Genomic DNA, 230,686 nt, shown 5'->3' with positions numbered 1-230,686 from the left:
CAGCAGGCGCGCCCGCTCCTGCGCCTCTTCCCGGGTCAGATTCGTGCCAGGCACCTGGGCTACTCCTTACCCCTACGATTGACCGCAATCCTCGCACGCCGTCCCCCGCGCGAAGCGGCCTGTGGATGACGGCGGCACCCCCGCCCGTACGGCCCGTGCCGGCCTGTGGAAAACCCGGTCGGACGGAGGCCCGCCCCGGACTCAGGACCGCGTTTCCGCCGCCACCAGCTCCGCGATCTGCACCGCGTTCAGCGCCGCGCCCTTGCGCAGGTTGTCGCCGGAGAGGAAGAGCGCCAGCCCGTTCTCCGCGGTCTCGTCCCGGCGGATGCGCCCCACGTACGACACGTCCCGCCCGGCCGCGCCCAGCGGCGTCGGCACGTCCGCGAGCGCGACGCCCTCCGCGCCGGCCAGCAGCTCGGCGGCCCGCGCGGGGCTCAGCGGCTCCGCGAAGCGGGCGTTGACCTGGAGCGAGTGCCCGGTGAAGACGGGGACGCGGACGCAGGTGCCGGAGACCTTCAGCTCCGGGATCTCCAGGATCCTGCGCGACTCGTGCCGCAGCTTCTGCTCCTCGTCCGTCTCGTCGAGCCCGTCGTCGACGAGGGCGCCGGCCATCGGCAGCACGTTGTACGCGATCGGGGCCACGTACTTCGCCGGCTCGGGGAACGCGACCGCCGCGCCGTCGCGCGTCAGCTTCGGCGCGTCCTCGCCGGCGGCGCGGACCTGCTCGTACAGCTCGTCCACGCCGGCCAGGCCGGAGCCGGAGACCGCCTGGTAGGTGGCGACGACCATGGAGACCAGGCCCGCCTCGCGGTGCAGCGGCTTGAGCACCGGCATCGCGGCCATCGTGGTGCAGTTCGGGTTGGCGATGATGCCCTTGGGGCGGTCGGCCACCGCGTGCGGGTTGACCTCGGAGACCACCAGGGGCACCGCGGGGTCGCGGCGCCACGCGGAGGAGTTGTCGATCACGACGGGGCCCTGCGCGGCGACCTTCTCGGCGATGGCCTTGGAGGTGGCGCCGCCGGCGGAGAACAGCACGATGTCGAGCCCGGAGTAGTCGGCGGTGCCGGCGTCCTCCACCGTGACCGTACCGCCCGGAGCCGCCCGCCACGGCAGCGTGCGCCCCGCGGACCGGGCCGACGCGAACAGGCGAAGCTGGTCCACCGGGAAGGCCCGCTCGGCGAGGATGTCGCGCATCACTCCGCCGACCTGGCCGGTGGCTCCGACGATTCCGATCTTCATGGCTCTCCGTTCACGGGTGCGGGTCCGCCCACCATGATGCCGGGCGCCGGGCGGCTGGCTCCAGTCGTTTCCCCTGCCCAGCCGCCCGCCGCAGGCGCGCTCGCGGGTACGAACTGAGACACACGCCACAGGGGCGGGACACCGGCAGGCCCGGCGTCCCGCCCCCGCGGGTGGTTGTTCCGAGCGTACGCGCGGCGCACACGGCGCCCACGGCGTACGCCGGGCGTGCTACGGCACCACCGTCCCGATCCGCACGCTGCCCGCGCCCGCCACCGTGCCGCGGGCGTTCTGCAACTGCACCTCGCCGAAGAACTCGCGCCCCTCGGGCCCGGGCGCCGCGACCGTGACCTCGGCACCGACCTCGGCGCTCGCGCCGCTGTCCAGCTCCACCGGCTCGTCGGCGACGCTCACCTCGCCCAGCGCCGGGGAGAAGTACACGTCGCGGTAGTCGTACTCCGTCGTGCCCGCCGGCACGTCGTAGGCGTAGACCTCCACCGTGTACGTCCCGGGCTCCGGGTCGGTGAGGGTGACGCCCTCCTCCGAGTCGGCGTCCGCCGACTGCGCGACCGGCTCGCCGTCGCGGTAGACGGTCAGGTCCAGGTCCGCGTTGGCGTCCGAGGTGGCGCCGATCACCGCGTCGAACCGGGTGACGCCCTCGCCGACCTCGATCGTCGTGGTGTTCGTGGCACCGTTCGCGATCTCCGGCCGGGTCGAGAGACCGGAGCCGAGCGGCCCGCCGGCGAGCTTGCCGGCCACCGGGGCGAACCCGTTGGTCACCGTCCACTCCACCGGGCTGGGGGTGCCGACCTTCGCCTCGTCGATCGTCTGCACCTCGGGGTCGAAGGCCGCGCCGAGCACGGCCGCCTCGACCGTGAAGGGGTTGTCCAGCTCCGGCGAGGTGCGCCGCGACTCGACCTCGATCTCCCACACGCCCGGCATCGGGTTGTCGTAGGAGCGCAGGTCGGGGCGGCAGGTGTTGGCCGGGTTGGCGTAGTTGTTGTAGCAGAACGGCGTCGACGTCTCGTCGGCCGGAATGCCCCAGGGGTCGATCGCGATCCAGCGGGTCTGGCTCTTGCCCTTGAGCCCGCTCATCGCCACCTCCAGGGTCTTCGCGCCCTCGGGGACCTTCACGAAGTACGAGCGGGTGGAGTTGCGCTGCACCTCGTTCGACACCTGGTGCCCGTACGCCGGCGCCGCCAGCTCCTGCGAGGTGACCACGGTGGTCAGCACCCGGTGGTCGATGCCCTCGGTGCGCTTGCCGTCGACCAGCAGGGCGGCGCTGTGCAGCCCCGCCGAGCGCGGCTTGGCCTGCACCTTGACGGTCACGGGCTGGCCGCGGCGCAGCGTGACGTCGTCGTCGCCGAGCAGCTTGAACGTGCCGTCGTTGCCCTGCCACTCCAGCTCGTGCGGCGTGCCGCCGGCCGGGCCCGTGGTGCGGGTGAGGGTGATCTCGTACGTCTCGGACTCGCCGCGCGCCGGGCCGCTCTCGCGGTCGTAGACGCCGGTGCCCACGCCGGGGGTGGTCAGGAAGCCGGCGAGCACGGTGTCGACGGGCGCCTCGACCTTGTACTCGTACGCCGTGGCGCCGTCCTCCAGGGAGTCCCAGGCGTCGACGATGTCGACCCGGCCGGCGCCCTCGGCGTACGTCTGCACGCCGGGGATGTGGTCGGCGGTGGAGGTCAGCGCGGTGCGCAGGGCGTTCGGCGTGACGTCGATGCCCTCCCGCCCGGCGGCCGACAGCAGCAGCGCCGCGGCGCCGGCGGCCTGCGGCGAGGACATCGAGGTGCCCTGCAGCATGCCGTAGCCGGGCGGCAGTTGGTACCCGGCCTCGGCGACGGGCGAGCCGGGCTGCCAGGTCGGGATGGTGTTGACCGACCCGCCGGGGGCGGTGATCGTCGGGGTGGCGCCGCCGTCCTCGCGCGGGCCGCGGGAGGAGAACGGCATCATCGCGTACTTCGTCTCGACCTGGCTGCCGTAGTTGGCGGCCCAGGTCTCGCGGGACACGGCCGCGCCGACGCTGATGACCTTGTCGGCCAGGCCCGGGTCGCCGATGGTGTTGGCGCCGGGGCCGTCGTTGCCCGCGGAGATGACGAGCTGCACGCCGTAGGTGTCGATGAGCCGGTTGTAGAGCGCGGCGCGGGCGTTGCTGCCGTCGTTGAGCGGCGGCAGGCCGCCGATCGACATGTTGACGACGTCGACGCCGCGGTTGGCGACCAGGTCGATCATGCCCTCGGTGAGCGCGACCGCGGTGCAGCCGCCGCTCCAGGTGCAGGCCCGGGAGGAGACGATCTTGGCGCCGGGCGCGGCGCCGTTCATCTTGCCGCCGAAGAGGCCGTTGGCCGCGGTGATACCGGCGACGTGGGTGCCGTGCGCGCCCTCGACGACGCCGATGTTGACGAAGTCTTCCTTCTTGCCGATCCAGTCCCCGCCGTACGGGTCCATCGGCACGTCCTTGCGGATCTCCACGACGAAGGGGATCGCCTCGGCGATCGCCGTGCTCGGGTCGTCGGCGCCGAAGTAGCGGAACTCGTGGTCCTCGCCGTACGGGGCCATCGGCTTGTCGTTCGTGAAGTCGCCGTCGTCGCCGAGGTCGACGCGCACGGTCCCGGCCGCCGCGTCGTACAGCAGCGCCCAGGAGTCGGTGGTGTCGCCGTCGCGGTTCAGGTCGCCCTGCATCTCGCCGCCGAGCGTGGCGTTCTCGCTGAAGAGGCTGACGGAGTAGTCGCCGCGCGGGGCGGTGTACTCGCGGTCGTTGAAGGTGAAGGCGGGGCCCGAGACGTCGTTGACCATCGGGCGCCAGGTGCGGTCGCCGTCGACGATCGGGTCGGTGGCCGTCACCCAGTCGGTGATCTTGCGCTCGCCGGTGGTGGTCTTGCGCAGCGCGGGGTGGGCGAGGTCGACGCCGGAGTCGAGGATGCCGATGGTGACGCCGCGGCCGTCGGCCTTCGGGTGCTTCTCGACGAAGTCGACGGCGCCGGTCTCGTGGGCCGGCTGGTACGGGTTCTTGGCCGGGGTCGAGCGGTCGGGGGCCGGGTAGGCGCCCTGTGCGCCGCTGCCCGTGCCGCCCTTGTCGCCCTTGGCCCGGTCGGCGACCGGCCGCGGGTCGGGCAGCTCGATCTCCTCGTTCAGATCGATGCCCTGGACCGCGGAGAGCTTCGCGGCCCCGGCGATGGCGGCGTCGGCGCGGCCGGTGGGCACGGTGGCGCGGACGTAGCCGAGTTTGTCGTGCGTACGGCCGACGGAGGCGCCGCGTACGGCGCGGAAGGTGTCGGCGACCTCGGCGGCCTGCCCGGGCTCGACGGCGACCAGCAGCGTGACGTTCTTGTCGCCCCCCGCCTTCGCCTCGGCGAGCAGTTCGGCGTCCTTCGCGCCGAGTTTGTCCGCCGCGGCCTTGGGCCGGTCGGGCTCCGGTGCGCCCTCCGCGGCCTGCGTGGCCGCCGAGCCGGTCGCGGTGAGCGCGGCGGCCAGCCCGGCCGCGAGGGCTATGCGGGCGGCGGCGCGCGGCCGTCCGCCCCCCGGTATGCGTCCGGGCGTGCGTCTGGGAGAGATCGTCATCTCTTGTTCAACCCCCACCTGTGTGGAAACCGGCATCCGGTGCCGACTGTCCGCATATCTATCAGCAAGGAACGCGTGCGCGGGGGGAGTTGAGAGTGGCGGATTGCGGCGTTGGCGCATAGCCGCCAGGAGGGCGCGCGCGGCGCTTTCCCGCCGCGATGAACCCACGGTGACCGTGGCCACTCGAACGGGCGAGGATCGCGTGTCCATTGCGCGGTGTTTTCAGCCGGTGAAGGTATTTGTGGGCTTCCCGGCCGCCGTCGTTCCGGTTGCGTTAAGTAGCAGGTCACCCGGCGTGCCAAGGCTCCGAGTGTACGGGTGACCCACCCGCGCCGAAGCCTCCCGCTCATCCCCCAGGAGCGCTGATGCACCGCGAAAGCACGTCCACCAGGCCCCCGGGCCCCCACCGGCGCGCCGTCCTCCTGGGCGCCGCCGGGGCCGCGGGTGCGGCCGCCGGGCTCGGGCTGGCCCTCGGCCCCGGCCAGCCGCAGGCGACCGCCCGGTCCGCAGGACCGCCGGCGCTGGCCTCGCGGGGCGGCGCCCAGGCGCTGGCGCCCGGCGGGGCGCCCGCCCCGTCGTCTGCGGGCACCACGATCCGTACGACGGCGGCGGCCGTCGGGTCCGGCGGCTACCGGCAGCTCACGGAGGGGGCGGGCTGGCCCCGGGCCGTACGCGCCGAACTCGGCGCCGCGGGCCCGCGGCGCGAGGACAAGCGGACCGCGCTCGCCGCCTTCGTCCAGCTCACCGACCTGCACATCGTGGACGTGCAGACGCCGCTGCGCTCGGAGTACTTCCGCGAGCGCGAGGGCGACGGCTGGCGCCCGCAGGAGGCGCTGAGCGTGCCGGGCGCGATCGCGCTCATCGAGCGCGTCAACTCGCTGACCGCCGGGCCCGCCACCGGACTCGCGCTCGGCTGCGCGGTCACCACCGGCGACAACACGGACAACAACAACGGCCTGGAGCTGGAGTGGTTCCTGACCGCGATGAGCGGCGGCCGGATCGTGCCCAACAGCGGTGACCCCAGGTCGTACGAGGGCGTCCAGAACAGCGGCGTCGACCGCTACTGGCACCCGGAGAGCCGGCTGCGCGACACCGACAAGGCGCTGGGCTTCCCGCGCGTCGACGGCTTCCTCGACGCGGCGATCCGGGAGGTCGCAAGCCCCGGGCTGCACCTGCCGTGGTACTCCACCGTCGGCAACCACGACCTGCTGCCCGGCGGCTGCTACGCGGCCCGCCAGCCGTACTTCGCCGAGTACGCGGCCGGCGACCGGAAGCTGATGACGCTGCCGGAGTCGGTCGCCGGGCCGCTCTTCGACGCCCTGCGCGCGGGCACCGACCCGCGGGGCGAGGCGTTCGCCGAGATGCTGCGCACGCAGCGGCACCTGATGCGCACGGTCACGGCGGACGAGCGGCGGGTGCCGTTCACGTCGCAGGAGTACGTGGCCGCGCACCTCCAGGAGCGCTTCACCGGGGCGGGGCCAGTGGGCCACGGCTACTCGGAGGCCCACCGCGCCTCCGGCGAGCTGTACTACGACTTCGCCCTCGGCGAGGCGGGACCGGGCGTCGTCGGCATCAGCCTGGACACCACCGACCAGGGCGGCGACTACCGCGGCTCGCTGGGCACGGCGCAGTTGCGCTGGCTGGAGCAGAAGCTGGCGGAGCACGCGAATGCGTACGTCGTCGTCTTCAGCCACCACACCAGCAAGTCGATGAACAACACGACGCCCGACCCCTTCCGGCCGGACGACAAGCGGCACACGGGGGCGGAGCTGCTGGAGCTGCTGCTGGCCCACCGCAACGTGGTCGCGTGGGTGAACGGGCACAGCCACCGCAACGAGATCACCCCGCACGGCGACGCCAGGGGCGGGCTGTGGGAGATCACCACCGCCTCGCACGTGGACTTCCCGCAACTGGCCCGGGTGGTGGAGCTGGCGGACAACGGCGACGGGACGCTGTCGCTCTTCACGACGCTGATCGAGTCGGCGGCCCCGTACCGCGCGGACGGCGGCGAACTCGGCCAGGCGGGCCTGGCGTCCCTCTACCGCGAGCTGGCCCTGAACGCCCCCCACTCCCCGCGCCGCCGCGCCCTGTCGGGCCTGGAGACGGACCGCAACACCGAACTGCTGCGGACCCGTTGACTTCGGCCGTCCACCCGGCGGGGGCCGGAGCCAGGCAGAAGGACCCCCTGGCCCAGCCCCCTCGCGGCTCCGCGCCCCCGCCCCGGCCCGTTGTCAGCTCGGGAACATCGCCGTGGCGTTGACCCAGGTGCCGGTGACCGCGCCCGCGTGGTCGGAGGCGAGGAAGGCGGCCAGGTCGGCGATCTCCTTCAGGCGGGGGGAGGCCGGGAGCATGCGGAGGCTGTCGAGGGTGTCGAGGACGCCACCGAGGGCTTCCGGGGTGGCCATCGCCGGGTTGACCGCGCCGAGCTTCTGCGGGGTGAGGGTCTCCGGGACGCCGGCCGCCCACACGCCCGCGGCGCGGACGCCGCTGGGGCCCAGTTCCTGGGCGAGGGAGCGGATGAGGGTGTCGATCGCCGCGTCCGCGGGGCAGGTGCCGCCCATCAGCGGACTGGTGTGGGACGAGCCGCTGTTGAGCGCCAGGATGACGCCGGAACCCTGCGCCGCCATCCGCTTGCCCGCGGCGCGGGCGGTGACGAAGTTGGTCGTGAGGCCGCGGGTCACGCAGGAGACGTAGTCCGGGACGGACAGGTCGACCAGCGGGGTGCCCTGGACGTCGTTGCGGGTGATCAGGTTGATGCTCACGTCGATGGAGCCCGCCTCCTCCGCCACCCGGGCCGCGTGCTCCTCCACCGCCTGCTCGTCGAGCGCGTCCACGGCGGCCGCGTGGGCGGTGCCGCCGGACTCGTTGATGTCCCTCGCCACCAGTTCGACGTTCGCGGCGTTCCGGCCGGTGAGGTGGACGCGGGCGCCCTCGCGGGCGAAGGTGCGGGCGACCGCGGCGCCGATCGCGCCGCCGGCGCCGTAGACGATGGCGTTCCTGTCCTGCAGCAGCATGGTCTCTCCTGGCTGTCGTCATCGGGGTGATGCCGGCCATTGAGACGCACGCGGGCCGCGGCAGTCATCGCTCCCCGCCCGGCGTCCTCGGCGCGGCCCCCGGTCTTCGCCCGAATGCCCCCGCCGGGCAGGACTCCCGGCGCCATCGGGGTGAGGGGTGTGTGTGGCGAGGCGAGCCGCTTCCGGATCCGGGTCCACGATGCCAGGGCACACGTGCCCGAACCCTGACGGCAGCACGCACGCGCGCCCCCTCCCCCGCAAGCATGCGAGCACCTCGCCCTGGGCACCGGCCGTCACCCCGACCCCCACAGGAAGGAACGCTCGCCATGCATGCCCGAGCGACCGCCGCCACCGCTCCACCCCCGCCGAAGAGACCGATGCGCCTGCCGCGCCTGGCGAGGGCGGGGCTCGGGCTGCTGGGCGGGCTCGCCCTGCTGTCGGGGCTGCCCGGCGCCCCGGCGGCCGCCGCGCCCGCCGCGGCGGCCCAGCCGCCGCCCTCGATCTACGTGGAAGAGGACTTCAAGGGCGCCACCGCCCCGGAGTTCACCGGCTACGGCTCCGCCTGCCTGACGGGTGCGCCCGCCGACGACAGCGGCCCGACGACCGGCGTCCACCCCCTCGGCGGCTGCCCGACGCCGTCCGCGGCCGGCGGCCCCGTACCGCCGCCGGGTGCGGACGGGCGCGGCTACCTCCAGCTCACCGACGCCAAGACGGACCAGAGCGGCGCGGCCCTCTACAACCAGGCCATCCCCGCCGAGGACGGGCTGGTGGTCAGTTTCGAGCAGTGGCAGTACGGCCCGACCGCCGAGTTCCAGGGGCAGATCCGGCCCGCGGACGGCATCTCCTTCTTCCTCGTCGACGGCGCCGCGGACCTGGACGCGCCGGGCGCCTTCGGCGGCAGCCTGGGCTACGCGCAGAAGAACGACCCCGCGGAGGCCGTCGTCCCCGGGGTCGACCAGGGGTACGTGGGCGTCGGGCTCGACGTGCTCGGCAACTTCTTCAACGACGGCGAGGGCCGTGGCAGCGGCTGCCCGGCGGACCAGCGCTCCCCGGCCGGCACCGCGTTCCCCACGATCTCCAGCACGGGCCCCAACATGGTCACGGTGCGCGGGCCTGGCGACGGCCTGCTGGGCTACTGCTTCCTGGACGCCACGTACACCGGTGAGCACTCGGACGCCACCGGGTGGGAGTCGAGCCTGCCGGGCCGGCTCGAAGGGCCGACCACCGGGGTCTCCAGCGACCCGGTGCAGGCGGAGGCCGACCTGGAGCCGTCGAAGCGGACGGTGACGGTGGAGATCACCCCGGCGCCGGACCCGGTGCTGACGGTCTGGATCGACTTCCAGGACGGCCAGGGCCCGCAGCAGGTCCTCAGCCGGCCGGCGCCCACGCCGGTGCCGAGCACGTACAAGTTCGGCTTCGCCGGCTCCACCGGCGTCTGGTCCAACGTGCACCTGATCCGCAACGTCGTCATCGGCAGGCCGGCGCCGGCGCTGAGCCTGGTCAAGTCCGTGCCGGACGACCTGCCGCTCCCGCTGGAGGCGGGCGACGAGGTTCCGTACACCTACACCGTCACCAACACGGGCAACACCGAACTGGACGACGTCACCGTCACCGACGACCGGCTGGGCCCCATCGAGTGCCCACGGACATCGCTGTCCCCCGGACAGAGCGTCGAGTGCACGGGGACGGGCACGGTCACGGAGGCAGACGCGGAACGGGGCGAGCTGACCAACACCGCCACGGCCACGGCGACCCACGACGGCCAGGAGGTCGGTCCGGAGGAAGACAGCCTCACGCTGCCGGTGGTGAGGCCGCGTCCGTCGCTCACCCTCATCAAGTCCGTCCCGGCGGACCTGCCGCTCCCGCTGGAGGTGGGCGACGAGGTTCCGTACACCTTCACCGTCACCAACACGGGCAACACCGTGCTGGAGGACGTCACCGTCACCGACAGCCGGCTGGGCCCCGTCGAGTGCCCGCAGACCACGCTGGCACCCGGCGAGAGCGTCAGATGCACCGGCACCGGTACGGTCACGGAGGCGGACGCCGCGCGCGGTGAGGTGCCCAACACCGCCACCGCCACGGCCATGTTCGACGGGCAGGAAATCGGCCCCGAGGAGGACAGCCTCACGCTGCCCGTACGCAAGACGGTGCCCGGGCCCGCCTTCACCCTCATCAAGTCGGTGCCGGACGACCTGAACCTCCCGCTGGAGGAGGGGGACACGGTCGAGTACACCTACACCGTCACCAACACGGGCAACACGGTGCTGGAGGACGTGACCGTCACCGACAGCCGGCTGGGCCCCGTCGAGTGCCCGCAGACCACGCTGGCACCCGGCGAGAGCGTCCGGTGCACGGGGACCGGCACGGTCACCGCGGAGGATGCCGCACGCGGTGAGCTGCCCAACACCGCCACCGCAACCGCCGTGTTCGACGGCCAGGAGGTCGGCCCGGAGGAGGACAGCCTCACGCTGCCGGTGCGCGTGCCCGAGCCGGGGGCGCGCGGGAGCATCACCGTGAACAAGGTGGACGCCCACAACGGCAAGCCGCTGGCCCACGCGGTCTTCGAGCTGTGGCGCGAGACCAACGGCGTGCCGGGGCTGCAGACCCGCGGCGGCAACCCCGACACCCGGGAGGGCAGCGGCTGCGCCACCGACAGGGCGGGCGTCTGCACCTTCGGCGAGCTGGAGAGCGGCACCTACTACCTGCTGGAGACCGAGGTCCCCGACGGCTTCCGGCTGCCGCGGCCCCCGGTCACCGGTCCCCTCACGATCGAGGGCGACGAGCACCTGACCGAGCGGATCGGCAACCCGCGCGGCGAGCCCTGCAAGGGCAAGGGCTGCAAGAAGTAGAACCGTAGCCGCCGGCGCGTACGTGCGCGGGCGTCCCGGCTCTTTGCCGGGGCGCCCGCGCACTGCCGTACGGCGGGAAGACGCCGCTGCTCAGAGCGTCATCGGCAGCCCGAACGCCGGCAGCAGATGCGGCTCGAACGTGGTGATCTCGGCGATCCGCCCGCCTGCCACCCGCAGCACCTCCAGCGTCTGCGCCCGGTACACCGTCGTGCCCGGCCGGCGCACGTAACCGGCGACCGCCGGGCGGCCGTTGGCGCGGGTCGGCACGTGCCGCCAGTCGCCGAAGAAGCCGGGCAGGGCGGGGTCGAGTGACTGGGAGACGAAGTCCACGATCGTCTGCCGCCCGACGAACCAGAACGGGTTCGGCGGCATGGTCAGCGTCGCGTCCGCCGTCAGCAGCGCCGTCATCGCCGCCATGTCGAGCCGCTCGGCCGCCTCCCGGTACCGGTCGACGGCCGCCAGTTCCTCGGGCGTCGGCGGCGTGCGGGGCGCCCACTCCGCGCGCTCGCCGGCGGGCAGGTGTGCGCGCAGCGCCGGCCGGGCGCGTTGCAGGGCGCTGTTGACGGCGGCGGTGCTCAGGTCCAGCAGCCGGGCCGTCTCCGCGGCGGGCAGGCCGACGACGTCGCGGAGCACGAGCGCCGCCCGCTGGCGGGGCGGCAGGTGCTGGAGCGCGGCGAGGAAGACCAGGTCGACGGTCTCGCGGGCGACGGCCTGGGCCTCCGGGCCGGCGTCGGCCGCGGGCACGTCGGCCAGCAGGTCGTCGGGGTAGGGCTGGAGCCAGGTGATACGGGCGGGCGGCTCGGCGTCGCCGTGGGCCATGCCGGGCAGCCGCTCGTAGCGGGCGGGGGTGCGGGAGTGGCGGCGGAGGTGGTCGAGGCAGGTGTTGGTGGCGATGCGGTAGAGCCAGGCGCGGACGGCGGCGCGGCCCTCGTAGGTCTCGCGGCCGCGCCACGCCTTGAGGAACGTCTCCTGTACGAGGTCCTCCGACTCGTCGTACGAGCCGGTCATCCGGTAGCAGTGGACCTGCAGTTCGCGGCGGTACGCCTCCATCAGGGCGGCGAAGTCCGCGTCGTCGGGGGCGGCGGCGTCCGGCTCCTGATGCGTCACGGGCCGCGGCGTGACGTTTTCTGGCGCCTCCTCCGGCGTGACGTTCCCGGGCGTGACGTTCCCGGGCGTAACGCCTTCCGGCGTGCCGTTTTCCGGCGTGCCGTCCTCCGGGGCCCCCGCCGCGTCCCTCGCCGTACGCGCGATGCGCCGCAGCCGCCCCACCGACGACGACAGCTCCGTCACGTCCGCGTAGAACGCCTCCGGCGGCCTCGGCTTGAGGCGTCCGGCGCGCTCGGCGACGTCGGATATCAGCTCCCGCACGGACCCGGCCGCCCCGGGGGCGAGGCGCTCGCGGTAGGCGCGCTGGCGGCAGGCGGCGGAGCAGTAGACGGAGGTACGGCCCCGGCGGCCGGCACGCGCGGGCACGGGGCCGGCGCAGGCCGGGCACGTGGCGGCCGGTGCGGACACGGTTCCTCCCCTGGTCTGCGTCACGCGGTCGGTGCGTGACGCAATTCTGCCAGCGCCCGCCGACACCGGACCTGACGTCGGATTCCCGCCAGCGTTCACGCCCCGCGGCCCGCAGCCTGGACGGCATGACGACGACATGAAAGCCCCCCGCCGCCTACCGCGCCGCCCCCATCCCCCCGGCCGTCCTCGCGCGCCTCCGCGAAGCCGACGACGCCGGGCATCCCGCCCGGGCGGTGACCGACGGTGAAGGCGGCGCGCCGCTGCGTTGCTGTCTGCGGCGGAGCCGGGCCGGGGAGCGGATCGCGCTCGTGTCGTACGCGCCGCTGCGGCGGTGGGCCGCCGCGGCCGGGGCGGGGGCGCTGGCGGCGGCGTTCGCGGCGACGTTCGCGGCGCCCGAGGTCGCGTTCGTGCACGTGCGGGCGGTGGAGTACGGGTGCTTCCTGTACGAGGTACGGCGCCCCTGAGCCGTCCGCGAGCGAGCGGCGCGCCGCGGGGCTAGCGTGAGAAGTGCACAAATCCGCGCAATACCCCCCAGCCTCAGAGGAGGCGACAGATCATGACCGTACGACCCGAAGGCGCACCCACCTGGGCGGACGCGACCTTCCCCGACCTCGAGGCCGCGAAGAGCTTCTACGCCGACGTCTTCGGCTGGACCTTCGAGGACGGGGGCGAGACCTCCGGGCACTACACCCAGGCGATGGCGGAGAGCGGCGTCGCCGCCGGTCTCGCGCCGCCCATGCCGGGAGCGGAGGAGGCCCCTGCGGGCTGGACGCTCTACTTCGCCACGCCCGACGCCGATGCCACCGCCACGCACGTCGGCGAGCACGGCGGGCGGGTCCTCATGGGCCCGATGGAGGTCGGCCCGTACGGCACGATGGCCATCGCCGAGGACCCGGACGGCATCCGGTTCGGGCTGTGGGAACCCGGCAGCCACGAGGGCTTCGCCGCGATCGGCAAGCCCGGCACCTTCTGCTGGGCCGAGGTCGACACCCGCAACCCCGAGCACGCCGACTCCTTCTTCCCCGAGGTCTTCGGCTACCGGGTGCGCAAGATGCAGGACGACACCATGGACTACGCCGTGTGGAGCGTCGGCGACGGCGACCCGCTCATCGGCCGGGCGCAGATGAGCGGCAACGTCTTCCCCGAGGGGACGCCCCCGCACGTGGGCGTCTGCTTCGCGGTGGACGACTGCGACCGTGCCGTGGAGACCACGCGGCGGCGCGGCGGCAGCGTGACCTTCGGGCCGCAGGACTCACCGTTCGGGCGGATGGCGACGCTTGAGGACCCGCAGGGTGCGTCGTTCACCGTGATCGACGTCAACCGCACGGTCGGTGACATGCCGGACTTCGCCTGAGGCGGGCGGCAGCGGCCGGGGCCGGGGCCGGGCGCCGAGGCGCCGGGCCCCGGCCCACCGGGTGTCGTGAGCGCGATGAACGCGCCAAAGCGCCCGCCCCGCGGTACGGAGCAGGCGCCTGCGCGCGGCGGGGTGACCCGCCCGCGTCAGCTCTTCTTCTTCTCCGCCGCGACCACCAGTCCGGCGATCACCGCGAAGGCGACCAGCGGGGTGAGCACGAAGAGACCCAGGGTCTCCGCAACGCTCAGCCCGGGGCCCGGGTCGTCGCCGTCGTCGCGGTTCAGCGCGGAGGCGGCGGGGGACGACATCAGCATGATCAGCGCCGTCCCGGCGGCGAGTGCACCGGCGCGCAGGGTCTTCTTCCTGTCCACGCTCAAACCGTAGCGAACACCGCCGCCGCCCGCGCGCCCGGGGTCGCCTAACGCGCTATGTGCCCCCCGCCGTGCTCAGATGCGCCGTCACCGGCAGCAGCCGCGGCTTGCCCCGCGTCTCCTCCACCCGTACCCGCAGCTCGTCCGCCGTCACCGGCGCGGCCAGCGGCAGGATGCGGTACGCGCCGATCGTCGTGCCGGCCGCGATCCGGCGCCACTGGCCCGTCGCCGGGTCGCGCGCCTCGACCGCGAAGCGCTCGACGCGCTGGCCGTGCCGGATGTCCTCCGCGAGCCGCACCCGGTCGAAGGTCTGCGGCCCCCGCCGGTCCAGCACGTTCTCGCCGTACACCGCGCGCACCCGGTCGCCGAAGGCGCGCAGTTCGCGTGCGTCCTCGGGGGCGATCCGGCCGTCGCGCGCGGGCGGCACGTTGAGCAGCAGCGGGGCGTTGCGGCCGACGCTCTGCTCGTACAGCGCGAACAGCTCGTCCGCGCTCTTCGGCCGCTCGCCGGGGTGGTGGAACCAGCCGGGGCGGTTGGAGACGTCGGCCTCCGCCGGATACCACTGCAGGTACCGTACGCCGTCCGCCAGCAGCCGGGCGCGCGAGCCGATGTCGGCATCCGTGGAGTCGTTGGGCAGCGCGCCGTGCGTGGACCGGGGGTCGACGGTGTGCGGGGTGACGCTCCACTCGGTCTCGCGGGCGGCGCCGCGCTCGTTGCCGACCCAGCGGATGCCCTGCGGGCCCTGGAAGACGACGGTGTCCGGGGAGAGCGCGTGGATCAGCTCGTACCACTGCCGGAAGTCGTACTCCTGCGTGATGCCCGCGTTCCGCCACGGGTTGGCGCCGTCGAGCCACAGCTCGTCGATGGGGCCGTACTCGGTGAACAGCTCGTAGACCTGGTTCAGGTAGTACGCGTCGTAGTCGTTCGCGCGCACCGTGAACGTGGGCAGCCGGCCGGCCGCCACGTCGTCGGCGCGGTCGTCGCCCTCGGCGAGGGTGGGGATGGTGTGCGTGCGCACGGGGCTGCCGTTGCCGTAGCGGCCGTGGCCCGAGGGCGGGCCGCCGTCCGCGAGGGCGGTGCGCTCGACGCTCGTCAGCGGCTCGCCCGCCTCCTGCTTCTCGCGCAGGTCCGCGAGCCAGCCGGCGTGCCAGGCGTGCGGCAGTTCCGCACCGTCGGACGGCGAGAGGTAGACGCCGACGTCGAGCCCGGCCCTGCGGGCTTCCTTGACGTACGTGCCCAGGAGGTCGCGGCTGTGCGGGCTGGCGGCCACGGAGTGGTCGGAGTAGCGGGTCGGGTAGAGGTTGAAGCCGTCGTGGTGCTTGGCGGTGAGCATGGCCATCTCGGCGCCCATCGCCTGGTACGTGCGCATCCACTGGGCGACGTCGACGCGCCCCGGGTCGAAGAGCGCCGGGTCCTCCGCGCCGGAGCCCCACTCGCGGTCGGTGAGGGTGTTCATGCCGAAGTGGGTGAAGGCCGTCACCTCGCGCCGCTGCCAGGCGAGCTGGCCGGAGGTGGGCACGATGTGGGCGGCCTTGGCGAGGATGCGCTCGGGGGTGTCGCACTCCTCGACGGTCATCCGGGAGGCGGGCTCGATCGGCCGGGTGCACCCGTCGGCGGCGGCCGCGGGTTCGCGGGCCGCCGGGAGCAGGGCGGTCGCCGTGAGGGCGACGGCCGCGGCTCCGGTGCCGACGGAACGGGCGGCTCTACGCACGGGGTGCCTCCTCGCTCGTACGACCGGACTCCGCACCCCCGGACCCGGCCCCGGACACCTCGCCGGATACGTCACCGCCGGGCTGCGCGCCCGCCCTTCCGCCGAGTTCGCGTACCACCTCCGCCAGCAGCCGGTGCGTCCGCGGCGCGTCGGCCAGCTCCTCGAAGAGCAGCGTGCGGCCGTCCGGATCGGCGACCGGCAGCCGCCAGCCGGGGTACTCCGGGCCCGCGCCCGGCACGTGCTGCGGGCGCCGGTCGCCGGCCGCGTCCGGCAGCCAGACGGCGACGAGCCGGGCGGGGGTGCGGGCGAGGAAGCGGTACAGGCCGGTGATGACGGACGCCTCGTCGGCCCGGCCACCGGGCAGCAGCCGCAGCCGGTCGAGCAGGTCGAGCCAGGTGCCGACCTCCACCGCGTCGGCGGCGCGGGCGGCGGGCAGCGGTCCTTCGACGAGGCCGAGTTCGTGGCGGAGCGCCAGGTACGCGCCGCTGAGCCGGGCGGCGGTGGGCGGCAGGCCGTGTCCGGTGACGGCGGCGAGCGCGTCGGCCCGCCAGCGCTCCGGCGGCCGCGGGCACGGTACGCCGCCGGGGGTCTCCGGCGCCGGTTCGCGCTGGTTCCACAGCGCCGACGTGCCGAGCACGCCGCGCGCCGCGAGCGTGTCCCGTACCGCGGGATCCGCCGGCACTTCCTGGTCGTCGCCGATCACCGGCGTCCCCGCCCGGTGCGCCTCCAGCGCCAGTACGCCGAGCATCGCCTCCGCGTCGTACGAGACGTACGTGCCCTCCGCCGGGGGCCGGCCCGCCGGCACCCACCACTGCCGGAACAGCCCGCTCACGTGCCCGACGCGCAGCGCCCCGGCCCGCCGCAGCGCGGCGCGCAGGACCGAGCGGTACGGGCCGTAGCCCGCCGCCGCCAGCCGGTCGGGCCGCCACACCGGCACGCCCCGGTCGGTGCCGCGGGCGTCGCCGTCGCGCGGCGCGGTGCCCGCGGTGCAGCCGGCGGCCAGGAGGGACTGCTCCGCCCAGGCGTCGGCGCCCGAGGGGTGCACGCCGGCCACCAGGTCGTGGATGACGCCGACGGCCATGCCCGCGTCCCGGGCGATCCGCTGGGCCCGCCAGAGCTGGTTGTCGGTGAGCCAGGCGAGCCGGCAGTGGAAGTCGATGCGGTCGAGCAGGTCGTGCCGGGCGCGGGTGGTGGCGGTGGAGCGCGGGTCGGCGAGGCCGCCGGGCCAGGAGCGCCAGTCGGGGCCGTGGATCTCGGCCAGGGCGCACCAGGCGGCGTAGTCGTCGAGGGGCTGGCCCTGTTCGGCGAGGAAGTGGTGGTACGCGACGCGGCGGCCGGGCGTCAGCTCGACGCGCAGCAGCAGCTCCAGCGCGGCGCGCTTGAGCCGCCACACCTCGTCGCGGTCGACGAGCCCGCCCTTGGCGCGCACCTGGTCGCGCAACGCGGCGGCGCGGCCGGCCAGTTCGGCGGCCTGGGCGCGGTCGGCGGGGGCGAGGTAGCGGTACTCGGGTATGTCCTCGATCCGCAGGTGCACGGGGTCGGCGAAGCGCCGGGAGGACGGCCGGTACGGGGACGGTTCCGCGGGCCGGCCCGCGGCGCCTGGGACCGCGGCGTGCAACGGGCCCAACTGCACGAAGTCCAGGCCGTGGGTACGCGCCGACCAGGCGGCCAGCTCCGCCAGGTCGCCGAGGTCGCCCATGCCCCAGGAGCGGGTCGACAGCAGCGCGGGCAGCGGGAGCGCGAGCCCGGCGCCGCGCCCGGCCGGCTGCGGCACGCGCGCAGGGGCGGCGATGACGGTGGCCTTGCCGGTGCGCCCGTCGGGAGCGGTGGCGGTGAGGGTGTGCACGCCGGGCGGGAGCGGGGCGCGCGGGTCGAGTTCCGCGCCGTCCTCACCGGCCAGGGCGGTCACCGTGCCGGGTGGCAGGGGCCCGGGGTCGAGGACGGTGCCCGCGCGCGGCACGAGGGTCGCGGGCAGGAGGCGGTCCCGTTCGGCCGCTTCGTACGCCGCGAGCGAGGCGGCGACGGCGGCGGGCCCGGCGGCGTCCACGCCGAGCGCGGCGAGGACGGCGACGAGGGTGTCGTCGGGGACCGGGACGGAGCGGCCTGGCGTGCGTTCGTACGAGACCGCGGCTCCGTGCAGCGCAGCTAACCGCGCCAGAGACATGCCACCCCCAGGTGGTATGCGACGTCATCGGCTCCGGCGTCACCCACATACCCCGTCGCGGGCCCCGGAGGGTCGCCGCCGGGGTGAGCCGGAAGGCTGATCGTACTGCGGCCGCCGCGCGCCGTCAGCAGGCCGTCACGTGAAGTGAACGGGCGGCAGCGGCTCGCTGATGAGGTTGTCGTCGGCGGCGAGCGGCGGCTCGCTGGTCAGTGGAGTGCCCGCGGCCAGCGGCGGCTCGCTGGTCAGCGGCAGCTCGGCGCAGGAGCAGGAGCCGGCCAGGCCGTAGTCGGGGTCGGCGCCCTCGACGGGTTTGAGGTGGTGGTCGTGGCTGACTTCGAACGGAGCGGGAGCGGTCACCGCGGGACCTCCTCGGTCGACGGCTGGTCACGTCCGCCGCTACCCGATCAAGGGCCCGGCAGTCGTGGCGACACGCGTTCGTGCCATACGTCACAGTACCCGGAACGGGCGAATTCACTGTAGAGGGCCCTGCGGAGCGCAAGAGATGGGGCACGTGCGCCCTCCCGGCCCGCTTTTTCCGCCGGGGCGGACGGGACGGAAGACGGCCGCGTACCGGGCCGCGCACCGGAGGAGCACCTCGCCGCGGCCGCACCGATTCCCGCGTACCAGCTCCCGCGCAGGCCGGGGGTGCCACGGCGGTACGGCGCGGGTACCCTGGCTCGCTCTCCCGGCGGATCGGGGCCGACCGGCGCGTTGACAGCGGCGGTATCGCGGTGGTGGGCTCTCGGCTGCGCCCCGCGCGGGCACGGGCGGCGCGGGGCCGGTGTACGGCACGCGTACGCGCATCCTTAACCGCCGTGAAACGCGGGGGCGATGAGCAGTCGACAGCGTCGGCGTACGGTCGGAAGACGGCCGGCAGCCGGGGTGCGGGACCGGGAACGGACGGAGGTCGGACGGAGTTGGGCGGAGCTGCCAGGCGGCGGGTGGCCACGGCGACGGCGTTGTCCGCCGCCGTGATCGGCGGGCTGCTCGGCGGCCGGGCGCCGGAGGCCGCTGCCCAGCCGCAGCAGCCGGACGCCGGCGGCACGGGGTCGGCCGAGACGCCGGCCGCCGAAGAGGCGCTGCGCGACACGGTGTGGCCGCGCCCGCAGCAGTTGCGCGCCCGCGCCGGCGAGGTGCACGCGGGCGGGCAGGCGGTGCTCGTCACCCCCGAGGGGGCCGACCCGCGGGCGCTCGCGGAGCTGCACGAGGTGCTGCGGGCGGTCGGCGTACGGGAGTTCACGCAGGTGCGCCCCGGCGCCGCGCTGCCCGCGACCGGGCTCGTGGTCTACGCCGACCAGACGCCGGCCGGCCCCGCGGGCGTCGCGGGCCCGCCGCCGCGCCGCTCCCCCGCCGACGCCGCGCTGCGCGCCCTGGGCGCGGGCGAGCAGGCCGACCTGCCGGCCGGCGGCTACCGGCTGGCCGCCGGGCAGTACGAGGGCCGCGACGTCGTCGCGCTGGCCGGGACCGACGCCGCGGGCCTCTTCCACGGCGTGCAGACGCTGCGCGAACTGTCCCGCGCGGCCCGTACGGAGAACACGCTGCCCGCCGTGTCCGTACGCGACTGGCCCGGCACCGCCGTGCGCGGCATCGCGGAGAACCACTACGGCCGCCCCTGGAGCCACGAACAGCGCCTGGCGCAGCTCGACTTCATGGGCCGCACGAAGCTCAACCGCTACCTCTACTCCCCCGGCGACGACCAGTACCGCCAGGCCGGCTGGCGCGAGGCGTACCCGGCCGACCAGCGCGCCCGGTTCCGCGAGCTGGCCGAGCGGGCCCGCGCCAACCACGTGACGCTCGCCTGGGCGGTGGCGCCGGGCCAGGACTTCTGCTTCTCCTCGGCCCGCGACCGCAAGGACCTGCTGGCCAAGGCGGACGCGATGTGGGCGCTGGGCGTACGGGCCTTCCAGCTCCAGTTCCAGGACGTCAGCTACAGCGAGTGGGCCTGCGGCGAGGACGCCGACGAGTACGGCTCGGGCCCGGAGGCCGCCGCCCGCGCGCAGGCCGAGACCGCCAACGCGCTGGCCGCACACCTGTCCCGGCGGCACCCGGACGCGGCGCCGCTGTCGCTGCTGCCGACCGAGTACTACCAGGACGGCACCACCGACTACCGCTCCGCGCTCGCCGGCGAGCTGGACGAGCGGGTCGAGGTCGCCTGGTCCGGCGTCGGCGCGGTGCCCAAGGAGATCAGCGGCGGCCAACTGCGTGACACGCAGGCCGCGTTCGGCGGCCACCCGCTGGTCACGCAGGACAACTACCCCGTCAACGACTACGCCCGCGACCGCATCTTCCTCGGCCCGTACGACGGCCGCGACCCGGCGGTCGCCGCCGGCTCCGCGGGCGTGCTGGCCGGCGCGATGGAGCAGCCCGCCGCCTCCCGGGTGCCGCTGTTCACGGTCGCCGACTACGCCTGGAACCCGCGCGCGTACGAGCCGGACGCCTCCTGGCGGGCCGCCGTGCGCGACCTCGCCGCGGACGCCCCGGAGCCGGAGAAGGCGGGCGCCGCGCTCGCCGCGCTGGCCGGGAACTCGGCGTCGTCGGAGCTGGGCGCCAGGGAGTCGGCGTATCTGCGGCCGCTGATCGCGGACTTCTGGCGCGCGCGGGAGAGCGCGGCCGGCGGCAGGCGGGACGCGGAGAAGGCGGCTGCGCGGCTGCGGGAGGCGTTCACCGTGATGCGCCGCGCGCCGGAGGAGCTGGCGCCGCTGGCGGACGGCACGTTCGGCGACGAGGTGCGGCCGTGGCTGACGCAGTTGGCGCGGTACGGCGCGGCCGGCGAGCGGGCGGTGGACATGGTCACCGCGCAGGCCGCGGGCCGCAACGAGGAGGCGTGGCAGGCGCGGCTGGAGCTGCAGCGCCTGGCCGGCGAGGCGGGCCTCCCCCACAGCGCGCTGGCGCGCACGTGGGAGGGACCTCCGAGCGGGGTGGTGGGCGCGGGGGTGCTCGACGCCTTCCTCGGCCGGGCGCTGACGGACTCCGACTCCTGGCTGGGCGCGGGCGGCGGCGCGCAGCGCTCCGCCGGCGCCGGGGCGTCCGTCTCGGGCGGCGCGGAGCCGCTGGAGGGCTCGTCGGTGGCGGCGGCGGCCGACGGAAAGCCGGCCACGGCGTACGAGGCCGCCCGGCCGCCGTCGCCCGGCACGCACGAGGCGCTGGTGGTGGAGTTCGACCGGCGGCCGCTGCGGGCGGTGACGGTGCTGACCCAGCCCGGCACGGGCACCCGCGCCGAGGTGCAGATCCGGGTACGCGACGGCGGCGGGACCGCCTGGCGCCCGGTCGGCGAACTCGACGGCGGCGGCTGGACGGAGCTGCCCGCCGAGCGCGCCGACGCCGACGCCGTACGGCTCGTGTGGGCCGCCGACACCACGGCGCCCGTGGTGTACGAGGTGGTGCCGTGGTCCGCCGCGGAGCCGGGCGCCCGGCTGTCGCTCTCCCGCGACCGGGCGGACGTGACGATCGGCGGCGATCCGGTGGTCGTGGACGCGGAGTTGTCCGCGCGGCGCCCCGGCGACGCGGGCGGCAAGGTGACGGCGAAGGCGCCGGAGGGGCTGAAGGCGGAGTCCCCCGGCGAGGTGCGGATAGCCCGCGGCACGACGGCCAGGGCCCCGATCGAGATCCGGGCGACGGAGGACGTGCGGCCGGGCACGTACGAGATCCCGGTGAAGCTGGAGGACGGCGGCGCCGCCCAGGTCCGTACCGTCACCGTGCACGCCTACCCCGCGGTGGGCGGCCCCGACCTGGCCCGCGACGGCCGCGCGTCGTCGTCGGCGGACGAGACGCCGGATTTCCCGGCGGCGGCGGTGGCGGACGGCGACCCGGAGACGCGCTGGTCCTCGCCGGTCGAGGACGGCGCCTGGGTGCAGGTGCGGCTCGCGAAGCCGGTGCGGGTCGGCGAGGTGGCGCTGAACTGGGAGAGCGCGTACGCGAAGCGCTACCGCGTGCAGGTCTCCGCCGACGGCCGCCGCTGGCGCACGGCGGCGGCGGTGAACGACGGCGAGGGCGGCCGCGAGTCGGTCCGGATGGACGAGCGCGAGGTGCGCTACGTCCGCGTCCAGGGCGTGGAGCGCGCGACGGAGTTCGGCTACTCGCTCTACGCCCTGGAGGTACGGGCCGTCCGCGACTGACCGCGTTCCGGGCCCGCCCGGCTCAGCCGTAGTGCTGCCGCGTACGGGACCTGGCCTCCTCCGGGGCTCCGGCGCGGTCCAGGCCCAGGAGGGCCGCGCCCAGCACCGGCGGGGCCGTGACCACCCGGGGGACCGCCTTCGGGGCGCGGGCCGTGAGGAGGGCGCGTACCCGGTCGTCCAACTGCGCGTGGCCCGCGGCCAGGACGCTGCCGCCGAGCACCACCGGCACCTCCTCGTCCAGCAGGCCGAGGCGCTCCAGCGCCACCGCCGCCAGCGCCACCACCTCGTCCGCCTGCCGGTCCACGATGGACCGCGCCACCGGGTCGCCCCCGGCCGCCACCGCGAAGAGCAGCGGGGCCAGCCGCTGGGTGCGGGCCACCGGGACCCGGCCGAGGTGGACGCCCTCGATCAGCTCGTACATCGTGCCGAGGCCGAAGTGCTCCGGCACCGCCGTCGCCAGGGCGGTCGGCTCGCCGCGGCCGTCCTCCGCCCGCGCCGCGTACCAGACCGCCTCCGCCGCGAGCCCCGCGCCGCCGCCCCAGTCGCCGGACAGCCTGCCGAGGGCGAGGAACCGGTGGGTGCGGCCGTCGGGCAGCAGCCCGGCGCAGTTGATGCCGGCGCCGCAGACGACGGCGACGCCGCGCGGCTGCGCGCCGGGCGGCAGGCCGGCGCGGAGCAGGGCGAACGTGTCGTTGTGGACGGCAACCGTACGGCCCCAGCCGCGGGCCTCCAGTTCCGCGCGGATGGCGCGTTCCTCCGCGGGCAGGTCGACGTTGGCCAGGCACGCGGACACATGCGCGGACACCTGTCCGGCGACGGCACCGCCGGAGCCGTCGCCCCCCGCCTGCCGTACCGCCCCGGCCACCGCCTCCGCCAGCACGTCGACCGCCGCCGCCACCCCGGTCACCGGCGGCCGGAAGCCGCCGCTGCGCCCCTGGCCCAGCACCGTGCCGTCCGCCGCGACCAGCGCCGCGTCCGTCTTGCTGTTCCCGGCGTCGATCGCCAGCACGGCGACCGGGCTCAGGCCCACGGCAGATGCTCCCGGTTGTGCGCGATCAGCGCGTCCGCCAGCTTCTCGGCGCGGTCGTACTGCCCGACCAGCGGGTGCGCGAGCAGCGCGCGGAAGACGCGCTCGCGCCCGCCCTCCAGCGCCGCGTCCAGCGCGAGGCGCTCGTACGCGGTGGTGTGCGCGACGAGGCCGGCGAACAGCGGGTCCAGCTCCGGGACCGGCAGCGGCCTGGCGCCCTCGGCGGTGACCTCGGCCTGGACCTCGACGACCGCGTCGTCGGGGAGGAACGGCAGCGTGCCGCGGTTGACGGTGTTGACGACCTGCACCGCGCCCGCCGCCCCGCCCAGCAGTGACGCGGCGAGCGCGACGGCGGCCTCGGAGTAGTACGCGCCGCCGCGCTTGGACAGCAGCTCCGGCTTGGTGTCGAGCGTCGGGTCGGCGTACATCCGCAGCAGCTCGGCCTCCATCCCGGCGACCTGCGCGCCCCGCGAGGGACCCTCGCGCTGTTCGCCCACGACCTGGTCGTGGGCGTAGTAGTAGCGCAGGTAGTACGAGGGCACGACGCCGAGCCGGGTCAGCAGCTCCGGCGGCAGCCGCAGCTCCCCGGCGATCCGGGCGCCGTGCTCGCCGATCAGCTTGGGCGTCACGTCGACGCCGCCGGGGCCGCCGAGGCGTACGCCCAGCTCCCAGGTGAGGTGGTTGAGGCCGACGTGCTCCAGGTGGACGTCCGCGGGCGGGGCGTCCAAGAGCCGCGCGAACGTCCGCTGGAGGTGGATGGCGACGTTGCACAGGCCCACCGCGCGGTGCCCGGCCTGCAGCAGCGCGCGGGTGACGATGCCGACGGGGTTGGTGAAGTCGATGATCCAGGCGTCGGGGGCGGCCTTCCGGACCCGTTCCGCGATGTCGAGCACCACGGGCACGGTGCGCAGCGCCTTGGCGAGACCGCCCGCGCCGGTCGTCTCCTGCCCGACGCAGCCGCAGTCCAGCGGCCACGTCTCGTCCTGCTGCCGCGCCGCCTGCCCGCCGACGCGCAGTTGGACGAGCACGGCGTCCGCGCCCTGGACGCCCTCTTCGAGGCGGGCGGTGGTGACGACCCGCCCGTCGTGGCCCTGCCGGGCGAACATCCGCCGCGCCAGGGCGCCGATCAGGTCCAGCCGCTCGGCGGCGGGGTCGATGAGGACCAGCTCGTCGACGGGCAGCGTCTCGCGCAGCCGCGCGAACCCGTCGACCAGCTCGGGCGTATAGGTCGAGCCGCCGCCTACCACTGCGAGTTTCAACCTTTGACTCCTGTCAGGGTGACGCCCTCGATGAAGGCTTTCTGGGCGAAGAAGAAGACCACGATCACCGGGGCCATGACCAGGACCGTGGCCGCCATGGTGAGGTTCCAGTCCGTCTGGTGGGCACCCTTGAACGACTCCAGCCCGTAGCTCAGCGTCCACCAGCCCGGGTTCTCCGAGGCGTAGATCTGCGGCCCGAAGTAGTCGTTCCAGCAGTAGAAGAAGTGGAACAGGGCGACGGCGGCGATGGCGGGCTTGGCCATGGGCACCACGATGCGCAGCAGGATGCGCAGTTCGCCGCAGCCGTCGATGCGCGCGGCCTCGGTGTACTCGCGCGGGATGGTCAGCAGGAACTGCCGCAGCAGGAAGACGCTGAAGGGGTTGGCGAAGGCGAAGGGGATGATCAGCGGCCACAGGGTGCCGGTCATGTCCATCTGCCGGGACCAGAACAGGTACATGGGGACGATGACGACCTGCGGCGGGAGCATCATCGCCGCGATGACCATCATCATCGCCAGGTTCCGGCCGCGGAAGCGGAACTTGGCCAGCGCGTACGCCACGGGGAGGCTGGAGCCGACCGCGAGCACGGTGCCCAGGCCCGCGTAGAGCAGCGTGTTGCGCCACCAGGTGAGGAAGCCCGGGGTCTCCCACACCGTGCCGAAGTTGCCCCATTCCCAGGTACGCGGCCACAGCGCCCGGGTCAGCGCCTGGTCGTCGCTCATCACGGCGGTGAGGAAGACGAAGACGAAGGGGAGCACGAAGAACAGCGACGCGGCGATCGCCAGGGCGTGCACCGCGACCCAGTTCAGCAGCTCCCTGCGGCGCGCCTGCGCGTTCGTCGCGGGACCACGCCGCGGGCGCCGGCCCGAGGCCGCGGGGCGCGCCGCCGCGGGCCGCTTCCGCTCGACCGGATGTACCGCGGCCATCAGTCGTCCTCCTTCAGGAAGCCGCTGCCGCGGCGCATGAGCACGTACGTGAAGGCCATCGCGAGGACGAAGAGCACGAGGGCGACGACGCACGCGGCGCCGGTGTCGAACCGCTGGAAGCCCAGGTGGTAGACGCTCTGCGGGACGGTGAGGGTGGACTTCTCCGGGTAGCCGGGCTCGAAGTGCTGTCCCGAGCCGCCGATGACGCCGCTGGCGACCTTCGCGGCCACGATGGGCTCGGTGTAGTACTGCATCGTGGCGATCACGCCGGTGACGACGGCGAAGAGCACGACGGGCCGGATGTTCGGCAGCGTGACGTACCGGAAGCGGGACCAGGCGCCGGCGCCGTCCAGCTCGGCGGCCTCGTACTGCTCCTTGGGCACGTCCAGCAGCGACGCCATGAAGATGACCATGAGGTCCCCGACGCACCACAGCGCGAGGATCGTCAGCGCCGGTTTGGACCACTGCGCGTCGTTGAACCAGCCGGGCTCGCCCAGGCCGAGCCGGCCGAGGATGGTGTTGACCGGTCCGGTGCCGGGGTTCATCAGGAAGACGAACGACATGGTGGCGGCGACCGGCGGCGCCAGATACGGCAGGTAGAACAGGGTGCGGAAGACGCCGGCGCCAGTCTTGATCTTGGTGATGAGCAGCCCGATGCCGAGCCCGAAGACCGTGCGCAGGGTGACCATCACGAGCACCAGCCACAGGGTGTTGGCCAGAGCGGGCCAGAAGAAGGGGTAGTCGAACAGGACGTAGCGCCAGTTCTTCAGCCCCACCCAGACGGGGTCGGTGAACCCGTCGTACTTCATGAAGGAGAAGTAGACGGTCGCGCCGAGGGGGTAGGCGAAGAAGACGCCGAAGCCGACGAGCCAGGGCGAGAGGAACCCGAGGGTGCGCAGCGCCGCGCGGCGGCGCCGCGCACCCAGGGTGCAGACGGCGGCGGACATCAGCCGGCCTGCGCGTTGTCCTTGTCGATCTGCTCGTCGGCCTGCTCCAGCAGGGACGTCAGATCGTCCTCCTCGCCGCTCTCGTACTTCAGCCCGTAGTCCTGGAGCGTGAGCAGGAAGGCGCCGCCGTTCTTCGAGGGCGGGGCGTGGCTGGACTCGGGGTGCTGGGCGATGTCGACGAACGTGCGGTAGACGGGGTCGTCGTTGAGCTTCGGGGACTTCAGCGCGGCCAGCGTGGAGGGCACGTTGTGGATGGCGTTGGCGAAGTCCACGACGGCGTCGGTGTCGGTGGTCAGGTACTTCACCAGCTCCCAGGCGGCGTTCTTCTTCTCGCTGGTGGTGGCGATGCCGGTGATGGTGCCGGAGAGGTAGCCCTTGCCGTACGAGTCCGCCTGGTCGTCGGGGACGGGGAAGGGGGCCGCGCCTATCCCGAAGCCGACGTCGGCGTCGGCGGCCATCTTGCCGCGCCACTCGCCGTCCATCTGCATGGCGACCTGGCCGGTGTGGAAGGGGTGCTTGGGGCCCCACTCGTCGCCGAAGGTGTTGCGGTACTTGCGCAGCTTCTCGAAGCCGCCGAGGGCGTCGACCATGCCCTTCTGCCACTCGAACAGCTCGGCCGTCCTCGGGTCGGCGGCGGCGCTGGAGTTGCCCTCGCCGTCGAAGTAGGTGAGGCCGAACTGCCCGCCGTAGTGCTCGACGGTGGTCTCGTAGCCCTGGTAGTTGGGCATGAAGCCGAGCTGCTCGTAGCCGTCGCCGTCGGGCTTGGTGAGCTTCTTGGCGACCTCCTCCAGCTCGGAGAGGGTCTTCGGCGGTGCGTCGATGCCGGCTTCGGCGAAGGCGTCCTTGTTGTAGTAGAGGCCGTAGGCGTCGCCGAGGAGGGGCAGCGCGCAGCGCTTGCCCTCGTACTGGGTGTACTCCAGCATCGGCGCCGGGAAGGTCTCCTCCGGGCTGATGCCGGACTCCTTGAGGAACGGGTCGAGGTCGGCGAGGACGTTGGAGGAGCAGAAGCGGCCGACGTTGTCGGTGGTGAACGAGGAGACGACGTCGGGGCCGTTGGAGCCGCCGGCGCGCAGGCCCTGGTTCAGCTTGTCGTCGTTGACGCCCTTCACGGACTTGACCGTGATGTTGGGGAACTTCTCCTCGAAGGCGTCGATGTTGGCCTCGATCGCCTCGACCTCGGACGGCGCGCTCCAGCCGTGCCAGAAGGTGAGCGTGACGTCGGCGTCGGGGTCGTCGTCCGCTCCGCCTGAGTCGTTGCTGCCGGTGCAGGCGGCGGCGAAGAGCGAGAGCGCGGCCGCGGCGGCGACCGCGGCGACGGCGCGGCCGCGTGGGCGGGTTGTGGGCATGGTCGTCGTACCTCCTGGCGGATGCAGGGGAAAAACGGGCGGGTGGGGCGGGTGCGAGCGAGCCGGGTGGGGGTGTGCCGGGTCGGGTGTGCCGGGTGCGGTGCGGAAACGGGCCGGGCGGGCCGGCGTCAGCGGGCGGTGGTGTCGAAGACCTCGTCGCGGGTGGTGGCGAGCGCGCTCTCCAGCGCGCCGGTGAGCACGGGGTGCCGCTCGACCGCGCCGGTCACCAGGCGCGGCCGGGGCACGGCCAGTTCGGCCAGCTCGGACTGGACGAGCGCGCGCAGCCGGTCGCCGCCGGCGGCCAGCACGGCGCCCGAGAGCACGATGAGCTGCGGGTCGAGGACGGCGACCACGGAGGCGAGGCCGACGGCCAGGCGCTGCGCGTAGCGGTCGAGCAGTTCCGCGTGGCCGGGTTCCCCGGGCTCGGCGGCGGCGCGGGCGACGAGTTCCGCCGCGACCTCGGCGTAGTGCCCGCGGCCGGGGGTGAGGCCGAGTTCGCGGGCGAGCGGGGCGAGCGCCTGGGCGCCGGCCAGTTCCTGGAAGCCGCCGCTGTTGGCGCGGGTGACCTGGCGGACGAGGGTCGCGCCGGGCACCGGCAGGAAGCCGACCTCGCCGGCGCCGCCGGTGCCGCCGCGGTGCAGCCGGCCGCCGATGACGACGGCGGCGCCGAGGCCCTCCTCGTTCCAGAGCAGGACGAAGTCGTCGTGGCCGCGGGCGGCGCCGCGGCGCTGCTCGGCGACGGCGGCGAGGTTCACGTCGTTGTCGTACGCGAGCGGCATGGGCAGGGCGGCGGCCAGCTCCTCCAGCAGCGTCGGGGAGTGCCAGCCGGGCAGGTGGGAGGCGTAGCGCAGGCGGCCGGTGCCGGGGTCGAAGGCGCCGGGGGTGCCGATGACGGCGCGGTGCAGTTCGGCGCGGGTGAGCCCGGCGTCCTTGGCGGCGCCGTCGACGGCGCGGACGACGCGGCGCACGGTCCCCTCCGCGGCGCCGCCGCCGGTGCGCTTGGCGGTGGCCAGTTCGTACGAGCCGACCGTGCGCCCGGTGACGTCGGCGACGGCCGCGCGGATCCGGGCGGCGGTGACGTCGAGCCCGACCACGTGGGCGACGGCGGGGTTGAGGGCGTAGAGCTGGGCGTTGGGTCCCGGGCTGCCCTCGCTGGTGCCGGTGGCGATGACCAGCCCGGCCGCCTCCAGCCGGGCCAGCAACTGCGAGGCGGTCGGCTTGGACAGGCCGGTGAGCTTGCCGAGCCGGGTGCGCGAGAGCGTGCCGTGCTCCAGCAGCAGCGCCAGCGCGGCGCGGTCGTTCATCGCCCGCAGCGTCCCCGGGCCACCGGCCATGGGCGTCACCTCTCCCCGGTCCGGACGGGTGCCGTACCGCTCGCCGCCCCGAATGGTTAGGAAACTTTCCTATCGGAGTGCGGCGAAAGTAATGCCGCGGACGAAGCGCGTCAAGAGTGCGGGCGAAACGCGCGCCGGGCCGCCCGCGGCGGCCCGGGACCGGGGCCGCTCGGGCTACTCCCCGCCGCCACCGCCGCCCGACGGCGCCTGCTGCGGCACCGCCACCCGCTCCGCCCGGGGCGGCACCATCGCGCCCGGCGGTACGTCCGACATGACGACCCCGGCGGCGAGCAGCGCCTCCCTGATCCGCCAGCGCAGCTCGCGCTCGACCCCGATGGACTTCCCCGGCATCGTCCTGACCTGCACCTGGATGATGGCCGTGCCCTGCGCGACGGCGGTCAGGCCGAGCACGTCGACCTCGCCCCACAACTGCTCGCTCCACGGCTCGGTGCGGCCGAACTCCCCGCCGGCGGCGGCGATCACGTCGCGCACCCGGTCCAGGTTCTCGTCCGCCGCCACCGGCACGTCGACGACGGCCGTGGCCCAGCCCTGGCTGAGGTTGCCGATCCGCTTGACCTCGCCGTTGCGCATGTACCAGATCGCCCCGTTGTCGCCGCGCAGCTTGGTCACGCGCAGCCCGACCTCGATCACCTCGCCGGTGACCTCGCCGACGTCGATGGTGTCCCCGACCCCGTACTGGTCCTCGATGAGCATGAAGACGCCGGAGAGGAAGTCCATCACCAGGTTGCGGGCGCCGAAGCCGAGCGCGACGCCCGCGACGCCGGCGCTGGCCAGCAGCGGCGCCAGATCGATCTTGAGGGCGGAGAGCACGGTCAGGGCGGCTGTGCCGAGGATCACAAAGGAAGCGCTGCTGCGCAGGATGGAACCGAGCGCCTCGGATCTCTGTCTGCGTCTCTCGTGGTTGACGAGGAGCCCGCCGAGGGCGGTGCCGTCCACGGCGTCGGCGGTGCGCGTCATCCGCGTTATCAGCTTGGTGATCATACGCTGGACCACGCGGCGCAGCACGTACGCGATCACGACGACGAGCAGGATCCGCAGGCCCAGGCCCAGCCAGGAGGCCCAGTTCTCCTGGATCCACCCGGCCGTCTCCTCCGCGCTCTTGCGCGAGTCCTCAAGCGGCGTCGGGGAGGGACTCTCGGCAGCCGGGCGAGCGGTGGCGAACACGGCGTGGAACCTTCCGTTCAGGGGTGGACCGCCCTCACCCTACCCGCCGCTCCGGCCTGCCTCTTTAGCGTCGCTTTACCACCGCGGGGCCGTCCGGCGGGTGACCGCGTGACCCCTCGGCGGCGCCCGTGTTGCGGTCCGGTTACCGCCCGGTGAGACCAGGCGTAGGGCGGGTCGGAAGGGGGGATCAACATCACGGGGGCGGCCGTGGAACCTTGCCGGGCGGTTGGCCCGTTTACCTGATCGTGGTGGCGCGGAGGCGGGAGTGCAGGACACACTGTTGACCAGATCGTCCCGGCGCGAGCCACGCGCCGCCGGCGTACAAGGAGGCACCGTGCCGCACGTCCTCGTCCTCAATGCTTCGTACGAGCCGCTCGGCGTCGTGCCACTGCGCCGCGCTCTCGTGCTGGTGCTGAACGGCAAGGCGGTCAGCCTGGAGGAATCCGGTGCCTTCCTGCACAGCGCCACGCGGGTGATAGCGGCGCCAAGCGTCGTGCGGCTGCAGAGGTTCGTACGGGTCCCCGTGAGGGGGCCCGTTCCGCTCACCAGGCGGGCGCTCTTCGCCCGCGACGGGGGGCGCTGCGCGTACTGCGGCGGGGTGGCCACCAGCGTCGACCACGTGATCCCGCGCAGCCGCGGCGGCCAGCACCGCTGGGACAACGTCGTGGCGGCCTGCCGCCGCTGCAACCATGTGAAGGCCGACCGGGCGATCCACGAGCTGGGCTGGCGGTTGCGCCACCAACCCGCGCCGCCGTCCGGACTGGCCTGGCGGATCATCGGGACAGGGCATAGGGATCCGCGCTGGCTGCCCTACCTGCAGCCATATGGCGCGGACGAGGCCCTGGCCCGGATCGACGGCATCTCTGCCTAGAACCGGGCCTTTGTTATGCCCGCGGCGACCCCCGCCGCGGCCCCGGCGCCCCGGTACTCCCCCGGGGCGCGGAAGCCGGTCGGAACAGGAACCGAACGGATGCGCTGCGCGTGAAGAAGGGCAGGATGGGACCGAGACGTCCACTGCGTGGCGCGCTACGGTACCGATCCGAACAAGATCCCGGGAATCGCGGTGTGACGGCCTGAACGGGCCGCCATACTTGCCGACGTGCCCGGGGTGGACTGGACCCGCCCACGCAACCGGGCGAACAGCCAGCGACCCAGGGGGAGGTCACGTGACGTACCCGCCGCCGGCCGGCAGCGCCGCGCCGCCGGAGCATCGGACCGCGCCTGCGTTTCCCGCGCAGGCCGGCCCTGACGGCCCACTCGTACCGCAGCAGGGCTCCCCCGCGGGCGGCTCCGCCGCGCCGCCGCCGCCCGCCGCGCCACCGGGGCGGCGCTCCGCGTTCGCCGAGGGCGTCGACCGGCTGCGCGCCGCCGCGACCACCGAGCCGGGCCGGCTGCGGATCATCGGGGCCGTACTGGCGGCGCTGGTCGTGCTGTTCGGGGCGCTCACCGCCTGGCAGGTGTCCGACCGTTCCGCGGCGGCCGACGACGTCATCAACCGCAGCCAGCCGCTGAGCGCCGACGCCGCCGACATCTACCGCTCGCTGGCCGGCGCCAACACCACGGCGGCCACCGGCTTCCTGGAGGGCGGGCAGGAGCCGGCCAAGGTGCGCGAGCGGTACGACGAGGACATCCAGCAGGCGTCGAAGCTGCTGGTGAAGGCGGCGGCCAACTCCCAGGGCGCCGCGGAGTCGCAGCAGCAGATCGAGAAGCTGAACCAGGCGCTGCCGGTCTACACCTCGCTGGTCGAGACCGCCCGCGCCAACAACCGCCAGGGCCTGCCGCTCGGCGGCGCGTACCTGCGCTACGCGGACGAGCAGATGCGCGAGACGCTGCTGCCCGCCGCCGAGCAGCTCTACCTGTCCGAGACCGGCCAGTTGGAGCAGGACTACTCCGACGCCGAGTCGTGGCCGTGGGCCGCGCTGGCCAGCGGGCTGCTCGCGCTCGGGGTCCTGTTCTGGGCGCAGCGCCGCCACTACCTCCGTACGAACCGGGTGTTCAACCACGGCCTGCTGGCGGCCTCCGCGGCCACCGTGATCGTGCTGCTCTGGCTGACCGTCGGGCACACCTTCGCCCGCTCAGGACTCGGCGACTCCGATCAGCACGGCGCCCAGTCGATGCACGCGCTCAACGAGGCGCGGATCAACACCCTGCGGGCCCGCGCCGACGAGAACCTGACGTACGTCAACCGCGGCTCCGTCACCACCGAGGACGGCCTCGACAAGTACGAGGACAGCTACCTCAAGGGGATGACCGAGCTGGCCGGCAAGAACCCCGAGGCCGAGGCGGCGCCGGAGGACAGCCTGCTCGGCCGCGCCCTGGCGCTGGCCGACGACGACCGGGGCCGCGAGCCCGTCGCCGAGGCCGTGGACAACGTACGCGAGTGGCGCGAGCTGCACGGCGAGGCGCAGAGCCAGAACGTCGCGGGCAAGTACGAGGACGCGAAGGACATGGTCATCGGCGGCGGCGGGGAGAAGTCGACCAGCGAGTTCTTCGACGCGGTCGACGACAGCCTCAGGGAGGCTCTCGACCACGAGCGCCAGGAGTTCAAGTCGGCGGCCGAGGACGGCCGCGGGGCGCTCTCCGGGCTGTGGATCGGGGCCGGGGTGCTCGCCGTGCTCGGCGCGGCCGGCGCGGTGTTCGGCATCGGCCGCAGGCTCTCGGAGTACCGATGACGGCGAAGGGGGAGGCAGCGATGCGGACGGCGAAGGCACCGAGGACGAGGCGGAACCTGCGCGGCTGGGGCGGCGTGGCCGGAACGGCGGCGGCCGTCGCGCTGACCGCCGCCCTGCTGCCCGGTCTCACGGGCGACGGCCGCCAGGACGGCGCGGCGGACGACCGCGCCGCCGGCGGCGCGGTCGCGGCGCAGCAGGCGAAGGCGGCGAAGTCGAGCCAGGAGGAGTGCGAGACGCCGGAGGCGAGCCTGCGGCCGTCCGCGACCGCGTCGGGCGACGGCGTCAAACGGATCCAGGATCGCAAGTATCTGATCGCCGGCATCGACCAGAACAGCTTCCAGTGGGGTTACCGCAACCCGCTCACCGGCGATCTCGAAGGCTTCGACATCGACCTGGCGCGGGCCATCGCCGGGGAGATCCTCGGCGACGAGAAGAAGATCGTCTTCCGCTCCATCCCGACCAGCCAGCGGGTCCCGGCGCTGCAGGCCAAGGACGTCGACATCGTGGTGCGCACGATGACCATCAACTGCGAGCGCATCCAGGACGTGTCCTTCTCCACCGAGTACTTCACCGGCGACCAGCAGGTGCTGGCGCCCGAGGACGCGGGCATCACCGGCTTCGACGAGAGCCTGGACGGCAAGCGCGTCTGCACCGCGGACGGCTCCACGGGCCAGGCCGCCCTGGAGGAGGACTCGCACGGCGCGGAGGTCATGCTGGTGCCCAACCAGCTCGACTGCCTGGTGCGGGTGCAGCTCGGCAAGGCCGACGCGGTCGTCACCGACAACGCGCTGGCGGCGGGCCAGGCCGCGCAGGACCCGTCGATGAAACTGTTCGGCACCCTGGACCAGCCCGAGCCCTACGGCGTGGCGATGAACGAGGACGACCACGATCTGGTGCGCCGGGTCAACAAGCTGCTCGACGACTACCGCAAGGACGGGCGCTGGCAGGACGCCTACGACGAGTGGCTGGCCGACGCCATGCCGGGGATCGAAGGACCGCCGGCCCCCAAGTACAAGGACTGAGCCGGCGCACGCCGGAGCAGGAACAGCAGGGCAACGGGCAGAGTACGGCAGCACGGAGGGAAACAGATGCCGCTCCCGCCACGGGGTTCGATGGACCGCGAGGAGGTCGATCGTGCGCTCGCGCGGCTGGGAGCCGAGCACGAGGCGATCGAGACCTCGCTGCTCGCGCTCCAGGACCACGCGGGACGCCGGCTGCTGGAGGGCGCCGAGCTGTCCGGTACGACCAAGGAGCGCTGGGCCGCCGCAGAGCAGGCGATCTCGCTGCTGTGGGCGCACTTCGACGCGTACACCGGCGCGCTGGGCTCGGCCCGGGAGATCCGGACCCGCCGCCGCTCGCCGGGTTCGACGGAGCTGGCCGAGCTGACGGCGCTGCTGCGGGACCACGGCGTCACCATCGCGCCGGGTGCCGCGGCCCTGCCGCGTACCCTCGCCGGCGGCTATCCGGCGTCGCTGACGGGGCCTGCCCGGCTGTCGGAGTCGCTGAAGCTGGACGAGCTGGTGGAGCGGATGAACCGCTGGTACGCGGAGGTGATCGACGTCGTCGCGGCGGCGGACTCCGTGTGGTCGGCGCTGCCCGCGCGCATCGACCTGCTCGCCGCCGAGCTGCAGCGCACCCGGTCGCTGGCCCACTCCGTCGGCGTACGTTCCGGGGAGCACCCGGCGGGCGACGACCTGGAGCGGATCACGGCGGAACTGGCGTCGCTGCGCGACGAGGTGGTGCGCGACCCGCTCGCGTTCTGGTCCCGGCCCGCGGGGCGCAGCCCTGGCGCGGCGCCCGGCGGCGGCACGCCGGACACCGCGCGCTACGACGCGGCGGCGCGCGGTCTGGAGGACGTGCGCCGGGAGATCGACGCCGTGCTGCACGTCCGGCAGGACGCGGAGGAGCGGCTGATCAGGGTGCGCGACGTGCTGTCGCGCGCGGACCGTACGCTGGGCGAGGCCCGGCGGGCGCGCGGCGAGGTGCTGGCGAAGATAGCGGCGTCCGAGGTGCCGGCCGTGAGCGGCCCGCCGACCGCGCTGAACGAGCAGTTGGCCAACGCGGTCGAGTTCCGCAGGCGCGCCCAGTGGCACCGGCTCTCGCCGCTGCTGGAGAGCCTGGAGCAGCGGGCCGAGGAGGAGTTGCTACGGGCGCGGGAGTCGCTGACGGCGGTGACCGCGCCGCTGGCCGTGCGCGCGGAGCTGCGCGGCCGGCTGGACGCGTACAAGGCGAAGGTGGCCCGGCACGGCTTCGCCGAGGACCGCATCCTGGTGGAGCGGTACGACGCGGCGCGCCGGCTGCTGTGGTCGGCGCCCTGCGACCTGATCGCGGCGGAGCAGGCGGTGCAGCGCTACCAGCGGGCCACGGCGGAGGTGCTCGCGGGCCCGGTGGACCGCCCCGGGGGCACGGCGTGAGGCTGGAAGGAACGGAGTTGGGGGAGTCATGAGCAACGCGCAGGCATGTCAGCGGCCGGGCTGCGGAGGCACGTACGAGGACGTCGGCGGCGGCGAGCTGTACTGCGACACCTGCGGGCTCGCCCCCGTCGTCTCGCCGGACGGCGTCGTCGGCTCGGCGCCCACCGGGGTGACGGGGCACCGCCGCGGCAGCCGGGGCAGCAGGGGCAGTTCGTCGTCGAGCAGTTCCAGCGCGTCGAGCCGGTCGAGCAGCACGTCGCGGAGCAGTTCGCGGGCGTCGCGCCGGTCGGTGTCCGGGCGGCTGTCGCGCGCGCTGACCGGGGCGTCGACGGGCCGTTCCGTCTCGGTGAAGAGCTCGCGTACGTCCGCGGTGGCCTCCCGCGGCAAGCTGGGCGCGGGCCTGGTGACGGTGCCGGAGGTGCCGCGGCCGGACCCGCGCACGGCGGTGCTGGCGAACCCCGAGGTGCCCGAGCGCAAGCGGTACTGCAGCCGCAGCGAGTGCGGGGCGCCGGTGGGCCGTTCGCGCGGCGGGCGGGCGGGGCGTACGGAGGGCTTCTGCACCAAGTGCGGGCAGCCGTACTCCTTCGTGCCCAAGCTCCAGGAGGGCGACATCGTCCACGGGCAGTACCAGGTCGCGGGCTGCCTCGCGCACGGCGGCCTGGGCTGGATCTACCTGGCGATCGACCGCGCGGTCGCCGACCGCTGGGTGGTCCTGAAGGGCCTGCTGAACACCGGTGACGAGGACGCCATCGCGGCGGCCGTCTCCGAGCGCCGGTTCCTCGCGGAGATCGAGCACGCGGGCATCGTGCGCATCTACAACTTCGTCGAGCACCTGGACCAGCGCACCGGCAGCCTCGACGGCTACATCGTCATGGAGTACGTCGGCGGCAAGTCGATGAAGGAGATCGCCAACGAGCGGCGCACGCCGGACGGCAAGCGCGACCCGCTGCCGGTCGAGGTGGCGTGCGCGTACGGCATCGAGGCGCTGGAGGCGCTCGGCCACCTGCACAGCCGCAACCTGCTCTACTGCGACTTCAAGGTCGACAACGCCATCCAGCAGGGCGACCAGCTCAAGCTGATCGACATGGGCGCGGTGCGCCGCATGGACGACGACGAGTCCGCGATCTTCGGCACGGTGGGCTACCAGGCGCCCGAGGTGGCCGACGTCGGCCCGTCCATCGCCTCCGACCTGTACACGGTGGCGCGCACGCTGGCCGTGCTGACCTTCGACTTCCAGGGCTACACCAACGTCTTCGTCGACACCCTGCCCGACCCCGACTCGATCGACGTCTTCAACCGGTACGAGTCCTTCTACCGCCTGCTGGTCCGCGCCACCGACCCCGACCCGGCCCGCAGGTTCGCCTCGGCCGCGGAGATGTCCGAGCAACTGACGGGCGTGCTGCGGGAGGTCGTGGCGCTGCAGACGGGCAAGCCGCAGCCGGCGCTGTCCACGCTCTTCGGTCCCGAGCTGCGCGTGGTGGACACCGAGCTGTTCCCGCCGGCGACCGGCGAGACCTCGCAGCTCGGCGCCCGGCCCGTCAACAAGCGCGAGCGCGCCGTGCGGGCCGCCGGCAACGGCGTCCCGGCGCTGCCGCCCGCGCAGGGCGTACCGCCGCAGTTGCCGGGCGGCGGGCAGGGGATGGGCACGCAGGTGGCGCTGCCCGCGCAGATCGCGGACACGCTGCCGCTGGACTCCCCCGCGGCGGCGCTGGCGCTGCCGGTGCCGCGGGTGAGCCCCAGCGACCCCAACGCGGGCTTCCTCGCGGGCCTGATGGCGTCCGCGCCTGCGGAGCTGACCGCCGCCCTGTCCAACGCGCCGACGGACTCCATCGAGCTGCAGTTGCGCCGGGTGCGCGCCCATCTGGAGCTGGGCGACCTGGCCGCGACCGGCTCCTCGCTGACCGAGCTGGGCGAGCAGCACCCCGACGACTGGCGGATCGTCTGGTACCGCGGCCTCCAGGCCCTGGCCACCCGCGACTTCGAGACCGCCGCGCTGTCCTTCGACGCGATCTACGACGCCTTCCCCGGCGAGCCCGCACCGAAGCTGGCGCTGGGCATCTGCGCCGAGGTGCTGGGCCAGTTGGACAACGCCACCGAGTACTACCGGCTGGTGTGGACGACCGACCCGGCCTACGTCAGCGCCGCGTTCGGGCTCGCCCGGGTGCGGCTCGCCGCCGCCGACAGGTCCGGTGCGGTACGGGCGCTGGAGTCCGTACCGGAGGCGTCGATCCACTACACCGCCGCGCGGGTCGCGGCGATCAGGGCCCGGCTGCGCCAGCGCGCCCCGCAGGAGCCGCTGCTGACCGATCTGCACGCGGCCGGTACGCAGGTGGAGCGGCTGCAGGACGTGGGCCTGGACGCGGGCCGCAGAGCCCGGCTCTCCACCGAGGTGCTGGGCAGTGCGCTGGACTGGGTGCTGACGGGCCGTACCGGGGCCGGCGCGGTCCCGGCCGCCCCCTCGGGTCCGCCGCAGCCGGCACTGCTGGGGTGCGCGCTGGACGAGGACGGACTGCGGTTCGGTCTGGAAAACTCCTTCCGCGTGCTGGCCCGTCTCGCACAGCACGGCCATGAGCGGATCGACATGGTCGAACGGGCCAACCGCTACCGGCCGAAGACCTGGGTATGAGAGGAAAGCCCATGGCGAACACACCTCCCGTATCCCAACTGAACTCGTGCCCCTCGTGCGAGGAGCCGCTGGAGGAGGGTGACCTGTTCTGCGGGGCGTGCGGCGCGGATCTCGCCGCGCCCGCCCCCGCGGCGGCCGCGCCGGCGGCCGCGGCACCCGCGGCGGGTCCCAACGGCGCCGCGCCCGCCGCGGCTCCCGCGGGCGCGCCGCCCGCCGGCCGGGTCGCCGCGCCGGACAGCCGTCCCTCGGAGGGGCAGCGCACCGGCAGTTACCGCATCGCGGGCCCCGGGGCCGCCCCGGAGGGCGGCGGGGAATCCGGCGAGTTCCTGCTGGACACGCCCGGGGGGGACCCGGAGCACCAGCGCATCGCCGAGCCGGTGGCGCCGCAGGGCGCCGACCCGCGCGCGGCGCTCGGCACCGCCGCCCCGGACGCCCCGGCCGCCGCCGGGGCACCGGCCGCAGGTCCGGTGCCGCCGGGGCGGCGCTGCATCGCGTGCCGTACGGGCGCGATCGACGTCGACGGCTACTGCGAGCGCTGCGGCCACGCGCAGCCGCGCGAGCGGGACCACATGGAGCACGAGGTGGAGGGCGTCGCCGCGGTCAGCGACCGGGGCCTGCGCCACCACCGCAACGAGGACTTCTTCGCCATCGCGGACACCGTCCTGCCCAACGGCGCGCCCGCCACGGTCGCCGTCGTCTGCGACGGCGTGTCCTCCGCCGGCCGCCCGGACGAGGCGTCCGCCGCCGCCAGCGTCGCCGCGGGGGCGTCGCTGCAGGCCACGCTGGGCCGCGGGCTGCACCCGCAGCAGGCGATGCACGAGGCGCTGCTGGCCGCCGCGGGCTCGGTCAACGAACTGGCCGCACAGCACTCGCCGCTGAGCCACCAGAACGCGCCGGCCTGCACGATCGTCAGCGCGGTGATCGCCGGCGGCATCCTGACCGTCGGCTGGGTCGGGGACTCGCGCGCGTACTGGGTGCCGGACGACCGCGCCGCGCCGTCGGCCCGGCTCACCGAGGACGACTCGTGGGCCGCGCAGATGGTCGCCGCCGGGCTGATGTCCGAGGCGGACGCGTACGCGGACGAGCGCGCGCACGCGATCACCGGCTGGCTGGGCGCGGACGCGCACGAACTCGACCCGCACACCGCCTCGTTCAAGCCGGACGGGCCGGGCGTGGTGATCGTGTGCACCGACGGGCTGTGGAACTACGCCGAGGCGGCGGCGGAACTGGCCGCCGCGGTGCCGCCGGACGCCGCGACCCGGCCGCTGCACGCGGCCCAGGTGCTCGTCGGCCACGCCCTGGACGGGGGCGGCCACGACAACGTAACAGTGGCGGTACTCCCGTTCCCCGGCCCGGCGGGCGGGGCAGGCCCTTCGTGATGGAGGGGGGACACGAGGGGGTTTGATCCGCCACGGGGGGCGGCGCGCGTAACGTAGGCAGCCTCTCTTGCCCGGTGAATTGTCTACATAGATCTAAATACCATCAGTGGGAGGGGACGAGATGGCCAACTTCTCGAAGTCGAACGCGCCGGAGTTCTCGGTCGAGGTCTACCAGAACGAATACCTGCCCGAGGGCGGCCGCGAGGTCAACGCGATCGTCACCGTCGCCTCGACGGGCGGCGGCACGACGGGCGGCATGCCGCTGCCCGCCGCCGACCCGGCGCGTATGCAGTTCGGTTCCGCGGGTCCCGACGCGGGCGTGGTGATCATGGTCGACTGCTCGGGTTCGATGGACTATCCCCCCACCAAGATGCGCAATGCCAGGGACGCCACCGCCGCCGCGATCGAGACGGTACGCGACGGCGTCGCCTTCGCCGTCGTCGCCGGCACCCACGTGGCCCGCGAGGTCTACCCCGGCGGCGGCCGGCTCGCGGTCGCCGACGCCGCGACCCGTACCGAGGCCAAGGAAGCGCTGCGCAAGCTGAGCGCCGGCGGCGGCACGGCGATCGGCACCTGGCTGCGGCTCGCCGACAAGCTGCTGGGCTCCTCCGAGGTGGCGATCCGGCACGGCATCCTGCTCACCGACGGCCGCAACGAGCACGAGTCGCCGGAGGACCTGCGCGCCGCGCTCGACGCCTGCGCCGGCCGGTTCACCTGCGACGCCCGTGGCGTCGGCACGGACTGGGAGGTCAAGGAGGTCACCGGCATCGCCTCCGCGCTGCTCGGCACCGCCGACATCGTCGCCGACCCGGCCGGCCTGGCCGCGGACTTCACGCAGATGATGGAGACCGCGATGGGCAAGGAGGTCGCGGACGTGGCGCTGCGGCTGTGGACGCCGCAGGGCTCGGTCATAAAGTTCGTCAAGCAGGTCGCCCCCACGGTCGAGGAGCTGACCGAGCGGCGTACGGAGGCCGGCCCGCGCGCCGGCGACTACCCCACGGGCTCGTGGGGCGACGAGTCCCGCGACTACCACGTCTGCGTCGAGGTGCCCCCCGCCTCCGTGGGCCAGGAGATGCTTGCCGCCCGCGTCTCGCTCATCCTGCCGCGCCCCGACGGCAGCGCGCAGACCCTCTCCCAGGGGCTGATCCGGGCGGTGTGGACGGACGACATGGCGGCCTCGACCCGTATCAACGCGCAGGTCGCGCACTACACGGGCCAGGCCGAACTCGCCCAGGTCATCCAGGCGGGACTGGAGGACCGCAAGGCCGGCGACATGGACGGCGCCACGGCCAAACTGGGGCGCGCGGTCCAGCTCGCGAGCGCCTCCGGCAACGCGGACACCGCAAAGCTACTGTCGAAGGTGGTGGACGTGGTCGACGCGGCGAGCGGTACTGTGCGTCTGAAGGCCAAGGTCGCGGAGGCCGACGAGATGACACTGGAGACACGGTCGACGAAGACCGTCCGCGTCAAGAAGTGACGAGAGTGAGACAGGGGGATCCACCGAGATGGCGACCTGCCCGAACGGTCACCCGTCAGGAGCCGAGGACTGGTGCGAGGTGTGCGGCATCCGCATGCCGGGCGCCGTCCCGCCACCGGCCGCCCAGGTCCCGCCGCCGGGCCCGGGGGCTACGGCTACCCCGGTCCCCCCGCCGGCGAGCCCACCCAGGCCGCGGAGCCCTGCCCGTCGTGCGGCACGCCCCGGGAGGGGCAGGCGCAGTTCTGCGAGGAGTGCCGGTACAACTTCGTCACCCAGAGCGCCCAGCCGTACGTGCCGCCGACGATGGCCCAGGGCTTCTCGCAGGGCTTCCACCCGCAGCACCCGCAGGGGCTGACGTACCAGCCCTCGGGCCCCTCGCAGGTCCACCGCGGGCCCGAGCCGCTGGGCCCGGACACCGGTGCGGCGCAGGCGCCACCGCCTCCGCCGCCACCGCCGCCGCCGGGCCCCGGGCTCGGCGTGCCGCCGCAGGCGCCGCCGCAGCAGGACCCGCGGATGGGCGGCGACTTCGTGATCACGCCGCCCAGTTCTGCGCAGCCGCCGCCGCAGCACGGACAGCACGGACAGCACGGACAGCACGGACAGCACGGGCAGCACGGGCAGCAGTTCCCCGGCCAGGGGCCGCCGCCGCAGCCTATGGGCGTCGGCTGGGTGGCGGTCGTCGCGCCGGACCGGGAGTACTTCGCGGCGATGATGTCGCGCAGCGGTCCCGAGGCACACGGGCTGAACCTGCCGGCGTACTCGCCCGAGCAGAAGGTGCCGCTGGTCGGGCCGCAGATCGCGATCGGCCGCAAACGGCAGTCGACGGGCGAGGTGCCCGACATCGACCTCGCCAGACCGCCCGAGGACCCGGGTGTCTCGCACAAGCACGCGATGCTCGTCGAGCAGCCGGAGGGCGGCTGGGCGGTGGTCGACCAGAACAGCACCAACGGCACGACCGTCAACGGCGCGGCCGACCCGATCCAGCCCTTCGTGCCGGTGCCGCTGAGAGAGGGCGACCGGGTGCACGTCGGCGCGTGGACGACGATCCGCATCGAGCGGGGCTAGCCGCCCGTTCATCCCGCAGGACCCCGAAGGCCCGGTGCCGAATCGTTCCGAGCCGGACGGCAGAGGCGATGTCGTACGGACCCCATCCCGTACGCCACCGCCGGACCCCGCACCACGGCAGGACCCGCGCACCACCGCACCGCCCCGTACCACGGCCGCCTCAACGGCGAGGCGCCCTCAGCGGCTGATCGGCCGGTCCCCGGCCGCGCCGTGCGGCACCAGATCGAGCTGTACCCGGTGCGTACCCACCCGGGTCGCGGATCCCCCGGCGCCCGCCTCCACCACGCCGAGCCGCAGCGAGAGCCGCCCCTCCCCCGTACGGTGCAGCTCCACCGCGAACTCCAGGCTCACCCGGTCCACCCGGAACCGCCAGTCGCTCCGCTCCCCTTCGCGCTCCGCCTTCGCCAACTCCCGCCGCACCTCGGCGATCGCGTCCGAGAGCCCCACCAACTCGTCGCCCTGCGCCTCGTGCGCCATCAGCGTGCCCCCTTCACCTCATGACTATCTGTCATTGAGCCGTGCCAGAGTGTAGAGGGGAGCCGCCGGGAGCGTTATCGTCAGCCGTCATGGGGGATCGGGCTGCCGCGGAGGGAAACGGCTGGCGGCTGCGGCTGCGCGCCGGCGGCAAGGTGCTGGGCGCGGGCATCCTCATCGCCCCCGACCGGGCCCTGACCTCGGCACACGCCCTCGACGGCACCGACGGCGAGCTGACCGTCGACTACGCCGACTACCGCGGCGCCGTCGCACCCAGCCGCGCCCGCCCGCTGCCCGGCTCCGTCAGACCCTGCGGCACGGAACCGGCCGACGGCGACGTCGCGCTGCTGTCCCTCGACCCGCCCCGCGCCGGGGCCCGCCCGGCGCCGCTGCGCCGCATCCCCCGCTACACCGGCGCGAAGGTGCTCATCGGCGGCTTCCCCGCCAGGGGCGACGAGGGGTTATGGGTACGGGCCCGGGTGGAGGGCCCGTACGGCGCCTGGTGGCAACTGACGCCGGAGAACCAGGTGATGGTCCTCGAAGCGGGCTTCAGCGGCGCGGGCGTCGCCAACGCCCAGTTGGACCAGGTCTCCCCCGAGCCGCCGCCCGAGGTCCTGGGCATGGTCGTCAGCCGGTTCTACGACGACGGGCAGGTGCCGCAGTTCGAGAAGCGGCACGGGCACATGATCCCGCTGGACCGGATCGCGGAGCTGCTGCCGGAGGTGGACCGGCTCATCGGCGGGCCCGCGCCGCGCGACGCCGCGCTCTCCGCCGTCGTACCGGCCCGCCCCGGCACCGGCGCGGACGCCGGGCTGGCCGCGCGGCTCGCCGGCTGGGCCGCGGGCGCCGGGCCGCCGGTGCTGCTCGCCACCGCACCCGAGGGCTCCGCCCGGGACCTCGCCTTCACCGCCGGCCTCGACCGGGTGGAGATCGCCCTGGACGCCGCGGGGAGCAGGGCGGACGACCTCGCGTACGCGCTGGGCGAGCGGCTGCGGCTGCCGGAGCCGTACGGCAGCGCGTTCACCGCCTGGCTGCGCGGCGGCGGCCCGCGGCCCGCCCTGCGCGACTCGGGCCGGCAGCTCGACCTGCCGGTCAGGGTCGCCGTGGCCGGGGCCGACACCGCGGCGGAGCCGATCGCGGCCCTCGGCGTGCTGACGCAGTTGGCGGCGCTGGGCGTCCGGCTGCTGGTGGTACTGCGCCGCCCCGGCACCGAGTTCCTGAAGGAGGCGGAGCGGCGGGTGGAGTGCCCGGCGCTGCGCGGGTACGCCCGCGGGCTGGTCCGCCGGGTGATCGCCCTGGAGCGAGGCCGTACCGGGCCGCGGATGGCCAACGCCCGCAACGCCGCGCTCACCGCGCACGACTGCGCCCGCGACCCGGTGGCGGTGCTCCGCGAGCTGGCCGACCGGCTGCGCGCGGACATCGCCCGTCTGGAGGGCCCCCGATGACCGACCCCGGCGTACGGACCGGCTGCCCCCACCGGCTGTTCTCCGGCGGCGGCTGCCCCGGCGAGCTGCTGCCCGCCGGTTACTGCACGAGCTGCGGCCGGCACCGCGACGCGCCGCGGCTGCCGGAGCCCGACGGCGGCCCGGCGCAGCCGCTGGTGCTGCCGGAGCTGCCCGCGGAGGACGCGTACGACTCGGTGATCCCGGAGAACGCGCCGCTGGCGTACGGCAAGCGCTGCGGCAACAAGGCGTGCGGCGCCCTGCTCGCGCCGCCGCTGGTGGAGCCGCCCGTACCCAACGAGGGCCACTGCCCGGCCTGCGGGCACCGCTACTCGTTCGTGCCGCGGCTGCGCGAGGGCGACATGCTCGGCCAGTACCGGGTGCTCGGCTGCCTGGCCCACGGCGGCCAGGGCTGGGTCCACCTCGCCGAGAACACCCGCCTCGAAGACACCCAGGTCGCGGTCAAGGAGCTGCTGAACCGGCACGACAAGCAGTTGGCCGAGCTGGCGGAGAGCGAGCGCCGCTACCTCATCGCGCTCGACCACCCGGACATCGTGCGGATCCTCGACTATCTGCGCGAGGAGCGCGGCGGCACCGAGCAGCCGATGAACTACATCGTCATGGAGTACGTCGGCAGCAACACCCTGGAGAAGATCGTCACGGAGGTGCGGCGCGGCCGGCGCGGGCTCGACATAGAGGAGGTCATCACCTACGGCTGCCGGATCCTCGACGCGCTCGACCACCTGCACCGGCGCAAGGACCCCATCGGGCCGCTGGCGTACTGCGACATGAAGCCGTCCAACGTCATCCACTACCGCGACGGGCTGAAGGTCATCGACCTCGGCGGCGTCCGCCGCATCAGCGAGGCCACCGCGCCCGTGCGCACCGCCGGCTACGCCGCGCCCGAGGTCGACCGCACCGGGCCGACCGTCGCGCACGACCTGCACACCATCGGCCGTACGCTCCAGGAGCTGGCCCGCTTCGCCGCCACCCGCGACATCCCCGGCACCGGCATCACGTCCTTCCGGTACGTCGTGCGGTGCGCCACCGCGCCCGAGCCGGGCGACCGGTTCGCCTCCGCCGCCGAGATGAGCGAGCAACTGCGCGGCGTGCTGCGGGAGATCCGGGCGCTGCGCACCAAGCCCGACCGGCCGGAGCCGTCCGCCCTGTTCGTGCCGACGCGGCGGCTGCTCGACGCCGGCCTCGGCCAACTGCCGCCGCTGCGCCGCTGGCTGGAGCGGCCGGCGCCCCGGCGCGGCCCCCGGCAGGTGTCCGAGCCGCTGGACACCCGGCCGCCCGCGGCGGGCGACGTGGCGGCGGCGCTGCCGGTGCCCAGGCCGCACGCGGAGGACGGCCAGCGCGGCCTGTTCGGGCTCTCGTCGACCCATCCGGGCAGGAAGCTGCACCAGCCCGCGGACGAGCCGTCCGCGGAGATCTGCTTCCACAACGTACGGATGCATCTGCAGGCCGTGCCTGCGCCCGCCCTCGCGGAGGCGGCGGGAGAGCTGACCGAGGCGCGCGAGATCCTGGCCGGCAGCCCGCACCGGACCTGGCAACTGGACTGGTACGAGGGGCTGCTCGACCTGGTACGGGCGCAGGCCGCCGCGGACGGCGGCGGGACCCGGGTCCTCCCTGAGGGTGAACAGGGCCCGGGCGACGCGGTGTCACCCGAAGTGGCGGCGCTGAACCGGGCGTACGGCCACTACGAGGCGGTCTACCGGCGGCTGCCCGGCGAGTACGCGCCGAAGCTGGCGCTCGGCTACTGCGCCGAGCGGCTGGCCGCCGCCGCGGCGGCCGACCCGGCCGGGACGGCCGGCGGGCGCACGCCGGAGGAGCTGCGCCGGATCGCCACCGACCACTACCGCACCGTCTGGTACCGCAACCGCATGCAGGGCAACGGGGCGTTCGGCCTGGCCCGGCTCGCGCTCGCCCGCGGCAGCCGGCAGGAGGCGGTCGACGTGCTGGACAACATGCCGATGGACTCCCCCGACCACGGCGCCGCATGGATCGCGACCCTGCGGGTCTCGGCCGCGCGGCTGGGTACCGGCGGCCCGGCGCTGCCGCCGCTCGCCGAGATCGGCAGGGCCCGCGCGCGGCTCGCCGACGCCGCCGACACCGGCAGCGCGGCGCCGCTCCATCTGGCGCAGGAGCACGGGCTGCTGCTGGAGGCGGAGTTCCTGGAGTGGGCACTCGACCTGGTCACGGGGCCGGACTCGGCGGGCGGCGGCGACGGCTTCCCGTACGGCCGCCTCTTCGGCGAGCCGTACCGCCCGCGCGCCGGCGAACGCCCCCTGCCCGGCGCGCTGCCGTCCCGCCCGGCCGCCGCCCGCGACACCCCCGAACGCACCATCCGGCTGCTGCTCGCCGCCTGTTACCGGAAGCTGTCCCGGCACTGCCGGGACGACGACCGCGCGAAGCTCATCGAGCTGCACAACGCGGTCCGCCCGCCCACCGTCGTCTGACCCGCCCCCTGGAGGCGCACCCCGATGGACACGCTGCGGTTCGGCGTCACGCTCGCGGACGCGGCGGAGGCGCAGCACCGGCTGCGCGCGGACGTGGCCGCGCACACCGTCGACAGCACCGTGGAGATCACCGCGGAGGCCGCGGGCGGGCCGGTCCCGGCGGCTGCGGACACCGGCGTCATCGTGGCCCTGGACTTCGCGCCGCAGCGGCTGGCGGAGACCCGCCGGGCGGTGGCCGCGGCGATCACGGCGCTGCCGGACGGCATGGCGTTCGCGGTGCTGCACGGGGGCGGCGCACCGCGGATCTGCTACCCGTACGACGCCAGCGAGGTCTGGGCGTACGCGGACGACATCAGCCGGAACACCGCGCGCTTCGAGGCGGAGCGGCTGCTGCCCGCGGGCGGCGGCACCGGCGGCTACGCGGCGTGGCTCGACGCCGCCCGCGCGCACGTCGCAAGGGAGCCGCGCCGGATCGCCCACCTGCTCGTGATCACCGACGGTCGCGGCCACGACGACGGCCGCCTCGACGCCGCGATCGACGCCTGCGCCGAGACGCTGACGTGCGACGTCATCGGTGTCGGCGGCGACTGGGAGCCGGCGCTGCCGGCCCGGATCGCGACCCGGCTGCACGGCCGGGCGGAACTGGCGGAGGGCGCCGGGCCGCTGGCCGCCCGGCTCGCGGACATCGCCGGCCGGCTGCGCTCGACGCGGGTGCCGGCGGTGCCGGTCGAGGTGCGGCTGCGTGCCGGCGTGACGCTGCGGTCCTTCCGCGAGGCGGCCCCCGTCAGCCGGGAGCTGCGGCCCGACCCGCACCCCGCGGGCGCGGACCCGTGGCGGCATGTCTTCAGCACGCGGCTGTGGGACGCGGGCACCCGCCGCTACATCCTGTCCGTCGAGGCCCGCCCGGACGGCGATCCCGCGGCCGGGCGGGAGGCCGACATGCTGGAGGCCGACCTGCTGCTGGCCCAGGTTGCGCTGGGCCCCGGGGTCGCGGCGCTGCCGGGGCGTACGGCGGCCGCGGTGCGGGTGCGCTGGTCGTACGACGCGGCTCCCGGCCGGGTGCGGGCCCGCGGCGCCAGCGCGACGTACCTGCTGCGCGACGATCTGGCCGAGGCGTTCAACGCGGGCTGCACCGCCATCTCCCGCGGCGACCTGCGCACGGCGGCCGAGATGCTGGGCGCGGCGGCGAAGCTCGCCTACGCCCTCAGGGACCGGGACTTCCTCGACCACGACCTGAACCGCGTCGCCGAGGTGCTGGACGCGGCCAACGGCGTCGTACGGGTACGGGCGGGCGCCGCGGTCGACCGGCCGGCGGTGCTGCGCAACCGGCTGTCGCGCGGCCAGGACCGCCCCCTGGACGTGGCCCCGCCCGCGCCCGCCGGCATCCCCTGCCCCGCACCCGGCTGCGGCCGGCTCGCCACTGCCGCGGCCGCCTTCTGCGTCGCCTGCGGCACCCGGCTGGCAGCCGCGGGGAGCCCGGGGTGAGGGCGCGGCTGCGGCGGCTGCTGCGCGCGCTGCTGCTGCCGGAGACCGTCAAGTTCCGGCTGCTGCGCCACCTGGCGGCGGTGCTGGTGCTGGGCGCGGTCGGCAGCACCGCGCTGCTCGTCTCGTACGGCACCGTGCACCGCGTGCCCGCGGAGCTGCAGGCCCGTTCGGTGCCGGCGGTGCAGGACGCGGTGGCGTTCCGCAAGGCGCTGGACGAGGCGGACAACCAGGTGCACCGCTCGTACGTGGACGGGCTCATGGACACCGTGGGTCCCGGCGAGCGCTACCAGCAGCAGAGCGGTGCCGCCGCCCAGGCGCTGTCGCGGCTGTCCGACCGGCAGATCGAGGGCGACGACGGCCGCCGGGTCGTCGAGGTGCTGAACGTCCTGCACAAGGCGTACCAGGACGCCGTCAACGAGGCCGCCTTCTACCGCGGCGCGGAGAGCCGGCTGATGCGCGAGCAGAAGCTGCGCGAGGCGGAAACGGTGCTGCGGCGCGAGCTCACGGGCATCCAGCCGCGGCTGGAGGAGCTCCAGCGCGCTCAGCTCGCGAGCATCGAGGACGAGACGGACGTGACCGCCGCCGAGAAGGCGGGCTGGATGGTCGCGGTGACGGCGCTGCTGCTGCTCGCGCTCGTGCTGCTGCTGGCCTGGCGGGTGCTCTGGCGGTGCTGCGGGCGGCTGTTCAGCGGCTGGCTGGCGGTGGCACTGGTGCTCGTCGGCCTCCTCGCCGCGCTGCCGCTCGCGGCGACGTACGACACCCAGGAGAAGCTGGACGCCGTCCACAGCGCGCTGGTGCGGGTCGAGCGCACCGACGCGCAGGACCGCATCGACGCCGAGGCCGCGACCGTGCGCGAGACCATCGCGTCCACCTCGGCGGCCACCCGCGCCCTGCCGTGGCTGGCCGCGGGCTGCGGGGTGGCGGTCGTCTGCGCCGCGGGCGGGCTGCTCTGGCGGCTGTACGACGACTACGGGAGGGACTAGCCGTGCTCCGGATGTCCCGGCTGCGCCGGGTCCTCGTGGCGGGGGTCGCGACGGCGGTGCTCGCGGGCTGCGTCGGCGGCCAGCCGCCGGTCGACGAAGCGGTGGACCGCCCGGTCACGGTGCTCGGGCCGTGGACGGGCACGCAGGAGGAGACGTTCGAGGACCTGCTGCGGAGCCAGGGCTTCGACTACGTCTACCAGGGCACCGCCGCGCAGCGCGAGGTGCTGCTCTCCCAGGCGCAGGCAGGGACCCCGCCGGACATCGTGATCATGCCGGGCCCGGGCGAGCTGGCGGAGTACGCGGCCGAGGGCAGGCTCGAACCGCTCGACGGGCGGGGGCTGTACGCGCGGGAGCAGTACCACGCCCCGTGGACCCCGCGGGCCACCGGGAAGTCCGGCGAGCGCGTGTACTGGGTGCCGGTGCGCGCGGCGCTGAAGAGCATCGTCTGGTACCGGGCGGCCAACGGCAGGCCGGAGACCGTCGGCGCCCGGGAGTGGTGCGTGGGCATGGGCGACGACGGCGCCGCCGGCTGGCCGGGCAGCGACTGGATCGAGGACCTGCTGCTCCAGACCGCCGGGCCGCGGACGTACGCCCGCTGGGCGCGGGGCGAGCTGGAGTGGACTGCGGAGCCCGTCGTACGGGCCTGGACGGCGTGGGGGACGCTGATGAAGTCGGACGGCACCGGGCCCGCGCGCTGGGCGCTGCTCAACGACTACCGGGGCGCCGACGAGGAGGACGGGCTGCTGTTCGGCGGGCGGGTGGAGACCGACGAGCGGTGCGTGGCCGAGCACCAGGGCTCGTTCGCCCGCGACCTGTACGGGGACGCCGCGGACCGGGCGGACTACCTGCCCTCGACGCCGTTCCTGCCGGGCACGACGGCGGCGCGCGGGCGAGAGGTGAGCGGGGACTTCGCGGCGCTCTTCGACGACCGGGCCAAGGCACTGGAGGTGTTCCGGTTCCTCGCCTCCCTGGAGGGGCAGCGGGCCTGGGCCGATTCCTCGGAGTCGCCGGTGTACAGCGCCAACTCCGAGCGCGGCACGCCGCGTTCCGCCGACGCGGTGACGCAGCGGATCGTCCGCGACCTGGGGGACACCGGCCTGCCGCGCTGCCTGGACGCCTCCGACGTGATGCCGCCGGCGGTGCGCGACGCGTTCTGGAACGCGGCGCTGCAGTACCTCGCCGCGGAGGGTCTCGACCCGCTGCCGTGGCTGCGGAACATCCAGAAGGTGCAGGAGTTCGAGGAGCGGCGGCCGTGGATGACGGGCATCTGCGGCTGACCCGCACCCCCCACGCGCGTACCACCCCCGAACTGCACGAACGGCACCCCCCACCCCTCCCGGAACGCCCGTTCCGCCGTTAGGGTCGGCCCATGACCGCCGCGATCTCCGTCACCGGCCTGCGCAAGCGCTACGGCGACGTGCGCGCCGTCGACGGAGTGAGCTTCGAGGTCCGCGAGGGCGAGTTCTTCGGGCTGCTGGGGCCGAACGGCGCCGGCAAGACCACCACCCTGGAGATGGTCGAGGGCCTGCGCCGCCCCGACGAGGGCCGGGCGGTGCTGCTCGGCGAGCCGTCCTGGCCGCGCAACCAGGCGCTGCTGCGGCGCATCGGCGTCCAGCTCCAGGCGTCCGCGTTCTTCGAGAAGCTCACCGCCCGCGAGCAGATACGCACCTTCGCCTCCCTCTACGGCATCCCCGACGAGCGGGCCGACGCGATGCTCGCCGAGGTCGGCCTCACCGAGAAGGCCGGCACCCGCGAGGACAAGCTCTCCGGCGGCCAGGCGCAGCGGCTGTCGATCGCCTGCGCGCTGGTGCACGACCCCGAGCTGGTCTTCCTCGACGAGCCGACCACGGGACTCGACCCGCAGGCCCGGCGCAACCTGTGGGACCTGCTGCGCGGCATCAACGCCGCGGGCCGCACCGTGGTGCTGACCACGCACTACATGGACGAGGCCGAGGTGCTCTGCGACCGCGTCGCGGTGATGGACGCGGGCCGCATCCTGCGCGTCGGGAAGCCCGCCGAGCTGGCCGCAGAGCTGGAAGTGGACTCGCTGGAGGACGTCTTCCTGCAGTTGACCGGGCGGGAGTACCGCGAGTGAAGCCGTTCGTCAGCCTGTCGAAGGCCATGGCCCTGGGGCTGCTGCGCGACCGGGCCTCCGTGTTCTTCATCCTGATCTTCCCGCTGATGTTCCTCGCCCTGTTCGGCGCGCTCTTCAAGGACGCGGGCGTCTCCCGCGCCACGATGGTGCAGGTCGGCGCCGTCGAGGTCTTCGACGAGATGCCGGCGAAGGCGCGGGCCGGCCTCGACGACGTACTGGAGATCGAGAAGTCCGGGGACCGGGCCGGGGCGCTGGCGAAGGTACGGGACGGGGACGCCGACGCCGCCGTGTGGGAGGAGCCCGGCGGCAGGGTGCAGATGCGGGTCTCGGCCGCCGACCCGGTGCAGGCGGGCAACGTCGGCGGGGTCCTCAGGTCGGTCGTGGACCAGGCGAGCATCGCGGCGACCGGGCAGCCGCCCGCGTACACGCTGACCGGCGGGCAGGTCGAGGACGAGTCGCTCCATGCCATCCAGTACTTCACCCCCGGGCTGCTGGGCTGGGCGGTGGCGATGGGCGGGGTGTTCAGCGCGGCGCTCGGGCTGGTCAACTGGCGCAAGAAGCGCATCCTGCGGCGGCTCTGGCTGGCGCCGGTGCGCGCGGGCCCGGTGATCTCCGCCCGCCTCGGCGTCAACATGCTGCTGGCGTTCGGCCAGACCGCCATCTTCCTGCTGGTGGCCACGGTGCCGTACTACGGGCTGAAGCTGACCGGCGACTGGTGGCTGGTGATCCCGCTGGTGGCCTGCGGGAGCGTGGCGTTCATGTCGATCGGCTTCGCGATCGGCGCGTGGGCGAAGACCGAGGACGCCGCCAACGGGCTGGCGCAGATCATCGTGCTGCCGATGGCCTTCCTGTCCGGTTCGTTCTTCCCACTCGACGAGGCGCCGCCGTGGGTGCGGACGATCTCCGAGGCGCTGCCGCTGAAGCACCTGGTGCAGGCCATGCAGGACGTGCTGACGCGCGGCGGGAGCTGGTCGGACGCGCTGCCGACGATGGGCGTGCTGCTGCTGACGGCGGCGGTGTTCACGGCGCTGGCGCACCGGTTCTTCCGCTGGGACGCGGCGTAGCGCCCGGGCGGGGTCCTACGACTTCCGTACTCGGCCGGGCGGGATGAGACGATGGATGCGATGACAGAGATTCCAGTGGGACCGCCGCCGCCCGGGACGTTCTACGAGCAGGTGGGCGGCGAAGAGACGTTCCGCCGCCTCGTGCACCGGTTCTACGAGGGCGTGGCGGAGGATCCGCTGCTGCGCCCGATGTACCCCGAGGAGGACCTCGGTCCGGCGGAGGAGCGGCTGACGCTGTTCCTCATCCAGTACTGGGGCGGCCCGCGCACGTACAGCGAGGCGCGCGGCCACCCGCGGCTGCGGATGCGGCACGCGCCGTTCGCCGTGGACCGCGCGGCGCACGACGCCTGGCTGCGCCACATGCGCACGGCGGTGGACGAGCTTGAGCTGCCCCCGGCGCAGGAGAAGCAGCTCTGGGACTACCTGGTGTACGCCGCGGCCTCGATGGTCAACACCCCCGGCTGACCGGCGGATTCCGCTCCGTACCCGCGGGTTACGGCCGGTCACGATCCGGTCAATTTCCCCCACCACTCGCTACCGCGTGCGAGCACGCTCTGACAGCATCCAGACAATTCGACGGTGGTGTCTGGGGGATGCGTGACGGGGTTCGTTCTGCTGCGGGCGCGCGCGCACCGGCTGCTCCTCGCCGCGGCCCTCCTCGCCGTCCTGCTCACCACCGCCGTGCTGGCGACGCTCGCCGCGTTCTCCGGCACCGTCGGCGACGCCGCGCTGCGCCGCACGCTGGCGGGTGACGCGGCGGCCGACGCGGCGCTGACCCTGGAAGTCCCGTATCTGACCGGCGCGGACCGGGCGGCGGCGGGCAAGGCGGTCGAGGACAACGCGCGCGCGGCCTTCGCGGGCCTGCCGGTACGGGTGCAGAGCCTGGACCGCTCCGGGCCCTACGAGCTGCCGCGCCGGCTCCAGCCGCCGGCGGCGCGGGCGGGGGAGGACCCGGATCTGACGCATCTGGGGGCGCTGGAGCGGTCGGAGGTCGCGCTGACGGCGGGCCGCTGGCCGGGGGCGGCGGCCAAGGCCCCGGACGCCGCGGGCACTTCTGCCGCGCGGGACAGCGGCACCGTGCAGGTCGCCGTGCCGCAGATCGCCGCCGACCGGCTGGGCCTCGCGCCCGGCGACACCCTCACCCTCGCCGGACGGAGCGACGACGACCCGCCGCTGCCCGTCGAGATCACCGGCGTCTACCGCCCCCGCGACCGTGAGGCCCCGTACTGGCTCGCCGACGAACTCCGCGGCAAGGGCGTCCAGCAGGGCGGCTACACCACCTACGGGCCCCTCCTCGCCGACCCCGGCTCCTTCGCCTCCGGCCGGGTGGCGCAGGCCGCCGGGGCGTGGGTGCTGCGCGGCGACTTCGGCGAGATGACCGCCGGCCGCGCGGACGCCCTGCGCGCGTCGGTGAAGAAAGCTTCCGGCGCGCTCGCGGACGAGCCGGTCTTCGACGGCCGCGCCGTGGCCACCACGCGGCTCCCGCAGCTCCTCGACGGCACCGAACGGGCCCTGCTCGTCAGCCGGTCGACGCTGCTGATCGTCGCCCTCCAGCTCGTGCTGCTCGCCGCGTACGCGCTGATGCTCGTCGCCCGGCTGCTGGGCGCGGAGCGCCGCGGCGAGACGGACCTGCTGCGTGCCCGCGGCGGCTCGCGGCAGCGCATCGGCGTGCTGACCGCCGCCGAGTCACTGCTCCTCGCGCTGCCCGCCGCGATCGCCGCGCCGCTGCTCGCCGGGCCGCTGATCCGGCTGCTGTCCGCGCGCGGCCCCCTGGAGCGGGCCGGGCTCACCCCGGACTCGGCGGCGGGCAGCGGCACCTGGCTGGTCGCCGCGGCCTGCGCGCTGGGCTGCGCGGCGGCGGTCGTCGCGCCGACGCTGCTGCGGGGCGGCGGCGCCGACGGCGTCCTGTCCGCGGGCCGTACGGTACGGGCCAAGCCGCTGCCCGCGCCGCTGCGGGCGGGCGCGGACGGGGCGCTGCTGGTGGTGGCGGGCGTGGCCTACTGGCAGTTGGACCGGCAGACCTCCGGCAGCGGCGCGCTGAGCGGCGACCGCCCCGGCACCCTGGGCATCGACCCGGTGCTGGTCGCCGCGCCCGCGCTGGCGCTGCTGGCCGGCACGGTGCTGACGCTGCGCCTCCTGCCGCCCGTCGCCCGCCTCGCGGAGCGTCGTGCGGCGGCGGGGCGGGGACTGCCCTCGGCGCTCGCGGGCTGGCAGTTGAGCCGCCGCCCGCTGCGCGGCGCGGGTCCCGTGCTGCTGCTGGTGCTGGCGGTGGCGATCGGCATGCTGGCGCTGGCCCAGGGCGCGTCCTGGGATCGCTCGCAGCGCGACCAGGCGGACTTCCACGCGGGCACCGACGTACGGGTCCTGACCAGCCGGCTCCCCGAGCTGGGGCAGGGCGGCATGATGGAGCGCGTCCCGGGCGTGACCGCCGCGGCGCCGGCGGCGCGGTGGGGCATGAGCCTGTCGGGCGGCGGCTCTGCGGAGGTGCTGGCCCTGGACACGGCCCAGGCGGCGAAGGGCCTGCGGCTGCGCCCGGACCTGGCGGACGGCGCGGAGGGCGCGAAGCTGCTGGGCGAACTGGCCCCGCCGGGGGCGGAGGACAAGCGCAACGCGGGCGCGCGTGCCGCGGACGCGGGGAACACGGCCACGGGGAACACGGCCACGGGGAACACCGGCGCCGCCGCGTATCCCGCGGGCGGCGCGGCTCGTCCGGCCGCGCGTGCGGAGCACGTCGCCGAGCGCACCAGCGACGACGGACTCCCGGGCGCCAACGCCGCGCCGGCCGCGAGAACCGCGGTCCCGACCGCCGGCACCCCGGCTCCGGGCACGCCTGCCGCAAGCACCGGCCGGGCCGGCGGGCTGGAGCTGCCCGGGCTGCCCGGGGAGGTGCGGCTGGTGGCGCGGCTCGACGCCGACGCGACCGCGCGCGGGCGGGCCGCGGTGACCGTGCTCGTCGAGGACCGGTACGGGGCCGCGTACGAACTGCCCGCCGGGGACCTCCCCGCCGACGGCCGTACGCACACCCTCACCGCCGACGTCGCCGCCGCCGCGGGCGCGCCGGACGGCCGCCCCGCCGGGCCGCTGCGGCTCACGGGGCTCCGGCTCGTACACCCGCAGCCGAGGGACGGCGGCCAGCGCCGGCTGGACGTCGCCCGCGTCGAGGTCACCAAGCCCATCGGCGACGAGGACGCAGCCGCCGATGCCCGGGAGGTGCCGCTGCCCGACGGGTTCAAGTGGCACGCCCGCGCGGTCTCCGAGCCCGAGGCGCTGCACGACGAGATCCCCGCAGCGGTCGCCGACCGGCCCCGTAGCACCGGCGACTCCGCGCTCTCCCTGAGCTACGACACCGGCGACCAGTACTACGACACCTGGGCCGGCCCGCCCCTGGTCACCCTCACCGTCACCGCCGCGCGCGGCCCCACCCCACCGCTCACCGCGCTGGCCACCGACAAGATGCTCAAGTCCACCGGCGCGAAGGTCGGCGACACGATCAGCGTCCCCGTCCCCGGCGGCAGCCTCTCCGCGAAGATCACCGGCTCGATGCAGGAGCTGCCGACCACGGGACCCGGCTCCCCCGCGGCCGCCGCGGAGCCCTCGCGCGCCCAGTTCGGCGGCGCCCTGCTGCTCGACCTGCCGACCGCCAACAGCGCACTGACCCAGCGCGGCCTGGCCACGCTGCTGCCCTCGGAGTGGTGGCTGACGACACAGCCGGGCGAGACGGACACCACCGTCGCCGCCCTGCGCGACCGCGCCGACACCGACCCGGGCAACGTCCTCGTACGCGACGAACTCGCCGACGAACTCGGCAGCGACCCGCTCGGCGCCGGACCGCAGGCCGCGCTCGCCGCCACCGCCGTCGCGGCGGCGGTGCTGGCGGCGCTCGGCTTCGCCGTCAGCGCGGCGGCGTCCGTACGCGAACGCACCCGCGAGTTCGCCGTGCTGCGCGCGCTCGGCGCCCCGCAGCGGCAGTTGGCGCGCACGTTCGCCGCCGAGCAGGGCGTGCTCATCGCGCTCGCGCTGGCCGCGGGGATGCTGCTCGGCTGGGCGCTGGCCCGCTCCGTCATCCCGCTCATCACCCTCACAGGACGGGCCGCGCAGCCCGTGCCGCCGGTGGTGGTGGAGCTGCCCGCGGGGTCCGTGGCGGGCCTGCTGGCGGCGGTCGCGGCGGTTCCCGTCCTCGTCACCGTGCTCGTCGCGCTGCGCCGCGGCGACCCGGCGACGGCACTGCGCCTGGGAGGCGAGTGACATGCCGCCCGCCCGCGCCGCTGTCCGGCCCGCCCCGTCGACACCGGGAGGCCGGTGACATGCCCGCACAGCACCCGTCGGAGGCACCCGAGTCCCCGGACGCCCCGGAGGCAGCGGACGCCCCCGCCGACCCGCCACGCCGCTCATCCGGCCCGCCCGGCGCCGCCCCCTGGGTGCGGACCCGGCTGCGGGCCGCGCCCGGCGGCGCGGTCGCGCTGGTGCTGCTCGTGCTCGTCACCGCGTTCCTCGCCGCCGCGTTCCCGCGCGGCGTCGACACGTACGAGGACCGCGAGGCCCGCCGGCTCATCGATGGCGCCACGGCCGCCGAGCGCAACGTGGCGGTGACCGCGCAGCCGGACCCCGAGGTGATGTTCGAGGACCAGGCGGAGTCGATGGGCGGGCGGGTCGTCGAGCGGTTCACGGAGACGGTGCTGGCGGAGTTCCGCGCCCCGCTGCGGGCGGAGCGGGGGCAGGTCTCGTACGGCGTACGGACCAAGCCCGTGCTCGTCACCGACGACGCGTGGCTGCCGAAGACCGACGGGCAGCGGCCCGAGGTGCAGCTCGACGCGCGCGCCGGGGTCGAGGAGCGCGCCCGGGTGGTCGGGGGACGGCTGCCGGAGGCGACGGCGTACGAGGCCGAAGGCGGCGGCGACGTCGCCTTCGAGGCCGCCGTCTCCGCCGCCACGGCCGGCAAGCTGAACCTGCGCGTCGGCTCCCGCGTCCACATCCCGCAGTCCGAGGGCACGGTCGTCGTCGAGGTCACCGGCATCCTGGAGCCGAAGGCGCCGGGCAGCGACTACTGGTCCGTCGACCCGCTCCTGCGCACCCCCGAGCTGCGCCAGAAGCCGGAGTCGCTCGACCCGCAGCGCTACTGGGCCGCCGCCTTCCTCCTCCACCCCGACAGCGGCCCCGCACTCTTCGCCGGCACGCAGTCGTTCGGCCCGTCCTTCGAGGACGCGGGCACCTCCGCGTACTGGAACGTGCCCGTGGCCGGCGGCGCGCTCCGCGGCCGGAACGTGGCCGCCGTGCTCGACGCCCTGACCACCCTCCAGGAGGGCCCCGGCTTCGAGCGGCTCGCCCAGCGGACCGGCGGCACGCTCGACATCTCCACCGGAGCGACCGGGCTGCTCGCCGGCTACACGGGGGTGCGCGAAGCCGTCACACCCGTCGTGGCCGTCGCCGCCTTCGGCGTCGGTGCCGTGGCGGCGGTGGTGCTGGGCATGAGCGGCGGCCTCGCCGCCTCCCGGCGCCGCGCCGAACTGGCGCTGCTCCGCTCCCGCGGCGGCTCGCTACGGGGCATCGCCACCCGCCTCCTCGCCGAGAACGCCGCCGCCGTGCTGCCCGCCGCCGCGGCCGGCTACGGCCTCGCCGTCGTGCTGCTGCCCGGCGCCCGGCACACGCCCGCGCTGCTCGCGGCGGGCGCGACGGCGGCGCTGGCGCTGTGCGCGCTGCCGCTGCTCGCGGTGGCCGCCGTCCGCCGGCCGCGGCCCCCGGTCCGTACCGACCTGGTCAGGGCGCGGCCCTCGCGGCAGCGGCTGGTGGCGGAGCTGACGGCGGTGGTGCTGGCGGTAGGCGCCATCGTGGTGCTGCGCCGCAGGGACGACGCGGACGGCGGCGCCGACGCGCTGGTCAGCGCGGCGCCGGTGCTCGTCGGGGTGGTCGCCGCGGCGGTGTTCGTACGCCTGTATCCGCTGCCGCTGCGGCTGGCGGCCCGGCCGGCGGCGTGGGCGCGCGGTGCGCTCGGCTTCCTGTCGCTGGCCCGCGCCGGGCGCGCCCCCGCGGCCTCGGCGCTGCCGCTGCTGGCGCTGCTCGTGGCGCTGACGACCGCCTCGTTCGGCGGCTCGGTGCTCGCGGGCGTCGCCGACGCGCGCGAGACGGCCTCGCTGCACAGCGTCGGCGGCGACGCCCGCCTCACCTCGGCCGCGCCGCTGCCGGACGGTCTCGCCGCGAAGGCGGAGGAGGTGGGCGGCGTACGGCACGCGGCCGCCGTCAGCACCGAGAGCGGACTCCAGGTCATCGGGCTGAGCGGCGACCTCACGCTGCTGACCGTCGACGCGACCGCGTACGCGCGCCTCAGCGCCGACCTGGGCCTCGGCCCCTTCGACGCCGGCCGGCTGCGGGACGGGAACGGCGGCAGGGCGCTGCCCGCGCTCGTCTCCCCCGGCGTCGCCGACCTGATCGGCGACGGCACGCTGGGGATGCAGTCGTCCCGGGGCCGGATCACGGCGGAGGTCGCCGCGGTACGGACCATGACGCCGGCGCTGACGGGCGGCCAGTTCGCCGTGGTGGACGCCGAGAGCGTGGCGCGGCAACTGCCCGGCACGGAGGCGGTCACCGAGGCCCGCCCCGACACGCTGCTGCTCTCCGCCGCCGGCGGCCTGGACGGCGCCGCGCTGCGCGAGCTGGCCCGCGACTCCGCGCCCGGCGCCACCCTGCTGCTGCGCGACGACGTGACGGACGACCTGGCCGCCTCGGAGCTCCAGCGCGGCGCGGAGCGGCTGTACGCCGCCGCCGCGGTCGCCGCCACCGGCTACGCCCTGCTCGCCGTCCTGCTGTCGCTGCTGCGGGCCGCCCCCGAGCGGGTCGCGCTGCTGGCGCGGCTGCGCACGATGGGCTTCAGCCGGCGGCACGGGCGGCGGCTGCTGGTGCTGGAGGCGCTGCCGCAGTTGGTGGCGGCCGGTCTGGTCGGGGCGCTGGCGGGGCTGGTCACCGTACGGCTGCTGGGACCGGGCATCGACCTGAGCGCGCTCGCGCTCGGCGAGGAGAGCCCCGACCTGCTCGGCCCCGGCGGCGCGGAGCTGCGGGCGGACCCGCTGGCGCTGGCGCTGCCGTCGGTGGCGGTACCGGCGCTGGCGCTGGCGGCGGTGCTGGTGCAGGCGTGGTGGGGCGGCAGACGGCGGGCCGTACAGGAACTGCGGGCCGGGGAGAGGGAGTGAGATGGCCCAGACGCGAGAGAGCACGGGCGGTATGACGAGCGGGACGACGCTGGAGGATCTGGAGCGGCGGGCGGCGGAGCAGCGCGCCAAACCGGCGTACGGGCACGACGCGCTGATCTCCTGCGACCAGCTCGTCCGCATCTTCCGCACCGACGGCGTGGAAGTGCAGGCGCTCCAGGGCCTCGACCTGCTGGTCGCCGAGGGCGAGTTGCTGGCCCTGGTCGGCGCCTCCGGCAGCGGCAAGTCGACCCTGCTCGGCATCCTCGCCGGCCTCGACGTGCCCACCGCGGGCACCGCCACCGTCGCGGGCTTCGACCTGCTGGCGATGGACGCGCGGGCGCGGCTGCGCTATCGCCGGGAGGTCGTCGGCTTCGTCTGGCAGCAGACCGCGCGCAACCTGCTGCCGTACCTGACCGCCGTGCAGAACGTCGTGCTGCCGATGCAGCTCAGCGAGGGCGGCGGCGGCCGCCACGCGCGCCGCCGCCGGGTGGCGTTCGCCGAGGACCTCCTGGGCCTCCTGGGTCTCGCCCACTGCCGCGACCGCCGCCCGCAGCAGATGTCCGGCGGCGAACAGCAGCGCGCGGCGATCGCGGTGGCGCTGGCCAACTCCCCGGCGGTGATCCTGGCGGACGAGCCGACGGGCGAGCTGGACTCGGCGACGGCGGAACAGATCTTCGCCGCCTTCCGCACGGCGAACGAGGAACTGGGCACGACGATCGTCATCGTCACCCACGACCAATCGGTGGCCACGCAGGTCCGCCGCACGGTCGCGATCCGCGACGGCCGGATGGCGTCGGAGGTCGTACGCCGCACAGAGGTCGACGCGAGCGGCGAGGAACGGGTGGTGGCCCGCGAATACGCCGCGGTGGACCGCACGGGCCGCCTCCAGCTCCCCCAGCAGTACACGGAGGCGCTGGACATCCGCGACCGGGTGGTGCTGGACCTGGAGGAGGACCACATCAGGGTGAGCCCGGACCGGGAGAACGGGGAGTAGCCGGCGGGCCCTCGGAGCGGTGGGAGCGGACCGGCGGGCGAGGACGCGGAAGGCACGCAGGCTTCGGCCTGAGCACGTAGGCGGGGAGCCGCGAGCGCCGGAAGCCGCGAGCGCCGGAAGCCGCGAGCGCCGGAAGCCGCGAGCGCCGGAAGCCGCGAGCGCCGGAAGCCGCGAGCGCCGGAAGCCGCGAGCGCCGGAAGCCGCGAGCGCCGGAAGCCGCGAGCGCCGGAAGCCGCGAGCGCCGGAAGCCGCGAGCGCCGGAAGCCGCGAGCGCCGGAAGCCGCGAGCGCCGGAAGCCGCGAGCGCCGCCTCGCCTGGCGCCTGCGGCGCCGGCGGGCGGCAACCGGTGGAAGCCGGGCCCTGCTGACCGGACACGCGGCGGCCGAAGGCTCGTCGCGTATCGACGCCGGCCCCGCCCTCCCGGCGTTTCCGCCCTGCGCACCGGCGCCCGGCCGCGCCCGCCGCAGGCGGTGGGCGGCTCAGAGCGGGGTGACGCCCAGGCGGCCCAGGCCGCCCGTGCGGCGGAGGGCCACCGAGCCGTACGGGGTGCGCAGGCGGAGCCAGTTGCCGGCGGCGAGCAGGGCCGGTTCTGCCGGGTCCGCGGGGTGCGGCAGGAGGCCGAACACACGGGCCGCGTGTGCGGCGCGCAGGGGCAGCGGGGTCTCGCCCAACGGGCGGCTCCAGATGTCGCCGCCTATGCGGTCCACCTCCGAGCGCGTCCGCTTCTCCTCGGGCAGCGCCTCCACCCGGGACTTGAACTCCGCGACCCCCGCCACCACCGCGACGCGCAACTCCTCCGGCCGCGGCAGCCCCGCCACCGGCTCCCAGCCACCCCGCGGCGGCAGCAGCCCGGCCCACCCGGGCCCGCTCACCGGCTGCGGCAGGTCCACGGCCGACTCCCGCCCCGAGGACGGGGATCCGGCACCAGGAGCCGCAGCCGCGGCCCCGGCCGCCCCGGCATCGCCCAGCCCGGCACCGACGGCCGCACCGCCATCCGTACCGGCAACCGCGCCTGCGTCAGCCCGGTCCGCGGCCTCCGCGGACCCCGTCCCTGCATTCGCCGCCTCGATCGCCTCCGCCAGCTCCCCCGCCGACACCGTCTCGTCCAGCTCCGCCGCCGTCATCAGCAGCGCCGTACGGACCACGATCACCTCCAGCGCCGGCGCGTGCCCGAAGACGGCCAGTGCCGCTCCCCCGGTCCCGCTCCCGGCGCCGGGGGCCACCCGCAGCCGTACCGCCGCGCCCCTGTCGTACCGCAACAGCCGCCCCAGGAACACCGCCAGGCTCTCCGCCTGCCGGCCCTCGGCGAACACCAGCCGCCGCGTCATGCCGCCGCTGCCTCCCCCGGCCTCCCGGGCTTCCCCGGGCTCCCCGGCTTTCCCGATCCCGCGGGCGGGGGCGGCCCCAGGTACTTCTCCAGGAACGCCCGCTCCCCCTCCGTGATCCGCCGCGGCCGGCCGGCCTCGAAGTCGAACGGGACGATCACCGTCGACGCCTGCGCGTACACCGCGCCGCCGTCCTCCGGGGCGTCCTTCACCTCGTACGCCAGCGTCGCCGCCGCCGCGCGGATCTCCGTCACCCACACCTCGATCGTCACCGGCTCGTACCGGTGCACGAGCTGGCGCCGGTAGTCGATCTCGTGCCGGGCCACGACCGACCCGCCCGCGAAGGACGTACCGCCCCCGCCGGCGCCCTCGCCGGGCGCCAGCCGGAACATGAAGTCGATCCTGGCCTCCTCCAGATAGCGGAGGAACTCCACGTTGTTGACGTGGCCGTACGCGTCCATGTCCGCCCACCGCAGCGGGCAGCGGTAGACGTGCCGGACCACGTCAGCCACGGGTGAGCTTCTTGTACGTGGCCCGGTGCGGGCGCGCCGCGTCCGGGCCGAGCCGCTCGATCTTGTTCTTCTCGTACGACTCGAAGTTGCCCTCGAACCAGAACCACTTGCTGTCGCCCTCGTACGCCAGGATGTGCGTCGCGATGCGGTCCAGGAACCAGCGGTCGTGGGTGATGACCACGGCGCAGCCCGGGAACTCCAGCAGCGCGTTCTCCAGCGAGGACAGGGTCTCGACGTCGAGGTCGTTGGTCGGCTCGTCGAGCAGCAGCAGGTTGCCGCCCTGCTTGAGGGTGAGCGCGAGGTTGAGCCGGTTGCGCTCGCCGCCGGAGAGGACGCCGGCCGGCTTCTGCTGGTCCGGGCCCTTGAAGCCGAAGGCGGACACGTACGCCCGCGAAGGCATCTCGACCTGGCCGACGTTGATGTAGTCGAGGCCGTCGGAGACGACCTCCCACAGCGTCTTCTTGGCGTCGATGTTGCCGCGGGACTGGTCGACGTAGCTGACGTTCACGGTGTCGCCGACGCGGATGCTGCCGGAGTCCGGCTTCTCCTGGCCGAGGATCATCTTGAACAGGGTCGTCTTGCCGGCGCCGTTGGGGCCGATGACGCCGACGATGCCGTTGCGCGGGAGCGTGAAGGACAGGTCCTCGATGAGCAGCTTGTCGCCGAAGCCCTTGCTGAGCTTCTCGACCTCGACCACGACGTTGCCCAGCCGCGGACCCGGCGGGATCTGGATCTCCTCGAAGTCGAGCTTGCGCATCTTCTCGGCCTCGGCGGCCATCTCCTCGTACCGGGCGAGGCGCGCCTTGGACTTCGCCTGCCGGCCCTTGGCGTTGGAGCGGACCCACTCCAGCTCTTCCTTCAGGCGCCGCTGCCGCTTGGCGTCCTTCTGGCCCTCGACCTTCAGGCGCGCGGCCTTGGTCTCCAGGTACGTGGAGTAGTTGCCCTCGTAGGGGTAGGCGCGGCCGCGGTCCAGCTCCAGGATCCAGCCGGCGACGTTGTCGAGGAAGTACCGGTCGTGGGTGATGGCGACGACGGTGCCCTCGTACTGCGCGAGGTGCTGCTCCAGCCAGGCCACGGACTCGGCGTCGAGGTGGTTGGTGGGCTCGTCGAGGAGGAGGAGGTCGGGGGCCTCCAGCAGCAGCTTGCAGAGCGCGACGCGGCGGCGCTCGCCGCCGGAGAGGTTGGTGACGGGCCAGTCGCCGGGCGGGCAGCCGAGGGCGTCCATGGCCTGTTCGAGCTGGGCGTCGAGGTCCCAGGCGTTCTCGTGGTCCAGCTCCTCCTGGAGCTTGCCCATCTCCTCCATCAGCTCGTCGGTGTACTCGGTCGCCATCTGCTCGGCGATCTCGTTGAACCGGTCGAGCTTGCCCTTGGTGTCGGCGACACCCTCCTGGACGTTTTCGAGGACGGTCTTCTCCTCGTTGAGCGGGGGCTCCTGGAGGAGGATGCCGACGCTGTAGCCGGGCGAGAGGAAGGCGTCACCGTTCGACGGCTGCTCCAGGCCCGCCATGATCTTGAGCACGGTGGACTTCCCGGCACCGTTGGGGCCCACGACACCGATCTTGGCGCCGGGCAGGAAGTTCAAGGTGACGTTGTCAAGGATGACCTTGTCGCCGTGCGCCTTGCGTGCCTTGCGCATGGTGTAGATGAACTCAGCCAAGAGAAACCGTCCGGCAGATGCGAGGTGGGCAGATGCACCCATCTTGCCGCACGGGCGCCCCCGCACGAAAACGCCCCCGGTCGCGCCCGTCGCCCGCGGCGGCCCGGGCGGGCACGGGGCACTGCCGGGGCCCCTCGGCGGGGCATGCACAGGGGCCGGATCCCGAGGGATCCGGCCCCTGTGCCGTGCATGGGCGTCAGCCGTCAGCCGGCGTCCGCCGGCCGGCACCGTTCGGCGCTGCTACGCGCTTCCCGGCGCCGGCCGGAGGGCCGTCGTCAGGCGGCGTCGGCGCCGCCGCTGCCGCGCCGGCGGAGCAGGAAGACGGTCGCACCGCCGACCACGACGAGGCCGATCGCCACGCCCGCGATCACCGGGGTGGCACTGCTGCCACCGGTGTTCGCCAGGTCGCCGCCCTCGTCGTCACCGGCGTCGTCGCCGCCGGCGGAGCCGCCCGCGGAGGCCGGGCTCGGCTCGCTGGGCGCCGGAGTGTCGTTGCCCGCGGTCTCGCAGTCGAGCACGCCGGTGAACTTCTCGCTGAAGCCGTCGTCACCGTTGATGGTGATCTCGTACGCCTGGTCCTCGGCGACCTCGACCAGCACGGTCTTGGACTCGCCCGGCGCCACGGTGTGGGACTCGCCCGCCAGCTCGAAGGAGAAGGGCTGGTCGCCCTTGTTCTCGGCGGTCACGTCCACGCCGCCCTTGGCGCAGTTCTTGTCGGCGGACAGGGCCGGGATCGGACCCTCGCTCGCCCAGTTCGCGGTGGCCTGGGCGGTGACGGTGGTGTCGCTGGAGCCGGCCAGGATCTGGGTCTGGCTCTTCGCGTGCTCACCGACGCCGGCGAAGGCACGGCCGACGGGCACCTGGGTGGTGGCCTGGGCGGTCAGCGTCGCCGACCCGTCCGGGGTACCGGCGGGCACGTCGAGGAAGACCTCGGCGCCGTCGGGGGCGCTGGTCAGCGCCTTGCCGTCGGCGTCGACGACCTTGACGCCCGCGGACTCGGCCTCGGGCGACAGGGAGAGGCCGGCCTCGGCGGCGTCGGTGTTCACCGTGACCGGGCCGAGCTTCTCACCGGACTTGCCGGAGACCGCGGTCGGGCCGAGGTTCAGCGAGGGCGCGGGCTCCTCGATGGCCTGGGCACCGGCCTCCAGGTAGTCGGCGAGCTTCTCCGCCTCGGGGTCCTTGGCCTCGACGTTCACCTTGTCGGAGAAGCGCCAGATGGCGATCTGGGTGCCGGCCGCGGCGGTGTTCTCCGTCAGCTCCCCCGCACCGGCCGCGTCCGCGAGCGCGGAGAGGTCGTCCACCTGCGGGTAGGAGTTCTGCAGAATCCAGTTGATCTTCCCCGCGTCGGGGTTGTTCTGCAGCGAGGAGGCGCTCCAGGGCACCTCCTGGTACTTGGCCTCCGGCTGGGTCGGGTTGCCGAAGTCGATGCAGTAGGTCTGGATGGTGCCGCCCTGGTCGACGGCCATCTCGAACAGACCGGCACCGATCTCGTGGTCACCGTCGACGATCGCGGTGTCCTTGATCGTGAGCCCGCCCAGGGTGGCGGTGGCGCCGTTGGCGGGCGGCGCGTCCTGCGCCACCGCGGGACCGGCGCCGGCTATCGCACCGGCGGTGGCCAGGCCCGCGGCCAGTACTGCCGCGGTGAGCCGAGCAGACCGCCGATGTGACGGCCTCCGAACAGAAGTCATGGTCGAAAATCCCCTCCGGGCGGGTTGGTCAAGGCTCGGAGTGCCCCCGCCGTAAGAACGTCTTCGCTCCGGGCTCGTCGAGCCGCTCGGAATCCTATGGACTCCCCTCGTCCCGCGAACCTCAAATGCCCCAAGGGAACAGGGTTTTAGAACGCAATCGTTACATGGGGCAACGACTATTTCGGGCAGACCCCTGCGGACCGGCAGAAGTTCTCGCGCCCTACTCGAACTGATCGTCTCGGAACCGTCACCGGCCGGCCCCCGGGGGGCCGGCCGACGACCACGCAACTCCGGTGCCGGGCCCAGGAGTTGGGCCTGAAGGCCGGGCCCGCGAACCGGGCTCCGCCCCCTGCGTCACGAACCGCCCTCTCCGGGCCCGGCTCAGGCCCTCCCGGGCTCGGTTCGCCCCCCGGCCCCGCCGCTGCGCATCAGCCCAAGTCCGGGGTCAGTACCGGCTGTCGGGGCTCCTGGGCTGCCGTGTCCGGCGTACCGGGCTCCAGTGCCGGGGTCAGGACGTCCCGTACCGCGACGTCCAGGTCCGTCCTCGCCGGGTCCGCGAAGGTCGGCCTGAGCCGTGAGACCCGGCGGAACGCCGCCGTGCCCCAGCCGAGGTCGTGGCCCACCGCCGTCGCGTCGATCGTCGGGTCCGTGCAGCGCACGCCCTCCTTCTCGTACTCCCTGACCCGCAATCTGCCCCGCACCAGCAGCGGTTCGCCGATCGCCACGGAAGCCGCGACATTGTCCGCCAACTGGCGCCACGCCCAGACCGTAAAGAAATTTGTATATGAATCGCTCCAGCTACCGCTCGCCTGGTCGAACCGCCGCACCGTCGCCGCCAGGCGGAAACGCACCGCCGGCACCCCCGACTGCGTCGTGCGGTAATCCGCGCTCGTGGCCGCATTCCCGACCACGGTCACCATCGTTTCGTTCATCTCCAACGCACCTCCCCGTCCGGGCACTTCACCTGCCCGCTGACCCACATGCTGCCCGCTCCGCCCCGGCCCCGCGACCCCTGTGGATAACTCCCGCCCAGGCCGCGTAGCAGCAGGTCAGGGCCGCGTACCGCCGCCCGACGCGACGGCGTACTGCTCCCGCACCTCGCGGTAGCGCAGCAGCTCCGCCGCCATCGGCTCCAGCACCCGTGCCCGCCCGCTCGCGGCCGCCGACTCGCGCAGCCGGCGCTCCGCCTCCTCGCCGTACCGCCGCGCCGCGCCGCGCGCCGCGAACCGGCAGGCCAGCGCCAGCCCGGGACCGGCCGCTGCGGTGACCGCCACGACCGCCAGCGGCAGCGGCCACGGCCCTCCGGCGACGCCGGACAGCGCCGCGACCAGCCACAGCACGGCCAGCGCCTGCGCGCCGAGCAGCCCGCGCTGCACCGCGCCCACCACCGACCACCACCGCGGCCGCGGCACGGCCCCAGTGCGGGGCACCTCACCCACGTCCGCTTCACCCGCGGCAGGACCGTCCGCGCCGGACGCATCGGGGCCCGGCGACTCCGCGCCCGCCCCCGGGTCCGGAGCCCGCCGCGTCAGCCCGTCCGCGAGCCCCTCCGCGCCGCGCACCCCCGCCTCGCGCACCGCCTTCGCCCAGGGCGCCGGCAGCCCGGCGCCCGCCTCGTCCGCCACGGTCCGTACGGCCTGCTCGACCACCGCCCGCGCGGGGACCAGCCCCTGCTGCCCGTCCCGGGGTTCCGGCATCAGCGCGCCGACGTCCGCCGGCTGCCCGTCCGGTCCGGGTCGGCTCTGCCGATCCCCCGCATCGCCCGAGCGCACCCGTCCCCTGGCCCCACCGCCCGGCGCCGTACCCGCCCGCCCGCGTCGCCACAGCTCCGGCAGCCGCGCCCCGCACGCCTGTTCCGCCTCGCGGAGCCAGAACTGCTCCGCCGCCTGCCCCGTCGCCGCCGCCCCGACCGCCTCCGCGAGCCGGTCCTCGAACTCCGCCCTGACCCGCTCGTCGAGACCGCCCCCGCCGCCGTCGCCGACGTACACCTCGCGCAGCCGCGCCGTCGCCTCGTCCACGTCCGCGGTCAGCCGGCGTTCCGCCGCCCGGCGCTCCGCGATGAACGACACCAGCTCCGCGCGCAGATCGCCCACGCCCTCGCCGGTGAGCGCGGACAGCGACAGCACGCACGCGCCGGGCTCGCCGTGCTCGCCGAGCGCGAGGCCGTCCTCGTCGAGGAGGCGGCGCAGGTCGTCCAGCACCTGCCCGACGGCGTTCGCGGGCAGCCGGTCGACCTGGTTGAGGACGACGAACATCACCTCGGCGTAGCCGGCCAGCGGTTGCAGGTAGCGCTCGTGCAGCGCCGCGTCCGCGTACTTCTCCGGGTCGACCACCCAGATCACCGCGTCCACCCGGCGCAGCACGTCTTCCACGCGGCGGCGGTGCTCGTCCACCGCCGAGTCGTGGTCGGGGAGGTCGACGAGGACGAGCCCGCGCAGCCCGAGGTCGTCGCGGAGCGGGCGGGCGGCGCGCGCCGGGAGCCCGAGGCGTTCGAGGAGCAGCGTCGGCGCGTGGTCGCCGGCGCCACGCCAGGCGCACGCGGCGGGCAGGGAGGTGGTGGGCCTGCGCACGCCGACTTCCGAGAGGGGGGCGCCGGCGAGCGCGTTGAAGAGGCTGGACTTGCCGCTGCCGGTGGCGCCCGCGATGGCGACGACGGCGTGGTCGAGGGAGAGCCGCTGCCGGTCGGCGGCCTCGTCGAGGACGCGCCCCGCCTCGGCGAGCGTGCGGCCTTCGAGTCGCGTGCGGGAGAGGCCGACGAGTTCGCGCAGCGCGTCGAGGCGCCCGCGCAGGGGGCCTTCGGCACGTGGTACGAATCCTCCGGTCAGCCCCGCGTCCGCCGCGTAGCCCGCGCGCGCCCCGCCGCGACTCCGGCCCGCAGCACGCGGCACGGCGCCGTCACCGTCGTACGCACCGCCGCGCCCCCGGCCGTCCACGGAGTCCCCGTCCTCCCGGCCCACCCCGAAGTCGTCGTCGCCCGGGCCCGTACCGGAGTCGGCACCGGCACCGGGACCCGGATCCGCACCGGCACCGGCACCAAGCCGCCCACCGCCCTCCGCACCGGCACCCGCACCGCCGCCGCCCTCCTCCGCCACCACCGCCGCCGCACCGCCCACCGGCTCCGGCACCCCCTCCGCCCCTCCGTCCAACCCGCCGTCCGCACCCATCACCGCGACACCGCCCTCTCGCCCACCGCCATCCGCCGGCCCCCCGTGCTCCGCACCGAACCCGGCACCGGAACCGCCCCCCGTATCCACGCCGGCCGCGGCCGGATCCCCGGACCCCGCACCCGCACCCTCTGCCTCAGCCACCCCGACAGCTCCACCAGATCCAGCAGCCCCCACCGCCCCGGCAACCCCAACCGCCCCATCCCCCGCGGCAGTCGCCACCGCCCCACCGCAGGAATCAGCCAGGTCCCCCGTCTCCCCCTCGCCCCCCGGCACGGGTGCCGCCACCGGCACCGGCACCGAGTCGCCCACCGCGCCGCCCTCAGCCCGTACCGCCTCCCGGCGCTCCCGCCGCACGCCCCACCGCGCCGCGCGCCGCGCGATCAACCCGTCGTCCCACATCCCCCCGGTCGCGGGCACCGCCCCCGCGCCGGCCTCACCCCGCACGTCGCCGGAACCCCGCACGCCCTCCGCGTCACCCCGCACGTCGCCCACCTCACCCGCATCCCCACCGGAGCCATCCTCCCCTGTGACCCCACACAACTCAGCCACCTCACCCGCCCCATTAACCCCACCGACCCCCGTCACCGGCTCCGTCACCTCCCCAATTGGAACCGGAACCTCCGCCGCCTCGCCGCGTACCGGCGTCTCGCCCGCGCCCATTTCGCCCACCTCGCCCGCCCTCTCGCGCACCTCGCCGGCCGCCTCACCCGGCACCCCGCGCACCTCGCCCGTCACCTCGTGCACCTCTCCCGTCACTTCTCCCGCTGCAGCACCGACATGGCCGCGATCAACTGCGCCTGCTGACCCGACTGCGCCTCCAGGGCGTCGATCGCCGCCAGCCGGCGGTCCCGCTCGCCGTCGAGCACCCGCTCGAAGTACGTGCCGAGCAGCCCTCCGCCCCGGCTCCGCAGCCGCAGCCCGTCCTTCGCGCCCAGCAGCGCCGCCAGTTCGTCCGCCGCCCCGTGCCCGTTCGCGCCGCCGAGCAGGGCCACCGCCAGCAGCGCCGCGACCTCCTCCGGGTCCGCGTCGCCGGGCCGCTCCGCCGCCCGCAGCGCCTCGTCGGCCAGTTCCTCCAGGCACCGCTGCCAGCGCCGTACGAGCACGCCCACCCGCTCCTGCGCCCCCGCGCCCGCCTCGCGGAACGGCACCGCCGCCGCGCCCGGCTCGCGGCGCAGCTCGGCGGTGAACCGTTCGTCTGCGGCGGCCACGGCGCAGTACAGGACGGCGGCGACGCTGCCGGTCAGAGCGTCGAGGAGGGCGCCGGAGGCGCCGGTGAGGGCGCGGTTGCGGTAGTGCGCGAGGGCGTCGCCGGCGAACGCGGCGCCGCCGACGAGGTCGGCGTGCGCCTGCTCCGCGGCCTCCTCGTACGACCGCTCCACGCGGTGCGCCATCCGCGACGACGCCGCGTGCTGCGCGGCGCACGCCCCGGCCAGCGACGTGACCCGCGAACGCAGCGACGCCAGCACGCCGTTCGCGGTCCGTACGGCCGCGTCCGCGCGGGCCGCGGGGTCCTGGGCGCGGTGGGCGAGCCAGTCGCGCAGCTCCCGTACCGCCGTGGCGGGCAGCAGTCCGCTGCCGCCACCCGCCGACTCGGGGAGTTCGGGGACGGTGAAGCGCGGCACGTCGCCGAGCCCGGCCTTGCGCAGCAGCGTCGCGTACTGCAGGGAGATCTCGCCGGCGACCTGGTGCGGCACCCGGTCGAGCACGGTGACCAGGCTGACGTCGTACTCCTTCGCCGTCCGCAGCAGGTGCCAGGGCACCGCGTCCGCGTACCGCGAGGCGGTCGTCACCAGCACCCACACGTCCGCGGCGCACACCAACTCGGCGGCCAGCTCACGCGCGTGCCCGGCGAGGGAGTCGATGTCGGGGGCGTCGAGGAGGGCGAGCCCGCTGGGGACGTTCTCGTCGACCTCGATCCGCAGCAGCGTCCCGTCGGGGCCGCCCCCGCCCTCGCCGAAGGTCGCCGCCCGGCGGACGAGACCACGCCGCGCCAGACCGTCCCGCGCCACACCGTCGCGCCCCGGGCCCTGCCGCGGGGGATACGGGTCACGCACGTCGTACGCGCCGGAGGCACCCCTGTTCGCCCCGTACGCCTCACGCGAAATCCCCCCGTACGCCGCACGGGAACCACCACCCCCGAACGACTGACGCGCCCCGCCGCCGCCCGCACCCCCGCTGTCCCCGTACGGCTCCTCGACCTCCTGAGCCTCGTATGCCCCGTACGACTCATAGGCTTCGACGCGCCCGTGCGCCGCGTCCTGCCGCGGCATCCACACCCGTGTCAGATGCGGCAGCACCCGCTGCCCGGCGAACCACGACTGGTCGTCGGGGTGGCAGACGAGGACGGGCATCCGCGTCGTGGGCCGCAACACGCCGGACTCGCTGACGCATCTGCCGACGAGCGAGTTGACGAGCGTCGACTTCCCCGCCCCCGTCGATCCGCCCACCACCGCGAGCAGCGGCGCGTCCGGCCGGTGCAGCCTGGGCACCAGGTAGTCGTCGAGCTGGGCCAGCAGTTCCGCTCTGCTCCGCCGCGCTCCGTCCGCCCCGGGAAGGGGGAGTGGAAAGCGCGCGGCGGCGACGCACTCGCGCAGCGTGGAGAGTGCGTTCAGCAGGTCAGGCCGTACGTCCGAGGTCGCCACATGCGAAGAATGCCCGCTTCCATCCGAATTTGAAAGCGTTTAGCCCCGCAGCGCGCCTTCTTCAACCCGGAAGCTTCCGCCACGCGGGCATAACGACTGCACAACACCACCGGCACCGCACCGAAAAAAGCGGTGCGCGAATCGCACTCGCCTGCGATTATCGGGACGCTTCACTGAACCTCCACAAGGTGGTGCCGGAGTGAAGCTACCGGGTGTGGCTCAACGGAGCCCTATCCTTACCTCTGGCAAGGTCACGGATCCGCCGAGCCCGGCCACCGTTCCACGCCACACCGGCCCCCGTAGCTCAGCGGATAGAGCAGGCGCCTTCTAAGCGCTTGGTCGCAGGTTCGAGTCCTGCCGGGGGCGCAGGGCTGCCCTCCTCCCCCAGGGAGGGCCCAACCTGCGGACCCCGCCGCCGGCCATCGCGCTCCCTGCGCCTCGCATCCCCCGTTTCGCCGCCCCCATGCCCGAAAATCCGGCCGACGCGCCGGCGGGCGGCATCCGGCCGGTTCCGCCCGCCGGCCCTCAGCACGGCAGGTGGAACGGGACCGTCGTGATGACGATCTTCGGCAGATGGCGCAGGCCCCGCCGCAGCCTGCCCGCCGTGCGGCTGTGCAGGATCTGGTGCCGCCGGTGCCGGGTGACGACCTCCGGCAGGATCACCGTCAGGGTCAGGTCCGGATTGAGCCGGTGGAGGGTTTCGATGTAGTGCACCAGGGGGGCGACGAGGGCGCGGTACGGCGACAGGACGGTCTGCAGCGGGAGGTGGTTGCCCCACAGGCTCCAGTACGCGCGGAAGCGCCGCTCCTCCTCCTCGGAGATGCTGATGTGGACCGCCAGCGTGGGCTGCCCGAGGGACGCGGCGTACGCCAGCGTGCGCATGCCGGCGAGGTCCAGGGTGGCGATGGGGACCACCGACAGGTGGTGGATCTCCTCGGGGATCTCCTCGGTCTCCCGGTCGGCCGGCAGCCCGTCCGCGGTGCGGGCGGCGGGGGCCAGCGGTCCGGTGGCGGTGCGGGCGGGGAGGTCGACGGCGTGCGGCTGCAGCCGCAGGGTCTCGCGCGCGGTGGTGTAGTGGCGCTTGATGCGGGTGGTCACCAGCAGGAAGAGGGCGATGGCGATGAGCGCGGCCCAGGCGCCCGCGGTGAACTTGCTGACGCCGGCCGTCAGGAGGACGAGCCCGGACAGCGCGGCGCCGGTGGCGTTGAAGACGAGGCTCTTGCGCCAGTGCGGGTCACGCCGCCGCCACCAGTGCACGACCATGCCGGACTGGGAGAGCGTGAAGGCGAGGAAGACGCCGACGGCGTAGAGCGGGATGAGGGCGTTGGTCTTGCCGCCGAAGGCGACGTACACCAGGGCCGCGGCCAGGGACAGCAGCACGATGCCGCCGCTGTACGCCAGCCGGTCCCCGAGCCGCAGGAACATCTTGGGTACGTACTCGTCCCGGGCCAGCAGCGACAGGACCCGGGGGAAGTCGTTGAAGGCGGTGTTGGCGGCCAGGAGCAGCACGGCGGCGGTGGCCGCCTGGACGTAGACGTAGAACCATCCGTTCCCGAAGAAGAGATGGGCGAGCTGGGAGAGCAATGTCTCCTTGGTGGTGGGCACCACCCCGGTGAGGTGGATCAGGGCCACGACGCCGACGAACATCGTGATCAGCAGGCCCAGCATCCCGGTCAGGGTGGCACGGGCGTTGCGCCACTCCACCGGCCGGAAGGCGGGAACGGCGTTGGAGATGGCCTCGATCCCGGTCATGGCGGTCGCCCCGGAGGAGAAGGCCCTGGCGATCAGCAGGACGCCGATGGTCTCGGTGACGGGCACGTGCGGCGCGGGCACCCGGTGGAAGCCGCCGCGCGCCGCGTCGAAGAGCCCGTACCCGATCAGGGCGAGCATGGCGATGATGAACGCGTAGGTGGGGGCGGCGAACAGGCTGCCGGCCTGCCGGATGCCCCGCAGGTTCCCGGCGAGGAGCACCGTGATCACCAGCACGCCCAGCGGCACCGTCAGCGGCCGCAGCCCCGGCAGCGCGGAGGTGACGGCGGCGATCCCGGACGCGATCGAGACCGCGACGGTGAGGATGTAGTCCGTCATCAGCCCGGCCGCGGCCACCAGCCCCGCGACGGACCCCAGGTTGTCGCCCGCGACGATGTACGAGCCGCCGCCGTGCGGATAGGCGCGGATCGTCTGGCGGTACGACACGCCCACCGCCAGCATCAGGAAGACGACCACCGCGGCGATGGGCAGCGAGTACGCGAGACCCGCCGCGCCCGCCAGCACCAGTACGGCGAGCATGGCCTCCGGCGCGTACGCCACCGACGACAGCACGTCCGCCGACAGCACCGGCAGCGCCACCAGCTTCCGCATCCGCTCCTTGACGAACGCCGAACTCGCCAGCGGCGCCCCGAGCAGCACCCGGCGTACGCGTGAGCCCGCCTCCGCCGGGCCGCCGCCCTCCGGCGCCCGGCCCTCCGCGGCCCGCCTCCGCAGCGGGGAGAGCGGCACCACCCGCCCGAACCACGCCGTGCTCGCCTCCGCCTTGGCCGGGAACGACCCGACGTCCGGCTCCACCGGCAGCGCCCGCCGCCACACCTCGGGGGCCGCCGACACCCGTCCCCAGGCCCTGCCCACCCGCCGCAGCGCCCGGACCTGCTCCTCGCTCAGGCTCGGCAGCACGGCGGCGGGCCCCGGAGGACCCGCCGTGCTGCCGTCCACGTGCCCCATGGTTCCCGTCACCCGGCAAGCGTGGGGCACCGATCCCGGGCGGCAGGTCAGCGACACCGCCCCTTCACCCGGCGTCCCCGGTGTCCGGAGCACAGGGCCGGGGTCGTGTCCGCGCCCGCGCGAGCTGGGTTGAATGTCTATTTTGTTCCCCATGGAGGGTTCCCTTGGGCTGGCGGAGGTCGTGGGCAGGCCGTTGTTCGGCCGGCACGGGGAGGTCGTCGGGCGGGTCTCGGACGTCATCGTGCGGCTGCGCGGACCGGAGTACCCGCTGGTGACGGGGGTGGTGGGGGAACTGGGCCAGCGCGAGGTGTTCGTGCCCGCCGACCAGGTGGAGCGGTGGGGCGCGGAGGGGGTGACCCTCACGAGCGGGCGGCTGGACGTGCGCGCGTTCGAGCGGCGCGGGGGCGAGGTGCTGCTCCGTACCGACGTGCTGGGGCACCGCCTGATCGACGTGCGGGAGGCCGAGTTCGTCCGGGTGTACGACGTGCTGCTGGAGCCGGTGGCCGCGGGCTGGGCGGTGACCAGGGTCGGCACCCGGCGGCGCCGGCCCCGCTGGCTGCGCCGCGGCGGCCGGACCGGTTCCGGCTGGCGGGACTGGAAGTCGTTCGAACCGCTGATCGGGCACGCCGCCACGGTGCCCGGCCGGCGGGTGCACGGCCGGCTGGGGCGGCTGAAGCCGGCCGTGCTGGCGGATCTGCTGGAGGAGGCGGACCGCGGCGAGTCGCGGGACCTCCTCCGGGCGGTCGGCGCGGACCCGGAGCTGGAAGCCGACGTGTTCGAGGAGCTGGAGCCGGACGTGCAGGCCCGGCTGCTGCTCAAGCGGTCGGACGCCGAGATCGCGGCGGTGCTGGAGCGGATGGCCGCGGACGACGCGGCCGACGCCGTGGGCGAGCTGCCGCAGGAGCGGCGGCAGCCCGTCCTGGACGCCCTGGGCGCCAAGCAGCGGCTGCGGGTGCTGACGCTGCTGGGGTTCCACCCGGCGAGCGCGGGCGGGCTGATGTCCCTGGACGTGCTGACGTTTCCCGGCTCGGGTACGGCCGAGGAGGCGTTCGCGGCGGTACGGGACGCCGGCGCGCTCCAGCCGGAGTCGCTGACGAGCGTCTTCGTGACGGCGGAGGACCACCGGCTGGCGGGGGTCGTACCGCTGGTGGAGCTCGTCCAGGCCGATCCCGCGCGGCGCCTGGGGGATCTGGCGGACGCGGATCCGGTACGGGTCGGTCCTGACGCCGACGTCGAGGACGTGGCCCTGCTGATGACGGACCACAACCTGCTGGTCGTCCCGGTCGTCGACGACGGGGACCGGATCCTGGGGCTGATCACCGTCGACGACGTGCTGGAGGTGATCGTGCCGCGGGACTGGCGGCAGCGGGCCGGGGCCACCCGCCCGCCGTACCGGCCGCCGGCCCCACCGCCCGGCTCCGCATGAGCGGCGACGCGCCGGGCGGGACGGGCAGCACGGGCGAAACGGACGAGACGGAGGAGATCCGCGGGGCGCTCGGCCGGGTGCGCGCCGAAGCCGGGGACGGCGGGGGCCGGGGGCTGCGCACCCGGGTGGTGACGATGCTGGCGATCACCGGCCCGGGGCTGATCGTCATGGTCGGGGACAACGACGCCGGCGGCGTGGCCACGTACGCGCAGGCGGGCCAGGACTTCGGCTACTCGCTGCTGTGGGTGCTGCTCCTGCTGATCCCGGTCCTCGTGGTGAACCAGGAGATGGTGGTCAGGCTCGGCGCGGTCACCGGGGTCGGCCACGCCCGGCTGATCATGGAGCGGTTCGGGCGCTTCTGGGGCTGGTTCAGCGTCGGCGACCTGTTCGTCCTCAACTTCCTCACCATCGTCACGGAGTTCATCGGCGTCTCCCTGGCCGCCACCCACCTCGGCGTCTCCCGGTACGTCGCCGTGCCGCTGGCGGCGCTGCTGCTGATCGCGGTCACCGCCGGCGGCGCGTTCCACCGCTGGGAGCGGTCGATGTTCGTCTTCATCGCGGTGAGCCTGCTCATCGTGCCGCTCACGCTGCTGAGCCAGCCGCACTGGGGCCGGGCCGCCCGCGACTTCGTCTCCCCCGGCATCCAGGGCGGCGTCTCCGGCGACGCCGTGCTCCTGGTCATCGCCATCGTCGGCACCACCGTCGCCCCCTGGCAACTCTTCTTCCAGCAGTCCAACGTCATCGACAAGCGCATCACCCCGCGCTTCATCGGCTACGAGCGCGCCGACACCGTCCTCGGCTCCCTCGTCGTGGTCGCGGGCGCGGCGGCGCTGATGATGGTCGCCGACTTCGCCGTCCGCGGCACCTCCGCCCAGGGCCACTTCACCGACGCGGCCGGCATCGCCGACGCCCTCGGTGCGCACCACACCGCCCTCGGCGTGATGTTCGCCGTCATCCTGCTGGACGCCAGCATCATCGGCGCCGCCGCGGTCACCCTCGCCACCAGCTACGCCTTCGGTGACGTCTTCCGCGTACGGCACTCGCTGCGCCGGGGCTTCCGCGAGGCGCGGCCGTTCTACCTCTCGTACGGCACGCTCGTGCTCGCCGCCGCGGGCATCGTGCTCCTCCCCGGCGCGCCCCTCGGCGTCATCACCGAGGCGGTCCAGGCCCTGGCCGGGCTGCTGCTGCCGTCGGCGACCGTCTTCCTGCTGCTGCTCTGCAACGACCCGGCGGTCCTCGGCCCGTGGGTCAACCGGCGGTGGCTGAACGCCGTCGCCGGCCTGATCGTCACCGTGCTCCTCCTGCTCTCCGGCACGCTGATGGTCTCGACGGTCCTCCCGCACGTCGACGCGGGCCGGCTCCTCCTGTGGCTCGGGGCGGCGTTCGCCGCGGCGCTGGTCTCCGTGGCCGCCGTCGCCTTCCGCCTCCGTACGCGCCGGCCGGGCCGGCCCGCGGCATCGGCCGCGGAGAAGGCGGCCTGGCGCATGCCGCCGCTGGCCCTCCTCGCGCCCGTACGGTGGTCGGCGGGGCGCAGGACCGCCATGGTCCTGCTGCGCTGCTACCTGCTGCTCGGCGCGCTGCTCCTGCTGGTCAAGGCCGTCCGCCTGGGCGGCGGATGACTCCCGGCGCCACGCCCGGCCGCCTCACCCCCGGCCCGCTCAGCGCTTGCGCTCCAGGGCGGTGGCGAGCCAGCACCCCCAGCCGATCGGTTCGAGCAGCCAGTAACTGAAGATCCGGTAGAGCAGGGTGGCCGCGAACGCCTGGCCGGGGTGGAGGCCGTAGACGACCAGCAGGCCCGTCAGGCTGGCCTCCGCGATGCCGAGGCCGCCGGGGGTGATGCGGGCGCTGACCGGGATCTGCACCAGCGCGAAGGCGAGCAGCAGACCGCTCCAGGGCACCGGGAGGCCCAGCGCCCACAGGCTGGCCAGCAGACAGGCCGCGTCGAGCAGCCAGTTGAGCAGGGCCAGCGCGGCCGGCGTCAGCCAGGGCCGCAGTCCGGGCCGGACCGTGCGGGCGTGCTCGACCAGTTCCCGCGTCGCCCGCCCGGCCGAGCCGAGGCTTTCGTGCCGGGCCGCGATCCGCTCCCAGCGGCGGCCGATCGCCTTCCGTACGGCCGGCGAGCGCAGCACGATCAGGCCGGCCACGGCCAGCAGCGCCAGGATGGCGAGGGTCCACAGCAGGGCCGTGCCGGGCCCCCGGGTCCCGGCCATGAGCACGCCCAGCACGATCACGACCACCAGGGCCAGCGCGGACAGCACTCCGGAGGCCGCCAGCACCCCGGCCGTCAGCGCCCGGTCGGCGCCCCGGCGCCGGAACTCGCGGTAGAGCCAGGCCGCGCCGAAGGCGGCACCGCCCGGCAGCGCACCGGCCATCGCGTTCGCCGCCAGCACCATCCGGCCCATTGCGGCCAGCGACACCCGCACCCCGCCGACCGCCAGCAGCCACTGCTGCAGCCCGGCCAGACACGCCAGGGACACCGCCTGGCACAGCAGCGCGACCAGCGCCTTGGCGGGGCTGACGTGGGTCAGCAGTTCGAGGGCGCGGCGCAGTTCGCCGCGCTGCGAGACCGCCAGCAGCAGCCCCACCGTGACCAGCCCGGCCGCCAGCACCCACCAGAGCCGCCCGATGCGCGTCCACCGGGTACGCGAGCCCGTACTGCCCGGGTTCACGACCGGCACACCGGGGCGGTGATCACGTAGCGCACACGGCCGACGCTACCGCGTGACGGCCGCGGGCCCGGGCCTGACGTGGCGGGGCGGCTCCACCGACCGGTGCGGGGAGGGTGCGGGCCGGCGCCCCGCCGGGGCGGCGATCCGCACGTCAGCGCCCTGCCGCTGGAGCCGGTCGCGGCCACCTCACAGGAACTTGTCATCGCTGTGAGGTCGGGCATTGTGGAATTCTCCCGCCCAAGGGTCCTGTACATCGCTTCCGAGGAGTAGGTGTCCATGTCCAACGGGCAGTTGAACGTCTGCGTCGTCGGCGCCGGGCCGCGCGGCCTGTCGGTCCTGGAGCGGATCTGCGCCAACGAGCGCAAGTCCCCGGCCCACGGGGAACTGCGCATCCACGTCGTCGACCCGCACCCGCCGGGGGCGGGCCGGGTGTGGCGCACGGACCAGCCGGATCTGCTGCTCATGAACACCGTCGCCTCCCAGGTCACCGTCTACACCGACGACAGCGTGGAGATGGAGGGGCCGATCGAGGCCGGGCCCAGCCTGTACGAGTGGGCGCGATCCGTCGTACGGGGCGACGCGGCGGGCCCCGGGCTGCCGGGCGGGGCGCTGGCCGAGGCCCGGCAGTTGGGCCCTGACGACTATCCGACGCGGGCGTTCTACGGGCACTACCTGGGCGACACCTTCCACCGGGTGGTGGCCGGTGCCCCGGAGCACGTCACCGTACAGGTCCACCGGTCCACGGCGGTCGCGCTGGACGAGGAGGAGGACGGGGCCGGCCAGTGCCTCGCCCTCGCGGACGGCACCCGGTTACGCCACCTCGACGCCGTCGTCCTCGCCCAGGGGCACCTGCCGGCGCGCGCCACCGAGCGCGAGAAGGAACTGGCGCGGGAGGCGGCCGCGTGCGGGCTCGTGCTCGTCACTCCCGTGAACCCCGCCGACGCCGACCTGTCCGGGATCCGGCCGGGGGAGAACGTGGTGCTGCGCGGGCTCGGGCTCAACTTCTTCGACCACCTCGCGCTGCTCACCACCGGCCGCGGCGGCCGGTTCGAGCGCAGCGGCGACCGGCTGGTGTACCGGCCGTCCGGCCGCGAGCCGCGGCTGTTCGCCGGCTCCCGGCGCGGCGTTCCGTACCACGCCCGCGGCCACAACGAGAAGGGCGCGCACGGCCGTTACGAGCCGCGGCTGCTCACCCCCGAGGTCATCGCCCGGCTGCGCGAGCGCGGCGCCGCGGGCCGGCGGGTGTACTTCGCCGTCGACCTGTGGCCGCTGATCGCCAAGGAGGTCGCGAGCGTCTACTACGGCGCCCTCCTCGCGGCCCGGGGCCGGGGTACGGAGCGGGAGGCGTTCGTCGCGCGGTACCTCGCCGCGCCGACCGCCGAGGTGGAGGCCGCGCTGCTCGACGAGCACCAGATACCCGCCGCGGACCGCTGGGACTGGGACCGTATCGACCGCCCGTACGCGACACGCGAGTTCGCCGGCCGGGACGAGTTCCGCGACTGGCTGCTCGGGCACCTCGCAGAGGACGTCCGCGAAGCCCGCGAGGGCAACGTCAGCGGGCCGCTCAAGGCGGCGCTCGACGTGCTGCGCGACCTGCGCAACGAGATCCGCCTCGTGGTCGACCACGGCGGCCTGGAGGGCATCTCGTACCGCGACGACCTGCAGAACTGGTACACGCCGCTGAACGCCTACCTGTCCATCGGCCCGCCCGCCTCCCGGATCGAGGAGACCATCGCCCTGGCCAACGCGGGCGTCCTGGAGTTCATGGGCCCGGAGCTGCGCGTACGCATCGACCGTACGAGCGGGGAACCGGCGTTCGTCGCCGAGTCGAGCCGGGTCAAGGGCCCGCCGGTGCGGGCCGCGGCGCTGATCGAGGCGCGGCTGCCCGAGCCCGACATCCGGCGCACCGCCGACCCGCTGCTCACCCATCTCCTCGACACCGGCCAGTGCCGCCCGTACCGCATCTCCAGCGACTCCGGCGCCGACGTGGTGACCGGCGGCCTGGCCGTCGGCGAGCGCCCGTACCGCCTGCTCGACGCCGCGGGACTGCTCCACCCCCGCCGCTTCGCCTACGGCGTACCGACCGAGGCCGTGCACTGGGTGACCGCCGCGGGTATACGCCCCGGGGTGAACTCCGTGACGCTCGGCGACTCCGACGCCATCGCCCGCGCCGTCCTCGCCCTCACCCCCGCGGACGGCCCGCGCCCGCACGCCACCGAGGAGCTTTCGTGACCACCGACCTCGACGCCGGCCTCCTGTCCCCCGTACGGGCCGGCACCCCCGTCGAAGCCGCCGTGTCGGACCGCGCGTGGCTGCAGGCGATGCTGGACGCCGAGGCGGCGCTGGCGCGGGCCCAGGCCCGTACGGGCACCATGCCCGCGACCGCCGCCGCCGCGATCACCGGCGCGGCCCGCGCCGAGCTGCTCGACCTGCGCGCGCTCGCCTGCGCCGCCCGCGAGACGGCCAACCCGGTGGTCGGGCTGGTCAAGGCGCTCAGCGGGGTGGTGGCCGAACACGACCCCGCGGCCGCCGAGTACGTGCACCGGGGCTCGACCAGCCAGGACGTCTTCGACACCGGCGCGATGCTGGTGTGCGACCGGGCGCTGCGCCTCGTCCACGCCGACCTGCTGCGCACCGCGGGCGCCCTGGCGGAGCTGGCGGCCGGGCACCGCGACACGCTGATGGCCGGGCGGACCCTGACGCTGCACGCGGTGCCGACGACGTTCGGGCTGAAGGCCGCAGGCTGGCGGGCGCTGGTGCTGGACGCGGCCGAGCGACTGGAGCGGGTGCTGGCCGGCGGGCTGCCCGTGTCGCTCGGCGGGGCGGCGGGCACGCTGGCCGGGTACCTGGAATACGCGGCCCTGGACGGCGCGGGCACGGAGGACTCCGGCGCATACGTCGAGCGGCTGACCGCGGCGTTCGCCGACGAGACCGGACTCGCGCCCGCCACCCTGCCCTGGCACGTGCTGCGCACCCCGATCGCCGACGTCGCGGCCGTCACCGCCCTCGTCGCCGGGGCGCTCGGCAAGATCGCCGTCGACGTGCAGTCCCTCGGCAGGACCGAGGTCGCCGAGGTGGCCGAGCCCGCGGTGGCGGGGCGCGGCGGCTCCTCCGCGATGCCGCACAAGCGGAACCCGGTCCTCGCCACCCTGATCCGCAGCGCCTCCCTCCAGGTCCCGGCGCTGGCCGCCGCGGTCACACAGTGCATGGTCACCGAGGACGAGCGCTCCGCCGGCGCGTGGCACGCCGAGTGGCACCTGCTGCGCGAGTGCCTGCGGCTGGCGGGCGGCGCGGCGCACACCGCGGTCGAGCTGGCGGAGGGGCTTCAGGTCAGGCCCGAGCGCATGCGCGCCAACATGCGGCTGACGGAGAACCTCGTCACCTCCGAGCGCCTCGCGGCGGTACTCGCGCCACTGCTCGGCAAGGCGCGCGCGAAGCAGTTGCTCACCGACGCGGCGGCGGAATCGGAGCGTACGGGCGCGGGCCTGCCGGGGATCCTCGCGGCCGTGCCCGCGATCGCCGAACACTTCGACGAACCGGCGCTGGCGGCGCTCCTCGACCCCGCGTCGTACACCGGCGCGGCCGGCGCGCTCGTGGACCGGGCGCTCGCCGACAAGTAACTCCCCTTTGCGGCACGGGACTTACTCCTGCGTACGCATGCGCATGCAGGTGCGTCCCGGGCCGCGGGCACCGCCATCACCGGTTCGTGCGCGGCGAGTTCGACACCCCGCGTCATCGGCACTCCCGCGCCCCTTACCCCCTGCGGGCGACAACACTCCAGTCGGGGGCGGTTCGTGACGATACGAAGAGGGTGACCGTCATGGATGAATGCCTCCAATTCGTCTGTCCGCCGTGGTGCAACATGGCCGACTCACCGGAAGACCATTTCGGGGCTCTCGGTGACGACCTGACCCGGGTACTGCACCTGGGCTGGAATGCCGGGGCGATGTTCCAGGGGCGGGCCGACCCGCGCCAGACAGTGGGGTTCGATGTGGATCTGTGCGCGTACTCGTTGACCGACGGCAGCCCCGGGCGGCCGTTCCTGCGGGTGTCGGACGAGACCGGCAGCGCCAACAACTTCGAGGTGCACGACGTGGCGGCCGCCGCGTTCATGCTCCAGCAGATGGCCGGTGCGGTGCGGAACCTGGCCGGCTTCCTGGAGATGCTCAGCGCGCGCCAGGAGGCCGAGGAGGCGCAGTGGCAGGCCGTCCGGCTGGACGGCGAGGTGCGCCAGGCCGAGCAGCAGCGGGCCAGGGCCGAGGCCGGGCTGCGCCAGGCCCAGGAGTACATCGCCGTGCTGGAGCGGGAGATGGAGGCGGCGAGCGCGGCGCGGGACGCGGCGCACTGGCAGGTGGAGAAGGCCCGCGAGCGGGTGGCGGACGCCGAGCGCACCGCGCGGGAGAGCCGCCGGGTCGCGGAGGCCGCCGCGGCCCGCTCGGCCCGGCTGGAGGGCGCGCGCTAGCGGCGCGCGCCGGCCGGGCGGGGTCAGGCGCGGGGCGGCTGGCTGAAGCGGAGCAGGTTGCCCGCCGGGTCGCGGAACGCGCAGTCCCGTACCCCGAAGGGCTGGTCGACCGGCTCCTGCAGCACCTCCGCGCCGGAGGCGGCGATGCGCGCGAACGTCGCGTCGACGTCGTCGGTGGTGAAGATGACGCCGTACAGCAGGCCCTTCGCCAGCAGCCGCGCCATGGCGTCCCGGTCCGCGGGCGTGGCCTGCGGGTCGGCCGCCGGCGGTTCGAGGACGATGTTCACGCCGGGCTGCTCGGGCGACCCCACGGTCACCCAGCGGGTGCCCTCGAACTCGACGTCGTTGCGGACCTCCAGACCGAGGACGTCGCGGTAGAAGGCCAGGGCTTTGTCGTGGTCGTCGACGGCGATGAAGCACTGCGAGAGCACGATTCCCATGCGGCTCACGCTACCGGAGGAGGCGGCGCCCCCCGCTTCCGCACCGGCCGCGTGTGGATCTTGGCGAGGCAGGCGGGGACGGCGGCGCCGTCGTCGTGGGTACGGGCCCGGTAGGCGCTCGGGCTCTCGCCGACCAGCTCGGTGAAGCGCGAGCTGAACGACCCCAGCGAGGAACAGCCGACCGCGAAGCACACCTCGGTCACCGACAGGTCGCCGCGCCGCAGCAGCGCCTTGGCGCGCTCGATCCGGCGCGTCATCAGATAGCTGTACGGCGTCTCCCCGTACGCGGCGCGGAAGCTGCGGGAGAAGTGGCCGGGCGACATGAGCGCGACCCGCGCCAGCTCCGCCACGTCCAGCGGGCGCGCGTAGTCGCGGTCCATCGCGTCCCGGGCCCGGCGCAGCCGGACGAGGTCGTCCAGCCTCACTCCCCCACCTCCCTCCGCATCTCCGGCCTGCGGCCTGCGGCTTCGCGTATCCGTCCCCGCCGCCGCGCTACGCCCCGACGTACTCCGCGAGGTGCTCCCCGGTGAGCGTCGACCGGTCGGCGACCAGGTCGGCCGGCGTGCCCTCGAAGACGACCCGGCCGCCGTCGTGGCCGGCGCCGGGGCCGAGGTCGACGATCCAGTCGGCGTGCGCCATGACGGCCTGGTGGTGCTCGATGACGATGACCGACTTGCCGCCGTCGACCAGCCGGTCGAGCAGCCCGAGCAACTGCTCCACGTCCGCCAGGTGCAGTCCTGTCGTCGGCTCGTCCAGGACGTAGATCCCGCCCTTGTCGCCCATGTGCGTGGCCAGCTTGAGCCGCTGCCGCTCGCCGCCGGACAGGGTGGTCAGCGGCTGGCCGATGCTGACGTAGCCGAGGCCGACGTCGGTCAGCCGCCGGAGTATCCGGTGCGCCGCGGGCGTACGGGCCTCGCCCCCGGCGAAGAACTCCTCGGCCTCCGCGACGGGCATGGCCAGCACCTCGCTGATGTCGCGCCCGCCGAAGCGGTAGTCGAGGACGGACGCCTGGAACCTCTTGCCGTCGCACTCCTCGCAGGTGGTGGAGACGCCGGCCATGATGCCGAGGTCGGTGTAGATCACGCCGGCGCCCTTGCAGGCGGGGCAGGCGCCCGCGGAGTTGGCGCTGAAGAGCGCCGGCTTCACGCCGTTGGCGGTCGCGAACGCCTTGCGGATGGGGTCGAGCAGCCCGGTGTACGTCGCCGGGTTGCTGCGCCGGGAGCCGCGGATGGCGCCCTGGTCGACGGAGACCACGCCCGCGCCGGCGGGGAGCGAGGAGTGCACCAGCGAGCTCTTGCCGGAGCCGGCGACGCCGGTGACCACGCACAGGACGCCGAGCGGGATGTCGACGTCGGCGTTCTGGAGGTTGTGCGCGCTCGCACCGCGGATCTCCAGCGCGCCGGTGGCCTTGCGCACGGTGTCCTTGAGCCCGGCGCGGTCGTCCAGGTGGCGGCCCGTGACCGTGCCGGCCGCGCGCAGCCCGTCGACCGTGCCCTCGAAGCAGACCGTGCCGCCGGCGGTGCCGGCGCCGGGGCCGAGGTCCACGACGTGGTCGGCGATCGAGATAACCTCCGACTTGTGCTCGACGACCATCACCGTGTTGCCCTTGTCGCGCAGCCGCAGCAGCAGGTCGTTCATCCGCCGGATGTCGTGCGGGTGCAGCCCCGTGGTGGGCTCGTCGAAGACGTAGGTGGTGTCGGTGAGCGAGGAGCCGAGGTGGCGGATCATCTTGGTGCGCTGCGCCTCGCCGCCGGACAGGGTGCCCGAGGGGCGGTCGAGCGAGAGATAGCCGAGGCCGATCTCCACGAACGAGTCGAGGGCCTCCCGCAGCGTCTTCAGCAGCGGCGCCACGGAGGGCTCGTCCAGGGCGCGCGCCCACTCGGCCAGGTCGTTGATCTGCATGGCGCAGGCGTCGGCGATGCTGATGCCGGCGACCTTGGCGGAGCGGGCGGCCTCGCTGAGCCGGGTGCCGCCGCACTCGGGGCAGGCGGCGAAGGTGGCGATCCGGTCCACGAAGGCCCGGATGTGCGGCTGCATCGACTCACGGTCCTTGGACAGGAAGGACTTCTGCACCCGCGGAACGAGACCCTCGTAGGTCACGTTCATGCCGCTGATCTTGAGCTTGGTCTGCTCGTGGTACAGGAAGTCGTGCAGCTCCTTGTCGGTGAACTTGCCGATCGGCTTGTCCCCGTCGAAGAAGCCGGAGTCCGCGTAGAGGCGCACCATCCAGCCGCCGGCCTTGTAGCCGGGGATGGTGATCGCGCCCTCGGCGAGCGACTTCGTCTCGTCGTACAGCTCGCTCAGGTCGATGTCGGAGATGCGGCCCATGCCCTCGCAGCGCGGGCACATGCCGCCGGTGCTGGTGAAGGCCACCTCGACCGTCTCGCCCGCGCCGCGGTCGACGGTGACGGCGCCGGTGCCCTGGGCGGACGCGACGTTGAAGGAGAAGGCGTTGGGCGGGCCGACGTGCGGCTCGCCGAGGCGGCTGAAGAGGATGCGCAGCAGCGCGTTGGCGTCGGTGGCGGTGCCGACGGTGGAGCGGACGTTGGCACCCATGCGCTCCTGGTCGACGATGATCGCGGTGGTCAGCCCTTCGAGGACGTCCACGTCCGGCCGGGCGAGGGTGGGCATGAAGCCCTGCACGAAGGTGCTGTACGTCTCGTTGATCATCCGCTGCGACTCGGCGGCGATCGTGTCGAAGACCAGCGAGCTCTTGCCCGACCCGGAGACGCCGGTGAAGACCGTGAGCCGCCGCTTGGGGATCTCCACGTCGACGTTCCGCAGATTGTTCTCGCGCGCTCCGTGCACACGGATCAGGTCGTGGCTGTCGGCGGCGTGCTGCTCGGGCGCCGGCGTGTCCTTCCTGGCGGTCATGCTCGTCTCTCCGTGTGTCAGTGGTCGCGCGGCTCCTCGGCCGGCGGTCTCCGCCACCCTAGAACGTCCCTCTGACAATGCGGCCGGAGCGGCCGGTCCCGGTGCCCGGCAGCCCGGCCACGCGGGGATCGGCGGCGGGTGCGGCGGCGCCCGGTAATCCGGGTGACACCCGGCGCGGCCGGTGGCAGGCTCCGCGGGTGACGATCACCGAAGTGCTGCTCATCGGCGGCCGGTCCGGGGTGGGCAAGTCCACCGTCGGCTACGAGGTCTCGGCCCTCCTGCGCACCGCGGACCTCGGGCACGCGCTGATCGAGGGCGACGCCCTCGACCACCTCCACCCCGCTCCGCCCGGCGACCCGCACCGCGCGCTGGTCACCGAGCGCAACCTCGCGGCGGTCTGGGGCACCTACGCCGCGCTCGGCTGCCGGCGGCTGATCTACACCAACACCGCCTGCGTCCTGGCCAGCGAGAGCGGCCTCTACTCGCGGGCCCTGGGCGAGGGCGCGCGCTTCGTACGCGTCCTGCTCACCGGCTCCGACGCCACCGCCCGCGCCCGGCTGGCAGGCCGCGAACGGGGCTCGGAGCTGGCGGAGCAGGTGCGGCGCAGCGCGCTCATGGCCCGGCGGCTGGCGGAGGGGTCCGCCGCGGGCACCGTGCGGGTGCGGACGGACGGGCGGAAGGTGGCGGAGATCGCCGGGGAGGTCGTGGCCGCGGCCGGGTGGGCGGGCGCGCGGTGAGCCCGGCGCCGCAGGGCGGTCGCGGCGGAGTGGCGCGGCGGGGCGCGTACCGCCGTCGACTTCTGGACGGAGGCATTCCGACCTCTTGACGCGAGCATGGCATATCAGTTTAATCACGCCGTGAAATAAGCCTGTCGAGCCGCAAACCCTTCAGCTTCCGAAGGCACGGGCACTCCTCCACGAGAGGGCACACCATGATCCCGTCACCCAGGCTCCACCCCCGCACCCCCCACTCCCCCGGCCACCGCCTGCCGGCGCTGCTCGCCGCCGTCCTGCTGCTGGCCACCGCCCTCCTCGCCGCCCCCGGACTGGCCCCGCGGGCCGCCGCGGCCGGCGAGCGCGTCGACGTGTGGCTCACCACCACCTCCGACTCCGGCGGCCGCAACGTCACCCGCGGCCTCCAGCAGCAGGCGCCGCTCGCCTTCGGCCCGGCCGGCGGCGGCGCGGACCAGACGATCCGGGTCGACGAGGGCACGACGTACCAGCAGTTCGAGGGCGGCGGCGCCTCGATCACCGACACCACCGCGTACCTGCTGCGCGGCGGCCCGGTCAGCGCCGAGACCCGCGACGCCGTCATGCGCCGGCTGTTCTCGCCGACCGACGGCATCGGGCTCTCCTTCGTCCGCAACCCGATCGGCGCCTCCGACCTGTCCAGGCCCGGGCACGTCTCGCTCGACGACACCTGCTGCACCCTGGACGACTTCGGCACCAACGGCTACGACACGAACGTCCGGCTGCTCACCGCCCAGGCCAAGCAGCTCAACCCCGCGCTGCGCGTGAAGGGCGTGCCGTGGAGCGCGCCGGGGTGGATGAAGGACAACGGCCGGATGGACCAGATGGGCTGGCTGAAGTGGGAGTACTACCCCATGTACGCCCAGTACCTGGTCAAGTACGTGCAGAGCTACCAGGCCGCGGGAGTCAAGGTCGACTACATCTCGGTGCAGAACGAGCCCAACTGCTGCCAGGCGGGCAACCCCACCGCCATGAACTACCCCGGCATGAGCTGGAACTCCTCCGGCCTGATCGAGTTCACCAAGAACCACGTCTACCCGGCGTTCCGCGCGGCCGGCCTCACCACCAAGGTCCTCGTGCACGACTGGAACTACGGCGACTACGGCCAGATCGGGCAGGCCATCCTCGCCGACGCCGGGGTGCGCAACGACCCGCTCTTCGGCGGCATCGCCTGGCACGGCTACGCCGGCGACCCCGCCGTCGGCAGCCAGGTGCACCAGCAGTACCCGAACGTCCCGCAGTTCAGCACCGAGCACTCCGGCGGCACCTGGATCGGCAACCAGCACAACGAGGACATGGCCGACATCGTCAACTACACCCGCAACTGGAGCGGCAGCGTGGTCAAGTGGAGCCTCGCGCTCAACCAGAACATGGGCCCGCACAACGGCGGCTGCGGCACCTGCACGGGCCTGGTCACGGTGCAGGAGGGCGGCCCGCGGGCGGGTCAGGTCGACAACACCATCGAGTACTACACCACCGGCCACCTCACCAAGTTCGTGAAGCCCGGCGCCCATCGCATCTCCTCCACGGCGAGCAGCACGGTGCAGAACGTGGCCTGGCGGAACCCGGACGGCTCCAAGGCCCTGATCGCCCACAACGGCGGCACTTCCGCGCGCTCCGTACGCGTCGACTGGGGCAGCCAGTCCTTCGTCTACTCCCTGCCCGCCCGCACCACCGCCACGTTCACCTGGTCAGGCACCCCCTCCGGCACCGCACCCGGTACGGGCACGGGCACGCTGACCGGCATCGCCGGCAAGTGCCTCGACGTCGCCGGCGGCGCCACCGCGGACGGCACCCCCGTGCAGATCTACGGCTGCAACGGCAGCACCGCGCAGCGCTGGACCGTGGGCGCGGACGGCACCGTACGGGCGCTCGGCAAGTGCCTGGACGTCGCCGGCGCGGCCACGGCGAACGGCACCGTCGTCCAGCTCTACGGCTGCAACGGCACGGCGGCGCAGCAGTGGTCGTACGATCCCGTGACCCACGACGTCGTGGGGGCGGGCTCGGGGAAGTGCCTCGACGTCACGGGCAACACCTCCGCGGACGGCACGAAGACGCAGATCTGGTCGTGTACGGGCGGCGCCAACCAGAAGTGGACGCTCAACGCGGCGTGAGCCCCGCCCGCGCGCAGCGCGCGTACTGCACCATGGGTCACCGGGGGCGCCGCCCCCGGTGACCGTGTGACGGGCAGGAGGAACGGGTGGGCGGGTCCGACGGAACAGCGGCGGCAGCCGGGACGGGGCAAGCCGGCGCGCCGGCGACCGCGGCGCGGATGCGGGAGGCCGCGCAGGCGCTGCTGTCGGTGCTGGCGCCCGAGCAGGTGCGGGAGCTGCGCGCCGGGCCCGCCCGGCTGGACGCGCCCGAGCTGCGCGAGTGGACGTACGTGCCAGGACCCCGCCCCGGCCTGTCCACCGAGGAGCTGGACGGCGACCAGCGCGCGGCCGTCGACGCGCTGCTCGCCGCGGCGCACAGCGCGCACGGCGGGCGGCTGGCGGCCGGGGCGATCGAGGTGGAGCGCCACCGCCGCGAGCTGGTCGGCCGCCCCGGGCCCGACCGCTACTGGCTGCGGCTGCTCGGCGACCCGGACGGCGAAGGACCGTGGGGCTGGCGGATGAACGGCCACCACCTGGCCGTACACGTGCTGATCACGCCCGCCGGGCTGCGGGTGACCCCGCACTTCGTCGGCTCCGAGCCCGCGCTGGTCACCTCGGGACCGCGGGCAGGGCGGCTGCTGGGCCCCGAGGAGGACCTGGCCCGGGAACTGGTCACGGACCTGGACACCGCCGCCCGCAGCACGGCGGTCTACGCGGCGGAGCCCCCGGACGACATCCTCACCCGCGCCGACCCCTTCGCCGACCCGGACCTGCTGCCGCCGGGCCTGCCGTACGCGGCCATGACACCCGCCCAGCAAGCGCTGCTGGAGCGCCTGGTCCGCCGCTACCTGGCCCGGGCACCCGAGGAGTACGCGCGCGCATGCTGGTCGGACACCGTGGCCGGGGGCCTGGAGCGGCTCTCCTTCGCCTGGGCCGGCGGCCTCGCCCCGGGCGACCGGCACTACTACTGCGTACGCGCCCCCGACTTCCTCGTCGAGTACGACAACACCCAGGACGACGGCAACCACGCCCACTCCGTATGGCGCCACACGCGCCACGACTGGGGTTTGGACCTCCTCCGCGCGCACTACGAGAGCGGCCACGGATGAGCGGCCGGGACCGCCCCCTTCCCCGCGCGCCGCCGCGCCAAGTGGGCGTCAAGTCAGGGGTTAGTCTCGGCCAACCTCCCGGCCCGATCCTGGCCCTTTAAGGCATCGGCCATGGACCGGTAACGGGGGAACCACTCGATGGACACGTCACCCAGCATCGCGATCGCCTACCACTCGCGCCGCGGACACACCCACGTGCTGGCGGAGGCCGTCAGGGCCGGCGCCGAGGCGGCGGGCGGCACGGTGGCCATGGTGCTCGTCGAGGAGATGCAGGACGGCGACTGGGAGACGCTGGACGCCGCGGACGCCATCGTGTTCGGGGCGCCGACGCTCATGGGCTCCGCCTCCGGCGCGTTCCACGTCTTCGCCGAGTCGACCAGCACGCGCTGGTCGAAGCAGTCCTGGAAGGACAAGATCGGGGCGGGCTTCACGCACTCGTCGTGCAAGGCCGGCGACAAGCACATCACCCTCGGGTACTTCGCGACCCTCGCCGCCCAGCACCAGATGCACTGGGTCAACCTCGGCCTCGCGCCCGGCTGGCACCTCAGCCACGAGAGCGAGAACGACCTCAACCGCCTCGGCTACTTCAACGGCGCCGCCGCGGCCACCATGGGCGACCTGGGCACCGACGCGGTGCACAAGGCCGACATCGCGACCGCCGAGCACCTGGGCGGGCGGGTCGCGCGGCACACCGCCGTGGTCCTCGCGGGACGGGCGGCGCTGGGCGTCGCCTGACAGACCCGGCCGCACCCGCTGCCATTGATATCTTTGCCTTAAGTAATGGGTACGAGCGGAAGTCACCATGGCCGTAAGTGATTACACGGGGCAGGCCGCGCTCACGGCCGTCGACCTCGTCAACAGCCTGGACGTCATCACCGGCAGGGACCGGCTGCGCGACGGCGAGGACGCCGCCGCGCTCCTCGCCCGGCACCACTGGGAGGTCGGCCGCACGGTGTCAGCCGCCGACCTGGAGCGGCTGCGGCAACTGCGCCCGCGGCTGCGGTTCGTCTTCGGCGGCACGCCCGTGCAGAAGTCCGTCGCCGACCTCAACGCGCTCCTGCGCGACCTGCGCGCGCAGCCCCACCTCACCGACCACGACGGCGCCTGGCACTGGCACTACACCCGGCCGCGGGCGCCGCTGGGCGAGCGGGTGGCGACGTCGTGCGTGGTCGCGCTGCTGACCGCGATCGCCGACGGCGGCGCGGGTCGGCTGCGGATCTGCGACGGCGCCGACTGCGCCAACGTCTTCGTCGACGCCTCCCGCCCGGGGCTGCGCCGTTACTGCGACACCAAGAGCTGCGGCAACCGCGCGCACGTCACCGCCTACCGGGAGCGCAAGCGCACACGGAGCGCCGGCTAGCCCCTCCTGCTTCGTACATGAGTTATTAGCTCTTGACCAATGTCCAAGAGCCATCCTACGGTCGAACCATGCCCACTCCGCTGCCGACCCGCCCCCGGCTCATCACCTTCGACACCTACGGCACCCTCATCGACTGGGACGGCGCCCTCCGCGCCCACCTGCGCGCGCTGTTCGCGGCACGGGTACAGGACAGGGACGTCGCCGCCTTCCACCGCCGCTGGTACTACGGCTACGCCCTGCCCGCCGTCCACGGCCGCTTCCTGCCCTACCGGGACCTGCTCGCCACGACCATGGCCGAGGCCCTCGCCGCGGAGGCCGGGATCACCGCGGACGACGCGGAACTGGCCGCGCTCGGCGACGTGATGGCCGAAGCCGACCCCTTCGCCGACAGCGTCGAAACGCTGCGCCTGCTGGGCGCGCACGCGCCGCTGGCCACCATCTCCAACAGCCAGCGCGACATCATCGACGTCAGCGTGCGCAAGCTGGGCGACCCCTTCACGTACGTCTTCACCGGCGAGGCGGTCGGCGCGTACAAGCCGCACCGGGCGCTCTTCGAACTGGTCCTCGGCCGCGCGGGCGTGGAGCCGCACGAGGCGGTGCACGTGGCCCAGTCGCAGTACGTCGACCTGCCGCGCTCCGTACCGATGGGCATCCCGACCGTGTGGATCAACCGGCAGGGCCAGGAGCTGCGCCCCACCACTCCCGCGCCCACGGCCCAACTGCCCGACCTGCGCGGCCTGCCGGAGCTGCTGGGCCTGCCGGAGGCGGTGTGATGAGCCGGGAGCCCGGATCCGCGCGTACGGACCGGAAGCCCGGCTACGGCCGCGCCACCGCCGTCCGCCGCCTCCACCTGCCCGAGCGCGCCGGGCGCCTGGGCCTGTCCGTCCGCGAGGCCGACCGCTTCGTGGCCGCCGGCGTGACCGGCGACGTGCTGGACACCACGCACTTCGACACCGTCCGCTTCCCGCCGCCGCCCTGGGCCGCCGGGACCTTCGCCGCCGCCGCGGCGGACGGCGCCCACGCCTACACCCCGTACCGCGGCGCCGCGGCCGTCCGGCGGCCGGTGGCGCAGGAGCTGGGCCGCCGCCTCGGCATCCCCGTCGACCCGGACCGCGAACTGCTCCTCACCCCCGGCTCGCAGGCCGGGCTCTTCGCCACCCTCGCCGCACTCGTCTCCCCCGGCGACACGGTCGCCCTCGTTGACCCCGACTACCTGTTCAGCGAGCGCATCGTGCGGCTCCTCGGCGCGCACGTCCACCACGTGCCCCTGATCCCGGGCCCGGCCGGCCCGCCCGACGGCCTCGTACCCGACCTGGCCGAGCTGGCCGCGGCGCTGCGCGGCGGCGCCTCCGTCGTGCTGTTCTCGCACCCCAACAACCCGACCGGCGCGGTCTACCCGCCCGGCGTCGTCGCCGGGATCGCCGCGCTCGTCCGCGAGCACGACGCCTTCGCCGTCGTCGACGAGCTGTACGCCCGGCTCGTCTACGACGCCCCGCTCCCCCGCCTGATCGCCGAGCCCGGCATGCGCGGCCGCTGCGCCACCGTCACGGGTCCGTCCAAGACCGAGTCCCTGTCGGGCTACCGCGTCGGCGTCGTCGTCGCGCCGGGAGACGTGGCCGACGGCGCGGAGGACGTGCTCGCCGCGATGTCCCTGCGGGCACCCGCGTACGCACAGCACCTGCTGACGCGCTGGCTGCGCGACGACGAGGACTTCGTCCGGGACCGGCTGGCCGACCTGCGCGCCCTGCGCGAGCAGACGGCGGCGTGGCTGACGGACGTAGCGGATCTCGGGCTACGGGCCCGGGGCGGCCCCCGGCCGCCGGGGACCGCGTACCTCTTCGTCGACGCCTCCGCGCTCGGCGTGCCCGACCACGTCCTCGCCGACCGGCTCGTGCGCGAGGCGGGCGTCCTGGTGAGCCCCGGCTACCAGTTCGGACCGCGCGGCATCGGCTCCTTCCGGGTCTGCTACGCCCGCGACGAGGCGGTGTGGGCGGCCGCCCTCGGCCGGATGACCACGGCACTGCGCGGCCTCGCGCGCTGATCGCGCCGATTCCGTACCACCGCACCCGGGAGGATCCCGCCATGTCCCGCACCCGCACGCAGCAACTCCTCGACCACCTCGACGTCTTCGCCTACGACCGCCTCCCCGCCCCCGTCGTCCGCCAGGCGAAGAACGCGCTCTACGACTGCCTCGGCGCCCTCATGGCCGCCACCTCCCGCCGCTACCCGGTGATGGACCTGCTGGAGAAGACCGCCGCAGAAGCCGGCCCCGGCACCTCCCGCCTCTTCGGCTCCGCGCTGCGCACCGACGCGAGCACCGCAGCCCTCGCCAACGGCACGCTCGCCTACTACTGCGACATCGAGAGCCACCACCCCTCCGCCAACGTCCACGCCATCGCCGTCGTCGCCCCCGCCGCGCTCGCCGTGGCGGAGCGGCAGCGCTCCTCCGGGGCCGACGTGCTGGCCGCCACGGTCGCCGGCATCGACGTCGCCGCCCGCGTCAGCTACGCCCTCGGCCCCGCCGTCCAGTACGCGCGCGGCTTCCACCCGACGACGGTCGCGGGCACGTTCGGCAGCGCGGTCGCCGCGGGGCTGCTGCTGGGCCTGGACGAGGAGCGGTTCGCGGCCGCGCTGGGGCTGGCGGGCACGAGCGCGTCCGGGCTGCTGTCGTGGGTGGACGACCCCACGGAGCAGTCCCGTCCCCTCAACATCGGCCTCGCCGCCCAGGCCGGGGTGCAGGCCGCCACGCTCGCGGGGATCGGGCTGCGCGGTCCCGCGGACGTCTTCGGCGGCAAGTACCCCTTCGGGCACGCCTTCACGGGACAGTGGGACCAGGAGGCGCTGCTCGCCGGTATCGGCGAGCGGTACGCGGTCGGGGAGCTGTTCTTCAAGCGCAACTCCTGCTGCGTGTTCATCCCCGCCGCCCTCGACGGGCTGCTCGGCATCATGCGGGCGCACGACCTGCGCCCCGGCGACATCGACCGCGTGGCCGTCCGCGCCCCGCGCTCGTCGTACCACGTGGTGGACGCCAACCCGCTGCGCTCCCACTGCATGCAGTACGTCCTGGCGGTCGCCGCCCACCGCGGCCGCGTCGGCTTCGCCGACATCATGACCGACCTCCGCACGACCGACCCGGCGATCGCCGCGCTCAGCGCCCGCATCACGGTCACGGGGGACGCGGGCCTGGACGAACGCGCGGGCGCGCTGCGGCAGTCGGTGGCGTCGGTGACAGAAGTGACCGCGCGCTCGGGCGAGACGTACGTGCGCGACGTCGAGCACCCGCTGGGCGCGGCCGGGAACCCGCTGTCGGAGGCGGACCTGGAGCGCAAGTTCGCGGCGCTGACGGCGGACGTGCCGGCCGGGGACCGGGCGCGGGAGATCAAGGCGGCGGTGGAGGGGCTGGACGGGGCGGCGGACATCACCGCGCTGACATCGCTGCTGGCGGCGGACCCGGTGGGGGCCGGGGGCTGAGCGTGGAGGGCGGGGCTCGGGGCGGCCCGGAGGCGGTTGTCAGTAGCGTCGGATACCGTCGCCGGAACGGCCGACGTCGGCCGCGAAGGGTGAAGGAGGACAGCCGTGACACTTCCCGACGACCTGGCCGGGATGGCCCGCAGCGTGCTCGACGCGAACCGCTATCTCGTCCTGGGCACCGCGGAGTCCGACGGACGGCCGCGGGTCTCGCCGGTGTTCTTCACACACGCCGGTTACCGCACCTTCTACTGGGTCTCCTCGCCCCAGGCGCGGCACTCCGCCAACATCGCCGCGCGGCCCGGCGTCGAGTTCGTCGTCTACGACTCCACGGCGGCGGTCGGCGAAGGGCGCGCGGTGTACATCGGCGCTACGGCGGAGAAGGTGCCGGAGGCGCAGCTCGCGGCGGCGTGCGACGAGGCGTTCGGGGGCGCGGTCGCCGCCGGGGCGACGCGGTTCCGGCCCGAGGACCTCAGCGGCGACGAGGGGCTGCGGCTGTACCGGGCCCGCGCGACGAGCTGCGAGGTCCACGTCCCGGGCCGCGACCCGGTGTACGGCACGGGCATTGACACCCGCCGCGAGATCCGGCTCTGAGGCGGGCTACGCGGGCGGTGAGTCGCCTAGTGCGGCGGTGAGCGCGGCGAGGTGATCTGCGACCGGGCCCAGGGTCAGCAGCCCGGTCCCGGCGCCGGCGATCTCGTCCGCCGCGGGGGCGAGGCGGTCGCGGGCGCGGGCCACGGTCTCGCGGTCGCCGAGTTCGACGGCGGCCCGCGCGACGAGGCACCAGACGGCCTCCTGCATCAGATCCCGCGGCGGCTCAGCGATGGCCCGCAGCGCGGTCGCCGCCTCGGCCCGCCGCCTCTCGCCCAGCAGGAGCAGCGGCCGCACCCACGGCTCGTACGGGCCCCAGTCGGCGCCGCCGCCGGCGGACACGGGGAGCCCGCGCCGTAGCCGCAGGCAGAGCAGGGCCAGGGGGAGCAGCCCGCGCTCCAGACCGGGCATCCCGGCCCCGTCGAGGAGCCGGGCGGCGGCACGATAGGCGTCCTCGGCGTCGGAAGGGGCATACGGGGGCGAGGGGCGGGTCCCGGCTTCGGTGGCCGCTTCCGCCTGCACGGGCGAGGCGTCGGCACCCTCGGACCGCCCGGCCACGTCACGGCCGGCGGGCCCGGCCCCGGCGGGGGCCGCCGCGTGCGGGGGCGGGGTGCCGGTCTCGGCGAGGCGGAGGGCCGCGTACCAGCCGGTGAACACCGCGACCAGCGGCAGTTCGTGGCGCTCGGCGAGCCGGTCGGCCGCGGCGGCGTGCTCGTCGGCGCCGGGGAAGTCCGCCAGGGCGGCGCGGGCCTGGAGCCGGATGAGGTGGCCCAGCACCTCGTACGTCACGAGGCCGTGCCGCGCCGACAGCGCGACCAGCTCGGCGCCAATGCCGTCCCGTTCCGCGGCCAGGCCGGTGCGCTCGAAGGTCTGCATGAACACGCCGTTGAGCGCGAACGCCAGCAGCGCCGGATCGTCCAGGCCGCGGGCCAGCCGCTCCGCCTCCCGGGCGGCCTGCGGCCCGCGCGCCGAGCGGGTGCCGCGGGACTCGACGGCGACGGTGGCCAGCAGCCGGGCCCGTACGGCGGCGTGCTCGGCGGGCGGCAGCGCGGCGAGGGCGCGTTCGGCCGCGGCCACCACACGGGCCGCCTGCTCCGGGTCGTCGACACGGGTCCAGACGGCGGGCACGTCGTACGCGCCGATGACCCGGGCGGTCAGCTCCGGGTCACCCGACTCCTCGGCCGCCTCGACGGCCGCCACCCGGTGCCGCCGCGCGGCCTGGAGCCCGCCGCCCCCGGTGACGGCGAGGCTGCGCAGCAGCCCGACGGTCGACTCCAGCCGGGCCCGTGCCCCGCCGGCAACGGCCCGGTCGTACGCGGCCGCGGCCTCGGCCCACACCCGCCGCACCCCTTCCCCCTCACCGCCACCGGCATCCCCGCCGTCCCGCCCGGCACCGGCCCGCTCGCCGAACACGCGGCTGTCGGGACCCGAACCGCCACGGTCGTCTGTGCCACCGCCGCCAACGCCCGGCGCCGGCGCTTCCGCCGCTCCGGCCGGACCACCGCCGTCCGGCACGCCACCGATCCCCTGCCGCCGCCCCTCGGGCTCCACTCCCTCCCCGCCCGCGCCCGCGGAACGCCCTCCAGGACCGCCGCCGGCACCCACCTCCCGCCCGCCGCCCGGCCCCTCCAAGTGGTCCGCCTGCGCCAGGATGTCCGTCTCCAGTCGCCGCAGCGCCGGGCCCGGGTCCACGCCCAACTGCTCGCCCAGCATCGTGCGCGCCCGGCGCAGCACCGCGAGCGCGTCGGCCTGGCGGCCCGCGCGGTACAGGGCCAGCGCCAGCAGCCGCCAGGCGTCCTCGCGCCAGGGGTGCCCGGCCACGTGGGCGTCCAGGTCCGCCGCCGTCTCCGCGGCGCGGCCCAGCGACAGCCGGGCCTCCGCGTGCAACTCGACGGCGTGCAGGCGCAGGTCGGCGAGGCGTGAGCGCTCCGTACGGGCCCAGGGCAGGTCGGCGAACTCCGCGTACGCGGGGCCGCGCCACCAACCCAGCGCCTGATCCAGCCGCGCCACCGCCTCCCCCGGCGGCAAGGCTCCCGCCTCGCCCACCGCCGCCTCGAAGCGCCACGCGTCGACGGAGTCGGGTTCGGCGCGCAGCGCGTACCCCGGGCCCTGCGTGACCAGCAGCCGCGCGGGCGCGCGCGGCGGGCGGCCGGGTTCGAGGGCGCGGCGCAGCGCGGCGACGAAGGTGCGTACCGTGCCCACGGCGTCCGCGGGCGGGTCGGTCCACAGGTCCTCGGCCAGCAGGCCGACGGGGACGACGCGGCGGCGCGCGACGATCAGGCGGGCGAGGACGGCCCGGTGCCGCGGCCCCTTCAGCGCGATCGCGCTGTCCGCGGCGCCACCGGCCCCGTCGCCGGAAGACCCGGCCCCGTCGCCGTCCCAGGCCGTCACCGGCCCCAGTACGCCGAAAAGGACCCGCACCGCCGACCACCTCTCCAGACCCGGCCCGGCCCCGCCCGGGCCCCGCCGGGCGCCACCGTACAGCGCGCTCATCCGCTGCTCATCCGCGCCGCGCACGCTGGGGACAACGATCGGCTACGAAGGGAATCCCCCGATGTCCCCCCGCATCCCCGGCTTCGGCTACCGGCGCGTCACCGTCGCCGACGGCGTCGCCCTCAGCGCCGCCGTCGGCGGCAACCCCGACGGCAGCCCCGTCGTGCTGCTGCACGGCTTCCCGCAGACCCACCTCATGTGGCGGCACGTCGCCGCCCGGCTCGCCGCCGACCACACCGTCATCTGCCCCGACCTGCGAGGCTACGGAGCCAGCGACAAGCCGGCCGAGGCTCCGGGCGGGCCGGGCGGCGCGTACGCGAAGCGCACGATGGCAGAGGACATCGTGGCGCTCGCCCGCGCGCTGGGGTACGAGCGCTTCGCGCTCGCGGGGCACGACCGCGGCGCGCTGGTGGCGTTCCGCGCGGGGCTCGACCACCCGGGCGCGGTGACTCATCTGGCGTGCCTGGACGTGCTGCCGACGCTCGACATGTGGGACGTGATGCACGGGGTGCCGGCCGCGGTCGGCTTCCACCTGTACCTCATGGCGCAACCGCCGGGCCTGCCCGAGGAGATGATCGCCGCCGCCCCGGACGCGTTCTTCGGCCACTTCCTCGACATCTGGTCCGGCGGCGCGGACGCCATCCCGGCCGAGATACGCGCCGCGTATCTCGCCGCGTCCCGCGAAGCGGTGCCGTCGATCGTGGCGGACTACCGCGCCTCCGCGGGCATCGACGTCGAGCACGACACCGCCGACCGCAACGCCGGCAACCGGCTCCGCATGCCGGTCGCGGTCCTCCAGCAGGACTGGGGCGCCGCGCTCGGCTTCGACGCGGCCGCGCGCTGGCGCGCCTGGGCCCCCGGCCTGCGGCACGCCACCGTGACCTGCGGGCACTTCATGGCCGAGGAGGCGCCGGACGAGGTGGCCGCGGCGCTGCGCGACCTCCTCGCCCGTACGCCCGCGGCTACGACAGCGTGAGCCCGTAGGCCGCCAGGATCTCCTTGATGGGCTGGTAGTACGTCACGCCGCCGCTGGTGCAGTTGCCGCTGCTGCCGACGATGATGCCGACCGCCCGGCCGCCGGAGAACGCCGGTCCGCCGGTGTCGCCGGGCTCGGAGCAGATGTTGGAGCGGAACAGCCCGGAGACGGCCCCGCCGGGGAAGTTCACGGTGAGGTTGACCGCCTGGAGCGTGCCGCAGCGGTAGCCGCCGACGCGCCCGTAGTGGCACAGCGACATGCCGGGCGCCGGGTCGGCGGCGCCGGTGATGTCCACCGGGGCGCCGCCGCTGCCCTTGACCTCGCCGGGGTACGACACGGAGGTGTTGGTGTAGCGGACGATGCCGTAGTCGCTGCCGGGGAAGACCGCTCCCGCGGTCGTGCCGACGGACACCCGGCCGCCCTCCGTGTCGACGGCCCACGTGCTGCCGACGTCGGCGCAGTGGCCGGCGATGATGCCGTACGTGGTGCCGCCGCTCACGGCGTTGAAGCCCAGCGTGCAGGCGTACGAGGCCCCGTACAGCGCCTCGCCGCCGCGCACCGCGGTCGCCGCGGCGGGCTGCGGCGGGGCGGACGCCGAGGCGGGCGGGGCGAGCACGGTCAGCAGCGCGCCGAGCACGGCGAGGACGGCGGCGGTGGCGGTGGTGCGTAACGGAGGTGCGGTACGGCGTCGGCTCACGGGTCCCTGCCTTCCGGACGGCGGCGGTCTCGACCGCATTGTGCGCGCGCCGCGCGCAACCAGGAAGGGGTCGGTCCGTCTCAACGGCCCGGCAGCAGGCCGCTCTCCAGGGCGACGACGACCGCGCGCGTACGGTCGCTGACGTCGAGCTTGGCGAAGATGCGCAGCAGGTGCGTCTTCACGGTGGCCTCGCCGATGAACAGGCGCTTGCCGATCTCCGCGTTCGACAGCCCCTCGGCCACGCCCGCCAGCACCTCGGACTCGCGCGGCGTGAGCGTCACCGGGGCCGGGCTGCGCATCTTCGCGACCAGGCGCTGGGCCACGCGGGGCGCGAGGACCGTCTCCCCGCGGGAGGCGGCGTGGATGGCGTCGACCAACTGGGCGCGGGTGGCGTCCTTCAGCAGATAGCCGGTGGCACCGGCCTCGACCGCGCGCTCGATCTCGCTGTCCGTGTCGTACGTGGTGAGGATCAGTACCCGGGTACGCGCCGCTGCCGCGACGATCGCGGCGGTGGCGCCGACGCCGTCGAGCCGCGGCATCCGCAGGTCGAGCAGGGCGACGTCCGGGTCGAGGCGGGCGACGAGGGCGACGGCCTCGCGGCCGTCGCCGGCCTCGCCGACGACCTCGATGCTGGGCTCGGCGGCGAGCAGCGCGACGAGACCGGTGCGCATCACGGTGTGGTCGTCGGCGAGTATGACGCGGAGCGGGGTGGCGGGCGTGGGTTTCTTCGTCATTCAGACCTGTCCGTCCGTGGCGATTCCGGTCGTGCACGTTCCGTCCGTGGAAGTCCCGGCGGGAGCCCCGTCCGGGAGGGTGCCGTCCGCGGTCGGCCCGGCCGCGGGCACGGTGATGAGTATGCGGGTACCGTCACCGGGCGAACTCGTCACGCTCAGCTCGCCGCCGAACTCGGCCAGCCGCCGGCGCATCCCGTCGAGACCGAAGCCCCCGTCCGGCACGGCACCGTCCGGCACGGTGCCCTCCCGCCCGCCGGCGGCGCCCCGCCCCACCGTTCCCGGCACGAAGCCCTTCCCGTCATCGGTGATCTCCAGCTCGACGCCCTCGGGACCCGCCGCCAGCACCACCCCGACCGTCGACGCCTCCGCGTGCTTGCGCACGTTGGCCAGCGACTCCTGTGTGCAGCGCAGCAGCGCGATCCGGGTCGGCTGGTCGCAGTGCACGTCCGGCAGTTCGGCCTCGACCGCGAGCCCGGTGTCCTCCGCGAAGCGGTCCAGCGTGCGGCGCAGCGTGGTGGCGACGGAACCGGCGGCGACACCGCTGCGCGGGGCGGCACCGACGAGGACGCGGGCCTCGGCGAGGTTCTCCCGGGCGGTGCGTTCGATGGACTGCAACTGCTGCGCGCTCTTCTCGGGCTCGGCGGCCAGCCCGGCGCGCGCCGCCTCGGCGAGTACGACGATCGACGCGAAGCCCTGCGCGAGGGTGTCGTGGATCTCCCGTGCGATGCGCTCCCGCTCCTCGGCGGCGCCCTGCCGCTTCTGTGCCTCGGTCAACTGCTCCTCGGCATCGGCCAGCCGGCTGCGCAGCCGGACGCGCTCGTCGCGTGCCGCCACCGCCCGGGGGGTCACCAGCGCCATCACGACGCCGACCGCGTAGACGGCGACGGACGAGGTGGCGTTGGTGGCGAGGCTGTCGACGCTCCAGCCCTGGCGCAGGGAGCCGCCGAGGGTGATCGCGAGGGCGCCGAGGCCACTGTGGACGATGGCGGACCGCGGGGTGTTCGCGAAGATCACGAACTGCGACAGCGTCACGGTGTACAGCACGCCGAAACCGTCGCGGAGCCACGACAGCAGCCCCACCACGACGATCAGCACGACCAGGTAGCCGGACGCGAGCCGCACGGTGTTTCCATGCCCCCGGCGTACGGCTGCGTAGCCGAGGGCGAGCACGGCCAGGAGCGCGAGCGACCCGTACCGGTCGCCGGCCGGGACGTCTCCCAGGAGGGTGGTCAGGGTCAGCAGACCGATGATCGCCCAGGAGAAGACGTCCCAGCCGTGGAGCAGCCAGATCCAGAGGGGGTCGCCGCGCCGTGGCCGAGGGAGCATGCTGGTCAGCGTACGTTCTCGAACGCGGGGGCCACCGGCTCGGGCGGGGCGGGCAGGCGCCGCACCGGGCGCCAGGCCCGTTCGCCGAGGAGCAGCAGGGCCGCGGGCAGCACCATCAGCCGGATCACCACCGCGTCGAGCAGCACGGCGAGTGCCAGGCAGAAGCCCATCTGCTTCATCTCGGTCAGATGCAGTGCGACGAACCCGGAGAACACGGTGACCATGACGACCGCCGCGCTGGTCACGACCTTCGCCGACGCGCTGATGCCTGCGATCACCGCTTCCCGCGCCGGCATCCCCGCGTCCCTGGCCTCCTTGATCCGGCTGACCACGAACACCTGGTAGTCCATCGAGAGACCGAAGAGGATCACGAAGAGGAACAGCGGCACCCGGGAGGCGATCGCGCCCATCGAGTCGAAGTCGAGCAGCCCTTCGGCCCACGTGCCCTGGAAGACGAGGACGAGCGCGCCGAGCGCGGCGGCGGCGGAGAGCAGGTTCAGCACGACGCCGAGCAGCCCGATGACCACCGAGCGGAACGCGATCAGCGTCAGCACGAAGGTGACCAGCAGCAGGGCGCCGACGACCAGGGGCAGCTTGCCGCGCTCGTGCTCGACGTAGTCGACGCCGCGGGCGACGTCGCCGCTGACGGCGGTCTCGACACCGGCCAGTTGCCCGACGGTGGCGGGCAGGTGGTCCTCGCGCAGGTGCGTCAGGGAGTCCTTCGCGGGCTGGGAGTTGGCGAAGTGGGGTACGGAGAGCACGAGCACGCTGGTCCGGCCGTCCGGTGAAGTGCGTACCGCAGGCCCGGCGTCCCGGACGAACAGCGGGTCCGCCGACACCTGCCGGCCCAGCCCGGCCAGCGCCCGCCGTACCTCGGGGGCGCGCTCCGCGGCGGCCTGGGCGACGACCTCGTGCTGCACCTTCAACTCGGGGAAGGCGGCGGTCAGCCGGTCGTACGTCTGCATGGCCGGGATGTCGCGGGAGAAGGTGTCCTTGCCGGGGTCCACGAGCTTCATGCCGAGCGCGGGCACGGCGAGGGCGAGCATGGCCAGCACGGAGACGGCCAGGGTGGCGGCGGGGCGGCGGCGCGCGGGCCGCAGCAGGACGGCGAGGATCCGTCCGTGCTCGGGGCGGTCCCGCCGCGGACGGCGGGCGGCGCGGGCTTCGGCCCGGCGTGCGGCCTTCCGTTCGGTGCGGCGGCCGAGGGTCACGAGCAGCGCGGGCAGCGCCGTCAGGGAGCTGGCGACGGCGACGGCCACGACGAGGATGGTGCCGGTGGCGAGGGAGGAGAAGATGACGTCGGTGGCGAGATAGAGGGTGGCGGTGGAGACGATGACGGCGAGGCCCGAGACGACGATGGCCCGCCCCGCGGTCGCCGCCGCCAGTTCGACGAGGGCGGCGGACGACAGCCGCCCGCCCGCGCGGGCGCGCTCCTCGCGCTCGCGCTTGAGGTAGAAGAGGGTGTAGTCGACGCCGACCGCGAGGCCGATGAGCAGGATCATGTTGGTGCCGACGCCGGGGTCGGGCAGCAGGTGGGAAGCCACCATGGACAGACCGAGCGCCGCGGCGATCGACGTGAGTGCCAGCAGCAGCGGCACGCCGGCCATGACGACGGACCCGAAGACGACGAGCAGCGTGACGAGCGTGACGGGCAGTGCGATGCGCTCGGAGAGCGCCAGGTCCTCGCCCCGCTGGTCGTTGACGCCCTGGCTGATCGCGGGCGAGCCGGTCTCCTCGACGACGACGCCGGGGTGGGCCGCGGCCACCTCTTCCGTCTGCTCCAGCAGCGGCCCGACGTTGTTCTTGCCGTCCAGCTCGGCGCCCTTCAGCACGACCGGCACCCGCAGCGCGTCACCGTCCGCGGAGCGTACGGGCGCGGCGACGGACGCCACTTCCGGCAGCCGCTCCATCCGGTCGGTGACGTCGCGGGCCGCCGCGCGGGCGGCGGCTAGGTCGAGGGAGCGGCCGGATTCGGCGCGGATGAGGACGTGTTCCGTGGGCTTCCGCTGGAGGTCGCCCTCGGTCGCCATCTGCTCGGCGCGGCCGGCCTCGCCGACCCAGAAGTCCTCGGTGGTGGCGGGGTTGCTGCCGACGGCGATGCCGGCGCCGAGGCAGAGTGCGACGAAGACGAACCAGCCGGCGATCGCGCGCCACGGGTGCCGGGCGCTCCAGCGGGCTGTGCGAACGGGGAGATTTCTCATACCGGAAATGCTCGCGATCGCGCCCCTGTCCCCGACAGCCGCGACCGGTGGAACCGGGGGTCCACCGGTCGGTTGACCCCTGCCGGGAATTGCGGCGCGTACGGGCCGGGCTTCCGGCTCGTACGCGCCGGGCCCCGGGCCCCGTTGCTCAGTCCGCGGGCCGACCGTCCTCCGGGCCCGGCGCCGGGCCCCCGTCCCCGCCGTCGCCTTCGCCGTCGCCGCGGTCCCGCCCCGTGCCCCGGCCGCCCCGCAGCCGCCTCGCGAGCCCGCGGATCTGCAGCTCGAACTCCCCGTCGTAGTGCTGGTGTCCGGCCCGTACCGCCGTTTCGATCGCCTGCTCGCCCTCCTCGCCGATGAGGATCAGCTCGTCGTGCCGCAGGTCGCGCATCAGCGCCACGCACAGCATGATCATCACCAGCGTGAACGGCACCGCGACGAGGATCGTGAGGTTCTTCAGCCCGGTCAGCGCGGCGTCCCCGCCGCCCCCGACCAGCAGCATGACGGCGGCGACCGCGCCGGTCAGCACGCCCCAGACCACGATCACCATGCGCGTCGGCTCCAGCGTCCCCTTCTGCGACAGCGCGCCCATCACGATCGACGCGGCATCCGCGCCGGAGACGAAGAAGATGCCGACGAGGACCATCACCAGCAGCGTCGTGACACCGGCGATCGGGTACGCGTTCAGCACCGCGAACAACTGCCCCTCCTGCGTCGACTCCTCGGTGATAGCAGCCCCGTGGGCCTCCTGCTGCATCGCCGTGCCGCCGAGGATGCAGAACCACAGGAGGCTGACCACGCTGGGCACGAGGATCACGCCGCCGACGAACTGCCTGATGGTGCGCCCCCGGCTGATGCGCGCGATGAACATGCCGACGAACGGCGTCCACGAGATCCACCACGCCCAGTAGAAGACCGTCCAGCCGGAAAGCCAGCCGGCGACGTCCGAGCCGCCGCTGGCCTCCGTACGCGCCATCATCTGCGGCAGTTCGGCGAAGAACGACCCGATCGAGGTCGGGATGAGGTCGAGGATCAGGATCGTCGGTCCCGCGATGAAGACGAACACGGCGAGCACGGCGGCGAGCACCATGTTGATGTTCGACAGCCACTGGATGCCCCGCTCGATGCCGGAGACCGCGGAGGCGACGAACGCGGCGGTGAGCACGCCGATCACGAGGATCAGCAGCCCCTCGCCGACTTCCTCGGACGTCCAGCCGACTTCCTTGACACCGCTGCCGATCTGCAGCGCGCCGAGCCCGAGCGAGGCGGCGGAGCCGAAGAGGGTGGCGAAGATGGCGAGGATGTCGATGACCTTGCCGACGCCGCCGTTGGCGTGCCGCGGGCCGATGAGCGGGGTGAAGACGGCGCTGATGGTCTGCCGGCGGTTGCGGCGGAAGACGCTGTACGCCATGGCGAGGCCGACGGCGGCGTAGATGGCCCAGGGGTGCAGCGTCCAGTGGAAGAGGGTGGTCGCCATCGCGACCTCCATCCGCGAGGGGGCACCGGCGCTGGCGGAGACGGTGTCGGGCGGCGGGGTGGCGAAGTGCGCCAGGGGCTCGTTCACGCCGTAGAACATCAGGCCGATGCCCATGCCGGCGCTGAACATCATCGCGACCCACGACACCGTGCGGAACTCCGGCGGCTCGCCCTCCCGGCCGAGGGTGATGCGGCCGTAGCGGCTGAAGGCCAGCCACAGCGCGAAGATCACGAAGCCGGAGGCGGCGAGCACGAAGGCCCATCCGCCGTAGTGCATCGTGTCGTTGAGCAGGGACGTGGAGACGTCCTCCAGGGAGTCCGTCGCCACCGCGCCCCAGATCACGAACGCCAGCGTCAGCGCGGCGGCGACGCCGAAGACCACCGCGTCTGTACGCGGTGAGCGCCCCGGTGGGCCGCCGTCCGCGGGCGTCTCCACCCGTTCGTCGAGCACGTGCGGTCACCTTCTTCCTACGCTCCGTGTGCAGAACCCACTCACCATAGGGGAGAGCGGCCGGAGCGCCAGGGACCGGCGGCGTCAGCGCGCGGCTGCGGCGGCGGCCATCGCGGCGCCGACGATGCCCGCGTTGTTCTGCAGTTCGGCGGGGACGACGTCGGCGCGGATGCCGGTGATGTCGTCGAGGAACTTGTCCGCCTTGCGGCTCACGCCGCCGCCGATGACGAACAGTTCGGGCGTGAAGAGCATCTCCAGATGGGCGAGATAGCGCTGCACCCGGTGGGCCCAGTGCTTCCAGCTCAGGTCCTTGTCCTCGCGCTCCTTGGCGGAGGCGCGCTTCTCCGCCTCGTGGCCGTGCAGTTCCAGGTGGCCCAGCTCGGTGTTGGGGACGAGCCGGCCGCCGGTGAAGACGGCGCTGCCGATGCCGGTGCCGAAGGTCAGCACGATGACGGTGCCGGTACGGCCGCGGGCGGCGCCGAAGGTCAGTTCGGCGATCCCGGCGGCGTCGGCGTCGTTGACGATGTGGACGGGGCGGCCGAGGCGGTTGCCGAGGAGGGCGGCGGCGTCGACGCCGACCCAGCTCTTGTCGACGTTGGCGGCGGTGCGCACGACGCCGTCGGTGACGACTCCGGGGAAGGTGACGCCGACCGGGCCCTCGTGCCCGGCGAAGTACTCGACGACCGCGGCGACGCCGTCGGCGACGGCGTCGGGGGGCGAGGGGTGCGGGGTGAGCACCTTGTGCCGCTCCTCCGCGAGGGTGCCCGTGTCCAGGTCGGCCGGGGCGCCCTTGATGCCCGAGCCGCCGATGTCGACTCCCATGATGTTCATAGCCAGAGACGATACGGGGACGGGGGCCCGGCGCCGGTCAGGACGGTCGGCGGGGTCGTACGAACCGGGGCGGGCGGCGGCGCGGGGGCCGGCCCGGCGGCGTACGACGGGCGCGGGAGCGGGTGCGGGACCGGGCGCGACTGCGTACGACGGCGGGTGGCCGCGTACACCACCTGTCCGATAACCGGTTTTGCGCGACCGAATGGGTTCTTGACGCGGCCTCAACAGCTCCGCCAGCCTCATGTGCACGACAATCCCCCACCGTTGGGAGCACCCATGCCCCTCCGTCGTGCACGCCTCAGGTCGCGGCCGGCCGCCGCGCTCCTCGCCGGCGGGCTGCTGACCGCGCTGCTCGTGCCGGTCGCGGTCGCCGCCGAACCCGCGGCGCAGCCCGCGTCCGGCAGCGCAACCGCCGCCCCCGCGGCGCGCGTCGCGCCCGAGCAGGCGCCGGACATACCCGTCGCGAACGTCAAGGCGCACCTGTCGCAGTTCCAGTCCATCGCCGCCGCCAACGGCGGCAACCGCGCCCACGGCCGCCCCGGCTACCGGGCCTCGCTCGACTACGTGAAGGGCAAGCTGGACGCCGCCGGATTCACCACCAGGATCCAGCAGTTCAGCGCCGGCGGCGGCACCGGCTACAACCTCATCGCCGACTGGCCGGGCGGCGACGCGAACCAGGTCCTCATGGCCGGCGCGCACCTCGACTCGGTCTCCTCGGGAGCCGGCATCAACGACAACGGCACCGGCTCCGCCGCCGTTCTGGAGACCGCGCTGGCCGTCGCCCGGTCCGGCTACCAGCCGCGCGAGCACCTGCGCTTCGCCTGGTGGGGCGCGGAGGAACTGGGTCTGGTCGGCTCGCGGTACTACGTCAGCAACCTGCCGGCCGCCGACCGCGCCGCGCTCTCCGGCTACCTGAACTTCGACATGATCGGCTCGCCCAACCCCGGGTACTTCGTCTACGACGACGACCCGCAGATCGAGAAGGTCTTCAAGGACTACTACGCCGGCCTCGGCGTCCCCACCGAGATCGAGACCGAGGGTGACGGCCGGTCCGACCACGCGGCGTTCAAGAGCGCGGGCGTGCCGGTCGGCGGGCTGTTCACGGGCGCGAGCCGGACGAAGTCGGCGGCGCAGGCGGCGAAGTGGGGCGGCACGGCCGGCCAGGCATTCGACCGGTGCTACCACTCCTCGTGCGACACCACGTCGAACGTGAACGACACGGCACTGAACCGGAACAGCGACGCGCTCGCGCACGCGGTGTGGACGCTCTCCGAGTAAGGCGTACGCACCCTGCCCGCTCCGCTCCGGTGGACATGGTCCCCGGCGGCGGGGCGGGCACCCGCGCGGCGGCCTGCACCGCGGCGGGCGGGACGTACCGGCGGGCGTCAGGCTTCCGTGACGGCTTCCCGCGCCTTGTCCGCGGCGTCGCCCGCGGTGGCCTCACCGACGCCCTCCGCCTGATCCTCCGCGTCCTCTCCGTCCTCGGCCCGCGCCTGCGCGCAGATCGGCCGCAGCCCCTCCTTCACCGCGCCGCTGATCTCGCCGAGCTTCTGCTGCTGCTCGGGCGTGAGCACGTCGAAGAGGTGCTTGCGCACCTCCGTCACGTGCGCCGGAGCCGCCGCCTCCAGCACGCCGAATCCGGCGTCGGTGAGCTGCGCCACGGATCCGCGGCGGTCGGCGTCGGTGGTGCAGCGGGAGACGTACCCCGCCTTCTCCAAGGCCGCCACCGCATGCGACAGCCGGCTGCGCGAGGAGCGGCACAGCTCGGCGAGCTGGCTCATGCGCAGGCTGCGCCCGGGGGCCTCGGAGAGGTGCACCAGGATCTCGTAGTACGCCACGGGCATCCCGGAATCGCGCCGCAACTGGCGGTCCAGATGCGCGTTGAAGTCACGGACCGCGTCCATGAAGAGGCGCCATATCCGCTGTTCGTCCTCGGTGAGCCAGCGTACGTCGTTCATGTGTCCAGCATACCTATAGTTGAGTCCTCAACCAGAGAGTGCTAGAGTTTTGGGTGAAAGTTCAACCACTTGCCCAGTGGTGGGCACCGCTACGGAAGAGGCATTCCCCATGACTACTCACGCCGACCGGATTCCCGCTTACGAGACCGGCACCTGGACGATCGACCCGGTGCACTCCGACGTCTCCTTCGTCGTCCGGCACCTGGGCGTCACGCGGGTCCGCGGCACGTTCGACCATGTCGAGGGCACCATCGTGACCCACGAGGACCCGCTGCAGTCCGAGGTCAACGCGGTCATCCAGACCACCTCGGTCAACACGCGGAACGACATGCGCGACGACCACGTACGCACGGCGGACTTCCTGGACGTGGAGACGTACCCCGAGATGACCTTCAAGTCCACCGGGATCCGCGAGAAGGACGGCGTCTACCTGATCGACGGCGACCTGTCCCTGCGCGGCGTGACCCGCCCCGTGACCCTGGAGACCGAGGTCGGCGGCTTCGCACCGGGCCAGCAGGAGGGCAGCATGGTCGTCGGGTTCTCCGCGAGCACGGAGATCAGCCGCTCCGACTACGGCGTGACCGGCGGCGCGGCCGGCGCCGCGGTGAGCGACAAGATCAAGATCACGCTGGACATCGAGGCGGGCCGTTCCTGAGGCCACGCGCACAACGGCGGGCGGCCTCGGCGCCGCCCGCTGTGCCCGACACGGTGCGGGGCGACCCCGCCGGTGACTTCCGCTCAGTCGCCGGCCACGGAGTCGCCCCGCACCGTTGCCGTACCGGGCAGCGCCTCGGCCGGGTCCGAGCCGTGCCGGACGGGGCGGTTGTCGCCGTCCACGAAGACGATCCGCGGCAGCATCGCCTTCGCCTCCGCGTCTGCCACCGTCGCGTAGCTGATGACGATCACCAGGTCGCCGGGGCTGACCAGCCGGGCCGCCGCGCCGTTGATGCCGATCACGCCGCTGCCGCGGGGGCCGGGGATGACGTAGGTGGTGAGCCGGGCGCCGTTGTCGATGTCCACGACGTCGACCTGCTCGCCGGCCAGCAGGTCCGCGGCCTCCATGAGGTCCTCGTCGACGGTGAGGGACCCGACGTAGTGCAGGTCGGCCTGGGTCACGGTGGCGCGGTGGATCTTGGACTTCAGCATCGTCCGGAACACGTGCGGCCTCGCCTGCGGTCAGGGGGTACGGGAGCGACGCCAGGGTAACCGCGCCGCCGCGCCGCACCGGTCCCGCGGCCGGCGAACTGTGAGCGACACCACCGCAGGGCCCCGCACGGCCATGGCGTACACGGTCGTGGCGTACACGGCCATGGCGTACACGGCCATGGCGTGCACGGTCGTGGCGTACGAGGAGTCGGCGGCCCGCGGTCAGGGGCCCTGTCTCGCGCGGGGGGTGGTCTCGGCCAGGTACCTGACCGTCCGGCTGATGTCGGACAGCGACAGGATCCCGACAAGCCTGCCCTCCTCGGTGACCAGGACGCGGTGCTCGGGCCCCGGCGACATGCGGGGCAGCAGATCGGCCAGGGAGTCGTCCGGCCCTACGACGATGAGCTGCGCCAGCGGCACCATCACCTCGCCCACGGACACCGTCCCGCCGTGGTCGGGCCGCACGTGCCTGGCGCCGCGCAGCGTCACCAGGCCGACCGGCTCCCCGTCCCTGCCGAGGACCGGGAACGCCGAGTGCCGGTACATCGGGTCGTCCAGCAGGTGCGCGACGTCCAGGGTCGCCGCCACGACGACCGGATCCGCCGTCATGGCGTTCCGTACGGGGACACCGGAGAGCACGCCCCGCAACTGCGCCTGCCGGCTCTCGGCGGTGGCCGCCCCGATGAGGAACCAGCCGATCAGCGCCAGCCAGAGGCCGCTGAACCCGCCGCCCCTCAGGAACCACACGAACCCCAGCACGATGAGCAGCCAGCCCAGCGCACGGCCCGCCGCGGTGGCCCCCGCGGTCGCCCGCAGCCGGTCTCCCGTACGCCACCACAGCAGCGCGCGCAGCAGCCGCCCGCCGTCCAGCGGCGCGGCGGGCAGGGAGTTGAAGACGGCGAGCAGCAGGTTGATGCCCGCCAGCCAGCCCATCACCTGCACCACGAGCTCCGGCGCGGATGCGTGGTGGAGGAGCCAGGTGGCCAGCGCGAAGATTCCGCCCAGCACCAGGCTGACCAGGGGGCCGATCCCCGCGATCCGCAGTTCCGCCCCCGGGCTCGACGCCTCCGACTTCAGCCGGGCCACGCCGCCCAGCAGCCAGAGCACGATGTCGTCAGCGTCGACGCCGTTGCGCCGCGCGACGACGGCGTGCGCCAGCTCGTGGGCGAGGAGGGAGCCGAAGAAGACCACGGCGGCCACCAGGCCCGCAGCCCAGTACAGCGCCCGGGGACGGCCCGGATCGGAGTCCGGGAGCTGGCCCTGCGCGAGGCCGACCAGGATGATGCCGAAGATCAGGACTACGCTCCAGTGGACCCCGATCCGGATCCCGGCGATGCGCCCCAGCGTGAACGTCGCCCGCACGGCGTCTCTCCTCAGCTCGCGTTCGGCGCGGGGACGGTCCGGCGGGCCCTCGTGACGGCCGCGCTCCCGGCTCCGGCGCCGTTGTCAACGCTTCCAGTGAAGCCCGGTCCGGGCCCCGGCACGCTGTGGAAGGGGCCCGACCTGGGCCATTCGGCGTAGTGGGCGGGCCGTGTCCGCTCCGGCGGCCCGCCGTCAGCGGCCGGGTCGTGGCCCGTAGACCATCGCCGTACGACGTTCGCGCGGGCGGCCCGCGCGGCGGGACGAGACGCACAAGACGCCCCCGTTGCTACCGCGTTCCGGGTCTCCCCGCCACTCGCCGGGGCCCGATCCGGTGCTTCGCCGCGGCGCCCCGTGTCGCTGACCGGCTCTGGCTCCGCCTTGTGAGACCAGTTGGTCATGAAATATGACAAATACCCCACGCGGGGGTCCCCCGGCGCACCGCGCTCTGCCTGGGCCTGCTCGGCGCGTACCAGCTCGCCCTCGCCCCCGACGCGCACGCCCCCAGGTCGGGGACGGCGGCCGCCCGGACGGGACTGGCGGACGGCAAGCCGCTCAGCCGGGCCTCGTACGGGCTGCGCCCGGCCGGCGCCCGCGCCGGCACCGCACCGATGACGACGTCCGGCGGGATGGCCCGTATCACGGGACCGACCCGGCCGGTCGGGGTACGCGCGGCACCGCACACCACGCTCCGGGAGACCGGCAAAAAGATCGCGCTCACCTTCGACGACGGCCCGCACGCGACGCAGACGCCGGAGATCCTGCGGATCCTGCGCCGCCACGGGGCGCGCGCGACGTTCTTCGTCATCGGCGAGAACATCCCCTGGAACCGCGACGTGCTGCGCCGGATCGCCGCCGAGGGCCACGTCGTCGGCAACCACTCCTACACCCACCCGCAGCTCGACCTGATCAGCACGCCGCGGGTGCGCGACGAACTGGAGCAGACCTGCGAGCTGGTGGCGAAGGAGCTGGGTGCGCCGCCGCGGGTGGCGCGGGCGCCGTACGGGATGTGGCACGGGCCGAGCCTGGAGATCTGCGCGCAACTGCAGATGGAGCCCTTCCAGTGGGACATCGACACGCTCGACTGGGACCACCGCGACCAGGCGTTCATCGAGAGCAGGGTGCTCAGGAAGGCGCACGCGGGTGCGATCGTGCTGGCGCACGACGGCGGGGGCAACAGGTGGGCGACGGTACGGGCGTTGGAGTACTACCTGCCGCGACTGCTGGACGAGGGATACACGCTGGTACAGCCGGCGTAGCCACGAAAGCCCGCCGCCTGACCACTCCCGACACCCCGCACACCCGGCACACCCGGCACACCCGGCACACCCGGCACACCCGGCACACCCGGCACACCCGGCACACCCAGTGCACCCAGTGCACCCAGTGCACACAGCACCGGGCACACACAGAACATCCGGAACATCCCCCGCATACCCCCCGCACACCCGCCCAAGGGTAGGCCGCGCCCCCGACAGAAGCGCCCGCCGGCGGCGCGCCCGCGGGCCCGCCTCCCGTTGGCGTGGCGCGGCCGGGCGGCAGATCCGGCGGTTCGGGGGGCTGGTTCGTAGAAAGCGCTTGCGTCATGCTGGTGGCATGGCCGATCCCGCACTCCCGCCCCTTCCCGGCGGCGTCAGCGTCTCCCGGCTCCGCGTCTACGACTGGCAGGCCCCCGACGGCCTCCGCGGCGGCACCCCGCATCTGCACCTCGCCTGCACCGAGGCGTACGTCGTCCTCGGCGGCCACGGCGCGGTGCAGACGCTGACCGCCTCCGGGTACGCCGAGACCGAGCTGGTCGAGGACGCCGTCGTCTGGTTCACGCCCGGCACCATCCACCGGCTCGTCAACGCCGACGGCCGGCTCGACATCCTCGTCCTCATGCAGAACGCCGGACTGCCCGAGGCCGGCGACGCCGTCTTCCCCTTCCCGTCGGACGTCCTGCACGACGACGCCGCCTACGCCCGCGCCGCCGCGCTCGACCCGGCGGAGCCGGAGAAGTCCGCGCAGGCGCGCCGCGACCTGGCGCTGGCCGGCTTCGCCGAACTGGCCGGGGCCGCACGGGCGGGCGACCCGGCGCCGCTGGAGGCGTTCCACACGCGGGCGGTGGAGCTGGTACGGCCGCACCTGGACAACTGGCGCGAGCGCTGGGAACGGGGTCCGGCCGCCGCCGCGGCGGCGACGGAGGCGCACCTGACCGCGCTCCGCACGGACGGCGCCCACCTGCGGACGGCGTCGGTGCAGCGGACGGGGGCGGAGTCGCGGTACGGGATGTGCGGCCGGCTCCAGGCGTGCGACCTGGACGGCGCGGTGACGATCGGCACGTAACGGCGGAACAAAACCGCCGCCATCACAAGGCCGCCAGCCCCCATCCCACGTCCCCCGCACACCCCGCCCTAAGGTAGGCGCCCCCTCTGACACCGCGGTCACACCGACCGGCTCCCCAGCCCATCCGACGCCCGCCCATCCGACGTTCGCCCACCTGGCGCCCGCCGATCGGCGGGCGCCAGGTCCGCCGGTCCGCCCGTACGAGACCGCCCCCGCGGCAACGGCCGGAACCCGGGTGGCGTCCGGGTGGCGCCCGCCCACGCCGCGAGAAGAATGTCAGGTATGCACCGCTTCCTGGCCCCGCTCCTCGTCCTGCTCGCCGCGCTCCTCACGGCGCCCCCCGCGCACGCCCAGGACCCCGTAGGCGACGCCGCCGAGGCGCTGCGCGACCGCCCCGTCTACGTCCACCCCGACGTCCGGGGCGAGATGTCCGTCGACCGGGCCAACGCACTCGCCGCCCGGATCAAGGACGAGGACAGCCCCGTCTTCGTCGCCGTACTCCCCGCGGACTCGGGCGCCGCCGCCCGCGACGTGCTGCAGAACCTCCGCTCCCGTACCGGCATCGCCGGCGTCTACGCCGTCCGCCTCGGCAACGGCTTCGGCGCCGCCGCCGACGCCCGCGTGCTGTCCGCCCGTGCCGTCGACAACCTCCGCCGCGCCGCCGTCGGCGCCCACCCCGGCGACGCCACCGACCAGCTCGTCACCTTCGCCGACGACGCCGCCGGGCAGGCCGGCGGCAGCGCGCCCTCCGGCTGGGGCGACAGCACCGGCATCGGCGGTACCGGGGCCCTCACGGTCGGCGTCGTGCTCCTGCTGGTCGTCGGCGGCGTCCTGTTCGTCCGGCAGCGGGCCAGGCTGCGGGACGCGGAGCGGGCCAGGGCCGAGCTGGCGCGGCTGCGCGCCGTCGTCGACGAGGACATCACCGCGTACGGCGAGGAGATGACCCGTATCGCCTTCGACCCCGCCGACCCGGTGGCGGACGACGCAATGCGCGCGGACTACCAGAAGGCGCTCGACGCGTACGAAAAGGCCAAGTCCCGGATGGACGCGGCCGGCGGCCCCCGCGACGTACGCGGCGTGACGGAGGCGCTTGCGGAGGGGCGGTTCGCACTGACGACCCTGGAGGCCCGCCGCACCGGCGCCGCCCTCCCCGAGCGCCGCCCCCCGTGCTTCTTCGACCCCCGTCACGGCCCCTCGACCGCCGACGTGGAGTGGACACCGCCGGGCTCCGCCTCGCGCACCGTACCGGCGTGCACCGCGGACGCGAACCTGCTGGCCGCCGGCGAGGAGCCGATGATCCGCACGGTCGACACCGCCCGCGGCCCGCAGCCGTACTGGAACGCAGGCCCGGCGTACGCCCCCTGGGCGGGCGGCTACTTCGGCGGCGGCCTCCTCCCGGGGCTGCTGGTGGGCACGATGCTGGGGCAGGCGGTGTACGCCGCGGGCGGCTGGGCGACGGCGGACGGCATGGGCGAGGGCGGCTACGCGGGCGGGGACCACACCGGCGCCGACTTCGACCCCGGCGACTTCGACGGCGGCTTCGGCGGGGGCCACTTCGGCGGCGGAGGCTTCGGAGACGGGGGCTTCGGCGGCGGGGGGCTCGGGGACGGCGGCTTCGGCGGCTTCTGAGCACGGCGGGACGGCGGGACGGCAGCTCCGGCCCCTCCGAGCACGACCGGACGGCCCGTACCCGAAGCGGACGAACGGCAGCCGTCCGGGACTGGCCGAGTCGCGCCCTTCACGACCGGTGCCGCGTTCCTCACACTACGTCACAGCACCGACAACCGATCTGGGGGCGGGCGATGGCGGCACGACGACCACGGCGCACGGCCGCACGGCGGCGGCACGCGGCCCGCCTCAAGGCCGCCTTATCCGGCGGCGTGCTCCTGCCGGCGTTGCTCGTCCTGTACTGGTCCACGCTCTGGCCGTACGTCCTCGGCGCCCTCGCCGCCACGACGCTCGCGGCAACGGCCTTCTGGCTCCGGCGCACCGACCGCGTACTCCGGCGCGGCGACCGCCAGTGGCGCGCCCACGACCGGATCAGCGCCGGCCGCCGTACCCTCCCCGAGATCGACGCCATGTCCGGCGAGGAGTTCGAAGAGCACGTCGCACACCTGCTCCGCCGGGACGGCTGCACCGACGTACGCCGCGTCGGCCGGTCCGGCGACCACGGCGTCGACGTCATGGCCCGCCTCCCCGACGGCCGGCTGCTCATCACGCAGTGCAAGCGGTACGCGCCCAGCCGCCGGATCGCCGAACGCGACATGCGCGACCTGCTCGGCGCCAGGACCCACACCCGCGCCGACGTCGCCGTCTTCGTCACCACCGCCGGCTTCAGCGGGCCGTCGCTTGCGTACGCGCAGCAGAACGGCCTGATCGCCGTCCACCGCGACTACCTGGGCACCTGGAACAACGGGGCCACCCTCGAAGCCCTCGGCCGCGTCAACGGCGCCGGCCAGGGCGACCGAAGGCACCGCCGCCGCTGGAAGCACACCTACGGCCCCTGAGGCGGACCCGCGGACGCTACCGCCCCGGCTCCCGGCCCGAAGGCTCCCGCCCCGCCGGCTCCCGCCGCTTCCGCGCCCCCGCCGGCGCCGGACCCCGTACCGCACCGGGCGCCTGCCACTCCGCGCTGCGCCGCGCCCGCCGCTTGGCACGCTCGCTGGAGCCGAGCTGGTACGGCACCGACGTCACCATCACGCCCGGCGTGAACAGCAGCCGCGCCTTCAGCCGCAGCGCGCTCTGGTTATGCAGCAGGTGCTCGTACCAGTGCCCGACGACGTACTCCGGGATGTAGACGCTGATCACTGTGTCCGGCTTCTCCTGGCGCAGCCGCTTGACGTACTCGATCAGCGGCCTGGTGATCTCGCGGTACGGCGACTCGATGACGGTCAGCGGCACGTCCAGCTCGCTGTCCACCCACTGCTGCTGGAGCTTCCTCGTCTCCTCGGCGTCGACCCCGATGGTCAGCGCCTCCAGCTTGTCGGAACGTACGAGCTTCGCGTACGCCAGTGCGCGCATCGTCGGGCGGTGCAACTGGGAGACGAGCACGATGGAGTGCACGTGCCCGGGGCGCGGCATCGCGTCGTCCTCTTCGCCCTCGGCGACGGCGACCTCCTGCGCGACCCGGTCGTAGTGGCGGCGGATGGCCGCCATCACCAGGTAGAAGAAGAGCATGCCGGCCAGCGCGATCCACGCGCCGTGGCTGAACTTGGTGACCAGCACGACCACCAGCACCAGCGCGCAGAACACCGCGCCGAAGCCGTTCATCGCCCGCGACCGCAGGATGCGGCGGCGCGCGTCGGGCCGGTGCTCGGTCGTCAGCGCGCGGTTCCAGTGCCGCACCATGCCGGTCTGGCTGAAGGTGAAGGAGACGAAGACGCCGACGATGTAGAGCTGGATCAGCCGGGTGGAGTCGGCCCTGAACGCGTAGACGAGGGCGCCGGCGAGCAGGGCGACGAAGAGGATGCCGTTGCTGAACGCCAGCCGGTCGCCGCGGGTGTGCAACTGGCGCGGCAGGAAGCGGTCGTGGGCGAGGATCGAGCCGAGCACGGGGAAGCCGTTGTACGCGGTGTTGGCGGCCAGGAACAGCACGAGCGCCGTGGCCGCCGCCAGGATGACGAACGGCAGCGAGCCGTCGCCGAAGACCGCCGCGCCGACCTGCGCGATCACCGGGTTCTGGATGAAGTCGGAGCCGACCGCCTCGCCGTTCCGCAGCAGGTCCTCGGCGGGCCGCTCTGCCATCCGCACGTCGGTGTGGAGCGCGAGGATGATGATGCCGACGAACATGACGATCGCCAGCAGCCCCATCATCGACAGCGTCGTCGCCGCGTTGCGGCTCTTGGGCTTGCGGAAGGCGGGCACGCCGTTGCTGATCGCCTCGACGCCGGTCAGCGCGGCGCAGCCGGAGGAGAAGGCCCGTAGCAGCAGGAAGACCAGCGCGAAGCCGGCGAGGCCGCCCGCGTGCTCGCTGTGGACCTCCAGGTCGGCGGTGGGGGCGCGCATCGTGTCGTCGAGGGCGAGGGCGCGGAAGGCGCCCCACGCGATCATGATGAGGACACTGCCGACGAAGACGTAGGTGGGGATCGCGAAGAGGGTTCCCGACTCCTTCACGCCGCGCAGGTTCATGGTGGTGAGCAGGCCGATGACGATCAGCGCGCACAGCACCTTGTTGTCCGCGACGAATCCCCAGGCCGAGCCCAGGTTCTCCACACCCGCGGAGACCGACACCGCGACGGTCAGCACGTAGTCGACGAGTAGCGCGCTGGCCACCACCTGGCCGGCGCGGCGGCCGAGGTTGGTGGTGGCGACCTCGTAGTCGCCGCCGCCGCTGGGGTAGGCGTGCACCGTCTTGCGGTACGAGGCGACGACGACGACCATCAGCACGACGATGGCCCCGGTGATCCAGGGGCTGTACGTGTACGCGCCGACGCCGGCGATCGACAGGACGATCAGCACCTCGCCCGGGGCGTACGCGACCGAGGACAGCGGGTCGGAGGCGAAGACCGGGAGCGCGACGCGCTTGGGGAGCAGCGTCTCGCCCAGCCGGTCGCTGCGAAGCGCGCGGCCGATCAGTATGCGCTTCGGCAGTTCGGTCAGCTTGGGCACGGGGCGATCGTAAGTGATCCGAAATACCGCTCTGTGCAGCGAAGTGCGCTTTGTCCAGGACGACGCCGATGTTTTGACGCGACCCTAACGCCGGGCGTGCCGCCCGCGCTGCGGACCGCCGTCGCCGCCGTCGGTCGCGGGGGCCTCCGGGTGGCCCTCCGGCTCGTCCGCGGAAGGGGCCGCCGGGGGCGCCTTCTTGGCGCGGCTGCGGGCGCGCAGGAACTCGATGACGATCGGCAGCACCGACAGCAGCACGATGCCGATGAGGATGGCCTCGATGTTCTGGTGCACGAAGTCGATCTGGCCCAGGGCGGCGCCCAGAAGGGTGACGCCGACGCCCCAGAGGATGCCGCCGATGACGTTGAAGACGACGAACTGCCGGTAGTTCATCCGGCTGACGCCGGCGATGATCGGGGTGAAGGTGCGCACGATGGGCACGAAGCGTGCGAGCACCAGCGACTTCGGGCCGTGCTTTTCGAAGAATTCGTGCGCCTTCTGCACGTTCTCCTGTTTGAAGAGTCTGGAGTCCGGGCGGTTGAAGAGGGAGGGGCCGACCTTGCGGCCGAAGAGGTAGCCGACCTGGTCGCCGACGATGGCCGCGAGGGCGATGAGCACGCACATCAGCCACAGCGGGAAGTCGAGCACGTCCGAGGTGATCAGCAGGCCGGTGGTGAACAGCAGCGAGTCGCCCGGCAGGAAGAACCCGATGAGGAGCCCGGACTCGGCGAAGACGATCGCAAGCACGCCGAGCACGCCGAACTTGTCGATCAGGAAGTCGGGATCCAGCCATCCCGGTCCGAGCGCGAGCGTGTTCATGGGTTCGGGACTCCAGACATCTGGGACAGGCGGCAGGGAGAAGAGTGGGCCACCTACGGGGGAGAACGCAAGCCGGGTGCGTGCGGTTCCGGACGCGGCGCGTACGGGTGGGGGGCGGGCAGGTACGGAGGGGTGCGGAGCGGCGGCGGGGCCTGGTGGGAAGGGTGGCCTGGTGGGAGGGCGGCGCGCTCGCGGTGGCGCGTGGCTAGATCGGCTGGTCCGGCCAGCCGAGGAGACGGGCACCCATGGCGGCCGTCTCCAGGGTGTAGCGGTGCAGGGAGTCGCCCACGTCGTAGCCGGTCAGGGTACGTATCCGGTCCAGCCGGTACGACAGCGTCCGCACGCTCACGCCCAGCCGCCGGGCCGCCTCGGCGTTGACGTAGCCGGCGTCCGCGCACGTCTGCAGCGTGGCGAGCAGCGGCTCGGCGCCGCCGCGGGCCTGCGTCAGCGGCCCGAGGACGGTCCGTACCAGATCGGCCATCGCCGCCCGGTCGCGCAGCAGCACGGGGAAGACCAGCAGCTCGGCGGCCTGCAGCACGGGCTGCGCGAGGCCGAGCGCGGCGGCCATGTCGAGCGCGCCGAGCGCCTCCTCGTAGCTGCGTACGACCCCGCCGGGGCCCGTGTGCTCGCGGCCCATGGCGACGCGGGTGGCGCCGGCGTAGCCGCTGCCCGGCTCCAGGGCCACCTTGGCGAAGGCGTCGAGCAGCGCGCGCTGACTGCTGCCGGCGACGCAGACGAGCTGGCCCTCCTTGGTGGTCAGCAGCACGTCACGCTCGACGAAGCGGCCCAGCAGTTCCCGCTCGATACGCCGCACCAGGGGGTGGACGTCGGCGAAGGGCTCCTCGCCGGCGGCGACCGCGACGGCGTGGGCGCGGGCCAGCCGCAGCCCGAAGCGCTCCGCGCGCTCGGCGAGCCGGCCGAGGTCGCTGCGGCCGTAGAGGAGGTCGTCGACGAACTCACGGCGCTCGGCCTCCTCCTGCCGGACCGCGAGCCGCTGGGCGCGCTCGTGGCCCTCGCCGAGCGCGCTGACGGCCGCCTCGACCGCGGCCAGCACCGCGTCGCCGCTGCGGGCCCGCTCGGTGGCGCTCGTGGCCCTGGCCACGCCGGGCAGGGTGGCCCAGGTGCGGCGGGTCTCGGCGAGGTGTGCCGCGACCAGCTCGCGCAGGCTGCGTCCTGACTCGGCGGCCTGCTCGCCCAGCTCGCGCAGCGCGTCCAGCTCGGGGCGGCGCAGCAGCCGGCCGGTGGCGGACACGTCGGCCAGCAGGTCCGCATAACCGACGAGGACCTCGGGGGGTGACCCCGCCACGCGCGCTTGCGCCACCACCGCTCCCGGTTGCCGGATCCTGGAGACGGGACACCGCGGTCGCTGCCGGGTCCCGGAAATGTGGCGCCAAGAGTACGTCACGGGATTCGGGCGGGAAAGCGCGGCCCGTACGGGGCCGGGGCGGCGGGAGCCCGCTTTCCGCCGCCCCGGGCCGGCCGGCCCGTACGTCCGTGTATCGCTCCGCGAGGTGCGTCCGCGGAGCCGGTCCGTACGCCGGCCGGCGCGTCCGCGGAGCCGGTCCGTCAGCCCGTCAGCTCGACCGCCTGCCGGACGGTCTCGGCCAGGTCGCCCACGGCCGGATCCTCGGTCTCGGCGGCCAGGTCCTCGGCGTGACCGGCGAGTTCGTCGACCGTGGGCGCTCCGGGCAGCGGCAGGTACCCGGCGCCGGTGGTACCGGTGCCCTCCTTGCCGTCCGCTGACGGCTCGGGGGTGGTGCCGGCGCCGGAGCCGCCGCGCAGGGCGTCGGCGAAGTAGGCGGCCAGCGCGGTGAGCTGCAGCCGGGGCGGGGCCGCGCCCCACAGGTCGCCGGTCAGGGCGCCCGCGTCGACGGTGCTGGACTCCTCGTGCGGGGCGCGGGTGTCGGGGTCGAGCCAGCGTACGGTGGCCGTCGCGACGCTGCCGGAGGCGCCCTCGGCGAGCCGGACGGCGTAGAGCGCGGTGACGGTGTGGCCGGGGCCGACCTCGCCGCCATCGACCGCGTCGTTGCGGAAGTCCTCGTCGGCCACCTGGCGGTTGTCGTAGCCGATCAGCCGGTAGTCGGAGACGGCGTCCGGGTCGAAGACGACCTGCGCCTTGGCGTCCCGGGCACGCAGGTCGACGTTGCGCGGCAGGTCCTCGACGAAGACCTTGCGGGCCTCTTCGGTCCCGGAGACGTAGGCGGTGTGCCCGTCGCCCTGGTTGGTCAGCCGCTCCATCAGCGCGTCGCCGTACTCGCTGCCGACGCCGACGCCGAACAGGGTGATGCCGTAGTCCTCCCGGGCCGCGGCGATGCGGTCGAGGATCGTCCCGGCGTCGGTGGCGCCGGTGTTGGCGAGGGCGTCGGAGAGCAGGACGACGCGGTTGGTGGCGCCCTTGCGGTGGCCGTCGACCGCCTCGTCGTAGCCGCGGGCCACGCCCGCCTCGAGGTTGGTGCTCTCGGTGGGCTGCAACGCCTCCACCGCGTCGTGGATACGGTCCTCCGCCCCGCCGACGGCCGTCATCGGCAGCACCGTACGGGCCTCGTCGCTGAACGCCACGAGCGCCAGCGCGTCGTCGTCGCGCAGCTCGTCGACCGCCGTGTGCAGGGCCTCCCGTACGAGGCTGAGCCGGCCGGGCTCCGCCATCGAGCCGGAGACGTCCACGACGAAGGTCAGCGCGGCGGGCCGGCGCGCCTGCGTGCCGTACTCGTTGCTCTCCGGGCGGGTCGCCAGCCCCACGCGCATCAGCGACCAGCCGTCGTCCGCGGCGCGGGCGCCGTCGGTGGTGACGGAGAATCCGTCGTCCTCGGGCGCGGGATAGTCCTGGCGGAAGCTGTTGATGAACTCCTCGTGGCGCACGGTGTCCGGCTGCGGCAGCGCCCCGGTGTCGATGGTGCGGCGGGCGTAGCTGTACGAGGCGGTGTCCACGTCGAGCGCGAAGGTGGAGACCATGTCGGGCTCCGGTACGAAGGAGTCCGCCCGCTCCTTGCCCGCGGCCTCCGGGGCGGTGTCGTACGCACCCTCCGGGGCCGCGGAGGGCACCGCGGGGGCCGGCAGCGGCGCGCTCCCGCCACCGGCGCGGTCACTGGATAGCTGCTCCTTCTTCGCACCGTTCCCGCCCCCGCTGCAGCCCGTCAGCAGCAGCGGCACCGTCATCAGTCCTGCCAGTCCCGTGAGCACCACGCGTCTCATCGCGCCCCTCCCTCGCACCGTCCTCATCGGGACTGTGACGAAGGAGGGGGCGATTCGGTGCCGTTACTCCGTCGACTCGCGGATCCCGGCCCGGGACATCAGTGACACGGCATCAGCTCCTCGCACACACGACGGTTGATGGTGGAGGCGGTGCGGAACACCGGAACCGTCCGGATCCCGATGCCGCAGACATGTCGCACCGTTACTCGCAAAGTACCCCCCGACCGCACGATCTGCCTCCCCAACGGCGGCACCGGTCTCAGCGGGACGTCGGGAAGCCCAGGTCGACACCGCCGTCCGCGGGGTCGGGCCAGCGGGTCGTGACGACCTTCGCCCGGGTGTAGAAGCGGACGCCGTCCTCGCCGTAGATGTGGTGGTCGCCGAAGAGGGAGTCCTTCCAGCCGCCGAAGGAGTGGTAGCCCACGGGCACCGGGATCGGTACGTTCACGCCGACCATCCCGGCCGTGGCCTCAAGCTGGAAGCGGCGCGCGGCGCCGCCGTCGCGGGTGAAGATGGCGGTGCCGTTGCCCCACGGCGAGCCGTTGACGAGCCGCACCCCCTCCTCGTACGTCTCCGCCCGCACCACGCACAGCACCGGCCCGAAGATCTCGTCCCGGTACGCGTCGGACTCCACCGGCACCCGGTCCAGCAGGCTGACCCCGATCCAGTGGCCGTCCTCGCGGCCGGGAACGGTGTAGCCCGTGCCGTCCACGACCACCTCGGCGCCCTGCGCCGCGGCCCCCCGCACATAGCCGGCGACCTTGTCGCGGTGCTCGCGGGTGATGAGGGGGCCCATCTCCGAGTCGGGGTCGTCACCGGGGCCGATACGGACCTTGCGCGCCCGCTCGGCGATCTTCGTCACCAGCTCGTCGCCGGTGTCCCCGACCGCGACCACCGCGGAGACCGCCATGCAGCGCTCCCCAGCCGACCCGTACGCCGCCGAGACCGCGGCGTCCGCGGCCGCGTCCAGATCGGCGTCGGGCAGCACCAGCATGTGGTTCTTCGCGCCGCCGAGCGCCTGGACGCGCTTGCCGTGGGAGGTGCCGGTGGTGAAGACGTACCGGGCGATCGGGGTGGAGCCGACGAAGCTGAGCGCGGCGACGTCGGGGTGCTCCAGCAGCCGGTCGACGGCCTCCTTGTCGCCGTGGACGACGTTGAACACCCCCTCCGGCAGCCCCGCCTCGGCCAGCAGCTCGGCGAGCAGCCCGGACGCCGACGGGTCCTTCTCGCTGGGCTTCAGCACGCAGGTGTTGCCGCAGGCGATGGCCAGCGGGAACATCCACATCGGCACCATGGCGGGGAAGTTGAACGGCGTGATGCCGGCGACCACGCCGACGGGCTGCCGGATCGAGGCGACGTCGATACGGGTGGAGACCTGCGTGGACAGCTCGCCCTTGAGCAACTGCGGGATGCCGCAGGCGACCTCGACGATCTCCAGCCCGCGGGCCACCTCCCCGAGGGCGTCGGAGTGCACCTTGCCGTGCTCGGCGGTGATCAGCCGGGCGACGTCCTCGCGGCGGGCGGCGAGCAGTTCGCGGAAGCGGAACAACACGGTGGTGCGCCGCGCGAGCGACGACACGCCCCACTCCGCGAACGCCTCGCGGGCGGCGGCGACGGCGGCGTCCACCTCGGCGGCGGAGGCGAACGCGACCTCGGCGGCCTGCGCCCCGGTGGCGGGGTCGTAGACCGGCCCCGACCGTCCCGAGGCGCCCTCGACTGCCTTGCCGCCGATCCAGTGGCCGATGGTCTTCATGGGCAATCCCTTCGTCCAGCAACGGTTTCGGTCTAACCGCCGCCGAGGAGCCGTGTCAATCATGCGTCGATCACGTCGCGTGCGTGTCTCGTCACCAATGTCACGGTTACGTCGGTTCCCCACCACATCTGCTCGACAACCCCTCGGCGAGGGTCGGCCGGGTTTCCCGGCGGGCACAGGGTCACTGATCACCAGGGGCGCTGCCCCGGCGCCCCGCCGGGAGGTACAGAGATGACGGACAGTCTGTGGTCGTACAAGGAGATCGCGGCCCACATCGGCGTGCAGACCGAGACGGTGCGGTCGTACCGGAAGCACGGGATGCTGCCGGCGCCCGACGTCGTCGAGCACGGCAAGCCCTACTGGTATCCGGACACGGTGCGCGCCTGGGTCGCCCAGCGCCCCAGCAGCCGCAACCGCCGCAACCGCCGCAACCGCCGGTGACGCCCCGCCCCGGGTGTCATCGCCCGCCGACAGGCGTGAGGTCGTCGGACTTGTCCGTCGGCCGCTCCTGCTCCTGACCGGTCGCCCGGGGGCCGCCTTCGCCGAATCCGCTGCGCTCGACGCGCTCGTGGAACCGGCGCAGCGGCCCGGGCGCCCACCACGTGGCGGCCCCGGTCAGCTTCAGCACCGCGGGCACCAGCAGCCCGCGCACCACCATCGCGTCCATCAGCACCGCGAGCGCGAGGCCGATGCCCAGCATCTTGGTGTTGGTGACCCGGGAGGTGCCTATCGCGAACATCACCACCGCGAGGATCACCGCGGCGGCGGTGATGAGCCCGCCGGTCCGCCGCAGCCCGAAGACCACGGCGCCGTCCCGGTCCCCGGTGCGGTCGTACTCCTCCTTGATGCGGGAGAGCAGGAAGACGCCGTAGTCCATGGACAGGCCGAAGGCGACGCAGAACATCAGCACCGGCAGCGTCGTCTCGATGTCGCCGGTGGCGGTGAAGTTCAGCAGCCCGGACAGATTGCCGTCCTGGAAGACCCACACGATGGCGCCGAACATCGCGGTGAGGCTCAGCGCGTTGAGCACAACGGCCACGAACGGTATGAGAACGCTGCCGGTGAGCAGGAAGAGCAGGATCAGCGTGGCCAGCACGATCATGAGCGCGGCCCAGGGCAGGACGGACTGGATGGAGTCCTTGGCGTCGACCAGATCGGCGGCAGAGCCCGCCACCGACGCCTCGAACGGCGGTCCGAGGTCCCGGATGTCGCGCACCAGGTCCTGGCTGGATGCCTCCACCGCCTCGCCCTCGGCGGTCACGGTCAGATAGCCGGCGCCGGCGTTCATCGCGGAGCCGTCGACCCGCTCCACCCCGTCCAGGGCGGCGATCCGCTCCTGGTACGCCGCGATGTCCGCGGCGGCCGGGTCGCCCTCGACGTAGATCTCGATCGTCCCGCCGGGAGTGCCCGGGAAGCCGTCCCTGATGTGCTCCTGCACCACGTGGGACTCGGCCGACCCGGGAAGCTGCCGGTCGTCCGCCGTACCGAACTGCACTCCCAGGAACGGCAGTCCGAGCAGCATCAGCCCTCCGGTCGTGAGGACCGCGAAGACCGGCGCCCGGCGCATCACGACCTTCGCCAGCCGCGCCCAGCCGCGCCCGCTCTCGGCACCGCCGGGCGTCTCGCCGCCCCGCTTGGGCAGAATGCGCCAGGCGTTGACCCGCGGGCCGAGCAGCACCAGCGCGGCGGGCAGCACCGTCAGCGCCGCCACCGCGGCCAGCAGCACCACCGCTATCCCGGCGTACGCGAACGAGCGCAGGAAGTACTGCGGGAAGAGCAGCATCGCCGAGAGCGACACCGCGACCGTCAGCGCCGAGAACAGCACCGTGCGGCCGGCGGTCCGCAGCGTCGTGCCCACTGCGCCGAGCGGATCCGCGCCCGCCGCCAGTTCCTCCCGGTAGCGCCGGACGATGAACAGCGCGTAGTCGATGGCGAGTCCGAGTCCGAGGGCGGTGGTCAGGTTCTGCGCGAAGACCGACACGTCCGCGAACTCGGTGATGCCGCGCAGCACCGCGTTCGTCCCCAGGATGGCGATGATGCCCACAGCCAGCGGCAGCAGCGCGGCGACCGCGCTGCCGAAGACCACGATGAGCAGCAGGAGCGTCACCGGCAGGGCGATGATCTCGGCCCGCAGCAGGTCCTCCTGGATGGTGCCCTGCAACTCGTCGTAGATCGCGGCCTGGCCGCCGAGGCGGACCTCCACCGGGCCGTGCTCACCACGGAAGTCCGGCGCCAGCTCGTCGAAGACCTCGCTGTTACGCGTCTCGTCCCCGGTGATCCGCGCGGCGATCAGCGCCTCGCTGCCGTCCTCGGACCGCAGTCCGGCGGCCGCGGCCGCCGCGCCCCGCGCCTCCCCCGCGCCTTCCGCGCCCTCGGCCGGGCCGGCCTCCGCCTGTCCGGCGGCCTGGGCCGCCGCCCAGTACGACGTCACCCCTTCGACCGAGTCCACCGCCGCGAGCCGCGCGGCCAGCCGCTCCGCCTCGGCGGCGACGGCGGGATCGTCCACCCCGTCCGGCCGGCCGCTGTCCACGAGCAGCAGCAGGTTCGGCCGGGCGCCGGGGAACTGCTCGTCCAGCGCGTCCGCGGCGTACGCAGACTCGGACGCAGGATCCTGCCACCCCCCGCCGCTCATGCGGTCCGCCACCCCGCTCCCGGCAAACACGGCCAGCGCTGTGAAGACCAGCGCCAGCAGCAGCGACAGCCTGGGCCGCGCCGTGACGATCCGCGTCCAGCGGCTCACCTCGGCCGTCCCCCCGTTCGTCCCCTCGGCCATCGGTCCCGCCCTCTCGTTGCACAGCGCAATAGAATGAGACACGAGCCGGAATACGAGTCCGCGCTCGCGTTTCCTCAGAATGCGAGCGGGCGCTCGTGTTTGTCAACTCCTACCCGGAGGCTGTGGATAGCCGTGTCGAATCCAGCACCGGCCGTCGGCGGGCACACCCCCGCCGACCGGCCGCCCCGCCGCCGGCAGGCGCGCGGCGAGCGGCGCGTACAGCAGTTGCTCGACGCCGCCGCGGCCGTGTTCGCCCGCAGCGGATACGCCGCCGCGTCCACGAACGCCATCGCCCGCGAGGCCGGCGTCTCCCCCGGCACGCTGTACCAGTTCTTCCCGAACAAGGAGGCGGTGGCCGTCGAGTTGGGCCGCCGCTACAACCACGAACTCCACGAGACGAACAGCGAGGCGTTCACCGCCGCCAACGCCGCGCTCCCGCTCGACGCGCTGCTCGACGCCGCCCTCGACCCGGTGATCGACTTCTGCGCCGCCAACCCCGGCTTCGAGGTGCTGCTGCAGAGCGCGGACGCCCCGGGCCTGGTCGCGGAGGAGCACGAGGCGGTGCACACCACGATCGTGGCCGCCGTCGAGGGCATGCTCACCCTGCGCGCGCCGGAGCTCTCAAGCACCGAGATCGCCCGCACCACCACCATGTCTTTCAGCATCTTCAAGGCGGGCCTGGAGCTGTTCATGAGCGCCGGGGCCGCCGAACGGGAGCCGTACCGCAGGGAGATCAAGCGGGCCCTGTTCGGCTATCTCGCGCCGGTCGTCGGCACCGACGCCATAGCCCCACCGGGCTGACCGCGGGATCCGCGCGGATGGGAAATACCCCTAGGGGGTATACTCTGGAATGCAGGGAGCAGGACACGGCTGCGCCCACCGTCGACAAGGGAGACTCCCATGAGCGCTCAGACCTCCGTCACCACCGTCTACAAGGTCACCGGCATGACCTGCGGCCACTGCGAGGGTGCCGTGAGCGCGGAGATCTCCGAGCTCGACGGCGTCTCCTCGGTCAAGGCCGTGGCCGCCACCGGCGAGGTGACCGTCACCTCCGCCGCCCCGCTCGACGAGGAGAAGGTTCGCGCCGCGGTCGACGAGGCCGGGTACGAGCTGGCCGGCAGGGCCTGATCCGTACGGCCCACGGCGAACGCCGCCCCCGCACACGCGTCATGGGGGCGGCGTCGGCGCGTGAGGCCGCCGGCTGCACAGCCTCGGGCGAGTGACTTAGATCACACGGATCGGGGGGTAACCATCGGCGCCATTCGCGTGTCTATTCGGGTGACGTCGACACCCGGCGGAGTCGACGTGCACGAGGCCGGGACGGCACGTGCGAGGAGCATTGAGCGGCCCCTCCCGCGGCGGCGTCCCGGCGGCATGAAGGCGCCCGGCCCCTACCGGGGCCGGGAGAGCGAAGCGCCCCGTCGACTGATCCGTGGGGGGATCGCAGACGGGGCGCCTTCGCGTTCTTGCGCGGCGTTGCCGGCGTGCGGGTGGCCGGCAGCTCAGCGCTCTTCGACCGGGACGAAGTCCCGCAGCACCTCACCGGTGTAGATCTGCCGGGGGCGGCCGATGCGGGAGCCCGGCTCCTTGATCATCTCGTGCCACTGGGCGACCCAGCCCGGCAGCCGCCCGAGCGCGAAGAGCACCGTGAACATCTCGGTCGGGAAGCCCATCGCGCGGTAGATCAGGCCGGTGTAGAAGTCGACGTTCGGGTACAGCTTGCGCTCGACGAAGTAGTCGTCGGCGAGCGCGTGCTCCTCCAGCTTGAGGGCGATGTCCAGCAGCTCGTCGGACTTGCCCAGCGCGGAGAGGACATCGTGCGCCGCCGCCTTGATGATCTTCGCCCGGGGGTCGAAGTTCTTGTAGACGCGGTGCCCGAAGCCCATGAGCTTCACGCCGTCTTCCTTGTTCTTCACCTTGCGGATGAAGGTGTCGACGTCGCCGCCCGTGGCCTGGATGCCCTCCAGCATCTCCAGCACGCTCTGGTTGGCGCCGCCGTGCAGGGGCCCCCACAGCGCGCTGATGCCCGCCGAGATGGAGGCGAACAGGTTGGCCTGCGAGGAACCGACCAGCCGCACGGTGGAGGTCGAACAGTTCTGCTCGTGGTCGGCGTGCAGGATCAGCAGCTTGTCGAGCGCGCTGACCACGACCGGGTCCAGCTCGTACTCGGCAGCGGGCACCGAGAAGGTCATGCGCAGGAAGTTCTCGACGTACCCGAGGTCGTTGCGCGGGTAGACCACCGGATGGCCGACGGACTTCTTGTACGCGTACGCCGCGATCGTCGGCAGCTTGGCCAGCAGCCGGATCGTCGACAGGTGCCGCTGCTGCTCGTCGAACGGGTTGTGGCTGTCCTGGTAGAAGGTCGACAGCGCGCTGACCACGGAGGACAGCATCGCCATCGGGTGTGCGTCCCGCGGGAAGCCGTCGTAGAAGCGCTTGACGTCCTCGTGCAGGAGGGTGTGGCGGGTGATCTCGCCCTTGAACACCGACAGCTCGTCGACGCTGGGCAGCTCACCGTTGATCAGCAGGTAGGCGACTTCCAGGAACGTGCTGCGCTCGGCGAGCTGTTCGATGGGGTAGCCGCGGTAACGCAGAATCCCCTGCTCGCCGTCCAGATAGGTGATGGCCGACTTGTACGCCGCGGTGTTGCCGTAGCCGCTGTCCAGGGTCACCAGCCCGGTCTGGGAGCGCAGCTTTCCGATGTCGACGCCGGTGTCACCGACGGTGCTGTCGACGATCGGGAAGGTGTACTCGCCGTCGCCGTACCGAAGTACTGCAGATTTGTCGCTCACTCTGTCCTCACCCGACGTATCGTGCCTCTTCTTTGAGGTGTGCTTGAGGTGCCCTGACTACCCTCCAGCTTCCCCCATGCGGAGCTCTTCCGTGCACTCGGGGTCGGCTGCCGGATCAACATACGGCACTGCGTGCCACATACGGACCATCGTGCCCTGTCGGAGCGCGTTATGGGAGACCCACTCGCCCACGCAGCCGATGGTCCAGCGCCGTACAACGCCGGCCAGCGGAAACGGTCCGCACCGCCTGGCCCAGGGCTTTACGGGAGCCGACCAGCACGACCAGCTTCTTGGCCCGGGTGACGGCCGTGTACAGCAGGTTCCGTTGGAGCATCATCCAGGCACCGGTGGTGACGGGGATCACCACCGCCGGATACTCGCTGCCCTGTGAACGGTGGATGGTGACGGCGTACGCGTGCGTCAGCTCGTCCAGCTCGTCGAAGTCGTACGGCACCTCCTCGTCCTCGTCGGTGAGCACCGTCAGCCGCTGCTCGTCGGCGTCCAGGGCGGTGACGACGCCGACGGTGCCGTTGAAGACCCCGTTGCTGCCCTTCTCGTAGTTGTTCCGTATCTGCGTGACCTTGTCGCCGACGCGGAACGTACGGCCGCCGAAGCGCTTCTCGGCCAGCCCGGGCCGGCCGGGGGTGACGGCCTCCTGGAGCAGCCCGTTGAGCGCGCCGGCGCCCGCGGGGCCGCGGTGCATGGGGGCGAGGACCTGCACATCGCGGCGCGGGTCGAGGCCGAACTTGGCCGGAACCCGACGTGCCGCCACGTCCACCGTGAGCCTGCCGGCGGCCTCCGTGTCGTCCTCGGCGAAGAGGAAGAAGTCGGCGAGGCCCTGGGTGAGGGGCTGCACCCCGGAGTTGATGCGGTGCGCGTTCGTCACCACGCCGGACTGCCGGGCCTGGCGGAAGATCCGGGTCAGCCGGACCGCGGGCACCGGGCCGCCGTCGGCCAGCAGGTCGCGCAGCACCTCCCCGGCGCCGACGGACGGCAGTTGGTCGACATCGCCGACGAGCAGCAGGTGCGCCCCCGGGGGCACGGCCTTGGCCAGCTTGTTCGCCAGCAGCAGGTCGAGCATCGATGCCTCGTCGACGACGACCAGGTCGGCGTCGAGGGGACGGTCCCTGTCGTACGCGGCGTCGCCGCCCGGCTTGAGCTCCAGCAGCCGGTGGACCGTCGACGCCTCGGCGCCGGTCAGCTCCGCCAGCCGCTTGGCCGCGCGGCCCGTGGGCGCCGCCAACACCACCTTCGCCTGCTTGGCCCGGGCCAGCTCCACGATCGAGCGGACCGTGAACGACTTGCCGCAGCCCGGACCGCCGGTCAGCACCGCGACTTTCTCCGTCAGCGCCAGCCGGACCGCCTGCTCCTGCTCGGACGCCAGCTCCGCGCCGGTGCGCCCGCCGAGCCAGCTCAGCGCCCGGTCCCAGTCGACGTCCTGGAAGGCGGGCATCCGGTCCCGCTCGGTACGCAGCAGGCGGAGCAACTGGGCGGCCAGAGAGACCTCCGCGCGGTGGAACGGCACCAGATAGATCCCCTGCACGGCCTCCTCCCCGGCCGGCCCGGGCACCGTCTCCCGGACGACGCCCTCCTCCTTCGCCAGCTCGTCGAGGCACTCGATGACCAGGCCCGTGTCGACCTGGAGCAGCTTGACCGCCCCGGTGATGAGTTGCTGCTCGGGCAGGAAGCAGTTGCCCTGGTCGGAAGACTGCGACAGCGCGTACTGCAGACCGGCCTTGACCCGGTCCGGGCTGTCGTGCGGGATGCCCACGGAGCGGGCGATCCGGTCGGCGGTGAGGAAGCCGATGCCCCAGACATCGGCCGCCAGCCGGTACGGCTCGTTCTTCACCACGGAGATGGAGGCGTCCCCGTACGACTTGTAGATCCGCACGGCGATGGAGGTGGAGACGCCGACGCCCTGGAGGAAGAGCATGACCTCCTTGATGGCCTTCTGCTCCTCCCAGGCGGCGCCGATCAGCTTCGTCCGCTTCGGGCCGAGGCCGGGGACCTCGACGAGCCGGGCGGGATCCTGCTCGATGACGTCGAGGGTGTCGACGCCGAAGTGGTCGACGATGCGCTCGGCGATGCGGGGGCCGATTCCCTTGATCAGCCCGGAGCCGAGATAGCGGCGGATGCCCTGGACGGTGGCGGGGAGGACTGTCCGGTAATTCTCGACGGTGAACTGTTTGCCGTACTGCGGGTGGGAACCCCAGCGGCCCTCCATACGCAGCGACTCGCCGGGCTGGGCGCCGAGGAGGGCGCCGACGACCGTGAGCAGGTCGCCGCCGCCGCGGCCGGTGTCGACGCGGGCGACCGTGTACCCGTTGTCCTCGTTGGCGTACGTGATCCGCTCGAGGACCCCCTCCACCACCGCCAGTTGCGTCATGGGAACGACGCTATCGCCGGGCGCCGACATCGCGGGCCGGCCTGTGGACTACTCGCCGGTTGTGGAAAACCCATGACGGACGCAGCGAGGGGGCCCGGCCTTGCGGCCGGGCCCCCTCGCTTGTCCCCCTCCGAAGGCTCCCCCACCCCCCTGGTACTCCCCCCGGGAAGCCTGATGCCCTATACGACCCCGATCGGCGGCGAAGGGTTGCACGGCTTCGGCACTTTATCGATCTGTAACCCGACGTGCCGACATCGGTGATCGGTCGTAATGTTTCCGGCATGAGGGACAAATCCATACACAAAGCTGTCCTGGACGACCTCAGTACGGAGCAGATGCACCAGGTCGCCGCCGAGCTGGGCACCGGCAGCCGGGGCGCCAGGCGGGTCGTCGGCGAGACGGTCGCCGCCCTCACCGGGTCGCTCGCCGAGGAGGCCGCCTCCCCGCACGGGGCACACGAGGTCGAGCAGGCGCTCGACGAGGCTCAGGGGGCGACGCCCGCGGGCGCGGCAGCGGCCGCCCGCCCGGCGAAGGGCTCGGCCGCGCTGGCGAGCGCCGGAACGTTCGCCGGGAGTGCCCTCGGCGGCGGGATGCTGGCGACGATCGTCGGCAGGACGAGCATGCCGGTGGCCCGCGCGGTCTCGCAGCGCACGGGCATCCCCATGGCGCAGGTGTCCCGGGCGCTGAAGATCCTCACGCCCGTCGCCATGGCCGCCGTCTCCCGGGCCGCGCAGAACCGCAGCGTCGGGGCGGACGGGCTGTCCGAGATGCTCAAGGAGGAGCAGCAGGCGACCCGCAGGCCGGGCGGGGCGCTCGGCGTGCTGGCGCGGCTGTTCGGTGGCGGGCAGTCCTACGGCGGCGGGCGCCACCGCGCCTGACGGCACGGCCGGGTCCGGCCCGTACCCGGCGAACTTCCCGGGAACCGCCACCGCCAGGACCCACCGCCACCCCGGCTCAACGCCGCACCGGCCGGCCGCTCAGCGCACGACAAGCCGCTCGTACCGTTCGACGATCTCCGCCAGCACCTCCGCGCCGTCGCGCGCCCACAGCCCCGGGTTGAAGATCTCGACCTCGACGAAGCCCGCGTACCCCGCCTCGTCCACCCGCTCCCGGAACCAGCGCAGGTCGACGCTCCCTTCGCCCAGTTGGCCCCGCCCCAGCAGCACCCCTTCCGGCAGCGGCGTCACCCAGTCCGCCAGTTGGAAGGCCGCGATCCGGCCGGACTCCCCCGCGCGCGTGATCTGCGCCGCGACGGTGTCGTCCCACCACAGGTGGTACGTGTCCACCACCACGCCCACCCGGTCCGCCGGGAAGCGCTCGGCCAGGTCCAGCGACTGGGCCAGCGTGGAGACCACGCACCGGTCGGCGGCGTACATCGGGTGCAGCGGCTCGATCGCCAGCCGCACGGCGCGCTCCGCCGCGTACGGCGCGAGGGCGCCCAGCGCATCCGCGATGCGCTCCCGTGCGCCGTGCAGATCGCGACTGCCCGCGGGCAGGCCGCCGGAGACGAGCACGAGTGTGTCGGTGCCCAGCGTGGCGGCCTCGTCGATGGCGCGGCGGTTGTCGTCGAGGGCGGCGGCGCGCTCCCCCGGGTCGCCGGTGGTGAAGAACCCGCCGCGGCACAGACTCGTCACCGTCAGCCCGGCGTCGCGGAAGAGCTTGGCGGCGGCCTCCACCCCGAACTCCTGGACGGGCGCGCGCCACAGCCCCACGCCGCGCACCCCGGCCGCGGTGCAGCCGTCCGCGAGTTCGGGGAGCGACCACTGCCTGATGGTCTCCTGGTTGAGGCTGAGGCGGGCCGGCCCGCCGGCCGGGTGTCCGGTACTCACAGGGCGACTCCGTGGACGGCGAGGAAGGAGGTCATGCGCTGTGCCGCGAGCCGCGGGTCGGGGAACAGGCCGAGGGCGTCGGCCAGTTCGTACGCGCGCGCGAGGTGCGGCAGGGAGCGGGCCGACTGCTGCCCGCCGACCATCGTGAAGTGGCTCTGGTGGCCGCCGAGCCAGGCCAGGAACACGACGCCCGTCTTGTAGAAGCGCGTCGGCGCCTGGAAGAGGTGGCGGGCCAGCGGCACGGTCGGGTCCATGACCTTGCGGAAGCCGGCCGCGTCGCCGGTGTCGAGGGTCCGTACCGCCTCCGCGGCAAGCGGGGCGAGGGGGTCGAAGACACCGAGCAGAGCGTGGCTGAAACCGTGCTCGTCACCCTCGATGAGCTCGGGGTAGTGGAAGTCGTCACCCGTGTAGCAGCGGACCCCGCGCGGCAGCCTGCGGCGCAGGTCCACTTCGCGGGAGGCGTCGAGGAGGGAGACCTTGACGCCGTCGACCTTGTCCGGGTGCTGGGCGATGACGTCGAGGAACGTGCCGGTGGCGGCGTCGAGATCGGAGCTGCCCCAGTACCCGGCGAGCGCCGGGTCGAACATGTCGCCCAGCCAGTGCAGGATCACCGGCTCGCGCGCCTGGCGCAGCAGCGCGCCGTACGTCTCCACGTAGTCCTCGGGCCCGCGGGCGCACGCCGCCAGCGCGCGGGAGGCCATGAGCACCGCCTGCGCGCCCGCGTCCTCGACAAGGGTGAGCTGCTCCTCGTACGCGGCGCGCACGCCGTCGAGGGTGGCGCCCTGGGGCGCGAGCTGGTCGGTGCCGGCGCCGCAGGCGACGCGGCCGCCGTGGGCCCTGGCCTCGGCGGCGGAGCGGCGCATCAGCTCGGCGGCGCGGGTCCAGTCCAGGCCCATGCCGCGCTGCGCGGTGTCCATGGCCTCGGCGACGGCGAGACCGTGGGACCACAGGTGGCGGCGGAAGGCGAGGGTGGCGTCCCAGTCGACCGCGGCGGGGCTGTCCGGGTCGCCGGGGCCGGCGTCCGCGTACGGGTCGGCGACGACGTGTGCGGCGGCGAAGACCGTACGGGAGGAGGGACGCGGGCCGCGGGTCGCGAGCGCCGGCGCGGGCTCCGCGCGCGGTTCGTACACCTCCAGCACGCCCCCCGGCCTGGGCAGCCGGATCGTCGTCATCGGGCCAGCTCCGGCACCTCGACGCGCCGCCCCTCCGCGGCGGCCTTGAGGCCCAGCTCGGCGAGCTGCACCCCGCGCGCGCCTGCGAGCAGGTCCCACTGGTACGGCTCGTCGAGCATCAGGTGCCGCAGGAACAGCTCCCACTGGGCGCGGAAGCCGTTGGGGAACCCGGCGGGACCGGCGTTGTCCGGCACCTCCTGCCACTGGTCGCGGAAGGTCTCCGAGACCGGCAGGTCCGGGTTCCACACCGGCTTCGGCGTGGCCGCCCGGTGCTGTACGCGGCAGCCGCGCAGGCCCGCGACGGCGGAGCCCTCGGTGCCGTCGACCTGGAACTCGACCAGCTCGTCGCGGTGGACGCGGACCGTCCAGGAGGAGTTGATCTGCGCCACGACGGGGCCGCCGGGCGCGGCGAGTTCGAAGATGCCGTACGCCGCGTCGTCCGCGGTCGCCTCGTACGCCTCGCCGTGCTCGTCCCAGCGGCGCGGCACGTGCGTGGTGACGTGTGCCTGCACGCTGCGGACGGGGCCGAACAGCTCGTGCAGGATGTACTCCCAGTGCGGGAACATGTCCAGCACCATTCCGCCGCCGTCCTGCGCGCGGTAATTCCAGGAGGGCCGCTGGGCGGGCTGCCAGTCGCCCTCGAAGACCCAGTAGCCGAACTCGCCGCGGACCGACAGGATGCGGCCGAAGAAGCCGCCGTCGATGAGGCGCTTGAGCTTCAGCAGCCCCGGCAGGAACAGCTTGTCCTGCACCACGCCGTGCTTGATGCCGGCGCCCTGCGCCATCCGGGCGAGTTCGAGGGCGGCGGAGGCGGACGTGGCGGTCGGCTTCTCCACATAGATGTGCTTGCCGGCCGCGACGGCCTTCTTCACCGCCTCCTCGCGGGCGGAGGTGACCTGGGCGTCGAAGTACAGCTCCACGGAGTCGTCCGCGAGGACGGCGTCGAGGTCGGTGGTGTACTCCGGCAGGTCGTGCCGGCGGGCGATGTCCTCCAGCGCGTGCTCCCTGCGACCCACCAGGACCGGCTCGGGCCACAGCACGTCGCCACCGCCGAGATCCAGCCCGCCTTCCTCGCGAATGGCAAGAATCGAACGGACGAGGTGCTGTCGATACCCCATCCGGCCGGTGACGCCGTTCATGGCGATACGCAGCGTCCTACGTGGCATCTGGTCTCCCATAGTAAGCGCTTTCTGCCCCGGGAGAAAGTTATCCCCGCCCGGCCTGCAGCGCAAGAGCCCGGCCGGGTACGCACAAAGGCGTGCACACTCCTGCCACCCTCGCGACGCGGGCGCCGCGACGTGCAAGACTTCCGCTCACAGTTCGGACCGGCGACCGGCGCCGGGCGGGGCCCGCGCGGGCCCCGGGGGATTCCGGCCACCGGGCCGGGACGCCGTATCCAACGGGAGGCAGAGCGATGGCAGTCACCCTCGCGGACGTCGCGGCACGCGCCCGCGTCTCCGCCGCGACCGTCTCCCGGGTGCTCAGCGGCAACTACCCGGTGGCCGAGGCCACCCGCGCGCGCGTGCTCGCCGCCGTGGACGAGCTGGACTACGTCATCAACGGCCCCGCGAGCGCGCTCGCCGCCGCCACCTCCGACCTCGTCGGCGTCCTCGTCAACGACGTCGCCGACCCCTTCTTCGGCATCATGGCCAGCGCCGTGCAGTCCGAACTGGGCAGCGAGAAGCTGGCCGTCGTCTGCAACACCGGCGGCTCCCCGGAGCGCGAGCTGACCTACCTCACGCTCCTGCTGCGCCAGCGCGCCGCCGCCGTCGTGATCACCGGAAGCGCCGTCGAGACGCCCGAGTACGCCGCGGCCAGCGCGGCGAAGGTGGGGCGGCTCGCGGCGAACGGCACGCAGGTCGTCCTCCTCGGCCGGCCGGCGAGCGCCGCGCCCGAGGGCTCCGCTTTCGCCGTCGAGTTCGGCAACCGCGAGGGCGGACGCCGGCTCACCGAGCACCTGATCTCCCTCGGCCACCGCCGCATCGGCTACGTCGCGGGCCCCGCCGACCGCACCACCACCCGGCACCGCCTCGAAGGCCACCGTGCCGCGCTCGACGCCCACGGCCTCGGCGGCGACGCCGGCGAACTCGGCCGGCTGACGGTGCACGGCCCGTACTCCCGGAAGTCCGGCTACGACGGCGCGCTCGAACTGCTGGACCGGGAGCCGGGGCTGACGGCCGTCGTCGGCTCGAACGACGCGGTGGCACTGGGCATCTGCGCGGCACTTCGCGAGAAGGGTCTCGACATCCCCGGCGACATCTCCGTGGCGGGCTTCGACGACCTGCCGTTCAGCGCGGACGCGACGCCGGCGCTGACGACGGTGCGGCTGCCGCTCCAGGAGGCGGCGGCGCGGGCGGCGCGGCTGGCGCTGGGGCGGGAGGAGTCGCCGGCGGGCGGGCGCTACATGGTGCCGGCGGAGCTGGTGGCGCGGGCGTCGACGGCGGCGCCGCGGGCGTAGCGGAAGCCGGGGGCCGGGTCGATCATCCGACCGGCCGACACGGTCTGTGGATAACTCTGCACAGCGTCGACGCATGGGGGTACCTTTGACTCAGTCAAGGAAAAGTGCGCGCCAGGAGGTGGGGTTCCGTGACCATCGAGGACATCCGCTCGTTCAACCGCTTCTACACGAATCTGATCGGCGCCCTCGATTACAGCCGCCAGCTCCACACGCCGTACACGCTCACCGAGGCCCGCGTGCTCTACGAGCTGAGCTATGCCCGGCAGGCCGACGCCGCGGACCTGCGCGGGGCGCTCACGCTGGACGCGGGGTATCTCAGCAGGCTGCTCGGCAAGTTCGAGAAGGACGGCCTGATCACGCGCGGGCCGTCGGCCGCCGACGCGCGGCGGCAGCGGGTGGAGCTGACGCCGCGCGGGCGGGAGGCGGCGCATCTGCTGGAGGAGCGCTCGCGCGAGCAGGTGGGGACGCTGCTGGCGCAGGTCCCGCTCGAACGGCGCGCCCGGCTGGCGGCCGCGATGAGCACGGTGCGGGAACTGCTGTCGGAGTCGGCCGTGCCGAGCCCGGTCGAGGAGGCCGAGCTGCGCGAGCCCGGCCCCGGCGAGCTGGGCTGGATCGTCAAGCGCCACGGCGAGCTGTATGCGCAGGAGTACGGGTGGGACGCGGACTTCGAGGCGCTGGTGGCCCGGATCGTCGCGGACCACGCGGCGCAGCGGGACCCGTCGTGCGAGCGCACCTGGATAGCGGACCTGGGCGGCCGCCCGGTCGGCACGGTCATGTGCGTACGGGACGACGCCCCGGAGACGGCGCGGCTGCGGCTGCTGCTGGTGGACCCGGAGGTGCGGGGGCACCGGCTGGGGGCGCGGCTGGTCGACGAGTGCGTCCGCTTCGCCCGTGAGGCGGGATACCGCGAGCTGGTGCTGTGGACGAACTCGGTGCTGGAGTCGGCCCGCCGCCTCTACGAGCGGGCGGGGTTCGAGCTGGTGGCCGAGAAGCCACACCACAGCTACGGGGCGGACCTGGTGGGCCAGGACTGGCGGCTGACGCTCTGACGGATTCGGCCGGATGGCCGCCGCGGGCGCGTCGGCGGCGGTGATGGCAGCGGCCGGGCGGGACCGGGCGGCTCGGGGCGCGGCGGGCGTGGCCGTACGGCTCCGGGTTGCCGGCGAAGGCGTGCTGCGTGGGGCCGGCGAGGGCGTGCCGGGGGTGCTTCCGCCGGGCGGCGGAACGCCCCGGGGACGGGGCGCGCAACGGCGGGGTGCGGGCGCGCGCGGCCCGGCGTGCGACCAGGTGCCGACGGGGGCTCCGGGGGAGGTGGCCGCGGGGTTGCCAGGTGCGGTGGGGTCTGATCGACTCACGGCATGCGACTCGCCTTCTCGACCCTCGGCCTGCCTCAGCTCCCCGTCGCCGAGGTCGCTCGGCTCACCCGCGATGCCGGCTACCAGGGCGTGGAGCTGCGGTGCCACCCCGAGGAGCCCGTGCACACCGGGCTCGGGATCGGGGAGCGGGCCGACGTGGTCGAGGAGTTCGCCGCGGCCGGAGTGGAGATCCTGACGCTGGCGAGCTACGCGGGCGTCGCCGCGGCCGGGGACGACGAGCCGGTGGTCACCGAGATGCGCGAGTTGCTGGCGCTCGCCCGGGACTTGGGCGCCGCCCACGTCCGGGTCTTCCCGCGCGGCGGGGACCAGCCGGCCGTCGAGGCGGATCCCACCGCCGCGCGGCGGCTCGCCGCCGTGGCCCCGTACGCCGCGGACCTCGGCGTGCGCGTGCTGCTGGAGACGCACGACTCGCACCGCACCGGCGCGGACGTCGCCCGCATCCTGGACCGCGTCGGGCACAAGAGCACCGGCGCGCTGTGGGACGTGATGCTCACCTGGCTCGGCGGCGAGGAGCCGCAGGAGTCGTTCGCGGCCCTCTCGCCGTACCTCGGCTACGTGCAGGTCAAGGACGCGGCGTCGCGGGAGGAGCTGGCGCCGCTGGCCCTGGGCGAGGGGACCGTGCCGCTGGCGGAGTGCCTGGCGGTGCTCACGGAGGCGGGCTGGGACGGCTGGCTGTGCTGGGAGTACGAGAAGCGCTGGTTCCCCGAGGCCCGGGAGCTCGCGCCGCTGCTGGCCGGAGGCCGCGAGCATCTGCTCCGGCTGCTGGCCGACGTGGCCTGAATACGCGGCCCTCCCCGGCGCGCGCCGGGCACCGGCGGGCGCCCCGCAACTGCGGGTGACCGCGCAACTCCGCACCTCGGCACGGATATAGGGGCCGGGGGCCCCGACGGCCTTGTGTCACAGGACGGTTGTGAAACCAAGGGGCCGACTGGCCCAATCCTTGCGCCGCTGCCTACGCTGAGGCGCGACTTGCACATGCATACGGGGAAACGGGGGTTCGATCCGTCATGAAGCTCTGCGCACCGGCGAGTGCCGTGGCACTGGCCGCGGCGGTCACGCTGCTGACGGCGTGCGGGTCGTCGGACGACAAGCCGGACCGGATCACGGGCGCCAAGGAAACCGCAGCGGAGTCGGGGGAATCCTCGTCCGCCTCGCCGTCCCCGGCCGCGGACGACGGCGCCGACGCACCGGAGTTCGACTTCCCCGACGACGTCAAGGTCGAGGTGGAGAGCGAGCCGACGGGCGACGCCGCCGAGGACGCGATCCTGCGCGACCACGGCTACGCCGTGCAGTCGATCCGCCTCGGCTACGCGAAGCAGGACCCGCGCCTGGATGTCATGGAGCAGTACCTCGGCGGCGACGCCCTGCTGGGCTGGCGGGCGGGCATCGACGAGTTCGTCCAGGACGGCAAGACGGTCTCCGGCACCGTGCGTTACTACGACCGCGAAGTCACCTCGCAGAAGGGCGACGTGGCGTCCGTCGTGTACTGCGAGGACCAGACGAACTCGTACGCGAAGATCGCCGAATCCGGCAAGGTGCTGAAGACCGAGCCGAGCGCCGACGACTTCATCCGGCACGTCTCGACGATGCGCAAGACGGCGGACGGCCTCTGGCAGATGGTCCACGAGTCCGACGAACAGGGAGCAGCGCAGTGCGGAACCTCCTGAGCACCCGGCGTACGGCGGCCGTGTCCATAGCCGGCGTGGCACTCGCCCTCGTCGCGACCGGGCCTGCGACGGCGGGCGACGGGACGGGCCAGGGCGGCTCCAACCAGATCGGCTCCCGGGTGGACTTCAACCGCAGCAGCCCGGGCTCCGGCGAGACCTCGCCCATGACGCCGATCGGCGGCAGTTGGTCGCCGCCGGTGTGCTGGTACGAGCCGCGCTACACGCCGGACCAGATGGACGACTACGTCCACGAGAACTTCAACGCCGAGCACCACGCCACCGCGTCCATCTCCGAACTCGTCACCGACGACAGCACCTTCGACCTCCGCAAGGACAAGGAAGGGCTGTGGTGGCAGCTCGTCTACCAGGACGACGGGGTGACGGCCGAGGCGTGCCCGGCGACGAAGTCGTTCATGTTCGTCGGCCCCGAGGAGCCCGCGGAGCCGAACACCCGGGTGATCGACCCGGAGACCCTGGCCGCGCTCGCGTACAACGAGACCGAACTGCCCGCCCCTCCGGTGGACCTGAAGCCCAACGCCGCCCGCCAGGTGGTGAACCTGGAGACCCTCGCCGTGCTCGACCCGGCCGAGTTGCAGCGCGTCTGGGTCACCGCCTACATCGACCCGCCGGGCATGGGCCGGATCGCCGCCACCACCGTCGCCACCCCGCAGCGGCTGCGGCTGGAGGCCGGCACGGAGTACGCGGACCCGAACGTCTGCGAGTACGACCTCGTGCGCAAGGGCGGCGGCTTCGCCGTGGACACCGAGGACGCGGGCTGCAACATCACGTACCGCAAGTCCTCCGGCGGGGGGACGTACGAGTTGCAAGCCTCGCTCACCTGGAACGTCAACTGGAACGCGACCGAGAGCCCGGACGGGACGCCCGTGCACGAGGACTTCCCCGACGGCCAGTCCACCACCGAGATCCCGGTGACCGTCAAGGAGATCCAGACGGTGGTGCGCTAGCGCCGCCCGACTGCGCCGGTACGGCGGGGCGGTGCGGCACGGCACCGCCCCGCGGGCCGGCTCTGCGGCCGGCCCGCCGGCCGCCCAGCGACGTCACGGCCACCCCGCCGACCAGCAGCAGCGCCGCCGTCCAGCGCAGCCCCGTGATCTCCTCGCCCAGGAACAGCGCCGCCGAGGACATTCCCGCGACCGGCACCAGCAGCGAGAACGGCGCCACCGTCGAGGCGTCGTACGTACGCAGCAGGTACCCCCACACCCCGAAGCCGAATATCGTGACGATCCACGCGATGTAGACGACCGCGCCGGCGCCCGCCCAGTCCAGCGACCGCAGTGCCTCCCAGTCCCGCTCCGGCCCCTCGAACACCAGCGACAGCGCGAGCAGCGGCAGCACGGGCACACAGGACACCCACACCATGAAGCGCAGCCCGTCCGGCGGCGCGGCCTTGCGCATGATCACGTTCGAGATACCCCAGCAGAACGCCGCCGCCAGCACGATCGCGAACGCCCCCAGCGGCCCGGAGCCGCCCTCGTCCACCGCGGCCAGCGCCACCCCGCACAGCGCGACGCCCATCCCCGCCAGCCGCACCCGCCCCGGCCGCTCCCCCAGCACCACCGCCGCGAGGCACGCCGTGAACACCGCCTGGATCTGCAGCACCAGCGACGACAACCCCGGCGGCATCCCCTGCTCCATGCCGACGAACAGCAGCCCGAACTTCGCCACCCCCAGCACCAGCCCGACCGCCAGGATCCACTTGAACGCGACCTGCGGCCGGCCGACGAGGAACACCGCAGGCAGCGCCGCCACCAGGAAGCGCAGGGCGGTGAACAGCAGCGGCGGGAAGTGGTCGAGGCCCACTTCGATGACGACGAAGTTCAGCCCCCAGAAGAAGGCGACGAGGACGGCGAGTGCGATGTGCAGCGGACGCATGCAGCCAGGATCGGGCCGGACGACCGTGAAGCACCAGCATGTATTACTTCATGATTGGATGTAGCAACGCTGAACCCTGGGGGTGGCCATGCTCGATCTGTCCCGGCTGCGGGCGCTGCACGCCGTCGCCGTCCACGGCTCCGTCGGCTCCGCCGCGGCCGCCCTCGGCTACACCCCGTCCGCCGTCTCCCAGCAGATCGCCAAGCTGGAGCGCGAGACCCGCACGCCGCTGCTGGAGCGCCGCGGCCGCGGGGTGACGCTCACCGACGCCGCCCAGCACCTCGCCGCCACGGCGGAGCAGTTGCTCGCCATCGTCGAGGAGGCCGAGACCTCGCTGGAGGAGCGCCGCGGCCGGCCCATGGGGCGGCTGACGGTGGCCTGCTTCGCGACCGCCGCCCGCGGCCTGCTGCCCGCGGCGCTCGCCGCGCTCGCCGCGGAGCACCCCGCGCTCGACACCCGCATGCTGGAGGCCGACCCGCACCTCTCCCCCGGCATGGTCACCCGCGGTGTGGCCGACCTCGCCGTCGCCCACGACTGGGACAGCGCCCCGCTGCCCACCCCCGAGGGGATGGAGCTGGCGCCCATCGGCGACGACCTGTGCGACATCTGCGTCCCGGCCGGCCACCCCTTCGCCGAGCGCGACGCGCTCGTCCGGGCGGATCTCGTGGGCGAGCGCTGGATCTGCCAGCCGCCCGGCTCGACGTGCCACGACTGGCTCGTACGCACCCTGCGCACCTCCGGCCACGAGCCGGATCTCGCCTACCAGGTCGCCGAGTACGCCTCGCAGCTCGCGCTGGTCGCGGCCGGTCTGGGCATCGCGCTGGTGCCGCGGCTGGGCCGCGGTCCGCTGCCGGCGGGGGTGGTCGCGGTGCCGCTGGAGCCGGTGCCGGTGCGGCGGGTGTACGCGCTGTGGCGTACGGGCGCGGCGCGCCGGCCGGCGATCCGGGAGGCGGTGCGGCTGCTGCAGCGGGAGTGGAAGGAACGGGTCGGCTGACGGTACGAGGACGCGTGTCCGTACGTCACGGCCGCGCCCGCGGGCGGTGACACCCGCGGGCGCGGCTTCGTGCGGCTCAGCGGCCCGGGATCACGGCCGGAGCGACTGCTCCCGCAGCTCCTTCTTCGTCACCTTGTCCAGCCCGCTGTCGTACGCGGCCAGCGGCTTCGCCTTCGTGGTGCCGGCCTCGACACCGGCCCAGTCGAGGATCCGCTCGGTCGCCTTGGCGCGCTGCTCCGCCGGGAGCTGGCTGACCCGGGCGCCGTGGTTGGCGCCGGGCGCGGTGTAGACGTACGAGTCGTGCGCGCCCTTCCCGAGGCGGAACGGCTCGGCGCCCCACGGGTCGTTCTCGCCGTAGACGAAGAGCATCTGGTCCGCGTTCCTGCGCACCCACTTGTCGACGTCGTTCATCACCGACGGCTCGAAGCGCATGTCGATGTCGCGCGGGACGAAGTTCCGCGGCGGCTGGTAGCCGTAGCGGCTCAGGTCCTTCAGGTGCGGCAACTGGATGGTGGGCGCGCCCAGTTCGGTGCCCGCCTGGTAGTAGTACGGCGTGTACGGTGCGAGCCCCTGGTCGGTGTAGAAGGACCAGCCGGCGATGGCGTCGACGTAGTCGTACAGCTCCTGGTCGGAGACGGTGGCGGCGTCCGGCACGTCGGCGCAGTCGGCGGCCGAGCTGTACTGCCAGAAGCCCCACACGAGGTCGAGGACGGTCGCCTCGAACGCCTTGTCCAGGCTGCCGATCGTGGTGAACGTCGCGCCCGACTCCGCGGCCCAGGCCGCGTACTTCTCCGACAGCGCGTCCCGCCGCACCAGCGCCTCGCGCTGAACGGCGTTGAGCGCGTCGCGGCACTCCTTAGTCCCGACCTGCTCGAAGAACCGGTCGTAGGCCGAGTCCTCCTTGTTCACCACGTCGTTCGGCGCGACGTAGGCGACGACGCCGTCCATGTCGCGCGGGTAGAAGCGCTCGTAGTACGTGGCGGTCATGCCGCCCTTGCTGCCGCCGGTGGCCAGCCAGTTCTCGTCGTAGATGTCGTTCAGCGCCCCGAAGATGCGGTGCTGGTCGCTGGCGGCCTGCCAGATGTCGAGCTTCTTCCAGTCCGCGGGGTCGGGCCGGGACGGGGTGAAGAACCGGTACTCCATCGAGACCTGGTTGCCGTCGATGATCTGCGTGGGCTCGCTGCGCGACGGCGTCGTGGACACGTTGTAGCCGCCGGTGGAGAAGACCGTGGGCCGGTCGGTGTCCTTGTGCAGCACGGTGATCCGCTGCTGGAAGGTCTGGCCGTGCGGCTTCCGGTGGTCCACGGGCTGTGTGTAGTTCAGAACGAAGTAGCGGTAGCCGTCGACCGGCTTCTCCTGGATCAGGCTCATGCCCTTGATCGAGAGGAGCCGGTCCTTGATGTCGGCCTCGTCCGCGGTGGCGGCACCGACCGGCGAACTGCCCAGCCCCACCGTGCCGGTGAGCACGGCCAGACTCAGCAGCCATCCGAGCTTCCTGCGCATCTTCCCTCCCCGGGTTCACAATGACCCTCGGAACCTAGCCGCGTTGGCCACGCCGGAGAAGAACGCCGAGCACCCTGTGGATAACTTTCCACGCATTGCGCTGCTTCGATTACTCTGAGTAGCGGAATGAGGGGTCTGGGACAGAGAAGGCAGGGGGCCAAGCGATGCTACAGAACCGCCCGGGGCGATTCCGGGAGCTACGCCGCCGGATTCGCCGGCTGCGTCACCGGCTCCACCGGCTCCGGCTACGCCGCCGCGGGTTCCACCGAGCCCGCGTAGGTCCGCCACAGTTCCGCGTACCGGCCGCCGCGGGCGAGCAGTTCCTCGTGCGTCCCGTCCTCGGCGACGCGCCCGTGGTCGAGGACCACGACGCGGTCGGCGCGGGCGGCCGTCGTCAGGCGGTGGGCGACGACGAGGGTCGTGCGGCGGCCGGCGAGGCGGTCCGTGGCGCTGTTGACCGCGGCCTCGGTGGCGAGGTCGAGCGCGGCGGTGGCCTCATCGAGGAGCAGGATGTCGGGATCGACCAACTCGGCCCGGGCCAGGGCGATGAGCTGGCGCTGCCCCGCGGAGAGGTTGCGGCCCCGCTCGGCGACGTCGTGGAGGTAGCCGCCGGGCAGCGAGGCGATCATGTCGTGCGCGCCGACGGCCCGCGCGGCGGCCTCGACCCCGGCGTCGGAGGCGTCGGGGCGGCCGTAGGCGATGGCGTCGCGCACGGTGCCGGAGAAGAGGTACGACTCCTGCGGGACGACGCCGAGGCGGTGGCGGTAGCCGGTGAGGTCGAGCTCGCGCACGTCGGTGCCGTCGACGCGGACGGCGCCGCGGGTCGGGTCGTAGAACCGGGCGGCGAGCTTGACCAGCGTCGACTTGCCGGCGCCGGTCTCCCCGACGAACGCGACGGTCTGCCCGGCCGGGATCGTCAGGTCGAGCCCGGTCAGCGCCGCCTCGGCGGCACCCTCGGTCTGCCCGTCGTACGCGAAGTGCACGTCGTCGAAGGCGATCTCGCCGCTCAGTTGCCCGACCGGCCGCGGCTTCGCGGCCGGCGGCGTGGACGGCTTCTCGTGCAGCAGTTCCTGGATGCGGCCGAGCGCGACGGCCGCTTGCTGGTAGCCGTCGAAGACCTGGGAGAGCTGCTGCACGGGGGCGAAGAACAGATCGATGTACAGCAGGTACGCGACGAGCGCGCCCGCGGTGAGCGTCCCCGCGGCCACCCGGTCGGACCCGGCCCACAGCACGCCGACGGTGGCGAAGGAGGCGAGGAGCTGCACGAACGGGAAGTAGACGGAGATGAGCCACTGGCCGCGTACGCGGGCCTGGCGGTAGCCGTCGCTGCGCTCGGCGAACCGGGCGGCGCCGCCGTCCTCGCGGCGGAACGCCTGCACGATGCGCAGCCCGGCGACCGACTCCTGGAGGTCGCCGTTGACGACGCTGACGCGCTCGCGCGCCAGTTCGTACGCCTTGACGCTCTGCCGCCGGAAGAAGAACGTGCCGACGATCAGCGGCGGCAGGGCGGCGAAGACGATCAGGGCGAGCTGGAGGTCGATGACCAGCAGCGCGACCAGGATGCCGAAGAAGGTGAGCAGCGAGACGACGGCGGTGACCAGGCCGGTCTGCAGGAACGTGGACAGGGCGTCCACGTCCGTGGTCATCCGGGTCATGATCTTGCCGGTCAGATGGCGCTCGTAGTAGTCGAGCCCGAGCCGCTGGAGCTGGGCGAAGATCTTGACGCGCAGGGCGTAGAGAACCCGCTCGCCCGTGCGGCCGGTGAGCCGGGTGGCGCCGACCTGGGCCGCCCACTGGCCGAGCACGACGGCGAGCGCGAGGCCCGCGGCCGTCCACACGGCGCCGAGGGAGAGCTTCTGGACGCCGTCATCGATGCCGTGCCGGATGAGGACGGGCAGCAGCAGACCGGCGACCGCGTCGCCGGCGACGAAGAGCAGGGCGATGGCGAGCGGTCCGCCGAAGCCGCGCAGCAGCCGGCGGAGGCCGTACGAGACCTCCGGCGCCTCGGCCTGGTCCTCGTCCACGTCGGGGCTCTCGGTGGCGGGCGGCAGGGCGGCGACCTTGGCCAGCAGTTCGGGGCTGCCGGGCGAGCCGGCGAGCATGCCGGCGAAGCCGGAGGGGTCGCCGGCGGAGGCCGTGGAGTTGCCGCCCCCTTCGGCGCTCTTCCCGCCGGTCTCCTTGCGCACCCACAGGTCGGGGGTGACCCCGTCGACGCTGGCGTGGGTGTCGGCGGCGACCTGTCCCGCGGGGTCGCGCTCGCGGTCCGCCAGCTCGTCCGGGTCGGTCAGCAGCCGCCGGTAGAGCGGGCAGCGGGCCTGCAGCTCCTCGTGGGTGCCGACATCGGCCAGCCGGCCGCCGTCGAGGACGGCGATGCGGTCGGCGAGCGCCAGGGTGGACTGGCGGTGGGCGATGAGCAGGGTGGTGCGGCCGGCCATGACGCTGCGGAGCGCCTCGTGGATCTCGTGCTCGACGCGGGCGTCGACCGCGGAGGTGGCGTCGTCCAGGAGCAGCAGCCGGGGGTCGGTGAGGATCGCGCGGGCCAGCGCGATGCGCTGGCGCTGGCCGCCGGAGAGGGTCATGCCCTGCTCGCCGACGACGGTGTCGTAGCCCTCCGGGAGGCCGGTGCCCGGGCCTTCGTCCGCGGTCCCGGCAGCGGCATCGTCGCCGGGGGCGGCAGCGGCGCCGTTGCCCAGCGCGGTGATGAAGCCGTCGGCCTGCGCGGCACGGGCGGCGGCGCGGATCTCCTCGTCGGTGGCGTCGGGCTTGCCGTAGGCGATGTTGTCCCGGATGGACTCGGAGAACAGGAAGCTGTTCTCGGGGACGAGGCCGATGGCCGCCCGCAGCGAGGGCAGCGTGAGGTCGCGTACGTCGTGGCCGCCGATGCGGACGGCGCCGCCGCCGGGTGCGACGTCGTAGTAGCGGGGTATCAGCATCGACAGCGTCGACTTACCGCTGCCGGAGGCGCCGACGACGGCCATCGTCTCGCCGGGCTCGACGCGCAGCGTCAGCCGGTCGAGGACCGGGTGGTCGGGGTCGTAGCCGAAGGTGACGGCGTCGAACTCGACGTCGGCGGGGGCGTCGGCCGGCAGCTCGTGGGCGCCGGGCCGGTCGGACAGCTCAGGCTCGGTGTCGATCAGCTCGTAGACCCGCTCCACGCCCGCGCGGGCCTGCTGCCCGACGGTGAGCATCATCGCGAGCATCCGGACCGGGCCGACGAGCTGCGCGAGATAAGTGGAGAAGGCGACGAAGGTGCCGAGGGTGATCTGCCCGCGGGTGGCCATCCAGCCGCCGAGCGCGAGCATCCCGACCTGGCCGAGGGAGGGCACGGCCTGGAGGGCGGGGGTGTAGCGGGCGTTCATGCGGACGGTGCGCAGCCGGGCTGCGTAGAGCTTCCGGCTGATGGCGCGGAGCTTGCCGGTCTCCTGCCGCTCCTGGCCGAAGCCCTTGACGACGCGGACGCCGCCGACGGCGCCGTCCACGACGGAGGCGACGGTGCCGGCCTGCTGCTGGGCGTACCAGGTGGCGGGGAAGAGGCGGGTGCGGCTGCGGTTGGCAATCCACCACAGGGCGGGGGCGACGCCGAGGGCGACGAGGGTGAGCGTCGGGGACAGCACGATCATGACGACCAGGGAGACCGCGAAGAGCAGCACGTTGCCGATCATCATCGGGACCATGAAGAGCAGGCCCTGGACGAGCTGCAGGTCGGTGGTGCCGCGGCCGACGACCTGGCCGGTGGACAATTCGTCCTGGCGGCGGCCGTCGAGCCGGACGATCGCGTCGTACATCTGGGTGCGCAGGTCGTGCTGCACGTCGAGGGCGAGCCGGCCGCCGTAGTAGCGCCGGACATAGGTGAGGCCGTAGACGGCGAGTGCGGCGAGGACCATGAGGGCGGCCAGGGGCGCGAGCGGCCGGTCGCCGGAGACGATCACGTCGTCGATGATCAGCTTGGGGATGAGCGGGACGAGGGCCATGATGCCCATCCCCGCGAGGGAGGCGCCGAGGGAGAGCAGAACGTTGCGGCGATAGCGCAGACAGTGCCGGAGGAGCCGCCGTGCCCAGCCCTCGGGTGCGTCCCGCGAAGGCTTTTGCCCGGCTATGTCCCCGTTCGAGGGGGTCTCGTCCGATGGGGTCCGTGCCGCAGGGATCTTCCCCGATGGTTCCGCCACCGGCCGCCTCCGCCTCAGTGTCGATGGTCCTGGTCCAGGAACCACAACCTACGGGCGCCGGGTTTTGTTTCTCGGGTGCGTACGGAATGTTGCCCGCGGCCGGCCGCGGGCGCTCGGGCGCAGGTCAGGCCACTGCCTGCAACTGGGGCGGGCTACTGCCCGTGAGCACCTCGACGAGTACCAGCAACCGGGTGAGGGGCTGCTCGACGCCGTGTTCCTCCGCCGGGGACGCGGCTCTGCCGCCCTCGGAGAAGCGGGCCCAGACGGCCTTGCCGTAGGGGCCCGGCTCGCTCCAGCCCCAACTGTCGCTGAGGGACTCCACGATCTGCATCCCGCGGCCGGACTCCGCGAACGGGTCGGCGACGCACACCCGCGGGACGCCGGTCCCGGGGTCGAAGACCGCGCACACGACCTCCGAGCCGCGGCGCAGCAGGCTGAGGACGACCGGGTGGGGGGCCTGGCTCCAGGACGGTTCGCAGAGACCGTGCCGCAGCGCGTTGGCCACCAGCTCGGAGGCGACCGAGGCGACGTCGTCGACCAGGTCCTCCAACTGCCACCCGCGGAGCGTCGCCCTGGCGACGTTGCGGGCGATCGATATCGACCGGGGGTCGTCCTCAAGCGTGCACGCTGCAAACTCGGAGGCGGTCACCCACCCTTCAGCCGGTGCGGTCATCTCCAACTCCCCAGTCTCACGTGCACGTTGATGAAACAGGTTGCGATGCCATAGTGATCGATGTGCACTTGCCGCTGCAAGTACGGATGCAATTTCATTCGCAAGAACAGGTGCACGTACATTGGAGTCGCGATCATAGAAGGAGACAGGATGCAGCAGGTCATGAACGGTGTACCGGCGGATCAACTGGCCGGAATCACCTGGCGGAAGAGCCGATTCAGCAATCCGAACGGCGAGTGCGTGGAGGTCGCCGGACTCCCCGGCGGGGACATCGCGATGCGCAACTCGCGCGATCCGGGCGGACCGGCCCTCATCTACACACAGGCGGAGATCACCGCCTTCCTGCTCGGCGCGAAGGACGGCCAGTTCGACGATCTGATCGTCAACAGCGCGGCGCGGGGCCCCGGTTGAACCCCGTAGTAGCTGTACACCGAACCCTCCACAGTGAGAGACTGAGCGGTCGATTCACCACACCGCGGGACAGGGGCAGGCCAGATGTCAGCGTCACCGGAGCAGACGTCATCGGTACGCAGGGCACTCTCTCAGCAGCACGGAGGGCCCACGGTTCTTCGCATCCTGCTGGGCACACACCTGCGTCGGCTCCGGGAGGCCGCCGGCGTCTCCCGTGAGGCGGCCGGTGATGCGATCCGGGCGTCGCACGCCAAGATCAGCCGCCTTGAGCTCGGCCGCGTGGGGTACAAGGACCGCGACGTCTCCGACCTCCTCAGCCTCTACGGCGTCACGGACGAGCAGGAGCGCTCCGAGTTCCTGGCCCTCGCCCGCCGCGCCAGTTCCCCCGGCTGGTGGCAGAAGTACGGCGACGTGCTGCCCGGCTGGTTCGAGACGCTGCTCGGCCTCGAAGAGGCCGCGGGGCTGATCCGTAACTACCAGGTCCAGTTCGTCCCCGGGCTGCTCCAGACCGCGGACTACGCCCGCGCCGTCACGCTGCTGGCCAACGCGGGCGCGCCCGAGCAGGAGATCCAGCGCAAGGTCGACGTACGGCTGCGCCGCCAGCAGGTGCTGGACCGGCCGGACGCGCCGAAGCTGTGGGTCGTCGTCGACGAGGCCGCGCTGCGCCGTCCGCTCGGCGGGGCGGATGTCATGCGGGGCCAGGTCAGGCACCTGCTGGAGATGGGCACCCGGAAGAACATCACCATCCAGATCGCGCCCTTCGACATCGGCGGCCTCGCGGCGGCCGGCGGGCCGATACACATCATGCGCTTCACCGAGCCGGACCTGCCCGACGTCGTCTATCTGGAGCAGCTCACCAGCGCGCTCTACCTGGACAAGCCGGACGAGGTGGAGAACTACAAGCTGGTCATGGACCGGCTCTGCGCCACTGCCGAGACGCACGCGGGAAGCATGCGGATACTGGAGCGCCTGGCCGACGAGTTCTGACGGACTCCCGGCACGCAGGGCACCCACGCACACCCGGCAGGGTTGCGCACACAGCATCAGAGGATCAGGCGCGGCGGCGCCTGGTCCGTGGTGCTCTAGCCCGCGTCCCGCTCAGCGGCGATCTGCCGCGCCATCAGCGTCGTCAGCTCGTACGCCGTGTGGGACGCCGCCACCGACGTGATCTCGGCGTGGTCGTACGCCGGCGCCACCTCCACCAGGTCCGCGGAGACCAGCCGGCAGCCCGCCAGCCCGCGCAGGATCTCCAGCAGCTCGCGCGAAGTGAGCCCGCCGGCCTCCGGGGTGCCGGTGCCCGGGGCGTGCGCCGGGTCCAGGACGTCGATGTCGACGGACACGTACAGCGGCCGGTCCCCGATCCGCTGCCGCAACTGGTCGGTGACCTCGTCCACGCCGCGGCGCATCACGTCCGCCGAGGTGACGATGCCGAAGCCCAGCTTCTCGTCGTCGTCCAGGTCCTTGCGCCCGTAGAGCGGCCCGCGGATGCCGACGTGCGAGAGCGCCGCGGTGTCGACCACGCCCTCCTCCACCGCGCGCCGGAACGGCGTGCCGTGGGTGTACGCGGCGCCGAAGTAGGTGTCCCAGGTGTCCAGGTGCGCGTCGAAGTGCAGCAGCGCGACCGGCCCGTGCCGGCGGGCGACGGCCCGCAGCAGCGGCAGCGCGATGGTGTGGTCGCCGCCCAGCGTCATCAGCCGGGCGCCGGTGGCGAGCAGTTCGTCCGCCGCGCCCTCGACGGTGGCCACCGCCTCGCCGATGTCGAACGGGTTGACGGCGATGTCGCCCGCGTCCGCGACCTGGGCCAGCGTGAAGGGCGCGGCGTCCTGCGCCGGGTTGTACGGCCGCAGCAGCCGGGACGCCTCGCGGATCGCGTTGCCGCCGAAGCGGGCGCCGGGACGGTAGGAGACGCCGCTGTCGAAGGGGACGCCGACGACGGCGACGTCCGTACGCGCCACCTGGTCCAGGCGGGGCAGCCGCGCGAAGGTGGCGGGGCCCGCGTAGCGCGGGACGCGGGAGGAGTCGACGGGGCCGCGAGGGGTGCCGGTGCTGCTCATGCCTTCGACGATAAGCGCAGGGCAGCACGGCGGCCGCTGTACAGAGTGGACACTTGCGCCCCCGCACATGTGTCCGGGTGACAATGACACCATGGCCCTCATGTCCCTGCCTGACGCACCCAGCCGCCCCGCCCTCGCCGACCACCTCGTACGCACCCGGATCGCGGGCGACGTCGCCACGCCCCGCGAGGGGAACCTGCGCCACTACCGCGAGCTCAGCCAGGGCAACCTGCGCTTCTGGCTCGGCCTCGACCTCGGCGACCGCTGGACCGACGAGCGGGACGTGCTGGCCGTCATGGCCGAGCGCGTCGGCGTCGTCGCCGACCCCGCGCACACCCAGGGCCAGGACCGGATCGACCCCGAGCTGACCGTGGACGGCCTGGACCGGATGGCGGCCGAGCTGCGCAAGGCCGCCGAGGGCCGGCAGCGGGTGCTGCTGGCGACGGGCCACCCCGGCGGGCTGCTGGAGGTGCACAGCAGGACGGCGGCGGCGCTGCGCGCGGCGGGCTGCGACATCGTCACCGTGCCGCCGGGGCTGCGGACGGGCGAGGGCGACGACGGGACGTACGGCAACGTCCAGCAGTTCTGCGACGTGGCCGTGCTGGAGCGGGGCGCGACGCTGTGGCACACGCACGCGCCGCAGCCGGTGCGGCAGATCCTCGACGCGCTGGAGCGGGCCGGCGAGCCGCTGCCCGACCTGGTGGTCGCCGACCACGGCTGGGCGGGCGGCGCGGCGCAGCGCGGCGTGCACGCAGTGGGCTACGCGGACTGCAACGACCCGGCGCTGTTCCTCGGCGAGGCGGAGGGCACGCTCGCGGTGGCGGTGCCGATGGACGACCACGTCACGGATCCGGGGGCGTACGCGCTGATGACGGCGTACCTGCTGGAGGCGGCGGGGCTGGAGCTGCCGTAGCGGGGGCAGGCAGGGCCCACGTAGAGCCGCGGCGCCCGGTCCGTACGCCCACCCGGTCCGTACGCCCACCCGATCCGTACGCCCACCCGGTCCGTACGCCCACCCGGTCCGTACCGCACCCGGGCCGGACGGCGCCGTACGCCCGTCAGGTCCGCGGGACGCGGATCACGCCCTCCTGGATCACCGACGCCGCCAGCCGCCCGTCGCGGGTGAAGATCCGCCCCGTACTCAGCCCCCGCCCGCCCTGCGACGTCGGCGACTCCTGGTCGTACAGCAGCCACTCGTCCGCCCGGAACGGCCGGTGGAACCACATCGCGTGGTCCAGGCTCGCGCCCACGACGTCGCCGACGGCCCAGCCGCCGCGGCCGTGCGCCAGCAGCACGGAGTCGAGCAGGGTCATGTCCGAGACGTACGTCATCAGGCAGACGTGCAGCAGCGGGGTGTCGATGGCGCCGGCGAGCTTGCCGTTCGTACGGAACCACACCTGCGAGCGCGGCTCCCGCGGCACCCCGGCCTCGCCGCCCCACGGCGGCGGCTCGGCGTACCGCAGGTCGACCGCCGCGCGCGCCTCCAGCAGCCGGCGCGCGAGGGCGGGGTCGAGGAAGTTGACCGCGTAACGCGGCATCGCCTCCTCGGCGGTGGGCAGCGTCTCGGGGTCGGGCGCCGGCGGCATGGGCACCTGGTGCTCCAGGCCCTCCTCGTGGAGCTGGAACGACGCCGACAGGTTGAAGATCGGCTGGCCGTGCTGGACGGCGACCACGCGGCGGGTGGTGAAGGAGCGGCCGTCGCGGATGCGGTCGACGGTGTAGACGAGGGGCGCGCCGGGGTCGCCGGGGCGCAGGAAGTAGGCGTGCAGCGAGTGCGGCGGCCGGTCGGCGGGCACGGTGCGGCCTGCGGCGACCAGCGCCTGCGCGGCGACCTGCCCGCCGAAGACGCGCGGGACGACGGCGGCGCGGGAGTGGCCGCGGTAGATGTCCTGCTCGATCTGCTCCAGGTCCAGCAGGTCGACCAGTGCGGTGAGTGCGGCGTCGTCCATGGGGCGAGTCTCGCAGAGCCCGCGGCCCTACAGGCCCATCGACTTGGCGACGATGGAGCGCATGACCTCGCTGGTGCCGCCGTAGATGCGGGTGACGCGGGTGTCGGCGTAGAGGCGGGAGATGGGGTACTCGTTCATGTAGCCGTAGCCGCCGTGCAGTTGCAGGCACTTGTCGATGACGACGGCCGCGCGCTCGGTGCAGAAGAGCTTGACGGCGGCGGCGTCGGCGACGCTCAGGTCGCCCGCGTCGTGCGCCTCCAGCGCGCGGTCGACGTACGCCTCCATGGCGTCGGCCTCGGCCTTGCAGTCGGCGAGGACGAACTTGGTGTTCTGGAACTCCGCCACCGTCCGGCCGAAGACGGTGCGCTCCTTGACGTACTCCACCGCGAACCGCACGGCCGCGGCGGCCTGGGCGTACGCGCCGACGGCGATGCCGAGGCGCTCCTGCGGGAGGTTGTGGGTCAGGTACGTGAACGCCTGGCCCTCCTCGCCCAGCAGGTCGCCGACGGGCACCTTGACGTCGGTGAAGCTCAGCTCCGCGGTGTCGGAGGACTTCAGCCCCAGCTTGTCGAGCTTGCGCCCGACCGCGTAGCCGGCGGAGGAGGTGTCGACGACGAGGATGGAGATGCCGCCGCGGCGGTCCTCGGGCGCCGGCGGCGCGGTGCGGGCGCAGACGAGGACGCGGTCGGCCTGGACGCCGCCGGTGATGAAGGTCTTGGCGCCGTTGAGCACGTAGTGCGTGCCGTCACCGGAGAGCTTCGCGGTGGTCTTCATGCCGGCGAGGTCGGAGCCCGTGCCGGGCTCGGTCATGGCGATGGCGGTCATCATGTCGCCGGAGACGAAGGCGGGCAGCCAGCGGCGCTTCTGCTCCTCGCTGCCGTACTTGAGCAGGTACGGCAGGCAGAGCGCGGTGTGGACGGAGGAGCCGCCGAAGGAGACGCCGGCGCGGGCGCACTCCTCGCTGATGACGGCGTTGAACTTGAAGCTGTGCTCCCCGGCCCCGCCGTACTCCTCGGGCACCTCGATGCCGAAGACCCCCAGCTCGCCGAGCTTCTTGTACAGCTCGCGGGGGACGGCGCCGGCCTCCATCCAGTCGTGGTAGTACGGCACGACCTCGGCGGCGATGAAGTCGCGGATCGTCTCGCGGAACGCCTCGTGGTCCTCGTTGAACACCGTCCGCCGCATGGTCCTCGCCTCCCGGGCCTCGCCGACTAAGCGCTTGCTCAGCGCCTCGCAGACGAAGTTACCTGCGGGTCACCACGGCTGTCCAGGCCACGCCCCTGCGGCGGCCGTCACAACCCGACGCACTGCACCGGTGACGGCTCCGGCCACCGCTACGGCTGCGGGGCCGCCGCGAAGGCGCCGCGGGCCAGGCGGTGGAGGAGGGCGGCGGTGGCGGTGCGGTCGGGGAGGGTGCCGCGGGCGCCGAGGTGGGGGGTGGAGTTGAGGAGGCCGAAGACCGCGTGCACCGCGGTACGGGCCGCACCCTCGGTCAGCGTCGGGTAGACCTCCCGTACGACGTCGACCCACAGCTCGACGTACTGCCGCTGCAACTGGCGTACCAGCTTGCGGTCCTCGTCCCGCAGCCGGTCCAGCTCGCGGTCGTGCAGGGTGATCAGCGGGCGGTCGTCGAGCGCGAAGTCGATGTGCCCGGTGATCAGCGCGTCCAGCGGCGCGTCCGGGCCGGCCCCGCGCACCTCCGCCCGCGCGCGGCCGGCCTCCAGCAGCCGCTCGCTGATGCCGACCAGCAGCTCCGCGAGCATGGCGTCCTTGCCCGCGAAGTGCCGGTAGAGACCAGGTCCGCTGATGCCGACCGCCGCGCCTATCTCGTCCACGCCGACCCCGTGGAAGCCGCGGTCCGCGAAGAGGCGCGCGGCCTCCTTCAGGATCTGCTCACGTCTGGTGGGGGCGGGGGCCTCGGTGCTCATACGGTCCATTGTAGACAGCCCGGTTAGTGAGCGTTAACCTTGGGCACACGGGGTTAACGACAGCTAACCTGCTTGTCGGCCCGTACGGCCGTACGGGCTCATCTAGGGAAGGGCGCGCCCCCGTGGACCACGCACCCGTGCTGACGACCGCCGCGGACCCCGCAGGCCCGGCCGGCGCCGCCTGGCGGACCAACGAGGCGGCGCACCGCGCGCTCGCCGCCGAGCTGTACGACAAGCTCGCCGCCGCCCGCGCCGGCGGCGGCGAGAAGGCCCGCGCCCGGCACACCGCCCGCGGCAAGCTGCTCCCCCGCGACCGCGTCGACGGCCTGCTCGACCCCGGTTCGCCGTTCCTGGAGCTGGCCCCGCTCGCCGCCGACGGGATGTACGGCGGCGCCGCGCCCGCCGCCGGCGTCATCGCCGGCATCGGCCGGGTCAGCGGCCGGGCCTGCGTCGTCATCGCCAACGACGCCACCGTCAAGGGCGGCACGTACTACCCGATGACGGTCAAGAAGCACCTGCGCGCCCAGGAGATCGCCCTGGAGAACCGGCTGCCCTGCGTCTACCTCGTCGACTCCGGCGGCGCCTTCCTGCCCATGCAGGACGAGGTCTTCCCCGACCGCGAGCACTTCGGCCGGATCTTCTACAACCAGGCCCGCATGTCCGGCGCCGGCATCCCGCAGATCGCCGCCGTCCTCGGCTCCTGCACCGCGGGCGGCGCGTACGTCCCGGCGATGAGCGACGAGGCGGTCATCGTCCGCAACCAGGGCACGATCTTCCTCGGCGGCCCGCCCCTGGTGAAGGCCGCCACCGGCGAGGTCGTCACCGCCGAGGAGCTGGGCGGCGGCGAGGTGCACGCGCGCACCTCCGGCGTCACCGACCACCTCGCCGAGGACGACCCGCACGCGCTGCGCATCGTCCGCGGCATCGTCGACACCCTCCCGGAACCCGGCCCGCCACCCTGGTCCGTACGCGCCGCGGTGGAACCCAAGCACGACCCCGCCGGCCTCTACGGCGTCGTGCCGGTCGACTCCCGGACGCCGTACGACGTGCGCGAGGTCATCGCGCGGGTGGTCGACGGCTCGCGCTTCCAGGAGTTCAAGGCCGAGTACGGCACGACGCTGGTCACCGGCTTCGCCCGCATCCACGGCCACGCCGTCGGCATCGTCGCCAACAACGGCATCCTGTTCTCCGAGTCCGCCCAGAAGGGCGCCCACTTCATCGAGCTGTGCGACCAGCGCGGCATCCCGCTGCTGTTCCTGCAGAACATCTCGGGGTTCATGGTCGGCCGCAGCTACGAGGCCGGCGGCATCGCCAAGCACGGCGCCAAGATGGTGACCGCCGTGGCCTGCACCCGGGTGCCGAAGCTGACCGTCGTCATCGGCGGCTCGTACGGCGCCGGGAACTACTCGATGTGCGGCCGGGCCTACTCCCCCCGTTTCCTGTGGATGTGGCCCAACGCGAAGATCTCCGTCATGGGCGGCGAGCAGGCGGCGTCGGTCCTCGCGACCGTCAAGCGCGACCAGTTGGAGGCGCGCGGCGAGGAGTGGCCGGCGGCGGCGGAGACGGAGTTCAAGGCGCCCATCCGGGAGCAGTACGAGACGCAGGGCAACGCCTACTACGCGACCGCCCGCCTCTGGGACGACGGCGTCATCGACCCGCTCGACACCCGCCGGGTGCTCGGGCTCGCGCTGACCGCCTGCGCCCACGCGCCGCTGCCCGCCAGGGACGGCGCCGCGCAGGGCTTCGGCGTCTTCCGGATGTGAGGGGGAGGGTGGCGATGTTCGAGACGGTGCTGCTGGCCAACCGGGGTGAGATCGCGGTACGGGTCATCCGTACGCTGCGGGCGCTCGGCATCCGCTCCGCGGCGGTCTTCACCGACGCGGACGCGGACGCGCGGCACGTCCGCGAGGCGGACACGGCCGTGCGGATCGAGAGCTATCTGTCGGCCGGCGAACTGCTGCGCGCGGCGCGCGAGACGGGCGCGGAGGCGGTGCACCCGGGGTACGGGTTCCTCGCCGAGAACGCGGAGTTCGCGCGGGCCTGCACGGCGGCGGGGCTGGTCTTCGTCGGCCCGCCGGCGGACGCGATCGAGCTGATGGGCGACAAGATCCGCGCGAAGGAGACGGTACGGGCGGCGGGCGTGCCGGTGGTGCCGGGCTCGACGGGCAGCGGCCTGTCGGACGCGGAACTGGCGGCGGCGGCGCGGAAGATCGGTATGCCGGTGCTGCTGAAGCCCTCGGCGGGCGGCGGCGGCAAGGGCATGCGGCTCGTACGGGACGAGGGCGCGCTGGCGGATGAGATCGCGGGAGCGCGGCGCGAGGCGCGGGGCTCGTTCGGCGACGACACGCTGCTGGTGGAGCGGTGGATCGACCGGCCGCGGCACATCGAGATCCAGGTGCTGGCGGACGGCCACGGGAACGTGGTGCACCTCGCGGAGCGGGAGTGCTCGCTGCAGCGCCGGCATCAGAAGATCGTCGAGGAGGCGCCGTCGCCGCTGCTGGACGAGGCGACGCGGGCGGCGATGGGCGCGGCGGCGGTGGAGGCGGCGCGGTCGTGCGGATATGCGGGCGCGGGGACGGTGGAGTTCATCGTGCCGGGCGGCGGCGGGGGCCCGGTCGCGTACTACTTCATGGAGATGAACACACGGCTGCAGGTCGAGCATCCGGTCACGGAGCTGGTGACGGGGCTCGACCTGGTGGAGTGGCAGCTCCGGGTGGCCGCCGGGGAGCAACTGACCTTCACGTCCGCGGATGTGCCGCTGAAGGGGCACGCGGTGGAGGCGCGGATCTACGCGGAGACGGCGCGGGTGGCGGAGGGCGGCGAGCGGGTCGACTTCCTGCCCTCGGCGGGCCGCGTCCGGCTGCTGCGCGAGCCGTCGGGGCCGGGGGTGCGGGTCGACTCGGGGCTGCTGGAGGGCACGGAGGTCGGCACGGCGTACGACCCGATGCTGGCGAAGGTCGTCGCGTGGGGCCCTGACCGGGACGCGGCGCTGCGGAGGCTGCGGGCGGCGCTGGCGGAGACGGTGGTGCTGGGCCTGGACACCAACACGGGCTTCCTCCGCCGCCTGCTGGCGCACCCGGCGGTGGCGTCGGGCGACCTGGACACGGGCCTGGTGGACCGCACGGGCGCGAGCCTGGCGGCGGCCCCGGTGCCACCGGAGGCGTACGCGGCGGCGGCCCTGCTGGCGCAGTCGGCCCTGGAGTCGGCATCCCGCCGCGCTACGGGCCCGGCGGGCTGGACGGACCCCTTCGCGGACCCGTCGGGCTGGCGCCCGGGCGGCCCCCCGGCCTGGACGACGCGGTGGTTCCGCGGGGCGGGCCGGGACCCGGTGGAGGTACGGGTCCGGGGCCTGACGTCGGCGGCGGAGATCTGCACCGGGGCTACGCCCCGGACCCCGCACGCGGCTACGCCCCAGACCCCGGACCGCGCCTTCGGCGCAAGCCCGGGGATCCCGGGTGGCTCGGTGGACGCGGCACCGGGCGCAGCGTCGGTGTCCGCCCCGGCGGGCGGCGAAGCCGAGGGCGAAGGGGCGCAGGCCCGCGGGGGTGCGGGCGCGGAGCCCCGCGGAGGGTCCCGGGGGCGGAGCCCCCGGGTTTCGGGAAGGGGCGGGGTCGGGGAACACCCCCTTCGCGCCGCCCGCCTCGCGCACGCCGACGACTCCTCCGTCACCTTCGAACTCGACGGTGTCACCCACCGGTTCAGCATCGCCGCCTCCCCCGGCGGGATCTGGCTCGGCCGCGACGGCGACGTCTGGCATCTCCTCGACCACGACCCCGTCGAAGCCGCCCTCCGCGGCGGTGCCCTCGTCGCCGGGGCCGACGCGCTCACCGCGCCCATGCCCGGGACCGTGACCGTCGTCAAGGCCGCCGTGGGCGACCGGGTCGCCGCCGGGCAGAGTCTGCTCGTCGTCGAGGCGATGAAGATGGAGCACGTCATCGCCGCCCCGCACGCCGGCACCGTCGCCGAGCTGGACGTCGTCGCCGGCGGGACCGTGGCCATGGACCAGGTGCTCGCCCTGGTCGTACCGGACGACGGACAGGACGACGGACAGAGCGACGGACAGAGCGACGGACAGGAGGATCCGCGATGACACCCCAGCCCCTCCCCATGCGCGTGCCCGCCGCCGGGCTGCCCGCCCGGGTCCGTATCCACGAAGTCGGCCCCCGCGACGGCCTCCAGAACGAGAAGGCCACCGTCCCCACCGACGTCAAGGCCGCGTTCGTGCACCGCCTCGCCGCCGCCGGTCTCACCACCGTCGAGGCGACCAGCTTCGTGCACCCCAAGTGGGTCCCCCAGCTCGCCGACGCCGAGGACCTGTACCCCCGCCTCGCCGGCCTCACCGCCAAAGGCGCCGTCGACCTCCCCGTCCTCGTCCCCAACATCCGCGGCCTGGAGCGCGCCACCACCCTCGGTGCCCGCCGCGTCGCCGTCTTCGCCAGCGCCACCGAGACCTTCGCCCGCCGCAACCTCAACCGCACCGTGGACGAGTCGCTTGAGATGTTCGCTCCCGTCGTCGCGCAGGCCAAGAACGACGGCCTGCACGTCCGCGGCTATCTCTCGATGTGCTTCGGCGACCCGTGGGAGGGCCAGGTCCCCCTCCCCCAGGTGGTACGGACCGCCCGCGCGCTCGCCGGCATGGGCTGCGACGAGCTGAGCCTCGGCGACACCATCGGCGTCGCCACCCCCGGCCACGTCACCGCGCTGCTCGACGCCCTCGCCGAGGACGGCATCCCCGTCGACCGCCTCGGCGTCCACTTCCACGACACGTACGGCCAGGCCCTGGCCAACACCCTCGCCGCGCTGCAGCACGGCGTCACCACCGTCGACGCCTCCGCAGGCGGTCTCGGCGGCTGCCCGTTCGCCAGGAGCGCGACCGGCAACCTCGCCACCGAAGACCTCGTGTGGATGCTGCAGGGGCTCGGCGTCGAGACCGGCGTCGACCTCGACGCGCTCGTCGCCACCAGCGTCTGGATGGCCGACCGCCTCGGCCGCCCGAGCCCGTCCCGCACCGTGACCGCCCTCTCCCACAAGGAGTGACCCCGATGACGCCCAGCCTCGACCACCGCCTCTCCCCCGAGCTGGAGCAGCTCCGCCGCACCATCGAGGAGTTCGCGCACGACGTGGTGGCGCCGAAGATCGGCGACTACTACGAGCGGCACGAGTTCCCGTACGACATCGTGCGCGAGATGGGCCGCATGGGCCTGTTCGGGCTGCCGTTCCCGGAGGAGTACGGCGGCATGGGCGGCGACTACCTGGCGCTCGGCGTCGTGCTGGAGGAGCTGGCCCGCGTCGACTCCTCGGTGGCGATCACCCTGGAGGCGGCCTGCTCGCTGGGCGCGATGCCCATTTACCACTTCGGTACGGAGGAGCAGAAGCGCACCTGGCTGCCGAAGCTGTGCACCGGCGAGATGCTGGGCGCGTTCGGGCTGACGGAGCCGGAGTGCGGCTCGGACGCGGGCGGTACGCGGACCACGGCCCGCCTGGACGAGGCGACCGGCGAGTGGGTGATCAACGGCACGAAGTGCTTCATCACCAACTCCGGTACGGACATCACAAGACTGGTCACCGTCACGGCGGTCACCGGCAGGAGCGAGTCGGGCAAGCCGGAGATCTCGGCGATCATCGTGCCGTCCGGCACCCCCGGCTTCACGGTCGCCGCCCCGTACTCCAAGGTCGGCTGGAACGCCTCCGACACCCGCGAGCTGTCCTTCTCCGACGTCCGCGTCCCGGCCGCGAACCTGCTGGGCGAACGCGGCCGCGGCTACGCCCAGTTCCTGCGCATCCTGGACGAGGGCCGCATCGCCATCGCCGCGCTCGCCACCGGTCTCGCGCAGGGCTGCGTGGACGAGTCGCTGGCGTACGCGGAGCAGCGCCACGCCTTCGGCCGGCCCATCGGCGCCAACCAGGCCATCCAGTTCAAGCTGGCCGACATGGAGCTGCGCGCCCACACCGCCCGCCTCTCCTGGCGGGACGCGGCGTCGCGGCTGGTGCACGGCGAGCCGTTCAAGAAGGCCGCGGCGCTGGCGAAGCTGCACACCTCGACGGTGGCGGTGGACAACGCGCGCGAGGCCACGCAGATCCACGGCGGTTACGGGTTCATGAACGAGTACCCGGTGGCGCGGATGTGGCGGGACTCCAAGATCCTGGAGATCGGCGAGGGCACGAGCGAGGTACAGCGCATGCTGATCGCCCGCGAACTGGGCCTGCCGCCCACGGCCTGACACCGTCGGCAGCGCACCCGGCGCTCACGGCCAGAGCCGCGCCTTGTGCACGTACCGGAAGCCGGACCGCCACTGCAGCTCGACGTACGCCATCGGCCGGCCCTTCGGGTTCCCGTACGCGTCGAAGCCGATGGGCCCGCTGAGGCCCCGTACCTCCTTCGTGGTGCCGAGTTGCAGCAGCATCTGCCGTACCGCGCCCGCGTCCACGGGGTCGCCGCCGTCCGGCCCCGTGGCGAACTCCACGGCCTTGACCAGCGCCAGCATCGCGTCGTGCCCCATGATCGCCTGCCCGCTCTGCAGCGGCCCGTCGCCCGCCGCGCAGGCGCCGCGCCGGGCGCCGGGGCGGAAGTCGGCGCAGTAGCGGTCGGCGAAGTCCGCGAGGGCGGCGGGGTCGCCGGCCTTCGGGTGCGCGTAGGCCGTGTACCGGATGCGCAACCCCTGGGCGCCCCAGCGCCGCAGGTCGGGCGAGTCGAAGTACAGGCCGAGTGCGCTGGATCCCGACACCACCGCCAGGGTGCAGCCGGGCTGCTCCCCGAGGGCCTGGACGAACTGCCGCAGGGCGCGCCCGCGCGCGGCGAAGTACACGGCGTCCAGCTCCTCCCTGGCGCGGCAGACCTGGTCGGCGATGTACGTCAGCGCGCTGGCCGTCGAGGTGCGGCCGGACTCGAAGGAGTAGCCGTCGGCGGTGGCGAGCCGTACCCCGCGCGCGGCGGCGGCCTTCTCGAAGCCGTCGCGCAGCGACTTGTTGTACGTGTCCCCCTCCTTGACGTCCTTGACGACGTCGACGCGGTAGCCGGGGTCCGCGCGCTGCCGCCCGGCCAGCTCGCGGGCGGCGATGGCGGCCTGCTGCGCGGTGGGCTGGGAGACGCGGAAGAAGTCGGGGTCCTTGCGGGCGAGTTCGTCGGCGGCGACGGTCGCGCCGACCATGGGTATCCCGGCGCGGCGCAGCCGCTCCACCGTCGCGACGGTGGAGTCGACGCTCTGGCCGAGGCCGGTGACGGCGACCAGACGCTCGTCACCGCGCGCCAGCCCCTCCAGGTCGCGTACGACCCGCTCGTAGTGCGCCCCGCCCTCCCCGGTGTTCGCGAGCAGCAGCCGCACCTTGGGCGAGGGGCCCTCGTCGGCGCGCGGGTCCTCGGCGTCGAGCCGGTTGTGCGCCCGCTGGGCGAGGTACGCGCCCTCCAGCGCCTGCCGGACGACGGCCGGGTCGCGGTCGTCGGCCCGTTCGCCGCCGCGGCGGCCGTCCGCGCCGTGGGTCATGGACTCGACGTACGCGATGCTCACCGACGCGGCGCCGGAAGCCTCGACGCGCTCGTTCTCCGCGCGGATCCGCCGGGTGACCTCGTCCAGTTCCCCGTCGAAGGAGTACGCGCCGTCGGTGATGCCCACGCACTCGCCGCCCAGCCGCACCACCCCGGCGGCGCACTTCTCGTCGCCGCCCAGCGTCTTCGGCAGGAACCAGGCCAGCGCGGCGACCGCGACGAGGGCCACGAGCACCACCGCTCCCCAGGGCGTCGTGCCGCCGCGCCCCAGCCGCCTGTCACTCACCGGGCTTCTCCTCGTACTGCCGCGCCTGGTCGAGCAGCGCGGGGGTGCCGCCGCCGAAGGGCCCGTACGCCAGCGTCATGAAGCGGGCGTTGATCTCGCCGTAGAGCTGGCCGTAGGGGTCTGCGAGCGGATTGCGGTACGGATCGCCGACATGGTCGGTCTCGGGCGACTCGGCGGGCTCGGGCGCCATCCAGCTCGCCACCAGCAGCCGGGTCACGGTGCGCTCGCGGCTCTCGACCTCGTCGGTGCTGAGGAAGCCGAGCAGTCCCTCGTACCGCTGCTGCGGCGAGTCGGCCTGCGGGGCGTGCGCGTGGATCCGGGCGCGTACGGGCGCGCGGCGCAGCCGGACGAGGAGGCGGCACCAGCGGACGGTGTCCGCGCCGCCGAAGCGGTCGTTGAGGAAGCGGGCGGCGGCGTGCAGGTCCTCCAGCGCGAGCCGGTGGTACGCCTCGATCTCCGGCAGCCCGCGCTCCGCGGCGTCCAGCCGCAGGGCCTCGTGCGCGTGCCGCCAGCCGCCGGTGGCCTCCAGGCGGCGCAGCAGGAGGAGCCGCAGCAGCGGGTGGAGGGTCTGGAGCGGGCCGTCGGCGGCGCTGTCGCGGGTGCGTACGTGCATGGTCTGCAGGACATCGCCGGAGAACGCGCCGACGGCGTTGCGCAGGGCAGTCCCGCCCTCCGCCCAGAGCGGTCCGGCGGCGACGGCGCGGGCGAGGTCGGTGGCGGCGGCGCAGCGCGGCAGGGCGTCCCACAGTCCGGTCTCGCGTGCGTCCCGGGGCAGCAGGCGCTCCAGCAGGGCGGTGACGAGGGGCGAGTCGGGGGCGAGCGCGCGCTGGATGCGGGTCTCCCACGGCTGGCGGTCGTCGGTGGCGAGGAGTTCGTCGAAGAGGTGGCGGGTGGCGAGGGGGTGGCCGCGGGTCACCTCGTACGCGGCCCAGCCGAGCCACTTCACGCCGGCGTCGGGCAGGAGTTCGCCGGCGCCACCGCCACCGCCGCCGTCGCCCTCTGCGGCGGACTCCGCCGCCGTGCCGTCGGCGCGCAGCACTTCGAGCGCCTGCGCCTCCACCTCGTCGCGCCGCAGGTCGCGCAGTTGGCCGACGCAGAGCCCGGGCGCGAGCCGCTTGGGCCGGAAGGCGGGGTCGTCGGGGTCCCACCAGCCGGGATACCGGCCGGGCTGCGGCTTGTAGCCGAGCGCCGGCTTCTTCAGCGCCTTGGGGTACGCGGCCGCGGCGGCGAGGACGACGAGCGGGTCGGTGCGTCCGGTGGGCTCCTCCGGCGCCCCCGGCCGCCGCGGCTGCGCGCCGGGGCCCTCCTCCCGGTCCTGCCGGGCGTCGAGCAGCAGCTCCAGCAGGTCGCCGCCGAGCTGGTGTTCCGCGTTGTCGAGGAGCACGAGGCAGCGGGTGTCGTGGACGCGGGCGGCGTGCCCGCGCCCGTACGCGCGGCAGAGGTCGTCCAGGAACGCGCGGGCGAGGTCCTGTTCCGCACCGCGGCGGGTGGCCGGGTCGTGGAACCGCTTCTTCAGGTCGACCAGGTAGTCCAGGTAGCTGCGGTGGCGCGAGTCGCGCAGCGCCCGGCCCAGGCGCAGCCGCGCGAGCCCGAGCGCGAGGGCCCGCCTGCCGCCCGGTACGAGCAGCAGGGGCGCCCGCAGCAGCGCCGGTACGCCCAGCATCCCGGCCGCCTCCACCAGCCGGTTGAGGAACGCGCCGTCTCCGCTGTCCGCCGGGGCCGGCGCGAGGGCGCTGACCATGGCGCGGGCCGCCGCCTTCCGGCTGTCCAGCGGCACGTCGGCGCGTATCGCGACGGCCTGGACGCCGAAGGAGGGGAAGGTGAGCCGGGGCCAGCCGCGCTTGCGGGCGTGCAGGTCGAAGACCACCTCGGCGAGGACGTCGAAGCAGGTGGCGCCGCGCTGCCGGTGCACGGCAACGTCCTGGAGGGACGCGGGTACGTCGTCCCACGCGGTCCGTAAGTGCCGCAGGAGGGTGCTCTTGCCGCTGCCGCGCGGCCCGAGCACGAGGGTCACCGGCTGCTGCTCGTCGACGGGCGCGGGGTACGTCAGCCGCAGGAAAGCGGGCCGGAAGCGCCGCCGCAGCGCGGCGCCCACGTACTCCGTCACGACCCGGTCGCGCCGGGAGCGCCCCTCCCACCCCTGGCTCATGCGGCAGCTCCTCGTTCCCGTCCGCGTCGACGGGGCACCAGATTATGGGAACGTACCTTCATCCGACGGCTTATTGTCGGACTGATCCGGTTCGTGAACCACCTCACGGGAGAGGCGGACGCACATGGCCGACCGTACGGAGCAGACGCACGGGCCCGCGGCGCCCCGGGAGTTGACCTGGCTGGGCGGCAACCCCGGCGACGGCTGGTACGAGATGACCGGCGGTCTCATCCGGCTCCTCGACGGCCGCGACCCGGCGCTGCGCCTGACCCTGGCCGCCGGCGGCGGGCGGGAGAACCTGATCCGGATCCGGGACGGCGCGGGCCACCTGGGCATGAGCACGGACGTCGTGGTGGCCGCGGCGTACAACGGCGGCCCGCCCTTCGACGCCCCCATGGCCGGGCTGCGGGTGCTCGGCACCGGCTGGTCGGCGCTGCCGTACAACCTGCTGTGCGCCGCGGACGCCGGTGCCGGGCTCGGCGAGGCGATCGCCGGGCCGCGCGCCGGCCGGTTCGGCGCACCGCCCGCCGACACCACGGACGAGCTGATGTTCCGAGCCGTCGTCGCCCACTACGGCGCCACGTACGACGATGTCCGCGCCCGCGGCGGCCGGGTGCTCCTCGACGGCTACGACGCACTGGTCCGCGCGCTGCACGCGGGCGAGGTCGACTACGTCTTCGGCGCGACGACGCTGCCCGCGCCGAGCATCGCCGCCGCGGCCTGCGGCGGCCGGCGCGCCGAACTCGCCCCGCTGCCGGCCGGGCTCCGGGCCCACCTCACCCGCCGCTACGGCTGCGCCCCGGGCGCGATCCCTGCCGGTACGTATCCGGGCCTGCACACCGGGGACGTGGCGACGTGCTTCGCCGAGACCGTCCTGGTGGTCTCCGCGGAGCTGGCGGACGGCACGGCGTACGCGCTGACCCGGCTGCTGCTCGGCGCCCTCGGCGGGCTGCCCGGCGTACACCCGTCGCTGGCGGGGTTCAATCCCGCCACGGCGTGGCGGAACGTCCCGGCGCCGCTGCACCCGGGCGCCGCGCGGGCGTACCGGGAGGCGGGGTTCATGGCCTGATTCCGGCGCCTGGGCACGGGAGTTAGGTTAGGTTAGCCTAATCTGCGTTCCCGGCCCTTCCGTGCGCGGGACGCGGCCGCAGCCCTCGCACCTGCCCGGAAGGTGAGCCCGACGTGACCACGGAACCGACCACGCAGACGGCGGAGCCGGCGCCCGGCGCCACCGAGCCGTTCCGCACCGGCGTGCGCTTCCGGCTGCCCGAGGGCGCGGATCACGTCATCGTCGCCGCCGACGAGACGGCGCTGCCGGCCGCCGCGGCGATCCTGGAGTCGCTGCCCGCCGGGCTGCCGGTGAAGGCGTGGATACGGGTGCCGCACGCCGACGACGCGATCGCTCTGCACACCGCCGCGGACGCCGAGATCACCTGGCTGACCGGCCCCGCCGCCGGCGTGGTCGACGCGCTGCGCGCCGCGGACCTGCCCGCGGGCACGCCGTACGCCTGGCTCGCGGGCGAGGCGGGGTTGGTGCGGGAGCTGCGCCGCCAGCTCGTACGGGGGCGGAAGTTCGACCGCGATGCGGTCGTCTTCACCGGCTACTGGCGCCGCGGCGCCTCCGAGGACCAGTTCCGCTACGAGTCCGAGGCGGCGGCCGACGACGGCGCAGCCGGGGCCGACGATGCCGCGGCTGCGGACGGATGAGCCGGCGGGACGTGGCCGAAACGACGGGGGCGGGAGCCTAGGACCAATTACTTAGGTTAGGCTTCCCTAAGTTTTTGGCCCCCGTCGTGAGGACACCATCCATGAGGTCCCACCTGCTCAACGACCGCACCGCCGGTGCCTACCGTCGTACGGTCACCGCAGGCGTCGAGCACATCGCGGCCCGACTGGCCCATGCAGACCGCCCGTTCACGGGCATCACACCCCCCGCCCTCGCCCCGGTCGTCGACGCCGTCGACCTCGACCTCCCCCTCGGCGACACCGGCGCCGCGCTGGCCGAGCTGGACCGGGTCTACCTGCGCGACGCCGTCTACTTCCACCACCCGCGCTACCTCGCCCACCTCAACTGCCCCGTCGTCATCCCCGCCGTCCTCGGCGAGGCGGTGCTCTCCGCCGTCAACTCCTCCCTGGACACCTGGGACCAGTCCGCCGGCGCCACCCTCATCGAGCGCCGCCTGATCGACTGGACCGCCGCCCGCATCGGCCTCGGCCCGGCCGCGGACGGCGTGTTCACCTCCGGCGGCACCCAGTCCAACCTGCACGCCCTCCTGCTCGCCCGCGAGGAGGCGTGCGACGGCGTACGCAAGCAGCGGGGCGCCGGGCTGCGCACCGCCGAGATCCTGCCCCGGCTGCGCGTCCTCGCCTCCGCGCACGGCCACTTCAGCGTCCGCAAGGCCGCCGCGCTGCTCGGCCTCGGGGAGGAGGCCGTCGTCGAGGTGCCGTGCGACGCGGAGCGCCGGATGCGGCCCGCCGCGCTGGCCGCGGCGCTCGCGCAGCTCCAGCGCGACGACCTCGTCCCCATGGCCGTCGTCGCCACCGCGGGCACCACCGACTTCGGCAGCGTCGACCCGCCGGCGCAGCTCGCGGAGGTGTGCGCCGGGTACGGCGTGTGGCTGCACGTGGACGCGGCGTACGGCTGCGGACTGCTGGTCTCGGGCCGCCGCCGGCACCTGCTCGCCGGCATCGAGCGCGCCGACTCGGTGACCGTCGACTTCCACAAGTCCTTCTTCCAGCCGGTCAGTTCCTCGGCCGTGCTGGTACGGGACCGGGCGACCCTGCGGCACGCGACGTACCACGCCGACTACCTCAACCCCGAGCGCATGGCCGCCGAGCAGATCCCCAACCAGGTCGACAAGTCGCTCCAGACCACCCGCAGGTTCGACGCGCTCAAGCTGTGGCTGACGCTGCGCGTCATGGGCGCCGACGGCGTCGGCGCGCTCTTCGACGAGGTCTGCGACCTCGCCGGGGCCGGGTGGCGGCTGCTGGACGCGGACCCCCGCTTCGAGGTCGTCGTACGGCCGCAGTTGTCGACGCTCGTCTTCCGCTACGTCCCGGACGGCCCGGCCGGCGCCGACCCCGCTCTCGCCGACGCCGCCAACCTGCGCGCCCGCGAACGGCTGGCCGCCTCAGGCGCCGCGATGGTCGCCGGCACCAAGGTCGACGGCCGGCACCACCTGAAGTTCACGCTGCTCAACCCCGAGACCACCACCGAGGACCTGGCCGCCGTCCTCGACCTCATAGCCGCGCACGCCGCCGACCACACCGGAGAATCCCTTGTCCCCGACGTCCCCGCCGCCTCCGCCGCCTCCGCCGACGCAGCAGCAGTCCCGGCAGTCCCGGCAGCCCCGGCAGTCCCCGCCCGCTGAGTCGCCTGAGTCGCGCGTCCACGACTTCGTCGCCGTCGGCCTCGGCCCGTTCAACCTGGGCCTGGCCTGCCTGACCGCACCGGTCGACGGCCTCGACGGCGTCTTCCTGGAGCGCAAGCCCGACTTCGACTGGCACTCCGGGATGTTCATCGAGGGCAGCACGCTCCAGACGCCGTTCATGTCGGACCTCGTCACGCTGGCCGACCCCACGTCCCCGTACTCCTTCCTGAACTACCTGAAGGAGACCGGGCGGCTGTACTCCTTCTACATCCGCGAGAGCTTCTATCCGCTGCGCGAGGAGTTCAACGACTACTGCCGCTGGGCCGCCGCCAAACTCCCGAACATCCGCTTCGGCGAGGAGGTCACCTCGGTCGTACGGGACGCGGTGGACGGCACGTACGCCGTCCGCACCCCGCGCGGCACGTACCGAGGCCGCCGCCTCGTCCTCGGCACCGGCACGCCGCCGTACGTGCCCGGGCCCTGCCGCGGCCTCGGCGGCGACCTCCTCCACAACAGCCGCTATCTGGAGCACCGCGAGCAACTGCGGGCCAAGGAGTCGGTCACGGTCGTCGGCAGCGGGCAGAGCGCCGCCGAGATCTACTACGACCTGCTCCAGGACCTCGGCCCCGACGGCTACCACCTCACCTGGGTGACCCGCTCGCCGCGGTTCTTCCCGCTGGAGTACACGAAGCTGACGCTGGAGATGACCTCCCCCGAGTACGTCGACTACTTCCACGCGCTGCCGGCGCCCGTCCGCGACCGTCTCGGCGCCGCGCAGAAGAGCCTCTACAAGGGCATCAACACCGAGCTGATCGACGCCATCTTCGACCTGCTGTACGTCAAGTCCCGCCGCGGTCCGGTGCCGACCCGGCTGCTCACCAACACCGCCCTCGTCTCCGCCGGGTACGCGGACGGCACGTACACCCTGGGGCTGCGCCAGGAGGAGCAGGGCCGGGACTTCGAGCTGGCCACCCAGGGCCTGGTGCTGGCCACCGGCTACCGCTACGCCGAACCGCCCTTCCTCGCCGGCATCGCCGACCGCCTCGCGCGCGACGAGCAGGGGCGCTTCGCCGTCGCCCGCAACTACACCGTCGACCACGCGGGCCGCGAGGTCTTCGTCCAGAACGCCGAGCTGCACACCCACGGCTTCGCCGCCCCCGACCTGGGGATGGCCGCGTACCGCAACGCCTGCATCATCCGGGAGATGACCGGCCGCGAGGTCTACCCGGTCGAGAAGTCCATCGCCTTCCAGGAGTTCGGAGCGCCGGCCCGATGAAACTCACCCTGCGCCCCCTGGACCCGGTCCTGGACGCGCCGCTGCTGCACACCTGGGTCACCCATCCGAAGGCCGCGTTCTGGCTGATGCAGGGGTGCACGCCGGCGGAGGTCGAGAAGGAGTACGCGCGGATCGCCGCCGATCCGCACCACGACGCCTTCCTCGGCCTCGCCGACGGCACCCCCGCCTTCCTCGCCGAGCGCTACGACCCGGCACACCGCGAGCTGACCGGCGTCTACGCCGCCGAGGACGGCGACGTCGGGATGCACTTCCTCACCGCGCCCGCCGACACCCCCGTGCACGGCTTCACCCGGGCGGTGATCACGGCGGTGATGGAGTGGCTCTTCGCCGACCCGGCGGTGCGCCGGGTCGTGGTCGAACCCGACGCGCGCAACACCGCGGTGCACGCGCTCAACGAGGCCGTGGGCTTCCGCGTCGCGCGCCGCGTACGGATGCCGGGCGCCCCGGGGAAGCCGGGCAAGGAGGCGCTGCTGAGCTTCTGCACCCGCGAGCAGTTCGCCGCCTCGCAGGCGGCCGCGCCCCCGGACCCCACCGGGCACCTCACCCCCGGCCGCTGGGCGGAGGCCACCCGCAGGCTGCTGGCCAAGGCCATCGGGGAGTTCGCCCACGAGCGGCTGCTGACGCCGGAGCCGCGGGGGGTCGGCTCGTACGCCCTACGGGCGGGGGACGCCGAATACCGCTTCGAGGCCCGGCGCTACGCCCTGGACCACTGGCGCGTCGACCCGCGCACCGTCACCCGCCACGCCCCCGGCGACCCGCCGGAGGGCTCGGCGCCCGACGCGCTGCGGTTCTTCGCCGAACTCCGGGAGCCGCTGGGGCTGAGCGCCGAGGTGCTGCCGGTGTACCTGGAGGAGATCACGTCCACGCTGGCGAGCACCGCGTACAAGCTCACCGGGCCCGAGGACGCGGACCTGGCGGGCGCGGACTTCCAGCGGATCGAGGCGGGGATGACGGAGGGCCACCCCTGCTTCGTCGCCAACAACGGCCGCCTGGGGCTGGGCGCGGCGGACTACCGCGCGTACGCCCCCGAGACCGGCGCCCGCACCCGCCTGGTCTGGCTCGCCGCCCACCGCGAGCGGGCGGCCTTCACCTGCGCCGCCGACCTCGACTACGACACGCTGCTGCGCGCGGAGCTGGGGCCCGCGGCGCTGGACGGCTTCGCGGCCCGGCTGCGGGCCCTGGGCCTGGACCCGGACGACTACCTGCTGATGCCCGCGCACCCCTGGCAGTGGGAGCACAAGCTCTCCGTCACCTTTGCGGGCGAGGTCGCCGCGCGCCGGCTGGTGTACCTCGGCGAGAGCGGGGACACGTACCAGCCGCAGCAGTCGATACGCACCTTCTTCAACACCTCCGCGCCCCGGAAGCACTACGTCAAGACGGCGCTGTCAGTACTCAACATGGGCTTCATGCGCGGGCTGTCGGCCGCGTACATGGAGGCCACCCCGGCGATCAACGACTGGGTCGCGGGACTGGTCGACCAGGACGAGGTGCTGCGCGGCACGGGCCTGGTGGTCCTGCGCGAACTGGCCGCCGTCGGCTACCGCCACGAGGCGTACGAGGCCGCCACCGCGCCCGGCTCGCCGTACCGCAAGATGCTCGCCGCGCTGTGGCGGGAGAGCCCGGTGCCGCGGCTCGCCGGGGGCGAGCGGTTGGCGACGATGGCGGCGCTGCTGCACACCGACCGCGCCGGCCGGCCGCTGGCGGCGGCGCTGATCGAGGGCTCGGGGCTGGCGCCCGAGGTGTGGCTGCGGCGGTATCTCGACGCGTATCTGACGCCGCTGCTGCACTCCTTCTACGCGTACGGGCTGGCGTTCATGCCGCACGGCGAGAACGTCATCCTGGTCCTGGACGAGGCGGGGACCGTGGTGCGCGCGCTGTTCAAGGACATCGCGGAGGAGGTCGTGGTCATGGACCCGGACCTGCCGCTGCCGCCGGCGGCGGAGCGGATCCGCGCCGAGGTCCCGGACGACATGCAACTGCTGTCCGTTTTCACGGACGTCTTCGACTGCTTCTTCCGCTTCCTGGCACCGCTGCTGGACGAGGCGGGGGTGCTGGGCGAGGGGGACTTCTGGCGGACGGTCGCGGAGTGCGCGCGGGACTACCGGGAGGCGGTGCCGGACCTGGCGGACCGGTTCGAGCGGCACGACCTGTTCGCGCCGGAGTTCGCGCTGTCGTGCCTCAACAGGCTGCAGTTGCGGGACAACCGGCAGATGGTCGACCTGACGGACCCGTCGGCGGCCCTGCAGTTGGTGGGCACCCTGCGCAACCCCCTGGCCCCCTACCGCCCCCGCACACCGGCCCGCTGAACACCGAAACCACCCCCGACCCCCGCACACCCGCCCCAGAGTAGGTCGCCCCACCGACATCAGCCCGGGCCACTGGCGACGCGACGCCGGTGGCCCGGCAGCCACGCGCCCGACCGCGCCCGAACCCGAACGCCGAAGCCCGCCCCCCGAACCCCGCACACCCACCCCAGGGTAGGCCGCTCCACCGACAGAACCCCCGCCCCGGCCGCCCCCTCAACCCACCCGTACCGCCGCCCCCTTCACCCCCGCAGCCGCGCGTTCAGCCGCGCTGCCTGCCGCGTCAGGTGGTCCCGCTCCGGTATGTTCGGCGCCGAGCGGGCCGCCTGCGCGTACAGCCCGGCCGCCGTCTCCGTGTCGCCGTCCCGCTCGTGCAGGTACGCCGCCACCGCCGCGTACCGCGGCAGCGACGGATCGAGTTCCGCCAGCGCCGCCAGCCCCGCCCGCGCCCCGTCCGCCTCGCCCACCGCCACCGCCCGGTTGAGCCTGGCCACCGGGCTGTCCGTGAGACGTACCAGCTCGTCGTACCACTCCACGATCTGCACCCAGTCCGTCTCGCACGCCCTCGGGGCGTCCGCGTGCAGCGCGGCGATCGCCGCCTGCGCCTGGAACTCCCCCAGGCGGTCCCGCGCCAGCGCCGCCTGGAGGATCCCGATGCCCTCGGCGATCAGCCCGGTGTCCCACAGCCCGCGGTCCTGCTCGGCAAGCGGTACGAGCCTGCCGTCGGGGCCGGTACGCGCCGGCCGCCGCGCGTGGTGGAGCAGCATGAGCGCCAGCAGCCCCGCGACCTCCTCACCACCGGCCCCGGCACCCTCGCCCCCGGCACCCGCTCCCCCGGTCCCGCCCGCCGCCACAGCCGCGCCCGTCCTCGCCGCCAACTGCCGCGTCAGCCGGATCGCCTCCGCCGACAGGTCGACGTCCCCGGAGTAGCCCTCGTTGAACACCAGGTACAGCACCCGCAGTACCGTCGCCAGGTCCCCGGGCTGCTCGAACCGCACCCCGGAGACCGTCCGCTTCGCCCTGCTGATCCGCTGCCCCATGGTCGCCTCGGGCACCAGATACGCCCGCGCGATCTGCCGCGTCGTCAGCCCGCCGACCGCGCGCAGCGTCAGCGCGACGGCCGAGGCCGGCGTCAGGGACGGGTGCGCGCACAGGAAGTAGAGCTGGAGGGTGTCATCCACCGCCCCGCCCCCGTCCGGCGCGGGTTCGGCCTCGACGCGTTCCTCGCGCCGCCGCCGCGAGCTTTCGGCCCGTACGGTGTCGAGGAACTTGCGCCACGCCACCGTGATCAGCCACCCCTTGGGGTCCCGCGGCTCGTCGCCGTCCGGCCTGCCGCGTACGGCCTCGACCAGGGCGTCCTGTACGGCGTCCTCGGCCGCCGCGAAGTCTGCTCCGCGGCGGACGAGGACGCCGATGACCTCCGGCACCAGCTCCCGGAGCAGCGACTCGTTCACTCGGTCGCCGTGGCCTGCACGCCGTACGCCGGGCGGATCTCCAGCCACTCGTGGATCGGCTTGCCGCCCGCGCCCGGCGCGGCGGACAGCTCGGCGGCCAGCTCCAGCGCGCGGTCGTAGGTCTCGACGTCGATCACCATCCAGCCGGCGATCAGGTCCTTGGTCTCCGCGAACGGCCCGTCGGTGACCGGGGGCCGGCCCTCGCCGTCGTAGCGGACGAAGGTGCCCTCCGGGGCGAGCGCCTGCTCGCCGGCGAACTCGCCGGTCTCCTCCAGCCGGGCGGCGAAGTCACGCATGTACTGGATGTGGGCCGTGACCTCCTCCGGCTCCCACTGGTCCATCGGTACGTCGTTGACCGCCGCCGGCGCGCCGCGGTAGTGCTTGAGCAGCAGGTACTTGGCCATGATCTTCTCCTTGCCGAGGTACGGCCCATTGTGGGCCGCGTTCACCCCGGGGACGGAGCCGCGCGCCGGTTCTCGACATCCCGCCGAAAAAATCTTGGAGAAGGCTTCAGCGCAGCGCGTCCGCGCCCCGGGCCGCCGCCCGCAGGAAGAACGGGACCGTCAGCAGCGAGGCCACCGCGAAGAACCCGAACGCCGCCCGCGGCCCGGCGAGTTCCGCGAGCAGCCCGACCAGCCCGGCGCCCAGCGGCATCGCGCCCCAGGCGAACATCCGGTTCGCCGAGCTGAACCGGCCGAGCATCGCGTCCGGCACCGCCCGCTGGATGACCGTGCGGCTGTTGACCGTCCACAGCGTGCCGCCGAGCCCGCCGAGGAACGCGGCCGCGGCGACGGCGCGCGCGTCGGCGGTGAGCGCGGGGACGGCGGCCATCGCGGCGGTGCCGAAGAGGTCGGCGAGCATCACGCGGCGGCGGCCCAGCACCCGGTTGAGCCAGGTCACGGTGACGGCGCCGAGGAGCCCGCCGATGCCGAGCGCGCTGAGCAGCACGCCGTACTCGCCGGGGGTGAGGCCCATGTCGCGGGTCGCGTACAGCGGGATGAGCGCGAGCCACGCGCCCCAGGTGCCGGAGAGGACGGTGAGGATGAGGGAGAGGGAGCGCAGCAGGCGGTGCTGCCAGAGGTAGCGGAGCCCTTCGGCGATCTGCCCGTTGACGGTGGTGGCGGGGGCCTCGCCCCCGTTCTCGTACGCTACGGCCCCCGCCCGGAACCGCCCGACGAGCAGCAGCAGCACGAGCGCCGCCGCGGCGTACGCGGCCCAGGTCGCACCCAGCGCCCACCCGGCACCCAGTGCGATGAGCAGCCCGCCGACGAACGGCCCGGCGAACTCGCTGAACACGGTCTCGGCCCCGGCCATCCACGCGTTCGCCTTGTCCCGCCCGGCGGCCGGCACGGCGGCGGGGACCAGCGCGGTGGCCGCGGTGGAGGCGACGACGTCGGCGACGCCGATGGCCGCACCGGCGGCGGCGAGCAGCGCGATGGACAGGTCGCCGCTCGCGGCGGCGGCGAGCAGCGGCACCATCGCGAGCAGCCGGAGCACGTTGACGATCCACAGCAGCCGGCGCCGGTCGACGCGGTCGACGAGCACGCCCGCGTGCAGGGCGACGAGCAGCCAGGGCAGCGAGATGGCCAGCGCCACCCCGGTGACCTGCGCGGGAGAGCCGCCGACGCGGACGGCGAGCAGCGGCAGGGCCATCTTCACGACGCCGTCGGCGAGGTTCGTCACGGCGGTGAACCCGACGAGGACGGCGGTGTTGCGCCGCCCGGCGTCCCGTAGCCGATCGCCCTCCAGAACCGCAGACGCGCTCATGACTCCCCCTCTAACCATCAAAGCCGTTTGCCGGTGAGATGAAGTTACCACCAAACGCGATAGCCGGTAAAGTGGTCTGCATGCGTACACCTCCTCGGGCCGCCGAGCTGGTGGCCGACTTCGCCAACACCCTGGACGTCTACGCCGGCACGGACACGCTGAGCACCCCGGACGAGCTGGCCACCTGGCTGACGACGCACGGCCTGCCGGTCACCGGCAGCCCCGACCCCGGCCTGCACGAAGCGGCCGTCGCCCTGCGCGCGGGCATCCGCGAGCACCTGGGCACCCACGTGGGCGACACCGCAGAACCCGCCGTCACGGCGGCGGCCGACGCGGCCCTGACCCGCTTCCCCCTCCACCCCACCGCCGCCGGCCCCCCGGTCCCCGCCCCCGGCCTCACACCCGCGGAGCGGGCGGTCGCGGAGCTGGCCCTCGCCTGGAGCACGCTGACGATCACCGGCGACGCCGCCCGCCTCAAGCGCTGCGCGGAGCACACCTGCCACGAGGTGTTCTGGGACACGTCGAAGAACCGCAGCAAACGCTGGTGCTCGATGCAGGGCTGCGGCAACCGCGCCAAGGCCCGCACCTACGCCGCCCGCCGCGCCGCCACCTCCGGCTGAACGGCCACGCACCGTAGCGCCCCGGAACGCGTCAGGGCCCGCACCGCCGAGGCGATACGGGCCCTGATCGAAGAGGGTGAGTGACGGGACTTGAACCCGCGGCCACCTGGACCACAACCAGGTGCTCTACCATCTGAGCTACACCCACCGTGAGCTGATGCTTCCGCACCGGCCGTGTAGAAGTGTACAGGGTCGCCGGTGGTGCTCGCCTCCGGCTTTCGCCGGGCTGCGGGGGGTTCGTTACGAGCCGTCCGCCGCCAGTGTGTGGCGGGCAGCGAGGGCCTTGGCGGTCTCCGAATCCGGGCCCGGCGGGGGGACGAAGACCGCCTCGCGGTAGTAGCGGAGTTCGGCGATGCTCTCCCGGATGTCGGCCAGCGCGCGGTGGTTGCCCGCCTTCTCGGGGCTGTTGAAGTAGGCCCGCGGGTACCAGCGGCGGGCCAGCTCCTTGACGGACGAGACGTCCACGATGCGGTAGTGCAGGTACCCCTCCAGGTCCGGCATGTCCCGGCTGAGGAAGCCGCGGTCGGTGCCGACGGAGTTGCCGCAGAGCGGGGCGCGGCCGGGCTCGGGGACGAACTCGCGTACGTAGGCGAGCACCTGCCGCTCCGCGTCCGCCAGCGTCGTGCCGCCGGCCAGCTCGTCGAGCAGGCCGGAGGCGGTGTGCATGGCGCGTACGACGTCGGGCATGGAGGCGAGGGCCGCGGCCGGGGGGCGGATGACGATGTCGACGCCGTCACCGAGCACGTTGAGCTCCGAGTCGGTGACGAGCGCGGCCACCTCGACGAGCGCGTCGCCGGTCAGCGAGAGGCCCGTCATCTCGCAGTCGATCCAGACCATCCGATCGTTCATGGCCCTCACCCTACGTGCCGGTCCCGCTGTCCCGGCACGGTCGCGCGCCTGGCAAGCGCTCCCCGGTGCCGCGGCGGGTGCGGCTCGGGGTGGCCGGGCGCGTACGCGTCGGACTGCGGCTTCTCCGCGCCGTCCACGCCGCCGCCCGAGACCCCCGCGGGCCCGCCCGCGCCGGGCGGCTGCGGGCGCCGCGGCGCCGGCACCGTGGGGGGTTCCGGCGGCGGTACGGCCTGGGGGTTACGGGCCCGGTAGGCGGCCCGGTACGCGGCCGGGGAGGAGCCGAGCTGGCGGCGGAAGTGCCCGCGCAGCGCGACCGGCGAGCGGAAGCCGCAGCGCCCCGCCACTTCGTCCACGGAGAAGTCCGACGTCTCCAGCAGCCGCTGCGCCTGAAGCACCCGCTGGGTGATCAGCCACTGCAGCGGTGCGCTGCCGGTGAGCGAGCGGAACCGCCGGTCGAACGTGCGTCGGCTCATGTACGCGCGGGCCGCCAGAGTCTCCACGTCGAACTGCTCGTGCAGGTTCTCCAGCGCCCAGGCCACGACCTCCGCCAGCGGGTCTCCGCCGATCTCCTCGGGTAAAGACCTGTCCAGGTAGCGCTCCTGGCCGCTGCCGCGCCGCGCGGGCACCACCAGCCTCCGGGAGAGCGCGGCGGCGGCCTCGGCGCCGTGGTCCTGGCGCACCAGGTGCAGGCAGAGGTCGATGCCGGCGGCCGTGCTCGCCGAGGTCAGGATGTCGCCGTCGTCGACGAACAGCTCGCGCGGGTCCATGTGGACCGACGGGTAGCGCTTGGCGAGCGTCGGCGCGTACATCCAGTGCGTGGTCGCCGGGCGGCCGTCGAGCAGCCCGGCCGCGGCGAGCGCGAAGGCGCCGGTGCACAGCCCGACGATGCGGGCGCCGTCCTCGTGCGCCCTGCGCAGCGCGTCCAGCGCCGCGGCGGGCGGCGGCTGGGTGATGGAGCGCCACGCGGGCACGACGACCGTGCCGGCCCTGGCCAGCGCTTCCAGCCCGTACGGGGCCGAGAGCTCCAGGCCGCCGGTGGTACGCAGCGGGCCGTCCTCACCGGCGCAGACCAGCAGCCGGTACCGGGGGGTACCGGCGTCCTGGCGGTCGACTCCGAAGACGGAGAGGGGGATGGAGTTCTCGAAGACCGGGCCACCGCTGAACAACAGCACGGCGACGACCTCACGGCGCCGCCGGGGCGGGCGCGGTGCCTCGCCCCGCACCGCCTCGGCCCGCACCGTGGCTGCCGCCACCTCGGGTGTGCGTGGCCCGCCGGACCGGATCGTTGCGCCCGCTCCGGTGGAGTCCTGGCTCATGACGCTAAGCCCCCTCGCTTCTCTCTTCCTCCGCGTCCTGCACCTACACCCCCGGGACGATCTCGGTCTCTCGGCCAAGATCAAATCTACTGTGTGTTGTCCGACGGACCGGACAGGTTCAAGCCCGCATCTATAACGACAGGTAGAGCGCGTCTTGTGTGACACGCGTGCCAGGTTCGGCCCTACCTCTATGTCGACAAGGAAACCTGGCGTGAAGCTTTCGATCGCGAACGGTTCCACTGGTTCACGCGACAGGGAAGGCCACCCCCCTCCGTTCTCCGACGTGCAAGGCTCGTGCGCCCCGACTGCGCCCCCAGCCCCCCGAGCCCGGAACGTTCCAGCCTTAAGTCTTGCAACTCCGGTGTGCAGAAGGGAAGTTGGCCGAAAAGATCGGGTCACAGGAGGTTGTCCCCTCAACCACGGGCGTACGCCTGCGCCCAGCCGCGAAAACGCCGGTGACCGCCGCGGCCCCGCCGTGTCCTGCGGCGCGACCCCGGCGCACGTGCCACGTTTGCCTTCGCGGCGGCGACGACGCACCCCGGGGGCGCGGCGACAGCGCACGGAAGCGTGGGGGGCGGCACGAAGGGCGGCGGCGTGATCCCCGAGCGCCGCCGCCGTGCGCCCCCGACGGCGCCCGGGACCGATCGCCGGGCCGCAGCGCCGCCCCGTCGGCGTTGCGCGGGACGCCGCACTGGGGCATGCTCCTGTGAACCGTTCGCCGGGGCCACTGGCATACCGCCGCCCGCCCCTGGGCAAGGGAGGTAGTGTCGCCGTACCCTTGTTGTACGGGATTGGGAAGATGATTCCCGGACACAGGAAGCGCGGACACAGCAAGCCGTGTCCCTCCAGCCACGAGGATTCCCTTCGCCGAGACACCGATGGCCGGTCACGAATTCCCCGAACCCGCGGACCGCAAGCCGGTCGCCGATCCCACGGCGGACCTGGAGGCGGCGGCCGAGCCCGCCCAAGGCTGCGATCCCGCCTTCAAGCACGGCGTCGTCTGCGGCTTCGACGGCTCCATGTCCAGTGAACGCGCCCTGGCCTACGCGGTCGGGATGGCGCGGCGCCTGGGCTGCGGTCTGATCATCGTGCACGTGGCCAACCGGCTGCCCACCACCGTCTGGGCCGGCTGCGAGCCGCCCGTCTTCGTGGACGTCCCCGACCACCGCACCGAAGTCCTCGGGCTGGAACTCGCCTGCGCCGACTACCTGTCGGACGTGCCCTGGATCCTCGTCGAGCGCGGCGGCGACATCTGCCACGAACTGGAGGAAGTCGGCCGGGAGTACGAGGCCGACGCCATCGTGGTCGGCTCCACGCAGGGCATCGTGGGCCGCATCTTCGGCTCGGTCGCGGGCCGCCTCGCCCGGCGGGCGCAACGGCCCGTCGTCGTCGTTCCGTAGCCGCCCCCGCGCGCGTTTGCGCCGGTCGCGCCGGTGGTGCGCGCGGTCACGCCTCCCCGGAGAAATCTACTCGCGAGTAGATGTGGGTTGTGAATTTGTGAGGGGCATATAGGGGACACGACGACGCGCTGCCGACCGGGAGGTGACGGTCCCCGGTACGGCAGCGGCACCGCCGGCGTATTGGGCGACGCCGGCACAGGGGAGGCGGCCCTCTGCGCGACGTGGTGGCACGCGCAGAGGGCCGCTCTTTCGTCTCCCGCCGAGGGGCCGCGGGTTGAGGGGGCCCGCACCGGGGTCAGCGGTCGCGGTGGCGGGTCGCCTGGGATCCGTTCGTGCGGCGGGCGGGGTTGAGGACCAGGCGGGCCAGGCGGGCGATGAACTCCGTCTGCAGGGCGGTCTGGTCGCGTACGGGGATCCAGCGGGGCCCGAAGTCGGCCGCGTAGCTGCGGCGCCAGCGGGTGAGCAGCGTCTCCGCCGCCGGGCCGAGGGGATGTCCTTCCGTCGCGCGGGCGAACATCGCCGCCGCCCGCAGCGGCAGCCGCTGGGCGGCCATCCGCAGCGCGAGGGCGCCGCCCGCGGTCGCCGCGGGCGGCGGGCTGCCCGGCGAGGGCGGCGCCGACCACTGCGCGGCGTTGGTGAAGCAGGCTTCGGTGAGCCAGGCCGCGGCGTCCAGCAACGGCCCGGGGGCGGCGCCGAGTCCGGTACGGGCCTCGTCCAGCAGCCCCGCCAACCGGTCGGCCTGCGCCCGCAGATGCCCCACGGCCCGCCCCACGACCAGGCCGGGCGCCCCGGTGGGCCGGAGGTCGGCGACGCCCTCGACGGCCCAGACGGGCGTCTCGACGACGGCGGTGACCGTGCCGTGCCGCAGCGGGTGGAACCACGTCGAACGGGTCAGCCAGTCGCGGTGCACGACGTTGGCGTCGAGCCCCGCGCCCGCGGCCATGAGGAAGACGCCCGGCCCCGCGCCGGGCATGTGCAGCGTGTCCACCGGCGCCGCGGCCAGCGGCACGGCGAGCCCGGCGGCGGGGTCCGCGAGCGCCGCGCGGGCGCCCGGCAGGTCGTGGGTGAGCTGCGCCCAGGCGCCGCCGACGTCGTTGGCGTGCAGGGAGAACTGCACCGCCGGGCGCAGCTCGTCCAGCACGGTCAGCAGCGCCCTGGTCTCGGGCAGCGGCGCGGCCCGTCCGCCGGGCGGCGGCAGCCACTCGGGCTGCTGGTCGGCGGCGGGCCGGTAGAAGTGGCGGAGCTGGCGCTCCAGGGTGCCGGGGTGGCGGGTCCAGGGCTCGGTGTGGCGGGCGCCGTCCGGGTCCAGGCAGAGCAGGAAGTGCCAGGCGGCGTCGCGGTCCTGCCGGCGGTCGCGCGCGCCGGCCCCGACGCGCCCGCTGCGCCCGTTTCGTACGGCTTGGTAGGCCAGGTCGGCGACGGCCGCGCCCCCGGCCGGCTCGTTCGGGTGCGCGCCACTGACCACCAGGACGTTCCGGGATCCGTGGCCGACGGAGAGCAGCCACAGCGGCTCCCCCGCGCGGGATTCGCCGACCTGCCGGAGCCGGCAGCGGGACGGGTGGCGCCGCGCCAGGTCGCGGGCGGTCCGGGTGAGGTCGTCCACGGTGGGGTAGCGGTGCCGCGCCAGCGCGGGGAGGCCGACCGGCGTCACTCGCCGCTGGGGTTGCTGTCGCCGGTCGTCTCCTTCTTGTCGAGACGACGGATCCTGATCTCCTGCATCGCGCCTCCCTCCCACCTGGTCAACTCTGTGTGCTTGAAACGACTCACTCAGTAGTGCACATTGGGCCGCGTCGGTGCAAGGTTTCCTGGCGCATCATCCTGGAGTGGGGTATGGCGGTGGGAGAGTGGGCACGGCCACGGGTCAAACCGGAGCACCGCGGCTATCGCACCGTGGCGGGAAACGTCCGTATCGGCAGCGTGATCTACGGCGTCGGCGCCGAGATCGAGGACCCGCGCGGCTGGGTCTGGTCGCTGGTCGAAGCCGCCGACGGCACCCGCAGCGCGCAGGACATCGTCACCGCGGTGCGCGCCCGGCACGAGGAGGTCGGACCCGGCGATGTCACCGCGGCGCTGGAGCGGCTGGCCGCGGCCGGCTTCCTGGAGGACGCCGCCGCGCCGCTGCCCGCGCAGTTCTCGCCGCGCGAGGCCGAGCGCTACAGCCGGGGCGTACCGCTGCTCCGCTGGATGGACCTCGGCGCCCGCGCCAGCGCGTGGGAGGCCCAACTGCGGCTGAAGGAGGCCCGGGTACTCGTCCTGGGCGTCGGGGGTACGGGCGGCGCGGCCGCCTGGCACCTGGCCGCCTCGGGCGTCGGCCACCTGCACGTGGTCGACGACGACCGGGTGGAACTGTCGAACCTCAACCGGCAGTTGCTGTACGCGGAGGCGGACGTGGGACGGCGGAAGGCCGAGGCGGCGGTGACCAGGCTCGCCGGCCTCAACCCCGACATCCGCGTCACCGGCGAGGTACGCCGCGTCGCCACCGCCGCGGAGCTCGCCGCGCTCGTCGTGTCCTCGCCCCCGTACGACGTGTTCGTGCTGGGCGCCGACGGGCCGCCGCAGATACGGCGCTGGGCGAACCGGGCCTGCCTGGCCGCCGGGCTGCCGTGGGTGGACGGCGGCTACAGCGGGCCGCTCGTCACGGCGGGCATCCACCGGCCCGGCACCGGCGGGTGCTGGGAGTGCCTGCACGACCAGGCGATCCGGCGGGCCGACCTCGGCCTCGCCCCCGGGGCGGACGAGCCGGGCGCCTCCGCGCACCTGCCGTGGAACCCGGCCAACGCGGTCACCGCCGGATTGTCCGGCGCGCTCGTCGCGTACGGCGCCCTGGCGTTGCTGACCGGCATCCCGCCGCTCGAACCCGGCGTCCGCTTCGGGTTCAACCTGATGGTGCCCGGCGACGAGGTGAGCGTCCGGCTGCCCCGCCGCCCCGACTGCCCGGCCTGCGGCAGCCCCGGGTGAGACACGGCGGCGGCCGGCACCGCAGCCGGCCGCCGCCACCGCCCGTGCCTACTCCACCGTCACCGACTTCGCGAGGTTCCGCGGCTTGTCGATGTCCCGGCCCAGCCCCAGCGCCGTGTGGTACGCGAACAGTTGGAGCGGGATGCCCATGAGGATGGGGTCCAGCTCCGGCTCGTTGCGCGGTACCACGATCGTGTGGTCCGCCTTCTCCTGCCGCCGGTGCGCGACCGCGAGGATGCGGCCCTCGCGGGCCTTGATCTCCTCCAGCGCCGCCCGGTTCTTCTCCAGCAGCTCGTCGTCCGGCACGATCGCCACCGTCGGCACCTCCGGCTCGATCAGCGCCAGCGGGCCGTGCTTCAGCTCGGAGGCCGGGTACGCCTCGGCGTGGATGTAGCTGACCTCCTTGAGCTTCAGCGCCGCCTCCCTGGCCACCGGGTACCCGCGGACCCGGCCGATGAACATCATCGACCTGGCGTGCGCGTACTCCTTCGCCAGCGCCCGGATCTCGTCCTCGCCGCGCAGCATCTCGGCGATCTGCTCCGGCAGCCGCCGCAGCCCCTCGATGACGCGGCGGCCGTCGGCGACCGACAGGTCGCGGATGCGGCCGAGGTGGAGCGCGAGCAGGCCGAAGGCGACGACGGTGTTGGTGAAGCACTTGGTGGACACCACGCAGACCTCCGGGCCCGCGTGCACGTAGATGCCGCCGTCCGTCTCCCGGGCGATGGCGGAGCCGACGACGTTGACGACGCCGAGGACCCGCGCACCCTTGCGCTTCAGCTCCTGCACGGCGGCCAGCACGTCGTACGTCTCGCCGGACTGGGAGACGGCGACGTAGAGCGTGTCGGGGTCGACGACGGGGTTGCGGTAGCGGAACTCGCTGGCCGGCTCGGCGTCCGCGGGCACCCGCGCCAGCTCCTCGACCAACTGCGCGCCGATCATGCCCGCGTGGTACGACGTGCCGCAGCCCAGGATCTTCACCCGCCGCACCGCGCGCGCCTCGCGCGCGTCCAGGTTGAGGCCGCCGAGGTGGACGGTGGAGAACCGGTCCTCGATGCGCCCGCGCAGCACGCGGTCGACGGCTTCGGCCTGCTCGCAGATCTCCTTGTGCATGTACGTGTCGTGGCCCGCCATGTCGTACGACTCGGGCGACCACTCCACCGTCTCCGGCGAGGACGACGTGCGCGAGCCCTCGGTGGTGTACGTGCGGTAGTCGTCGGCCTTGATGGTGGCCATCTCGCCGTCTTCGAGGGTGACGACCTGGCGGGTGTGCGAGACCAGCGCGGCGACGTCCGAGGCGACGAACATCTCCCGCTCACCGATGCCGAGCACGACGGGCGAGCCGTTGCGGGCGACCACGATGCGGTCCGGGTGGTCGGCGTGCAGCACGGCGATGCCGTACGTGCCCTCCACCAGCCGCAGCGTCTCGCGTACGGCCTCCTCCAGGGTGGCGGCGGCGGAGCGGCCGACGAGGTGGGCCAGCACCTCGGTGTCGGTCTCCGAGGTCAGCTCGACGCCGTCGGCGGCGAGCTTGGCGCGCAGGTCGGCGGCGTTGTCGATGATCCCGTTGTGGACGACGGCGACCTTGCCCGCCTCGTCCAGGTGCGGGTGGGCGTTGGTGTCGCTGGGGGCGCCGTGGGTGGCCCAGCGGGTGTGCGCGATGCCCGTGGCGCCGGCGAAGCGCTTCGGCAGCCGGGCCTCCAGGTCGCGTACCCGGCCCTTGGCCTTGACGGTCTTCAGCGCGCCGGAGCGGGCGGCGATGGCCACGCCGGCGGAGTCGTAGCCCCGGTACTCCAGCCGCTGGAGCCCTTCGAGCAGCAGCGGCGCGGCGTCGCGCTTGCCGATGTAACCAACGATTCCGCACATATCGTTCGCTTCCTGTCGGGAGAGGGTGGGGGTGGAGGGCTAGCCGTAGACGAGGCGGCGCAGTTGGCGCCGGGTCAGCTCGGGCGGGGTGACCGCGCGGTGCGCCAGCTCGCGGGCGATCCGGTCGAAGATCTCGTCGTTCACCAGGCCGCCCGCCTGCAGCTCGCGGTGGCGCCGGCGGACGAAGGCGGGCGTCGTCTCGTCGAAGTAGGCCAGGACGTCCTGCACGACCCGCGCGGCTTCGCCGCGGCTGAGCGGCGCGCTGCGTATCAGGTGGTCGATGAGGTCGTCGTGCACCCGTTGATACTGCTTGATGATCTTCACTTCCGCAAGAAATCTGCCCGGAATCGGGCAGGAATCACTCCTTTCCCTCGCCAGAGTGGTCTACACCCTTGACCGGTGCGGACACCGGCGGTTCTCTGGGAATGTCCATGACACGCGCACGATCCGCAGCCCCGAAGGGACCACTGTGAGAGGTCACCGCCTGAGGACTCCCCCGCACCGCCCCCCGCGCTCCCTCGCGCGCCTGGGGGTCGCGCTGCTGCTCACCGTCGCCGCGGGCGTCGGCGCCGGCGGCGCGGCGGCGCCCGGCACCGCGGCGGGCGGCGCGCGGCAGGCCGCCGCGCCGGCCGCGCTGGACTCCGTCATCCCCGCCCCCGCCGCCGTCGCGCCCGGCGGCAGCCCGTACGAGATCACCGCCGACACCGCCATCCGGGTGCCGCCCGGCAGCTCGGCCGCCGCCGCGTCCGCCCGGGACGCCGGCGAGTACCTGGCCGGCGTGCTGCGCCCCTCGACCGGCTTCGACCTGCCCGTCGGCAGCGAGTCCGGCGAGGTGGAGCTGCGGCTGAGCGCCAGGCTGAAGAAGGCCGTCGGCACCGAGGGCTACGAGCTGACCTCCGGCGCCGACGGCGTGCTGATCTCCGCCGCCGCCCCCGCCGGGCTCTTCCACGGCGTCCAGACCCTGCGCCAGTTGCTGCCGCCGACGGTGGAGGCGGACACCGCGCAGGACGGGCCGTGGCTGGTGGCCGGCGGGCGGATCACCGACGAGCCCCGGTTCGCGTACCGCAGCGCGATGCTCGACGTGGCGCGGCACTTCTTCACCGTCGAGCAGGTCAAGCGCTACATCGACCAGCTCGCGCTCTACAAGTACAACACCCTGCACCTGCACCTCACCGACGACCAGGGCTGGCGGCTGGCGATCGACTCGTGGCCGAACCTGGCCGAGTACGGCGGCAGCACGCAGGTCGGCGGCGGCCCCGGCGGCTACTACACCAAGGACCAGTACCGCGAGCTGGTCGCGTACGCCGCGAGCCGGCACATGACCGTCGTGCCCGAGGTCGACATGCCGGGCCACACCAACTCGGCCCTCGCCTCGTACGCCGAGCTGAACTGCGACGGCGTCGCCCCGCCGCTCTACACCGGCACGAGCGTCGGCTTCAGCTCGCTGTGCGTGCCGAAGGAGGTCACGTACGACTTCGTGGACGACGTCGTACGGGAACTGGCCGAGCTGACGCCCGGCAGGTACCTCCACATCGGCGGCGACGAGGCCCACTCCACGCCGCACGACGAGTACGTCGCCTTCATGGAGCGGGCCCAGAAGATCGTCGCGAAGTACGGCAAGACCGTCGTCGGCTGGCACCAGATCACCGCGAATCCGGCCGAGGGCGCCGTCGCACAGTACTGGGGCACGACCGGCGGCGAGCAGGAGGTCATCGACGCGGCCAAGGCGGGCACACCGCTGGTGCTGTCACCGGCCAACAGGACGTATCTGGACATGAAGTACCACGCGCAGACGCCGCTCGGGCTGAGCTGGGCCGGGTACGTCGAGGTGCGGCAGTCCTACGACTGGGACCCCGGCACGTACATGCGCGGCGGCGTGCCCGAGAGTGCGGTCCTCGGCGTCGAGGCGCCGATGTGGTCGGAGACGCTGTCGACCAACGACCAGATCGAGTTCATGGCCTTCCCGCGCGCCGCGGGCGCAGCCGAGCTGGGCTGGTCCCCGGCCGCGAAGCTCGGCTGGGACGGCTACCGGGACCGGCTGGTGGCGCAGGGCCCGCGGTGGGAGGCGATGGGCATCGACTTCTACCGCTCGGCGCAGGTCCCCTGGGAGTGACCGCGGCGCGGCCGGGACGGGAGGCACGGGCCCGCCTCCCCCCGACGGCTGCCGGTCCGCGGCGAGGCCGCGGAGCCCGCTGGAGGGAGGCGGTGGGGGGACGGCCCGCACCGCTCGGCACGGCTGGAGACCACCGCCTCCGCGCCGTCCCGAGGAACGCTACGCACGCTAGTGGCCCCGACTCGGGCAAAAATCGCAACACGGGCGCCGGGCACGAGCCTTAAGGCTCTCTTGAGGAACGCATCGGAAGCACTTAATCCGCGCGCCGCCGGGGCGGGAGCACCCCGCCGCGGCGGCGCGCGGACGGCCGTTCAGGCGCGAAAGCCGCCCCGGTGCCGGCAGCTCAGGTGCAGCGGCTCAGGTGCCGCCGCCGAGCTTCACCTCCCGCGGCGTGCCGTTGCTGCCGCTCCAGCCGGCGTTGAAGCCGAACGAGACGGAACCGCCGTCCGGCACCGCGCCGTTGTACGGCGCGTTGCGGCAGCTCACGGTGGTGCCGGTCTGGCTGCAGACGGCGTTCCAGGCGTTCTGGAGGCGCTGGCCGTCGGGGAAGTCCCACTCCGCGGTCCAGCCGTCGAGGGCGGCGCCGTCGCAGGAGATGGTCACGGTGCCGGTGAAGCCGCCGGGCCACTGGTTCGGTACGGCGTACGCCGCGGCGCACTCCTCGCCGGGACCCGGCCCCGGCCCTTCGCCGCCGCCGCTGCCGAGGTCGTCGGCGTAGCCGGCGATCCAGGCGAGCGGGGCGTTCCAGTTGATCGTGACCTCGTTGGTCGAGTACGACTCGATGTCGTCGATGTAGCACATCGCCGGCGGGCAGCCGGCCAGCTCCCGCTGCGCCACCGGGTCCTCCAACTGCGAGTCCGGACCGCCGGCCAGCGCGCCCGCGGGCGGATGGGGCAGGCTCGGGTCGAGCTGGTTCGCCCAGAACCTGTGGTGCTGGTTCTCGGAGTCGCGCTCGCCGTGCCCGGTGACGTACGACTGGTTCAGCGGGTTGCGGCCCAGCAGGTAGTCCAGGCCCGTGAGCACGGCGTCGCGGTAGCCGGCTTCGCCGGTCAGGCCGTGGGCGGTGGCCAGGACGACCATGTTGTTGAGCACCTGGCTGTTGGAGCCCCAGACGTAGCGCCCGCCCCCGGGGGCGTACGGGACGCCGTAGGCGGCGTTCGCGGCGTCGGCCGCGTAGCCGTCGGCGGCGTCGGTGACCATGCCCCGTACGGCGGCGAGCTGCGCGTCCGTCAGTCCGCTGTCGACGGTGGCCAGGTCCAGCGCGCCGAGCCCGGCGGTGGCGCCCCACGACATGCCGCCGCCGGGGAAGACCGCGGCGGCGTCGCCGTGCAGGGGCGAGCCGAGCACGTCCTGCAGATACGCGTCCTCGCCGGTGGACAGGTACAGCTCGGCGGCGGCCCAGTAGAACTCGTCGCTCACGTCGCCGTCGCTGTACGCGCCGCCGCCGGTGCCGTCGTTCGGGTCGGCGAGCCGGTCGGGGTGCGCCTTGGCGGCGGCGTACGCGGTGCGGGCCGCGGCCAGGCAGCGGTCGGCGAAGTCCGCGTCGAAGTCCCCGTACAGCCGCCCGCACTGCGCGCCGGTGGCGGCCAGGTTGAGCGTCGCGGCGGTGGACGGCGGGTGCAGCTCGCGCGGCTGCGGGTCCTCGTGGGGCAGCGTCGGCAGGCCGGTCCACTGCGCGTCGTGCAGCTTGTGGTGCGCCATGCCGGCCAGCTCCTCGCCCTGGGGCACCTGCATGGCGAGCAGGAACTCCAGTTGCCAGCGCGCCTCGTCGAGCACGTCGGGCACGCCGTTGCCGCGCTCGGGCACCGCGAGCTTGCCGTCGCCGAGCGGCCCGCCGTCGGCGCCCTCGGTGGTCAGCGTGCGCTCGTACGCGCCCATCACCTGCGCGGCGGCGATGCCGCCGTTGACGACGTACTTGCCGTGGTCGCCGGCGTCGTACCAGCCGCCCGCGGCGTCCAGCGTGTAGTCGCAGCCGCCCGGCTGGCACGGGACGTCGTCGTCGCCCCGGTTGGGCGCGACGCCCACGTGCCCGGGGGGCCTGGCGTACTCCTCGCCGACCAGTCCGGCGTCGATCTCGATGCCGCTGCGGTTGTGGTAGAAGTACGCGAGCGCGTCGGTGCGCAGGGTGCCGTAGATGTCGTCGCCGATGCTGAACGGCTCGCTGGTCTCGCCGTCGATCGTGACGGTGTAGCCCTCTCCCGCCTCGGTGAAGTCGCCGAAGGCGAAGGTGTGCACGTTCTCCAGCGAGGTCGGGTCGGTGCCCGCGGGCACGGTGGTGCCGCTCGCCTTCTCGGTGCCGTCCGCGGTGTTCAGCGTCCAGGCGAGCGGCTGGGCGGCCTCGGTGACGAAGGTGCCGTTCTTCGGCCCCCCGGTGAGGTAGCCGACCTGGTTGACGCGCACGGGCGAGCCGGTGTCCGGGTCGTACGGCGGCTGCTCCGCCCCGCCGCGCAGCGAGACGTCGTCGACGCAGAAGGTGTACGCCGCGTCGCTGCCGCCGATCTGGAAGGCCACCTGGGCGGCGTCGTCCGCGGCGGTGGCGGTGAAGACGTGCTCGAAGGTCCTGGCGGTGTCGGTCACCTGGTCCGCGGAGGAGAAGAACTGGCCCCAGGGCTCCACGGCCTGCTGCACGTTGGTGCGGATCGTCACGGGTGCGGTGGCGGTCGCCGTATAGCGCAGGGCGTAGGTTTCACCGGCGGCGAGCGGCAGGTCGTTCTGGCCGATGATGGCGTCCCACGGGTTGGCGGTCCCGGCGGGCACGTCGGCGCAGAGCCGTCCTTCGGCCACGGTGGCGGGGTTGCCCGGCGTCCACCACCAGGGCGCGGTGCCGGCGTCGAAGCCGCCGTTGAGGATCAGCTCGGGGCCCTCGTCGGCCGCGGCGGCGCCGGGCGCGGCGAGCGCTCCGGCGACCAGCACGGCGGCGAGGGCACGGGGTATGTGCCGTCTCACGGAAGACGTCCTTTCGGATGGGGGGTGGGAAGCGGGGCGCGGCCGCACCCCTCGTCGTCACGGCCGCGCCCCCCGGGCGGGTCCGGCCCGCGGTCGCGCCGCGGCCGGCGTGTACGGGCCGGAGGTCCGGCGCCGTACACACCGCCCGCGCGCCGGCGTCAGGGCTCCGTGCCCCACACCGGCGACCCGGCGACGTACGCGACGACTCGGGGCGCGTCGATGTACGTGCCGGTGGCGGCGCGGCTGTAGTCGTCCGACTCGTCGAAGGCCGACCAGTCGGTCTTGTTCAGCCGCAACTGGATGTCGCCGGTGGAGGCGCCGGCCGCGAGGCTGCCGGCGCCGGCGGTGAAGCCGGCCTCCAGATAGTGCGTGGCACCGGCCTTGCCGCCGCCGGCCGCGACCACGCGGTGCGTGACGTTGGCGGCGCCGAGTTGGGCGTAGTCGCACCAGGTGCTGTACGTGGCCGCGCCGGACTCGCCGCTGAACCAGTACCGGAGGGTCAGCGTCGACAGGCTCAGCGCGCCGCCGCCGGTGTTCACGATCCGGAGGCCGGGCTTGATCTGGTTGTCGGTCGCCGCCTGGTCGTTGTTGCGGTACTCGACCTTCACCGCCCCGGTGCCGGTGCCCGACCCGGTCGTCGCCGTCACCGCCGCGGACGGCTGCGAGGCGTTGCCCGCCGCGTCCCGGGCGGCGACCGTGTAGGAGTACGCGGTGGCGGCGGAGAGCCCGGAGTCGGTGAAGGACGTGGCGGCCGCGCTGCCGACGGGGGTGCCGTCGCGGTACACGTCGTACGCCGTCACCCGCACGTTGTCCGTCGAGGCGGTCCAGGCCAGCGCGACGCTGCTCGCCGTGGTGCCGGTGACCCGCAGCCCGCCCGGCACGGTCGGCGGCTCGGTGTCGTCGCCGGGACCGCCGGGGGTCTCCCCGCCGAGCAGTTCGCCGTAGGCGGCGAGGGCGAGGGCCAGGGCGGCCTGGGCCCAGAAGCGGTGGTACGTGAACACCGGCGCGGCGCCGCCGTCGAGGTACGTCTGCACCTTCTGCCAGTCCGGGTCCTCGCGGTACCAGGAGCGCAGGTCGATGAAGGTGACGCCGGGTGCGATGGGGTCGCCGTGCGGGGAGGTGCCGGACCAGCCGGCGGGCACGTACACCTCGTCGTCGAAGCGGTCGTAGTCGCGGCGGGTCTCGGGGACGGCGATGCCCTTGCCGTCGGCGTGCGCGGCCATCGCGTCGAGCAGCGCCTTGGCCAGCGCCGCGGCATCGGCGTCCGCGGCCCTGGCGGCGTAGTAGACCAGCGTCATGACCAGCGCGGCGCCGACGCCGACGTCGTCGGCGTAGTCCACGACGTCCACGTGCAGGCCGGCGTTGGCGCCCGGGTTCGCGGCGTTCCAGGTGTCGGGGGCGCCGGTCCACCGCAGGGTGGACGGGAAGCGGTAGCTGCCGTCGGCGCCGACGGTGGTCTCGGCGGAGGCCCAGGCGACCCACTTGGCGAGGATCGCCCCGGCGTCGGCGTTCCCCGTGGCGTGGTAGTACTGCGCGACGCGCTCCATGCCCCAGACCTGGAAGCCGAACCAGTTGTTGCTGGGCGGGTCGTGGTAGACGGGCTGCCAGTCGTAGGGCATGCCGTAGAAGGTCGGCGTACCGGCGGGCGGGGTGCCGTACTGCCCCTCCCAACTGTTGGTGCAGCCGCCGGCGAGGGCGCCCTCGGTGGACTGCAGCCAGCGCAGGAACTCCAGTTGCCGGGTGAGGGACGTGGCCCAGTCGCTCTTCGCGGTGGGGGACCTGGGGGTCAGCTCGGGCACGGTGGACAGCGCCCAGGCCGCGAAGGGGTTCTGGTAGCCCTGGTGGGAGGCGCCGTCGCCGATGCGCCAGGCCCACCCGCCGCCGCTGCCGGTGGAGCCGCCCCAGGCGTAGTACCAGGACAGCAGGTAGTGCTGCGAGGTGCGGCCGGTGCCCGCGGGGCAGCCGGTGGGGCTGTCGCAGTCGCCGATCTGCTTGAAGTACTTGTCGAACATGGCGTAGCGCAGGTAGTCGCCCATCTTCGCGGCCCGCGCGACGGACTCCGCCACCAGGCTCTCGTTGCCCTGCGCCCTCGCCCAGGTCAGCGCCCAGTACGCGGCCTGCACGGCGCGGGCGTCGGCGTCGGGGGCGTTGGTGTACTTCCACTGCCGGGCGTAGGAGGCGTCCCCGACGAAGAGGTCGAGGTAGCCGTTGGGGCCGCCGAACTCGAAGAGGTCGGTGGTGGGCTGCGGGATCGTCTCCCAGACCGACTCCTGCGAGCCCCGCTGGTAGCTGTTGATGAAGGACGCGCCGGGCCCGGGGCCGTTCTGGCCGCCGGTGCCGGGGGTGTTGCCGTAGCCGTAGACGTTGTCGAGGTCCATCAGCCAGTGCATGCCGTAGACGTCCATCGTCCCGTACGCCGAGGCCAGTTCGGCGGCTATGGGGTCCTGGCCGACGGGCACGCCGGGGTCGAGCTGGGAGGGGTAGGACGAGACCTCGGGGTGCTCGGGCGCGTAGGTGGCGGGCGAGCCCGGGTTGTACGAGCCGCTGCTGGCCTGGTCGGCGTGCGGCGGGATGATGGAGCGCTCGGCGGTCTCCCAGGCGCCGTTGAACGGGCCCCAGTCGCCGGTGACCCGGCCGTAAGCGGCCTCCAGCCAGATCCAGAAGCTGAACGCCTCCGAGGTGGTCTGGTGGCCGTGGTCGGGCGCCTCGACGATCAGGGTCTCGACGCAGTGGTAGGGGATGCCGTCGGGGCTGAAGTAGCCGTTGGCCGGGTCCTTGATCTTCTCGTACTGGGCGAGGAAGGCGTCGGTGTACGGGGTGGCGGCGACGGCCTTCGTGCGCTCGCCCGCCGGCGCCTGGGCGGCGTGGGCGGTGGCGCCGGCCAGGGCCTGCCCGGCGCCGAGGGCGACGAGCGCGCCGCCGGCGGCGGTGGTGAACGATCTTCGGGACAGCCGTGCGGACTCGTCGGGAGTGCGGGGTGCGTGCACGAATCCTCCTGGAACTGGAAGGTGTTCGGGCGTGCGGGCTTGCGGGCGGACGGCGTGGAGGGACAGCCGGGCCGGGCGCACGGGGCCTGTGCGCGCCCGGCCCGGCTGAGCAGAAGGGACGGGGCCTGGCGTGGTTCGCCCCCGTCCTCACCTCGCGGAGTGAGGTGCAAGTCTTGAAGTGTGGGAGCGCTCCCAATCTCCCGAAGGGTTATGCACCTGTCAACCCTCCCGACAGAAGTCGCCCCGGGGCCAGGGCAGTTGTGCGCTACGGGCCGGAAGGCCGGCCTGTACACGCCGACGGGGCGGGCCCGAGCCGGGCCCGCCCCGCGTCACGTTCCGGCCCCGGCGGCGGGGCCGCCCGGGTCACCCCGAGGCGCGTACCACCAGCTCGGTCGGCAGCACCACGTGCCGCCCCTCGGTGGCGTCCTTCGCGTCGATCCCGTCCAGCAGCACCCGTACCATCGCCCGCCCCATCTCCTCCGTGGGCTGCCGGACGCTGGTGAGCGGCGGGTCGGTGTGCCGGGCCACCGGCGAATCCTCGAAGCCGACGACCGCCACCTCGTCCGGCACCGTACGGCCCGCCGCCCGCAGCACCTGGAGCGCGCCGGCCGCCATCACGTCGGAGGCGGCGAAGACCGCGTCCAGCGCGGGCCGCCGCTCCAGCAGCTCCTGCATCGCCCGCCGGCCGCCCTCCTCGGTGAAGTCACCGACGGCGACCAGCCCCGCGTCCTCCTCGCGGCCCGCCGCCTTCAATGCCTGACGGTAGCCCTCCAGCCGGCAGCTCGCGACGTACATGTCGGCGGGGCCGGTGATCGTCGCGATCGCCGAGCGCCCGCGGCCGATCAGATGTTCCACGGCCGCCTGCGCGCCGCCGGTGTTGTCGGAGTCGACGTACGGCACGGCCTCGCCCGCCGCCCGCCGGCCGTTGAGCACCGCCGGGAGCCCCATGGCCGCCAGCATCTCCGGCAGCGGGTCGCCCTCGTGCACGGAGACCAGCAGCACGCCGTCGACCCGGTCGGCGCTCAGATACGCCGCCAGCCGCTCCCGCTCCCGGGGCGAGCGGATGAGCGTCAGCAGGAGCTGCTTGTCCGTCTCCGCCAGCTCCGCGCTCACCCCGCGGACGATGTCCGAGAAGTACGGCTCGGAGAACAGCCGGGTCTCCGGCTCCGGGATCACCAGCGCGACCGCGTCCGCGCTGCCGGCCGCGAGCGCCCGCGCCGCGCGGTTGGGCACGTAGCCCAGCTCCGCGACCGCTCGCTCGACGGCCGTCCGCGCCTGCTCGCTGACCTGGTCCGATCCGTTGATCACCCGGGACACAGTCCCCCTGCCCACCCCGGCTCGCGCGGCGACCTGCTCAAGCGTCGGTCTCCCACCGCGCCCGCCGCGCGCCACCGGCGTACGCCGATCCCTGACCGCCATTCCACCCTCCCGCGTTATGGCTGTCTGCTGACTGTCCGATTCTCGCCCCCGGCCCCGGTCCGCGGGCCGTGCCGAAGCTAACAGCCGCGTAACGGGAGCCAGTCGAGATGTCCGGTCCCTTGACACCCCCTCGCCGAAAGGCCACCCTTCAACCAATCACTTCTGGGAGCGCTCCCACTCTACTCGACCCATAGAGAACCCGCACGAAAGCCCGCCCGAGCCGCCACTCCCGATCCCCCTCGTACACCTCCGGCAGGAGCGGCACGCGTCAGGGCGCTAGGAGGATGCAGTGCGCAGTTACCGCACGACCCGACGGGCCGTGGGCCTTTTGGCCGCAGCCGCTCTGGGCACCGGGTTGCTCAGCGCGTGCGCGAGCGATGACGACGACGGTTCGAAGAGCGACTCCGGGAACGGGGGGAGCGGGAAGACCACCATCACGATGGGTCTCTTCGGCACCTTCGGCTTCGAGGAGGCCGGGCTCTACGACGAGTACGAGAAGCTCAACCCGGACATCACCATCAAGCAGGACGTCATCGAGCGGAACGAGAACTACTACCCCGCCCTCCTCAACCACCTGACCAGCAACAGCGGTCTGGCCGACGTCCAGGCCGTCGAGGTCGCCAATATCGCCGAGGTCGTCGACACCCAGGCCGACCGCTTCATGGACCTCGGCAAGGCCGAGGGCGCCTCCGAGGACGCCTTCCTGGACTGGAAGTGGCAGCAGGCCACCGCCGACGACGGCAAGACCATCGGGCTCGGCACCGACGTCGGCCCCATGGCCGTCTGCTACCGCAAGGACCACTTCGAGGCCGCGGGGCTGCCCACCGACCGCGAAGAGGTCGCGAAGCTGTGGGAAGGCGACTGGGAGAAGTTCCTCGACGCCGGCCGGGACTTCAGGAAGAACGGCCCCGAGGGCGTCGCCTGGGTGGACTCCGCCGACGCCGTGTACGACGGCGCCATCGCCTCCAGCGAGGGCAAGTACTACGACGAGTCCGGCGAGGTCATCTACAAGGACAGCCCGGACGTCGAGGCCGCCTGGGGCATCGCCTCCACGGCCGCGGAGGAGAAGCTCACCGGCAACCTGGAGCAGTTCACCAAGCAGTGGGACCAGGCGATGAGCAACGGCGACTTCGCCACCATCTCCTGCCCGGCGTGGATGCTCGGCTACATCCAGGAGAAGGGCGGCACCAAGGCCGAGGGCAAGTGGGACGTGGCCCAGTCGCCCAGGCCCGGCAACTGGGGCGGCTCGTTCCTCGGCGTCCCCGAGTCCGGCGCGCACAAGGAGGAGGCCGCCAAGCTCGTGGCCTGGCTGACCGCGCCCGAGCAGCAGGCCAAGCTCTTCGCCGAGCGCGGCAACTTCCCCAGTGCCCCGCCCGCGTACGACATGGAGGCGGTCAGGACCGCCACCAACCCGTACTTCGGCGACGCCCCGATCGGGGAGCTGTTCTCGGCCGCCGCCGAAGAGATCCCGGTGCAGACCATCGGCCCGAAGGACCAGGTCATCGACGACAACATCGGCAACGGCCTGCAGTTGATCGAGCAGGGCAAGCAGGACCCCGACGGTGCCTGGGACGAAGCCGTCAAGGCCGTGGACAACGCCCTGGACCAGTGAGAGTCCGGCCATGACCCAGACTGGTACGGCCGTGGACGCGCCCCCCTCCGCCGAGGGGGGCGCGGTCCCGAAACGGCCCGCGACCGAGGACCGGCGGCAGAAGTGGCGCAGCCGCCGCTACCGGTGGGACGCCAAGCTCAGCCCGTACGCCTTCATCTCGCCGTTCTTCCTCTTCTTCGCCGCCTTCGGCCTCTTCCCGCTGCTCTACACCGCGTGGGCCTCGCTGCACCGGGTGGAGCTGACCGCGCCCACCGACATGGAGTGGGCCGGACTGCACAACTACACCCGGCTGTTCGAGGACCACTTCTTCTGGAACTCACTGTGGGTCACCTTCACCCTCGCGGTGCTCTCCACGGTCCCGCAGTTGCTCATGGCGATGGGCCTCGCGCACCTGCTCAACTACAAGATGCGCGCCGCCTCCTTCTTCCGGGTGGCGATGCTCGCGCCGTACGCCACCAGCGTGGCGGCGGCGACGCTGGTGTTCGCGATGCTCTACGGCCGCGACTACGGGCTCATCAACTGGTTCTTCGGCCTGTTCGGCGTGGACGAGATCGACTGGAAGAGCGGCGACTGGACCTCGAAGATCGCCATCTCCACCATCGTGATCTGGCGCTGGACCGGCTACAACACCCTGATCTACCTGGCCGCCATGCAGGCCGTGCCGCACGACCTCTACGAGTCCGCGGCGCTCGACGGCGCGTCCCGCTGGAAGCAGTTCCGCTACGTCACCATCCCCTCCCTGCGGCCCACGATCCTCTTCACCGTCGTCGTCTCCACGATCGGTTCGGTCCAGCTCTTCGGCGAGCCGCTGCTCTTCGAGGAGGGCGCGGGCGCGTCCGGCGGCCCCGACCACCAGTTCCAGACCCTGGGCCTCTACCTCTACGAGCAGGGCTGGCGCAACCTGCACCTCGGCCGTGCCGCGGCCATCGCCTGGGTGATGTTCCTGATCCTCGTGGTGATCGGCATCGTCTTCGGCCTGATCTCGCGCCGGCTGCGGAAGAGCTGAAGGGAAGCTCATGGCAACGCTGACAGAGACCGCCCCCGAGACCGCGGCCCCGGCCCGCCGCCGGCGGCGGCGCGCACCGAAGGCCGGGGAGGCAGGCGGCCAGCAGCGGGCGGGCAAGCTGACGTACGCCGTCCTGCTGCTCTTCACCGCGATCTCGCTCTTCCCGCTGATCTGGACCGCGATCGCGGCCTCCCGCACCAACGAGCGGCTGGCGGAGACACCGCCGCCGCTGTGGTTCGGCGGCAACCTCTTCGCGAACATGGAGACCGCCTGGTCCGACGCGAACATGGGCCTGGCGCTCTTCAACACCACCCTCGTGGCCGGGGCGATCGCCGCGGGCACCGTGCTCTTCGGCACGCTGGCCGGCTTCGCCTTCGCCAAGCTGCGGTTCCGCTTCAAGAACCTGCTGATGCTGCTGGTGATCGGCACGATGATGGTGCCGCCGCAGCTCAGCGTCGTGCCGCTGTACATGGCGATCGCGAAGCTGGAGTGGATCGACCAACTGCAGTCGGTGATCCTGCCGTTCATCGTGAGCGCCTTCGGGGTGTTCTTCATGCGGCAGTACCTGATCCAGGCGCTGCCCACCGAACTGATCGAGGCCGCCCGGGTGGACGGCGCGAGCAGCGTGCGGGTCATCTGGCACGTGGTCTTCCCCGCGGCGAGGCCCGCGATGGCCGTGCTGGGGATGCTGACGTTCGTGATGGCCTGGAACGAGTTCTTCTGGCCGATCATCGCGCTCACCCAGGAGAACCCGACCGTGCAGGTGGCGCTCACCAGCCTGGGCCGCGGCTATATCCCCGACCAGTCGGTGATCATGGCGGGCGCTTTGCTGGGTACGCTGCCGCTGCTGCTGCTCCTGCTGCTGTTCGGCAAGCAGATCGTCGGCGGCATCATGCACGGCGCGGTCAAGGGCTGACCGGCCGTGGCCCGTTCGCCCCGCGGCGGTACGACCCGCGCGCCGCCCGGGAGCCGTTGAGCTACGACCGGCCCCGTTGTCCACGACGTTCGTCACCGCCGAGATTGGGAGCGCTCCCAGATGTCCGACACCACCGCCACCTTCCCCGAGGACTTCCTGTGGGGCACGGCCACGGCCGCGTACCAGATCGAAGGCGCCGCGCGGGAGCACGGCCGCACCCCCTCCATCTGGGACACCTTCTCGCACACCCCGGGGAAGACCGCGGGCGGCGACACCGGGGACGTCGCCGTCGACCACTACCACCGGCGCACCGAGGACGTCGAGCTGATGGCCGGGCTCGGCATCGGGGCGTACCGCTTCTCCGTCTCCTGGCCGCGCGTCCAGCCCACCGGGCGCGGGCCCGCCGTGCAGCGCGGGCTCGACTTCTACCGGCAGCTCGCCGACGAGCTGCTGGCGGCCGGCATCAAGCCGGTGCTCACGCTCTACCACTGGGACCTGCCGCAGGAGCTGGAGACCGCGGGCGGCTGGCCGGAGCGCGACACGGCGCACCGGTTCGCCGACTACGCCCGCCTCGTCGGCGACGCCCTCGGCGACCGCGTGGAGCTGTGGACCACGCTCAACGAGCCCTGGTGCAGCGCGTTCCTCGGCTACGCCGCCGGGGTGCACGCCCCCGGCCGCACCGACCCGGTCGCCGCCCTGCGCGCCGCGCACCACCTCAACCTCGCGCACGGGCTCGCCACCGACGCGCTGCGCACCGCGCTGCCGGCCCGCGCCCAGATCTCCGTCAGCCTCAACCCCGCGGTCGTCCGGCCGCGTACGGACTCCGAGGCGGACCGCGACGCCGCCCGCCAGGTCGACGCGCTGGCCACCCGCGTCTTCACCGGTCCGATGCTCGACGGCGCGTACCCGCCCGATCTGCTGGACGACACCGCGCGGCTGACGGACTGGTCCTTCGTACGGGACGGTGACCTGCCGCTCATCAGCCGGCCGCTGGACTCGATCGGCCTCAACTACTACACGCCCACCGTGGTCTCCGCCGTCTCCGGCGACGCCAGGCCCGAGCGCGCCGACGGCCACGGCGGCGGCGCGCAGTCCCCCTGGCCGGCCGCGGACCGCATCGCCTTCCACCAGCCGCCGGGCGAGCGCACCGCGATGGGCTGGACCGTCGACCCGACGGGGCTGACGGAGCTGCTGCTGCGGTTCACCGCCGACGCGCCGGACCTCCCGCTGTACATCACCGAGAACGGCGCGGCGTACGACGACAAGCCGGAGCCGGACGGCTCGGTCCACGACCCGGACCGCATCGCTTACCTGCACGGGCACCTCGGCGCCGTGCACCGCGCGATGGCCGAGGGCGCGGACGTGCGGGGCTACTTCCTGTGGTCGCTGCTGGACAACTTCGAGTGGGCGTACGGCTACGGCAAGCGGTTCGGCGCGGTGCACGTGGACTACACGACGCAGCAGCGCACGCCGAAGTCCAGCGCCCACTGGTACGCGGACGTGATCCGCGCGGGGGCGCTGCCGGCGCCCGGCGTCTGACGGCCCCGGCCGGCCGGGGCAGAGCAGAGCAGCGCAGAGCAGAGCTGCGCCCGGAGGCCGGGCGGAGAGACGGGCGCCCGCCGGACCGGCAACCGGCGGGCGCCGCAAGGGGAGGCGAGGGCCGTCGCGGCCCGTACGCAGGCCGCCGCGTGACGGGCGGGGGCCCGCGGCCGGCGCGGCGGGCCGGCGCCTTTCAGGGGCGGGGGCCGCCGCCCGCGCTACGCGCGCCGCGCACCCGCGCCCGCGCCCGCGGCGGCCCCCGGCCCCGCCCCCGCGGCCCCGCCGCCCGCACCGCCCTTGCCGGTACCGGCACCCCTGCCCGCACCGCCTCCCTTGCCCGCACCGCCCCCTTTGCCCGTACGGGTCCCGCCGCCCTTGCCCGTCCCCCTGCCGGCGCCCGGGGCCGCAGTCCCGTCCCCGTCCCCCGCGCCGCCGCCCGCCGGGCCCTCCGCCGCCCGGCCGCGCCGCCGCCGTACCACCCGGTGGCGCTGCCGGCGCCGCTCGCCGTCCGCCGCGGCGGGACCGGTGCGCAGCGCCAGCCAGAGCCGTATCTCCGCGCCGCCCAGCACCGACCGTCCGATCCGCACGTCCCCGCCCGTCGACTCCGCGACCCGCCGCACGATGTCCAGACCCAGGCCCGTCGACCCCGGACCGCCCTGCCCCTGGCCGCGGGCGAGCGCCGCCTCCGGGTCGCGGATGCCGGGCCCCGCGTCCGAGGCCAGCACGATCACGGCGTCGCCCGCGTGGTGCACGTCGACGGAGAAGCCCGTGCCCTCCGGGGTGTGCCGGAAGACGTTGCCTATGAGCGCGTCGATCGCCGCGGCCAACTCGGCGCGCGCCACCGGCACCTGCGCCGGTCTGTCGACCCCCGCCAGCCGCGCGGACCTGCGCTCGTCCTCCGCCAGCGCCGACCAGAACTCCATCCGCTCCCTGATCACCGCCGAGACGTCGCAGCCGGCCACCGCCGCCGCCTGCTGCCCCGCGGGCCGGCCGCGCTGCTCGCGCACGGTGGCGATGATCTGGTCGATCTCGCGCTCCAGTTGGGCCACCGCCTGCCGGGTCTGCTCGGCGGCGCCGCTCTCGCCCAGGGAGGCGGCATTGAGCCGCAGCACGGTCAGCGGGGTGCGCAGCCGGTGGGAGAGGTCGGCGGCCAGCTCGCGCTCGTTGGCCAGCAGTAGCGCGACCTGGTCGGCCATCGAGTTGAACGCCACGGCCGCCGACCGCAGTTCGGAGGGCCCCGACTCCTCGACCCGGACGCCGAGCTTGCCCTCCCCCAGGTCGTGCGCCGCGCCCGCGAGTCGGCGCGCGGGCCGCACCATCCGGGTGCCGAGCCGGTCCGCGACGGCGACCGAGCCCGCGATCAGCGCCAGGCCGACGCCCGCCAGCACCAGCCACGCCAGCGCCACGCCCTCGGTCAGCTCCGCCGCCGGCACGAACACCTCGACGACGGCGACCCGGTCGCCCTCGACGGCGATGGGCTGCAGCAGCGCGTGCCCGCCGGGGACGGATACCAGCAGCGACGTGCCCGCGCCGGAGGCGCGCTCCACGTCGGCCGCGCCGGCGCGCGGCTCCCCGATCCGTACCGCCGACATACCCTCCGCGCTGCCGCGCGGCACGTGCACCGCGATCCGCCCGCCCGCGCCGGCCTCGGTGCTGCCGACCGCGCGCTCCAACTGCTCGGCGTCGGTGGTGATCGCCAGCGCCGGGCCGATGCCGGCGGCGATCCGTTCGGCGTTGGTCAGCGCCCGGTCGCGGGCCATCTCCTTGACGACCAGCCCGAGCGGCACGGCGAAGGCGACCACCACCATCACCGTGACCGCCAGGCACACCTTGACCAGCGCCCACCTCATGCGGGCGGGATCCCGGCCGGCGGGTCGAGCTTCACGCCGACGCCGCGCAGGGTGTGCAGATAGCGGGGCCGCGCGGCGGTCTCGCCGAGCTTGCGGCGCAGCCAGGACAGGTGGACGTCGATGGTCTGGTCGTCGCCGTACGACTGCCGCCACACCTCGGACAGCAGCTCCCGCCGCGGTACGACGACGCCGGGCCGCTCGGCGAGGAACGCCAGCATGTCGAACTCGCGCCGGGTCAGGTCCAGCTCGCGGCCGTCCAGCTCCGCGCTGCGCCGCCGCAGGTCGATGGCGAGGCCCCCGACGCGCAGTTGCCGCGGCGGCGGGGCGGCGGCGGTGCGGCCCCCGGCACGGCGCAGCACGGCGCCGAGGCGGGCCTGCAGATGCTCGACGGAGAAGGGCTTGACGAGATAGTCGTCGGCGCCGTCGTTGAGGATGCGGACGATCTCGGACTCGTCGTCCCGCGCGGTGGCGACGATGACCGGCACGTCGGTGAGGCCGCGGAGCATCTTCAGCGCCTCGGCGCCGTCGAGGTCGGGCAGCCCGAGGTCGAGGATCACGACGTCGAACCCGTGGTGCGCGACCTCGCGGAGCGCCTCCAGCGCCGTGCCCACGCTGCGCACGGTGTGGGCGGCGTCCGTGAGATGCCTGATCAGCGCGGAGCGCACGAACTGGTCGTCCTCCACCAGCAGCACACTTGCCATGTCCGGCAACGTACGCCAAAAGCGCGGTTCGCGCCGCCCCGCCTCCGCCCGCCTGTGGATAACCGGCGGGAAGCGGTTCCGGCCGGGGTGCGGCACCGCGGGGGCGGGTGCGGCAGGATATGGCTGATGCGTCGAAGGCTTGTGCACGCGCTCGCGTGGACCCTGGCGACACTGGCGGCCGTGACCGTGTCGTGGTTCGGGGTCAGGCTGGTGCTGGACAGCACGTCCGACCGGCCGCACACGGTGCCGCTGTCGGGCCGGGCGCCGTCGTCGCCGCCTCCTTTGGTCGGCACGGCGACGGAGCGGCCCGCACCGCCCTCGCCGACGCCGGAGCCGGAAACCCCGTCGGCGCCGGAGAGTTCCCAGGATCCGCCGGGGCGCGAGAAGCGTACGGAGAGCTCCGAGGGCACGGTCGGGGCGGAAGAGGGCCAGGGGGAAAGCCCGGGGGACGGCGCGGGGGACGCGGGGCAGCAGGACCTGCCGGCGGCGAGCGCGACGGGGGACGTGCAGACGTATCCGGTGGCCGGCGGGCGGGTGACGTTCGAGATGGCCGCGGACGCGGCGGAGTTGGTGTCGGCGACGCCGGACGCCGGGTGGCAGATGCAGACGTGGGAGCAGACGACGTGGATCCGCGTCGACTTCGTCGCGGACGGCCGGCGGACGTCGGTGATCTGCACGTGGCACGACGGCCCGCCGCGGGTGGAGACGAACGAGTACGCGACCTGACGGGTCCGGCCCCGTCCTCTGCTACGTGAACACCCCGGGCGGCGGCGCCGGCGACTCGGTCGCCGTGGCGTCGGTCACCGGCCGGGCGCCGGCGGCGAAGTCCCGGAGCGCGCGGCCGTGTTCGACGCGGCCGGGCTGCGGGTCGGTGGCCGCCCTGCGGGTCAGCTCGCCGACCGGCAGCGGGACGGCGGAGGCGAGGAGCACGGCGTTGCCGAAGCGCCGGCCGCGCCAGACGGCGGGGGCGGCGACGACGCACAGTTCGGGGAAGACCGCGGCGGCGGTGGCGGTCTGCGCCCGCAGATACGCGAGCGGCGGCCCGTCGGCGAGATTGGCGGCGTAGACGCCGCCGGGGCGCAGCACGCGGCGTACGTCGCCCAGGAACTCCGTGGTGGTCAGGTGCGCGGGCGTGCGCGCGACGTGGAAGACGTCGCCGATGATCAGGTCCGCCCAGTCGTCCGGCACCCTGGCGAGCACCGCGCGGGCGTCCCCGTGCCGCACCCGGATCCGCGCCCGCTCGGGCAGCGGCAGTTCGGCGCGTATCAGCGCGGTGAGCCTGCCGTCGATCTCGACGGCCTGCTGGACGGAGCGGGGGCGGGTGGCGGCGACGTAGCGCGGGAGGGTCAGCGCGCCGCCGCCGAGGTGCAGGACCTGCACGGGGCGGCCGGCGGGGGCGACGAGGTCGGCGGCGTGGCCGAGGCGGCGCTGGTACTCGAACGCCAGGTGCGCGGGGTCGTCGAGGTCGACGTGCGACTGCGGGGCGCCGTCGAGGAGCAGCATCCAGGCGCGCGGGCGGTCGGGGTCGGGACGCAGTTCGGCGGTGCCACCGTCCACGTCCACCACGACGGGGCTGCGCCCGCCGCGCGACCTCTGCCTGGCCACGCGCCCAGTATCCCCCGCGCGGGTCCTGGGCGCGCTCCGCGGGGGTGCCGAGCGGGCGGCCCGCGGCTCAGAAGCGGTCGGCGGCCTCGATCGTGCGGGCCGCCTCGCACAGCGCCGCCGCCAGCAGCACCGGGTCCGTCGCCGGCGCCGCCTCCTCCGGCGGCACCAGCCAGTACGTCCCCGCCACCGGCGGCGCCGAGAACGGGCGGCGTAACGCCGGGGTGCACGCGCTGCCGGGCAGGTCCCAGCGCGCCGCCGTGCCCGACGGCACCAGGAAGCCGAGGGTGTCGACGCCGCCGTCGTGCAGCACGGGCCCGACGGCCGTGCGCAGGCGGAGGATGTCGACCGCTTCGAGGCCGTGTCGTGCCGGGACGGTGACCAGGTCACACGGGTCCGCGGCGGCTCTCGTACCGACAGTGGTCTCCCCGCCGGTGTCCGGCACAGGAACCCCTCCTCATCCAGTCCCCGTCGTGGTTCCCCCGGTCTTCTGCACATCCAACGCCAGGACCGCGTCAACGGCACGGCATGAAGTCGCCGCAAAGGATGGCGTTTTATAGCGGATCGGCGGCGAAGGGTCCCGCGGGTCGGCAGACTCTGCGTGGCGGCGCGCGCACCGCGGGTGCGAGCGGGCCGCCGTGCGGCGCCGGCCGTGGAGCCCATCAGTTGCCGATCGGCGGTCGCGGCACAGTAGTTGTCGAGCAGCACCAGGGAGGAACAGCGGACGTGGCCGCCCCACCCGACCGATTGCGTCCCAACGCCGCCTTCCGCGCGCTGCGCGGCAGCCGGTCACCGGGCGAGTTCGCCGCCTCGGTGCGGCGGGCCGCGCGGGAGATCGGCGAGCAGGTCTCCTGTGACGCGCGCTACGTGGGCCGCGTCGAGTCCGGCGAGATCCGGTGCCCGAACTACGCGTACGAGCGGGTGTTCCTGCACATGTTCCCGGGCCGCTCGCTGGGCGATCTGGGCTTCGAGCCGCGGGCGGCGGTACGGGGCCGAAGGGCGCGCGGCAGCAAAGATGCGCCCCCGTGCACGTCCGTACGCCCCACGCCTCCGGAGAGGCCGGCGGAGCCCTCCCCCGCCGCCTCCGCGGCCGGCCCGCCGCAGCCGCTCCCGCCCTTCCCGGCGCTGCCGCCCGCCCGGACCCGTACGCCCGAGTTCCCCATGGCCGCCGCGGCGGAGGCGGTACGCCGCATCCGGCTGCACGACGACCGGCACGGCGCCGACGACCTCTACGCCCGCGCCTGCTGCACCCTGCGCACCGCCCGCGACCTGCTCCCCGAGACCGCCCCGCGCCCCGGCTCCGACGCCGAGCGGCTGCACGCCGCGGCCGGTGAGCTGGCCCTCTCCGTCGGCTGGCTGGCCCACGACTCCGGCCGCTACGCCGACGCCCGCTCGCACTACGCCGAGGCCCTCGCCACCGCCCGGCTCGCCGACGACCCCGCGCTGGAGGCGCACGCCTTCTCCAACACCGCGTTCCTCGCCCGCGACACCGGCCGTGCCCACGAGGCCGTACGCGCAGCCCAGGCCGGCCGCCGCGCCGCCGCCGCGGCCGGCTGCGACCGGCTGCGCTCGCTGCTCGCCGCCCGCGAGGCCGGCGGCTGGGCGCTCCTCGGCGACCCCGCCGCCACCCGCGAGGCGCTGACCACGGCAGGCGACCTGTTCGCGCGGGGCGCGGCGGACGAGTGCCCGGAGTGGATGTCCTTCTACGGCGAAGCCGAACTGGCCGGCCTGGAGGCCCAGTGCTGGGCGGCGCTCGGCGACCACACCCGCGCCGCCGAGTGCGCCCGCCGCGCAGTACTGCTGCAGGAACCGCACTTCGCCCGCAACACCGCCCTCTTCACCGCGGAGCTGGCCGCCGACCTCGCCGCCGCGGGCCGGCCGGACGAGGCCGCCGCCGCGGCCGGCAGCGCGCTCGCGCTCCTGGAGGAGGTGCGTTCCGCGCGTGTACGCGCCATGCTCGACGCCACCGCGGAGCGGCTGCGGCGCTGGTCAGGCAGCTCCGAGGTGGACGCGTTCCTGGCGAACCTGGGGCTGATTTCCGCCTGATCCGGCAACCCCGGGCAACCTTTCCGGATCATTCCGCGTCTTTCTGGCTCCCTCCACCGTTCAGTGGAGGTTGCATCCACCAACCGGTGGAGGGATATACATCGTGCGGTGGGCTGACGTACACCGTACGGTTGTCCGTGGGCCACGTGGGGCGGCCCGTAGCGGGGAAGCGGAGACGGAGTGCCTGGACCATGCGACTGAGGCAGCGTTGGTGGACGGAGCTGTTGCTCGTCGTCGTGGTGTACATGGCGTATTCGGCGGGCCGGCTGTTCGCCCGCGGCGACGTGACCATGGCGGTCGACAACGGCCTCGCGCTGCTCGACATCGAGAAGACCCTGCACGTCAACTTCGAGGACCCGCTCAACAGACTGTTCACCGCGCACGCGGTGCTCGGCGTCCCCGCCGACTTCATCTACGCGTCCCTGCACTACGTCGTCACGCCCGTGGTCCTGGTGTGGGTCTGGCTCCGCCACCGCGTGCACTACCGGCGCTACCGCACCTGGCTGCTGCTCTCCACCGTCGTCGCGCTCGTCGGCTTCATCCTCATGCCGACCTGCCCGCCCCGGCTGCTGGACCCGGCGTACGGGTTCGTCGACACGATGGCGCAGTACTCCTCGTACGGCTGGTGGGGCGGTGAGGCGAGCGCGCCCCGCGGGCTCGGCGGGCTGACCAACCAGTACGCGGCGATGCCCAGCCTGCACGTGGGCTGGGCGCTGTGGTGCGCGGTGGTGCTGTGGCGGCACGCCCCGCACACGCCGGTCCGGCTGCTGGGCGTCGCGTACCCGCTCGTCACCACCATCGTGGTCATGGGCACCGCCAACCACTACTTCCTCGACGCGGTCGCGGGCGCCGCCGTCATGGGCATCGGCTGGCTGCTGCTCCGCCCGTCGCTGCGCATCGCGGACGGCATCCGCCGCCGGGTGTACCGGCTCGCCTCCCACATCGGCGGCCGCGGCACGCCCGCGGGCGGCAGCGTGGTCGCCGCGGGCGGCCCGCGGCCCGACGACCCGGACGGCAGCGACGTACCGGCGGACGACCGCGCGCCGGAGAAGGTCCGCACGGGCGGGGGCGGCGGCCCCCCGGGAGAGGCCCCGGAAGCGCCGCACATCCCGAGCCCGCGCACCACCCACGAGAACCCGGCCCCGGGCGACCCGCCGGCGCCGTCGGGCGGCAGACGGGCGCCCGTGGAGCAGCGCGGGGGCGCGGCACAGGTGATGTGCCGGAGACTCGCGTACTGACGCGCGGCGGGCGCGGCGGCTGACGGTGCCGCGCCCCGGGGCCGGCCCGTACCCGAAGATCCGCCGGATGCGGCGCGTGCGCGCCTGACACCGGCGGACGCGACACCGCAGGCGCGACGGACCACCCCCCGGCGGACCGCCGCGACACCGCACGCGCCACGTGGGCACCCCCGGTGTCGGTGGGGCGTGCCAGACTGCGGCGCGTGGAACGTACGACCGCTACGGGCGACTTGACCCCCGCCCACGCCGCCGCCATCGCCGCCGGGCGCGGGACCGACCCGGCGCCGGGGCCCTCGCTGCGCCGCCGGCTCGACGCGCTGCGCGGCGCGGACGTCCAGGCGCGCGCGCTGGACGCGCGGGCGCTCGCCGCGCTTGCGGCCAACCCCGGGTGCCGCCGCCGGACGCTGCTGGACGGCGCCGGGATCGACAAAGGCGCGCTCGCCGAGGCGCTGGGCAGACCGGCGCCGTTCGGCCAGTCGCAGTTCGCGTTCGCCCGCGGCAACGCCTTCGAGGCCCGTATCACCGCCGACGACGGCGCCGAGTTGCTGAGCCTCCTCGCCGAGCGGACCGGCGGGACCCCGCCGGAGCCCGCCGCCGTGCACGTCCCCGACCTGGCCGCCCCCGGTCCCCGCGGACGTACGGAGCGCACCCGGCTGGCCATCGCCGAGGCGGTGGCGGCGGGCGGCTGGACGCTGCTGCGGCACCCGATGGTCAGCCTGGAGGTCGCGGGCGCGCCGGTGTACCTGGAGCCGGACGCGGCGGTCGTCGGCCCCGACGGGCGCTGCACGGTGGTCGAGATCAAGTCCTTCCCGATCCTTGACGGGGCCGCGGATCCGGCGAAGGTGGGCGCGGCGGCCCGGCAGGCGGCGGTGTACGTGCTGGCGCTGCAGCCGCACTGCGAGGTGCACCACAACGTGCTGCTGGTGTGCCCCAAGGACTTCTCCAACCAGCCGGTCGCGGAACCCGTCGACGTACGCAGGCAACTGGCCGCCACCCGCCGCCAACTGGCCCGGCTCACCCGCCTCGAAGCGATCGCCGCCACCCTGCCCGCGGACCTCACCCTGGACGTCCGCCAGCCCCCGCCCCGGCTGGTGACGGCGGTGGAGTCGGTGCCCGCCGCGTACGCCCCGGAGTGCCTGGCGGCCTGCGAACTGGCCTTCCACTGCCGCGCGCAAGCCCGCGAGCGGGGCGATGTGACGGCCCTGGGCCGCGGCGTACGCAGCGACCTCGGCGGCCTGCGCACGGTGGCGGAGGTCATGACGGCGGCCTCGGGCGGGGCACCGCGGGCGGGCGAGGCGGGCGGGGCGGATACGGGGCGGATCGCCACGGGTCCCGCCGCTGCCGCGCAGGCGGCGGAGGCGGAGTCGGACCGCATCGGTCTGTCTCCGGAGGATCCCGCCGTGGCGGCGTTGCGGCGGGCCGCCGTGCTGCGTGCGGAGGCGCTGGCCACCGTCGCGTGCGCGGCCGCCGAACCTGGCGGCGGGGGCAGCCGCGTATGAGTCTCATGGTCACCCTCGCGCGGGCGGAGGCCGTGGTCGCCGGGCGGGCCACCCCGCTCGCGACCGTGCGGCACCGGCATCTGTCCGACCGGCCGCTCGTCCTCGTCCCGATGACCGCCGCCGGCGAGGCCGCCGCCCCGCTCGGCGCGCTCGTCGGCTGCGACCGCGACCGGCCGCGCCTGCTGGCCGTACCGCAGCCGCGCGACCGCGATCTGCGGTTCGCGTTCCTGGCGGAACTGGCGGCGGAAGTGCTGCCGTACGTCGAGTCGTTCGCGGAAGCCCCCGGTGACACCGGCGGCGCCACCGGCGACAGCGGGGCCGCACCCGCCGGGGGCCCCGCGGAGCCCGCCCAGGAGCCCTGTGCCGACGCCGCGCAGCTCCTCGTACCCAGCCGCGCGGGCGTCGAGTACGTGCGCCTCCTCGGCCGCTCCATGCGCTTCCGCAGGACCGCCGAGGACGACCCGGACACGCCGCACCCCGCGCCCCCGCGCGTGCCGCTCCTCGGCCGCTGGCTGTCGCACTACGGCGAGCGCGCCCGCGTGCCCGGCGCCGCGCTGCTGCTGTCGGCAACGGAACTGCTCGCCCGGCACTGGGCCACCGGCCAGAGCACCGTCGAGGACCAGCACCTCGGCGCCCTGCTCGCCTGGATCACGGACGGCGCGGTGGCCGCGGAGCGCGCGGAGACCGGCCGCGACGCCGAGGGCCAACTGCTCGTGCCCCCGGCGGGACCCGCCACCGACCCCGCGTTCGACAACAGGCTCCTCGCCCCCGCTATGGCCCGCTTCGACCGCGCCCGCACCGAGGGCGACCCCGCCGCGACCCGGGCGGCGGAAGAGACCGTCGCCCGGCTCGTGGAGAGCCGGCTGCGGCCCACGTGGGACGCGGTCTGGCGGTCGTACGACCTGCTGCGTGCCCTGCCCGAGGGCAGGCACGTGCCCGGCCGGTGGCTCGGCGACAGGTGGTCGTTCACCGCCCACCGCGACCGGGTGCGCGCCGGCGAGCCCCCGCAGCCGCGCCGCGACGACGCCGTGACCGCCGCCCGCAAGCTGGCCCAGCGCGAGCGCGCGCTGGCCGAACTGGACGCCCAGGAGGCGCTGGACGACCCGCTGACGATGGCGGAGCGGCGGCTCGCGGGGCAGGCGTTCGTGTGCCGTACGGAGTCGGTGGAGATGGCGTACTCGGAAGGCCGCCGCCCGATGCCCCGGCCGTTGGTCACCGTCGCCACGGACGACGAACCGCACCTGGAGGACGGCGGCAAGGTCTACCGCGAGCTGCCCGGCGGACGCACGCAGCGCGCGCTGGTCGCCGGGTACGGGGACGGGCGCGTCACCGTGCAGTTGCAGGACGGCATGGGCCGCTCGCGCACCCCCGCGGAGGGCTCGGTGCCGGAGCCGGGCGACCGGGTGGTGTGGACGCTCTTCGAGCACACGGCCCGCCGCGGTCCCGCGCTGCCGGAGCCGGAGGACACCCCGTGGACGCACGGCACCCCGGCGGCGCGGGCCGCGGAGGAGCCGGACCGGGTGACGGCGGAGGACTTCCTGTGACGACGGAGCCGAGGACGGACGCGTACGGGCGCGAGGGCGGCACGCAGGGCGCGGCGGGAACACCGGGCGGCCCGGCGGCCGGAGCGACGGGCCCCGCGGAGGCGCCCGGTGCCGCGCAGCGCCCCCGCGCGCACGCCCCCGAGCCCCGCACCGCGGCCACGCGCCCCCCGCGTCCGGCCGGACCCCGGCCCCACGACGCCGACCCCGCCACCGCCGCCAGGACCGCCACCGAGGCCATCCTCCGCGACACCCTCGACGGTCACTCCCGAGGCGTCCTCGTCGACTCCCCGCCCGGCGCCGGCAAGTCCACCCTCGTCGTCCGCGCCGCCCGCGAGCTGGCCGCCGCCGGCCGCAGGCTCCTCCTCGTCGCCCAGACCAACGCGCAGGTCGACGACCTCGTCGACCGCCTCGCCCGGGAGCAGCCCGACCTGCCCGTCGGCCGGCTGCACAGCAGCGACCCCCGCCCCTACGACCCCGTGCTCGACGGCCACGAGCAGGTGCGTACCGCCACGAGCCTCGCCGATCTCGCCGGGCTCGGCGTCATCGCCTCCACCGCCGCGAAGTGGGCCTACGTCGCCGCGGCCCGGGCGAAGGAGGGCGTGGGCGCCGAGCGCTGGGAGCACGCCATCGTGGACGAGGCGTACCAGATGCGCTCCGACGCGCTGCTCTCCGTCGCCGGGCTCTTCGAGCGCGCGCTGTTCGTGGGCGACCCCGGGCAGCTCGACCCGTTCAGCGCGGTCGGCGCCGAGCAGTGGTCGGGGCTGGCCTGGGACCCCGCGGCCAGCGCCGTGACGACGCTGCTGGCGCACCATCCGGGGCTGCCGCAGCACCGGCTGCCGGTGTCCTGGCGGCTGCCGGCGTCGGCCGGGCCGCTGGTGTCCCGGGCGTTCTACCCCTTCACGCCGTTCCGGAGCGGTACGGGCCCGGGTGAACGGCGGCTGGCGTTCGCGGAGCGGTCGGACGGGTCGGGCGCCGACCGGGTGCTGGACGAGGCGGCGGCGAGCGGCTGGGGGCTGCTGGAGCTACCGGCGGCGCACACGCCGCGGACCGACCCGGCGGCGGTGGCGGCGGTGGCGCAGGTGGTGCGGCGGCTGCTGGAGCGGCGCGGCACGACGGCCTCGGAGCGCGGCGAGGGCGAGCTGACGGCGGACCGGATCGCGGTGGGCACGGCGCACCGGGACCAGGCCGCGGCGGTACGGGCCGCGCTCGCGCGGACGCTGCCCGCGGAGGCCGGGGACGCGGTGACGGTGGACACGGCGAACCGGCTGCAGGGCATGGAGTTCGACGTCACGGTGGTGCTGCACCCGCTGTCGGGACGCCCGGACGCGACGGCGTTCCACCTGGAGACCGGGCGCCTGTGCGTGCTCGCCTCGCGGCACCGGCACGCGTGCGTCGTCGTCTGCCGGGCGGGCGTGCCCGAGCTGCTCGACGAGCACCCGTCGACGGAGCCGGTGCAGCTCGGCGCGGCGGTCAAGTTCCCGGACGGCTGGGAGGCCCACCAGGCGGTGCTGGCGCACCTGGCGGACCATCGTGTACGGGCGTGAGCGCCGGCCCGGCACGCGCCCGTACGGGCGGTCCCGCGGCGCCGTACAGGGGCGGGGTTGCGCGGCGGGGGACAATGGGCGGTGGCACAGAGGCAAGTGGAGGACCCCTATGACGGAGCCGGACCCGGCTCGGCCAGGCCGGACGGAGCAGCCGCGCACCCCGCGCCGGCCCGCCGCGCTGCTCTTCGAGCCGCCGCTCGCGGAGCCCGACCCCGAGCACTTCTTCGGCCTGGAGTCGATCGAGGACCCCGGCGAGCTGCTGGCCCGCGCCACCGACCTCACGCTGGCCTTCCGGGCGGCGACCGACCGGGCCATCGAGTACCAGGCGATGGCGGCGGCGCAGCTCGCCGACCCCAAGCGGTTCGACCGGCTGACGCCGGCGGCGATCGCGGAACGGGCGGACTGGACCGAGGACTACGCGAAGCGGATGGTCGAGTACGGCCGCGACCTCCTCGCGGGCGGCGGCACGGGGTCCCCTTCGGAGACGTAGCACGCGCGCGAGGACAGGTCACACGCGCGCAAACCGCCGCAGAATACTCGCCTCCCCGCCGTCCTGTCCCCGGTTCCGGTGATCTGTACGGAGGCGTGCGGCAGCGCGCGTAGATGTGGTTTCCATGAACCGTCACGCATCGGACACTCCCGCCAGCGACGTGACCCCCGCGGGCGCCGACTGGCTCGCCTCCGCCAGCCCCTTCCCGCGCAGCGTGCACGCGCTGTGGTCACAGCGCCCCGCGGCGCCCGCCGTGCTGCCCTGCGGCGGCGCGTTCGACGTGGTGAGCTTCCCCGCGCTGCCGGGCCGCCGGGTGCTGGAGCTGCTGTGGGCGCAGGGCGCGGGCAGCGGCCCCGCCGCGGCCGTACGCGACCGGACGCTGCTCTTCGCCGCCCCCGGCACCGCCGCCCGGCTGCCCGCCCTGCTGTCCTGGGAGGAGTGGCGCCCCGGGCTGCCCCCGGCACTCTGCCACGGGCCGGGGGACGCGGTCATGCTGCCGCCGGTGTACGGGCGGCACGAGGGCGCCGGCGCGGGGGCGGCGCGCTGGCTGGTCGCGCCGGAGGTGCGGTTCCCGTGGCTGCCGGGCCCGAAGGAGTTGCTGTGGGGGTGCGTACGGGCCGCGGTGGCCGCTCCCGAATACCGATTTTCGATCTCCGGGGGCCGGGTGCTAAGGTCGTCCACGTCGACAGGCGCCGTTAGCTCAGTTGGTTAGAGCAGCTGACTCTTAATCAGCGGGTCCGGGGTTCGAGTCCCTGACGGCGTACAGCACGCAAGACCGTCGACCCGGGCGCTTTCGGATCTCCGAAGGCGCCCGGTCCGCGTTCCGGGCCACATCCCGCGACGGCACGGCACGGCATCCGCGGCACCGGCACCCGCGCCGCCGGGTTCACCCCCGCTTCGCCGCGCCCCGTACGATCCGTACGCCCCAGCCCCCGTCCGCCGTACGCCCGGTGACCTCCACGCGTACGCCCTCGCGCTTCAGCTCCAGGCTCTCGCCCTCGCCCAGCGGGGCGTCGGCGAGCGGCGGGTAGACGGAGGTGTCGTGGCAGGCGGCGGTGCGGGGGTGGCCGTCGACGACCTCGACGGGGCCGCCGCCGGAGTCGGTGCCGGTGTGGACGCGGTAGACGAGGACGCCCTCGGTGCAGGCGTGCCGGTCGTTGGCGTAGCGGCCGCGGGCCTCGACGGCGATGGCGGTGGTGGCGCCGGTGGGCACGACCACGAGCCTGGTGTCGCGCCGCAGGACCGCCGTCCCCTTGCCGTTCCCGCCCCGCTCCCTGCGCTCGGCCGGCTCGCCGTGCTCGCCCGGCTCGCCCCGGTCCCCCGGGCCTCCCGCATCCCCTGCGCCCCCGCCGGCACCCGCACCTCCCGCGTCCCGTCGCCCCCGGACCTCCCCTGCCCCGTTCTCCGCTTGCGTCTCCGTGGCCCCGCGCGGGCGCGTCCGCGGGCTCGTGGGGGCGGACAGCGCGTGCAGCGTGAAGCGGTCAGACCCGGGGTTCGCGGCGCAGCCGACCTGGTCGTCTCCCAGCCAGCCGAGTTTCCACTTGTGCCAGCCGAAGGGGTCGGGCGCCAGCCCGAACTGGCTGCCCATGAGGTCCCAGTCGCCGACGTGGGTGTCCCAGTCGGCCCTGCCGTCGAGCGGGCGGTGGTAGAGGTCGGGGAGGTCGAAGACGTGGCCGGTCTCGTGGGCGAGGACGTTGCGGTCGGGCGGGTGCTGCTCGAAGACGGTGACGATGCGGTGCAGGTCGGTGCCGTCGGCGCGCATCGGGGTTTCGAAGTTGACCACCTTGGTGGCATCGGAATCCACACCGGGGGCATCCGGGTCGGCGACAAAATAGACCACGTCGAAATCACGGAAGTCCACTTTCCGATCGGCCGCGGACACCGCGTCGTTCAGGAAACGGCTGCGCGCCGCCGGGTCCCAGTCACGGGCGATGCCGTACGACAGGGAGTCCGACGGCATGCGTATCCACCGCTCGCGCGCGTCGACCTGCAGCCGGAACTGGCCGTACGAGGCCCGCTCGAAGAACTCGGCGGTGGCCGGGAAATGGTCCCCGGTCAGCTCGTCCGGGGAGGTCAGCGGCTCCGAATCGGGGAAGGAGAGATACACCATCACCGCGTCGAGGGTCTTCTTCGGCCGCGGGTAGGCCGGATCCCAGCCGGCGATCCCCTCGGAGTGGTGGGCGGCGGTCCGCTCCAGCGCGCAGGGGTGTCCCGGCTGGGCGCCGACCGGGTCGGCGATGAGGGAGGTGGCCATGACGGCGGAGAGCGAGGTCGCCACGGCGGCGGCCCGGTGCAACGCGCGCGACTGGTCCTGTTCCACAGGGGGTATGGATGGGTGGGCCACATCGACCTCATCGGCTCGGAAGAGTAGGGAACACAGCCCACTTTGTTCGTGTTTGTTCCCGTCCGTCCTGTTCCAGTGCCCCACACGGGTGACTCCGGGGCGGGACGAGAGGGGAGATCAGGAGCATGTGCGGGTAACACAAAGTCACATCTGGTCATTCGCCCGGCAGGAGGCGGCCATGTGCGATCACTCCCGGCCCCATCCGGCTCAGCGCTTTCCGCGCCGTAGCGGCGTCACTGGATCGACACAGCCGGTAGCCCTATGATCGGGCACATTTCCAGCGCTGTGGCTCTGCAGCGGCGGAGCCGAGCGGTCCCCACGGGCGGGAGCGAGCGGTGAGCGTATCTCTCGAAGGGCCGGGCTGCGGGCCCGGGACCTCACTCCAGGCGGTCACGGAACGTCACCTGCCCGCGGGCGCGCCCGTGGACGACTTCCGCGCCGCCTTCGACGGGGCACAGCTCGCGATGGCCGTCGTGGGCGGCGACGGCCTCGTACGGGCCGCGAACAGCCGGATGCAGGAGCTGGTCGGCGCCGGTGAGAGCGGTCTCGCCGGCGCCTCGGCGGCGGAGCTGACCGGGCTGCGCGACGAGCCGTGGAGCTGGGCCGGCTTCGTCGACGTGCTCCAGGGCAGGCGCGCCTCGCTGCGCTGTACGCGGCGGATGAAGGACGCGAACGGCCGGTCGCTGTCGGTCGAGATGACCCTCACCCCGCTGTCCGGCGGCCGGGCGCTGCTGTCGCTCTCGGACGTCACCGAGCAGCGCGAGCTGCGCGCGAAGCTGCGCCATCTGAAGATGCACGACCCGGTGACCCGGCTGCCGAACCGGGAGCTGTTCTTCGAGCGGCTCACCGGCGCGCTCCAGGAGGCCAGGCAGGCGGAGGAGCCCGCGGCCGAGCACGGCGGCGCCGGCCGGGGCCGCGGGCAGGGCGGATCCCGTACGCGCACGCGGGCGGCGGCGCCGGCGCCGGGCGCGGCGGGGCGCGTCGGGCTCGCGTACCTCGACCTCGACGGCTTCAAGGCCGTCAACGACACCCTCGGGCACCGCGTGGGCGACCGGCTGCTCGCCGCCGTCGCCCGCCGGCTGGTGGCCTGCACCGCGGAGGCGGGCAAGGCCGAGAAGCACGGCATCACGGTCGCCCGGCTCGGGGGCGACGAGTTCGCGGTGCTGGTGGCCCGCTCCGCCGGTACGGAGCAGCTCGGCGAGCTGGCGCAGCGGCTGCTCGACGCGCTCCAGGAGCCGTTCGACCTCGCCGGGCAGCGGCTCGCGGTCTCGGCGAGCATCGGCGTCGTCGAGCGCGCGGCCAGCGGGCAGACGGCCACGGCCCTGATGCAGGCCGCCGACACCACGCTGTACTGGGCGAAGGCTGACGGCAAGGCCCGCTGGACCCTCTTCGACCCCGAGCGCAACGCCCACCGCATGACCCGGCAGGCGCTCTCCTCCACGCTGCGCCCGGCCATCGAGCGCGGCGAGTTCACGCTCGACTACCAGCCGCTCATCGACCTCGGCGACGGCAGCGTGCGCGGCGTGGAGGCGCTGGTGCGCTGGCAGCACCCGAAGCTCGGCACGCTGACGCCGAATCGGTTCATCGGACTGGCCGAGGAGAACGGCGCGATCGTGCCGCTCGGCCGCTGGGTGCTGGCCACCGCCTGCCGCCGCGCGGCCGGCTGGCGCCGGCTGCGCCCCGCGGACCCGGTGTTCGTCAGCGTCAACGTCGCCGTGCGGCAGGTGTGGGACTCCGACCTGGTCGCCGATGTCGCGCAGATCCTGGAGGAGACGGGCCTGCCGCCGCGGCTGCTGCAACTGGAGCTGACGGAGTCGGCGGTCATGGGCTCGGCGGGCCGGCCGCTGCAGGCGCTCCAGGAGCTGAGCGAGATGGGCGTCGGCATCGCCATCGACGACTTCGGTACGGGCTACTCCAACCTCGCGTACCTCAGCAGGCTGCCGGTGTCCGCGCTGAAGCTCGACGGATCGTTCGTGCGCGGCTTCAGCTCCGCCGAGCACCCGAGCCCGGCGGACGAGACGATCGTCGAGGCCCTGGTCGACCTGGCGCACCGGCTGGGCATCAGCGTCACGGCGGAGTGCGTGGAGAGCGGCGAGCAGGCCGAGCGGCTGCGCCGGATCGGCTGCGACACGGCGCAGGGCTGGTTCTACTCCCGGGCCGTGCCGGCCGAGCGGGTCGAGCGGCTGCTGTAGGACGGCCGGAGGGCGTCGCCTTCCGGCCGTCGTGTACGTCCCGCGCCCGGCTCGTACGCCCGTCGCACCGGCGCGTACACCCCCGGGCGCCCGCGGTCAGCCCCGGGCGGTGAAGAGCCGCCCCAGCGCCGGCTCCGCCGCCCGGCGGCCCAGGAGGCGCAGGCCCTCCCAGACAGTGACCTGGTTCGCCGTGAGCACCGGCTTGCCGAGCGCGGCCTCCACCTCGGCGACGTACGCCGCCGTGTGCAGCGCCGTGTCCGGCAGCAGCACCGCGTCCGCGTCCGGGTGGTCGCCCGCCCGGGCCAGCTCCAGCACCTCGTCCCTGGCCCAGGTGCCGACCTCGGCGGCGGTGATGATCCCGCTGCCGCGCGTCGACGTGACCTCGGCGCCGCCCGCCTTGAGGAACACGGCGAACAGCTCCGCCACGTCCTCCGGGTACGTCGCGGCCACCGCCACCCGCCGCACGCCCAGCTCCGCCACCGCGCGCGCGAAGGCGAAGGACGTGCTGGAGGCCGGCAGCCCCGCGGTCTCGGACAGCTCGGCCACCTGCCGCGCCGCGCCCTCGGGACCGTAGACGAAGCTGGCGCTGGTGCACGCCCAGACCACCGCCTGCGCCCCCCGGGCCTTGAGCTGGTCCACGCCGGCGGCCAGCCGGGCGGCGGAGCCCATCTCCAGCAGGGCGTCCACGCGGTGGGCGTCCTCGCCGATGTCGGTGTGGACGAGCGGCAGCGCCGTCCCGCCGCCGAGCATGTCCTGGATGCGGGGGTAGTCGTCCTCGGCCGAGTACCCGGGGTAGAGGAACCCGACGGTCGCGGTCGCCTTCGCGGTCTGCCGCACACTGCCTCCCTACGTGAACGTGCGTATCCCGGCGTGGGCACTCCCCCACGCCGGGTCTCCGGTGTGCTTCCTGCGCCGGCCTACGCCGGTCCGCGCCGCCCTACGCCGGCCACTGCCCGGGATCGTCCGGCCACAGCGGCTCCGCCGCGTCCGCCGCGTCGGCGTCCTGTGCCTGCGCGGAGCCCGCCAGCGCCGCCTCCGGCGGGGGCGGCGGGGCGGCCATGTCCGCGGGCGGGGCGGGGACCTCGGGCGGCCCTCCCGGCGGCTCCGCCGACAGCACCGTCACATCCGGGAGCACCGTGGCGTCCGGGGGCGCCATGGACGCCCAGCCGAGCCGCGCTGCCGGGTCCAGCAGCGCCTGGTAAGGGCCCACGGCCTCCTTGCCGATGCGCTGCAGGGCTTCCCAGACCGTGACCTGGTTCGCGGAGAGCACCGGCATCCGCAGCTCCGCTTCGAGCTGCGGGATGACGTCGTACGTCGGCAGGTTGGTGCAACTGATGAACAGCGCGTCCGGGGAGCCCTGCGCGACCGCGATCCGCGCCATCTCGACGACCTGCCGGTACGGCACCCGCCAGATGTGCCGGGTCAGGCCGAGGCTGGCGCGCCCCGTGACCTCGATGCCGCCTTCTTCGAGGAAGTCCTCCAGGGCTCCGGTGACGGACGGTGTATACGGCGTGACGATGGCGGTGCGACGGGCACCGATCTCGTTCAGCGCCGCGAGCATGGCTCCGGATGTCGTCAGCGCCGGCACGGCGGCGGCGGACGACATGGCGGCGGTCATGGCGCGCTCGCCCATGCGGCCGTCGGCGAAGCTGCCGGACGCGCACGCGTAGGCGATGACCTCGGGCGAGACGGCGGTCAGGGCCCGCACCGCCTCGCGCAGGGTCTGGTGCTCACTCACGAGTCTGGCCAGGTCGAGACTGACCTCGACGGGGACGTAGGGCGTGCGCGTCAGATGCAGGGACACATCGTCCGGCACCCATCGCCAGAGCTCGCGGTCGAGCGCGAAGTCAAAAGGGGCTACGACACCCACACCACGCTGTGGCTGTGGTCCGCCCAGAAAAGAGACGTCCATGAGGATGCCCCATTCGTACGGAGGGCTGGGGGAAGGTAAATCATCTGGAGCAGCCGGTGAGCGACCGGGACGCAGTGGCAGATGCGGTTATTGACGAAGGTAGAGGCACACCCCTAGCGTGGTCAATCCTCGCATCTCCGACGTTTTTCCGCCTTCTCTTTCAGGCTACATCCGGTGATGGATGCAGTACTGCCCCCGCCACCGGACCCCATTGCAGCAGTGCCACATTGCGGGACGGTTTCCTTCCTATGTCCGATATCCGCGTGCTCGTCCTCGATGACGATCCGCCGCCCGACCTGGACCGACTCCGCGGCCGGGCCCAAGTGATCAGCACGGGCGAGGACGGCCTCGCCGAGCTGCTGCCCTCCGCCGACGTGGTGCTGGTGTGGGACTTCACCTCCCCCGCGGTGCGCAGAGCCTGGCCGGGGCCGGGGCCGCGACCCGGATGGGTGCACACCCCGAGCGCCGGGGTCGACCATGTGCTCTCCCCCGAGTTCGCCGCCTCGGACACCGTGCTGACCAACGCCCGCGGGGTCTTCGACCAACCCATCGCAGAGTACGTGGCCGGGCTGGTGCTGGCGATGGCCAAGGACCTGCCGGGCACCTGGGAGCGGCAGCGGCAGCGCCGCTGGCAGCACCGCGAGACCCTGCGGCTCGCGGGGACCCGGGCGGTGGTGGTGGGCGCCGGGCCGATCGGGCGGGCCATCGCGGAGACGCTGGGCTGCCTGGACGTGCGTACGGAGCTGGTGGGCAGGACCGCACGCGAGGGCGTACGCGGCCAGGCGGAGCTGCCCGCGCTGCTGGTGGAGGCCGACTGGGTGGTCTGCGCGGCACCGCTCACGGAGGAGACCCGCGGGATGTTCGGCAGCGACGCGTTCGCGGCGATGCCGGACCGGGCCCGGTTCATCAACGTCGGCCGCGGCCCGCTGGTCGACACCACGGCGCTGGTCGCGGCGCTGGAGCAGCAGGAGATCGCGGCGGCGGCCCTGGACGTCTTCGAGAACGAGCCGCTGGCGCCCGAGGACCCGCTGTGGCAGGTGCCGGGGCTGTTCGTCTCGCCGCACATGAGCGGCGACATCGTGGGCTGGCGCGGGGCGCTGTCCGACCAGTTCCTGGAGCTGTTCGGCCTCTGGGAGGCGGGCCGGCCGCTCTTCAACGTCGTGGACAAGCAGGTCGGGTACGTACGGTGACGCAGAATGCGGAGAAGGTGACGGACGACTCAGGAGGCGGCGGGATGACGGGGAGCACGGATCCGGCGGATCTCACGGCGGTGGAGCTGCTGCGCGGCTACCGCGCGGGCGAGCTGTCGCCCGTCGAGGCCACCCGCGCGGCCCTCGCGCGCGCGGACCGGGCGCAGGAGCTGACCAACGCCTTCGTCACCCCCGGCGACGCGGTACGGGACGCCGCGCTCGCCCGCGCCGAGGCGTCCGCGCGCCGCTGGCAGCGCGGCGAGCCCGCCGGGCTGCTCGACGGCGTGCCGGTGACCGTCAAGGACATGATCCTGGAGCGCGGCGCGCCCACGCTGCGCGGCTCCAGGCTCGTCGATCCGGACCGGGAGTGGGACGAGGACGGCCCCTCGGTGGCGCGGCTGCGCGAGCACGGGGCGGTGTTCCTGGGCAAGACCACGACGCCGGAGTTCGGCTGGAAGGGCACCACGGACAGCCCGCTGAGCGGGGTCACCGTCAACCCGTACGACGCGGGCCGCACCACCGGCGGCTCCAGCGGCGGCAGCGCGGCGGCGGTGGCGCTGGGCGCGGGGCCGCTGAGCCTGGGCACGGACGGCGGCGGCTCGGTGCGGATCCCGGCGGCGTTCTGCGGGATCGTCGCGCTGAAGGCCACGTACGGGCGGGTGCCGCTGTATCCGGCGAGCCCGTTCGGCACGCTGGCGCACGTCGGGCCGATGACGCGGGACGTCCGGGACACGGCGCTGATGATGGACGTGATCAGCGGCGCGGACCCGCGGGACTGGTCGCAGCTCGGCCCGCCCGAGGGCGGCTTCGTCGACGCTCTGGACGGGGCCGCGGACGGCGTGCGGGGGCTGCGGGTGGCGTACAGCCCGTCCTTCGGCGGGCAGGTGCCCGTGGACCGGCAGGTGGCCGCGGTGGTACGGGGCGCGGTGGAGCGGCTCTCCGACCTGGGCGCGTACGTGGAGGAGGCCGACCCGCGGCTGTGCGAAGGGCTCGCCGCCTGCCAGGAGGCGTTCCACACGCTGTGGTTCAGCGGCGCCGCGCGGGTGGTGCAGCCGTACGCTCCCGGCGCGCGGGAGCTGCTGGATCCGGGGCTGAAGGAGATCGTGGAGCTGGGCGAGCGGTACAGCGCGCTGGACTACCTGGCCGCGGTGGACGTGCGGATGGCGCTCGGGCAGTCGATGGGGCGCTTCCACCAGACGTACGACGTGCTGGTCACGCCGACCGTGCCGATCACGGCGTTCGAGGCGGGGGCGGAGGTGCCGAAGGACTCGGGGTTCACCCGGTGGACGGGGTGGACCCCGTTCACGTACCCCTTCAACCTCACGCAGCAGCCGGCCGTGAGCCTGCCCTGCGGGGTGGACGGGGCGGGGCTGCCGGTGGGGCTGCAGATCGTCGCGGCGCGGCACCGGGACGCGCTGGTGCTGCGCACGGCGCAGGCGCTGTACGAGTCGGGGATCGCGGACGGCATCCGGCCGCCGGCCCTGGGCTGAGCCGTCACGGCGCTACGGGGCCGCTGTCCGCGGCCCCGTACCGCCGTCCGGGTCAGAGCCGGCGGAAGTTGAGGGTCTCGCCGAGCGCGCCGGCGCGCCAGAGGTCCTGGCAGGCGGCGGCCATCTCGTCCAGCCCCTCCACGACCGAGCCCCACACGATGCCGGGGACCCAGCCGGAGTCGCCGTTGATGAGCAGGTTGTTCCGCTCGTAGAAGAGCGCGAGGTCGACGACGCTGGCGCGGCCCTGGTGCTTGGCCTCCGTCTCGTAGCCGTAGCTGGCGGTGCCGAGCACGGTGTCGGTGAAGCTGAAGTAGCACAGGTCCCCGGGGATGGGGGTGACCGTGGGGTTCTCCAGCGGCGGCTCGGCGGGCGCGAACGCGGGGAGCAGGGCGTAGATCTCGTTGCGGGCGTATTTCGCGTGGTAGACGTCGCCGCCGAGCGGTAGCGCGTTCCAGACCGCGGCGCAGGTCATGGGGGCTCTGTCGTCGAGCAGTTTCGCCGTGCAGCGGACGCCCCGCTTGGTCAGAGAGACTTCGACAAATCGTGCAGACATGCACCACTCCCTCGTTCGGTGTATCCCACGATAACGGGAGGATCACCGGCCGGAACCGACCCGCATAACTTCGGCGGGGACGGGTAGCCGCGCGCCCATGGTTCTACGTGGTGAGAACGAGACGAGAAGCGGGCCGGGCGGGCTGAGGCGCCGCTCGCTGCTCGCATCAGCCGCCGCCGTCGGCGCGGCCGGCGCGATCGGCGGGGCCGCCGGTTGCAGCCGGACGGCCGAGGCGGACGGCACCGTCGAAGGGGGTGACCTGCTCGAAGAGCTGCGGGACCGCGGCGTCGTCAAGGTCGGCATCGCCGGCGAGGTGCCCTTCGGCTATATCAACGAGGACGGCGACGCCGTCGGGGAGGCACCGGCCATCGCCGAGGTGGTCTTCAAGCGGCTGGGGATCCCGAAGATCGAACCGGTGCCGGTGGAGTTCGGGGCGCTGATCCCGGGGCTCAAGGTGGCGCTGTTCGACGTGGTGTCCGCGGGAATGTACATCAACCCGGACAGGTGTGCCCAGGTGCTGTTCGCGGACCCCGATTATCTGATGCTGGACGCCTTCATCGTGAAGAAGGGCAACCCGCACGGCATCGGGGATTACAAGGACATCGCCGAGAAGGGCCTGAAGCTGGCCAGCGGCACCGCGTACGCCGAGATCGACTACGCGAAGGCCAACGGCGTCAAGGAAGTCCTGGTCCTGCCGGACCAGGTCGCCGGCCTGGAGGCCGTCGAGCAGGGCCGCGTGGACGCCTTCGCCGGCACCAGCGTCACCGTGAACAACGCGGTCAGGGGCTCCAAGCGGGCCGAGGGGACGAAGCCGTTCCAGCCGATCGTCGACGGTGAGCCCGCGTACGGCGCCGGCGGCTTCGCGTTCCGGCTCTCGGAGAAGAACCTCCGCGACGCCTTCAACACGGAGCTGCACAAGCTCAAGGACAGCGGCGAGCTGCTGCGTATCGTCAAGCCCTTCGGCTTCACCGAACGGGAGATGACGGACCTGACGGTGAAGGAGCTGTGTCCCTGATGATGAGCTGGGATTTCTTCCGGGAGTGGTTCCTCCCGGGCATCTGGGTCACGATCCAGGTGCTGGTCTACAGCGCGCTGCTGTCCGCCGTCGTGGCGCTCGTCATCGGCACGCTGCGGACCTCGCGGTTCTGGATCGTGCGGTTCCTGGCCGGCGCGTACTTCGAGATCTTCCGCGGCATGTCCGCGCTGATCTTCATGTTCTGGATGGCCTTCGCGGTGCCGCTGATGCTCGGCTGGCAGTTCGTGCCGCTGTGGTCCGGCACCCTGGCGCTCGGCCTGACCTACGGCGCGTACGGCTCCGAGATCGTCCGCGGCGCGCTGGCGGCGGTGCCCGCGGCGCAGCGGGAGGCGGGCATCGCGCTCAGCTTCACCCGCTGGCAGCGGCTGCGGCGCATAGAGCTGCCGCAGGCGTGGCCCGAGATGATCCCGCCGTTCAACAACCTGCTGATCGAGCTGTTGAAGGGCACGTCGCTGGTGTCGGTCATCGCCGTCGCCGACATGACGTTCGCCGGGAACCTGCTGCGGCTGGCGAAGAACGAGAGCGCGCCGATCTACACGCTGCTGCTGGTCCTGTACTTCATTCTCGCGTTCATCCTCACCCGCCTCATGCGGATGCTGGAGCGCCGGGCCAAAGCGGGGGTGGGCCGGGCTCCGGAGAAGAGGAACGGCTTGCTCTCCCGCAAGCTCAGCCCCAGCGGTGAGTCCATGCAGGCGAGCACTCAAGGCGCTGGAGGTCTGGGATGACGTTCGACTGGGAGGTCGTCGACGACTTCATGCCACGGTTCTGGGACGGCGTGCTGGTCACGCTCCAGGCCCTGGCGCTCGGCACGCTGATAGCCTTCGCCCTCGGCCTGGTCTGGGCCATGGCGCAGCGCGCGCCGCAGCGGTGGGTCCGCTGGCCGGTGACCGCGGTCACCGAGTTCATCCGGAACACGCCGCTGCTGGTGCAGTTGTTCTTCCTGTTCTACGTGGTGCCCCAGTGGGGTCCGTCCATGTCCCCGCTCACCACCGGCATCGTCGGCCTGGGCCTGCACTACTCGACGTACACCGCCGAGGTGTACCGCGCGGGCATCGACGGCGTGCCGGTCGGCCAGTGGGAGGCGGCGAAGGCGCTCAGCCTGTCGCGCGGCCGGACGTGGTCGTCCGTGATCCTGCCGCAGGCCATCCGCCGGGTGGTGCCCGCGCTGGGCAACTACGTGGTCGCGATGCTCAAGGACTCGCCGATGATCGCCGTCATCGGCGCGCTGGACATGCTCGGCGAGGCCCGGCAGTTCAGCAACGAGACCTTCACCACCGAGGCCATCACCGTCGTGGGCGTGGCGTTCATCGTGATCGCGTACCCCGCTTCCCTCTTGATCCGAGTCCTGGAGCGTCGCCTTGTCAACAACACCTGACTCCACCACCGAGAACCCGCCCGTGGACGGCAGCGAGCTGATCCGCTTCCACAACGTGACCAAGCGGTTCGGCGACAACGTCGTCCTGGACGACCTGTGCTTCGACGTCTCGTCGGGCAAGCACGTGACGCTCATCGGGCCCTCCGGTTCCGGCAAGACGACGATCCTGCGGCTGCTGATGACCCTGGTGAAGCCGGACAGCGGCACCATCAAGGTCAACGACGACTACCTCTTCCACGAGGAGCGCAACGGCAAGCTGGAGCCGGCGGGCGAGAACCACATCCGCGAGGTGCGCAAGAACATCGGCATGGTGTTCCAGCAGTTCAACCTCTTCCCGAACATGAAGGTGATGCGGAACATCACCGAGGCCCCGGTGCACGTGCTGGGGATGGGGAAGGACGAGGCGGAGACCCGCGCGCGGGAGCTGCTGGAGCTGGTGGGCCTCACCGAGCACATCGACAAGTACCCCACCCAGCTCTCCGGCGGCCAGCAGCAGCGCGTGGCGATCGCCCGCGCGCTGGCGATGCGCCCGCAGGTGCTGCTGCTGGACGAGGTCACCTCGGCGCTGGACCCGGAGCTGGTGGCGGGCGTGCTCGACCTGCTGCGGGACATCGCGCAGACGACGGACATCACGATGCTGTGCGTCACCCACGAGATGAACTTCGCCCGGGACATCTCCGACGACGTGCTGATGTTCGACGCCGGAAAGATCATCGAGTCCGGCCCGCCGGAGAAGATCTTCAGCGAGCCGGAGAACGAGCGTACGCAGCAGTTCCTGAACGCGATCCTCTGAGACGCGGCGGACGCCATCTGGCGGGCGCCCTCCGGTCACGGAGGACGCCCGCCGGCGTGCTTCCGGGGGGAGAACAGTGAGATATGGACAACTACGGGGAGGAGGGGACTTCCGGGGCCTGACGGCAGGGAAAGCGGGGAACACCTGAGGGGACACTTCAGGGAGACCACGTGGCGGTCCTGCACCCGCCTCCCGGGGACCAGCCCCCGGGCCGGCGCCTCAAGCCGACGGACGAACCCGCGGCATCCTTCCCCTCCGTAGGGCACGCTCTCCGCGTGCTGGAGTCCGCGGCCCGGCACGGCGGCGAGGGGGTGCCCGTCGCCCGGCTCGCCCGCGAGACCGGCCTGCCGCCGGGGCCCCTGGCGCACCTGCTGCTGACGCTGCGCAGGCAGCGGTACCTGGAGCGGCTGGAGGACGGCTCGTACACCACCGGCGAGGCGGTGGCGCTGCTCGGCGCGGGCGGGAGCCGGACGCGGGCGGTGCACGACAAGCTGCGGCGGGAGATGAACGAGCTGCGGAAGGCGACGCGGGCGGCGATATACCTCGGCCGGTACGAGGACGGGGAGGTCCGCGTCACGCAGGTCGCGGACGCGCCGGGGACGCCGCGGGTGAACGAGTGGGTGGACTTCCGCTCGGCGGCGCACGCGACGGCGATAGGCAAGTGCCTCCTGACCCAACTGGACCACGACGCCCGCCGCGACCACCTGTCCCGCCACCGCGCGGCGCGTCTGACGTCCCGCACGATCACGAGCGAGGCGGCGCTCCTGGGCGCCCTGGACCGCCAGGTGGCCACGGTCCCGACCCTGGACCTCCAGGAGTATGCGGTCGGCACGGTCTGCGCGGCGGTCCCCCTCACGGCGGGCCTGGACATAGGCTGCGTGGCCCTGTCCCTCCCGGTAAACCAGACCCACCGCCTACGCGCGGCAGCAGAAAGACTGAACAGAGAGGCAGCGAACCTGCTGCTGGCCCTGTCGCTGTAGGGCACGGCTACGCAGCCGCGGGCGACCGGGGAGAGGCTGCCGGCGGGCGGACCGGGCGACCAGGTGCCGCAAGCACGGTCGGGTGACGCACGGTGCCGGGGGCCGACGGGCCGGGGAACGAGGGCCGGTGGGCGGTGGCCGGAAGAAGCGGGCCGGAGGACGTGGGCCGTGCCGGGCGCGTGCGGGCGCCGGAGGCGTGCGGGCGCTGGGCACCCGGCCGTCGCGGGGCGAGCGGCACCGGTGGCCGCCGGGTAGCGGCGCGGAGCAGCGCTGGGGCTACGCGCCTGCCCGCCGCAGGGCAGACGCGGGCCGTGGCCGATCCCGCCTTCGCGCCCGCGCAGTGGGCGGCGCGGTGTGGGTTCGCCGACAACGCATCCGCCGGCTCGAATCCGCCCTCGCCTCCGCGCAGGGGGCCGAGGGCCGTACGGCGCGCGGGCTTCCCTGCGTCGCCGCCGCGACGGGCGCCGCCGGCGCCGCCTTCGTCCGTACGCCCTGCGCCGCAGGCGCCGGTCGGTCCGATGCGCGCCCGGGCCTGCGCGTCCAGCCACCCGGATTTCAGATCCCGCGCCCGCGCAGCGAGATCGCGCCGCCGACCCCGCCGTGCCCCGCGCAGCGGGTTGCGTGCGGCGGGAGGGATTCGAACCCTCAAGCCCGGTCAGGGGCCACAGATCCTAAGTCTGCTGCGTCAGCCATTGCGCCACCGCCGCTCCGCCCGGAATGTTACCCGCACCCCGATCGCGGCCCGGATACGGCGGGTTGGGCCCGGCGTCGTAGGGTGCGGCAATGCGTAGCGAACTGCTGGCCGACGATGCGTGGGCCCTCCTCCGCGGGGGGCCGAGGGCCGTGCTGGGGCTCGCGGGGGCACCCGGGGCCGGGAAGTCGACGCTCGCCCGCGCGCTCGTCGCCGCGCTGCGCGCGCGGCACGGGGCCGCCGCCGCCGCGTACGTGCCGCTCGACGGCTTCCACCTCTCCAACGCCCAGCTCGACCGCCTCGGCCTGCGCGACCGCAAGGGCTCCGAGCCGAGCTTCGACGCCGGCGGCTACGCCGCCCTCCTGCGCCGGCTCGCGGAGGAGCCCGACGCCGAGGTGTACGTACCGGACTTCGACCGCGCGCTGGACGAGCCCGTCGCCGCCCGGCACCACGTCCCGCCCGGCACCCGGCTGATCGTCACCGAGGGCAACTACCTCGCCTGCGACCTCCCCGGCTGGCGCACGGCGCGGGAGCTGATGGCCGAGGTCTGGTACGTCGACGCCCCCGACGCCGTACGCGACGCACGGCTGATGGCGCGGCACGTGGGCTTCGGCCGTACCACGGCCGCCTCCCGCGCCTGGATCGACGCGAACGACGCACCCAACGCCGAGCTGGTGAAGGCGTCCCGCGGGCGGTCCGACCGCGTGGTGGCGGCAGACGACCCGGGCGAAGCCGCGGACGCCGCCCCCGGCCACCCGCTCGGCGACATCCTCGTCGTCAGCGGGCCGCCCGGGGCCGGCAAGACGACCGTCGCCCGGCTCCTCGCCCGGGAGGCAGAACCCAGCGTCCACCTCCACACCGACGACTTCTGGGCCTTCATCGCCCGCGGCGGCATCGCCCCCTACCTCCCCGCCGCCCGGCGCCAGAACGAGACCGTCGTCGCCGTCGCGGCGGGCGCCGCCGCCCGGTACGCCGCCGGCGGCTTCCGCGTCGTGCTCGACGGCGTCGTAGGACCCTGGTTCGTCGACGCCTACCGCGCCGCCGCCCGCGCCGCCGGCGTCCCGCTGCACTACGTCGTCCTGCGCCCCGACGAGCGCACGACCCTGGCCCGCGCCACCGCCCGCACCGGCCCCGACGCGCTGACCGACCCCGAGCCCGTACGGGCGATGCACCGGGAGTTCGCCGACCTCGGCCCGTACGAGACCCACGCGCTGGACACCGGCGGCCAGCCGCCCGAGGCGACCGCCGCCGCGGTGCGCGACGCCGTCGCGGCCGGTGCGTACCGCCTCGGCTGACGGCCCACGGACATGCGAAGAGCCCGGGCCTTCCGGCCCGGGCTCTTCGGAGTGCGTACGCCGCCAGGGACTCGAACCCCGGACCCGCTGATTAAGAGTCAGCTGCTCTAACCAACTGAGCTAGCGGCGCAGGTCGTCTTGCACGACGCCGTCAAGCATACCGGCTCGGCCGGGGTGCTCAGGCACCCTCCGGGAGCCGTACGACCCGGCCCTCCGCCGCCGAGCGGCGGGCCGCCTCCAGCACCCGCAGCGTCGCCGCGGCCTCCGCGGCGGTGACCGGCGGGAGCGTGCCGGTGCGCAGGGCCTCGACGATGCCCGCGTAGTACGCGGGGTAGGCGCCCGGCAGGGTGGGCACCGGTTCGCCGCCGCCGGTGAGCGGGGACTCCCCCGCGCCGAGGCGGCCCCACGCGGACTCCGGCTCCGCGCCCCAGGTCCCGTCCCCGGCCCCCGGGCGGCGGCCGTCGCGCAGCGCCGCCTCCTGCGGGTCCAGCCCGTACTTCACGTAGCCCGCGCGGCTGCCCAGCACCCGGAAGCGCGGGCCGAGCTGCGGGGCCATCGCGGTCATCCACAGGTGCGTACGGACGCCTCCGGCGTGCACCAGCGCGACGAAGTCGTCGTCGTCCACCACCGAGCCGTCCCGGCGGGCGTCGGACTCGGCGTAGACGGAGGTCACCGGGCCGAAGAGGGTCAGCGCCTGGTCGACGAGGTGGCTGCCCAGGTCGTACAGCAGCCCGCCGGCGTCCGCCGGGTCGGCGGAGTCGCGCCAGCCGCCGCGCAGCGCGGGGCGCCAGCGCTCGAAGCGGGACTCGAAGCGGTGGACGTCGCCGAGGGAGCCGTCGGCGAGGAGCGCGGCGAGAGTGCGGAAGTCGTTGTCCCAGCGGCGGTTGTGGAAGGCGGAGAGGAGCAGCCCGCGGGCGTCGGCGAGGGTGGCCAGCTCGTCGGCCTCGGCGGCGGTGGCGGCCAGCGGCTTGTCCACGACGACAGGCAGGCCGGCCTCCAGCGCGGCGGTGGCCAGCGGCACGTGGGTGCGGTTGGGGGAGGCGACGACGGCGAGGTCGAGGCGGCCGGCGCGGGCGAGGAGGTCGTCTGCGGTGGCGACGGTGGTGGCGTCCGGGTACGCGGCGCGCACGTGCTTCTGCCGCTCGGGGTCGCCGGTCACGACGGTGTCGAGCACCAGCCCGTCCGTGGCTGCGACGAGCGGGGCGTGGAAGACGGACCCGGCGAGTCCGTAACCGAAGAGACCGACGCGCAGGGGGGTGCCAGGGGTGCCATCCATGGCCGTCACTCAACCACACGGCCCGCGGCGCGCCAGGGGCGGGCGGGGGGTTGGCGTGCGCTGCCCGTACGGGCCGGGGGGTTGCCCCGGACGGGCGTCATGCGGGCGGGCGTTGAGCCGTTCGGAGTCGCCTCGCCGCTCGCCGGTGCGGGGACCGTGGCACGGTCGCGAGCATGGGACCGCGCTCCGCCTTCGCCGTCACGGCCGCCGCCGCAGCCCTCTTCCTCTGCCCCGTCTCCCCTGTCGCGGCCGCCGCGGTCGGCGCCGCGGCGGGGCAGGAGCCGCCGCCGGGACGGGCGTTCGCGCCGCGCTGTGGCGACCCCGGGGCCGGGCGCTTCCCCGTGCGGACGGCGCTGCACGGCGACGGCGCCGCGCTCCGGGCCGGCGGCCCGCGGGGCGAGCTGACGCTGCGGCTGCACAACACCTCGGCCGGGGCCTGCCGCGACGTGCACCCCGTGGCCGTGGTCAGCCACGAGGCCGGCGGGCGGCTGCGGCCTGCCGGCATCCGGCTGGAGTTCCACGACGAGCGGGCACGGCGCTGGCGGTCGGTGGCCTTCGAGCGGACGGGCGCGCAGGAGGCCGCGGGGGTGTTCGCGGGCGGCTCCCGCGGCTTCGTGCTGCGGGCGGGCGAGAGCCGGGAGGTGCGGCTACGGGTCGGCTTCGCCCAGGACGCTCCGCCGGGGCGGGTGACGGTGAACGTGACGACGGTGCAGCGGCGCGGGGACGACGGCGAGTGGGTGGGGCAGTCGAAGGACTACGAGACGGGCATCGAGCGGGGACGGCGGTGCTGCGGCGAGACGCGGGAACCGGAGCACGCGACGGAGCGCCCGGCGGAGCCGAGGGAGGGCGCGACACCGGAACGCCCACGACGCCACCCGGAACCGCCCGGGCCGCGGGAGAGCGGGGGCCCGGAGAGACGGGAGCCCGGGGCGGAGAGCGGCCCGCCGGGGGCGCCGGGTTCGCCGGGAGCACCGGGGACACCGCGAGCGCGGGGAGGATCGGAAGCGCCGGGGACACCGGGGTCTTCGGGAGCACCGGGAACGCCCGGAAGCCCGGAGGCACCTGGTGTTCCGGCAACGCCGGAAGCGCCGGGGAGCCGGGCAGCACCTGGAGTTCCGGCACCCCCGGGAGCGCCGGACGTACCACCGGCACCTGGCCCACCGGGTACGGCGACCGCACCCCCGGCGCCGCAGGGCACCCCCGTACCGCAGTGGCCCCACGACGTACCGCCCGCCCCGCCCCGGCTCCCCGGCACCGCCCCCATGCCGGAGAGCCTCGCGGCTACGGGTGGGTCGGCAACCGCCGCGGCAGCCGCGGCCACCGGCTCCCTCCTCCTCGGCACCGCGCTCCTCCTCACCACCGCCCGCCGACGCCGCACCCCCCGAAACCCCCCCGACCCACCCCACCGCTGACCCCGCCCCCTCCCCCCTCCCCCACTCTTCTCCCTCCGCCCCCGTCAGTCCCGCCGCTCCTGCGTCTAGGCTGGTGACCCCGTCCCCCGAAGGCACCGGTTGGAGAGAGCAGATGGCGGAGCGCATGCCGGTCGAGTCCTGGCTGACGGACATGGACGGGGTGCTCATGCACGAAGGCATCCCGATCCCCGGCGCCGACGCCTTCATCAAGCGGCTGCGCGACTCCGGCAAGCCCTTCCTCGTGCTCACCAACAACTCCATCTACACCCCGGGCGACCTGCACGCCCGCCTCTCCCGCATCGGCCTCGACGTGCCCGTGCAGAACATCTGGACCTCCGCCCTCGCCACCGCCAAGTTCCTCGACGACCAGCGCCCCGGCGGCACCGCGTACGTCATCGGCGAGGCCGGGCTGACCACCGCGCTGCACGACCACGGCTACGTGCTCAGCGACCACCGGCCCGACTACGTCGTCCTCGGCGAGACCCGCACGTACAGCTTCGAGGCGCTGACGAAGGCCATCCGGCTGATCGAGAACGGCGCCCGCTTCATCGCCACCAACCCGGACCAGACCGGCCCGTCCACCGAGGGCCCGCTGCCCGCGACCGGCGCCGTCGCCGCGCTCATCACCAAGGCGACCGGCAAGGAGCCGTACTTCGTCGGCAAGCCCAATCCGCTGATGATGCGCGCCGGGCTCAACCAGATCGGCGCCCACTCCGAGTCGACCGCGATGATCGGCGACCGGATGGACACCGACGTGCTGGCCGGTCTTGAGGCGGGCATGGAGACGTATCTGGTGCTGACCGGGCTCACCCGGGCGGACCAGGTGGAGCGCTTCCCGTACCGGCCCTCGCACATCGTCGACTCGATCGCCGACCTGGTCGAGCTGATCTGACCCGGCGCGCGGCGCGCTGCGGGCAAGCCCGCACCCGCCGTTCGGGTGGG

General features: G+C 74.1%; 174 protein-coding genes, 5 tRNA genes and 1 pseudogene (1 of these 180 cut by a window edge). 96 read left to right on the top strand and 84 right to left on the bottom strand.

The genetic code is table 11. The annotated features are described in order from the left end of the window. From pepN to CXR04_RS24915, 3 genes are all read right to left on the bottom strand, one after another. Positions 1-54: the beginning of an aminopeptidase N gene (pepN, locus tag CXR04_RS24925; protein WP_101424507.1), read on the bottom strand. Its footprint begins 2,520 nt before the window's first position; only the first 54 of its 2,574 coding nucleotides appear in the window; its start codon is at positions 52-54; the stop codon falls past the left edge of the window. 147 nt (positions 55-201) lie between these two features. Beyond that, positions 202-1,239 carry an aspartate-semialdehyde dehydrogenase gene (locus tag CXR04_RS24920; protein ID WP_101424506.1) on the bottom strand — a complete coding sequence of 346 codons (1,038 nt, stop codon included), beginning with the start codon at positions 1,237-1,239 and terminating at the stop codon, positions 202-204. Between the two features lie 228 nt (positions 1,240-1,467). Then, positions 1,468-4,794: a S8 family serine peptidase gene (locus tag CXR04_RS24915; RefSeq protein WP_101424505.1), complete on the bottom strand. Its 3,327-nt coding sequence runs from the start codon at positions 4,792-4,794 to the stop codon at positions 1,468-1,470. 365 nt (positions 4,795-5,159) lie between these two features. Here CXR04_RS24915 and CXR04_RS24910 point away from each other — a divergent pair, with 365 nt between their 5' ends. After that, positions 5,160-6,932, top strand: a complete 1,773-nt coding sequence (locus CXR04_RS24910; RefSeq protein ID WP_101424504.1) for a TIGR03767 family metallophosphoesterase — start codon at positions 5,160-5,162, stop codon at positions 6,930-6,932. A 93-nt stretch (positions 6,933-7,025) separates the two neighbouring features. On the opposite strand, the gene CXR04_RS24905 is transcribed toward CXR04_RS24910, so the two are convergent. After that, positions 7,026-7,808 carry an SDR family NAD(P)-dependent oxidoreductase gene (locus CXR04_RS24905; RefSeq protein WP_101424503.1) on the bottom strand — a complete coding sequence of 261 codons (783 nt, stop codon included), beginning with the start codon at positions 7,806-7,808 and terminating at the stop codon, positions 7,026-7,028. Positions 7,809-8,185: 377 nt separating this feature from the next. Between CXR04_RS24905 and CXR04_RS24900 the strand changes: the two genes are divergently transcribed. Then, positions 8,186-10,657, top strand: coding sequence for a DUF7507 domain-containing protein (locus CXR04_RS24900; RefSeq protein ID WP_101424502.1), 2,472 nt, complete (start codon positions 8,186-8,188; stop codon positions 10,655-10,657). Positions 10,658-10,747: 90 nt separating this feature from the next. Here the strand turns inward: CXR04_RS24900 and CXR04_RS24895 are convergent, their stop codons facing one another. Further along, a complete protein-coding gene (locus CXR04_RS24895; RefSeq protein ID WP_234380470.1) occupies positions 10,748-12,172 on the bottom strand; it encodes an RNA polymerase subunit sigma-70 in 1,425 nt (474 codons plus the stop codon). 170 nt (positions 12,173-12,342) lie between these two features. Here CXR04_RS24895 and CXR04_RS24890 point away from each other — a divergent pair, with 170 nt between their 5' ends. Beyond that, positions 12,343-12,636 (top strand): DUF1203 domain-containing protein, encoded by a 294-nt coding sequence (locus tag CXR04_RS24890; protein ID WP_101424500.1) that lies wholly within the window; start codon positions 12,343-12,345, stop codon positions 12,634-12,636. Between the two features lie 92 nt (positions 12,637-12,728). Next, complete coding sequence (locus CXR04_RS24885; RefSeq protein ID WP_101424499.1) at positions 12,729-13,526, top strand: VOC family protein; 798 nt, start codon at positions 12,729-12,731, stop codon at positions 13,524-13,526. A gap of 146 nt (positions 13,527-13,672) precedes the next feature. Here the strand turns inward: CXR04_RS24885 and CXR04_RS24880 are convergent, their stop codons facing one another. The 4 genes from CXR04_RS24880 to CXR04_RS24865 form a co-directional block, all read right to left on the bottom strand. Next, a complete protein-coding gene (locus CXR04_RS24880; protein ID WP_018834246.1) occupies positions 13,673-13,897 on the bottom strand; it encodes a hypothetical protein in 225 nt (74 codons plus the stop codon). A gap of 55 nt (positions 13,898-13,952) precedes the next feature. Next, complete coding sequence (locus CXR04_RS24875) at positions 13,953-15,608, bottom strand: alpha-L-fucosidase (protein WP_101424498.1); 1,656 nt, start codon at positions 15,606-15,608, stop codon at positions 13,953-13,955. Beyond that, a complete protein-coding gene (locus CXR04_RS24870; RefSeq protein ID WP_101424497.1) occupies positions 15,601-17,772 on the bottom strand; it encodes a 4-alpha-glucanotransferase in 2,172 nt (723 codons plus the stop codon). The genes CXR04_RS24875 and CXR04_RS24870 overlap by 8 nt, the downstream gene beginning before the upstream one ends. Before the next feature lie 135 nt (positions 17,773-17,907). Beyond that, positions 17,908-18,129: a hypothetical protein gene (locus CXR04_RS24865; RefSeq protein WP_101424496.1), complete on the bottom strand. Its 222-nt coding sequence runs from the start codon at positions 18,127-18,129 to the stop codon at positions 17,908-17,910. A gap of 584 nt (positions 18,130-18,713) precedes the next feature. Here CXR04_RS24865 and CXR04_RS24860 point away from each other — a divergent pair. Next, on the top strand, positions 18,714-21,887 hold the full coding sequence (locus CXR04_RS24860; protein WP_101424495.1) for a beta-N-acetylglucosaminidase domain-containing protein: 3,174 nt from the start codon (positions 18,714-18,716) through the stop codon (positions 21,885-21,887). A 22-nt stretch (positions 21,888-21,909) separates the two neighbouring features. On the opposite strand, the gene CXR04_RS24855 is transcribed toward CXR04_RS24860, so the two are convergent. From CXR04_RS24855 to CXR04_RS24825, 7 genes are all read right to left on the bottom strand, one after another. Beyond that, a complete protein-coding gene (locus tag CXR04_RS24855) occupies positions 21,910-22,917 on the bottom strand; it encodes an N-acetylglucosamine kinase (protein WP_101424494.1) in 1,008 nt (335 codons plus the stop codon). After that, positions 22,908-24,173 carry a 6-phospho-beta-glucosidase gene (locus CXR04_RS24850; RefSeq protein ID WP_101424493.1) on the bottom strand — a complete coding sequence of 422 codons (1,266 nt, stop codon included), beginning with the start codon at positions 24,171-24,173 and terminating at the stop codon, positions 22,908-22,910. The genes CXR04_RS24855 and CXR04_RS24850 overlap by 10 nt, the downstream gene beginning before the upstream one ends. Then, positions 24,170-25,099, bottom strand: a complete 930-nt coding sequence (locus CXR04_RS24845) for a carbohydrate ABC transporter permease (protein WP_101424492.1) — start codon at positions 25,097-25,099, stop codon at positions 24,170-24,172. The genes CXR04_RS24850 and CXR04_RS24845 overlap by 4 nt, the downstream gene beginning before the upstream one ends. Further along, positions 25,099-26,046, bottom strand: coding sequence for a carbohydrate ABC transporter permease (locus CXR04_RS24840; protein WP_101424491.1), 948 nt, complete (start codon positions 26,044-26,046; stop codon positions 25,099-25,101). The genes CXR04_RS24845 and CXR04_RS24840 overlap by 1 nt, the downstream gene beginning before the upstream one ends. Next, on the bottom strand, positions 26,046-27,392 hold the full coding sequence (locus CXR04_RS24835; protein WP_101424490.1) for an ABC transporter substrate-binding protein: 1,347 nt from the start codon (positions 27,390-27,392) through the stop codon (positions 26,046-26,048). The genes CXR04_RS24840 and CXR04_RS24835 overlap by 1 nt, the downstream gene beginning before the upstream one ends. Positions 27,393-27,520: 128 nt before the next feature. Then, complete coding sequence (locus tag CXR04_RS24830; RefSeq protein WP_101424489.1) at positions 27,521-28,726, bottom strand: ROK family transcriptional regulator; 1,206 nt, start codon at positions 28,724-28,726, stop codon at positions 27,521-27,523. Positions 28,727-28,900: 174 nt separating this feature from the next. Next, a complete protein-coding gene (locus tag CXR04_RS24825; protein ID WP_101424488.1) occupies positions 28,901-29,911 on the bottom strand; it encodes a mechanosensitive ion channel family protein in 1,011 nt (336 codons plus the stop codon). A gap of 334 nt (positions 29,912-30,245) precedes the next feature. Here CXR04_RS24825 and CXR04_RS24820 point away from each other — a divergent pair, with 334 nt between their 5' ends. The 4 genes from CXR04_RS24820 to CXR04_RS24805 all read left to right on the top strand — a co-directional run bounded on the left by CXR04_RS24820 (position 30,246) and on the right by CXR04_RS24805 (position 34,997). Then, entirely contained in the window at positions 30,246-30,782 is a 537-nt protein-coding gene (locus CXR04_RS24820) for an HNH endonuclease (RefSeq protein WP_047015830.1), read from the top strand. 295 nt (positions 30,783-31,077) lie between these two features. Next, positions 31,078-32,583, top strand: coding sequence for a hypothetical protein (locus CXR04_RS24815; protein WP_101424487.1), 1,506 nt, complete (start codon positions 31,078-31,080; stop codon positions 32,581-32,583). 20 nt (positions 32,584-32,603) lie between these two features. Beyond that, complete coding sequence (locus CXR04_RS24810; RefSeq protein ID WP_234380469.1) at positions 32,604-33,605, top strand: glutamate ABC transporter substrate-binding protein; 1,002 nt, start codon at positions 32,604-32,606, stop codon at positions 33,603-33,605. A gap of 90 nt (positions 33,606-33,695) precedes the next feature. Beyond that, positions 33,696-34,997 (top strand): hypothetical protein, encoded by a 1,302-nt coding sequence (locus CXR04_RS24805; RefSeq protein WP_101424486.1) that lies wholly within the window; start codon positions 33,696-33,698, stop codon positions 34,995-34,997. Between the two features lie 48 nt (positions 34,998-35,045). Here the strand turns inward: CXR04_RS24805 and CXR04_RS36945 are convergent, their stop codons facing one another. After that, the gene (locus tag CXR04_RS36945) at positions 35,046-35,384 is read right to left on the bottom strand and encodes a hypothetical protein (protein WP_442802403.1); all 339 of its coding nucleotides are present in this window, start codon (positions 35,382-35,384) and stop codon (positions 35,046-35,048) included. On the opposite strand from CXR04_RS36945, the gene CXR04_RS24800 reads away from it, so the two are divergent. The 4 genes from CXR04_RS24800 to CXR04_RS24785 all read left to right on the top strand — a co-directional run bounded on the left by CXR04_RS24800 (position 35,368) and on the right by CXR04_RS24785 (position 41,544). Next, positions 35,368-37,623: a tetratricopeptide repeat protein gene (locus tag CXR04_RS24800; protein ID WP_442802402.1), complete on the top strand. Its 2,256-nt coding sequence runs from the start codon at positions 35,368-35,370 to the stop codon at positions 37,621-37,623. The genes CXR04_RS36945 and CXR04_RS24800 overlap by 17 nt on opposite strands. 11 nt (positions 37,624-37,634) lie before the next feature. After that, complete coding sequence (locus tag CXR04_RS24795; RefSeq protein ID WP_101424485.1) at positions 37,635-39,002, top strand: PP2C family serine/threonine-protein phosphatase; 1,368 nt, start codon at positions 37,635-37,637, stop codon at positions 39,000-39,002. A 121-nt stretch (positions 39,003-39,123) separates the two neighbouring features. Further along, entirely contained in the window at positions 39,124-40,479 is a 1,356-nt protein-coding gene (locus CXR04_RS24790) for a vWA domain-containing protein (RefSeq protein ID WP_101424484.1), read from the top strand. Between the two features lie 81 nt (positions 40,480-40,560). Beyond that, complete coding sequence (locus CXR04_RS24785; RefSeq protein WP_442802401.1) at positions 40,561-41,544, top strand: FHA domain-containing protein; 984 nt, start codon at positions 40,561-40,563, stop codon at positions 41,542-41,544. 177 nt (positions 41,545-41,721) lie between these two features. On the opposite strand, the gene CXR04_RS24780 is transcribed toward CXR04_RS24785, so the two are convergent. Continuing rightward, positions 41,722-42,021, bottom strand: coding sequence for a trypco2 family protein (locus tag CXR04_RS24780; RefSeq protein ID WP_101424483.1), 300 nt, complete (start codon positions 42,019-42,021; stop codon positions 41,722-41,724). An 89-nt stretch (positions 42,022-42,110) separates the two neighbouring features. Here CXR04_RS24780 and CXR04_RS24775 point away from each other — a divergent pair, with 89 nt between their 5' ends. From CXR04_RS24775 to CXR04_RS24725, 11 genes are all read left to right on the top strand, one after another. Then, positions 42,111-43,463 carry a S1 family peptidase gene (locus CXR04_RS24775; RefSeq protein WP_101424482.1) on the top strand — a complete coding sequence of 451 codons (1,353 nt, stop codon included), beginning with the start codon at positions 42,111-42,113 and terminating at the stop codon, positions 43,461-43,463. Further along, positions 43,460-45,922 (top strand): tetratricopeptide repeat protein, encoded by a 2,463-nt coding sequence (locus CXR04_RS24770; protein WP_101424481.1) that lies wholly within the window; start codon positions 43,460-43,462, stop codon positions 45,920-45,922. Before CXR04_RS24775 ends, CXR04_RS24770 begins: the two co-directional genes overlap by 4 nt. Before the next feature lie 24 nt (positions 45,923-45,946). Continuing rightward, the gene (locus CXR04_RS24765; RefSeq protein WP_101424480.1) at positions 45,947-47,407 is read left to right on the top strand and encodes a VWA domain-containing protein; all 1,461 of its coding nucleotides are present in this window, start codon (positions 45,947-45,949) and stop codon (positions 47,405-47,407) included. Beyond that, positions 47,404-48,390, top strand: coding sequence for a hypothetical protein (locus tag CXR04_RS24760; RefSeq protein WP_101424479.1), 987 nt, complete (start codon positions 47,404-47,406; stop codon positions 48,388-48,390). Before CXR04_RS24765 ends, CXR04_RS24760 begins: the two co-directional genes overlap by 4 nt. A gap of 2 nt (positions 48,391-48,392) precedes the next feature. Continuing rightward, positions 48,393-49,667 (top strand): ABC transporter substrate-binding protein, encoded by a 1,275-nt coding sequence (locus CXR04_RS24755; protein WP_101424478.1) that lies wholly within the window; start codon positions 48,393-48,395, stop codon positions 49,665-49,667. A gap of 92 nt (positions 49,668-49,759) precedes the next feature. Next, on the top strand, positions 49,760-50,485 hold the full coding sequence (locus CXR04_RS24750) for an ABC transporter ATP-binding protein (RefSeq protein WP_101424477.1): 726 nt from the start codon (positions 49,760-49,762) through the stop codon (positions 50,483-50,485). Further along, a complete protein-coding gene (locus CXR04_RS24745; RefSeq protein ID WP_101424476.1) occupies positions 50,482-51,549 on the top strand; it encodes an ABC transporter permease in 1,068 nt (355 codons plus the stop codon). The genes CXR04_RS24750 and CXR04_RS24745 overlap by 4 nt, the downstream gene beginning before the upstream one ends. 60 nt (positions 51,550-51,609) lie before the next feature. After that, positions 51,610-52,014 (top strand): globin, encoded by a 405-nt coding sequence (locus CXR04_RS24740; RefSeq protein WP_101424475.1) that lies wholly within the window; start codon positions 51,610-51,612, stop codon positions 52,012-52,014. Positions 52,015-52,146: 132 nt separating this feature from the next. Further along, on the top strand, positions 52,147-55,794 hold the full coding sequence (locus tag CXR04_RS24735) for an FtsX-like permease family protein (RefSeq protein ID WP_101424474.1): 3,648 nt from the start codon (positions 52,147-52,149) through the stop codon (positions 55,792-55,794). 59 nt (positions 55,795-55,853) lie between these two features. Next, entirely contained in the window at positions 55,854-58,730 is a 2,877-nt protein-coding gene (locus CXR04_RS24730; RefSeq protein ID WP_101424473.1) for a hypothetical protein, read from the top strand. 31 nt (positions 58,731-58,761) lie between these two features. Continuing rightward, positions 58,762-59,724: an ABC transporter ATP-binding protein gene (locus CXR04_RS24725; RefSeq protein WP_101426583.1), complete on the top strand. Its 963-nt coding sequence runs from the start codon at positions 58,762-58,764 to the stop codon at positions 59,722-59,724. Positions 59,725-60,203: 479 nt separating this feature from the next. Here CXR04_RS24725 and CXR04_RS24720 read toward each other — a convergent pair whose 3' ends face one another. The 7 genes from CXR04_RS24720 to CXR04_RS24680 form a co-directional block, all read right to left on the bottom strand. Beyond that, on the bottom strand, positions 60,204-61,052 hold the full coding sequence (locus tag CXR04_RS24720; protein WP_101424472.1) for a hypothetical protein: 849 nt from the start codon (positions 61,050-61,052) through the stop codon (positions 60,204-60,206). Further along, positions 61,049-61,552 carry an acyl-CoA thioesterase gene (locus CXR04_RS24715; protein WP_199850667.1) on the bottom strand — a complete coding sequence of 168 codons (504 nt, stop codon included), beginning with the start codon at positions 61,550-61,552 and terminating at the stop codon, positions 61,049-61,051. The genes CXR04_RS24720 and CXR04_RS24715 overlap by 4 nt, the downstream gene beginning before the upstream one ends. Position 61,553: 1 nt before the next feature. Further along, positions 61,554-63,218, bottom strand: coding sequence for an energy-dependent translational throttle protein EttA (gene ettA, locus CXR04_RS24710; protein ID WP_101424471.1), 1,665 nt, complete (start codon positions 63,216-63,218; stop codon positions 61,554-61,556). Positions 63,219-63,493: 275 nt separating this feature from the next. Next, positions 63,494-64,906, bottom strand: a complete 1,413-nt coding sequence (locus tag CXR04_RS24705; RefSeq protein ID WP_101424470.1) for a thioester domain-containing protein — start codon at positions 64,904-64,906, stop codon at positions 63,494-63,496. 428 nt (positions 64,907-65,334) lie between these two features. Continuing rightward, positions 65,335-65,838 carry a single-stranded DNA-binding protein gene (gene ssb / locus CXR04_RS24700; protein ID WP_101424469.1) on the bottom strand — a complete coding sequence of 168 codons (504 nt, stop codon included), beginning with the start codon at positions 65,836-65,838 and terminating at the stop codon, positions 65,335-65,337. Between the two features lie 117 nt (positions 65,839-65,955). Continuing rightward, positions 65,956-68,070, bottom strand: coding sequence for a GTPase (locus CXR04_RS24695; protein ID WP_101424468.1), 2,115 nt, complete (start codon positions 68,068-68,070; stop codon positions 65,956-65,958). A gap of 755 nt (positions 68,071-68,825) precedes the next feature. After that, positions 68,826-70,715: a GTPase domain-containing protein gene (locus CXR04_RS24680; protein ID WP_101424466.1), complete on the bottom strand. Its 1,890-nt coding sequence runs from the start codon at positions 70,713-70,715 to the stop codon at positions 68,826-68,828. A gap of 293 nt (positions 70,716-71,008) precedes the next feature. Here CXR04_RS24680 and CXR04_RS24675 point away from each other — a divergent pair. Continuing rightward, positions 71,009-71,081: transfer RNA gene (locus CXR04_RS24675), tRNA-Arg, on the top strand. 159 nt (positions 71,082-71,240) lie between these two features. Here CXR04_RS24675 and CXR04_RS24670 read toward each other — a convergent pair. Then, positions 71,241-73,433 carry an APC family permease gene (locus tag CXR04_RS24670; RefSeq protein WP_234380816.1) on the bottom strand — a complete coding sequence of 731 codons (2,193 nt, stop codon included), beginning with the start codon at positions 73,431-73,433 and terminating at the stop codon, positions 71,241-71,243. Positions 73,434-73,584: 151 nt separating this feature from the next. On the opposite strand from CXR04_RS24670, the gene CXR04_RS24665 reads away from it, so the two are divergent. Together CXR04_RS24665 and CXR04_RS24660 are read left to right on the top strand one after the other, a co-directional pair. Then, positions 73,585-74,859, top strand: a complete 1,275-nt coding sequence (locus tag CXR04_RS24665) for a magnesium transporter MgtE N-terminal domain-containing protein (protein WP_101424465.1) — start codon at positions 73,585-73,587, stop codon at positions 74,857-74,859. After that, complete coding sequence (locus CXR04_RS24660) at positions 74,856-76,478, top strand: NRAMP family divalent metal transporter (RefSeq protein ID WP_101424464.1); 1,623 nt, start codon at positions 74,856-74,858, stop codon at positions 76,476-76,478. Before CXR04_RS24665 ends, CXR04_RS24660 begins: the two co-directional genes overlap by 4 nt. Positions 76,479-76,517: 39 nt before the next feature. Here the strand turns inward: CXR04_RS24660 and CXR04_RS24655 are convergent, their stop codons facing one another. Then, positions 76,518-77,528, bottom strand: coding sequence for a lysylphosphatidylglycerol synthase transmembrane domain-containing protein (locus tag CXR04_RS24655; protein ID WP_234380467.1), 1,011 nt, complete (start codon positions 77,526-77,528; stop codon positions 76,518-76,520). A gap of 276 nt (positions 77,529-77,804) precedes the next feature. Here CXR04_RS24655 and CXR04_RS24650 point away from each other — a divergent pair, with 276 nt between their 5' ends. The 3 genes from CXR04_RS24650 (at position 77,805) to CXR04_RS24640 (ending at position 81,990) form a co-directional block, all read left to right on the top strand. Continuing rightward, positions 77,805-79,760, top strand: coding sequence for an FAD/NAD(P)-binding protein (locus tag CXR04_RS24650; RefSeq protein WP_101424463.1), 1,956 nt, complete (start codon positions 77,805-77,807; stop codon positions 79,758-79,760). Further along, positions 79,757-81,148, top strand: a complete 1,392-nt coding sequence (locus tag CXR04_RS24645) for a lyase family protein (protein ID WP_101424462.1) — start codon at positions 79,757-79,759, stop codon at positions 81,146-81,148. The genes CXR04_RS24650 and CXR04_RS24645 overlap by 4 nt, the downstream gene beginning before the upstream one ends. A gap of 242 nt (positions 81,149-81,390) precedes the next feature. Then, positions 81,391-81,990, top strand: a complete 600-nt coding sequence (locus CXR04_RS24640) for a hypothetical protein (protein ID WP_234380465.1) — start codon at positions 81,391-81,393, stop codon at positions 81,988-81,990. Positions 81,991-82,013: 23 nt separating this feature from the next. On the opposite strand, the gene CXR04_RS24635 is transcribed toward CXR04_RS24640, so the two are convergent. The 3 genes from CXR04_RS24635 to CXR04_RS24625 all read right to left on the bottom strand — a co-directional run bounded on the left by CXR04_RS24635 (position 82,014) and on the right by CXR04_RS24625 (position 85,304). Further along, positions 82,014-82,430, bottom strand: coding sequence for a VOC family protein (locus CXR04_RS24635; protein ID WP_101426578.1), 417 nt, complete (start codon positions 82,428-82,430; stop codon positions 82,014-82,016). Between the two features lie 5 nt (positions 82,431-82,435). Next, complete coding sequence (locus CXR04_RS24630; protein ID WP_199850666.1) at positions 82,436-82,810, bottom strand: helix-turn-helix transcriptional regulator; 375 nt, start codon at positions 82,808-82,810, stop codon at positions 82,436-82,438. 112 nt (positions 82,811-82,922) lie between these two features. Continuing rightward, positions 82,923-85,304: an ATP-binding cassette domain-containing protein gene (locus CXR04_RS24625; RefSeq protein WP_101424460.1), complete on the bottom strand. Its 2,382-nt coding sequence runs from the start codon at positions 85,302-85,304 to the stop codon at positions 82,923-82,925. Between the two features lie 197 nt (positions 85,305-85,501). Between CXR04_RS24625 and CXR04_RS24620 the strand changes: the two genes are divergently transcribed. The 9 genes from CXR04_RS24620 to CXR04_RS24580 all read left to right on the top strand — a co-directional run bounded on the left by CXR04_RS24620 (position 85,502) and on the right by CXR04_RS24580 (position 94,677). Then, positions 85,502-86,041, top strand: coding sequence for a hypothetical protein (locus CXR04_RS24620; RefSeq protein ID WP_101424459.1), 540 nt, complete (start codon positions 85,502-85,504; stop codon positions 86,039-86,041). Between the two features lie 194 nt (positions 86,042-86,235). After that, positions 86,236-88,167 carry a ricin-type beta-trefoil lectin domain protein gene (locus tag CXR04_RS24615; RefSeq protein WP_101424458.1) on the top strand — a complete coding sequence of 644 codons (1,932 nt, stop codon included), beginning with the start codon at positions 86,236-86,238 and terminating at the stop codon, positions 88,165-88,167. A gap of 86 nt (positions 88,168-88,253) precedes the next feature. Continuing rightward, a complete protein-coding gene (locus CXR04_RS24610) occupies positions 88,254-89,255 on the top strand; it encodes a DUF3500 domain-containing protein (protein WP_234380464.1) in 1,002 nt (333 codons plus the stop codon). 138 nt (positions 89,256-89,393) lie between these two features. Further along, positions 89,394-89,990, top strand: coding sequence for a flavodoxin family protein (locus CXR04_RS24605; RefSeq protein ID WP_101424457.1), 597 nt, complete (start codon positions 89,394-89,396; stop codon positions 89,988-89,990). 67 nt (positions 89,991-90,057) lie between these two features. Further along, entirely contained in the window at positions 90,058-90,615 is a 558-nt protein-coding gene (locus CXR04_RS24600) for a CGNR zinc finger domain-containing protein (protein ID WP_101424456.1), read from the top strand. A gap of 68 nt (positions 90,616-90,683) precedes the next feature. Then, entirely contained in the window at positions 90,684-91,388 is a 705-nt protein-coding gene (locus CXR04_RS24595) for an HAD-IA family hydrolase (protein ID WP_101424455.1), read from the top strand. Then, complete coding sequence (locus CXR04_RS24590) at positions 91,388-92,656, top strand: pyridoxal phosphate-dependent aminotransferase (protein WP_101424454.1); 1,269 nt, start codon at positions 91,388-91,390, stop codon at positions 92,654-92,656. Before CXR04_RS24595 ends, CXR04_RS24590 begins: the two co-directional genes overlap by 1 nt. Positions 92,657-92,697: 41 nt before the next feature. Then, a complete protein-coding gene (locus CXR04_RS24585) occupies positions 92,698-94,086 on the top strand; it encodes an MmgE/PrpD family protein (RefSeq protein WP_101426576.1) in 1,389 nt (462 codons plus the stop codon). Positions 94,087-94,191: 105 nt separating this feature from the next. Continuing rightward, complete coding sequence (locus tag CXR04_RS24580) at positions 94,192-94,677, top strand: pyridoxamine 5'-phosphate oxidase family protein (protein WP_101424453.1); 486 nt, start codon at positions 94,192-94,194, stop codon at positions 94,675-94,677. 6 nt (positions 94,678-94,683) lie between these two features. Here CXR04_RS24580 and CXR04_RS24575 read toward each other — a convergent pair whose 3' ends face one another. Beyond that, positions 94,684-97,095, bottom strand: a complete 2,412-nt coding sequence (locus tag CXR04_RS24575) for an AfsR/SARP family transcriptional regulator (protein WP_101426575.1) — start codon at positions 97,093-97,095, stop codon at positions 94,684-94,686. 133 nt (positions 97,096-97,228) lie between these two features. Between CXR04_RS24575 and CXR04_RS24570 the strand changes: the two genes are divergently transcribed. Then, entirely contained in the window at positions 97,229-98,143 is a 915-nt protein-coding gene (locus CXR04_RS24570; RefSeq protein WP_101424452.1) for an alpha/beta fold hydrolase, read from the top strand. Here the strand turns inward: CXR04_RS24570 and CXR04_RS24565 are convergent. The 6 genes from CXR04_RS24565 to ppgK form a co-directional block, all read right to left on the bottom strand. Beyond that, positions 98,130-98,840, bottom strand: a complete 711-nt coding sequence (locus CXR04_RS24565; RefSeq protein WP_101424451.1) for a S1 family peptidase — start codon at positions 98,838-98,840, stop codon at positions 98,130-98,132. The two genes, CXR04_RS24570 and CXR04_RS24565, sit on opposite strands and share 14 nt — an antisense overlap. An 80-nt stretch (positions 98,841-98,920) precedes the next feature. Further along, entirely contained in the window at positions 98,921-99,574 is a 654-nt protein-coding gene (locus tag CXR04_RS24560) for a response regulator (RefSeq protein WP_101424450.1), read from the bottom strand. Beyond that, entirely contained in the window at positions 99,575-100,900 is a 1,326-nt protein-coding gene (locus tag CXR04_RS24555) for a sensor histidine kinase (protein ID WP_101424449.1), read from the bottom strand. 5 nt (positions 100,901-100,905) lie between these two features. Then, positions 100,906-103,101, bottom strand: a complete 2,196-nt coding sequence (locus CXR04_RS24550; protein WP_101424448.1) for an MMPL family transporter — start codon at positions 103,099-103,101, stop codon at positions 100,906-100,908. 148 nt (positions 103,102-103,249) lie between these two features. Next, complete coding sequence (locus CXR04_RS24545) at positions 103,250-105,025, bottom strand: BCCT family transporter (protein WP_101424447.1); 1,776 nt, start codon at positions 105,023-105,025, stop codon at positions 103,250-103,252. A gap of 84 nt (positions 105,026-105,109) precedes the next feature. After that, entirely contained in the window at positions 105,110-105,856 is a 747-nt protein-coding gene (ppgK, locus tag CXR04_RS24540; protein ID WP_101424446.1) for a polyphosphate--glucose phosphotransferase, read from the bottom strand. Positions 105,857-106,132: 276 nt separating this feature from the next. Between ppgK and CXR04_RS24530 the strand changes: the two genes are divergently transcribed. Beyond that, positions 106,133-107,134 carry a M28 family metallopeptidase gene (locus CXR04_RS24530; protein ID WP_101424445.1) on the top strand — a complete coding sequence of 334 codons (1,002 nt, stop codon included), beginning with the start codon at positions 106,133-106,135 and terminating at the stop codon, positions 107,132-107,134. A 107-nt stretch (positions 107,135-107,241) separates the two neighbouring features. Here CXR04_RS24530 and CXR04_RS24525 read toward each other — a convergent pair whose 3' ends face one another. After that, positions 107,242-107,814, bottom strand: coding sequence for a MarR family winged helix-turn-helix transcriptional regulator (locus CXR04_RS24525; protein WP_101424444.1), 573 nt, complete (start codon positions 107,812-107,814; stop codon positions 107,242-107,244). 109 nt (positions 107,815-107,923) lie between these two features. On the opposite strand from CXR04_RS24525, the gene CXR04_RS24520 reads away from it, so the two are divergent. Beyond that, a complete protein-coding gene (locus CXR04_RS24520) occupies positions 107,924-108,469 on the top strand; it encodes a YceI family protein (protein WP_101424443.1) in 546 nt (181 codons plus the stop codon). Between the two features lie 83 nt (positions 108,470-108,552). Here CXR04_RS24520 and panD read toward each other — a convergent pair whose 3' ends face one another. Next, positions 108,553-108,972: an aspartate 1-decarboxylase gene (panD, locus tag CXR04_RS24515; protein WP_101424442.1), complete on the bottom strand. Its 420-nt coding sequence runs from the start codon at positions 108,970-108,972 to the stop codon at positions 108,553-108,555. A gap of 210 nt (positions 108,973-109,182) precedes the next feature. After that, complete coding sequence (locus tag CXR04_RS24510; protein WP_101424441.1) at positions 109,183-110,322, bottom strand: site-2 protease family protein; 1,140 nt, start codon at positions 110,320-110,322, stop codon at positions 109,183-109,185. Positions 110,323-110,930: 608 nt separating this feature from the next. Between CXR04_RS24510 and CXR04_RS24505 the strand changes: the two genes are divergently transcribed. From CXR04_RS24505 to CXR04_RS24485, 4 genes are all read left to right on the top strand, one after another. After that, complete coding sequence (locus CXR04_RS24505) at positions 110,931-111,578, top strand: polysaccharide deacetylase family protein (protein WP_234380463.1); 648 nt, start codon at positions 110,931-110,933, stop codon at positions 111,576-111,578. Positions 111,579-111,915: 337 nt separating this feature from the next. Then, complete coding sequence (locus tag CXR04_RS24495; RefSeq protein ID WP_101424438.1) at positions 111,916-112,644, top strand: cupin domain-containing protein; 729 nt, start codon at positions 111,916-111,918, stop codon at positions 112,642-112,644. A 282-nt stretch (positions 112,645-112,926) separates the two neighbouring features. Continuing rightward, positions 112,927-114,273 carry a hypothetical protein gene (locus CXR04_RS24490; RefSeq protein WP_101424437.1) on the top strand — a complete coding sequence of 449 codons (1,347 nt, stop codon included), beginning with the start codon at positions 112,927-112,929 and terminating at the stop codon, positions 114,271-114,273. A gap of 251 nt (positions 114,274-114,524) precedes the next feature. Next, positions 114,525-115,151 (top strand): restriction endonuclease, encoded by a 627-nt coding sequence (locus CXR04_RS24485; RefSeq protein ID WP_234380462.1) that lies wholly within the window; start codon positions 114,525-114,527, stop codon positions 115,149-115,151. A gap of 16 nt (positions 115,152-115,167) precedes the next feature. On the opposite strand, the gene CXR04_RS24480 is transcribed toward CXR04_RS24485, so the two are convergent. The 5 genes from CXR04_RS24480 to CXR04_RS24460 form a co-directional block, all read right to left on the bottom strand. After that, positions 115,168-117,252 (bottom strand): APC family permease, encoded by a 2,085-nt coding sequence (locus CXR04_RS24480; protein ID WP_101424435.1) that lies wholly within the window; start codon positions 117,250-117,252, stop codon positions 115,168-115,170. Between the two features lie 84 nt (positions 117,253-117,336). Next, the gene (locus CXR04_RS24475; protein WP_101424434.1) at positions 117,337-118,068 is read right to left on the bottom strand and encodes a DedA family protein; all 732 of its coding nucleotides are present in this window, start codon (positions 118,066-118,068) and stop codon (positions 117,337-117,339) included. A 205-nt stretch (positions 118,069-118,273) separates the two neighbouring features. Continuing rightward, positions 118,274-119,392: a PucR family transcriptional regulator gene (locus tag CXR04_RS24470; protein WP_101424433.1), complete on the bottom strand. Its 1,119-nt coding sequence runs from the start codon at positions 119,390-119,392 to the stop codon at positions 118,274-118,276. A 242-nt stretch (positions 119,393-119,634) separates the two neighbouring features. Continuing rightward, complete coding sequence (locus CXR04_RS24465) at positions 119,635-121,224, bottom strand: vWA domain-containing protein (RefSeq protein WP_101426574.1); 1,590 nt, start codon at positions 121,222-121,224, stop codon at positions 119,635-119,637. 295 nt (positions 121,225-121,519) lie between these two features. Further along, the gene (locus tag CXR04_RS24460) at positions 121,520-123,013 is read right to left on the bottom strand and encodes a CoA-acylating methylmalonate-semialdehyde dehydrogenase (RefSeq protein ID WP_101424432.1); all 1,494 of its coding nucleotides are present in this window, start codon (positions 123,011-123,013) and stop codon (positions 121,520-121,522) included. Between the two features lie 231 nt (positions 123,014-123,244). On the opposite strand from CXR04_RS24460, the gene CXR04_RS24455 reads away from it, so the two are divergent. Next, positions 123,245-123,454, top strand: coding sequence for a helix-turn-helix transcriptional regulator (locus CXR04_RS24455; RefSeq protein WP_101424431.1), 210 nt, complete (start codon positions 123,245-123,247; stop codon positions 123,452-123,454). Between the two features lie 16 nt (positions 123,455-123,470). Here CXR04_RS24455 and CXR04_RS24450 read toward each other — a convergent pair whose 3' ends face one another. Next, positions 123,471-125,786 (bottom strand): MMPL family transporter, encoded by a 2,316-nt coding sequence (locus tag CXR04_RS24450; protein ID WP_101424430.1) that lies wholly within the window; start codon positions 125,784-125,786, stop codon positions 123,471-123,473. Positions 125,787-125,918: 132 nt separating this feature from the next. Between CXR04_RS24450 and CXR04_RS24445 the strand changes: the two genes are divergently transcribed. Continuing rightward, positions 125,919-126,587 carry a TetR/AcrR family transcriptional regulator gene (locus CXR04_RS24445; protein WP_101424429.1) on the top strand — a complete coding sequence of 223 codons (669 nt, stop codon included), beginning with the start codon at positions 125,919-125,921 and terminating at the stop codon, positions 126,585-126,587. A gap of 99 nt (positions 126,588-126,686) precedes the next feature. Next, a complete protein-coding gene (locus CXR04_RS24440; RefSeq protein WP_101424428.1) occupies positions 126,687-126,914 on the top strand; it encodes a heavy-metal-associated domain-containing protein in 228 nt (75 codons plus the stop codon). 374 nt (positions 126,915-127,288) lie between these two features. Here CXR04_RS24440 and CXR04_RS24435 read toward each other — a convergent pair whose 3' ends face one another. Both CXR04_RS24435 and recD2 read right to left on the bottom strand, forming a co-directional pair. Next, positions 127,289-128,578 carry a citrate synthase gene (locus CXR04_RS24435; RefSeq protein ID WP_101424427.1) on the bottom strand — a complete coding sequence of 430 codons (1,290 nt, stop codon included), beginning with the start codon at positions 128,576-128,578 and terminating at the stop codon, positions 127,289-127,291. Positions 128,579-128,747: 169 nt separating this feature from the next. Further along, positions 128,748-130,964 carry an SF1B family DNA helicase RecD2 gene (gene recD2 / locus CXR04_RS24430; protein ID WP_101424426.1) on the bottom strand — a complete coding sequence of 739 codons (2,217 nt, stop codon included), beginning with the start codon at positions 130,962-130,964 and terminating at the stop codon, positions 128,748-128,750. A gap of 281 nt (positions 130,965-131,245) precedes the next feature. On the opposite strand from recD2, the gene CXR04_RS24425 reads away from it, so the two are divergent. Beyond that, on the top strand, positions 131,246-131,842 hold the full coding sequence (locus CXR04_RS24425; protein WP_101424425.1) for a DUF937 domain-containing protein: 597 nt from the start codon (positions 131,246-131,248) through the stop codon (positions 131,840-131,842). 99 nt (positions 131,843-131,941) lie between these two features. Here the strand turns inward: CXR04_RS24425 and CXR04_RS24420 are convergent, their stop codons facing one another. Genes CXR04_RS24420 through CXR04_RS24410 form a run of 3 tightly spaced genes read right to left on the bottom strand, consistent with a single transcriptional unit; the run spans position 131,942 to position 135,131 of the window. After that, on the bottom strand, positions 131,942-132,793 hold the full coding sequence (locus tag CXR04_RS24420) for a sugar phosphate isomerase/epimerase family protein (protein WP_101424424.1): 852 nt from the start codon (positions 132,791-132,793) through the stop codon (positions 131,942-131,944). Continuing rightward, positions 132,790-133,965, bottom strand: a complete 1,176-nt coding sequence (locus CXR04_RS24415) for a dihydrodipicolinate synthase family protein (protein WP_101424423.1) — start codon at positions 133,963-133,965, stop codon at positions 132,790-132,792. The genes CXR04_RS24420 and CXR04_RS24415 overlap by 4 nt, the downstream gene beginning before the upstream one ends. Further along, positions 133,962-135,131, bottom strand: a complete 1,170-nt coding sequence (locus CXR04_RS24410; protein ID WP_101424422.1) for a Gfo/Idh/MocA family protein — start codon at positions 135,129-135,131, stop codon at positions 133,962-133,964. Before CXR04_RS24410 ends, CXR04_RS24415 begins: the two co-directional genes overlap by 4 nt. A 248-nt stretch (positions 135,132-135,379) precedes the next feature. Here CXR04_RS24410 and CXR04_RS24405 point away from each other — a divergent pair, with 248 nt between their 5' ends. The 5 genes from CXR04_RS24405 (at position 135,380) to CXR04_RS24385 (ending at position 140,431) form a co-directional block, all read left to right on the top strand. Next, positions 135,380-136,423, top strand: coding sequence for a LacI family DNA-binding transcriptional regulator (locus CXR04_RS24405; protein ID WP_101424421.1), 1,044 nt, complete (start codon positions 135,380-135,382; stop codon positions 136,421-136,423). A 128-nt stretch (positions 136,424-136,551) separates the two neighbouring features. Continuing rightward, positions 136,552-137,472 (top strand): bifunctional helix-turn-helix transcriptional regulator/GNAT family N-acetyltransferase, encoded by a 921-nt coding sequence (locus tag CXR04_RS24400; RefSeq protein WP_101424420.1) that lies wholly within the window; start codon positions 136,552-136,554, stop codon positions 137,470-137,472. Positions 137,473-137,781: 309 nt separating this feature from the next. Continuing rightward, a complete protein-coding gene (locus CXR04_RS24395; RefSeq protein WP_101424419.1) occupies positions 137,782-138,579 on the top strand; it encodes a sugar phosphate isomerase/epimerase family protein in 798 nt (265 codons plus the stop codon). 227 nt (positions 138,580-138,806) lie between these two features. After that, positions 138,807-139,466, top strand: a complete 660-nt coding sequence (locus CXR04_RS24390; protein ID WP_101424418.1) for a hypothetical protein — start codon at positions 138,807-138,809, stop codon at positions 139,464-139,466. Next, the gene (locus CXR04_RS24385; protein ID WP_101424417.1) at positions 139,451-140,431 is read left to right on the top strand and encodes a hypothetical protein; all 981 of its coding nucleotides are present in this window, start codon (positions 139,451-139,453) and stop codon (positions 140,429-140,431) included. The genes CXR04_RS24390 and CXR04_RS24385 overlap by 16 nt, the downstream gene beginning before the upstream one ends. Here the strand turns inward: CXR04_RS24385 and CXR04_RS24380 are convergent. Then, on the bottom strand, positions 140,403-141,359 hold the full coding sequence (locus CXR04_RS24380) for an EamA family transporter (protein ID WP_101424416.1): 957 nt from the start codon (positions 141,357-141,359) through the stop codon (positions 140,403-140,405). The genes CXR04_RS24385 and CXR04_RS24380 overlap by 29 nt on opposite strands. An 88-nt stretch (positions 141,360-141,447) precedes the next feature. Here CXR04_RS24380 and CXR04_RS24375 point away from each other — a divergent pair, with 88 nt between their 5' ends. Next, positions 141,448-142,353 carry a LysR family transcriptional regulator gene (locus CXR04_RS24375; RefSeq protein ID WP_101426573.1) on the top strand — a complete coding sequence of 302 codons (906 nt, stop codon included), beginning with the start codon at positions 141,448-141,450 and terminating at the stop codon, positions 142,351-142,353. A 90-nt stretch (positions 142,354-142,443) separates the two neighbouring features. Here the strand turns inward: CXR04_RS24375 and CXR04_RS24370 are convergent, their stop codons facing one another. The 3 genes from CXR04_RS24370 to CXR04_RS24360 form a co-directional block, all read right to left on the bottom strand. After that, positions 142,444-143,856: a S28 family serine protease gene (locus CXR04_RS24370; protein ID WP_101424415.1), complete on the bottom strand. Its 1,413-nt coding sequence runs from the start codon at positions 143,854-143,856 to the stop codon at positions 142,444-142,446. A 245-nt stretch (positions 143,857-144,101) separates the two neighbouring features. Then, on the bottom strand, positions 144,102-147,953 hold the full coding sequence (locus CXR04_RS24365; protein WP_101426572.1) for an ABC transporter ATP-binding protein: 3,852 nt from the start codon (positions 147,951-147,953) through the stop codon (positions 144,102-144,104). Between the two features lie 193 nt (positions 147,954-148,146). Continuing rightward, positions 148,147-148,695 carry an ATP-binding protein gene (locus tag CXR04_RS24360; protein WP_234380460.1) on the bottom strand — a complete coding sequence of 183 codons (549 nt, stop codon included), beginning with the start codon at positions 148,693-148,695 and terminating at the stop codon, positions 148,147-148,149. A gap of 150 nt (positions 148,696-148,845) precedes the next feature. Between CXR04_RS24360 and CXR04_RS24355 the strand changes: the two genes are divergently transcribed. Next, positions 148,846-149,106: a DUF397 domain-containing protein gene (locus tag CXR04_RS24355; protein ID WP_101424414.1), complete on the top strand. Its 261-nt coding sequence runs from the start codon at positions 148,846-148,848 to the stop codon at positions 149,104-149,106. 84 nt (positions 149,107-149,190) lie between these two features. Continuing rightward, entirely contained in the window at positions 149,191-150,093 is a 903-nt protein-coding gene (locus CXR04_RS24350) for a helix-turn-helix domain-containing protein (protein ID WP_199850522.1), read from the top strand. 95 nt (positions 150,094-150,188) lie between these two features. On the opposite strand, the gene speB is transcribed toward CXR04_RS24350, so the two are convergent. After that, positions 150,189-151,160 carry an agmatinase gene (speB, locus tag CXR04_RS24345; protein WP_101424413.1) on the bottom strand — a complete coding sequence of 324 codons (972 nt, stop codon included), beginning with the start codon at positions 151,158-151,160 and terminating at the stop codon, positions 150,189-150,191. 91 nt (positions 151,161-151,251) lie between these two features. Here speB and CXR04_RS24340 point away from each other — a divergent pair, with 91 nt between their 5' ends. Next, the gene (locus CXR04_RS24340) at positions 151,252-152,073 is read left to right on the top strand and encodes a phosphatase (protein ID WP_101424412.1); all 822 of its coding nucleotides are present in this window, start codon (positions 151,252-151,254) and stop codon (positions 152,071-152,073) included. Between the two features lie 145 nt (positions 152,074-152,218). On the opposite strand, the gene CXR04_RS24335 is transcribed toward CXR04_RS24340, so the two are convergent. From CXR04_RS24335 to CXR04_RS24325, 3 genes are all read right to left on the bottom strand, one after another. Beyond that, on the bottom strand, positions 152,219-153,109 hold the full coding sequence (locus CXR04_RS24335) for an acyl-CoA thioesterase (protein ID WP_101424411.1): 891 nt from the start codon (positions 153,107-153,109) through the stop codon (positions 152,219-152,221). A gap of 27 nt (positions 153,110-153,136) precedes the next feature. Next, on the bottom strand, positions 153,137-154,294 hold the full coding sequence (locus tag CXR04_RS24330; RefSeq protein WP_101424410.1) for an acyl-CoA dehydrogenase family protein: 1,158 nt from the start codon (positions 154,292-154,294) through the stop codon (positions 153,137-153,139). Positions 154,295-154,443: 149 nt separating this feature from the next. Beyond that, positions 154,444-155,037, bottom strand: coding sequence for an SACE_7040 family transcriptional regulator (locus CXR04_RS24325; protein ID WP_101424409.1), 594 nt, complete (start codon positions 155,035-155,037; stop codon positions 154,444-154,446). A 122-nt stretch (positions 155,038-155,159) separates the two neighbouring features. On the opposite strand from CXR04_RS24325, the gene CXR04_RS24320 reads away from it, so the two are divergent. The 4 genes from CXR04_RS24320 to CXR04_RS24305 are packed head-to-tail and all read left to right on the top strand — an operon-like array spanning position 155,160 to position 161,258. Next, complete coding sequence (locus CXR04_RS24320; RefSeq protein WP_101424408.1) at positions 155,160-156,800, top strand: carboxyl transferase domain-containing protein; 1,641 nt, start codon at positions 155,160-155,162, stop codon at positions 156,798-156,800. Between the two features lie 14 nt (positions 156,801-156,814). Then, complete coding sequence (locus CXR04_RS24315; RefSeq protein ID WP_101424407.1) at positions 156,815-159,127, top strand: acetyl/propionyl/methylcrotonyl-CoA carboxylase subunit alpha; 2,313 nt, start codon at positions 156,815-156,817, stop codon at positions 159,125-159,127. After that, positions 159,124-160,074, top strand: coding sequence for a hydroxymethylglutaryl-CoA lyase (locus tag CXR04_RS24310; protein ID WP_101424406.1), 951 nt, complete (start codon positions 159,124-159,126; stop codon positions 160,072-160,074). Before CXR04_RS24315 ends, CXR04_RS24310 begins: the two co-directional genes overlap by 4 nt. 5 nt (positions 160,075-160,079) lie before the next feature. Next, positions 160,080-161,258, top strand: a complete 1,179-nt coding sequence (locus CXR04_RS24305; protein ID WP_101424405.1) for an acyl-CoA dehydrogenase family protein — start codon at positions 160,080-160,082, stop codon at positions 161,256-161,258. A 24-nt stretch (positions 161,259-161,282) separates the two neighbouring features. On the opposite strand, the gene CXR04_RS24300 is transcribed toward CXR04_RS24305, so the two are convergent. Continuing rightward, a complete protein-coding gene (locus tag CXR04_RS24300) occupies positions 161,283-162,806 on the bottom strand; it encodes an ABC transporter substrate-binding protein (RefSeq protein ID WP_234380459.1) in 1,524 nt (507 codons plus the stop codon). Next, the gene (locus CXR04_RS24295) at positions 162,799-164,955 is read right to left on the bottom strand and encodes an ATP-binding protein (protein WP_101424404.1); all 2,157 of its coding nucleotides are present in this window, start codon (positions 164,953-164,955) and stop codon (positions 162,799-162,801) included. Before CXR04_RS24295 ends, CXR04_RS24300 begins: the two co-directional genes overlap by 8 nt. A 124-nt stretch (positions 164,956-165,079) precedes the next feature. On the opposite strand from CXR04_RS24295, the gene CXR04_RS24290 reads away from it, so the two are divergent. The 5 genes from CXR04_RS24290 to CXR04_RS24270 all read left to right on the top strand — a co-directional run bounded on the left by CXR04_RS24290 (position 165,080) and on the right by CXR04_RS24270 (position 171,929). Further along, a complete protein-coding gene (locus CXR04_RS24290; protein ID WP_101424403.1) occupies positions 165,080-166,024 on the top strand; it encodes a TAXI family TRAP transporter solute-binding subunit in 945 nt (314 codons plus the stop codon). 113 nt (positions 166,025-166,137) lie between these two features. After that, positions 166,138-166,662 carry a siderophore-interacting protein gene (locus CXR04_RS24285; protein WP_442802400.1) on the top strand — a complete coding sequence of 175 codons (525 nt, stop codon included), beginning with the start codon at positions 166,138-166,140 and terminating at the stop codon, positions 166,660-166,662. A gap of 101 nt (positions 166,663-166,763) precedes the next feature. Further along, on the top strand, positions 166,764-168,326 hold the full coding sequence (locus CXR04_RS24280; protein ID WP_101424402.1) for a pyridoxal phosphate-dependent decarboxylase family protein: 1,563 nt from the start codon (positions 166,764-166,766) through the stop codon (positions 168,324-168,326). Further along, positions 168,235-169,602: a lysine N(6)-hydroxylase/L-ornithine N(5)-oxygenase family protein gene (locus CXR04_RS24275; protein WP_101424401.1), complete on the top strand. Its 1,368-nt coding sequence runs from the start codon at positions 168,235-168,237 to the stop codon at positions 169,600-169,602. Before CXR04_RS24280 ends, CXR04_RS24275 begins: the two co-directional genes overlap by 92 nt. Further along, complete coding sequence (locus tag CXR04_RS24270; protein ID WP_101424400.1) at positions 169,599-171,929, top strand: GNAT family N-acetyltransferase; 2,331 nt, start codon at positions 169,599-169,601, stop codon at positions 171,927-171,929. The genes CXR04_RS24275 and CXR04_RS24270 overlap by 4 nt, the downstream gene beginning before the upstream one ends. Positions 171,930-172,168: 239 nt before the next feature. Here CXR04_RS24270 and CXR04_RS24265 read toward each other — a convergent pair whose 3' ends face one another. The 3 genes from CXR04_RS24265 to CXR04_RS24255 form a co-directional block, all read right to left on the bottom strand. Next, a complete protein-coding gene (locus CXR04_RS24265; RefSeq protein WP_101424399.1) occupies positions 172,169-173,380 on the bottom strand; it encodes an RNA polymerase sigma factor in 1,212 nt (403 codons plus the stop codon). Next, positions 173,377-173,784, bottom strand: a complete 408-nt coding sequence (locus CXR04_RS24260; protein ID WP_101426568.1) for a YciI family protein — start codon at positions 173,782-173,784, stop codon at positions 173,377-173,379. The genes CXR04_RS24265 and CXR04_RS24260 overlap by 4 nt, the downstream gene beginning before the upstream one ends. Positions 173,785-173,890: 106 nt before the next feature. Continuing rightward, entirely contained in the window at positions 173,891-175,147 is a 1,257-nt protein-coding gene (locus CXR04_RS24255) for an MFS transporter (protein ID WP_101424398.1), read from the bottom strand. A gap of 80 nt (positions 175,148-175,227) precedes the next feature. Here CXR04_RS24255 and CXR04_RS24250 point away from each other — a divergent pair, with 80 nt between their 5' ends. Beyond that, entirely contained in the window at positions 175,228-175,767 is a 540-nt protein-coding gene (locus CXR04_RS24250; RefSeq protein WP_442802399.1) for a CGNR zinc finger domain-containing protein, read from the top strand. A gap of 75 nt (positions 175,768-175,842) precedes the next feature. Here the strand turns inward: CXR04_RS24250 and CXR04_RS24245 are convergent. The 3 genes and pseudogenes from CXR04_RS24245 to CXR04_RS24235 form a co-directional block, all read right to left on the bottom strand. Beyond that, positions 175,843-175,915: transfer RNA gene (locus CXR04_RS24245), tRNA-His, on the bottom strand. 92 nt (positions 175,916-176,007) lie between these two features. Next, positions 176,008-176,616, bottom strand: coding sequence for an oligoribonuclease (gene orn / locus CXR04_RS24240; RefSeq protein ID WP_101424396.1), 609 nt, complete (start codon positions 176,614-176,616; stop codon positions 176,008-176,010). Between the two features lie 223 nt (positions 176,617-176,839). Then, positions 176,840-177,932: pseudogene (locus tag CXR04_RS24235) on the bottom strand (helix-turn-helix domain-containing protein); the annotation flags it as partial. An 878-nt stretch (positions 177,933-178,810) separates the two neighbouring features. On the opposite strand from CXR04_RS24235, the gene CXR04_RS24230 reads away from it, so the two are divergent. Beyond that, positions 178,811-179,332, top strand: coding sequence for a universal stress protein (locus tag CXR04_RS24230; protein WP_101424395.1), 522 nt, complete (start codon positions 178,811-178,813; stop codon positions 179,330-179,332). Positions 179,333-179,627: 295 nt separating this feature from the next. Here the strand turns inward: CXR04_RS24230 and CXR04_RS24225 are convergent, their stop codons facing one another. Beyond that, the gene (locus CXR04_RS24225) at positions 179,628-180,983 is read right to left on the bottom strand and encodes a M14 family zinc carboxypeptidase (RefSeq protein WP_101424394.1); all 1,356 of its coding nucleotides are present in this window, start codon (positions 180,981-180,983) and stop codon (positions 179,628-179,630) included. A gap of 179 nt (positions 180,984-181,162) precedes the next feature. Here CXR04_RS24225 and CXR04_RS24220 point away from each other — a divergent pair, with 179 nt between their 5' ends. Continuing rightward, complete coding sequence (locus tag CXR04_RS24220) at positions 181,163-182,290, top strand: HesA/MoeB/ThiF family protein (protein ID WP_101424393.1); 1,128 nt, start codon at positions 181,163-181,165, stop codon at positions 182,288-182,290. 48 nt (positions 182,291-182,338) lie between these two features. Here the strand turns inward: CXR04_RS24220 and glmS are convergent, their stop codons facing one another. Continuing rightward, positions 182,339-184,153 carry a glutamine--fructose-6-phosphate transaminase (isomerizing) gene (glmS, locus tag CXR04_RS24215; RefSeq protein WP_101424392.1) on the bottom strand — a complete coding sequence of 605 codons (1,815 nt, stop codon included), beginning with the start codon at positions 184,151-184,153 and terminating at the stop codon, positions 182,339-182,341. Between the two features lie 39 nt (positions 184,154-184,192). Next, positions 184,193-184,450 carry a hypothetical protein gene (locus CXR04_RS24210; protein WP_101426566.1) on the bottom strand — a complete coding sequence of 86 codons (258 nt, stop codon included), beginning with the start codon at positions 184,448-184,450 and terminating at the stop codon, positions 184,193-184,195. A gap of 172 nt (positions 184,451-184,622) precedes the next feature. Between CXR04_RS24210 and CXR04_RS24205 the strand changes: the two genes are divergently transcribed. Beyond that, positions 184,623-186,266 (top strand): beta-N-acetylhexosaminidase, encoded by a 1,644-nt coding sequence (locus CXR04_RS24205; RefSeq protein WP_101424391.1) that lies wholly within the window; start codon positions 184,623-184,625, stop codon positions 186,264-186,266. Positions 186,267-186,623: 357 nt separating this feature from the next. Here CXR04_RS24205 and CXR04_RS24200 read toward each other — a convergent pair whose 3' ends face one another. From CXR04_RS24200 to CXR04_RS24190, 3 genes are all read right to left on the bottom strand, one after another. After that, positions 186,624-189,212: a glycoside hydrolase family 9 protein gene (locus tag CXR04_RS24200; protein ID WP_101424390.1), complete on the bottom strand. Its 2,589-nt coding sequence runs from the start codon at positions 189,210-189,212 to the stop codon at positions 186,624-186,626. Between the two features lie 158 nt (positions 189,213-189,370). Next, positions 189,371-192,199 (bottom strand): glycoside hydrolase family 48 protein, encoded by a 2,829-nt coding sequence (locus CXR04_RS24195; protein WP_234380457.1) that lies wholly within the window; start codon positions 192,197-192,199, stop codon positions 189,371-189,373. A 363-nt stretch (positions 192,200-192,562) separates the two neighbouring features. Further along, positions 192,563-193,618 carry a LacI family DNA-binding transcriptional regulator gene (locus CXR04_RS24190; RefSeq protein ID WP_101424389.1) on the bottom strand — a complete coding sequence of 352 codons (1,056 nt, stop codon included), beginning with the start codon at positions 193,616-193,618 and terminating at the stop codon, positions 192,563-192,565. A gap of 439 nt (positions 193,619-194,057) precedes the next feature. On the opposite strand from CXR04_RS24190, the gene CXR04_RS24185 reads away from it, so the two are divergent. The 4 genes from CXR04_RS24185 (at position 194,058) to CXR04_RS24170 (ending at position 198,691) form a co-directional block, all read left to right on the top strand. Then, positions 194,058-195,230 carry an ABC transporter substrate-binding protein gene (locus CXR04_RS24185; protein ID WP_101424388.1) on the top strand — a complete coding sequence of 391 codons (1,173 nt, stop codon included), beginning with the start codon at positions 194,058-194,060 and terminating at the stop codon, positions 195,228-195,230. Positions 195,231-195,240: 10 nt separating this feature from the next. Next, entirely contained in the window at positions 195,241-196,236 is a 996-nt protein-coding gene (locus CXR04_RS24180; RefSeq protein ID WP_101424387.1) for a carbohydrate ABC transporter permease, read from the top strand. A 10-nt stretch (positions 196,237-196,246) separates the two neighbouring features. Beyond that, positions 196,247-197,152: a carbohydrate ABC transporter permease gene (locus tag CXR04_RS24175; protein WP_101424386.1), complete on the top strand. Its 906-nt coding sequence runs from the start codon at positions 196,247-196,249 to the stop codon at positions 197,150-197,152. Positions 197,153-197,272: 120 nt separating this feature from the next. Then, complete coding sequence (locus CXR04_RS24170) at positions 197,273-198,691, top strand: GH1 family beta-glucosidase (RefSeq protein ID WP_101424385.1); 1,419 nt, start codon at positions 197,273-197,275, stop codon at positions 198,689-198,691. 218 nt (positions 198,692-198,909) lie between these two features. On the opposite strand, the gene CXR04_RS24165 is transcribed toward CXR04_RS24170, so the two are convergent. Both CXR04_RS24165 and CXR04_RS24160 read right to left on the bottom strand, forming a co-directional pair. Beyond that, entirely contained in the window at positions 198,910-200,541 is a 1,632-nt protein-coding gene (locus CXR04_RS24165) for a HAMP domain-containing sensor histidine kinase (protein ID WP_101424384.1), read from the bottom strand. Next, positions 200,538-201,242 (bottom strand): response regulator transcription factor, encoded by a 705-nt coding sequence (locus CXR04_RS24160; RefSeq protein ID WP_101424383.1) that lies wholly within the window; start codon positions 201,240-201,242, stop codon positions 200,538-200,540. The genes CXR04_RS24165 and CXR04_RS24160 overlap by 4 nt, the downstream gene beginning before the upstream one ends. Positions 201,243-201,383: 141 nt before the next feature. Between CXR04_RS24160 and CXR04_RS24155 the strand changes: the two genes are divergently transcribed. Next, a complete protein-coding gene (locus CXR04_RS24155) occupies positions 201,384-201,968 on the top strand; it encodes a hypothetical protein (RefSeq protein ID WP_101424382.1) in 585 nt (194 codons plus the stop codon). A 21-nt stretch (positions 201,969-201,989) separates the two neighbouring features. Here the strand turns inward: CXR04_RS24155 and CXR04_RS24150 are convergent, their stop codons facing one another. Together CXR04_RS24150 and CXR04_RS24145 are read right to left on the bottom strand one after the other, a co-directional pair. Further along, the gene (locus CXR04_RS24150; protein ID WP_234380454.1) at positions 201,990-202,847 is read right to left on the bottom strand and encodes a spermidine synthase; all 858 of its coding nucleotides are present in this window, start codon (positions 202,845-202,847) and stop codon (positions 201,990-201,992) included. Positions 202,848-202,914: 67 nt separating this feature from the next. After that, positions 202,915-203,289: a hypothetical protein gene (locus CXR04_RS24145; RefSeq protein WP_101424380.1), complete on the bottom strand. Its 375-nt coding sequence runs from the start codon at positions 203,287-203,289 to the stop codon at positions 202,915-202,917. A gap of 302 nt (positions 203,290-203,591) precedes the next feature. On the opposite strand from CXR04_RS24145, the gene CXR04_RS24140 reads away from it, so the two are divergent. The 8 genes from CXR04_RS24140 to CXR04_RS24105 all read left to right on the top strand — a co-directional run bounded on the left by CXR04_RS24140 (position 203,592) and on the right by CXR04_RS24105 (position 211,968). Further along, entirely contained in the window at positions 203,592-204,890 is a 1,299-nt protein-coding gene (locus CXR04_RS24140; RefSeq protein ID WP_101424379.1) for a transcriptional regulator, read from the top strand. 191 nt (positions 204,891-205,081) lie between these two features. Further along, positions 205,082-206,128 carry a phosphatase PAP2 family protein gene (locus tag CXR04_RS24135; RefSeq protein ID WP_234380453.1) on the top strand — a complete coding sequence of 349 codons (1,047 nt, stop codon included), beginning with the start codon at positions 205,082-205,084 and terminating at the stop codon, positions 206,126-206,128. Between the two features lie 230 nt (positions 206,129-206,358). Continuing rightward, complete coding sequence (locus CXR04_RS24130) at positions 206,359-207,627, top strand: hypothetical protein (protein ID WP_442802470.1); 1,269 nt, start codon at positions 206,359-206,361, stop codon at positions 207,625-207,627. Then, complete coding sequence (locus CXR04_RS24125) at positions 207,624-209,171, top strand: hypothetical protein (RefSeq protein ID WP_199850520.1); 1,548 nt, start codon at positions 207,624-207,626, stop codon at positions 209,169-209,171. The genes CXR04_RS24130 and CXR04_RS24125 overlap by 4 nt, the downstream gene beginning before the upstream one ends. Before the next feature lie 236 nt (positions 209,172-209,407). Next, on the top strand, positions 209,408-210,715 hold the full coding sequence (locus tag CXR04_RS24120) for an AAA domain-containing protein (protein WP_101426563.1): 1,308 nt from the start codon (positions 209,408-209,410) through the stop codon (positions 210,713-210,715). A 109-nt stretch (positions 210,716-210,824) separates the two neighbouring features. Then, on the top strand, positions 210,825-211,205 hold the full coding sequence (locus CXR04_RS24115) for a hypothetical protein (RefSeq protein WP_101424376.1): 381 nt from the start codon (positions 210,825-210,827) through the stop codon (positions 211,203-211,205). 124 nt (positions 211,206-211,329) lie between these two features. Continuing rightward, positions 211,330-211,917, top strand: coding sequence for a bifunctional DNA primase/polymerase (locus CXR04_RS24110; protein WP_101424375.1), 588 nt, complete (start codon positions 211,330-211,332; stop codon positions 211,915-211,917). Beyond that, positions 211,895-211,968: transfer RNA gene (locus CXR04_RS24105), tRNA-Lys, on the top strand. Before CXR04_RS24110 ends, CXR04_RS24105 begins: the two co-directional genes overlap by 23 nt. A gap of 123 nt (positions 211,969-212,091) precedes the next feature. Here the strand turns inward: CXR04_RS24105 and CXR04_RS24100 are convergent. After that, on the bottom strand, positions 212,092-213,525 hold the full coding sequence (locus tag CXR04_RS24100; protein ID WP_101424374.1) for a M6 family metalloprotease domain-containing protein: 1,434 nt from the start codon (positions 213,523-213,525) through the stop codon (positions 212,092-212,094). Between the two features lie 446 nt (positions 213,526-213,971). Between CXR04_RS24100 and CXR04_RS24095 the strand changes: the two genes are divergently transcribed. Further along, the gene (locus tag CXR04_RS24095) at positions 213,972-215,741 is read left to right on the top strand and encodes a putative bifunctional diguanylate cyclase/phosphodiesterase (RefSeq protein ID WP_101424373.1); all 1,770 of its coding nucleotides are present in this window, start codon (positions 213,972-213,974) and stop codon (positions 215,739-215,741) included. Positions 215,742-215,837: 96 nt separating this feature from the next. Here the strand turns inward: CXR04_RS24095 and CXR04_RS24090 are convergent, their stop codons facing one another. Both CXR04_RS24090 and CXR04_RS24085 read right to left on the bottom strand, forming a co-directional pair. Further along, positions 215,838-216,578 carry a maleate cis-trans isomerase family protein gene (locus tag CXR04_RS24090; protein ID WP_101424372.1) on the bottom strand — a complete coding sequence of 247 codons (741 nt, stop codon included), beginning with the start codon at positions 216,576-216,578 and terminating at the stop codon, positions 215,838-215,840. 100 nt (positions 216,579-216,678) lie between these two features. Further along, the gene (locus tag CXR04_RS24085; RefSeq protein ID WP_234380451.1) at positions 216,679-217,653 is read right to left on the bottom strand and encodes a maleate cis-trans isomerase family protein; all 975 of its coding nucleotides are present in this window, start codon (positions 217,651-217,653) and stop codon (positions 216,679-216,681) included. A 248-nt stretch (positions 217,654-217,901) separates the two neighbouring features. Here CXR04_RS24085 and CXR04_RS24080 point away from each other — a divergent pair, with 248 nt between their 5' ends. Together CXR04_RS24080 and CXR04_RS24075 are read left to right on the top strand one after the other, a co-directional pair. Continuing rightward, positions 217,902-218,843, top strand: a complete 942-nt coding sequence (locus CXR04_RS24080; RefSeq protein WP_101424370.1) for a D-2-hydroxyacid dehydrogenase — start codon at positions 217,902-217,904, stop codon at positions 218,841-218,843. Positions 218,844-218,887: 44 nt separating this feature from the next. Further along, positions 218,888-220,333 (top strand): amidase, encoded by a 1,446-nt coding sequence (locus CXR04_RS24075; RefSeq protein ID WP_101424369.1) that lies wholly within the window; start codon positions 218,888-218,890, stop codon positions 220,331-220,333. 52 nt (positions 220,334-220,385) lie between these two features. Here CXR04_RS24075 and CXR04_RS24070 read toward each other — a convergent pair whose 3' ends face one another. After that, positions 220,386-220,886 carry a DUF3830 family protein gene (locus tag CXR04_RS24070; protein WP_101424368.1) on the bottom strand — a complete coding sequence of 167 codons (501 nt, stop codon included), beginning with the start codon at positions 220,884-220,886 and terminating at the stop codon, positions 220,386-220,388. Between the two features lie 97 nt (positions 220,887-220,983). On the opposite strand from CXR04_RS24070, the gene ehuB reads away from it, so the two are divergent. From ehuB to CXR04_RS24045, 5 genes are all read left to right on the top strand, one after another. After that, positions 220,984-221,901 carry an ectoine/hydroxyectoine ABC transporter substrate-binding protein EhuB gene (gene ehuB / locus CXR04_RS24065; protein WP_101424367.1) on the top strand — a complete coding sequence of 306 codons (918 nt, stop codon included), beginning with the start codon at positions 220,984-220,986 and terminating at the stop codon, positions 221,899-221,901. Beyond that, positions 221,901-222,647: an ectoine/hydroxyectoine ABC transporter permease subunit EhuC gene (ehuC, locus tag CXR04_RS24060; RefSeq protein ID WP_101424366.1), complete on the top strand. Its 747-nt coding sequence runs from the start codon at positions 221,901-221,903 to the stop codon at positions 222,645-222,647. Before ehuB ends, ehuC begins: the two co-directional genes overlap by 1 nt. Beyond that, positions 222,644-223,297: an ectoine/hydroxyectoine ABC transporter permease subunit EhuD gene (gene ehuD / locus CXR04_RS24055; protein ID WP_101424365.1), complete on the top strand. Its 654-nt coding sequence runs from the start codon at positions 222,644-222,646 to the stop codon at positions 223,295-223,297. Before ehuC ends, ehuD begins: the two co-directional genes overlap by 4 nt. 22 nt (positions 223,298-223,319) lie before the next feature. After that, complete coding sequence (gene ehuA / locus CXR04_RS24050; RefSeq protein ID WP_101424364.1) at positions 223,320-224,090, top strand: ectoine/hydroxyectoine ABC transporter ATP-binding protein EhuA; 771 nt, start codon at positions 223,320-223,322, stop codon at positions 224,088-224,090. Positions 224,091-224,260: 170 nt separating this feature from the next. Then, the gene (locus tag CXR04_RS24045) at positions 224,261-225,070 is read left to right on the top strand and encodes an IclR family transcriptional regulator (protein ID WP_101424363.1); all 810 of its coding nucleotides are present in this window, start codon (positions 224,261-224,263) and stop codon (positions 225,068-225,070) included. A 622-nt stretch (positions 225,071-225,692) separates the two neighbouring features. Here CXR04_RS24045 and CXR04_RS24040 read toward each other — a convergent pair. Beyond that, a tRNA-Leu gene (locus tag CXR04_RS24040) sits at positions 225,693-225,777 on the bottom strand. Positions 225,778-225,853: 76 nt separating this feature from the next. Between CXR04_RS24040 and CXR04_RS24035 the strand changes: the two genes are divergently transcribed. Beyond that, positions 225,854-227,056, top strand: coding sequence for a nucleoside/nucleotide kinase family protein (locus tag CXR04_RS24035; RefSeq protein ID WP_101424362.1), 1,203 nt, complete (start codon positions 225,854-225,856; stop codon positions 227,054-227,056). A 56-nt stretch (positions 227,057-227,112) separates the two neighbouring features. Here CXR04_RS24035 and CXR04_RS24030 read toward each other — a convergent pair. Both CXR04_RS24030 and CXR04_RS24025 read right to left on the bottom strand, forming a co-directional pair. Continuing rightward, positions 227,113-227,186 (bottom strand) — tRNA-Lys (locus CXR04_RS24030). A 48-nt stretch (positions 227,187-227,234) separates the two neighbouring features. Further along, entirely contained in the window at positions 227,235-228,332 is a 1,098-nt protein-coding gene (locus tag CXR04_RS24025; RefSeq protein WP_101424361.1) for a Gfo/Idh/MocA family oxidoreductase, read from the bottom strand. Positions 228,333-228,505: 173 nt separating this feature from the next. Here CXR04_RS24025 and CXR04_RS34965 point away from each other — a divergent pair, with 173 nt between their 5' ends. Together CXR04_RS34965 and CXR04_RS24020 are read left to right on the top strand one after the other, a co-directional pair. Further along, complete coding sequence (locus CXR04_RS34965) at positions 228,506-229,744, top strand: hypothetical protein (RefSeq protein ID WP_159072383.1); 1,239 nt, start codon at positions 228,506-228,508, stop codon at positions 229,742-229,744. A gap of 112 nt (positions 229,745-229,856) precedes the next feature. After that, positions 229,857-230,636: an HAD-IIA family hydrolase gene (locus CXR04_RS24020; RefSeq protein ID WP_101424360.1), complete on the top strand. Its 780-nt coding sequence runs from the start codon at positions 229,857-229,859 to the stop codon at positions 230,634-230,636. The last annotated feature ends 50 nt before the right edge of the window (positions 230,637-230,686 follow it).

It is taken from the genome of Streptomyces sp. CMB-StM0423 (assembly GCF_002847285.1).
In the GTDB taxonomy this organism is placed as follows: Bacteria; Actinomycetota; Actinomycetes; order Streptomycetales; family Streptomycetaceae; genus Streptomyces.
Note: the sequence above shows the minus strand (reverse complement) of the source record. Positions and strands in the feature narration are given on the sequence as shown.

Bases quoted from the DNA above. Each gene is read 5' to 3' on its own strand.
- CXR04_RS24920 (WP_101424506.1), bottom strand. From the start codon at position 1,239: ATGAAGATCGGAATCGTCGGAGCCACCGGCCAGGTCGGCGGAGTGATG.
- CXR04_RS24915 (WP_101424505.1), bottom strand. From the start codon at position 4,794: ATGACGATCTCTCCCAGACGCACGCCCGGACGCATACCGGGGGGCGGA.
- CXR04_RS24910 (WP_101424504.1), top strand. From the start codon at position 5,160: ATGCACCGCGAAAGCACGTCCACCAGGCCCCCGGGCCCCCACCGGCGC.
- CXR04_RS24905 (WP_101424503.1), bottom strand. From the start codon at position 7,808: ATGCTGCTGCAGGACAGGAACGCCATCGTCTACGGCGCCGGCGGCGCG.
- CXR04_RS24900 (WP_101424502.1), top strand. From the start codon at position 8,186: ATGCGCCTGCCGCGCCTGGCGAGGGCGGGGCTCGGGCTGCTGGGCGGG.
- CXR04_RS24885 (WP_101424499.1), top strand. From the start codon at position 12,729: ATGACCGTACGACCCGAAGGCGCACCCACCTGGGCGGACGCGACCTTC.
- CXR04_RS24870 (WP_101424497.1), bottom strand. From the start codon at position 17,772: ATGTCTCTGGCGCGGTTAGCTGCGCTGCACGGAGCCGCGGTCTCGTAC.
- CXR04_RS24845 (WP_101424492.1), bottom strand. From the start codon at position 25,099: ATGGCCGCGGTACATCCGGTCGAGCGGAAGCGGCCCGCGGCGGCGCGC.
- CXR04_RS24840 (WP_101424491.1), bottom strand. From the start codon at position 26,046: ATGTCCGCCGCCGTCTGCACCCTGGGTGCGCGGCGCCGCCGCGCGGCG.
- CXR04_RS24835 (WP_101424490.1), bottom strand. From the start codon at position 27,392: ATGCCCACAACCCGCCCACGCGGCCGCGCCGTCGCCGCGGTCGCCGCC.
- CXR04_RS24830 (WP_101424489.1), bottom strand. From the start codon at position 28,726: ATGGCCGGTGGCCCGGGGACGCTGCGGGCGATGAACGACCGCGCCGCG.
- CXR04_RS24810 (WP_234380469.1), top strand. From the start codon at position 32,604: ATGCGGACGGCGAAGGCACCGAGGACGAGGCGGAACCTGCGCGGCTGG.
- CXR04_RS24805 (WP_101424486.1), top strand. From the start codon at position 33,696: ATGGACCGCGAGGAGGTCGATCGTGCGCTCGCGCGGCTGGGAGCCGAG.
- CXR04_RS24795 (WP_101424485.1), top strand. From the start codon at position 37,635: ATGGCGAACACACCTCCCGTATCCCAACTGAACTCGTGCCCCTCGTGC.
- CXR04_RS24790 (WP_101424484.1), top strand. From the start codon at position 39,124: ATGGCCAACTTCTCGAAGTCGAACGCGCCGGAGTTCTCGGTCGAGGTC.
- CXR04_RS24780 (WP_101424483.1), bottom strand. From the start codon at position 42,021: ATGGCGCACGAGGCGCAGGGCGACGAGTTGGTGGGGCTCTCGGACGCG.
- CXR04_RS24775 (WP_101424482.1), top strand. From the start codon at position 42,111: ATGGGGGATCGGGCTGCCGCGGAGGGAAACGGCTGGCGGCTGCGGCTG.
- CXR04_RS24770 (WP_101424481.1), top strand. From the start codon at position 43,460: ATGACCGACCCCGGCGTACGGACCGGCTGCCCCCACCGGCTGTTCTCC.
- CXR04_RS24765 (WP_101424480.1), top strand. From the start codon at position 45,947: ATGGACACGCTGCGGTTCGGCGTCACGCTCGCGGACGCGGCGGAGGCG.
- CXR04_RS24750 (WP_101424477.1), top strand. From the start codon at position 49,760: ATGACCGCCGCGATCTCCGTCACCGGCCTGCGCAAGCGCTACGGCGAC.
- CXR04_RS24740 (WP_101424475.1), top strand. From the start codon at position 51,610: ATGACAGAGATTCCAGTGGGACCGCCGCCGCCCGGGACGTTCTACGAG.
- CXR04_RS24730 (WP_101424473.1), top strand. From the start codon at position 55,854: ATGCCCGCACAGCACCCGTCGGAGGCACCCGAGTCCCCGGACGCCCCG.
- CXR04_RS24725 (WP_101426583.1), top strand. From the start codon at position 58,762: ATGACGAGCGGGACGACGCTGGAGGATCTGGAGCGGCGGGCGGCGGAG.
- CXR04_RS24720 (WP_101424472.1), bottom strand. From the start codon at position 61,052: ATGACGCGGCGGCTGGTGTTCGCCGAGGGCCGGCAGGCGGAGAGCCTG.
- CXR04_RS24705 (WP_101424470.1), bottom strand. From the start codon at position 64,906: ATGACTTCTGTTCGGAGGCCGTCACATCGGCGGTCTGCTCGGCTCACC.
- ssb (WP_101424469.1), bottom strand. From the start codon at position 65,838: ATGAACGAAACGATGGTGACCGTGGTCGGGAATGCGGCCACGAGCGCG.
- CXR04_RS24695 (WP_101424468.1), bottom strand. From the start codon at position 68,070: ATGGGTGCGGACGGCGGGTTGGACGGAGGGGCGGAGGGGGTGCCGGAG.
- CXR04_RS24670 (WP_234380816.1), bottom strand. From the start codon at position 73,433: ATGGGGCACGTGGACGGCAGCACGGCGGGTCCTCCGGGGCCCGCCGCC.
- CXR04_RS24665 (WP_101424465.1), top strand. From the start codon at position 73,585: ATGGAGGGTTCCCTTGGGCTGGCGGAGGTCGTGGGCAGGCCGTTGTTC.
- CXR04_RS24660 (WP_101424464.1), top strand. From the start codon at position 74,856: ATGAGCGGCGACGCGCCGGGCGGGACGGGCAGCACGGGCGAAACGGAC.
- CXR04_RS24650 (WP_101424463.1), top strand. From the start codon at position 77,805: ATGTCCAACGGGCAGTTGAACGTCTGCGTCGTCGGCGCCGGGCCGCGC.
- CXR04_RS24640 (WP_234380465.1), top strand. From the start codon at position 81,391: ATGGCCGACTCACCGGAAGACCATTTCGGGGCTCTCGGTGACGACCTG.
- CXR04_RS24635 (WP_101426578.1), bottom strand. From the start codon at position 82,430: ATGGGAATCGTGCTCTCGCAGTGCTTCATCGCCGTCGACGACCACGAC.
- CXR04_RS24630 (WP_199850666.1), bottom strand. From the start codon at position 82,810: ATGGACCGCGACTACGCGCGCCCGCTGGACGTGGCGGAGCTGGCGCGG.
- CXR04_RS24625 (WP_101424460.1), bottom strand. From the start codon at position 85,304: ATGACCGCCAGGAAGGACACGCCGGCGCCCGAGCAGCACGCCGCCGAC.
- CXR04_RS24615 (WP_101424458.1), top strand. From the start codon at position 86,236: ATGATCCCGTCACCCAGGCTCCACCCCCGCACCCCCCACTCCCCCGGC.
- CXR04_RS24605 (WP_101424457.1), top strand. From the start codon at position 89,394: ATGGACACGTCACCCAGCATCGCGATCGCCTACCACTCGCGCCGCGGA.
- CXR04_RS24600 (WP_101424456.1), top strand. From the start codon at position 90,058: ATGGCCGTAAGTGATTACACGGGGCAGGCCGCGCTCACGGCCGTCGAC.
- CXR04_RS24595 (WP_101424455.1), top strand. From the start codon at position 90,684: ATGCCCACTCCGCTGCCGACCCGCCCCCGGCTCATCACCTTCGACACC.
- CXR04_RS24590 (WP_101424454.1), top strand. From the start codon at position 91,388: ATGAGCCGGGAGCCCGGATCCGCGCGTACGGACCGGAAGCCCGGCTAC.
- CXR04_RS24585 (WP_101426576.1), top strand. From the start codon at position 92,698: ATGTCCCGCACCCGCACGCAGCAACTCCTCGACCACCTCGACGTCTTC.
- CXR04_RS24570 (WP_101424452.1), top strand. From the start codon at position 97,229: ATGTCCCCCCGCATCCCCGGCTTCGGCTACCGGCGCGTCACCGTCGCC.
- CXR04_RS24560 (WP_101424450.1), bottom strand. From the start codon at position 99,574: ATGACGAAGAAACCCACGCCCGCCACCCCGCTCCGCGTCATACTCGCC.
- CXR04_RS24555 (WP_101424449.1), bottom strand. From the start codon at position 100,900: ATGCTCCCTCGGCCACGGCGCGGCGACCCCCTCTGGATCTGGCTGCTC.
- CXR04_RS24550 (WP_101424448.1), bottom strand. From the start codon at position 103,101: ATGAGAAATCTCCCCGTTCGCACAGCCCGCTGGAGCGCCCGGCACCCG.
- ppgK (WP_101424446.1), bottom strand. From the start codon at position 105,856: ATGAACATCATGGGAGTCGACATCGGCGGCTCGGGCATCAAGGGCGCC.
- CXR04_RS24530 (WP_101424445.1), top strand. From the start codon at position 106,133: ATGCCCCTCCGTCGTGCACGCCTCAGGTCGCGGCCGGCCGCCGCGCTC.
- CXR04_RS24525 (WP_101424444.1), bottom strand. From the start codon at position 107,814: ATGAACGACGTACGCTGGCTCACCGAGGACGAACAGCGGATATGGCGC.
- CXR04_RS24520 (WP_101424443.1), top strand. From the start codon at position 107,924: ATGACTACTCACGCCGACCGGATTCCCGCTTACGAGACCGGCACCTGG.
- CXR04_RS24505 (WP_234380463.1), top strand. From the start codon at position 110,931: ATGACGACGTCCGGCGGGATGGCCCGTATCACGGGACCGACCCGGCCG.
- CXR04_RS24495 (WP_101424438.1), top strand. From the start codon at position 111,916: ATGGCCGATCCCGCACTCCCGCCCCTTCCCGGCGGCGTCAGCGTCTCC.
- CXR04_RS24490 (WP_101424437.1), top strand. From the start codon at position 112,927: ATGCACCGCTTCCTGGCCCCGCTCCTCGTCCTGCTCGCCGCGCTCCTC.
- CXR04_RS24475 (WP_101424434.1), bottom strand. From the start codon at position 118,068: ATGAACACGCTCGCGCTCGGACCGGGATGGCTGGATCCCGACTTCCTG.
- CXR04_RS24465 (WP_101426574.1), bottom strand. From the start codon at position 121,224: ATGACGGTGCCGCTGCTGCTGACGGGCTGCAGCGGGGGCGGGAACGGT.
- CXR04_RS24460 (WP_101424432.1), bottom strand. From the start codon at position 123,013: ATGAAGACCATCGGCCACTGGATCGGCGGCAAGGCAGTCGAGGGCGCC.
- CXR04_RS24455 (WP_101424431.1), top strand. From the start codon at position 123,245: ATGACGGACAGTCTGTGGTCGTACAAGGAGATCGCGGCCCACATCGGC.
- CXR04_RS24450 (WP_101424430.1), bottom strand. From the start codon at position 125,786: ATGGCCGAGGGGACGAACGGGGGGACGGCCGAGGTGAGCCGCTGGACG.
- CXR04_RS24440 (WP_101424428.1), top strand. From the start codon at position 126,687: ATGAGCGCTCAGACCTCCGTCACCACCGTCTACAAGGTCACCGGCATG.
- recD2 (WP_101424426.1), bottom strand. From the start codon at position 130,964: ATGACGCAACTGGCGGTGGTGGAGGGGGTCCTCGAGCGGATCACGTAC.
- CXR04_RS24425 (WP_101424425.1), top strand. From the start codon at position 131,246: ATGAGGGACAAATCCATACACAAAGCTGTCCTGGACGACCTCAGTACG.
- CXR04_RS24415 (WP_101424423.1), bottom strand. From the start codon at position 133,965: ATGACGACGATCCGGCTGCCCAGGCCGGGGGGCGTGCTGGAGGTGTAC.
- CXR04_RS24410 (WP_101424422.1), bottom strand. From the start codon at position 135,131: ATGCCACGTAGGACGCTGCGTATCGCCATGAACGGCGTCACCGGCCGG.
- CXR04_RS24405 (WP_101424421.1), top strand. From the start codon at position 135,380: ATGGCAGTCACCCTCGCGGACGTCGCGGCACGCGCCCGCGTCTCCGCC.
- CXR04_RS24395 (WP_101424419.1), top strand. From the start codon at position 137,782: ATGCGACTCGCCTTCTCGACCCTCGGCCTGCCTCAGCTCCCCGTCGCC.
- CXR04_RS24390 (WP_101424418.1), top strand. From the start codon at position 138,807: ATGAAGCTCTGCGCACCGGCGAGTGCCGTGGCACTGGCCGCGGCGGTC.
- CXR04_RS24380 (WP_101424416.1), bottom strand. From the start codon at position 141,359: ATGCGTCCGCTGCACATCGCACTCGCCGTCCTCGTCGCCTTCTTCTGG.
- CXR04_RS24375 (WP_101426573.1), top strand. From the start codon at position 141,448: ATGCTCGATCTGTCCCGGCTGCGGGCGCTGCACGCCGTCGCCGTCCAC.
- CXR04_RS24370 (WP_101424415.1), bottom strand. From the start codon at position 143,856: ATGCGCAGGAAGCTCGGATGGCTGCTGAGTCTGGCCGTGCTCACCGGC.
- CXR04_RS24360 (WP_234380460.1), bottom strand. From the start codon at position 148,695: ATGACCGCACCGGCTGAAGGGTGGGTGACCGCCTCCGAGTTTGCAGCG.
- CXR04_RS24355 (WP_101424414.1), top strand. From the start codon at position 148,846: ATGCAGCAGGTCATGAACGGTGTACCGGCGGATCAACTGGCCGGAATC.
- CXR04_RS24350 (WP_199850522.1), top strand. From the start codon at position 149,191: ATGTCAGCGTCACCGGAGCAGACGTCATCGGTACGCAGGGCACTCTCT.
- speB (WP_101424413.1), bottom strand. From the start codon at position 151,160: ATGAGCAGCACCGGCACCCCTCGCGGCCCCGTCGACTCCTCCCGCGTC.
- CXR04_RS24340 (WP_101424412.1), top strand. From the start codon at position 151,252: ATGGCCCTCATGTCCCTGCCTGACGCACCCAGCCGCCCCGCCCTCGCC.
- CXR04_RS24335 (WP_101424411.1), bottom strand. From the start codon at position 153,109: ATGGACGACGCCGCACTCACCGCACTGGTCGACCTGCTGGACCTGGAG.
- CXR04_RS24330 (WP_101424410.1), bottom strand. From the start codon at position 154,294: ATGCGGCGGACGGTGTTCAACGAGGACCACGAGGCGTTCCGCGAGACG.
- CXR04_RS24325 (WP_101424409.1), bottom strand. From the start codon at position 155,037: ATGAGCACCGAGGCCCCCGCCCCCACCAGACGTGAGCAGATCCTGAAG.
- CXR04_RS24315 (WP_101424407.1), top strand. From the start codon at position 156,815: ATGTTCGAGACGGTGCTGCTGGCCAACCGGGGTGAGATCGCGGTACGG.
- CXR04_RS24310 (WP_101424406.1), top strand. From the start codon at position 159,124: ATGACACCCCAGCCCCTCCCCATGCGCGTGCCCGCCGCCGGGCTGCCC.
- CXR04_RS24305 (WP_101424405.1), top strand. From the start codon at position 160,080: ATGACGCCCAGCCTCGACCACCGCCTCTCCCCCGAGCTGGAGCAGCTC.
- CXR04_RS24295 (WP_101424404.1), bottom strand. From the start codon at position 164,955: ATGAGCCAGGGGTGGGAGGGGCGCTCCCGGCGCGACCGGGTCGTGACG.
- CXR04_RS24290 (WP_101424403.1), top strand. From the start codon at position 165,080: ATGGCCGACCGTACGGAGCAGACGCACGGGCCCGCGGCGCCCCGGGAG.
- CXR04_RS24280 (WP_101424402.1), top strand. From the start codon at position 166,764: ATGAGGTCCCACCTGCTCAACGACCGCACCGCCGGTGCCTACCGTCGT.
- CXR04_RS24270 (WP_101424400.1), top strand. From the start codon at position 169,599: ATGAAACTCACCCTGCGCCCCCTGGACCCGGTCCTGGACGCGCCGCTG.
- CXR04_RS24260 (WP_101426568.1), bottom strand. From the start codon at position 173,784: ATGGCCAAGTACCTGCTGCTCAAGCACTACCGCGGCGCGCCGGCGGCG.
- CXR04_RS24255 (WP_101424398.1), bottom strand. From the start codon at position 175,147: ATGAGCGCGTCTGCGGTTCTGGAGGGCGATCGGCTACGGGACGCCGGG.
- CXR04_RS24250 (WP_442802399.1), top strand. From the start codon at position 175,228: ATGCGTACACCTCCTCGGGCCGCCGAGCTGGTGGCCGACTTCGCCAAC.
- orn (WP_101424396.1), bottom strand. From the start codon at position 176,616: ATGAACGATCGGATGGTCTGGATCGACTGCGAGATGACGGGCCTCTCG.
- CXR04_RS24230 (WP_101424395.1), top strand. From the start codon at position 178,811: ATGGCCGGTCACGAATTCCCCGAACCCGCGGACCGCAAGCCGGTCGCC.
- CXR04_RS24220 (WP_101424393.1), top strand. From the start codon at position 181,163: ATGGCGGTGGGAGAGTGGGCACGGCCACGGGTCAAACCGGAGCACCGC.
- glmS (WP_101424392.1), bottom strand. From the start codon at position 184,153: ATGTGCGGAATCGTTGGTTACATCGGCAAGCGCGACGCCGCGCCGCTG.
- CXR04_RS24190 (WP_101424389.1), bottom strand. From the start codon at position 193,618: ATGGCGGTCAGGGATCGGCGTACGCCGGTGGCGCGCGGCGGGCGCGGT.
- CXR04_RS24185 (WP_101424388.1), top strand. From the start codon at position 194,058: ATGGGTCTCTTCGGCACCTTCGGCTTCGAGGAGGCCGGGCTCTACGAC.
- CXR04_RS24180 (WP_101424387.1), top strand. From the start codon at position 195,241: ATGACCCAGACTGGTACGGCCGTGGACGCGCCCCCCTCCGCCGAGGGG.
- CXR04_RS24175 (WP_101424386.1), top strand. From the start codon at position 196,247: ATGGCAACGCTGACAGAGACCGCCCCCGAGACCGCGGCCCCGGCCCGC.
- CXR04_RS24170 (WP_101424385.1), top strand. From the start codon at position 197,273: ATGTCCGACACCACCGCCACCTTCCCCGAGGACTTCCTGTGGGGCACG.
- CXR04_RS24165 (WP_101424384.1), bottom strand. From the start codon at position 200,541: ATGAGGTGGGCGCTGGTCAAGGTGTGCCTGGCGGTCACGGTGATGGTG.
- CXR04_RS24160 (WP_101424383.1), bottom strand. From the start codon at position 201,242: ATGGCAAGTGTGCTGCTGGTGGAGGACGACCAGTTCGTGCGCTCCGCG.
- CXR04_RS24135 (WP_234380453.1), top strand. From the start codon at position 205,082: ATGCGACTGAGGCAGCGTTGGTGGACGGAGCTGTTGCTCGTCGTCGTG.
- CXR04_RS24125 (WP_199850520.1), top strand. From the start codon at position 207,624: ATGAGTCTCATGGTCACCCTCGCGCGGGCGGAGGCCGTGGTCGCCGGG.
- CXR04_RS24115 (WP_101424376.1), top strand. From the start codon at position 210,825: ATGACGGAGCCGGACCCGGCTCGGCCAGGCCGGACGGAGCAGCCGCGC.
- CXR04_RS24110 (WP_101424375.1), top strand. From the start codon at position 211,330: ATGAACCGTCACGCATCGGACACTCCCGCCAGCGACGTGACCCCCGCG.
- CXR04_RS24085 (WP_234380451.1), bottom strand. From the start codon at position 217,653: ATGGACGTCTCTTTTCTGGGCGGACCACAGCCACAGCGTGGTGTGGGT.
- CXR04_RS24080 (WP_101424370.1), top strand. From the start codon at position 217,902: ATGTCCGATATCCGCGTGCTCGTCCTCGATGACGATCCGCCGCCCGAC.
- CXR04_RS24075 (WP_101424369.1), top strand. From the start codon at position 218,888: ATGACGGGGAGCACGGATCCGGCGGATCTCACGGCGGTGGAGCTGCTG.
- CXR04_RS24070 (WP_101424368.1), bottom strand. From the start codon at position 220,886: ATGTCTGCACGATTTGTCGAAGTCTCTCTGACCAAGCGGGGCGTCCGC.
- ehuB (WP_101424367.1), top strand. From the start codon at position 220,984: ATGGTTCTACGTGGTGAGAACGAGACGAGAAGCGGGCCGGGCGGGCTG.
- ehuC (WP_101424366.1), top strand. From the start codon at position 221,901: ATGATGAGCTGGGATTTCTTCCGGGAGTGGTTCCTCCCGGGCATCTGG.
- ehuD (WP_101424365.1), top strand. From the start codon at position 222,644: ATGACGTTCGACTGGGAGGTCGTCGACGACTTCATGCCACGGTTCTGG.
- CXR04_RS24035 (WP_101424362.1), top strand. From the start codon at position 225,854: ATGCGTAGCGAACTGCTGGCCGACGATGCGTGGGCCCTCCTCCGCGGG.
- CXR04_RS24025 (WP_101424361.1), bottom strand. From the start codon at position 228,332: ATGGATGGCACCCCTGGCACCCCCCTGCGCGTCGGTCTCTTCGGTTAC.
- CXR04_RS34965 (WP_159072383.1), top strand. From the start codon at position 228,506: ATGGGACCGCGCTCCGCCTTCGCCGTCACGGCCGCCGCCGCAGCCCTC.
- CXR04_RS24020 (WP_101424360.1), top strand. From the start codon at position 229,857: ATGGCGGAGCGCATGCCGGTCGAGTCCTGGCTGACGGACATGGACGGG.